Source organism: Actinosynnema sp. ALI-1.44, assembly GCF_001984155.1.
In the GTDB taxonomy this organism is placed as follows: Bacteria; Actinomycetota; Actinomycetes; order Mycobacteriales; family Pseudonocardiaceae; genus Kibdelosporangium.
On the sequence record NZ_MTQO01000051.1, the window covers coordinates 1 to 230,686 of the forward strand.

Below are 230,686 nucleotides of genomic sequence, written 5' to 3' on the forward strand. Positions count from 1 at the left end.
GGTGGTGGCACAGCGGTGCGAAGTGGATCATTCGGTCCCCTACGCCGAGGGTGGCGTGACCGGGGTGGGGAATGTGGCGATGTTGTGTAAGCGCCACAATTTGATGCGGCAGCGCACTACCTGGCGGATGGATCAGGTGATGCCTGGGGTGCTGGCTTTTACCACTCCAGGCCGTAGGACTGTGCTTACCGCGCCCGTGGGGTATGATGTTCCGCCGTTTTAGATGCCTGCTTTCCAGCGGTGGCCACGGTTGAGTTACGGTCTGCCTACTTGTGGCCTGCTTGTCGCTGGGGCTGGTTTTCACGGATAATGTCTGATTGCTTTGCGCTGTTGGTTGCGTTGGAGTGCGGTTTCCAGCCAGGGGTTCGGTTTCCGGCGCTGGGTGCACTGTGTTGGTTACGTACCAGCCCGTTGTGTGGTGGTTCAGAGTCCCTGACAGAAGATTTGACGTGTCGGCAGAGTCTTAGGCCCTTGATTCGGACGGGGCGCGGAACGCGGTGGCGACGTCGCACAGGAACGCGATGTCGCTGTCGAGGTCGGGACCACCGGGCGCGATCCCGGGCGCCGGGTCGTCGGGTGGTGCCGCTCCCGTTGCCACGGAACGGATCGCGGCGGCCAGGGCGGCCGCTTCCACCGCCGCGTCCAGCTTCTGGCCGGTGAGGCCGGATCGGGCAGCCGATCGACGTGCGTCGGCCGCCACTCGCGGGTCGATGTGCTCGCGCAGCGCCAGCCTGCCGTCGCGGATCTCGACCGCCCGGCGGTAGAGGCGCAGGTCGAGGTCACGCACGTCCAGCAGCTCCGACAGCCGGTGTTTCGGTGGTACGAGGGCGATCGACGGGGTGACGCGGTACAGCGCCAGCCAGAGTGGACGCAGCTTCTGGTACTTGCGGTAGTTGCTGATCGGTGGCGGTGTCCGCCAGTTCGGCAACGCCAGACCGGCGAGCACCAGCACCGCTGCCGCCAGGGTGAGGTACCGGTCCAGCAGGATGTTCAACGCCCTCGGGTAGTCCAGTCCGATCCTGCGCGCGGCGAAGTACGCCGCCTTGTGGAAGTGGTACGTCACCGAGCAGAGCACGCCGGTCGCGATCAGCCTCAGACCCAGGCGTACCGCCGGGTCCGTTGTCATCGAGGCATAACGGACGCTCAGCACGGCCGCGGTGAGGAACGCGGGGAGCAACCCGGCCATGTAGACGAGCCAGTACTCCAGCACACCGGGAGTCGCGCCGTACCGGCCCGCGAAGCGGACGTTGTCCACCGGCGCCTTGGTCAACGCGAACAGGACGCACATGCCCACGAACGCCGCCGCGATCCAGATCGCGTGCGGCACGGCCCGGCGGCGCGCGTCCTCGGGATGGTTGATCTGCAACAACATCGTCAGGCCGCCCCACCCCGCGACGAGGAACCCGCCGTGGTCGACCAGCCTGGCCACGTTCGGAATCCCGGTCAGGACACTCAGGCCGTGGTAGACCGGGGGCGCCTTCGCGGTGAGCGTCACCGCGATGGACAGCATGACCACCCAGCTCATCGCGTTGGTGGGACCACGCGGGTGCAGGGCCAGCCGCACCACGACGACGGCGCACGCCAGCAACGCCGGACCGTAGTGCCGGATCAGTTCACCCATGCGTGCGGGGTGGCCAGTCGAACGCGGCCCTGATCCGCCCGCCGATGTCGTTGGGCGTCAGCGCCGCGGCCTGGTGCCGGATGATCGAGGCGAGCAGTTCGGCCTCCTGCTCCTCCGCCGCCTGGTACGAGGTGCGGGCCAGCATGGTCCGGATGACCTTGAAGTCCAGGTGCGGCAGCAGGGAACGGATGTGCTCGGCCTCGGGGATGCCCGCGCTGTAGTGCCCGCACAACAGGTGGCCCAGTTCGTGCAGGATGATGTGTTCCTGGTGCGGTGGCGAGGTTCCGTCCTCGTAGAAGATCAGATCCGCGGTGTCGGTGGACAACCACACCCCGTGCGCCTCGGACAGTCCGGTGACCGGCACGAGGTGGATGGGACGGCCGCGCTGCCCGGCCACACGCCTGCACAACTCGTGCGCGTCGAACGGGTACATCAGGGGCAACTGCCCCGCGATGGCCTCGCATCGGCGTCGCAGTTGTTTGAGCTCGGCGCTCATCGCACCTCCCAGGAGGGGCAAAGTCGTGGTCAGCACTGCCGCATGCCACGTATCTTGCCCGATTCCCGATGGTGCGTATCGGGAATGGACCGTTTGCGCCGACGAATCGGGATTCGTCGGGTCTCGGTCAGGATTCCGCCTTGTCCCGCTCGTCCGGCAGCCCCTCGATCTCCCGTGCCCGCTCCACCATCTCGGTGATCGCGCCGAGGCTCTTGGCCGACAGCCCGGAGGCCCGCAACGCGATCTGCCGCACCGAGGCGTCCCGCAGTGCGGCGAGCAACGCGAGTTCCGCGTCCACTTGGCTGGTCGTGGTGGCGTCGAAGAAGTACGCGGGCGGGACGCCGAAGAACCCGGCCAGCGCCTCGAGGTGCCGCCGGGTCGGGTTGTCCCGCAGGCCTTTGCGCAGCTGCCAGAGGTAGGTGGCCGAGATCGTCGGCCCGCCACCGGACCGGATGGTCTCGGCGACCTCCTCGAAGCTGTACTCCTTGCCGCTGTGCGGCCGGACGGTCCGGAACAGGTGGTCCACCTTCGCCGCAAGGGTTCGTTCGCTCGACGACGAAACGTCCGGCATCTCCGCCTCCTCCCACACGCGGTCAAGCATAGCGTCATGTCAACTGGCCTGAAGCAGCTTCCGGCAACCGGATTCACGACAGTTGACGCCTCATTTACATCAGCTTATGCTCGTCCTACCGCCATGAACTCATGTGAAAGCGTGGGCAACACCGTTGGGAGGAAGGGTGGACACCCCCAGCAACACAGTGCCTGCCGCCGGGGGACTTCTGCGGCAGTCACGTTCGCGCGAACACCGGGACGGTGCCGGTTCACGGCCGTTGCCCGGTGTCGGGCTTACCAAACGCACCAGCTTCACCCTGCCGCCGGGCGTCCCGATGGACGAGTGGAGCCGGATCGGACGGCAGATCGACACCATCGCGGCCTCGTCGTCGTGGTGGCTGGGGGACTGGTTGATCTACGGCCAGTCCCAGTACCCGGACCTGTACAAACGGGCCGTCGAGCAGACCGCGCTGGACTACCAGACGCTGCGCAACTACGCCTGGGTCGCGCGCCAGTACCCGGTCGCGCGGCGCCGGGCGGCGCTGAGTTTCCAGCACCACGCCGAACTGGCGTCGATGACCACGGACGAGCAGGACCAGTGGCTGGACCGGGCCGAGAAGTTCGGCTGGTCCCGCAACGAACTGCGCAACCGGGTCAGGGCCAGCAGACGGGTCAACCGCGGCGGCGACGCCGACGCGGACCGGATCCTCAAGATCCAGATGACGGTCCCGCCCAGCCAGAAGCAGCGCTGGATGCGGGCCGCCGCCTCCGAGTCCGAGCAGGACTTCGTCAACTGGATGGTGTCCGTGCTGGACAAGGCGGCGGCGGCGACGCTGCGGACCGCCACCGCCGGTCAGCTCTGAGGTTCCAGGAACTGGGCGATCAGGCCTGGCACGCACTCATCGGCGAACGCCAGGCCTGTGTGCTCTTCCACGTCGTACACCGAGTACCGCTTGTTCCCGGCGGACGTGGTCGCGGTCAGCGTGACCAAGCCCTTGCGGCGCTGGAAGATCGACTGGTTGATGGTCCAGCCGATGACACCGTCGCGTTGCAGCGCCGTGGTCTTGCGCCACAGCCCGCCGTGCCGCGACACCAGGAACCGGCCGCTGATGGCGTGTCCCAGGTTGCGGTACGCGTCCACGGCCGCGGGCAGGCCGATCCCGAGCGTCACCAACGCCCAGCTCCACGCGATGTGCAGCAACACATCCGTGGTCAGCAAGCCGATCACGGCCAGCACGACCGACGGCACCAGGCCGATCAGGGCGGCCCAGGTGAGCCGCCGGTTGCGCGCCGCCGTCACGTGACCACGCAGTATCGACGGGTCCGTGGGGGACTCGGCGGCGTTCACCACCGACGCGGCGACCTGGTGGGCCAACGCGGAGGGTGCGTTCGGCAGCAGCGTCTTGTGGTCGCTCTCCTCGCCGTGCTCCTCCTCGGCGAGCCCCGTCGCGACCGCGTCGACCCGGGCCGCGCCCAGGAGCCGATGACCCAACGTCTCGACGACTTGCACGCCACGCAGCCGGTCCTCGCTCAGCGACACCGAGTGCGTGGTCATCAGCCCACGCCTGACCCTGAGCGTGCCGGTAGTTGTTCCGCTGGCTTCCCGGTCGAGGCGATAGTCCCACCAGGTCGTCACGAACAGCAGCAAAGCGCCCACAGCGCCGACGACTCCGCCTACGCCCACGACGACGAGGATCGCGACGGCCAACGGCATGCGGTCCAACAGTTCCCACGTCCAGGTCAGCACGTCGGCCTCGACCCCGAACAGTTCCGCGACGCTCAACACCCCGCCGAACGCCCCCGAGCCGAGGAAGAACGCCTCCACCGACAGCGGTGCGTACCAGACCCAACGGCGGTCGAGTTCCGCGAGGACGTCGTCGTCATTCTCGCCGGTGAGCGCGTGGCCGAGCAGGTCACGCCGCAGCCGATCGGCCTCGGCCCGGCTGACCGCGTCCAGCTCCAGCGAGGTCTTGTCCTTGTCGACGTGCTCGCCGGTACCGATCTCCACCTTCGCCAGGCCGCACAGCCGCAGCAGGATTCCCGCGCTGATGTCGACGCTGCGGATCCGGTCACGCGGCAACGACCGCTCCTTGCGCAGGAAGATGCCGGTGTGCATTTCGAGCCGGTCGGCCGAAAGCCGGTACCGGGTCCTGCTCCAGCGCAACCAGTCGCCGACCAACCCCGCCGTGACCAGCAGCACGACACCGGGCGCGAGCCACGCGAGCACGACCCCGAGCGACCAGCCGAAGATCCAGGAGACGACGGACGCCAGCGAGAACCCCGAGACGCCGGTGAAGCCGATCAGCGTCGCGGTGGTGATGGCGATCGTCCGCCAGTCCAGCCTGCGCCACTCCTGCGAGGTCCGGGTCATCACAGCCGTCATGTGGCGTCCTGGGGGATGAGTTTGGTGATGTCGGCGAGCCGGTGCGCCAACTCCGCCGCCACCTCGCCGTCGAGGCCTTTCACGGTCACCGCGCCCGCCGACGACGCCGTCGTGATGATCAGCGTCGCCAGGCCGAACCGCTGCTCCAGCGGGCCGCGTTCGGTGTCGACGGTCTGGATCCGGGACATCGGTGCGATCCGCGACTCCTGGAAGAAGAACCCGGTCCGGGTGTAGACGGCGGTTTCCGTCACCTCCCACCGGTGCACGCGGTACCACCACAGCGGCAACAACGCGGCCAGTGGGAGGCCGATCACGACGACCACGAGCGCGGCGAACACGAGCCAGAACCGCGCCGGAGGGATGAAGACCCCCAGCGCGGCGAGCAGCACGGCCACCGTGATCGCGCTCAGCCCGATCTGCCACCGCCACCACGGGATCGCCCGCTGGTCGACCCGGTTGCCCGGTGGGCGCAACCGGACCGGTCCGGCCTGGGTGGTCAACGAAGTCTCCTCCTCGATGCGGAACTGTCCCGCCGGCGGGATGCCGGTCATTGGCGGTACTTCTCGGTGAGCTCCGCCAGGTGCGGGACGAGCTCGTTCGGCGTCGGCATCGCGAGCATCTCGTCGCGCAGGTCACGGGCGCGCTCGCGGAACGACGACTCGTCGAGCAACCTGAGCAGCCGTTCCCGGACGCCCGCGCCGGTCGCCTCGGTCGCGTGGATCTCCAGACCGGCGCCGTAGTCCGCCAGCTTCCTGGCGAGCGCGGGCTGGTCGGAATCCCACGGTAGCGACAGCTGCGGCACGCCGTGCAACGTCGTCGTGGCCATGGTGCCGATGCCCGCGTGGTGGATCACGGCCGTGCAGGTCGGGGCGAGCGCGTCGACCGGCGCGAAGTGCACCAGCCGCGCGTTGTCCGGCACCTCGCGCAGCTTCGCCTGCTCGGCCCGGTCGATCGTGGCGACGACCTCGATGTCCAGGTCCGCCAGCGAGGTCAGGATCTCCTGGACGTCGACGATGTAGCCGTCCGGGCGTTCGGCGATGATGCTGCTGCCGAGCGTCAGCCCGACCCGTGGTTTCGCCGGTGGAGTCCACAGCCAGTTCTCCACGGTCGCGGTGCCGTTGTACGGGACGTAGCGCAGCGGCACGTTGTGCACGTCGCCGACCACCCGCAGCGGGTCCGGCAGCTGGTCGATGGTGAAGTGCCCGGTGATCACGTCCTCCGAGAACTCCGTGCCGTACCGGTTGAGGTTGCCGGTGAGCCACTCCTGCAACGCGTCGCCCCGGTCCTCGGGCGGCTGCTTCTCCTTGAGGTCCAGGTAGTGCGCGCGGGTGACACTGAAGATGTCGACGCTCCACAACAGACGGGCGTGGGCCGCGCCGACGACCTTCGCCGCGATCGAGCCCGCGAACGCCGCGGACTCCCAGATCACCAGGTCCGGTTTCCACTGCCGGGCGAACACCACCAGCTGGTGGATCATCGGCACGTTCACGGCCTTGTACCACCACTCGACGTGGTTGTCGTAGCCGGACTTCATGTAGTCCCAAGTGATCCGCTCGGGGAAGTCGACCACGTCGTAGGGGCGCGGGAAACCGGGCTCGTCTTCTTCTTCGTCCGCGCTCCCGTCGTCGAAGTCGGCGGCCCGGCCGTAGTTGCGGCTGCCCACCGGCACGGCGGTCAGCCCGGCCTGGGTGATCGTCTCGGCGAAGTCGGGCTGGCTGGCCACGGCGACCTCGTGCCCGGCCGTGCGCAGGGCGGAGGCCAGCGGAACCATGAAGTGGAAGAGGGTCTTGGCCGGTTCGGTGACGAACAGGACTCGCATCGGTGTTCTCCTTGTCAGTACTCGGCCAGCCGCGCGGCCACCTGGCTGGGGTCGGGCATGGCGAGCATCTCGTCACGCAACCGGCCCGCGCTGTGGCGGAAAGATGGCTCGTGCAGCAGGCGCAGCACGGCCTGGCGGACGGTGTGGCCCTTGGCCGCGCTGGGATCGATCGCCAACCCTGCGCCCTGCACGGCCAGTTTGCGGGCCAGGGCGGGTTCGTCGAAGTGCAGCGGCAGCGCCAATTGCGGCACGCCCTGCAACGACGTGGTCGCCAGCGTGCCGATTCCCGCGTGGTGCACCACCGCGCTGCACGACGGGACCAGTGCCTGCAACGGGACGTACGGGACCACGGTCGCGTTCGCCGGAACGTGGCTGAGCTTGCGCTGTTCGCTCTCCGCCACCGTGGCCACGACGTCGACGTCCAGGTCCGCCAGTGAGTCGAGGATGTCCTGGATGCCGACGACGTAGCCGTCGAAGGCCTCGGTGGCCGTGATGCCGAACGTGATCGCGATCCTGGGTCGTGCGGCGTCCGGCCAGAGCCATCGGGGGACTGTCGCCTGGCCGCCGTACGGCACGTACCGCATCGGCAGGTAGCGCAGATCCGCCTTGACGCGCAACGACTCCGGCAGTTGGTCGATGGTCATCTGCCCGGTGACCATGTCCTCGTCGAACGAGCCGCCGTGCTCGCGGGCGTGCGCGTCCAGCCATTCGGCGAACGCGTCGCCGCGCTCGTCCGGCGGCTGGACTTGCTTGAGCCGCACGTAGTGTTCCCGCGTGACGCCGAAGACGTCCATACTCCACAACAGACGCACGTGCCTGGCACCGACCGCCCTCGCGGCGATCGGCCCCGCGTAGACCGACGGTTCCCAGACGACCAGGTCCGGCCGCCAGTGCCGGGCGAAAGCCACCAGGTCCACGATCATCGGCTGGCTGTCGATCTTGTGCCACCAGGGGACGTGGTAGTCATACCCGGCCTTCAGGTACTCCCAGCTGACCTTGGCCGGGTCGTCCACCACGTCGTACGGCTTGAACAACCCGGTCCGCGCGGCCGCGCCGGGCTCCGGCTCCAGCCCGGCCAGCCGCCGGTGGTGGTGGTCGCGGCCGACGGGCACGGCGGTCAGGCCGGACCGGGCGATCGTGTCGGCCAGCCGGGGCTGGCTGGCCACGCGCACCTCGTGCCCGGCCGTGCGCAACGCCCAGGCCAGCGGCACCATCGACTGGAAGATGCTCCGGTCGGGGCAGGTGGTGAACAGAACGCGCATGGTCGTCTTTCAGTCCGTCACGCGGTGTTTGGCGGTCAGCTCTTCCAGGTGCGGCACGATCTCGTTGGCCGTCGGCATCGCCAGCATCTCGGCACGCAGCCGCTGAGCGGATTCGCGGAAGGACGGTTCGTTCAGCACCCGCAGCAGCAGCTCACGGACCTGCGGACCGGCCGATTCCGACGAGTGGATGGTCAGCGCCGTGCCCTGCTCGGTGAGTTTGCGCGCCAACGGCGGCTCGTCGAAGTCCGTCGGCAGCGCGAGTTGTGGCACGCCGTGCAGCGAGGTGGTGGCCAGGGTGCCGAATCCGGCGTGGTGAATGACCGCCGCGCACGTGGGCGCCAGCGCCTGCAACGGCGCGTACCCGACCATCCTGACGTTCTCCGGCACGCGGCTGATCTTCTTCTGCTCGTTCGGGTTGATCGTCGCGACGACCTCGATGTCCAGGTCCGCCAGCGAGTCGAAGATGCCCTGGACACCGACGGCGTATCCGCCGAACCGTTCCGCCGCCGTGATCCCGAGGGTGATCGCGACGCGGGGCCTGCTCGGCTTCTCCCACAACCAGGGTTCCACAGTAGACGGTCCGCCGTATGGCACGTACCGCATCGGGACGTAATCCAGGTTGGCGGGCAACCGCAACGACTCCGGCAGTTGGTCGATGGTGAACTGCCCGGTGACCATGTCCTCGGAGAACCGGCCGCCGTTGCGTTTGGCCGCCGCGCCGAGCCAGTCCGCGAGCATGTCGCCCTGCGCCCGGCGGGGCTGCTGCTGCTTGAGCCGCAAGTAGTGTTCACGGGTCACGCCGAAGATGTCCTGCCCCCACAGCAGTCGGGCGTGGGCCGCGCCGACGGCCTTCGCGGCGATCGGACCCGCGAACGCGATCGGGTCCCAGATCACCAGGTCCGGCCGCCACCACTTGGCATAGGCCACCATCCGGTTGATCATCGGGACGCTGTCGGTCTTGTGCCACCAGGTCACGTAGAAGTCGTAGCGGGCTTTGAGATCCGTCCAGCTGATGTCCGGCTCCGGCTTCGCCGCGACGTCATAGGGCAACGGCAACACGTCATCGTCGTCGTCATCATCGTCTTCGTCCTCGTCGGCTTCGGCGGCGGCGAGTAACTCGTCCGCGTCGGCGTCTTCGGGGTCGTCGCGGCCGATGGGCACGGCGGTCAGTCCGGCCTGGTTGATCGTCTTGGCGAACTTGCCGAGGCTGGCCACGCGGACCTCGTGCCCGGCAGTCCGCAAGGCCCACGCCAACGGCGTGAGGGACTGGAAGATGCTCTTGTCCGCGGACGTGGCGAACAGCACACGCATGGGTTTTCCTCCTTCTGCCACCGGCGTTTCACGCCCGGTACTTGTCGGCCAGTTCGACCAGGTGCGGCACGACCTCGTTTGCTGTCGGCATGGCCAGCACTTCGTCACGCACGCGGCCCGCCGCCGTCTGGAACGCCGGTTCACCCAGCAGGCGGAGCAGGGCCGTGCGAACCTCCTCGCCGCTGCGCTCCGCGGCACTGATGTGCAGACCGGCGCCGGACTGCGCGATCTTCTCCGCCAACGCCGACTGCTCCGGCCGTGACGGCAACGCCAGGTGGGGCACGCCGTACAGGCTTGTCGTGGCGACGGTGTCGGCGCTGCCGTCGTGGATGACGGCCGCGCAGCCGGACACGATCGTGTCGAGTGGCGCCGCGGTCCCGAGCCGGACGTTGTCGGGGAACACGATGTGCTGACCGGCGTCGGTGCCGGTCGCGACGATCTCGATGTCCAAGTCCGCCAGGGACTCCGTCAGACCGGCCAGGACACCGCTGCCCGGGACCAGGCCGACCCGGGGCCGTCGCGGTGGTGACCACAGCCACGTGTGAATGGTCGCCGGTCCGCTGTACGGCGTGGGCCGGACGGCCACCGAGTGAACATATTCCCTGATCCGCAGGGATGTCGGGAGTTGTTCGATGACGAAGTGGCTGTCGGCTTCACCGGCGCCCTGCCAGAGCACCTGTGCGTGCGCGGCACCGGTTGCCTTTGCCGCCGTCGACGGTCCGCCGACCACCAGGTCCGGCTGCCAGTACTCGGCGAACCGGACCACCTCGGCGGGGTCGGGACTGTCCGCTTTGGTCCGTGGGTCGCGGTCGCCGAGCGGCAGGGCCGTCAGACCGGCTGACGCGATGGTCCGGGTGAACGCCGGGTGGGCGGCGATCCGCACCTGGTGGCCGGCGGTTCGGAGGGCACCGGCCAACGGCGCCATCGCGTGGAAGGCCTTCTTCTTCGGCGGGGTAACGAATAACACACGCACGGGGGTTGCTCCTTAGCTGTGGTGTGCGGCGGTGAGCTCCTCGAGTCGCGGGACGATCTCGTTGGGGGCGGGCATGGCGAGCATCTCGTCGCGGATCTTCTTGGCGTTGGCGCGGAATCGCGGTTCGTTCAGCAGGGCGAGGACGGCTTCCCGGACGGCTGGTCCGGTCGCTCGCGCCGAGTCGATCGTGAGACCCGCGCCGTGGTCGGCGAGCCGGGCGGCGAGGGCGGGTTGGTCGAAGTGGTATGGAATGGACAGTTGCGGTACGCCGTGCAGGCTCGTCGTGGCCATTGTGGCGGCGCCTGCGTGGTGGATGACGGCCGTGCAGGTGGCTGCCAGATCCTGCAACGGCACGTACGGCACGATCTTGGTGTTCTTGGGAACTCGGGGCAGTGCGTCGCGGGTCTTGTCGGTCAGGGTGGCGACGAGCTCGATGCGCAGATCGCCGAGCGCGTCCAGGATATGTCCTATGTCGACGGTGTATCCGGCGAACTTCTCCGTGGCGGTCAGGCCAAGGGTCAGTGCGACTCGTGGCCTGCGTGGTGGTGTGCGCAGCCAGGACGGGACGGTCGCCGGTCCGCCGTACGGCGTGTGACGCATCGGAACGTACTGCAGATCAGCCGCGATGCGAAGGGAATCGGGCAACTGGTCGATGGTGAACTGCCCGGTGACCATGTCCTCGCTGAACTCCACGCCGTACTCGCGCGCGTGCCCGCCCAGCCATTCCGCCAACGGATCAGGCCGGGGCATGCCGAGGAACTGCTGCCGTGTGACGCCGAAGACGTCCATGCTCCAGAGCACCCGGGCGTGGGCGGCGCCGATCGCCTTGGCCGCGACGGACCCGGCGAACGTCCGTGGCTCCCAGATGATCAGGTCCGGCCGCCAGTGCCGGGCGAACGCGACCAGCTGGGAGATCATCGGCAGGTTGTCCATCCTGTGCCACCAGGTGACGTTGTACTCGTACCCGGCCCGTAGGTGTTCCGGTGTGGCCAACGCCGGGTCGATCGCCGCGTCGTAGGGCCGGGGGAGGCCCGCGCGTGCGGACACCTGTGTGCCGGGCGCGGTTTCCAACGCGCGGTGGATGTCGCTGTCCCTGCCGACGGGGACTGCGGTGAGCCCGGCCTGGGTGATGACGTCGGCGAACCGGGGCTGGCTGGCGACGCGGACGTCGTGTCCGGCGGTGCGCAGCGCCCACGCCAGCGGCACCAGGTACTGGAAGATGCTCTTGTCCGGACAGGTGGCGAACAGCACGCGCACGTCACGTCTCCCTTTGTGACACGAGGTTTTCCAACAGCGGGACGATCTCGTTCGGTGTGGGCATGGCGAGCATTTCGCCCCGTAGCCGCTGTGCCCCGGCCTGGAAACGCGGTTCGTGGAGCAGCCGGAGCAGGGCACTCCGGATGGCCGGACCGGTGGCGTCGGACGAGTGGATGTCCAGCCCGGCGCCCTGCTCGGTGAGCTTGCGAGCCAGTTCGGGCTGGTCGAAGTGGAACGGGACGGACAGCTGGGGTATGCCGTGCAGGCTGGTGGTGGCCAGGGTGGCCGCGCCCGCGTGGTGGATCACGGCACTGCACGTCGCGGCGAGGTCCTGGAGCGGCACGTACGGGATGACGCGGGTGTTCGGGGGGATCCGGCTGAGGTTGTGCTTCGCCTTGTCAGTCAGCGTGGCCACGAGTTCGATGTCCAGGTCGGCCAGCGAATCGAGGACATCCTGGACGTCGACGGTGTAGCCGCCGAACCGCTCGGTGGCGGTGAGACCGAGCGTGAACGCCACCCGGGGTTTGGCCGGTGCGGTGCGCAGCCAGGTCGGCACGGTGGCCGGGCCGCCGTACGGGACGTACCGCATCGGGATGTAGTCCAGGTCCGCGGTGATCCGCAACGACTCCGGCAACTGGTCGATGGTGACGTGCCCGGTGACCATGTCCTCGCTGAAGCCGGTGCCGTACTTGATGGCGTAGCCGGACAGCCACTCGGCGAGCGGATCCTCGCGCCCGTCCTTGAGCCGCAGGTAGTGGTCACGGGTGACGCCGTAGATGTCGAGGCAGTACATCAGGCGGGCGTGCGCGGCGCCGACGGCCTTCGCGGCGATCGACCCGGCGTAGCTGGTCGGCTCCCAGACGACCAGGTCCGGCCGCCAGTGCTCGGCGTAGGTGACCAGTTCGGCGATCATCGGGAAGTTCTTCATCCGGTGCCACCACCGGACCTGCGTCCGGTACCCGTCACGCAGGTAGTCCCAGCTCGCCTTCTCCGGTGCGACGGCCACGTCGTACGGCTCGGGCAGGCCCGCGCGTGACGCCTCGACGTCCGCCGGTTTCCGTTCGGCCACACGCCAGATCTCGCGATCACCGCCGACGGGGACAGCCGTGAGCCCGGCCTGGGTGATGACGTCGGCGAACCGGGGCTGGCTGGCGACGCGGACGTCGTGCCCGGCGGTGCGCAGCGCCCACGCCAACGGCACCAGGTACTGGAAGATCGTCTTCTCCGCGTAGGTGACGAACAGCACGCGCACGTCGTCTCTCCTTACCGGTGGGTGGCCGCGAGCTCTTCGAGGCGCGGAACGACCTCGGCGGGAGCGGGCATGGTCCGCATCTCGTCGCGGAGCTTGCCCGCACTGTCGCGAAAGGACGGTTCACGCCGCAGTCTGGCCACGCAGTCCTGTACGGCCGCTGCCGTCGCCGTGTGCGGGTGGAGCTGGAGTCCGGCACCGCACTCGACGATCCGGTCACCCAACGGCGGCTGGTCGAAGTACACCGGCAGAACCAGCTGCGGCACGCCGAGCCGGACCGCGTCGAGGACGGTGGCGAGATCGCCGTCGTGCACGAGCACGTCCTCACTGTCCGCACGATGCTGGAGCGGTACGTATCGCATCGGCACGCAGGGCAGGTCCGTCGCCAGGCGCAGCGACCCGGGCAGCTGGTCGATCGTGAGCTGCCCGGTCACCATGTCCTCGCTGAAGCCGGTGCCGTACTTGGTGGCGTAGCCGGACAGCCAGTCCGCCAGCGGATCCTGCCGGTCTTCCCGCAGGCGCAGGAAGTGCCGCCGGGTGACGCCGTGGATGTCCACGCCGGACACCAGACGGGCGTGCGCGGCACCGACGGCCTTGGCGGCCACGGCACCCGCGTAACTCGTGGGCTCCCAGAGGACCAGGCCGGGACGCCACTTCTGGGCGTACGCCACCAGCTGGGAGATCAACGGCAGGTTGTCCATCTTGTGCCACCACGTGACGTGGTACTCGTACCCGGAAAGCAGGTACTCCCAGGTGATGTACCGCTCGTCCTGACCGGCCACGTCGTACGGCTCGATCATCGCGGACCGCAGCGCCGCCCGTTCGCCGGGTTCGACGCCGAAGGCCTGCCACACGTCGTGATCGCGGCCGACCGGCACAGCGGTGAGCCCGGCTTGGGTGACCACGTCGGCGAACCGGGGCCGACAGGCAACCCGCACCTCGTGCCCCGCCGCGCTCAACGCCTGGGCCAACGGGACCATGTAGGGGAAGGCGTTCTCGTCCGGGCAGCTCGTGAACAGGACGCGCATCACGCGGTGGTGGCGGCCGGGCGGGTGCGTTCCGCGTGGTCCGCGACAGCCACGGCGGTGCGCTTCAACGCCTCGGCCAGGGGAGTCCGGGCCCGCCACCCGGTCGCCCGCTCGAACGGGCCGGGGTCGAGCACGAAGTCGAGCTGGTCGGTCTGCAGCGACTGCTCGGCCGGCTCGGTCGAGATCACCGGCACCGGCGGTTTCCCCGTCGCGGCGGACATGGCTTCGGCGACGCTGCCGAAGAGATCCTTGATGGAGGTGGCCAGGCCGGTACCCACCAGCCAGTGCCGTCCGGCCAACGCGTCCGCGTGGTCAAGCGCGCTCACGAAAGCGGCCGCCGCGTCGTCCACGCACAGCAGATCACGCTTCACCGTGCCGTCGTGCCACATCGTCAGCGGCTCACCCGCCCAGGCCCGGCGAGCCATCGCGCTGACCACGCCGCGGTCCAGCGAGATGGCGTCCGTGCCCTGGCTGAACAGCGTGGCGAGGCGGAGCGTGATGCCACGCAGGACACCTTCGGCCGTCGCGGCCTTCAGCGCGTCCTCCGCGGCCTGCTTCTGCCGGTCGTACGTGGTCAGCGGGTTGTCCGGCTCGGTGCCGTCGATCCGCCCGCCGGTCGGGTGCCCGACCTGGGACATGGACCCGGCGAACACCACCACCGGCGGCCTTTGTGGACGCATGCCCCGCAGGACGGCCACCAGGTCGTGGACCAGACCGAGGTTCACGCGCTCGGCCACCGCGTCATCCGCGCTCACCCGCCACGTGGCCGGGCCCGCGATGTGCGCGACGAGGTGGATGACCGCGTCCGCCCCGGTGACCGCGCGGGCGAGTTCGTGCGGCTCGGTGAGATCTGCTGTCCGGACTTCGACGTCGGCCACCGCCCGCTCCGGCACGCTGGTCAGCCTGCGCCCGACCACACGCAGATCGATGGGCAGGCCGGCCAGGTGCCTGGTCACCGCGGTGCCGAGCAGGCCAGAGGCACCGAGCACGACGACCGACCGCCGGGACGAGTTGCTGCTCACGCGTTCTCCTTGTGGATCGTGGGACGAATTCAGCCCTGGTTCTGGTTGCGCGCGGCACTTTCCACGATCACGTCGGCCAGTTCGCTGAATTCCGCGCCGTCGAACTCCTCCAGCGACTCGAGCAGTCGCACGTGGTAGATGTTCTCCAGCTCCAGAATGATCTGGACCATCGAGAACGAGTCGAGGTCGGCGACGGAATTCGGCTCCGGCACATCGGGTTGCTCGGCGCAGATCATCTTGGCCGTTGCCGCGACGGTCTCGGTCACGACGTGTTTGTCGAGCGTTTCGGTCATCGGAGCATGCGCCTTTCCGGTCATGGTTGTCGCACTGGATCGGGGTGGTGACTGGCGAGCCGGGAATCATCGCCACGAATCCGCCGGGGACTGAAGGTCTCGCCGGCGAGACGAATCATAGGGCGAGAACTCCGGCAGGCTAACGGCCCGCGGTCGGCGAATCACCGGGCACGCGCCAGCGGTCCCAGTTCATCCGGCCGGTCGTCGCGGGTAACGCGTCCAGTTCACGCAGGTCCTCGCGGCTGAGCCGGAGGTTGAGGGCGGCGAAGTCCTCCTGCAGCCAACGCAACGTCCTGGTGCCGGGCAACGCGACCACCCGCTCGTCCTGCGCGAGCGTCCACGCGATCGCCACCTGAGCCGGTGACGCGCCGAGCCGGTCGGCGACCGACCGCACGCCCTTCACGATGATCTCGTTGGCCGCCATGGCATCCGCGGTGAACCGGGGGTCGCGCGAGCGGGAGTCCGCCGCGTCGAGGCTGCCACCGGCCACGTTGCCCGACAGGTAACCGCGGCCCAGCGGCGAGAACGCCACGTAGTCCACGTCGTTGACCTGGCACCACGGCAGGATGTCGGCGCGGTTGTCCGCGGCCCAGATGGACAGTTCGTACTGCACCGCGGCCATCGGGAAGATCGCGTGCACCGCGCTCAGTTCGTCCACTGTGGCGTGTGAGATGCCCAGTGCCCGCACCTTGCCCTCGGTGACGAGTTCGGCCATGGCGCCCCACGTCTCCGCGAGCGGCACGGCCGGGTCGACCCGGTGCAGCTGGTAGAGGTCGATGACGTCGGTCTGCAGCCTGCGCAGCGAACCCTCGCACGCCGCGCGGATGTGCTCCGGCCGCCCGTCGCGGCTCAGCACACCGTCAGGGCCCGCGACCAGCCCGCACTTGGTGGCGATGACGGCGGAGTCGCGGCGCCCCTTCAGCGCCTGGCCGAGCAGTCGTTCGTTGCTGAACGGGCCGTAGACGTCCGCGGTGTCGAAAAGCGAGACGCCCAGTTCGACGGCGCGCTGGATGACGCGGATCGACTCGGCGTCGTCGCGGTTCTCCGGCGCGTATCCACCGGACATGGTCATACAACCGAGGCCGACCCGGCCCAGTTTGAGCCGTTCGGCGATCAGAGTTTTCCGCATGGGTACCTGCACATCTATCAAAGGGGATGGAAGTGCACCTGGTGAATGCGGCTCAGCGGTGCGAACCCGACCACAAGAGCCGGTGCTGTTCCGAATGATGTCCCAGTGGAGTGGATGCCCGCAACAATTCGACCGGCGAATGCGCCGCCGGTCCGCGCCATTGCGGGCTCGGTGATATCGCGGAGAGCAGGGACCACCGAGCCCGCGGGCGCTGGGGCCGTCCCGCTGGCGGGACGGCTCGCTATCCCGCCGTGCTCGCCTGTGCCGCGTAGATCCGGGCGATTTCGTGGAACGCGGCCTTCGGCGCCCACTGCTGGCCGGTTTGCTCGGTCACCTTCGTGATCGCGTATCCGGCCATGTCCAGGTCCTGTTCCGGTTGCGGGGAATGCAGCCGGGTGCGGTCGGTGAACTCGAACACGAACGCCCCGGTGACATCTTCGTCGTCGTAGATCCCGAGCAGTTCGGACAGATACGCGGCCTGCGTGCCTTCGTCGCGGGTGAATCCGGGGCGCACCCGCGGGCCCTCGGCGTGCCAGTCGACGATCCCGTGCGTCGCCGGGCCGTCGTCGCCCGCGCCGAGGTAGCTCCCGCAGCCGAATTCCAGAATCACGACCGGCTTGCCGTGCCGGTGCTGACGGCGTAGTTCCGCGCGGTATCCGGCGCGGTTGTGCCGGTGCCGGTAGTAGTTCACGCCGACGATGTCGAACGCGGTCCAGTCGACTTTCTCCCAGAAACCCGATGCGTAGGTGATCCGGCCGCCGAAACCCGCTCGCGCGGTGGCCGCCACCTGTCCGAGGAACACGTTCAGCCGTCTGTTGAACAGCGGCGCCAACGCCCACCAGCGCGGCGATTCCAACGGAAATCCCTTCTCGGCCGATGAGCGGCCGGGCAGGATCCCGTCGGTGTAGAGCGAGTACTCGCAGCCCACGTTGAGCACGACCGCCGGATTCCACAGCCGCAACTGCTCGGCGGCGCGCGCGGCTTCACCCAGGTGAGCAAGCACATCCTCAGGCGGCGCGTCGGGCAGCCGGGGCTGCAGCCAGACCTCGAGGCCGAGTTCGAGCGCGACGGCCGCCGCCTCGGTCAGCTGCCGCACGTCGCGGCCGTAGATGTTCACCGCGTTGCAATACAACCGGTCGCGAATGGCGATAAGGTCGTGCCGTACGGTGCCGGTGCCGTCCGTGTACCAGTAGTCGGGCTCGATCCGGTAATTGACGCCCCGGTGCACAAGGCTCATTGCGTATCCTCGTTCGACAGGTGCTGGATAATGCGTTCGAACACGTCGGTCATGGGTATGCCGATGGCTTTCGCCTCGTTCACCATGGGCTCGAGGTAGGTCACGAAGAATGTCCGCCTTCGTTCCTCGCACCCGCCGTCCGGTCGCAGGTCGCAGGACATGCCGATGCCTCATTTCAAATGGTTGTCAATGCTCGATCCGCGTAATAGATTGCGGAGAGCGGTGACCATGATCCTACGCCGTGGCGTACCGGGTTGACTACCCTCGGTGAGCTGTCCACGGCGGCAAATCCTTCTTGTTGTGCTCCCGGCCGTCGTGCCAGGCCGTCCGATGCGGAGAGGAATTCGATGCGGGTTCTGTTCGCCACGTACGCGGTGAAAACGCATTTCCAGGCGATGGTGCCGCTGGCGTGGGCGCTGCGCAACGCGGGCCATGAGGTCAGGGTGGCCAGCCAGCCCGAACTGGCCGATGTCATCACCGGCGCGGGCCTGACCGCGGTGTCCGTCGGCGAGGACCACACGTTGTGGCGTACCGCCAACCGGTTTCTGACCAAGCGGTACGCGGAGGCCAACCCGGCGGTGTACAAGTCCGTCAGGGAAGCCGCGGTGCTGCCGTTCGACCGGGCCGACCAGGCACCGGACGAGCTCACCGCGGACGAACTGGCTGCGGCGTACGACAACCTGGTCCAGTCCTGGTACCGGATCGTCAACAACACCATGGTCGCCGACCTGGTCGACTTCGCCCGGCACTGGCGGCCGGACCTGGTGATCTGGGAGCCCAACAGCTACGCGGCGGCGGTCGCCGCCGAGGTGTCCGGTGCCGCACACGCCCGGTTGCTGTGGGGCGTCGACATCTTCGGCGTCACCAGGGCGCGTTTCCTCGACGTGCGCGGTGATCGGACGGACGCGCTGGGGGAGTGGCTGGCGGCCCTGATCGAGCCGTACGGCCAAGACTTCACCGAAACGCTCGTCACCGGGCACTTCACGATCGACCAACTACCCGGTCCGTTGCGGATGACCGCCGATCATCTGCACTACGTGCGCATGGGTTACGTGCCGTACAACGGCGTGGCGACCGTACCCCGGTGGTTGTGGGAGCAGCCGGAACGGCCACGGGTAGCGTTGACCCTCGGTGTGTCCGCTGCGGAGAGTTTCGGCGGTTACGGTGTCAGCGTCCAGGACGTACTGGACTCACTGGCAGACCTCGACATCGAGATCGTGGCCACCGTGGCCGAACGCGAGCAGCACAAGCTCCGGCAGATCCCGGAGAACACCAGGGTCGTCCCGTCAGTGCCGCTGCACGCCCTGCTGCCGACCTGTGCCGCGGCCATCCACCACGCGGGCTTCAACACGTTGTGCACCACGCTGTTCTACGGTGTGCCGCCGATGTCCCTGCCGGAACGGTTCGACGAACCCTTGCTGGCCCGGCGCGTGCACCAGCAGGGTGCCGGTCTCGCGACACACATGGCGGAGGCCACCGGCGAGCAGGTCCGCGCCGGAGTTCTCCGGCTGCTGACCGAATCGTCCTTCCGGCGGGCGGTGCAGCCGTTGACCGCCGAGATGACCGCCATGCCGTCACCGGCGGACCTGGTGGCGCACTTGCAGGAACTCACCGACGGCTACCGCCGCCGACCCAGCTCAGCTGTCCGACCAATCGCCGCACTCCACTGAACGGAACAATGATGAAGGGGATCATCCTCGCGGGCGGAAGCGGGACACGGCTCTACCCGTTGACCGCCGCCACCTCGAAGCAACTGCTGCCCGTCTACGACAAGCCGATGGTCTACTACCCGTTGTCGGTGCTGATGCTCGCCGACATCAGGGACGTGCTGATCATCTCGACGCCCGCCAGCGTGCCCGCGATGCGGGCGCTGCTGGGCGACGGCGCGCACCTCGGGATGAACATCACCTACGCCGAACAGGCCGAGCCCAACGGCATCGCCGAGGCGTTCCTGATCGGCGCCGACCACATCGGCGGCGAGGACTCCGCGCTCATCCTGGGAGACAACATCTTCCACGGCACCGGATTCCCCGCCCTGCTGCGCGACACCCGCAAGAACCTCGACGGCGCCACGCTGTTCGGCTACCCGGTGTCCGATCCGGAGCGCTACGGCATCGGCGAGCTCGACGAGCGCGGAAACCTGATCTCCCTCGAGGAGAAGCCGAAACAGCCGCGCTCGGACAACGCCATCACCGGGCTGTACTTCTACGACTCCGACGTCGTCGAGATCGCCAGGGGCATCGCCCCGTCCGATCGCGGCGAACTGGAGATCACCGACGTCAACAAGGAATACCTGCGCAGGGGGCGGGCCCGGCTGGTCCGTCTCGGCCGCGGCTTCACCTGGCTGGACGCCGGGACCCACGAGTCGCTGCTGGAGGCCAGCCAGTACGTGCACGTGCTGGAGAACAGGCAGGGCGTGCGGGTGGCGTGCCTTGAGGAAATCGCGTTGCGGATGGGCTTCATCGACGCGGACGAGTGCTACTCGCTCGGCGAGCGGATGACCAATTCGCAGTACGGCCGCTACGTCATGACAGTGGCGCGGTCGGCGGCATGAGCCGTCCCGCCAGCGAGACGTTCACCCGGCCGCAACAGCTGCTGTCAGCCGGGTTCGACGCGATCACCGATCGGGCATGGCGTACACAGTGGACATCCGGCGCCGCGGACGTCGTGCGCGCCGCGCTGCCGGAGACGGTGGTGATGCGCACCTCCGGGACCACCGGTCCCAGCCGGGAATGGCCACGCACACGCGAGCAGCTGTGGGCGGAGGCGGGCCTGCTGGCGGACCTGCTGCGTCCACATCGGCCGGACGCGGTGGTGTCCTTCGCTCCGCCGAGGCACCTGTTCGGGGCGCTCGCCAGCGTGTTGGTGCCCGCCCGTCTGGGTGTCGAGGCGTGGTACCGGCCGGGTTTCTTCGGCGCGCTGCCGCCCATGGCCGGTCGGCGTGTGGCGGTCGTCGCGGTGCCGTGGATCTTCCGGCTCCTGGTGGAGCACCAGGACTGGGTGCGCTCGCTGGCTGACCTGACGGTGTTGCACAGCACCGCGCTGCTGCCTGCCACTGCCGGAGAGTTCCTGGCGGTCGCGCCACAGGCCCGGATCGTCGAGGTCTTCGGGTCGACCGAGACAGGTGGTGTGGCGTACCGGTGGTGGCGCGGCGGGAATCCGCCGTGGCAGCTGTTCGGCGACGTGACGGTTGACATCGCAGGGCAGGGCGAGAGGCCACTTGTCGTGCGCAGCCCCCGGCTGGCGGGGAACGCGCCGAGCCACCAGATGGACGACTTCGTCGAGCCGGTCGGTGACCGGAGGTTCCGGCTGACCGGCAGGCGAAGCCGGTTGGTCAAGGTCAACGGGCGGCGGCTGAACCTCGACGAACTCGAAGTGGCGTTGCGTGCCGTGCTCCGGTGCGCCGACCTCGCGCTCGTGCCGACGACGGACGCCATGATCGGCGAGCACGTCGAACTGCTGGTCGTGCCATCCGGTCGGTACGACCTGAGCCCGGTCGTCGACGTGCTGGGGCTGCGGCCGCGGCGTGTGCGAGTGGTCGACCGGATCGACCGGACCGAGACGGGCAAACTGCGGCGGGTCGCGTCATGACCCTGGCTGCCCTGATCCGGCAGGCGGGCTGGGACGCCACGTTGCCAGCCTGCGGACCGGACGACGTCGACCGGATGGCCGAGAGCGCCGCGACCGTGGACAAGGCACTGGCCGCCGGAACCCGGATCTACGGCCTCACCCAGGGGTTCGGGCCGCTCGTGGAGTTCACCGCGGAGTCCGAGGCCGAGCAGGGCGCGAGCCTGATCGCGCACCTGGGCAGCGGGCAGGGTCGTCCGCTTGACCCGGACGTGTGCCGGTTGGTCGTGTGGCTGCGGCTGGTCAGCATGCGCAAGGGGTACTCGGCGGTGTCCCCGGAGTTCTGGCAGGTGCTGGCGGACCTGTGGAATCGCGGGTTCACCCCGGCGATTCCCCGTGACGGCACCGTCAGCGCGAGCGGTGACCTGCAACCACTGGCGCACGCTGCTCTGGCGTACACCGGGCACGGCGACGCGTGGGTACGGATCGACAACGACTGGACACTGCGGCCCGCGGCGGAAGCGCTCGCGGCGCTGTCGGCCGAGCCGGTCCAGTGGCCGGTTCGGGAGGCATTGGCGTTCGTCAACGGGACCGGTGCCAGCCTCGCAGCCACTATCGTCAACCAGCAGTCGGCGGCACGGCTCGTCAGCGCGGTCACCATGCTGACGGCTCGCATCGCCTACCTCCTGCGCGCCAATCCGGAGCACTACCAACCGGGTATCGCGGTCGCTCGTGGCCAACCTGGACAGTCCACTGTGGCGCGCTGGTTGCGTGAGCAGCTGCCGGCGGACATGTCCAGAGACCCGGCACGGCCGCTGCAGGAGCCCTACAGCCTGCGGTGCGCGCCGCAGGTGCTCGGCGCGGTACTCGACCAACTCGACGCGGCGGGCAACGTCCTGCTGAACGAGGCAGTCGGCTGCACGGACAACCCGCTCACCTACGAAGGGGTGGTGCTGCACGGCGGCAACTTCCACGCGATGCCGGTCGGTCTGGCGTCCGACCAGATCGGGCTGGCCCTGCACCAGGCCGCCTACCTGGCGGAACGCCAACTGGCCCTGATCTGCGACCCCGGCACCAACGGCGGCCTGCCGCCCATGCTGACCCCGCGACCCGGGCGTGGCTGCGGCCTGGCGGGAGTGCAGATCAGTGCGACGTCGTTCGTGTCGCGGATCAGGCAGCTGGTGTACCCGGCTTCGCTGACGTCGTTGCCCACCAACGGGTGGAACCAGGACCACGTCCCGATGGCGCTCAACGGAGCCAACGCGGTCGCCGACGCACTGGAGGCGGCCTGGCTGGTGGTTGGTTCGCTGGCGGTCGGTGCGGCGCAGCTCGCCGCGACCGTGGGCGCGCGGCCGGGAGGCGAACCCTGGGCCGCGTTGGCCGAGATCAGCCCGCCGCTGGCGGCCGACCGGCCGATGGCAGGCGAGGTCGGTGCCGCTCGCGATCTGTTGATCGAATCGGCCGGACAATTGCTCCGGCCGTGATTGTCCATCAGAAGTTCAAGGAGATCTGAAATGCCGGTCACGTCCCAATGCCGTATTTGCGACGGTGTCGTCCAGGAGTTCTTCGACTTCGGTCAGCAGCCGTTGTCCGACGCGTTCGCCGAACCCGCGAAGGCCGGGGACAACGAGTTCTTCTTCCGGCTGGCCACCGGGATCTGCACGTCGTGCTCGATGGTTCAGCTGATGGAGGAGGTCCCGCGCGAGGAGATGTTCCACGAGGACTACCCGTACCTGTCCTCAGGTTCGTCGTTCATGCGCGAACACTTCGGCAAGCTCGCCGAACGGTTCCGCACCACCGAGCTGACCGGGCCCGACCCGTTCATCGTCGAGCTCGGCTGCAACGACGGGATCATGCTCAAGGCGCTGGCCGAGGCCGGGATCCGGCACCTGGGCGTCGAGCCGTCCGGTGGTGTGGCCGACATGGCCGCGGCCAAGGGCATCACCGTGCGCAAGGACTTCTTCGAGGAGGCGGTCGCCGCGGACATCCGGGCCAAGCAGGGCCCGGCCGACGTCATCTACGCCGCCAACACGCTCTGCCACATCCCGTACATGGGCTCGATCCTGCGCGGTGTGGTGAACCTGCTCGCGCCGAAGGGTGTGTTCGTCTTCGAGGACCCGTACTTCGCCGACATCGTCCGCCGCAACTCGTTCGACCAGGTCTACGACGAGCATTTCTTCTTCTTCACCGCGCAGTCGGTGCGGGAGATGGCCAAGCTGCACGGCCTGGAACTGGTGGACGTGGAGCGCATCCCGGTGCACGGCGGCGAGGTCCGCTACACGCTCGCGCTGGCTGGTGCCCGCACGCCGAGCGCGGCGGTGGCCGAGCTGATCGCGGCCGAGCAGGAGCAGAAGCTGACCGACTTCGCGACGCTGGAGTCGTTCGGTGCCAACGTCCGCCAGATCCGCGACGACCTGGTGAACCTGCTGCGTGAGCTGAAGGACAAGGGGCACAGGGTGGTCGGCTACGGCGCGACGGCCAAGAGCGCGACGGTGCTCAACCTCTGCGGGATCGGGCCCGACCTGATCGAGTTCATCTCGGACACCAGCTCGACCAAGCAGGGCAGGGTGACGCCCGGCTCGCACATCCCGGTCAAGCCGCCGACGGAGTTCGCGGCCCGCTACCCGGACTACGCGGTGCTGTTCGCCTGGAACCACGCCGAGGAGATCATGGCCAAGGAGCAGGACTTCCGGGACGCCGGTGGCCGCTGGATCCAGTACGTGCCGAACGTGCACGTGTCCTGACCACCGGCCTGCTGCCGGTGCAACCAATGTGGCCTTCGTTGCGGTTTTGGCAACGAAGGCCACATTGGTTGCCAGAAACGCAACGAAGGCGGCATTGGTTGCGTTTCATGCAGGCGCATGGATGCACCCGATGGCTGGACCGCGAAATGGCCGGGGTGGCAAGCCGCCCCCGGCCATTCGTTCACGGACAACCGATCACTCCCGGGCGGCGGCCGCCTCGTCGAGCACCGCGACGATCCACGTGAGCAGGTCCTTGTCCGCCGTCGCCGCCGCGTCCTGCCAGCGTTGCTGCTGGTCAGGGATGATGTTGACCTGCAACCGGGTGTCCGGGAGGGACTTGCCCGGCGCGGCGGGCGCTGTCCCGTCGCCTGCCCGGCGGCTGGCTTTGACGCGGTTGCGCAGCTCGTTGCGTGACCAGCGGTGCTTCTCCGCGCGGTCCATCCAGTCGGCCTGGTCGGCCTCGGGCAGGCTCGCCAGTTCCGCGTGGTGCTGGAAGCTCAGCGTCTCGCGCCTGCGCTCGTGCGGGAACTTGCGCGCGACCCACGCGTAGTTCCGCAGCGTCTGGTAGTCCAGGCCGGTCTCGTCGATCGCCCGCTTGTAGCGGTCGGGGTACTCCGACTGCCCGTAGATCAGCCAATCACCCAACCACCAGCCCGACGAGTCCGAGATGGTGAAGATCTGGCGGCCTATTCGCCGCCATTCGTCCAGCGGCATTCTCGCGGGCAGCGCGAGACACGTCCGCATCGTCAACGCGGCGCCGGGCGACTGCGCCGACGACCCCCGTTGTTCCCGCTTGACCCCAGTGTTGAACCCGGTATGTCCGGCCGAGCCTTCGCTCATTGGCATTGGCTTCGTTCCCCAGTTCTTTCCCCAGTGGCTCCGCGCACCCCACGCGGCGGTTGTCCCCCTGAACGCCATGTTGCCAGTGTTGGCAAGAGCGGACAACGCAGGTCAGTCAGGTCGAACCGGGTACCTGCGAGTTCCGGGACAACTTCGTTGACACAGGGTGTCCACGGGCGTCCCGCCAGCGGGACGCCCCGCCCGCCGGGCAGCGGACGGCGGGCGGGCGAACAATCAATCGACGGCTGCGGACTCGGAACGGAAATTGACGACCGAGCGCGGCGTGAGTAGTTTTCCTGGGGAGCGCGGAATCGCCGGAATCCAACGTTGACGCATCTGCCCGTTGGTCATCGGTCGGTCTTGATGTCGCTCATTCGAATTGTGATCCCACGCGTGCTGGAGGATGACGCCGACCATGACTCAATATGTCTGGGGTTATCTGGACGAATACGAAAGCGAGCGGGCCGACCTCCTCGCCGCGGTGGACGAGGTCTTCCGCTCCGGCAAACTCGTGCTCGGCCCGAGCGTCGCCGGGTTCGAGCGGGAGTTCGCCGACTACCACGGGGCCACGCACTGCGTGGGCGTCGACAACGGGACCAACGCGATCGTGCTGGCCCTGCGCGCGCTCGGTGTGGGCGACGGCGACGAGGTCATCACCGTGTCGAACACCGCTGCCCCCACGGTGATCGCGATCGACGCCGTCGGTGCCACACCGGTCTTCGTCGACGTGCACGAGGACACCTACCTGATGCGCGTCGACCAGGTCGAGGCGGCGATCACCGACCGCACCAAGTGCCTGCTGCCGGTGCACCTCTACGGCCAGTGCGTCGACATGGCGCCGCTGGAGGAGATCGCGGCACGGCACGGCCTGCCCATCCTGGAGGACTGCGCCCAGGCGCACGGCGCGACGCACCACGGCCGGATCGCGGGCTCGATGGGGATCGTGTCGGCGTTCTCCTTCTACCCCACCAAAGTCCTCGGCGCCTACGGGGACGCCGGTGCCGCGGTCACCAGCGATCCCGAGCTGGACGCGAACCTGCGCCGGTTGCGCTACTACGGCATGGAGGACGTCTACCACGTCGTGCGGACGCCGGGCTACAACAGCAGGCTCGACGAGGTGCAGGCGGAGATCCTGCGCCGCAAGCTGACCCGGCTGCCGGAGTACCTCGCCGGTCGCCGCGCGATCGCCGACCGGTACGCGGAAGCCTTGTCGGACACCGACCTCGTGCTCCCGGCCACCGCGCCGGGCAACGACCACGTCTACTACGTCCACGTCGTGCGCCACCCGCAGCGCGACAGGATCATCGCGGCGATGCGCGAGCACGACATCCACCTCAACATCAGCTACCCGTGGCCGGTGCACGTCCAGCAGGGCTTCACGCACCTCGGTGTGGAACCCGGTTCGCTGCCGGTCACCGAACGGCTGGCCGGCGAGATCTTCTCGCTGCCGATGTACCCGTCGCTGACCCGCGGCGCACAGGACAAGGTCATCGACGCGCTGCGCGAAGTCCTTGCCACCCTCTGACGGAAGGGACCTGCCGTGACTTCCACGAGTGCCCAGCCGGTTGCCCGGCACGGTGTGCTGACGACGATCGCGGAGTTCGACCAGTGGTGGGCCGACCGCCACCGGACCGGCCGGTTCGACGTGACCAGGATCCCGTTCGCCGACCTGGACACGTGGCACTTCGACGAGGCGACCGGCAACCTCGGGCACGACAGCGGCCGGTTCTTCACCGTCGAGGGACTGCAGGTCCAGGTCGGTGGTGAGGCGGTCAGCTGGCAGCCGATCATCAACCAGCCGGAGATCGGCCTGCTCGGCATCGTGGTCAAGGACTTCGACGGGGTGCTGCACTGCCTGATGCAGGCCAAGATGGAGCCGGGCAACGTCAACACGTTGCAGCTCTCGCCGACCGTCCAGGCCACCCGAAGCAACTACACGCAGGTGCACCGCGGCGCGACCACCCGGTACCTCGACCTGTTCATCGGACCGGACCGCGGCGAGGTGCTCGTCGACGTGCTGCAGTCCGAGCAGGGCGCGTGGTTCTGGCGCAAACGCAACCGCAACGTGGTCGTGAAGATCACCGGGGACGTGCCGGTCAACGACGACTACCGGTGGCTGCCGCTGCACCTGGTGCGCGAGTTGATGCGCGTGGACAACCTGGTGAACATGGACGCGCGCACTGTGTTGTCCTGCATGCCCTTCGCGCAGCCCGACGAGGCCGTGCAGTCCAAGGGAACGTCGTTCGCCGACGCGCTCACCCGCTCGTACCTGTCGGACAAGGCGTTGCACACGACCAGTGCCGCGCTGAGCTGGTTCACCGAAGCCAAGACGATGTGTGACTGGAGCGTCCGCCTGATCCCGGTCGACAAGGTGCGCAACTGGACACGCACCGAGCACGAGATCGCCGACGACGCCGGGCGGGACTTCCGGATCATCGGCGTGCGGGTCGAGGCGGGCAACCGCGAGGTCGCCGCGTGGACCCAGCCGCTGCTCGAACCGCGCGGCCAAGGGCTGGCGATCTTCGTGACGCGGCCGATCGACGACGTGCTGCACGTGCTCGTCCAGGCCCGGCCGGAGATCGGGCTGCTCGACCTGGTCGAGATGGGACCGACCGTGCAGCTGCTGCCGGGGCGGGACCCGGCCGACGTGGACGACCCGTTCGTCAAGGGCGTCGCGACCGGTGAGGTCGGGCGGATCCGTTACGACACCGTGCTTTCCGAGGAAGGCGGCCGGTTCCTCAACGCGCTCACCCGTTACCAGGTGGTGGAGGTCGGCGAGGAGTTCCCCGTCGAAGTGCCGCCGAACTTCTGCTGGTTGACCGTGCGGCAGCTGATGGACCTGTTGCGGCACGGGCACTACCTCAACATCGAGGCACGCAGCCTGTTGGCGTGCGTGCACAGCTTGTGGTGAATCCCAAGGAGGGACACTCGGATGCAGGCACGGAAACTGGCCGTCGAAGGCGCGGTCGAGTTCTCGCCGAAGATCTTCGCCGACGACCGCGGCCACTTCGTGTCGCCGTACCAGGAAGCCGCCTTCGTCGACGCGGTGGGCAAACCGCTGTTCGCCGTGACGCAGACCAACATCAGCATGTCGCGGCGCGGGGTGGTGCGTGGCATCCACTACACGTCCACCCCGCCCGGCACCGCGAAGTACGTCTACTGCACGCGCGGCAAGGTGCTCGACATCGTGGTCGACATCCGGGTAGGGTCGCCGACCTACGGCAAGTGGGACGCGGTGATCCTCGACCCGGAGTCGTACCGGTCCTCCTACATGCCGTTGGGAGTCGGGCACGCGTTCGTCGCGCTGGAGGACAACTCCGTGATGTCGTACCTGTTGTCCCAAAGCTACATACCGGAGAACGAACTGGCTCTGTCCGTGCTCGACCCGGACCTCGGCCTGCCGATCCCGCAGGACATCGACCCCGTCTTGTCCGACCGTGACCTGGACGCGCCCACGCTGGCCGAGGCCGGCGCGCGCGGCCTGTTGCCCGACTACGCCACGTGTCTGCGGATCGAGGCGAGTCCACTGGTCAACGCCAGGCCGGTCTGATCCATCGAAAGGTGCCCCAGATGCGTTTGCTCGTCACCGGTGCGGCCGGGTTCATCGGCTCGCACTTCACCCGGTACTGGCTGCGGGAACACCCCGCCGACACCGTGGTCGCGCTGGACGCGTTGACCTACCGGGGAACCGAGACCAACCTGACCGACATCCGCGAGCGGATCACGTTCGTGCACGCGGACATCGCCGACGGCGTCGCCGTGGAACGCGTGTTGGCCGACCACGGGATCGACACCGTGGTCAACTTCGCGGCCGAATCGCACAACAGCCTGGCCGTGCTGGACCCCGCCCGGTTCTTCCGCACGAACGTGCTGGGCACGCAGTCGCTGCTGGAGTCCTGCCTGCGCGCGGGTGTCAAGCGCGTGCACCACATCTCCACCTGCGAGGTCTACGGCGACCTGCCGCTGGACGCCGACGAGGCGTTCACCGAGGAATCGCCCTACCGGCCGCGCACGCCGTACAACGCCAGCAAGGCGGGCGCCGATCACGCCGTGCGCTCGTACTACGAGACGTTCGGCCTCCCGGTGACGATCACCAACTGCGCCAACAACTACGGCCCCAACCAGTTCCCGGAGAACGTTCTGCCGCTGTTCACCACCCGGGCGCTGGACGGTGAACCGCTGCCGGTGTACGCCTCCAGGCACAACCGCAGGGAGTGGATCCACGCCGTCGACCACTGCCGTGCGATCGACGCCGTGTTGCAGCGCGGCAGGATCGGCGAGACGTACCACGTCGGCACCGGGCTGGAGGCCAGCGTGGAGCAGATCGCCGACCTGGTGCTGGACGAGCTGGGCCTGCCTGGCTCGTTGAAGAAGACCGTGCCCGACCGCCCCGGGCACGACCGGCGCTACCTGCTCGACTCGGCGAAGATCCGCCGTGAGCTGGGCTGGGAGCCGCAGGTCAGCTTCGACACCGGGGTCAGGGAGACGATCCGCTGGTACGCGGGCAACCGGGCGTGGTGGGAGCCGCTGCGCGACCGCAGCCCGGTGAACGAGAGCGCTTGGGCCACGAAATCCTAGGGAGACAACAGTATGCGTGGCCTGACAGTCGGGGCCGTGCTGGCGTGCGCCGCTCTGGCCGTGGCGTGTTCCAGCCCGAGCACCGCCGCTCCCGCCCCGCCGCCACCTCCACCGTTGTCGGCTGCTCCGCCATCGACGTCGCCATCTGCGCCTGCCGCGCAGGTGGTCGACTGCGGGGGCAACGTGCTCGCCGAGCGGACGGCGGCAGGCCTCGTGGACTGCGCCGAGGCTGTCGCCGTCATCACGGAGTACCGCGCTGTCGAAGAGGGCGATGAGCCCATCGCGGTCAGGGGCTGGACCTGCGGTGCGGACGGCGACACGGAGATCGTCGTCTGCGAGAAGGCGGGCCTTTCGTTCCACACCGGACAGTAGCGGCCCTTGCGGCCGCCCGAAGGGACACCTCGAAGGAGTCGACCTGCCCGCCGCGGGCGCCCAGCGTCGATCTTGTGCGACAGGAACCAGCTGTGCGGGCGATTGTCAACGCCCCGCGCGGGACTAGGCTTCGGTCACATGGATGATCTTGCTCTGCTGCGGGTGGAAGCCGACACGATCTGGGGCAGGGAACCCGGTGGTGTCGGTGGCGACACGGTGTTCGTGACGGTCACGACCTATGACGGGCAAGTCGAGGTCATCGACGGGCATGCCGAGCTGTCGCCGACGACGCCGACGGCGGTGAACCTGGAACGCAGCTGGGTACTGGCATCCCCGACGCACCTGCCGCAGCCACCCACCGGTCTGTCCCTCGTGCGTGAGCCGTGTGATCTCCAGCCCCCGGCGAGTTGGGCAGCCGACGAGTGGGCGTTGCTGATGTCGGGCCAGGCCGGGCCGTGGGCGGCCCTCGTGGAGGGTGGCCATGTCGTAAGCCTCGCGCACTGCGCGCGCTGGACCGAGCGGGCCGCGGAGGTCGGCGTGCGAACCGAGGACGGCTACCGCGGACGCGGCTTGGCGCCGGTGGTCGTGCGTGCGTGGGCAACGCTTCTCGCCGACCACGACAAGGTGCTGTTCTACAGCGCGGCGGAGGAGAACGTGGCGTCTCATCGGGTCGCCGCCAAGTGCGACGGCAGGCCGTTGGGCAGGTTGTGCCAGGTGCACCTCCGTCGATGATGTGACGCAGGTCTCGCCGGAAATGTCCGGTTACCGGCGTGTTTGAGCTCAGCATCATGCGTGCATGGAATTCGCCCCAGAATTGCTCCAGTTTCCGATGGCCCGTGCGACGCGGTGTCCCTTCGATCCGGCACCGGAGTTGACCGCGCAGCCACCGGTTTCCCGGGTGAGGTTGTGGGACGGCAGCACGCCGTGGCTGGTCACCCGCTATGACGACGTGCGTGCGGTGCTCGCTGATCCGCGGATCAGCGTCGACGCCACTCAGCCCGGCTTCCCGCACACCAACGCGGTGAGCAAGGCGCGTGACACGACCATGACCACGATGATGCAGATGGACGCGCCGGAACACACCGCCCAGCGGCGGCTGCTGACCCCGCAGTTCGCCGTCCGGAAGATGGACGCGTTGCGGCCCCGGGTCCAACGGATCGTCGACGACCTCGTCGACGATCTGCTCGCCGGGCCCCAGCCGGTGGATCTGGTGGCGGCGTTCGCCCTGCCGGTGCCGTCCCGGGTGATCTGCGAACTGCTCGGTGTGCCGTACGCCGACCGCGGCTTCTTCCAGCAGGTGGCGCGCACGCTCGTGATGGACGAGCCGGATCCCGGCCGGGCGATGGCCGCCAGCGAGGAGTTGAACGCCTACCTGGCGGAGTTGGTGGCCAGGAAGAACGCCGACCCGGGTGACGACCTGCTCAGCGCACTGGCCGTCGAGCAGGTCCGGACCGGTGCGATGACACCGCGGGACGTCGCCGTGCTGGGGCAACTCCTCCTGGTCGCCGGGCACGACACCACCGCCGCCATGATCGCGCTCGGCACGGTCGCGCTGCTGGCGAACCCGGACCAGTTGCGCGTGGTCCGCGAAGACCCGGCGCGGGCGGTCGACGTGGTGGAGGAACTGCTGCGCTACCTGTCCATCACGCACACCGAAGCACGTCGTGTCGCACGCGAGGACCTGGAGATCGGTGGCACGCGGATCCGCGCGGGTGACGGCATCATCGCCGTGAAGAGCACCGCCAACCGGGACGCCGCCGCCTTCCCGGACCCCGATTCGCTCGACGTCCGCCGCAGCGCGCGTCACCACGTCGCTTTCGGCCACGGCAGGCATGTGTGCCTGGGAGCGCCGCTGGCGCGGATGGAGCTGCAGGTCGTCTACGGCACGTTGTACCGGCGAATCCCGGCGCTCGCGTTGGCCGTGCCGCTGGAAGAGTTGGTGTTCAACGAGAACGCGGTCTTCTACTCGGTACGGGAGCTGCCCGTCAGGTGGTGACGGGCCGTGCCGTGCGGGGGCGCATGTCGGTCCATTCGCGCTCGACGAAAGCCAGACAGTCCGAACGGGACGACGGCCCGAACGCGTTCGTCCAGCCCGCGGGCACGGCCACCCCGAACGGCCACAACGACTGCTGCTCCTCGTCGTTGACCAGCACGACGTAGGTGGCGTTCTCGTCATCGAACGGGCTTCGCATCCCTGGCCTCCCCGGAAGTTGCACTGCCGCCCACAGTGCCAGCCCGCGACGGGGACCGACAAGCTGCTTTCCGCACAAGCGAAGTAGGTGGTTCGTACGGGCTCTGGGGGGTGCCCGTACGAACCTGTGGAGTTCCCCTGGGGTCGGCGGGGAACCAAGTCGGTGTGAGAAACCAGTGAAGCAGGCCATCGCCAGGAGAATCAGTAGTGGCTACTGCCCGATCATGGGTATAAAGAGGTCTACCGCCGTTCGTGCGCGCCGCGAATGGAGGTATACCTGGATATACCGATACGGTGGAGGTTCTGCTAGTGCGCGCGGGTACCGCCTTGTCTTAGGTTCACATGGCATGTCAACGGCTACGAAAGCGACGCCCGTGTCCGCTTACACCGTGCGCATGGATTCCGTGTCCAAGGTGTACGGAACCGGCGAAGCCGCAGTCCCCGCGTTGAACAACGTCAGCATCGGTATCCACCCGGGGACGTTCACCGCCGTGATGGGGCCGTCCGGTTCGGGCAAGAGCACGTTCCTGCACTGCGCGGCCGGTCTGGACCTGCCGTCGGCCGGCCGGGTGTGGCTGGGCGGCATCGAGCTGTCCGGGCTGAGCCAGGCCAACCTGACCGAGGTCCGGCGGGCGAAGGTCGGGTTCGTGTTCCAGGCGTACAACCTGGTCGCGTCGTTGACCGTGGAGGAGAACATCACGCTGCCGCTGCGCCTGGCTGGCAAGTCGGCGCGCAAGGACTTCGTCCGTGAGGTGGCCGCCGCGGTGGGACTCGCCGAGTACCTCAAGCGGCGGCCGAGCGAGCTGTCCGGTGGGCAGCAGCAGCGCGTCGCGATCGCCAGGGCACTGGTCGTACGGCCGGAGGTCGTGTTCGCCGACGAGCCGACCGGCGCGTTGGACAGCAGATCCGGCCGCCAGGTCCTGCGGCTGCTGCGTGAGGTCGTCGACATGATGGGCCAGACCGTGGTGATGGTGACGCACGACCCGGTCGCCGCGTCGACCGCGGACGCGGTGCTGTTCCTCGCCGACGGGCGGCTGGTCGCCAAGGCCGACCGGCCGAGCCCGCAGCAGATCGCCGACCGGATGACCAACCTGGGGGAGTGGTAGACCGTGCTTGGCCTGGCCTGGAAGACGATCAAGGGCCGCAGAGGCGGGTTCGTCGCCGCGTTCATCGCGGTGTTCTGCGGTTCGGCCGCGGTCACGGCGAGCGGGATCCTGCTGGAGTCGGGGTTCGGCGGTGGCGTGGCGACCGAGCGCTACGCCGCCGCCGCTGTCGTGGTCGGCGCCGACCAGTCGCTGCCGTTGCCCGAGGACATCGACCCGGCGTTCGGTGAACGCGTCACGCTGCCCGCCAGCCGGGTCGCCGACGTCGCGAAGGTGCCGGGCGTCGCGTCCGCGGTCGGCGACATCGGTTTCGCGGCCAACCTCGTCGGTCCGGACAGGACAGTGGTGGCCGGGCCGGACGGCGGCGCGGTGCTCGGCCACGGCTGGGCCTCGGCCGCGCTGGGGTCGTTCACCCTCACACCCGGTGGCGCGCCGCCAAGGCGTGGGGAGATCGTGCTCGACGCGGACCTGGCCAAGCGCGCCGGAGTCGCGGCGGGCCAGACGGTCGAGCTGGCGGTGCGGTCCAAGCCCGTGCGCTACCGGGTGTCCGGAACCGTGTCCTCGAGCGAGTTGCGGCGGCAGTCTGCGGTGTTCTTCGACGACGACCAGGCGCGGGAGCTGGCCGGGCGGCCGGATCGGGTCGACGCGATCGGTGTGCTCGCGCAGCCGGGCGTCGATGCCACGGTCCTGGCCGAGCGGATCAGCGCCGCCGTGCCCGATGTCGTGGCCCACACCGGGCGGGACCGCGGCGACGCGGAGTTCCTCGATGTGGGCCAGACCCGGTCATTCCTCGCGGTGGTCGCCGGTTCGTTCGGCGGCGGCATGGTGATGGTCGTGGTCTTCGTCGTGGCCAGCACGTTGGGCCTGTCGGTGCAGCAACGCAGACGGGAACTGGCCCTGCTGCGCGCCATCGGCGCCACACCGCGGCAGATCCACCGGATGATCGGCGCCGAGTCGTTGCTGGTGTCGTGTGTCGCCGCGGTGCTCGGCGTGCTGCCCGGTGTACTGGTCGCGTGGGTGTTGCGGGACGCGTTCGCCGCGGCGGGCACGATCCCGCCGGACTTCGAGCTGGCCATCGGCCCGGTGCCCGGTCTGATCGGCGTGGTGCTGTGTGTGGCGGGTGCGCGAGCGGCCGGGTACGTCGCGGCCCGGCGTGGCGCGACCATCAGCCCGATCGACGCCCTCGGTGAGGCCGCGGTCGAGCCACCTGGTCTGAGCCGCGGCAGGCTGCGCACCGGCTGGCTGCTCGCGCTGGGCGCGGTGGCGCTGGCGACCACGCTGCCGCTGACCATCCCCGGGCAGGCCGCGGTCGCCGGTGCGGCCAGTGCGGCGTTGCTGCTCGTCATCGCGGTGGGCCTGCTGGGGCCGAGGTTGCTCGGCGGTGCCATCCGGACGTTCGCGCCGCTGGTGTCGATCTCCAGCCGGGCCAGCGGGTTCCTCGCGGCGGCGAACGCGAGGGCCAACGTCCGCAAGCTCAGCACGGCCACGACACCGCTGATCATGGGAGTGACCATGGCCGCGGTGCAGATCTTCACGGTGACGACGTCGTCGGCCACAGCACTGGAACAGACCGAGAAAGGCATCACGGCGGACTACGTCGTGACCAGTTCGGCGTCCGGTGTGTCGCCGGAGGTCGCCGACGCCGTTCGTGACGTGCCCGGTGTCACGGCGGTCACGCCGGTCGCACGGACCCAAGTCCTTGTGCGGTACACGGAAGCGGGTGACGCGGCCGCGGAGCCCTTCACCACGCAGGGGATCGCGGCCGACGGTCTGAAGGGGACGCTGGACCTGGACGTGCGTGAGGGCGGGCTACAGGACCTGAAGGGCGACACCGTCGCGCTGAGCGTGTCGGCGGCGGCCACGATCGGTGTGGAGATCGGTGAGACGGTCGACATGCACCTGGGTGACGGCACCGCCATCAAACCCCGGGTCATCGCCGTCTACGGCAACGGGCTGGGCTTCGGCGACATCACGTTGCCGCACAACGTGGTCGTCGACCACACGACCCACCGGCTGGACGCCGCCGTGCTGGTCAAGGCCCAGCCGGGAGCCGACACCGCGCTGGCCGGGGTGATCGGGCAGTACCCGGGTGCGGCGCTCGCCGACCGGGCGGCGTTCTCGGCCGCCCAGCAACGCCAGATCGCCGGCGAGTCGACGGTGAACCTGATCGTCAACGCGGTGCTGCTCGGCTACATCGCGATCGCGGTGGTCAACACCCTCGTCATGGCGACCGCCGCGCGGGTGCGTGAGTTCGCGTTGCTGCGGCTGATCGGCGCCAACCGCGGCCAGGTGATCCGGATGATGCGGGCGGAGACCGGGCTGGTGATCGTCACGTCGCTGGTGCTGGGATCACTCGCGGCGGCCCCGCCACTCATCGGCATCAGCCTCGGACTGGCGGAGTCGCCGCTGCCCGCGATCCCCCCGCTCGCGGTACTGGGCATCCTCGCGGTCGCCGCACTGCTCGGCTGGTTCTCGATCATGCTGCCCGCGCGGCTGGCGATGCGGCCCAAGCCGATCGACGCGATCGGCATCAGGGAATGAACGCGTGCTCAGCCGGTGCCCGGCACGACGTGGACCCACCCGTGGGTGTCGGGCGCCGTGCCGTAGTGCAGGTTCATCAGCGCGTCACGCAGTCGGCGGGTGACCGGGCCCATCGCGCCACCGCCGACGACCCATTCGTCCGAAGTGGACACGACCGTGCCGATGGGGGTGACCACGGCGGCCGTGCCGCAGGCGAACGCCTCCAGCATCTCGCCGCCTGCGCAGGCGGCACGCCACTGCGCCACGCTCATCGGCTGTTGCAGGGTGGGCCATCCCATGTCGGCGGCCAGTGTGATCAGGGAATCGCGGGTGACACCGGGCAGGATGGTCCCGCCGAGCGGCGGGGTGACCAGCCGGGGCGTCTCGGCGGGCCCCATGACGAAGAAGATGTTCATCCCGCCCAGTTCCTCGACCCACGACCGTTCCACGGCGTCCAGCCACACCACCTGGTCGCAGCCGCGCTCCTTGGCCTGCTGCTGGCTGAGCAGGGTCGGGGCGTAGTTGCCCGCGCACTTGGCCTCGCCCGTCCCGCCAGGCGCCGCGCGCACGTGGTCCTCGCACAGCCAGACCCGCAGCGGCTTCACCTGGTGTTCGAAGATGCCGTCGGTGACGAAGGCCATGAGCAGGAACGTGTACTCGTGCGCGGGGCGCAGCGACAGGTCGGCCTCGCTGGCGAACAACAACGGCCGCAGGTACAGGCTTTGGCCGCGACGGGAGGGAACCCACGCGCGATCGGCCTGCAGCAGCGCGTCCACCGCGTCGACGAACACCGCCTCCGGCAGTTGCGGCATCGCCAGTCGCCGCGCCGACCGGCGCATCCGGCGTGCCGCGGCGTCCGGGCGGAAGACGCCGACGCGGCCGTCGGCGAGTGTGTAGGCCTTCAGGCCCTCGAAGACCGACTGGCCGTAGTGCAGGCCGACGCAGGCGGGGGCCAGCCGGAGGTCGTCGTACGGCCGCAGCACCGCGTCGTGCCAGCCACGGTCCGCCGTCCAGGTGATCGACACGATGTGCTCGGTGAGCACCCGCCCGAACCCGGGCGTGCGCATCCGCTCGGCGCGGTGCTCGCCGGTCATCCTGCCCTCGTCGGGAATTGGTAACCGAACGATCTCCAATAATTCAGCTTCGGCTATTTCGCGCGTCAATGTGACTCCTCGGTCCGGGTTGCGCTGGGCGGCACCATACGGCGCAAAACCCGCGTCGGCAACAACGCCTGTCTTCACCCTGCTCGCTGGTTAACCGTCCCCGATCGGAGCAATTTAACCGACGGAGAAAGTTGCTTGCCAGTAGTTCGTGGCCTGATGCAGTTTGTAGGCGGAGGGCGCGGCTCACGCGCACTGAGGAGACTGCACTGGGGTGACTGGGGACGGGAGCACGGCTGTGCGACGACAGAAGTATGAAATATTTTCTGAATTATCCGGATGCGGCCCGGATAGCTCGTGCCTGTCATGAGCGCGGCGAAGGCCACCGGGTTGGCAGCGGGATTCCACGAACTGGCGCGGCGTTTTCGCGTGCCCGGCGCGCAGCTGGTCGTCACCGACGCGGGCGAGCCGGTGGTGCTCGACCACGGCGTGACCGACCACGGCACGCGACAGCCGGTCACCGCGGAGTCGAAGTTCCCGCTCGGGTCCGTCGGCAAGATGTTCACCGCGACCGTCGTGATGATGCTGGTGTCCGACGGTGACCTGGACCTCGACACGCCCGTCGGGCAGTACGTGCCCGAACTGCGGACGGCGCCGGACGGGATCGCGGCGTCCGTCACGGTCCGGCACCTGCTCAGCCACACCAGCGGGCTGGCGTCCGACCTGGCGGCCGAGTCCGCACACGCCGGTTCCCGGCTGAAGTACCTGCGCGACGGCTGCCGGACCGGGCTGATGTTCGCACCGGGCTCGATCTTCTCCTACTCCAACGTCGGCTACGTCCTCGCGGGCCACCTGATCGAGGCCGTCACCGGGATGACCTGGTGGGACGCGGTGGAGACGCTGCTGATGCGGCCGTTGGGGATCACGCCGTCGTTCGTGACGGCCCCCGCGGGGGTGTCCGGCGCGCCGTTCGTCAGCGGACACGTCGTCGGCGACCAGGTGCGCGTGATCCGGGAGCAGACGCTGCTGCCCGCCGAGGCGCCCATCGGTGCCGTCGCCGCCAGTGCGAGCGACCTGGCCAAGCTGGGCGCGTTGCTGATCGGGGACGTCGGCGGGTGGGCGCAGGAGTTCACGTTCGGCGAGATGCTCAAGCCGGTCGGCGGCGCCGAACCGTTCGGCATCGCCGACGGATGGGGCCTGGGGGCCGCGCTGTACCGCGCGGAGAGCGTCGACTGGTGGGGGCACGACGGCAGCGGCGACGGGACGTCCTGCCACCTGCGGGGCGACCCGGTGAACGGGGTCGTCGTCGCGTTGACCACGAATGCGACGGCGGGCTACGCGATGTGGAAATGCCTGGCCGAGGTGTTGGCCGACGCGGGCGTCGACATGCCGGTCGAGCGCGCCGCGGGCTCGAAACACGCCGTCCTGAAACACGCCGCGCCTCCGCCGAGTTGCGCAGGGCGGTACGTCAATGGCGATACCGAATATGATGTAGCACTCGGTGATGACGGTCTGCTGTATCTCCAGATCGCGGGCGAGCGGCATTCCCGGCTGGACTGTTACGAAGATCTCACATTCTCCGTGCACGACCTGGTATCCGGAAACCCGGATTACCTCGGGCGGTTTGTCAGAGCCGACGGCACTGGCCGGATCGAGTCGGTCCAGGTGAGCGGGCGCACCGCCGTCCGTGTCCCCGGCGACGCCGAATAGCAATTCCAAGACCTTTCGCGATCGGCACGGGCCCAGCGCCCGGCCGGTGGAGCGCACGACTCGAATGGGACGGTGTTCGATGTCTTCGGACGAAAGGGCGTCGCAGGCGCGCGCCTCGGCACAGCCGCACCGGGTGGCGGCCGGGCTGCGCCTGCGGGGCGAGCTCGACCTGGCTGTGCTGACCGCGGCGTTCACAGGCGTGGCCACGCGGTGGGGCTACCAGCCGGACGAGGTCGTGCTGGCCAACACCGACATCTCGGCTGGTGGTGCCCGTGACATCCGCGGTGGTGACCGGCGTGCCGCGCTGGACAGCCTGCTGGCCGGGGAACTCGCCACCACACCGCCGCAACCGTTGTCCGCCAGGCTCATCCGGCTGGGCATGGCCGAACACGTGCTGGTGTTCCAGTCGACCGCGGCCGACCACGCGGACCTGATGCGGCTGATCGACGAGTGTGCCGCCGCCTACTCCACGCGGGTCCGCGGTGAGCACGTCGACGCGTTGGCCCGGCCGGTCGACGTCCACCCCGAACGCACGTTGGCGCAGAACGAATCCGCGTGGGCGGGGTCGTTGTCCGACATGGTCGCGCTGACGTTGCCGACCGACCGGCCCAGGCCCGCGCAACGCACGACCGAAGCCGTTCGCAAGCACTTCGGCATCCCGGACACCGTCGCCCAGCTGCTGCACCGACTGTCCACACAGCACGACGTCCGGCTGCAGTCCCTGCTGGTCGCGGCGACGCAGGTGCTGTTCGCCCGATACAGCGGCCAGGACGACATCATGGTCGGGACCACCGTTCCCGGCCCGGCGCCGAACCGGGAGTGGTTCCCGCTGCGCTCACAGGTCACCGGTGCGCTGGCATTCCTGGAACTCGTGTCGACGGTGGACAAGTACGTCGATGAGGCGGCGACGCTCACCCGCCCCGAGTTCGACCGGCTGACCGGCCCCGCCGCCGACCACCTGCCGCTGCGCGCGATGGTCGTGCTGGACACGGTCCCGGCGCACCCGGCCGCGTTCGCCGGGCTGGCCACCGAGTGGCTGATCCTGCCGCGGCACGACCCGCGACCCGACGTCCGCCCCGACGTCAGGGTCGAGTTCCACCAGCGCGCGGGCAGGCTCGACGGCTGCATCGCCTACGACCCCGCGTTGTTCGACGCGGAGACGATCAAACGCATGGTCGGGCACCTGCTGGTGCTGCTGAAGGAGATCAGCGCGGCCGCGGACCGGCCGGTGGCGCGGCTGCCGATGCTGACCGCCGTCGAGATCGAGCAACTCGTCGAGACGTGGAACTCCACCGAGACCGACTACCCGCGGCAGCGCACGGTCCACGAGGTGTTCGCCGAGCAGGCGAGGCGGACACCGGACTCGACCGCGCTGGTGTTCCGCGACACCGTGACCACCTACCGGCAGCTCGACCTGCGCGCCAACCGGTTGGCGCAGCACCTCGTCGCGCTCGGTGTCCGTCCGGGCCAGATCGTCGGCGTGTGTCTCGAGCGTTCGCCGCAGATGATCGTCGCGGTGCTGGCCGTGCTCAAGGCGGGCGGCGCCTACCTCCAGCTCGACCCCAGCTACCCGGCGGACCGGCTGTGCTTCATGCTCGCCGAGAGCCGGTCACCCGTCGTCGTGGCCGACAGCGCGTGCCACGAACTCGTGGCGGGCAGTGACACCACCGTCGTCCTGGTCGACCTCGACCAGGACGAGATCGACGACCGGCCGGACGACGCGCCCGTCGTCGACGTGGACGCCTCGGCCCCGGCGTGCGTGATGTTCACGTCGGGGTCGACGGGCACCCCGAAGGGCGTGCTGTCGCCGCACCGGGCCATGCTGCGGACGTTCTTCGGGGTCGACTTCGTCCACTACGGACACAACGAGGTGCTGCTGCAGTGCGCGCCGGTGTCGTGGGACGCCTTCGCGCTGGAGCTCTGGCCCGCGTTGCTGCACGGCGGGCGGTGTGTGCTCCAGCAGGGGCAGGCACCGGAACCGGAGGACATCGTCAACCTGGTGATCCGCCACCGGGTCACCACGCTGTGGCTGTCGGCCAGCCTGTTCAACGTCATGGTCGACGAGTACCCGCAGGTCTTCGGTGTGCTCCGGCAGGTGATGACCGGCGGCGAGGCCGTCTCGGTCGGCCACGCGGACACCGTGCGCAGGCACTTCCCGCACGTCCGCCTCGTCAACGGCTACGGCCCGGTGGAAAGCATGGTCTTCGCCACCACGCACCACATCCGCGACCTCTCCGGCCTGTCGTCCGTCCCGATCGGACGGCCGATCGGCAATACGCGGGTGTACCTGCTCGACCGGGACCGCAACCCGGTCCCGGTCGGGGTACCCGGCGAGGTCCACATCGGCGGTGATGGTTTGGCCATCGAGTACGTCAACCGGCCGGACCTGACCGAGGAGCGGTTCATCACGCTCTCGGTCGCGGGCACGCCCGAGCAGCGCCTGTACCGCACGGGCGATCTGGCGCGGTGGCGCCCGGACGGCACGCTCGACTTCGTCGGCCGCGTGGACAACCAGGTCAAGATCCGCGGCTTCCGCGTGGAACTCGATGAGGTCGAGACCGAACTGGAGCGCACCACAGGCGTCAGCGAGGCCACGGTACTCGTGCGCACCGACAAGGGCTACAAGCAGCTGGTGGCCTACCTGGTCCCGGCTGACGGTGCCGCGCTGACCACCAGTGGTGTCCGGGAGGAGATGGCCGCCCGTCTGCCGTCCTACATGATCCCGTCGGCGTTCGTCCTGCTCGAGGCGCTGCCGTTGACGCCGAGCGGCAAGGTGGACCGCGCGGCGTTGCAGGCGATGAACCACAACGCCGACACCAGGCCCGCGTACGTGGCACCGCGGACAGCGGCGGAACGGACGCTGGTCGACATCTGGTGCACGGTGCTCGGCGTCGACCGGCTCGGCGTGGAGCAGCGCCTGGTGACCGAGCTGCGCGCCGACTCCATCCTGATGATGCGGCTGCTGTCGCGGATCCGTGCGGCGTTCGGCGTCGAGATGTCCGCGCGTGTGTTGTTCGACGACCCGACCATCGCCGGGCTCGCGGCCATGCTGCCGTCCGAACCTGTTGCGACAGCGGAGATCGAGGTGGTCGAGCGAGCGGACGCGCTGTCGCTGGCACCAGCGCAGCAGCGCCTGTGGTTCCTCGACGAGTTCGAACCCGGCGGGGTCGAGTACAACGTCGGAGCAGGCTTCCACATGCGTGGCACGGTGGACGTGGCGGCGCTCGACGACGCGCTCCAGCAACTGGTCGCACGGCACGAGTCGCTGCGCACCACGTTCGAGGACGTGGACGGCAAAGGCGTGCAGATCGTGCACCCCGAAGGCGAAGTGCCGCTGCGCGTCGTCGACCTCACCGGCGTCCCGGACACACAGCGGGCCGCGCGTGCCGAGGAGGAACTGCGGGCGGAAGGACAGCGGCCGTTCGACCTGCGCAGCGGTCCGCTCATGCGCGGCCTGCTGATCAAGCTGGGCGCCGAGGAACACCAGCTGGCACTGGGCCTGCACCACATCGTCGTCGACGGGTGGTCGTTGAACGTCCTCGTCGACGAACTCGGCGAGCTGTACGCGGCCGCTCGACGTGGCGAAGAGGCGGTTCTTCCCGCGCTGCCGTTGCAGTACGCGGACTACGCGGCGATGCAGCGGGAACGGCTGGCCACCGTCCAGGACGCACAACTGGAGTACTGGCGTCGTCAACTGGCCGGGCAGTCCGTGCTGGACCTGCCCACGGACCGGCCACGGCCGCCTGTGCGCAGCACCGTCGGCGCGGTCCACAGGTTCGTCGTCCCGGCGCCTGTGGTGCGTGAGCTGACCCGGATCGGCACGGACAACGGCGCGTCACTGTTCATGACTGTTGTCGCCGCCGTGCAGATGGTCCTGTCGCGGTTCACCGGCCAGCAGGACATCACGGTCGGCACGGTCACCGCCGGACGTGAACGCGACGACATCCAAGGGCTGGTCGGATTCCTCGTCAACACCCTGCCCCTGCGGTCGCATGTGGACCAGGGCAGGACGTTCACCGAGTTCCTCCGTGCCGTGCGCGCCACGACCCTGGACGCCTACGACAACCAGGACATCCCGTTCGACCGGCTCGTCGAGACCCTGCACTCCGGGCGGGACGCCAGCCGCAACCCACTGGTCGAGGCCATGGTGGTGCTGCAGGAGCAACCGCGGTGGCACGTCGAGTTCGACGGCGTCCGCCTGGACAGGTTCGAACTGCCGCGCAGCGCGTCCCTGTTCGACCTCACCTTGGAGTTCTGGCCGCGTGACGGCGAGCTGCGGGCGAACCTGGAGTACAACCCGGAGCTGTTCGACCGGGAGACGATCGAGCGGCTGTCCGCGCACCTGACGATGATCTTCGATGGTGTCGTGGCCAGTGGTGGCACGGCGATCCTGCGGGACATGCCGACGGTCACCGACATGGACACGCGCCTGCTGCGGGAATGGAACTCCACCACGGTCGACGAGCCGTTCGCCGAGACCCTGCAGGACCTCTTCGCGGCGCGAGTCGCCGAAAACCCGGACTCGATCGCCCTGGTGTGCGCCGGAACCACGATGACATACCAGGAACTGGCGGTCCGGTCCGACCGGGTGGCCCGTGAGCTGACGCGCGCCGGTGTGCGGGGCGACGTCCCGGTGGGAGTGTTCCTCGGCCGTGGGCTCGATTACGTGGTGTCTTTGCTGGGTGTGCTGAAGGCCGGTGGCGCCTACGTCCCGCTCGACCCGGCGTATCCGGCGGACCGGTTGGCGTTCATGTGCGCCGACACCGGAGTGTCGGTTGTGGTCACGGCGCGCGAGTTGGCCGTTGACGTGCCCGTCACGGGCTCGCCGGTGGTGGTGTGCGTCGACGAGCTCGCCGACGATGGCCTGTCCGGTGTGGACGGTGACGCGGTGCGTGCGGACGACGTGGCGGCTGTGCTGTTCACGTCGGGATCGACCGGACGGCCGAAGGGCGCGATGCTGACCCACCGCGGGCTGGTGCGGCTGGTGCACCCCGGTGGTCCGTTCCAGTTCGGCCCGGACGTGGTGATGAGCCAGTTGGCGTCGGTGTCGTTCGACGCGGCCGCGTTCGAGATCTGGAACGCGCTGACCTCCGGCGCCCGGCTGGTGATCTTCCCGCCGGGGCCGCTCAGCGGCGAACACCTCCTCGACCTGGTGTCGTCGAACGGCATCAACTCGATGTCGCTCACGACGGCGCTGTTCCACGAGATGGTCGACTCGTGCGTGGAGGTGCTCGACGGGCTGCGCCAGATCGTCGTCGGCGGCGAGGTCCTCTCGCCCACGCACTGCGCACGCGCCGTCGAGCGGGTTCCCGGGCTGCGGGTCGTGAACCTGTACGGCCCCACCGAGTGCTCGTCCGTGACCTGCTACAGCGTGTTCGACCCGGCGTGGTCCCCGGACGTTCCGCTGCCGATCGGCACGCTGTTGCCGAACACCCGCGTGCATGTGCTGGACGCGGACATGCGTGTGGTTCCGGTCGGCGTGGTCGGCGAGGCGTACATCGCCGGTGACGGTCTGGGACGCGGGTTCTGGGCCCGGCGTGAGCTGACCGCCGAGCGGTTCGTGGCCAACCCGTTCGACGAGCCGGGTTCGCGGATGTACCGGACCGGTGACCTGGTGCGGTGGCGGGCCGACGGGTCGCTGGACTTCGTCGGCCGGACCGACAACCAGGTCAAGATCCGCGGCTTCCGGATCGAACTCGGCGAGATCGAGAACGTCATCCTGCACGCCCCCGGCGTCGCCCAGGTCGCGGTGCTGGTCCGCGAGGACGTGCCGGGAACGAAACGGCTGGTGGCCTACGTCGTGGCGCAGCCGGACACGGTCGTCGACCCGGCTGCCGTGACCGGTTACGTGGCCGACCGGCTGCCGGACTACATGGTGCCGAACTCGATACTGGTGCTGGACCGGATGCCGTTGAACCCCAACGGGAAAGTCCACCGCGCCGCGCTGCCCGCGCCGAACCGCACCCAGCAGGACGATTCGTACGTCGGCGCGCGCACCGCGGTGGAGCGCAAGCTCGCCGAGGTGTGGGCCGAGGTGCTCGGCGTGCCGAGGGTCGGTGTCGACGACAACTTCTTCGAACTGGGCGGCGACTCGATCCTGAGCATCCAGGTGGTGGCCAAGGCACGCCGCGTCGGGCTGCGGCTGACGTCCAAGGACCTGTTCCGCCGTCAGACCATCTCGGCACTGGCCGCCGTGGTGACCGACGAGGACGACCAGGCGCCCGCCGACGACCAGCCGGTCACCGGGGACATCCCCCTCGTCCCGATCCAGCACTGGTTCTTCGAGAACTTCACCGTCGACCGGGGCCGCTTCAACCAGTTCGCCGTGGTGGACCTGGTCGACGACGTGGACCCCGACAAGCTCCGCCGGGCGTTGCGGGCACTGACCGACCACCACGAGGCCCTGCGGGCGCGGTACGAGCACACCGAGACCGGTTGGCGGCAGTACATCGTGGACTCGGAACCGGCCGACCTGCTCGTGCAGTGCGACGCCAGTGCGGCCGAGCAGGCGACCCATGCGGCGAACACCAGTCTCGACCTGGCCGACGGCCCCTTGCTGCGGGCCGTGCTGGTCACCGGAGGTGACCGGACCAGGCTCATGCTGACCGTGCACCACCTCGTGGTCGACGGCGTGTCGTGGCGCGTCCTGCTGGACGACCTGGAGACGGCCTACCGGCAGCCTGACGGACTCGGCGACCCGACCACGTCGTTGCGGCATTGGGCCCGGCAACTGGCCGACCACACGGCGTCCGGCGGGTTCGACGGCGAACTGGGTCACTGGGCCGAAGTCCTCGCGTCGGCCAGCCCGGACATACCCCGTGACAGGGAAAGCGTCGCGACCGCGGGATCGATGCGGACCGTCGACATCGGACTCGACGAGGACGGGACGCAGGCGCTGCTGCAACAGGTTCCATCGGTCTACCGGACCCAGGTGAACGACGTGCTGCTGAGCGCGCTCGCCGTGGTGCTCTGCCGGTGGACCGGGCGGCAGCAGGTGCTGGTGGACCTCGAAGGCCACGGCCGGGAGGACATCTTCGCCGGGCTCGACCTGTCCCAGACGGTCGGCTGGTTCACCTCCGCGTACCCGGTCGCACTGGCGGCGAGCCCGAACGCGGGCTGGGGCGAGGTGATCAAGTCCGTCAAGGAGCAGCTGCGGGCCGTGCCGAACCGGGGCGTCGGCTACGGCGCGCTGCGATACCTGCCCGCGCCCAACACCGTCGGCCACGCGGCCACCCAGGTCGGCTTCAACTACCTCGGCCAGTTCCGGGCGCGGCGCAGCGGCACTCTGTACCGGCAGACCGGCGCCGACCTGGAGATCCAGCTTGACCAGCATCCCGGCGAGGCGTTGCCGCACCTGCTGGACGTGGTGGGCAGCGTGCGCGACGGCAAGCTGGAGTTCCAGTGGTGCTACTCCGCCGACGTCCACGACCAGTCCACCGTGCGCGAACTCGCCGAACAGTTCGCCACGGCACTGCGCGAGATCGTCCGGCACTGTGCGTTGCCCGGCGCGGGCGGCCGGACCCCGTCGGACTTCCCGCTCGCCGGGCTCGACCAGTCCGCTGTGGACAGGATCGCCGGTGACGGCAGGTCGGTCGAGGACATTTACCCGCTGACACCGATGCAGGCCGGGATGTTGTTCCACAGCCTCGCGCAGCCCGACGACGACATGTACACCCGGCAGCTCAGTTTCGCGCTGGACGGCGTCACCGACATCGAGGCGTTCGGCCGGGCGTGGCAACGCGCGGTGGACCGGACACCGATCCTGCGTACCGCGGTCGCTGTGGACGGGCTCGTCGAACCGATGCAGGTGGTGCACCGCGCCGCGGCGCTCGACGTCACCTACCACGACTGGACCGGTGTCGCGGAGGACGCCAGGGACCTGGTGCTGCGGACGCTGACCAGGGCCGAGCGGGACAAGGGGTTCGACCTGGCACGTCCGCCGCTCGTGCGGGTCGCGTTGGTTCGCCTGTCGCCCGACTCGGTCCGGGTGGTGTGCACCTTCCACCACCTGCTGCTGGACGGCTGGAGCACCTTCCAACTGCTGTCGGACCTGTTCGCCTCCTACGCGAACGCGGATGTGCCCACCAGGCCGCCGTTCGCCGAGTACATGCGGTGGCTGGCCGACCAGGACAGCGCGGCGGACGCAGAGTTCTGGCAGGATCGGCTGGCCGGTCTGACCGCGCCGACGCCGCTGCCGTACGACCGCCAGGTCGCCGACATCCACCTGGTGCGCGCCACCGAGCGGTTCGACCACAAGCTGTCGGCGGACGCGAGCAGCAGGCTGTACGAGATGGCCCGCACCCGTGGCCTGACCGCGAACGCGGTCGTGCAAGGCGCGTGGGCGATCGTGTTGTCCCAGTACTCCGGCGAGCGGAACGTGTGCTTCGGGGCGACGGTGTCCGGTCGCCCGGCCGAGGCCGACTCGGTCATCGGCATCTTCGTCAACACGATCCCGGTGCGGGCGGTCGTGGACCACGGCGCGGACGTGGTCACCTGGCTCAAGGAGTTGCAGACAGCACAGGCCGAGGCGAGGCAACACGGCCACGTGCCGTTGGCCCAGTTGCGGACCTACACCGACGTCCCCGGTGGCAGCAACCTGTTCGACAGCGCGATCGCGTTCGAGAACTACCCGATCGACGAGGCCGCGGCCGCCAGGCACGGACTCGGCCTGCGTGACCTGTCCGGCGAGATCGAGGAAAGCAACTACCCGCTGTCCCTCGTGGCCTACGCCCACGACCGGTTGACGTACGGCTTCATCTACGACCCGGCGTTGTTCGACGCCACCACGGTCAAGCGCCTGGCCACGCACCTGGAGCTCGTGCTGCGGGGCATCGTGGACGGTGTCGACGGGCCGGTGCGTGACGTGTCCATGCTGGGCGAGTCGGACCTGGACCTGGTGCGGGCGTGGAACTCCACCCAGGTCGACTACCCGGCGGACCGGACGCTGCACCAGCTGTTCGGCGAATGGGTCGACGCGTCACCGGACGCGGTCGCGGTGGTGGCAGGCGGCACGGAACTGTCCTACCGCGAGCTGGCGGCCAGGTCGGACCGCCTGGCGCGGGAGCTGATCGGCGCGGGCGTCGGGCCGGGCGTCCCGGTCGGGGTGTTCCTCGGGCGCGGGATCGACTTCGTGGTCGCGGTGCTCGGCACGGTCAAAGCCGGTGGCGCCTACGTCCCGCTGGACCCCGGCTACCCGGCCGACCGGCTCGGCTTCATGTGCGCGGACGTGGGCATCTCGGTCGTGGTGACCGAACGGCCGCTGGTCGCGGAGATCCCGGTGACCGAGCCCGTCGTGATCCTCCTCGACGCCGTCGCCGACGACGGTCTGTCCGGTGTGGACGGTGTGGCTGCCGGGCCGGACGACGTGGCGGCGGTGCTGTTCACCTCCGGGTCGACCGGACGGCCGAAGGGCGCGATGCTGACCCACCGCGGGCTCGTCCGGCTCGTGCGGCCCGGCGGGGTCCTGGAGTTCGGCCCGGACGTGGTGATGGGCCAGTTGGCGTCGGTGTCGTTCGACGCGGCCGCGTTCGAGATCTGGAACTCGCTGCTCGGCGGTGGCCGCCTTGCCATTGTCCCGCCGGGAGTCCCGTCGGTGGAACAGCTGCGCGACTTCCTGGTGACGCACAAGGTGACGGCCATGTCGTTCCCCACCGGCTTCTTCCACGAACTGGTCAACATGGACCCGGCGCTGCTGGCCGGCGTCTCCCAGATCGTGGTCGGCGGCGAGGTCCTGTCGCCCACGCACTGCGCGCGTGCCGTCGAGGCGGTGCCGGGCTTGCGGATCGTCAACGTCTACGGCCCCACCGAATGCTCGGCCATCACCACGTGCAGCGTGTTCGATCCCGCGGTGTCCCCGGACGTGCCGTTGCCGATCGGCGGACCGCTGCCGAACATGCGGGTGCACGTGCTCGACGGGGACATGCGGGTGGTCCCGGTGGGTGTGGTCGGCGAGGCGTACATCGGCGGAGACGGCTTGGGCCGGGGTTTCTGGGGCAGGCGCAGCCTGACCGCGGAGCGGTTCGTGGCGAATCCGTTCGACGGGCCGGGTTCGCGGATGTACCGGACCGGTGATCTGGTGCGGTGGCGGGCCGACGGGGTGCTGGAGTTCGTCGGCCGGGTGGACGACCAGGTCAAGGTCCGCGGTTTCCGGATCGAACTCGGCGAGATCGAGAACGTCCTCGGTCAGGCGCCGGGCGTCGCCCAGGTCGCGGTCGTGGTGCTGGAGGACCGCCCTGGCACGAAACGCCTTGCGGCATACGTGGTGGCGCAGCCGGACTCGGCGGTGGACCCGGCGGTCCTGCGTGACTTCGCGGCGGACCGGCTGCCGGACTACATGGTGCCCAACGCGGTCGTCGTGCTGGACGGGATGCCGTTGAACCCCAACGGGAAAGTCGACCGCGGCGCGTTGCCACCACCGCCGGACACGACCGCAGCCGACCAGCACGTGGCGCCGCGGACACCGACCGAAGCCGAACTGGCCCGGATCTGGGCCGAAGTGCTCGAACTGGACCGTGTCGGCGTCGAGGACAACTTCTTCGTCCTCGGCGGGGACTCGTTGCGCAGCCTCAGCATCACGTCCGCGGTGCGCCTGGCGTTCGGCGTGGCCATCACACCGGGTGACGTCCTGGGCTGCCAGACCATCGCCGCGTTGGCGGTGTTGGTCGAGGAACAGATCCTCGCCGAGCTCGAACTGGCCGCCGCCCAGCAACTCCCGGTCGCGGAAACCGGAGGGGAATGAGATGGACATGCAATCACGCGAACAGCGTGTCGCCGCACTGCCGGAGCACCTACAGGAGCTCATGCGGCGCAGGCTCGCCGGACAGGCCACGCCCGCCCACGACGCGGACGCGATCACCCCGGCTCGGCGTGACCTACCGGCCCCGCGGACATTTCCACAGTCGTTCGCACAGCAGCGCTTGTGGTTCCTCGACGAGTTCGAACCCGGCGGCACCGAGTACAACAGCACGTTCGCGCTGCGCGTCGAAGGACAGCTGGATGTCGTGGCGTTGTCGATCGCCCTGACCGAACTGGTGGTCAGGCACGAGCCGCTGCGCACCACGTTCGACTCCGTGGACGGCATGGGCGTGCAGCGGATCAACCCGCCGTACGGGGTCGAGATCCCGATCGTCGACGCGACACCGGAATCGGTGGACGCGGTCGTGCAGCAGGAAAGCACCCGGCCGTTCGACCTGCGTCAGGGACCGCTGTTCCGTGTCCTGCTCGTCCGGATGGGCACCGCGGACCACGTGCTGATGATGACGACGCACCACATCATCACCGACGGCTGGTCGCTCGGCCTGGTCCTGCGCGACCTCGCCACGGCCTACACCTCGGCCGTGTCCGGCGAGCCGGTGAGCTTGCCGAAGCTGCCGTTGCAGTATGCGGATTTCGCTGTCTGGCAACGGGAACGGTTCGAGTCCTCGGCCATGGAACCGCACTTGGCCTACTGGCGCGGCCAGCTCGACGGCTTACCACCGCTGGACTTACCCACCGATCGGCCCCGCCCACCCGTGCGCGGCACCGCGGGCGACACCCACCGGTTCACCGTTCCCGCCGACGTCACCGACAAGCTCCGGAACCTGGGCCGCGACCACGGCGCGACCTTGTTCATGACCGTGCTGGCCGCCTGCGACGTCCTGTTCGCCAGGTACTCCGGTCAGGACGACATCGCGGTCGGCACGACCACCTCCGGCCGCAACCGCCCGGAACTGCACGACATCACCGGGTTCTTCGCCAATACCGTGATCGTACGGTCGCATGTGGACACCGCGAGATCCTTTGTGGACTTCCTTGGGCACGTCCGCGAGACGGTGCTTGGCGCGTTCCGGCACGAGGACGTGCCGTTCGACCGGCTGGTCGAACTCGTCCAACCGGCGAGGGATCCCAGCAGGCCCACGCTGTTCCAGGTGATGGTGGTGCTGGACAACAACGAGCGCGACCTGCCCGATCTGCCCGGCCTGCGGGTGACCGAGTTCGACCTGCCCGGGCTGACCGCGAGCATGGATCTGGCCGTCGACATGGAGGAACGCGACGGCGGGCTGTTCGGGATGCTGAACTACAGCACCGACCTGTTCGACGCGGCCACGATCGAGCGGCTGGCCCGGCACCTCGTCGTCCTGCTGGAAGCGATCGCCGCGAACCCGCACAGCGCACTGATCGACCTGCCGTTGATGGACGCCGCCGAGCGACGGCAGGTGCTGACCGAGTGGAACGACACGGACACCGGCGAACGACCGGACGGCCTGATCCACGACCTGTTCGAGCAGCAGGCACAGCGCGGTCCGGACGAGGTCGCGCTCATCTCGGGCACGGAACAGCTGACGTTCCGCGAGGTGGACGAACGCGCCAACCAGTTGGCACACCACCTGCGTTCCCTGGGCGTGCGGCCAGGTGTCCTCGTCGGCCTGTGCCTGGAGCGTGGTTCGTCCGCCGTCATCGCGATCCTCGCGGTGCTGAAGGCCGGTGGCGCGTACGTGCCGCTCGACCCGCAGTACCCGGCGACGCGGTTGGAGTTCATGCTTGCCGACTCGGCCGCCACCGTGCTGGTCACGCGCCGGGACCTCGCCGACCGGTTGCCGTCGACGGAAGCCACCGTGGTGGACCTGGACACCGACTGGGCGGCCGGGCACCTCGTCACGCCGGTCGACGCCGAAGTCCAGGGCAGCGACCTGGCGTACGTCATCTACACGTCGGGTTCGACCGGGACGCCGAAAGGCGTGATGATCGAGCACCGCAACCTGCGTTACATCGCCGCCGCCTGGGACGGCGACTACGACCTGGCCGGTCACCCGTTGCGGTTCCTCTCGGTGACCAGCCTGTCGGTCGACCTGTTCTTCTCCGACATGCTGCGGTCGATGTTCTTCGGTGGCGCGATGATCATCGCGTCGTCCGAGATCGTGACGGACCCGCCCGCGCTGCTCGATCTGGTCGACCGGACCGCGGCGACCGGCATCGAACTGGTGCCGACGCTGGCGAACGCCCTGGTCGCCGAGGTCGCCGCCCGGGGCGACCGGCTGCCTGCCCTGCGGCTGATGTCCGTCGGATCCGAGGCGTGGCGCCGCGAGGACTGCCTGCGGCTGCTGGACCACGTGCACCCGGACACCATCGTCGTCAACGCCTACGGCGCCACGGAGATCACGGTGGACTCGTGCGCGCTGCGGCCCGACGCGGAGGTGTTGCGGGGCCGCGCGTTCGTTCCGATCGGCCGTCCGATCGCGAACACCCAGGTGTACGTGATGGACCCGGCGGCCCGTCCGGTGCCCATCGGCGTGCCCGGCGAGCTGTACATCGGCGGTGACGGCGTCGGGCGGGGATACGCCAACCGGCCGGAGCTGACCGCGCAACGGTTCCCCGAGAACGTGATCACCCCGGGGGACCGGCTCTACCGCACCGGTGACCAGGTGCGCTGGAACGCCGACGGGACGCTGGAGTTCCTCGGCCGGGTGGACGACCAGGTCAAGATCCGCGGCTTCCGGGTCGAACTCGGCGAGGTGGAGGCGGCACTGGCCGCCCACCCCGCGCTCGGCGACGCCGCGGTGGTCCTCCGGCAGGACGGCGGTCACCGCCAGCTTGTCGGATACGTCGTCCCGGCCGGTGACACCACCCCGGACACGGGCGAGCTGCGCACCTTCCTGTCGGCCTCGCTGCCCGGCCACGCCGTGCCTTCGACATTCGTCGTGCTGGACCGGCTTCCGCTGACCCCGAACGGGAAGGTCAACCGCCGGGCGCTGCCCGAACCGCCGACGACCCCGGTGACGAGCACCCAGTACGTGGCGCCGCGGACCGCCGCGGAACGCGAGCTGACCGGGATCTGGGCGGACGTGCTGCGGATCGACCAGGTCGGGGTGCACGACGACTTCTTCGAGCTCGGCGGCGACTCGATCATCAGCATCCAGGTGGTGTCACGGGCGAAGGACGCCGGGCTGCGCCTGACGGTCAAGGACATCTTCGTCCACAAGACCGTCGCCCGGCTGGCCACCACGATCGACACCACCCCGGTGGCCACGGTGGCGGAAGAGGAGGACGAGACCGGCGACGCGCCGCTGACACCGATCCAGCAGTGGTTCCTGGCGGCCCACACCGTCGCGCCGGACCACTACAGCATGTCCGTGCTCTACGAGCTCACCCCGGAGCTCGACGTGGCGGCGCTGCGGTCCGCGCTCGCCGCCTTGGTGGACCAGCACGCCGCCTTGCGCACACGATTCGACCGGGTCGACGGTTCCTGGCGTCAGCGTGTGGTGTCCGGAGAGGACCTGGATGTCCTGGCGGTGCACGACCTGTCCGGCGTACGCGACGCCGACACCGAGGTCGAGCGGATCGCCGACGACGTCCAGACCACCATGGACCTGGGCAAAGGACCGCTGCTGCGAGCGGTCCTGTTCCAGCTCGGGGACCGCGCGCCACGGCTGCTGCTCAGCGTGCACCACATGGTGGTCGACGGCGTGTCGTGGCGGGTCCTGCTCGCGGACCTGACGACCGCGTACCAGCAGGGCATCGCGGGTGTGCAGGTCGATCTGGGCAGGGGAACCACGTCACTGCGCCGCTGGGCCCGGCGGCTGGCCGAGCACGTCGGCGCGGGCGGGCTCGACGGCGACATCGAGCACTGGCGTTCGGTCGCGCCGAACTCCGCGCCCGGGTTCCCGGTGGACCACGAGGGTGCGGCGAACACGGCCGCGTCGGCCCGGACGTTCAGCCTCCAGTTGGGGCACGAGGACACCGAGGCACTGCTGCACCAGGTGCCCGCCGTGTACCGCACACACATCAACGACATCCTCCTCAGCGCGATCGGCCGGACCATCGCGCGGTGGACCGGGCACAGCCGGGTCCTGATCGGGATGGAGGGACACGGCCGCGAGGAGCTGTTCGACGACGTCGACCTGTCCAGGACAGTCGGCTGGTTCACCACCCATTTCCCCGTCGCACTCGACATCCCCGAGTCGGGGCGGTGGGGTGACGTGCTCAAGTCGGTCAAGCAGCGGCTGAGCGGCATCCCCAACCGGGGCCTGAGCTACGACGCACTGCGGTACCTGACCGCGCCCGGCGACCCCGGCCACGTGCTGTACCCGGACCGGCTGCCGGACATCAGCTTCAACTACCTCGGCCAGTTCGGCGCGGAAACCGACGACGGCGGCCTGCTGCGCAGGCGGCACCACTACCTCGGGCAGTTCCAGTCCCCGGCCGAGGCCCGGACCTACCTGCTCGACGCCGCGGGGCTGGTCGAACGCGGCCAGTTGACGTTCACCTGGACCTATTCGGAAAACCTGCACGACGAAAGCACTGTGCGTCGGCTGGCCGAGGACTTCTTCGCCGCGCTGCGCGAGATCATCGAGCACTGCGCGCGACCGGAAGCCGGTGGCCGCACGCCGTCGGACTTCCCGTTGGCCCGCCTGGACCAGCGGCAGGTCGACCGGATCGTCGGCGACGGCCGTGCGGTGGCCGACCTGTACCCGTTGACACCGCGGCAGATCCAGTCACTCGACACGGTCCGGCAGCGCTGTGTCCGGCTGGCCGGGGTACCGGACATCTCCACATTGATCTCGGTGTGCCGGTATGTGGCCGACCGGACTCCCGCGCTGTGCACGTCGATCCTGCGGGAGGAGTCGCTGCAGCTGGTCCGGCGGCAGGCCACGACGGTGATCAGCCACGACGACTGGCGTCACCTGTCCGTATCGGAAAGCACGCGGCGGATCGGGCACCTGCTCGCCGAGGAACGCACTGCCGTCGCCGAACCGGGAACCAGGCTGGCCGTGATCCAGTTGCCGGACGGCGCGGCGGCTCTCCTGTGGACGTACAGCACGGCGTTGCTGGACGAGCCGAGCGTCACCATGTTGGTCGAAGAGATCCACGCCAAGTACAGCGCCGCGCCGGACGACCGGGAAACCCTGACCGTGCCCCGCCGCCCGATGCGGGACTACGTGGAATGGGTCCAGGACCAGGACTCCGGCAAAGCGCACGAGCACTGGCGTGCCCTGTTGGCCGGTATCACCACGCCTGTCCGGCTGCGCTACGACCGTCTCCCCGACGGGCACACGGTCAACCCCAGCCGGGTGGTCCCGGTCAACCTCCCGGCGCAACCGCTGCGGCAGTTGGCCGAGCGGCTCGACATCGACGTCGACACGGTTCTGCACGGCTTGTGGTCGGTGCTGCTGTCGCGCCAGTGCGGAGGGCGTGACGTCGTGTTCGGGGCCACGGTCTCCGGCAGGCCGGAGGCACTGGTCGGCTCGGACGCCATGATCGGACCGTTCGCCACCGTCGTCCCGGCACACTCCTATGTGGATGGTGACGTCCCGGCCGTCCTGCGGCGGCTGCACACCCAGCGGCGTAACTCGCGGCCGTTCGAGTTCGTGCCGCAGCCCGCCGAGGACGTCGAAACGGTCGTCCTGGTCGGCCGGACCGGCACGGGCACCGACCTGGTCCCGGCCGAGATCGACCGGGTCGCCCTGGCGATGACAGCCACGGTGGGCGGCGAGGAGATCCCGGTCGAGCTGCGCTACGACCCGGAACTGTTCGACACGGCCACGATCGAACAGTTCGGCGCGCGGCTGCTGGAGATCGGCGCCGAGTTCGGTCAGTTGCGGGCCGGTGCCGAGACGCCGGACGAGATCACCGCCGCCGACAGCGACCACCTGCCGTTGTCGTACCCGCAGCAACGGCTGTGGTTCATCGACCAGTTCGAGCAGGGCGAGGCGAACCACCTGGACGCGTTGAGCGTCCGCCTGACCGGCGAGCTGGACGTGGACGCGCTGCGCCGGGCCCTGCGTGGCCTGGTCGCCCGGCACGAGTCGTTGCGCACCACGTTCCAAACGGTCGACGGTCGCGGGGTCCAGGTGATCGGCGAACCGTTCGCACCGCTGACCGACGTCGTCGACCTGTCCGGGCAGCCGGAGTCCGAGCTGGACCGGGTGTTGCGTGCCGAGGCGGAGCGGTCGTTCGACCTGGCCAACGGCCCGCTCGTGCGGGCGATGCTCGTCCGGCTGGCCGAGCGTGAACACGTCCTTGTGGTCAGCCTGCACCACATCGTGACCGACGGGTGGTCGCACGGGATCATCACCCGCGAACTCGGTGCCCTGTACCGCGCGGAAACGACCGGGCAGGACGCCGGGTTGCCGGACCTGCCGGTGCGTTACGCGGATTTCGCGGCGTGGCAACGGCGGCGCATGGCCGGGCCGGAGATGGCGGGCAAACTCGAGTACTGGCGTGAACACCTGGCCGGGTTGTCTCCGTTGGAGCTGCCGGTCGACCGTGTCCGTCCGCCGGTCCGCACCCGCTCCGGTGGGCGTGTCGAGTTCGACGTACCCGCCGACGTCACCCAACGGCTCAAGGAACTCGGCCGCAGGCAGGGCGCGACCCTGTTCATGACCCTGGTCGCCGCGTGCCAGGTGCTGTTCGCCCGGCACAGCGGCAGCCGGGACGTCGCGGTGGGCACCGCCGTGTCCGGCCGTGACCGGGCCGAACTGGAGCGGCTGGTCGGGTTCTTCGTCAACAACGTGGTGCTCCGGTCGGATGTCGACCCGGCGCGGCCGTTCGCCCAGTTCCTCGGGGACGTCCGGGACACCTGCCTCGACGCGTTCGGCAACGCGGACGTGCCGTTCGAATGGCTGGTCGACGCGGTCCAGCCGGACCGCGACCTCAGCAGGCCGCCGCTGTTCCAGGCCATGGTCCTGTTGCACAACAACCCGACCGGCACGCTGGAGATGCCCGGACTGCGCGTCGACGACGTCGCCCTGCCGCACCACGCCGTCGAGATGGACGTGCTGGTCCAGTTCTACGAGGCCGACGGCGGTCTGCGCGCACTGTGGGACTACAACGCGGACCTGTTCCACCCTGCCACCGCCGAGGTGCTGGCCGCGCACCTGAGGGTCGCGTTGTCCGACATCGCCGCCCACCCCGACCGTCCACTGGGGATGATCGAGCTGATGGACGCGGCCGAACGCGAACGCGTCCTGGTGGAGTGGAACGACACCGCCGTGCCGTACCCGGCCGACGCGAGCGTGCACGAACTGGTCGAACGCCAGGCCGCGAGCACGCCGGACGCCACCGCGCTGATCTTTGAAGGCAGGCGCGTCACCTACCGTGAACTCGACGAGTCGGCCAACCGGCTCGCCCACGACCTGATCGCCGCCGGTGTGCGACCGGGTGACCTGGTCGCCGTGTTCCTCGAACGCGGCCCGGAGATGATCACCGGTCTGCTGGCCGCGCTCAAGGCGGGCGGCGCGTATCTGTTGCTGGACCCGGCTTTCCCGGACGACCGGCTGACCACGCTCGCCACCGGCAGCGGTGCCGCGGCGTTCGTCACCCACTCCGAACTGGCGGACAGGCTGCCCACGGGCGTGGTCAGGCTCGACGAGAACCGCGCGTCGACCGACACCGGCCCGACAGGGGTCGTGGTCGGCTCGGATCACCCGGCCTGCCTGATGTTCACGTCCGGATCGACAGGGACACCGAAGGGTGTCCTCACAGCACACCGCGCGCTCGTCAGCACCTACATGGGCCCCGATTACGTCCACTTCGGACCGGACGAGGTGTTCATGCAGTCGTCGCCGGTGTCGTGGGACGCGTTCGCCCTCGAAGTGTTCGGCGCGCTCTGCCACGGCGGCAGCTTCGTGCTGCAGCCCGGTCAGAACCCGGACCCCGACACGATCTCGCGGCTGGTGGCCGAGCACGGCGTCACCGTGCTCCAGCTGTCGGCCACCTTGTTCAACATCATGCTCGAAGAACACCGCGAGGCGTTCACCTCCTTGCGGTGCGCGATCACCGCGGGCGAGGCGGCCTCGGTCGAGCACGTCGCCATGGCGCTGCGGGAGTTCCCCGGTCTGCGCGTGGTCAACGGGTACGGCCCGGCCGAAAGCATGGGTCTGAGCACGGCGCACGAGATCACGGTGTCCGATCTGGACTCGCCGTCGATCCCGATCGGCCGTCCCGTTGCCAACAAACGGCTCTACGTGCTCGACGAACACCTGCGGCCGGTCCCGGTCGGCGTGCCGGGCGAGGCGTGCTTCGGCGGCGACGGGCTTGCGCTGAAATACCTCAACGATCCCGGTCTCACCGCGTCCCGGTTCGTCACCGCTGCGTTCGAGCGGCCCGAGCGGATCTACCGTTCCGGTGACGTGGTCCGGTTCCGCGCCGACGGGGTTCTGGAGTTCCTCGGCCGCACCGACGAACAGGTCAAGATCCGCGGGTTCCGCGTCGAACCCGGCGAAGTGCGCGCGGCGCTGCTGCGTGAATGCGCTCTGGCCGACGCGGTGGTTGTCGCCCACAAGCCCGCGCAAGGACACCAGAGGCTGGTGGCCTACGTCGTGCCCAGGCAGGGCGAGGACACTCCGACGACACACGACATGGCCGACGCCGTGTCACGAGTCCTGCCGCACTACATGGTGCCTTCGGTGTTCATGGTGCTCGACCGTCTGCCGATGTTGCCCAACGGCAAACTGGACCGCCGTGCCCTGCCCGAACCGGAGCTCACCCAACGCGGCGGACTGCGGTACGTGGCCCCGCGGACCGAGCTCGAACAGGACCTGGCACGGCTGTGGCAGCAGGTGCTGCAGATCGACCGGGTCGGTGTCACCGACAGCTTCTTCGAGCTCGGCGGCGACTCCATCCTCAGCATCCAGCTGGTGTCCAAGGCCCGCGCGGCCGGATACCGGCTGACCACTAAGGACGTGTTCCTGCACCGGACGATCGCCGAACTCACCGGCGTGGTCGGCGCCGGTGGGAGGGACGACGCCGGTGCCGGACCGGTCACCGGGGCGGTGCCGCTGACCCCGGCGCAGCACTGGTTCTTCCAGACCCACACCGAACACCCGCACCACTTCAACCAGTCGACGTTGATCGAACTCGCCGGCGACTACGACGAGAACGCGTTGCGCACGGCGGTGCTCGCCCTGCTGGAGCACCACGACGCGCTACGGATGCGGTTCGAGTTCACCGACGGGTCGTGGCGGCAGTACAACGCGCCGCCTTCCACGCAGGACTTGGTGCGCAAGCACGACCTTTCGGCGTATGCTTCCGAGCAGGGCCAGGCGGAAGCGGAACGCGTCGCCGCGGTCGCACAGTCCACCATGGACCTCGCGACCGGGCCGCTGGTGCGGGTGGAACTGTTCGACTTCGGCCCCGGCGCGGCGGCGAAGCTGCTGATCATCGTGCACCACCTGCTGATCGACGGGGTGTCCTGGTCGATCCTGATCGAGGACCTGGAAACCGGCTACGCACAGGCGGTCAAGGGCGAACCGGTCGACCTGGGCGGCCGGACCACGTCCTACCGGGACTGGTCGGCCAACCTGGTCGACCACGTCGCGTCGGCGAACCTCGACCACGAGCTCGAGTACTGGCTTGGCGCGACCGCACTGGAGAAGCCGGAGCACGGCACGGACCTCGGTACGGTCGGTTCGCAACAGGAAGTGGTTGTCCGGCTGGGTGTCGAGCACACCGAAACGCTGGTGTACAAGGCCCCAGCGATGTTCCGCAGCAGCGTGGCGGACATCCTGTTGAGTGCGCTCGGGCACGCGATATCCACCTGGACGGGCCGTGACCGGGTCTCGGTGATGCTGGAAGGTCACGGCAGGCGTGACGAACTGTTCGACGGCGTCGACCTGACCAGGACGATCGGCTGGTTCACCAGCATGTACCCGGTCACACTGGACATCCCGGCGCTGGACACCACGGGGCCGGACTTGACCGCACTGGTGAAGTCGGTGCGCGGGCAACTGCGAAAGCTGCCAGGACAAGGGATCGGCTACGGCGCATTGCGCTACCTCAGCGCACCGGGCACGCCCGGCGCCGATCTGGCCGGACGGCCCGAACCGTGGGTCCTGTTCAACTACCACGGCAGGTTCTACGACCAGCCCGGCGCGTTGTGCCAGTCCCGCGAACCCGGGATCGGCGGCGACTACAGCCTTGCCGAACGGGCGACCATGCCACTGACGATCGACGGCAGCGTCTACGCCGACCAGTTGTCCTTCACCTGGTACCACTCACCCGAATCGCTGACCGCGGCGACGGTCGAGGCGATCGCGAACGAATTCACCGGCACCTTGGCGCGGATCGCCGAATGGTGCGACCACAAGAGCTGATCGGAACACCGGCCGGGAGACCCCCGTGGCCGGGGACAGAAAGGAAATGGCGTGCGAACGCTGCGACTTGACGATCACGAGCGCGACGAGGTCGGTGCGCTCGTCACCCGCGTGCTGCTTGAGGAAGAACTGTGGGACCCGGTCACGTTCGCCGACCGGGCCGCGCGGGTGTCCCAGCACCTGCCGGTGCGGATGCGCGAGTTCCTGACCGAGGTGCGGGTGTCCGAGGCGGACATCGCGGTGGTGTCGAACCTGCCGCTGAGCGAGGACCTGCCACCGACGCCCGCCGGGTGGGAGATGGCCGTCAAGACCGGCGCGGGCCGTGCGGAGGAAGTGCTGCACATGATCTGCGGTGCCGGGCTGGCCGAACCGTTCTCCTGGTCGGACCAGCAGGACGGCCGGATGGTGCACGACGTGTGCCCGTCGCCCGGTGAGGAGCGGTCGCTGACCAGCGCCAGCAGTGAACTCACGCTGGCACTGCACACAGAGGACGTGCACCACCCGTGCCGCGGCGACTACGTGTCCCTGTTCTGCCTGCGCAACCCGGACGCGGTGGGCACCACCTACGTGCGGGTCGGCAGCATCGACGTCCCGGACGACGTCCGCGCGGTGCTCAACGAGGACCGGTTCCGGTTCTTCGCCGACGACTCGCACGTCAACGTCAACCTGCCCGGTGATCAGGACTCGCAGCGCATGTCGACGGTCGGGCCGATCGTGTTCGGCCCGAGCCAGCAGCCGTACCTGCGCATCGACCTCGACTTCACCGACGTCGCCACCCCAGGCGACGACACCGCGGACGCGGCGATGCGGCGCGCGTTCGACTCGCTGCGCGGCTCGGTGGAGAGCGTGGTGCTCAGCCCGGGAGACCTGATCTTCCTGGACAACTACCAGGTCGTGCACGGCCGCGCGCCGTTCGTGCCCCGGTACGACGGCAACGACCGCTGGCTCAAGCGGGTGAACCTGATCCGCGACGTCCGCAGGCTCTTCGTCGAGACCCGGGCCCGCTCCCGGGTGCTGGCCTGACCAGGACAGCGGGGACACCATGACTGTTCCGTTGCGGCGAAACGGGAACTACCACCTCCTGTGGGGCAGCAGGGCGTTGTCCGAGGTCAGTTTCAACCTGGTGATGCTGGCCTTCCCGCTGCTCGTGCTCGCTTCGACCGGCTCGCCCGCCCTCGCCGGACTGGTGACCGGTGCCAACGCGGTCGGTCAGGTGGTGGTCGGCGTCGTCGCGGGCGCGTTGGTGGACCGGTGGAACCGCAAGACGGTCATGCTGGCGTGCGAGGCGATCCGGGCGGTCGGGCTGGCGACCATGGTGGTGACACTGTGGGCAGGCCCTGTCCCGGTGTCGCTGATGGTGGTGGTGTCGGTCGCGCTGGGCGCGTGCAACGCGTTGTACGAACCAGCCGAAGACGCCTCACTGCCCCAAGTCGTGCCCGCCAGCCAGTTGTCGACCGCGGTCGCGTTGGTCGGTGCGCGTGGCTTCTTCGGCCAACTGGCCGGTACGGCACTGAGCGGAATCCTGTTCGCCATCCGCACGCTCGTGCCGTTCCTGGCAGGCGCGATCGCGCACGTCCTGTCCCTGCTGATGCTGTTGTTCCTGCGGCTGCCGCCCACTGACCGGACGAGGGCGCCGATCAGCGGCCTGCCGACGGAGATCTGGCACGGCATCCGGTGGGTCTGGCGGGAACGCCTCATCCGCGTCACAGCGTTGTGCGCGCTGGGGTTGAATCTCGCGTTCTTCGCTCTGTACATCGTGATCATCGCCGCGATGACCCAGCGGGGCGTGTCGTCCGCGGACACCGGGTTGATGTTGTCCATCTTGGGCGTCGGGGGCCTGCTCGGCGCGCTGGCAGCGCCGTGGCTGTACCGGACACTCAGCCCGTACGTCGCCGTGATCGGCGTGTTCTGGGTTTTCGCGGCGCTTGTCCCAGTGCTGGCGGTGTCACTGGGCAACGTCGTCACCGTGGCGGCTCTGCTTGGCGCCATGGCGTTTCTCACCCCGACGGCGAACACCGTCTTCACCACCTACCAGATGATGCGGACTCCCGACCGGATGCGCGGGCGGCTCAGCGGCGTGCTGAACCTGCTCGGCGGTGCCGCGGTCGCGGTGGGGCCGTTGCTCGGCGGCCTGATCGCCGAGTCGACCTCGGCGACGACAGCGATCGTGCTGTGCGCGGTGGGTGTCGCCGCGCTGGCGGCGTTCGCCACCGGCAGCCCGACGATGCGCGGGTTCGCCCCCGCGCTCGCCGCCGCCGAAGCACAGGCCGAGCAGGAGTCCGTCACAGTCACCACTCGATTGGAGAACGACCGATGACCCTCGTCGACAACAGTCCCACCACTCCGGACGAGACCGTGGGAACGGCGACCACCCACATCTTCAACTCGGCCGTGGCGGCCAACGCCATCGGTGCCGCGTGGGAGGTCGGGGCGCTGGACGAACTGGACAAGCACGGCAAGTTCAACGTGCCCGAGTTCGCCGAGCGCAACGACCTGCACCCGACCGCCACCATGGGGATGTTGACCGCGCTGGCGAGTGTGGGCATCGTCGAACGGCAGGGCGACACGGTCCTGACCGGCGAGCACTTCGCGGCCGCCTTCGAGCAGCGGGCGTTGTTCCACTGGCTCACCCAGGGCAGCGGTGAATTGTTCATCAAGATGCCGTACGTGCTGCGCAACGCCAACCGCGTCGGCAAGTTCTACAGCCGGGACGCCAAGGCGATCAGCTACGCCTGCCGGGAGGTCAACGAACGCTTCTTCGACCCGGCGTTCTGGGGTGCGATGCACGGTCTGGACTTCACGCCGACGAAGGTCGCCGACCTCGGCTCCGGCAGCGGCGAACGGCTGATCCAGATCGTCAGCCGCTATCCCGGATCCACCGGCGTCGGCGTGGACATCGCCGTGCCCGCGTTGGACATGGCACGCCACGAGGCGGCGGGCAACGACGTGGCCGACCGGTTGAGCTTCATCGAGGACGACGTGCGCGCGATCCAGCCGCGTCCCGAGTTCGCCGACGTCGACCTGCTCACCTGCTTCATGATGGGCCACGACTTCTGGCCGAGGGAGAACTGCGTGCGCACGCTGCGGGCGCTGCGTGAGGCCTTCCCGTCGGCACGCCGGTTCATGCTCGGCGACACCGCGCGTACCGACACCTACAGCGACGACAAGCTGCCGATCTTCACGCTCGGCTTCGAAGTCGGCCACGACCTGATGGGCGTGTACCTGCCGACGATGGCGGAGTGGGAAGGCGTCTTCGAGGAGGGCGGGTGGCGCTGCCTGCGCAAGCACACCATCGGTGTGTCCGTGTCGGCCATCTTCGAGTTGGAGCGTCTGTGACCCCCGGGCTGGCCCCTGAGCTGACCACCGGCACGGGCCCGCGCCGCCGGTTCGTGCTGTCCAGCGTTCCGTCGGACGCGCACATGTGGAACCTGGTCGTGCTGCAGCTGTTCATCGAGGAGATGGGCCACGAGGTGATCAACCTCGGTGTGTGCGTGCCGGTCGACCTGCTGGTCGACCGGTGCCGCGCCGAACAGCCGGACTGCGTGGTCATCAGCACGGTCAACGGGCACGGCTACATCGACGGCGTCGGCGTGATCGACGCGTTGCGGGCCGACCCGGCGTGCGCCGACCTGCTCGTGGTGATCGGCGGGGCGCTCGGCGTCGTGGGGGACAGGAACACCGGCCTGGCCGGTGACCTGCTCGACCACGGCTACGACGCGGTGTTCCCGGTGGCCGCGGGCCAGACCGGCGAGGCGATGGGGCGGTTCCGCGAGTTCGTCGCCGAGCGCATGCGGCTGCCGGTATGACCGGCCCCGTGCGGCATCCTCCGTTCGGCCGGTTCGTCGCGGCCGGGCACCAGGCGGGACGGCTGCTGGTGCAGCCGAGGATGGGGTTCGCCGGTGTGCGGGTGATGCGCGACGGGCTGCTGGCCGTGCGCGCGTCGGGCGTACCCGCGATCGGCACGGTCACCCTGGACAGCTACACCAGGGTCGGCCAGTTCGACGAGGCCGCGAGGGCGGTGGCCCGCGGGCTGGACCTCAACGGCTTCCCCATCGTCACGCACGGCGCGGACCGCACCGCGAGGATGCTGCACGGGGTGGTGGCCGACGACTTCCCCGTCCAGGTCAGGCACGGCTCGGCGCAGCCGGAACGGATCTTCCGGACCATGCTCGCCGCCGGGCTGACGGCGACCGAGGGTGGGCCGGTGTCGTACTGCCTGCCGTACAGCAGGATCCCACTGCGGACGGCGACGGCGTCGTGGACGCGGGCGACCCGGCTGCTCGCCGAGCACCCGGACGAATGCCACCTGGAGAGCTTCGGCGGCTGCATGCTCGGCCAGCTGTGCCCGCCCAGCCTGCTGATCGCGATCAGCGTGCTGGAATGCCTGTTCTTCGTCGAACACGGCATGCGCAGCGTCTCGGCGAGCTACGCCCAGCAGACGCACCCGCAGCAGGACGCCGAGGCGCTGGGCGCGCTGCGGCGGCTGTGCGCCGAACACCTGTCCGGAGTGGACTGGCACGTCGTGCTGTACACCTACATGGGTCTGTTCCCGCGGACCCCCGAAGGTGCCAAGCGGCTGCTGCGCGAGAGCGCGCGGCTGGCCGTGCGCACCGGCACCGAGCGGATGATCGTGAAGACCGTCGCCGAGGCGCACCGGATCCCCACGATCGAGGAGAACGTCCAGGCGCTGCGGATCGCGCACGAGGCCGCCGCGTCCGAACCGGCGGGGACCTCGGAGTCCGAGATGGACACGGGGATCCACGAACAGGCCAGCGCGCTGGTCGGCGAAGTGCTCGGCTGCGCACCCACAGTGGCGCGGGCACTGCCGTTGGCGTTCGAGAAGGGCCTGCTCGACGTGCCCTACTGCCTGCATCCGGACAACGACAACCGGACCAGGAGCGTGGTGGGGCCCGACGGCAGGCTGGAGTGGTGGAACACCGGCCGGATGCCGCTGCCCGCGGCCGTCCGTGTCCACCGAGAACCGTTGTCCCACCGACGATTGCTCGACGACCTCGACTACCAGCGGCGCCGGTTCGACCAACCGGTGCCCGCGTGACCAGCAGGGATAAACCATGATCGAACCGGTGCAGGCACCCGGACCACGGGAGCACCTCACATCCGACGTGACCAGGGCGGCACTCAGGCTCCAGCACCACATGCTGACCGCGACCCGTGATCACCTCCGTCGCGCGGGCTTCGTCGAACTGCTGCCGCCCATCATGGGACCGGTCACCGACCCGGGCGTACGCGGTTCCAAGCAGGTCGACGTGGACTACTACGGTCACCGGTACAAGCTGATGACGAGCGCGATCCTGTACAAGCAGGCCTCGTTGCTCGCGTTCGACCGGATCTTCTACGTCGCGCCGAACATCCGGCTGGAGCCGCTGGAGACCGCCAACACCCAGCGGCACCTGGCCGAGTTCCACCAGATCGACGTCGAGGTGGCCAACGTCGGCCGCGACGAGATCCTCGAAGTGGCACAGGGACTCGTGCGGTCGGTCGTGCGGCACGTGATCGACGCCGCGGCCGACGAACTGGACGTGCTGGGCCGGGACACCGGGGCGTTCACCGACCTGCTCGGCACCCCGTTCGGCCGGATCAGCCACAGCCAGGCGGTCAGCGAACTGCACGGCCTCGGTCACGACCAGAACCCGGACGCGGAGATCGACTGGGTCGGCGAGGCGACGCTGTCCCGCAAGGCCAGTACGCCGTTCTTCATCACCGACTACCCCAAGGGATCCCGGGGCTTCTACGACCGGGAGAGCACGACCGAGCCCGGCGTGCTGCGCAACTTCGACCTGATCGCCCCGGAAGGCTACGGCGAGCTGTGCAGCGGCAGCGAACGGGAACACGAGTACCGCGCCATCGTCGCGCGGATGCGGGAAACCGGGGAGAACCCGGCCAAGTACGGCTGGTACCTGGAGATGGTGCGGGACGGGATCCCCGGCAGCGCCGGGTTCGGGCTCGGTGTCGAACGGTTCACCCGGTACCTGGCCGGACTGGACTCGGTGTGGCAGACCACCGCGCACCCCAAGATCCCCGGTGTGGTGTCGCGGTGAACCGGCTGCGGGCAGAGGGATTCCCCGAACAGGCGATCCGGGCACGGGCCCGTGACGGCGCCGCGGCGGCGTTCCCGCCCGTCGAAAGCTACGGCACGACCGTGTACGGGGCGACCGGGGCAGTGCACCGCGACCCCCTGGACGCGATCCGGCTGGCGCCGCCGATCTTCACGCCGAACCGGATGGACAAACTCCTCGACCTGGCACGGGAACCGACCTACGGCGACGTCGACCTGACCACCGTGATCGGCGGGTTCACCGCGCCGGTCCCGGTCTACCTCTCGGCGTTCGGGTCGACCCGGGTCGCCGGTCCCGACATCGGCCTGGCGATCAGCGGGCAGGCCGGGCGGCTCGGAGTTCCGGTGGTGATCGGCGAGAACGTCGTCCCGGTCAACGGGTACGGCCGTCTCGGGGCGGTGGGGGAGCGGTCACTGCTGCGGCGGGTCCGCGCGTACGCCGAGCAACTGCCGGACGGGCTCGGCGGCCTCGTCGTCCAGCAGAGCACGGAGGACGCCGACGCCGAGGTGTGGAACCTGGTCTACAGCGACCCGTCCACCCGGTCGCTGCTGGACTCCGGGCGGCTCGGGTTCGAGCTGAAAGTGGGCCAGGGAGCCAAACCCGGGATCGGCGGGATGACGGTCCTCGACCGCGCCGACGCCGACCGCGTCGGCGACCAGTACTCGCTCGACCTCGTCTACGGCGCCGAGAGCGGACGCGTGCTGCGGTGCAGCAGCCCGGGCACGTTCACCCCGGAGATCCTGCGTCAGCAGATCAGGTTGATGCGCAACAACTTCCCGCGCGCGAAGACGTGGGTCAAGCTGCACCCCGGCCGGGACGTCCGCGAAGCGGCGGCCGTGGCGTGGCAGGCCGGTGCCGACGCGGTCACCGTGGACGGTGCCGAGGGCGGCACCGGCTGGGCGCCACTGGCGTTCCTCGACCACGTCGGGTTGCCGCTGGGCGAATGCCTGACCCAGATCGACGCCGGACCGCACTGCCTGCTGGCCTCCGGCGGGGTCTGGGAGGGCGCGCGGGCGGTGAAGTGCCTCGCACTGGGTGCCAGGGCGGTCGGGCTCGGCCGTGCGGGGCTGCTCGCCGCCGACGAGGACACCGAGCACGGCCTGACGCGCCTGATCGACTGCCTGGCGTTCGAACTGCGGCTGCTGATCAGCTCGCTCGGCGAGTACGCGCCGGGCTCGGTGGGGATCAAGGACGTGTGGGCGCCGGGCCTGCCGGTACCCACCCACACCATGCCGCTCGCCGGCATCGACACGAGGAGAAGACAATGATGATCGAAACCGACTTACGCAGCCGTCAGGTGCGGCACTACTACGAACTGGTCGACCTGGCCGACTTCGACAGCCTGGTCCGGCTGTTCGCCCCGGACGCGGTGTACCACCGGCCGGGCTTCGACCCGATCGTCGGCCACGACGGCCTGACCAGGTTCTTCACCGCCCAGCGGCAGATCCGCGAAGGCGCGCACGTGGTCGAGTCCATCGTGGACGCGGGCGACCAGGTCGCGGTGCGCGGCGTCTTCGCGGGCACGCTGAAGAACGGCACTGAGGTGACGGCGCGGTTCGCCGACTTCTTCAAGTTCGCCGCCGACGGCCGGTTCGAACGCCGGTACACGTACTTCTACGCGCCATTGGTCTGATCGGGTCGAAGTCGGCACCGGGAACCCTTCCGCGGCGTGACCGATCCCGTCAGGGTCGGTAAGGTCGTGTTCATACTGGGGTAGAAGGGGTGGAACCCGCGTGTCGGCTGCCGTGTCCGATGGCCTGGCCATGGCTCCTACTGACCTGCGCACGGCGTTGCGCAGTGGTCATCGTGCCTTCCTGGGGTCCAGTTGGCCGTGGCGTGCCTTCGGCTATCTGGGTGGCGGGCTCGTCATGGCGTTGCCGACGCTGGCGGTGCACCGGTGGTTGCTCGAGGTGGAGACACTCTCCGGTTTCCTCGTGCTCACCCTGGCCGTCCTGGTCGGCAATCTGCTGATCGCGGTACCGCTGGCGGGATTGGAACGCCGCCGGCTGCGAGTGGTGGACAAGAACCAGCAGAAAACAGTCCGCGTGCACCTGCCGGTCAAGGGGATCGGCAGGTGGCTGCTCGTCCGGCTGGGGGAAGCCGCGACGTGGCGCGAGTTCGCGTACGCCCTGCTGCTCACCCTCGTGCTCTCGTTCGTGGACATCGTCCTGGTGACTCTGGTGCTGTCCATGCTGTTCATGCCGTTCACGCCGCTGGTGGAGTTCATCCTGGACTACCGGCCGATCGTGAACGTCGGCGTGCCGGTGACGGGCACCCTCGGCATGACCCTGCTGGTGATCATCTCGCTCGCCCTGATGCCGTTGTTCGCGTACGGCGTCGGGTACCTGGCGCTCGCCCAGTCCGCGCTCGCGCGCTACCTGCTGACCCCGAGGGACACCGACCTCAACACGCAGATCCACGAACTGACCAGGTCGAGGACCCGGCTGGTCGACGCGTTCCAGGCCGAGCGGGAGCGGATCGAGCGCGATCTGCACGACGGCGCCCAGCAGCGGCTGACCGCGCTGGTGCTGACGCTCGGCGTGGCCGAACTGGAGACCTCCCGCGGCGGCGGGGACGGCCGACGGCTGATCACCAGGGCGAAGGGCGAGGCCCAGCAGGTGCTCGCCGAGCTGCGGGAACTCATCCGCGGCATCCGCCCGCAGGTGCTGACCGACCGCGGCATCGCGGCGGCCGTCGGCGACATCGCCGACCGCTGCCCGCTGCCGGTGGACGTCCGCATCGACCTGCCGCACCGCCTGCCGCCCGCCATCGAGACGGTGGCCTACTTCGCGGTCAGCGAGGCGCTGACCAACGTGATCAAACACAGCGGCGCGCACTCGGCGTGCGTGACCGGTGCACTCGAGGGGGATCGGCTCAGACTCATGGTCACCGATGACGGCGTCGGCGGTGCCGACCCTGCCGACGGAACCGGACTGCAGGGGCTCGCTGACCGGCTGTCGGTGGTGGAGGGCAGACTGCGGATCACCAGTCCGTCCGGTGGCCCGACTCAGGTGTTCGTGGAAGTGCCATGTCAGAGCCTCGCCGTCTCCGGGTAGTCATCGCCGAGGACGCCGTTCTGCTGCGCGAGGGGCTGATCGAGCTGCTCGCCCGCTTCGGCCACCAGGTCGTCGCGGCGGTGGGTGACGTCCCCGGCCTGGTCGCGGCCGTCGACGACATCAAACCCGATGTCGTGGTCACCGACGTGCGGATGCCGCCCGACTACAGCGACGAGGGCCTGCGCGCGGTGGCGCAGCTGCGGTCGCGGCATCCCAGTCTCGGTGTCCTGGTGCTGACCCAGTACGTGGCCACGACGTACGCGTTGGAGCTGCTCGAAACCGAGGCCCGCACCAGCGGCGGACTCGGCTACCTGCTCAAGGACAGGGTCGGCGCCGTCACCGAGTTCATCGAGGCGATCGAGCGCATCGCGGACGGTCACACGGTGATCGATCCCGAGGCGGTCCGCTCGTTGTTGCACAGCAAGCGGCGCAAGGAAGCACTGGACCGGCTGACACCGCGCGAGCTGGAGGTGCTGACGCTGATGGCGCTGGGGAAAACCAACAGCGCCATAGCCGAGACACTGTGTGTCAGCCAAGCCGCGGTGGCCAAGAATATTGGCAACATCTTCACGAAACTCGGGCTGGTCGACATGAACGAACATCGCCGTGTGCTCGCCGTATTGACGTATCTCCGCAAGTGAATGTCCCGCCTCGGCTGGGATACCAGTTGGACGTTCGGAACGTGTCCCCATCAGGGTGTTGTCGTTCTGAAAGATGCTGGCCCTAATGGGGGTATAGGTAGTTCTACACTTTGTGACAATATTCAATCTCGTGTATACCGGTCCGGTCAGTGCGCTACGCCGTCTGGAGCAGGTGTAACGCCTGCGTGCGGCCCCGGTGGGATACGGCCGTGCGGAGGCTCTGTTTCGCTCGTGCGTTGAATTCGCAGGCCAGTTGGCCAGGGCCACGCGCCGCCGGGGCCTGGCCAGGACTCGGCCTGACCATTTACCGTCGGTTGTGCCGGATCAGCCAGCCCTCATACAATGCCGTATCCGCGAAAGATGGACCTCTGGGGATGACGCGGACAATTGGGCGCATGGCTCTATTGGGGGAGAGCCGGGGTGCTGGCATTCGGCCTCGTTTCTCCTAACGGAATGCGTCGAGGAGTACTGGGGGCAGTGGTGAGAATACGATTCACGACCAAGGACCTCGGTCGGTTACAGATGGCGGCCGGGCAGAGCCCGGTGGCCGAGAGCATCTTCGCGCTCGACCTGCTCGGTCGATCCGGGGAGGCGCACGGCGAGTGGCGCAAGCACGTGCGCCGGTCACTGGGGTCACAGCCGAACAGGATCCACCGGCTGCTCACCGAACAGCGGCCGATCCCGGACCTGCTGTGGCTGATCGACCGGGCACGCGCACAGCAGCGCAAAGGACACGACGAGCGCGCTGCGCGCTCCATCGACGACGCCGTGCTGGATTTCTGCCAGGTGGTGGTCAGACCGCACTGGAACTCGATTCGCGGCGCGCTCGAAGCCGAACGGGACGTCCGCGGCCGGATCGGCATCACCAACGGGATGGACCACATGCTGACCACGCTGCACCCGCGGGTGCGGTGGAATCCGCCGGTGCTCGAGATCCCCGGCGACCCGGACACCGAGATCCACCTGGGCGGACGCGGGCTGCTGCTGTACCCCGCGGTCTTCCTCGCCGGCCGGACGGTCGCGGTGTTCCTGCACACCGAGCAGGAGACGGGACTGCCGGCGCTGGTGTTCCCCGCGTCGGCGGGGCCCGCGTTCATCTCGGCTTTCTCCACCGCCGCCGAAGGCAACGAACAGGCCCTCGGCGCGCTGGTCGGGCACACCAGGGCGGCCGCGTTGCAGGCGTTGACCGAGAGCTGTTCCACCGGGGAACTGGCCCAACGGCTGGGGATATCGATGGCCGGGGCGAGCAAACACGCGACAGTCCTGCGTGAGGCGGGCCTGGTGGCCACCACCCGCTCACGCAACACCGCTGTACATTCGTTGACACAACTCGGTGTCGCGCTGCTGCAGACACAGGAACCGGCATCGGTGGCGCCGAGATCGCCGATTTCACTGGCGATGCGGCGGCTGTCGGCACAGAACCGGGTCGAGATCCGCAAGTGCGTTTGACGAGCGGCGAATGACGAGGCGTGCCGTCACGGCCATCGCAGGTCGTTGTCGGCGCGCCTCGCGCGGTTCGCCGACTCGCTGACGGCAGTCGCGGCGAACACCTCGATGACGCCCCTGAGCACCTCGTTCGCCGCCCGCAGTTCGGTGATCTCACGCTCCAGCTTGGCGATTCGCCGTGAACCGAGGTCGGTCACGCCCGCGGGCGCCCGATCGGATTCCGACGTCGCGGTTTCCTGTCCCACTTCGGGTGTTCTCGGTCTGGGTGGATGGTACGGCACCATGTCGCTGCCCCCCTGTCACGTCGTATGCGTCAACAGTAACGACTCGGTGATACCGGATTATCCACCTCCAGTAGCATTTTGGTATCCGCCTTGGTAAGTATTGCCGCCGACGGGTCAGCCAACTGGCACGCCGGACTGGACGACAGTCCATTTGTCCGGATCGCGCACCAGAATTCCCGGCTCGTCGAACGGATTTCCGTCGAGGACAAGCAGATCGGCCACGCACCCGGCGCGCACCCTGCCGAGGTCGGGACGGCCGATCAGGTCCGCGTTGACCGAAGTGGCCGACCGCAGCGTGTTCAGCACGCCGTCCACCTCGATCTGCAGCCGCAGGCCTTGCGACTGCTCGTCTTCCAGGCCGCCCATCAGGTCGGTGCCGAACCCGACCCGGACACCGGCGGCCCTGGCCAGTTCGATCGCGACCTTCCCGAAGTCGAGGACCTCCCGGTTCTTGGCCTTCGACACGGCGGCGAGGCCGAACTCCTCACCCCGACGCTCGATGGCGTCGTACGCCGCCAAAGTCGGCACCAGGAACGCCTCGTGCCTGGCCATCAACTCCGCGGTGGGGGCGTCGAGCAGGTTGCCGTGCTCGATGGAGCGCACGCCGTTCTCGACCGAGTGCTTGATCGCCTCCGGTGAGTACGCGTGCGCGGCGACGTAACTGCCGCGCCGACGGGCCTCGTCGGTGATGGCCGCGATCTCGTCCGCGGAGTACTGCGGCAGGCGGATCGGATCGGTGAGCGACATGACCCCACCGGACGTCATGATCTTGATCGCGTGCGCGCCACGTCGGAAGCGGTCGCGCACCGCCTGGCGCACCGCGTCCACACCGTCCACGACCTCGCACATGTGGTTGTGGAATCCGCAGAGGTCGGTGTCGGTGCCGCGTGGGTCGCCGTGCCCGCCCGTCTGGCTCAGCGCGGCGCCCGTGTACAGGTAACGCGGGGCGGCGATGAGCCCCTGCTCGATCGCCGCGGCCAGCCCGGGATCGCCGCCCGCGACGTCCCGCACTGTGGTGAAACCACGGCCGAGCGCGTTCGTCAGCCGTTGCGCACCGGCGAGCGCCACGTAGCTCAACGGCGTCGACTCGATGTGCTGGCCGTTGAGGCTGATGCCGTACGCGTGGAAGTGGGCGTCGATCAGGCCGGGCAGCACAGTGCCGCCGCGGGCGTCGATCACGCGGTCGGCGGTGCCCGGCGCGTCCGGGCCGACCGCGGCGATCCGGTCGCCGTCGACGTGCACAGTGCCGGGGATCAGGTCGTCGGACTCCCCGTCGAACACCTGGGCGTTGACGATCGACAGTGTGGCCATCCGGCGTCCCCCACATCGCGGTTGCGTACTTGGTGTGCCAATCAAGGCTAGCGCCACCGGTGAAGTGCGGCGATAGGGTGTGGCCCATGATGATCGGCGGGTGGCAGATCGTCGCGCTGCGTGACGCACGGGGGCCGTTTCTGGACTGGGCAGCGGGATTCCCCGACGCGGGCGAGCGCGAATGGGCGTCGGCCCGTGCCGCGGATCCGGCGGCGTTCGGCGCGGACGGCAAGTGGTGGCTGGATTTCCGGGCGTACGCGATCCGTGCGGCGGACGGCCGGGTCACTCTGGTCGACGCGGGCATCGGCCCCGCGACGGCACCGGCCCGCGCCTGGGCGCCGGTACCGGGACGACTGCCCGAGGCCATGGCGGAAGCAGGCATCGACCCGGCCGACGTCGGCACGGTCGTGTTGACGCATCTGCACACCGACCACTGTGGATGGGCGGTCGACCCGGACGGCACGCCGGTGTTCCCCAACGCCCGGTACGTCGTGCAGCACGCGGAAACGAAGTGGCTCGCCGCCGCCGAGCCGATGTACTCGTGGGCGGTGCGGCCGCTGCGGGACGCCGGGCAACTCGACGAGATCACCGGTGAGTCGGTCGTGCTGCGGACGAGTTCCGGTGAATCAGTCACGCTCGTCCCCACACCCGGGCACACCCCGGGACACCAGTCGGTGATCGTCCAGTCGGGTGACGCGCAGTTGATCGTGACGGGCGACGTGTTGGTCCACGCGGTGCAACTCGTCGCGCCGTCGGTGTCGTACGTCTACGAGGAGGACCAGCGGCAAGCACGCGACACACGCACAAACCTGCTGGCACGGGCACGGGACGCCGGGGCAGTGCTGGCGACTCCGCATCTGAGCGAGCCGTTCACGGTTCTGTGATGGCTGTCGTCGCTGTCGGGCGGAAGAATCGACGGCATGGAGCATTGGCTGTCAGCGGTCCAGACCCGGCTCGACCGGATAGCCGCTGACCGCGACTTCGCACTCGCACTGGAACCGGAAGCCCTCGCCGAGGCACGGCAACTCACCGCGGCGCTCGGCAGCGACCGCGACCGGGAAGCCAGGTTCGTGCTGGGCTGGTTGCACTGGTACCGGTATCACGCATTGTCGCCGAAGGGCGGCAAGGAGGATCTCAGGACCTGCGTCACCCTGTTCACCCCGTGCTTCATCGACGGTGTCGAAGGACTGCCGCGACCGCTGAGGCCCCTGCTCGCCGACGAGGCCGCGCCGCACGCCATCGACCTGCTCGGCCGCGAAGACCTGCCCGGCCACCTGCTCGTCCACACCGCCGAGTTGTGGCAACGCATCGCGGACGCGTCGGCCGACCACCCCGACCGGCCGGTGATCCTCGGCTACCTGACCATGGCCGTGAAGCAGCGGTTCGAACACTCCGCGACCGCCGAGGACCTGGACGCGCTGATCGAGGCAGGCAGGGCGGCGGTGCGGGCCGTTCCCGCCGACTACCCACCGGAGATCCGCGGCGCACACCTGACCGACCTGGCCGAAGCTCTGCGGGCCCGGTTCACGCGCACTGCCGCGCCGCAGGACCTCAACGAGGCCATCGAGACCGTCGAAGCGGCCCTGGCCGCGAATCCCGCCGCCGGCGTCATCCGGGCGGGATCGCTGTACGAGCTGAGCTGGGCGCTGCGGGAACGGTTCGAACTCGCCGGTGCTCCCGCGGACCTGGACGCGTCCGTCGACGCCTGCCATGCGGCCGTGCGGATCACGCCCGTCGACCACTTCCTGCGGGCCAAGGTGCTGGCGAGTCTCGACCTCACGCTGCAGGCGCGGTTCCGGCTCACCGGGGCGCTGGCGGATCTGGACGCCGCTGTGGCGGCGGGCCGCGCAGCCGTGGCCGCCACCCCGGCGGACCACCCCGACAGGCCCGCGATGCTGAGCGGTCTGGGAATCCCGCTGCGGGCCCGGTTCGAACGCACCGGGGCGATGGCGGACCTGGAGGAGGCGATCCAGGCCTTCAGACAGGCGGTGCGGGCGAGCCCCACCGCCAACGCACTGCAACTGACCAACTTGGGCACCGCGTTGCGTGTCAGGTTCGAACGCGCCGGGGCACCGGCGGACCTGGACGAGGCCGTTCAGACAGGTCGTGCCGCGCTGCGGGTCGCTCGCGCGGCCGACCGGGTCCGGGTACAGGCCGAACTGGCCGGGACCCTCCGGGTTCGGTACGGCCGGACAGGCGTGCCCGCCGACCTCGACGCGGTGATCACCTTCCTCACCGACGCACTGGCGACCGCCCCGGCGGACGACCTGGACCGGCCCAGGCTGTTGAGCGGCCTCGGTGCCGCGCTGCACAGCCGGTTCGGGCGGACGGCCGAACTGTCCGATGTGGATGGTTCGGTCAGCGCGTTCGCCGACGCGGTGGCGGCCACCCGCCCGGACCACCCCGACCAGGCGAGCATGCTGACCAATCTGGGGATCGCCTTGCGCGACCGGTTCGACCACCGCGCCGCGCGGGATGATCGGGACGCCGCGCTGGTCGCGTTCGACCGGGCCGCCAGGGTCAGGTCCGCGGCACCGGCGGAACGGATCACCGCGGCCAGGGCGGCCGCCGCGCTGGCCGCGTCGACCGAACCGGACCGTGTGGCGGATGTGCTGGAGATCGCGGTGCGGCTGCTGCCCGACCTGGCACCGCAGCGGTTGCGCCGCAGTGACCAGCAGTACGCGATCGGCCAGTTCTCCGGGCTGGCCAACGATGCCGCCGCCGTTGCCCTGTCGGCCAGTGGCGGGTCCGGCGACGAGCGAGCGGCACGGGCGTTGCGGCTGCTGGAGGCGGGCCGGGCGGTGCTGTTCAGCCAAGCCCTGGCGGCCCGCGACGACCTGCGGCAGCGACACCCGCAACTCGCCGCGCGACTGGCGGAACTGCGGGACCAGGTCGACGCGGCCACGGACCCCGCTGCCGCCCGAGCGGTGGACGACCGGCTGCACCTGATCGACGAGCTGACCGCGACCCTGACCCGGATCCGTTCCCTGCCGGGGTTTTCCGGCTACGGGCTGCTGCCGTCCACCGAGCACCTGGTGGCCGGCGCCGTGGCCGGTCCCGTCGTGACCCTCAACGTCAGCCGGTTGCGCAGCGACGCCCTGCTGCTCACCCGGGACGGCATCACCTCGGTCGAACTGCCCGGACTCACGCTGGACGCGGTGGTCCAGCGTGTCAACACCTTCCACCAGTCGCTGGCCGGTTCGGCGGACAGGACAGTCGAAACGCTCGAATGGTTGTGGGACAACGTGACCGGGCCGGTCCTCGGGGCGCTGGGCCACAGTGGACGACCAGCGGATGGAGCGAAGTGGCCCCGGGTGTGGTGGGCGCCGGGCGGCCTGCTGGGGTTGTTGCCCCTGCACGCCGCGGGCTACCACGGCGACACTTCCGGCGAGCGCACAGTGATGGACCGGGTCGTGTCGTCCTACACGCCGACTGTCCGGGCTCTGCGGCACGCCCGCGAACGCGATTCGGATGTGCCCGCGGGGTCGGCGTTGATCGTGGCGATGCCGTCCACCCCGGGGTCGAAGGCCACCTGAAGCACGCCGCGGCCGAAGCCCTGCTGCTGCACAGCCGCCTGCCGCGCCCGGTGCTGCTCATGGACGCGGGCACGGGCGACAGCATTCGGCTGCCGACCAAGGCGAACGTCCTTGCCCGGTTACCGGAGTGCGCGGTGGCGCATTTCGCCTGCCACGGGTCGAGTGACCTGACCGACCCGTCGAACAGTTCGCTGCTGTTGTACGACCACGACAGCGACCCGTTCACCGTGGCGGGCCTGGCCGAGGTGCGGCTCGACCAGGCCCAACTGGCCTACCTCTCCGCCTGCCGCACCGCCTTCACCGGCCGGGCCGACCTGATCGACGAGGCCATCCACCTCACGTCCGCCTGCCAGCTCATGGGGTTCCCGCACGTGATCGGGACGATGTGGGCGATCGGCGACACCCTCGCCGCCAACGTCGCCGACGCCTTCTACCGCGCACTGAGCGACACAGGCGGTGCCCTGCGCACCACCCGCGCCGCCGAAGCCCTGCACCGGACGATCCTGGGTCTGCGCGACCGGTTCCCCCAGGCCCCTTCGCTGTGGGCGGCCTACCTGCACGCCGGAGCGTGACGAACCGCGGACCGGCCCGCCGGGTGGACGAAAGCTCGAAGGAGCCCGGCGGTGGTGGCAGGCCCGCGAAACGGATATCGTTGACCAAAAGGGTTGGGGGAACCTGATGAAGCGCAAGGGTGTGCTGTTCTACACCGCCGTTTTCCTGTTCGCGCTGGGGATCGTCAACTTCTTGCGCGTGTGGGGACCGGGCTTCACCACTGGTGAGGAAGCGTGGTTCAGCGAGAGCGTTCTGATCACGCATCCGCTCGGCATGCTCGCGATCGGTTACCTGTTCTGGCGGCACCGCGCGTGGTTCGACAGGTGGATGCCCGTTCGACGGCCCCGCGAGCCCGACCCCCGGGAAAGCCTCACCATGCAGAACCCCCAACCGTCGGATCGGGAGTGAGGCCGTCCCCGCCTCACATGCACGACATGGGATGTTCCTTGCCTTCGCGTTGTTCCGTGCCATGGCCGAAGCACATCGTCGGGTATCCCTTGAGGTCGTCGATGGACGTCTGGTCGCGGGTGGCGATGGTGTACGCGACGGGCCGGACGCTGCCGATGACGGCGGTCCGCGGGTATCGGTAGATCTCCCACGCCGGGAACTTGTCGCCGAAGAAGTTCGCCGTGTAGCTGTCACCGGACGGTGTCAGGATCACCCGGGCGTTGATCCGGCCGAGGAAGCTGCCCCAGGAGTTCACGGCGGACACGCCCACGCGGATCGAACCGTCCGGTCGCTTGACGGCGGAGATGTAGTTCACCGGGGTTTCGATGTCGTCGCGGATCATCTCGGCGCCGCTGATGAACTGGATCGGCAGTGCGTCCTTGCACCCGGCCACCCACGGTTTGGGGACGTTGGCGCCAGCCACGCACGACCTGTGGACGTAGACGCCGATCTCGCCGGTCGCGGTGTCCCACGCGATGCCGACCTTGGCGGACGCGTAGGGATCGGTGCCGAACCCGCGGTGGTCGCCGATCATCTCGGTGAACTCGTCCTTGTTCCTGATGAAGCCGCGGACCACGACGATGCCGTGATCGGCCGACGGGCTCAGCGTGATCGTGGATATTCGATCGCCGGGGTCGGGAGCTGCCTCGAAGTACCGGCTACGCGCCTTCGCGAAGGTGGTGTTGGTTTCGTAGGGCCACGCTCGTGTGCCGGGCCACTGCCGCGGGCTCTCACCGCCGAGTCCGGCCGCGACGACGATGTAGTTCATGCAGCCGCTGGTGACTTGGTCGTGTGTCCACGTTGTCGCCGTGCCCAGGTCCTTCTTCTGGAGTTTGTACTCCGCGACGGACGGTGGCAAAAGGTCGCATCCGGGCGCGGTGAGGACCTGGTAGTCGACCGCGCGGGCAACCGGGTCCCACTTCAGGGTCACCCTGTACGGGTGGGCCGGATCCGTTGTGGCAACCACGTTCTTCACCTCTGGCAGGGTGATTCTCGGTGCCTTCGCCCGACTCGACGGCGGGGTCCACACGCGACCCACCTTGTCCGCCACTGGCGCGAGCGCGCCCTTCTCGTCGAGCAGGAGAGCCGTTTCCTCGCTGGTCGCGCTCGGCCTGCGCCGCACCAGCGACAGGTCGCCGCCGAGTTCACGGCGGCTGGTGAGACCGTGCTCCTCGGTCCGCTGCCACCGGGCGCCGTCGAACTTCCACTGCCCCTGTGGGGCCGGTTTGTCGCACCGGGGACCCGCCAACGGCTGGTCACCGCTGCACGTCCAGGTCGACGCGTCGACGCGAACCGTGCCGTCCGCCGCCCACCACAGGTTGCCCACGGTGTTGTTCCAGTCCTTTTCGGACACACCGGGCGGCAGCGCCCGCAGTTCCTGGTTGCGCGTCTCGGCCTGCACACCGGGAGTCGCCGGGTCGAACCACACCACCGACGACTGACCGGTCGACGAGCCACTCGTTCCGATGACGACATACGCGACCTTCGGTTTTCCGTCCCATCCCGTGGGTGTGTAAGCCAAATCCGAGGCTATCGTGGTTTCCCCGAACTTGTGCGGTGTGCCGCCGGTCTGGTCGACGACGACCACGTCAGCGGTCCACCGCGCTCCGTCACCGTTGATCTGGAACGTCACCACCCGTTCACCGGCGCCGGTGACGGCCACGAGCCCGCGCTCGGTGCCGGGCGACGGCTTCATCCGGCCCGCGGGTTCCAGCGTCACGACGTCGTGGACAGCGAGATCCTGGCCGCCGTACTCGTCGAGAACGAACACCTTCCCGGCGGCGACGGCGATTTCGTAGCACTGGCAACCCACTTCGGCCTTGGCGCCCGTGGCGGTGTCGATGGAGATCAGCCGTGTGGCGCTCGCCGCGACGAACCTGCTGCCGTCCGCGGTCCATTCCGCGAAACGCACCGGATCCCCGGTGCTCACCGACGCGAGTGTCTGACGGCCACGTGCCAGCGTGACTCGTCCGGGCGTGGTGTAGGCGAAGGTGCCCGCCTCGACGGCCGTGCTCGGCGGTGTGCTGGTCGGCATGCCGACTTCGCTGCCCTGTACCGCTGTTCGTGTGGGATCGTCGTCGCATCCGGTGGCCACCAGCGTCAGCCCCACCAGCGTTGCCGTCACCCCGCGCCGCCGAATCCCCACCCGTTCGCCCTTCGCTTGCGCCGTCGAGCCGAACCGTACGGGCGGGCGCTTGCGGTTTTCTTGTCTGCCGGGTGAGCGGTCAGAGCGAGCGGGGTTCGAGCCGGACGCAGCACTGTCCCGGCTGCGGGTCGAGGCAGGCGGTGAGGCCGGTGTCACCCATCCCGGCGAGCAGGCCGTCGAGCAGGTGCAGGTTCATCGCGCAGATGGTCCGCGTGTGCTCGCGGGCCAGGGTGTGGAACGGGCAGTTGCCGAGCAGCACCTGGTCGCCCTCGGCCCGCGGCTCGAATCCGTGCTCCTCGAGCGCGGTGACGAGCTCGTCGGCGTTCTCGCCGAGCTGCCTGCCGAATCGGTAGGCATGTCGTTCGAGGGTGGCACGGACCGGCTGGCCGGTGCGGTCGGCTTCCTCGACGGCCGTGGCCAGCAGGTGCCCGGCCAGGTCGTAGCGGCGGTCCGGCAGGTGCACGGCGACGGAGCGAGCCGACCGGCGGTAGACCTTGGCCGGTCGCCCCGCGCCCGGTCCGCTGCGGCCGTTGCGCCGTTCGTAACCGACGTCGAGCAGGTCCTCGCCGACCAGCTTCTCCAGGTGGAACGCGGCCGTGGCGCGCGGGATCCCGAGCGCGGTGGCGATCTCGTCGCGGCTGAGCGCGGTGGGGTGCCGGACCACGTGTTCGTAGAGCCTGCGCCGGGTCGGTTCGTCCAGTGCCGCCACCGCGGCCACCCGGTCGGCCAGTGGTTGATCCACGACTCCACTCTAAAACAAGTGCACGTTGACGAAAACCGGGGCGCAGTTCTAACGTTAACGGACATTGGCTTTAGAAGGAGATGGGTCATGTCCGGTGATGTCGCAAGATCTCCCCACCCCGGCCTGATCGACCGCGCCGCCCTGCGTGAACCGGCCTACCAGGCGTTCCTGCTGCTCCGCACCGTCTTCACCGTCGCCCCGATCCTGTTCGGCCTCGACAAGTTCGCGAACCTGCTTGTCGACTGGCCGGTCTACCTCGCGTCGTGGATCGACGGCATCGTCCCCGGCGACGCGCAGGCGGCCATGTACGCCGTCGGCGTGATCGAGATCGTCGCCGGTGTCGTCGTCCTGCTGATCCCGCGGTTCGGCGGCTGGCTCGTCGCCGCGTGGCTGCTCGGGATCATCGTCAACCTGCTCACCATCCCCGGGTTCTACGACGTCGCGCTGCGCGACTTCGGGCTGCTGGTCGCCGCGGTGGCACTGGCCAGGCTCGCGGTGCGCTACGCGCCCAGGCGCGCGACGCTCTGACCCACCCGTTCGGCAGATGCACAGGCCCGTGATGTGCTCCCGTCGCCATTGGTCAGTGAGATCACCCGTGGCGGGCGGCGGCAGGTGGACGACAGTGCGCAGCGGCCACGGCAGACCGCCGGTCATGTGCCATTCCACCGGCACGTGACGTTCCGCGGCCGAAATCAGCAACCGCAGCGCGCTGGCGTCCGCCGCCGGGTCCACCAGCAAGGTCAGGACACGGCAGATGGCTCCTTCGCTTGACAGGGTCCGTCAGGCCAGTTCGACGTAATCGAGTTCGGCCCACCGCGAGCGGTACTGGAACCGCAGCGTGTTCCAGCCGGGCTTGAGCGTGACGTCCAGTGCGACCTCGCTCCACTTGTCCCAGCCCCGGTTGGGGTAGGTCACCACGTGTTGCGTGCCGCCGTTCACCGTCACCGTGTGCTGTGCGTCGCCGTAACCCGCCGCGTACCGGACATGTGCGGTGTAGTTGCCCGCGGCGGGCGCGTACACGGTGATGTCGACCCAACTGTCGTTGTAGTCGAGCTTTCCGACGACCGATCCCTGCGACGCGCCGGGCACGCCGTTGCGGACTTCCGCGTGGTTGACGGCGCCGCGCTCGGCCTCGTGGCGGACCCGGCTGCCTCGCACGACGGGATAGTCGTTGGCCCATCCCAGTTCGGCGACGTACATGTACCGCGCGTTGTTCACCCAGCCGTGGAAGAAGATCCGATCGGGGTGCGCGTCCGCGCCACCGGGGCCTTGCACGGCGCCGTCGAACGTGGCGGTGGTCATCAGCGGCCGGAACGCCTTGGTGTACCGGCCCGTGATCGACGGCGAGACGGCGTAGTTCGTGAAGTAACCGTTGTTGACATACGAGCCGCCCGAGTAGAACAGCACGTACTGCGAGGCCCGGCGCACGAGTACAGGCGCCTCGATGACCCCGGCTTCCTCCGGGCGGTCGTTGCGGATCAACTCGGTGCGGCCACCGACGAACGTGACACCGTCGGCCTGGACTTGTTGCAACCACACGATCGCGGGCTTGCCGACGGCGTTGCCGTCGTTCTTGTACAACAGGTACCGCGTGCCGTTCGTGTCCACGAAGCTGCTTGGATCGATGTCGCCGCCCTCGGCGGCGTTGCACACGAGCGGGTTGGCGCCGGTCGCCGTGAACGGGCCGGTCGGGCTGGCCGATGTGGCCGCGCCGAGGCACATCCGCCCGACGGCCGCGCTGGGTCCGGTGAAGTACATCAGGTATCTGCCGTCGGCACGGCGGGACACGTCGGGCGCCCAGAAACCGCCGTTGCCCGCCCACACGGGTTTGTTCGGCAGTGCGTCGCCGTGCACGGTCCACGGCCCGGACGCCGAGGGCGCGCTGGCGACCTGTACCCGCCCGGCCTGGCTGCTTGTCGAGTAGGCGTAGTAGGTGCTGCCGACCTGCAACACGTCCGGGTCGGGGAAGTTGGCGGTGATCACGGCCTTGGGCGGGACGGCCGCGGTCGCGGCGCTTCCGCCGAGTACGGCCGTGAGGACCAGTAGTGGGACCAGGAGCATGCGCATGGGTCGCCTCCGATGCAGGGTACTTCCTGTCATACAGCAACCAAATCCGGTCCGAAAGGGTCAACGGCTGACCGGTCCACTTCTGGTCGGGAGACAGCCAGGTCAGCGCCATCCAATTTGCCTGAGTCAGTCAACTATTGGACGATGGACGGATGAGCCGACTGGAGAACTTGCTGGGTGCGCAGTCGTTGGCGCTGGCCGACCACTTGCTGGCGGCGGACATCGACGGCTCGGCGATGCCCGGTTCCGAACGCGCGGCGTTGGTGACGCTGCTGGCCCACCCCGACCGGTCGGTGCGGTGGCTCGGCGACGTCCTCGGCCTGACCAGTTCCGGCGGGACAAGGCTGGTCGACCGCCTGGTGGTCGCCGGATGGGTCACCCGCACAGCGGGGGAGGACGCCCGCAGTCGCCTGGTGCGGCTGACCCGTACCGGCCGTGCACGGGCTCGACGGGTGTTGAGATCCAGGCAAACCGTGCTCACCGCGGCGCTCGGCGCGTTGTCCGCGCAGGAACGCGCTCAGCTCGAGTCGTTGCTGGACAAAATGGTCACCGGCCTGGCCGAGACGCGGTTGCCCGCGTTGCGCGTATGCAGGTTGTGCGACCGGGACGCCTGCGCCGCTGAGGGCAAGCGATGTCCACTCGAGCACACGGTGATTGAGGGTGACCCGCATGGGTAAGCCGTTGGTGCGGGAACGAACGGGCGTCAGCCGGGTGGTGCTGCCCGGTGCGGCGATGATCGCGGTCACCTTCGGACTCGCCCGTTACGGGTACGGCCTGCTGCTGCCCGACATGCAGTCGGAGCTGCGGATGAGCGCCGACACCGCCGGGCTGATCTCGTCCGGCGCGTACGTGTCGTACCTGGTGGCCAACTTCGCGGTGGTCTGGCTGACCGTCCGGTTCGGTCCGCGCTGGGCGGTGGGCGCGGCGGCGGGGCTGGCCTCGACCGGGATGGCGCTGGTCGCCGTCGCGGACGGCGTGGTTTTGCTGGCAGCGGGTGTCATGGTCGCCGGTGCCGCCGCCGGTCTGGCGTTCCCGCCGTACGCCGACATTGTCGACGCGGAGCTGCCGGAGGGACGACGTGCGCTCGCGTGGTCGACGATCAGTTCCGGCACCGGGTGGGGCGTCGCGATCGCCGGGCCGATCGCTGTGGTGACCGGGCAGGACTGGCGGAGCGCCTGGTGGGTGTTCGTCGCGGTGGCGGTCGGCGTGGGCTGGCTCGCTGTGCGTCGTGCGCCCTCTCGCGGCGCGACGGCCGACCGTCCGATCCAGTTGAGCTGGTCGTGGTTCGTCTGCCCGCGGTCCGGTCCGCTGCTCGCGTCGGCCGTGCTGGTCGGCCTCGGCAGCGCGGTCTGGTGGGCGTTCAGCGTGGACGCGATGCGGCAGGCCGGTATCTCCGCCACGTCGGCGCGGATCGTCTACGCCGTGTGCGGCGCGGCCAGCTTGCTGGCGTCCCTGACAGGCAAGGTCTTCCAGTGGCTCGGACTGCGCACCGGATTCATGATCAGTGTGGCGTTGCTCGCGGCAGCGCTGGTGCTGCTCGGCACCGGAACCGCGCGGCTGCCGCTGGTCGTGATCGCCGCGGTGCTGTTCGGCGCCAGTTACGCCGCGGTTGTGGCCGCCCAGGGCCTGTGGAGCTCCACTGTGTTCGCTGAACGCCCATCGGCCGGTCTTGCCGCGGTCAACACCGCGCTGACCATCGGGACCATCATCGGCCCCGCCGTCGCCGGAGCGCTGGTCGGCCAGGTCGGGTATCCGTCCGTCCTCGCCGCCGCGGCGGCATGTTGCGCGCTGGGCCTGGTGTGCGCGCCACCGCGTGGCAAATAGGATTCGTCCGTGGGAAAGCGTCCACTCCTTCGCGCCTGGAGGAGTGGACGCTCACTAGGAAGCCGGGCGAACACCCTCGGTACGTCGGTCCACGAGCGCGGCCGGGCGTTGCTGCCGGGCCTCCATGCGGAGCATTCCCAGCGCGAACAACATGACCACGAGCGGAGTCAGTAGCGCGATCCACATGCCTTCGTGAATACCCACCTGAGCCGCGTCCAACCTAGGCCGTGGCAAGTGCTTCCCGGCGCGCCCGGTGGGGCTGGCCGAACCAGTGGCCCAGGGCCGATTCGGGCCCGGGAGAATCGGGTCCGGCCCAGCACACGTACCCGTCCGGGCGAACGAGCATCGGCTCGGTGACGCCGTCGACACGGTCGACACGGTCGACCCGACCGGACCACAGCGCGTCCACGTCAGTGAGTTCACCGGCGGGGTCGAGCAGGACACCGTGTCCATCAGCAGGCTTTGCGCCTGCACGTTGCGCAGCACGGCAGCCCCGACCGGGTGACGTTCCGCGTGGTAGGTGTCCAGCAGGTGCTCCGGTGCCCAGCCGTGCACGGCGGCGCCGAGTTTCCAGCCGAGGTTGAGCGCGTCCTGGATCCCGAGGTTCATGCCCTGTGCGCCGATCGGCAGGTGGATGTGGGCGGCGTCGCCTGCCAGGAACACCCGCTGGTGCCGGTACCGGGCGACCTGCCTGGCCGCGTTGGTGATCCGACGGGCGTAGCACAGTTCGACGAGCCGCACCCGGCCGCCGAAGACGACGCCGAGGCTGTCACGGATCTCGTCCTCGGTGACCGGGACGTCCCTGGGCAGCGAACCCGGTCCGCCGATGGCGAGCCGGAACAGCGGCCTGCCCTGCGGATCGGTGCCCAGTGGGAACACGCCGACCCAGTGCCCGTCCGCAGTGCGGGAATGCGTCACGGCACGCTCGGCACCGTCAAGCCGGGCGTCGGCGGCGAGGTGCGCCTCGAGGAATCCCTCGATCGCCACCTGCGGGATGGACCGCCACGGCAGCCGGTGCCTGCCACGGGTCCGCAGGAGGTGGATACCGGCGAAATGCGCGACGCCCGCCGGGTAGCTCCCCGTGGCCAGCAACGGTTCCAGCAGACCACGCTGGTCGAAGGCCTGCTGTGTCCGGGATTGCACACCCCCGGCCTTGGACAGGTGGCTGCGCTGCGGCAGTTTGTCGACCAGGACGGCCGCCACACCGGCGACCCGCAGTTCGTTGGCCATGGTCAAGCCGGTCGGGCCCGCGCCGACGATGAGCACTTCGGTGTCCATGGGTTCGCCCCCTCTGGTTCGTCTTGACGGCAACGCTCCGCCCGTCCGGCAACCCGCGCCAGGAACGGGGGCTGCGGCGTCACTATCCGACACCCGTACGGTCAGTTCGGTGGAATCCGACTTCGATGAGCTGGACAGGCGGCTCGTGCACGCACTGCAGATCGACCCCAGGGCCGCGTTCAGCGCGATCGCCGAGGTACTCGGCGTGTCGGATCGCACCATGCTCTCGGTAGCGCCCGTCCACCTGGAACAGACCGGCACGGCGTTGGCCGAGCACCCGGAGGTCGCGTTCGCGGGCGCCACAACCGGACCGACGAACCTGTTCGCGACCGTGGTGTGCCCCGACCAAAGGGAGCTGTACCGGTACTTGACCACCAGACTGGCAGCACTGCCCGCCATCACCCACGCCGAGACGGCGACAGTGATCAGAACACTGAAAAGAGCCGCACACCGCTGACCAGCCGACGCCGTGTCCATCCCGCCGACACCCGAAACATGCCTTCCGGCGCCTCAAGACGCGTGTTCGGACACTTCGAATCCCGCTGCCAGACGCAGCGTGACCTCGGGGTGCCCGAACGCATGTTCCAGGGTGTCTGAACGAGGACACGGGGTGGGTCAGGGCTTGAGACCACCGGGGAACAAGTACTGATCGGCAGGCCTGCCAGCACCGTAAACCCAAGCGTCGAAGAAACCCTTCAAGCTCCTGTGCGCGACGAACTCCGTGTAACGCTGGAAGTCCTGCATCGAGGCGTTGCCATCGCGGCGCAACGTCGGCCACGTCTTGAGCACGAAGTCGAACGCGTGCTGACCGATGTAGTTGCGCAGCGCGTGCAGCATCAGCGGGCCCTTCGAGTACACGTAGCTGAACTCGTTGCCCGGACCCATGCCGTACAGCTTGCCGTTCCAGAACTTCGTCGGGGCCTTCTTGACGGCGTCCGCGTACTCCGTGTTGAGGTCGACGCCTTCCTTGGCCTCGTCCCACAGCCACTCCGCGTAGGACGCGAAGCACTCGTTCAGGCACACGTCACGCCAGTGTTGGACGGCCACCGAGTCGCCGTACCACTGGTGGGCGTTCTCGTGCACGATCACCGGAATCGTGCCCGCCCAGCCCGCCGAGTAGATCGGGCGGCTCATCGTCTCCAGTGAGAAGCCGATTTCCTCGTTGAGGAATATGCCGCCCGCCGCGTCGATGGGGTATTTGCCGAATTTCGACTCGAGGAAGTCGAGAATTTCCGGTAGGCGTGCTTCGGCCTGTTTGGCCGAATCGGGGACGCCGGGCGCGAACGCGCTGACAATCGGGGTGCCGTCCGCACGGGTGCGGCGGTCGAACGTCCATTTGTCGACCGCGACCGTCGTCATGTACGGCGCGATCGGCGTTTCCTCGGCCCACACGTGCGTGGTGCCGCCGTTGCCCTTGAAGGTGCCGCGTTCGCGGCCGTTGGCGATCACGCCCCATACGTCCGGGACGGTGAACGCGAGGTGGAAGGTGGCCTTGTCCAGCGGGGTGTCGTTGACCGGGTACCAGGTGGTCGCAGACTTCGGCTCCCCGGCGACGAACGCGCCGCCCGCCTTGGTGTACTGCCAGCCGTTGTTGCCCAGCGACGGGTCGCTGATCGGCGCGGGCACGCCGTGGTAGGCGATCTCGACGGTGAAGTTCTGGCCACGGCGCAGCGAACGCGACGGCGTGATCACCAGTTCGTGGTCGCCGCTGCGGCTGAACGCCGCCGCACGCCTGTCCACCCGCACGGAGTCGACAGTCAGGCCATGCAGGTCGAGGTTGAACGAGCTCAGCGACTGCGTCGCCCGAGCGGCGATGTTCTGGTTCCCGGTGAGCTGGTGCGACGCCGGGTCGTAGCCAACCTTGAGGTTGTAGTCGGCGACGTCGTACCCGCCGTTGCCGTCCTGTGGGTAGTAGCTGTCACCGGCGCCGTCGCTGCCCGGTTTCGGCTGACCCCAGCCGTCGCCCGCGACGGCCACCCCGGAGCCGAGGCAAAGGCAGCTCAGCACGGCCGCCGCGACCACGACCGGTTTTTGGACCCCTCATATACGCTCCTGTCCGTTTGCGGCGGATCCGGCGCATTCCCTGGACGCACGCCGTGCCGACTCGCCAGGGCAACATATCCCCGCGAGCGCGTTTCCCGGCGATTCCCGTCGCCTTTGTCCGGATAATCAGTACTTCCCCATCGACACCACTTGGGAGAACACCAATGCGTGACATGAACCGCAGGGCATGGCTTGGTCTGGCGGCCGGGACCGTGGCACGCGCGACACCGATGACCGCGAGACGGTTCAGCCGCGTGGCGAGTGTGTGCACGGCATGCGTGGGCAGCAGATCGTCTGCCAGGGCGTTCTCCAGCACACGCAATGCGGGTGAGGTGTCTCCGGCAGCGGCCGCCTGGTCAATGGCGGTGACCGTGCGACTCACCCAGTTGGGCACGTCGCCTGCTTGACGGTGATGGTGCGCCGCCTGGCTCGGGTGCGCGCTGAGCAGGTCCGCCGCTCGTAGGTGCAGCGCACGACGGAGAGGGCGGGGGATGGATGTGTGCACCGCCTGCCGGGCAAGCGGATGCCGCAGGCAATAGCGTTCGGTGTCCCACTCGAACAACACGGCTGCCGCGAGCGCGTTGGTCACCACCTGCCCGACCGACCCGAGCGGGACACCGGACACGGCGGCCAGTTCCTCCTCGGTCGCGGGCGCGTCCAGCACCGCCGCTGCTCGCACGAGCGCGGTCCCGTCGTCGCCCAGTTCAGCCAAGCGGGCGGACATGCTGTCGCGCACCGGGATTGGGACGCCGACTGGATCCCGCAACACCGCATCGACGTCGAACGGGATACCAGCGGTCCGGCAGTGCAACTCGACCGCGAAACCCGGCGGCGCGTCCGTCACCAGAGCGGCGACGTCGTCCGGTGTGAGCGGAGGCAGACACAGGTGAACTCGTCGCGTCGCAGCAGCTCCCGTACCAGTCTCGTCTTGCCAACGCCTGCCTCGCCTTCGATCAGCGCCAGGCCGGGCGAGCGGGTGAGCGCACTGGTCAGCTCGGCGAGTTCGGCGACGCGGCCGACGAACGGTTGCTCGGGCAGCCGTGGGACGGACCGACCGGGTTTCATCACGTCTCCCAGGAAGTGCTGTACGAGAACGGCACCGCCGGGCGGGAGCGGTTGTTCGCTCCCACCCGGCCGTGTCGAGTCGTGCTCAGTTCGGGAACACGAACCAGTAGAACGACACGGACGCCTTGGCACCGGCGCTGTCGGTCACGGTGACCGTCGGGTGGTAGTTCGCCCATGTGCTCGGGGTGCCGCTGATCAGCCCGGTGGCCGGGTTGACCGAGAGCCCGGCGGGCAGGTTGGTGGCGGTGAACCGGTACCCGCCGCTGCCGCCGCTCGCGTTGAGCTGCAAGCTGACCGCCTTGCCCCTGCTGCTGGTCTGCGTGCCGGGATCGGCCAGCGCGAGCGTGGTCGGGCCACCACCGGTGACCGTCAGGGTGTACGTGGTCTGGCGGGTGACGTCGCCGCGCGTGCCGCTGACGGTGATCTTGTACTCACCGGCCGGGGTGGCCGCCGAGGTGCTGATCGTCAGGGTGGAACTGCCGCCCACGTCGACCTTGGCGGGGGTGAACGTCGCGGTGGCGCCGGACGGCAGGCCGCTGGCGGACAACGAGATGTCACCGGTGGGCGGATTGCCGCCGCCGACCTGCTCGTTGGCCCAGTCGCCCATGACGCCCCACAGCTTGCCGTGTGCGTTGTAGGACGCGCAGTCGGTGCGCAGCCAGGAGAACACACCGTAGATCTTGCCGTTGTAGTAGTACGGGCCACCGGAGTCGCCCTGGCAGAGACCGGCGCTGCCGTTGCCGTAGCCGTCGCAGAACATGTACCGCGCGTCGAACTGCGAGCTGATGTTCTTGCAGTTCTGGTCGTCCGTTGTCGGCAGCACGATCTCGCGCAGCAGGGTGTTGCGGTTGGCGTCCTGCGAATCGGTCTTGCCGTAGCCGATCGCGGTGCCCCGCGTGCCCAACGGCAGGCTGTCGCTGGATTTCGCGATCGACGGGTACCGCATTCCCGCCGGGACCGGGATGTCGGTCTTCGTGACGATGACCGCGACGTCCCAGCCGATCCGCCACCCGTCGTTCGGGTCGTAGTTGGGGTGGGTCCGGTACTCCTCGATCTCGATGCGGGTGCCCGTGTTGGTCGCGGCCAGGTCGTCACGCCCGTACACGAGGTACTTCGGCTCGCCCTGCGCGAACTTGCAGTGCGCGGCGATCAGCACAAGCCGTTTGCCCACAACCGATCCGGTGCAGGATTGCTCCTGCGGCCGTGCACCGCCGGTGCGGTGCTGCGAGATGATGAACGGGTACTTCGCGACCGTGGTCGGCGAGCCGCCGATCACGCCAGGGCCCGAACCGGCCCCAAATCCCGGCACGGCGGTGGCTTTCACCGTGCTCGACGTCGACCCACCGGCCGCGACGGATCCGCTGCCGGGGTCGGTGCTCAGGCTGAAGTCGTTGGACACCTGGCCCTTGACCGTCAACGACACCTCGGTGGTGCGGGTGACGTCAGTTCCCTTGCCGGTCACGGTGACGCGGTACGTGCCGGGGCTGGCGGTGGCCGACGCGTTGAGCGTCAACGTGGCGGAATTGCCCGCGGTGACAGCGGACGGGTCGAACGCGGCCGTCACGCCCGACGGCAGACCACTGGCCGACAGCGCCACGTTCTGCGTGGAGCCGCGGGTGATGGTGGTGTTGACCGTGCTGGTGCCCGACGCGCCCGGGTCGATGCTGACCGACGCGGGGCTGGCCGCCATGCTGAAGTCGTTCGTGGCGGGCGGCGTGGTCGGGACGTACAGCAACCGATTCGGCGTGCCCTGCCGGATACCGGTCATCTTGCCGGTGGTGGCGTTGTCGACGACCCACTTCTTCAGGTCCGCCGGTGATGCGGAGGGCTGCTCGCCCAGCCGCAGTGCCAACGCGCCCGCGACGTGCGGGGCGGCCATCGAGGTGCCGGACTTCTGGCCGTACGCGGAGTTGGAGCTGTTGACCGACGAGTCGATGTTGCTGCCCGGTGCGAACAGATCCGTGCACGGGCCGTCGTTGGAGTCACCGGCACGCTGGTCGTTGCTGGTGGAGTTGGCCACGCGCACACCGGTCTCGACGCGGCTGCCGGGGCCGTAGTCGCAGGCGTTGCCGCCGTTGTTGCCCGTGATCAGCGCCCACTGCACGCCGGAGGCGATGGCGCCCTTGATCGCGTCCACGCCGATGCTCGGGTCGTCGGCGTAGACACTCATGTTCGCCACGGCCGGTTTGACCGCGTTCTTGGCGACCCACTCGGCACCGACGATGATGTCGCTGTCCTTGCCGGTGGACTGGCAGCCGAGGATGCGCACCGCCCACAGGGTCGCTTTCTTGGCCACGCCACGGGTCTTGCCACCGACGATGCCCGACACGTGCGTGCCGTGGCCCTGTTTGGCGGAGTCGCAGTCGTCGCCGTTGGTCGGCGGCTGGACGAAGTCGGCGCCGAACTTCGCGCGGCCCTCGAACTCCTGGTGGGTGTAGCGGATCCCGGTGTCGACGATGTAGACGTTCACGCCCGCACCGGCGGTGGCCGGGTAGCTGTACTTCCTGTCGAGCGGCAGGTCACGCTGGTCGACGCGGTCAAGGCCCCAGTTCGGCGGGTTGTCCTGGACGTCGGCGGCCCGTGCGGTGCCCGACTGGGTCACCGAGGCGACGTCGGGGCTCGCGGCGAGACGACGGGCCTGCCGCTCGTCGAGGTTCTCCACGACGAACCCGCGCATGACCTTCTCGAGCACGTGGGTCGCGGTGCCGCCGTAGCGGTTTGTCAGCGAGCTCGCGGTGGCAGCCGCGTTGGTGGAACGAGCGTTGTCGTTCAGCTTGACGACGTACACGCCGGGCACGGGGTTCTTCGCCGCGACCCGGACCTGGCCCTCAGGTTCGGCGGCTGACGCCGGTGCGGCCAACGCCGTGACTGTCACGGCCGCCAAGGCGGCCGCGAGCAGGGTTCTTGGTGTGCAGGGCATCTGGTTCACTCCCTCGGGTACTGGAGAGAACCGGAAGTTAGTCCGCGGCACCGGAGAGCTGAAGGACTATGTTCCCTGTCGGCACAGGCGCGTTGTCCGCGTCGAACCCGCAGGTCAACGGCGACTTCGCGAAACAGTTTTTCCCAGTTTCACCGCTCCCACCGCACGCCGACCGTGCCAGGCCGCACCGAGGGCGCGACCAGCGCGGTGGTTCCGGCGGCGCCGAGCCACAGATCCTCGGTGTACTTCTCCGGACCACGCAGCCCGGCCCGGTCGTAGCGGCGGACCCGGCCGGGCTGGGGGCCGACGAACCGCAGTTGCGCGGTGTACAGCCGGGTCGGCCGGGAGAACCGCCGGTACACGTGATCGAGCGGTTGTCCCATCGGCAGCCGCAGTGCGTACTCGATGACCGCGTGGTCGCCGCGGTTGAGCGGCCGGTCGAACAGGAACTCCGCCACCAGCGACCGGCTGGCCGTATCCCGGCGCAGCCGCCCGAGCCGGGAATAGGCCACGCCGACCAGCTCCGACGGCGGGTACGCCGGATCGTCGATCTCGTGGCACACCACGTAACGGTCGACGCGGTCGGCGTTGGCGCGCAACACCAACCGCGTCCGCTGCCGGTGCTCGCCGGTGTTCTCGTCGACGATCAGGGTGTCGTTGACGCTGAGGAAGTCCAGGTGCCCGTCCGACGCGGTCTCCAGCCCGGCCAGCAGCGGTCCGCACGACGGCAGCAACGCCTGCCGCGACAACGTGCCCGGTGGGCGCCCGGCCGAACGCCCCCTCGGCCTGCGCCCGCCGAGCAACGCGACGAGCGACGCCGGTGGCAGGCCGAGGATCTGTTCGAGCCCGCCGAGCGCGACCAGCGATTCGTCCCGTTCCGGCCTGCTCCGGCCGGTGCGCCAGTACGAGATCGCGGTCCGGCTCAGCGTCACGCCGTCCGCGGCGAGGCGGCCGCACAACCGTTCCATCGTCAGCCCGGACGCCTCGATGGCGGCGTCGAACGCCACGTCGAAGGGGCCGGTGCGCAGCAGCCGCCGCATGTCCCTGTTCATCGTCCACCTGCCTGGGGCCAGCCGGGGATGAAAGGATCAAAGTAGCCCAGAGCGCCTGCTCAGTCAGCCCCGCCGGGCGACGGTCGTCAACGCGTGGTCGAGGATGTCCAGCCCGCGGTCCAGTTCCGCCTCGGTCGTGGTCAACGGCGGCGCCATCCGGAAGATGCTGCTGCTGCCGGGGAACTGGACGATGTTCAGGTGCAGGCCGTTGTCCAGGCAGGTCCTGGTGACCTCGGTGCCGAACTCGCCGGCCGGGGTCTTGGTGGCGCGGTCGGTGACGAGTTCGATGCCCTGCAGCAACCCGCGGCCGCGCACGTCACCGATCTGCTCGTGCCGCGACCGCAGTTCCAGCAGCCCGCCGCGCAGCCGGTCGCCGAGCCGCCGGGCGGTCTGGTCGAACCCGTTCTCGGCCAGGACGTTGACGACGGTCAGGCCCACCGCGGCCGCCAACGGGTCCGACACGTGCGTGGTGCCGAAGTAGAACCCGCGGTCGTGGCAGACCGCTTCGATCTCGTCGCTGGTGATCACCGCCGCCACCGGCAGGTCCGCGCCGAGCGTCTTGGACAGCGTCAGGATGTCGGGCACGACCCCGTCGCGCTCGAAGCCGTACCAGTCGCCGGTCCGGCACAGCCCGGTCTGCGCCTCGTCGAAGATCAGCAGCATGCCGCGTTCGGCGCACTTCTGCCGGAGCGCGGCGAAGTAGCCGGGTGGCGGTTCGATGATGCCGCCGGTGCTCAGGATCGGTTCGGCGATGAACGCGGCCAGGCTGCCGACGGACTGGCGGTCGACCATCGTGAACGCGAAGTCCAGTTCGGCACGCCAGTCGTGGTGCCCGTCCCGCTCGAACACGGGCCGGTAGGCGTTGGGCGTCGGGATGATGATGTTGCCCGGCGCCACGGGCCCGTATCCCGTGCGGGACATGCTGTACGTCGCCGCGACGGACGCGTGGGTGACGCCGTGGTACGACTGGTCGAAGGCGACGATCTCGTGGCGCCCGGTGTACAGCTTCGCCATCCGGATGGCCGCCTCGTTCGACTCGCCACCGGTGCTCAGCAGCATGACCTTGCTCAGCGTGGACGGTAGGGTCGCGGCGAGCGCGGCGGCGAGGTCGACCACCGGACGGCTGAGCATCCAGCTGAACAGGTGGTCCAGCGTGGCTATCTGGCGGCTGACGCACTCGACGATCGCCGGGTGCGAGTGCCCCAGCAGCGCGCTCATCTGCCCGGAGGTGAAGTCGAGTATCGCGCGTCCGTCGCTGTCGTACACGTGTGACCCGGCCGCGCGCTCGATGATCGTCGGCGCGAAGTCGTTGCGGGCGTAGCGGATCAGGTGGCGGCGAGCGGTCGGCCAGAACTCGCCGGCCGTCGTGGCCGCCTGGATGTCGGTGGTAGCGCTCATGATCTGCCCTTTTGCCTGGCGTAGCGGTGGTTCGCACAGGCTAGGCCAAACGCCGGGGCAGCCGATTGCGATTGTTGCTCACCGGTGCGGCTGTCGCGCACAATCCGAGCGTGGACAGCATTGATCGCGCAATAGTCGACCAACTGCGTCGCGACTGCCGGATGACCAACACCGAACTCGCGGACCGCGTCGGCCTGACGCCCTCGCCTTGCCTGCGCCGGGTCCGGCGGCTGGAGGAGGACGGCGTGATCCTCGGCTACCAGGCGCACGTCGCCCCCGGTGCCATCGACCGGGGGTTCGAGGTCATCGTCGACCTCGAACTGGCCGACCAGGCGCAGGCCACGCTGGAACGGTTCGAGGCGGCGCTGGTGTCGTTCGACGAAGTGGTCGAGGTGCGCCGCATGTTCGGCGCGCCGGACTACCTCGCGCTGGTCGCTGTGGCCGACCTGCCCGCCTACGAGCGCTTCATGACCCAGCGGCTGACCGCACTGCCCGGCCTGGCGAAGATGCAGTCCCGGTTCGCGATGAAGACGCTGAAGTCGGCCGTCCCGCTGGCACCGGATCCGCGCACCCCGGCTGCTTGACATCGCCTTCCGCGAGCGGGTCGAGCACCTTGCCGACCACAGCCGAAACGTCACAGACCACATCGAGCAACGGTTCGACCGGCGACTCGGGGGCCGGTGGCGCCGGTTTGGTGCCGGTGGGCGGTGTTGTGGTGGGTGGCGTTGTGGATGGTGGAGTGGTGGACGGCGGTGGGGTGGTCGGGTTGCCGGACGGCGGCGGCGTGCCTGGCGGTGTCGTGCTCGGCGGTGGCGTCACCGGGCTGGTGCCGGTCGGCGGGGGAGTGGTGGGGGGCGGGGGTGTCGTGGTCGGCGCCGATGTGCTGCCGGTCGGGGCGTGGGGCGCGTCGGGCACGTACCCTGCCGGGACGACCGTGTCCGGGATGACCGATGTCCCGTTGGCGTACGCGGTCATCCATGACCGCACGACGACCCGGTAGCCCTCCGAGTTGTTGTAGCTCAGGATCGCCTGGTCGACGCCGTTCGGCGTGGCCAGGTCGCGGTTGTCCGCACAGAGGTAGCGGGCGGCGGACAGGGCCGCGTCGAACACGTTGTGCGGGTCGGCGGTGTTGTCACCGTTGTTGTCCGAGGACCAGTTCTGCCACGTGGTCGGGATGAACTGCATCGGCCCGACCGCCCGGTCCCACACCGTGTCGCCGTCGAGGCGGCCGCCGTCGGTGTCCGGGATCCTGGCGAAGCCGACACCGTCGAGTGCCGGGCCCAGGATCGGGGCCAGGGTGGTGCCGTTCTTGTCGACCTGGCCGTTGCGGGCGTGGTTCGTCTCGACCTTGCCGATCGCCTCGAGCAGTTCCAGCGGCAGGTGGCAGCCCGGCTGCGCCTGGTCGATCCGGTCACGGGCGGCCTCGTAGGCGTCCAGGACCCGCGAGGGTACGGCTCCGGCGAACACGACCGGTACCACCGGTTCCGGAGCGGGCTTGTCGATGTCGTCGGCTTTCTTGTCCTCACGGAACTGCGCGGCCGGTGCCTGCGAATTCGGGACGTCCGGCACGCTCGGTGGTACGACGAAGGACCCGGCGAGCCGTTGGTTCTGGTCGTATCTGCCCACGGGTCCCGACGTCATGGCGACCAGCACGGCGCTCGCGGTGACCACTGCGGCCGGGATAGTCCACTTCGGACCACGGGGGAACGGCATGCAGCGGATGGTGTCCGTGTTCCGGTGCGCCCGCAACTCGTCGACCAGTGGATGAGACGTCATCCGGCGGAACGAAATGCACACGAACGGAGTACAAGTGTCACCGTTGTGCCTGGACAAGCCGGTTCGCGGCGACGCGGAGGGGAAGATCAAGCCGAACACTTTCGAATGACGCCGAAAATCCCCGGCCACCGCCGGACGTCAACGCCAGGACGGCAGCCAGAGTTCGGCCTGCCACCGCGCCTCGGTGATCGGATCGGCGTTGAGGATCGGCCACAGCCACAGGAAGTTGGCCACCACGAGTCCTATGTAGAGCGCGACGACCAGCAGCCCGGTGCCCCGCCGTTCGACGCCTTCCCGCGCGGTGCCGAGGACCTGCCCCAGCACCAGCACGAGGCCGAGGACGAGGAACGCGGACGCCGGCGTCATGTAGAAGAAGTACATCTGCCGGTCCACGTTGAGAAACCACGGCAGCAGACCGGCCAGGTAGGCCACCAGCACGGCGGCGTAGCGCCAGTCGAGCCGGAAGACCGAGCGCCACAGGGCCCACGCGAGCATCGGCAGCGCCAGCCACCACATCGCCGGGGTGCCGATCAGCATGGTCGCGCGCACGCATTTCGGCTCGCCGCAGCCGGTGGCGGCGGTGTCGAGGAAGTAGAGCATCGGCCGCAGCCCCATCGGCCACGTCCACGGCTTGGACTCCCACGGGTGCGGCTTGTCGACCGGCGTGGTCAGCGTCTCGTGGAACTTGAGCACGTCCGTGCTGTACTCGAACAGCGAGCGCAGCGCCGCGGGCACGATGTCCAGGAAGGATCCTGTGTCACCGGCCAGGTGCCGGTTCACCGCGGTCTCGCTGGCGTACCACGCCCACCACGTGCCGAGGTACACCAGCACCGGGACCAGCAGCAGGGCCCACACCGCGGGCACCAGGTCCCGGCGGACCACGCCGAGCCACGGATGCGCGACCCCGGCCGCGCGCCGCGCGGTGACGTCCCACAAAACGACCAGCACAGCGAACCCGGCGACCCAGTACACCCCGGACCATTTCACGCCGCACGCGAGACCGAGCGCCACGCCGGCGCCCAGGCGCCACCAGCGGAACCCGAGCCGCGGGCCGTAGTTCGACTCGGTCGCCCAGCCTTCCCGCACCGCGATCGCGAGCCGTTCCCGTGTCTGGTCGCGGTCGGCAAGGACACAGCCGAACGCGGCGAGCACGAAGAACGCCAGGAAGATGTCCAGCATCGCCATCCGGCTCATCAGGTGCACGACGCCGTCGCAGATGAGCAGCACCCCGGCGACCGCGCCGAGCAGCGTCGAGCGGGTCAGCCGCCGGGCGATCCGGACGATCATCAGGACCATCAGGGTGCCCGCGGCCGCGGCGGCGAACCGCCAGCCCCAGCCGCTGTAGCCGAACAGCGCCTCGCCGAGCGCGATAAGTTGCTTGGCCAGCGGCGGGTGCACCGTCAGGTTGAACCCCGGGTTGTCCTCGACCCAGCCGTTGCGCAGCATCTGCCACGCGTTCGCCGCGTAGTACTTCTCGTCGAAGACCGGTGTGCCGCGCGGGTCGGTGGGGGTGCCGAGGTTCTGGAAGCGGACCCAGCCGCCGACGACCGCCAGCACACCCGCGACCAGCCAGCCGCGCAACCGGTCGCCGGGTAACGCGCGACCGATCAGCGCGCCGACCGCGCTCGTCGGCGACGGCGAAATCGGCGGCGGCGAGGTCGGCGGCGGGCCGGATTCGGCCAACTGGTCGTGCTGCACCCTCGTGGTGTCCCCCGTACAGACGATTCACCCACTGCTCGAACGATCATGTCACTTCGCGTGGTCGTGGTTCAGCCGGGGCACCACCTGGATCAGCGATCCCCTGTGTTCATCCGAACAGGGAGCATTGAGGACGGTGGTCGCGGGTACCCAGCAGTTCGCTTTCGGGAGGTTGGCGATGGGAAAACACCGGCTCGACAAGGGCGACGACAACTCCAAGTGGGGAGGGCCCGATCTGGTCACGGAGCTCGACGGCCAGCAACCGACGACACATTCGGCTGGTGACCGCGGCAGCGGGGCCGCCGACGACCAGTCCGGGTCGACACCCGATTCACCCAGACGGTAACCCCGAGGAGTGATACGGGAGTGCACCATCGGGCTTGATAATATACGATCCGGTCAGGGGCTGGCCGGATCGAGGGCATCGGGGTGGACGGTGGTGCTCAGCAGCCGCCCGTGCGCGCCGAAGGTGAAGTGGGTCGGGTGCTCGCCGGACTCGTCGAGTCCGAAGAGCGCGCCGTGGGAGCGCAGCGCACGGGCGTCGCGGTGGTCGGCGATGGTCACCGCCGCGCACGGGATCACCTTCTCCCTCCAGGTGAAGACATAGATCCCCGGCCGGACCTGGTACACCGAGTTCTCGTCGGTGTCGGCGAGGCCGCGTTCCGGGCCTGCCAGGCACTGCCACGTGTACCAGTGCGGGCTGAGGTACACGTGCTCGTAGGCGTGGTCTTCGCTGTACACCCACATCGCCCGGCGTCCGATCAGCGTCGTGCTCGGTGCGATCGCCGCGCCGCGCACGGCGGCGCCGGAGATCGTGCCGGGCCGGAACTCCTGGGTCACGCGCGGGGTGCCGCTGTCGTTGATCCGTGTCGTGACGACCAGGGTCCGGCCGTCACGGACGTCGAGAAAGAGCGAGACGGCCTCGCGCGGGTCGGCCGCGGCGTGGAACTGGACGTAGTAGAGGTCGTCGTCGGCGAGGAAGGTCTCGCAGGCGGCGGTCGCGCCGTCCCACTCGACGTCCGATCCGCTGAACCTGGCCGTTCGCGCCGGTGCGCCGGTGTCCCCGTCGTCGTCGATGGTGAACGTCCGGCCGTCGAGGTCGTCGACCGCGGGAGCCTTGTACGCGTCGAACCCGGGGGCGAGCCCTTCGAGGGGGAGCCAGGTCGAGGTGTCGGAGAGGGTCGTCACGATATCGCTACCTCACTGTGCGCAATGGGGAGGAGATATCGTATACGATAGGCCAACGGGGGTGGTCCGGCAATGGGTCAGCTGCGGGTCAGCTGTCGTAGTACGTGCTGGGCGGCTGGTCCCATTGCCGCGTCGGCGCGTCACCGCGTGCTCCTGGCCGCCGGATGGTCTGCGCCGAGGCCGCGACGCTGTTGAGGATCGTCGTGATGGCCAGGCCGATGGCCAGGTTGATCACCGCGGTCGCGACCTTCCCGCCGGTCTCGACGGTCAGCGTCAACGGCAGCACGACAGCGATCAGAGTCGCCAGCACCATGATCCACGTGAAGAACTGGCGTGGCGCCGCGACGGCCATGATCAGCAGGTGCATTAGGCCGGTCGCCAGCAGCGCGGCCAGCCCCGACAACATCGCGTAGGTGAACGTGTTGGCGTTACCCCAGACCCCCTCGCCCTTGGGCGCGAGGACGGCGACCTCGACGACACCCCGAGCGATCAGGATGCCCACCACGGCCAGCAGCGCGGCGACCACGGCCGTGGCGAGCCCGCTCGCCCACAGCCTGCCCGCGTTGACGCCGGGGCGCTCGACACTGTCGTAACCGTCGTAGTCGGCCATGCCGGAATCCTTTCCGCTGACTGACCGGACCACTCGATTGTCGTCCTTCGGCGGCCGGGCCGCTCGTCAAGTCACGGCCGCCGCCAGGTGTCGTCGGACAGCAGCTGGCTGGCCTGCGGGCCCATCAGCAGCATGCCGCCGTCCACCACGAGCGACGCGCCCGTGACGTAACCCGCTGCCGGTGTGGCCAGGAACGCCACCGCCGCGGCGACCTCCCTGGCGTGGCCCGGCCTGCCCAACGGGACGCCCGGCCGCGGCTCGGTGCGCGGGTCGACGTCCTCCTGGCCGGTCATCGGAGTCGAGATCTCGCCAGGGGCGACCGAGTTGACGGTGATGGCGTGCTCGGCGAGTTCGAGCGCGAGGACCTTGGTCAGCATGCCCAGGCCCGCCTTGGCGGCGCAGTACGGCGCGGCGCCGATCCTGGGTGCGTGCTCGTGCACGCTGGTGATGTTGATGACGCGGCCGCCGTTGCCTGCCTTGATCATGTGCCGGGCCGCGCGTTGCGTGCACAGGAACGCCCCGTCCAGGTCGACCGACAGCACTTCGCGCCAGCGGTCGAAGTCCATGTCCATGACCGGCTCGGCGGTGCCTGTGCCCGCGCAGTTGACGAGCACGTCGATGCCCCCGAGGTCGTTCGCCAGCTCGTCGATGGCGGCGGCCGCAGTCGGGAGGTCGGTGAGGTCGAGGTGGCGGATGTGCGCATCGACGCCGTTGTCGCGTACCTGGTGTGCGGTTCGTTCCGCGCCGTCGGCGTCCTGGTGGTACGTGATGCCCACGTCGACACCGCCGCCCGCCAGTGCGACGGCGACCGCCTTGCCGATGCCGGAGTCAGCCCCAGTGACGACGGCGCGGCGAGGCAGGCCCCGTCGTTCTTCTGCCAGAGGTGCGATGGTTGACATGGCAGCCGCGTACCCCGGATGGCGGCAACCATGCCTGGGCTACACCACGCCCTTGCCGTCCGGGTCGACCTTGGCCAGCCGCCAGAACACCCGGTTCGGGCCCTTGACCAGGCCCTGGTCGTGCAGGAACGAGCGCAGCTTCTCGAATGCCCTCGCGTACGTGGCGTGGATGTGCGCGTTGCCGCGTGCCTCCCGGCGGGCCCGGCGCACGTCCAGCCCCGCTCGCCGGTACACTTCCGGCCTGGTCAGGATCGACTTGAGCAGGTACGCGCCGAACCCGGCGGCGAACCGGGCGACGGCTTTGCCGTACCACGGGGTTCTGGCCATGCGCCGCACCAGGTCCTCCCTGGCGAACCGGATGTGCCGCGCCTCCTCGAGGACGTGGATCCGCATCACCTGCTGGACGTGCGGCTGCAGGTCCGGGTGGTTCATGAAGTCGCGCTGCAGCGAGTCGAAGATCTCCTCGCCGACCAGGGTGGCGACCCAGACCGTGGGACCGCCGATCACGAGCGGGAGCAGCTTGCCGCCGTTGTGCAGCAGGAAGTCGTTGCGGTACGCCGGTCCGCCCGCCTTGTCGATCAGCATCCCGAACATCGTCATGTGCCGGGTTTCCTCGGCCAGTTCGGCGAGTTCGTAGTGCACGTGCCTGCTGGTCGGGTCCTGCTTGTAGGCCATCCGCAGCAGGAGTTGGTTGAGGATGTTCTCGAACCAGATGCCCACGCTGACGGTGTTCATCATCTCCTGGCGGGACAGCTCCACGCGCTGCTCGTGGCTCATCTCGTCCCACATCCTGGTGCCGTAGAGCGACACCAGGTTCGGGGGGATGAAGAACTTGCCGTCGGCGAGCGGGGCGTCCCAGTCGATGTCGACCTCGGGGTCGTAGAACTTGCGAGCCGTGCCGTTCAGCAGGCGCTGAGCGGTCGTCTCGCGGTCGCCGACCTTCAGCTGCTCAGCCATCGGACCTCCTGGTCGCGCCGGTGCACCACATGGACCAATGTAACAATGAGCGTCAAAATGTAAAGTAGTAAACTCGGGTCATGCGGGACGACACGCTGGACGCCGATCTCCTCCGCCGCGCGCTGGACACCGACGTGCCCGGTGACGACGTGACCGAGCGGATCATGGGGGCCGCGCTGCGACAGGCCGAGGACTTCGGTCTGCGCCGCTTCACCGTCGACGAGGTGGCCAAGCGGGTCCGGCTGTCCAGGGTGACCATCTACCGCTACTTCCCCAAGAAGGACCAGCTGCTCGACGCGCTGCTGATGCGGGAGCTGAAGCGGTTCCTGACCAAGGTCGAGGCGGTCATCGCCACCCCGCCGACCCCGGAGGCCAAACTGGTCGAGGGACTGGCGTTCGCGCTGACGTTCCTGCGCGGCCACCGGCTGCTCAACCGCCTGCTGCGCACCGAACCCGAGCTGATCCTGCCGCACCTGACCACCGGTGCGGGAACCCTGATCGCCGCCGCGCGGGCGTGGCTGGCCGGGCACATCCGCGCCGAGATCGCCGCCAACCGCGTGTCACTGCCCGACGAGGACATCGACAGCGCCGCCGAACTGCTCGTCCGCACGGTGATCTCGCTGGTGATCACCCCCGACACCGTGCTGCCGGTCGACTCCCCGGAAGGGCGGCAGCGGCTCGCGGACCTCTACCTCACGCCAGTGGTCCGCTCGTTGCGCCCGAGCCCCTGAGTCCACAGCGGCACCTGCCACCGTTCTCGTGTCCGCAATTCAGCGGACACGTGGGTCCGTCGGCCGCTAGAGTCGACGCTGCCGCGGAATCCCGTCCGCCCGGGGAATGGAGGAGCACTGATGTCCCAAACGATCACCGGAGCTCCCGTTCGCCCTTGGGTGACCGCGGTCGCAGGCTCCTGAAGCAGCGCGTATAGCTGCGAAGTCGGCACACATCCCGGTCGCCGGGGCGAGATGACACCTGTCACCGGCCCTTGGCGCTGTCTGGCGTCCTCGTTCGCCTTCCGGGAGTTCTGCTGTGTCCGCTCGTCGTTTTTCGCTGTTCCGTGTACGTGCTCCGAAATCCGCTGATCAGACTGTCGACCGCACTGTCCGTCTGCTGAGCTGGTTCAACTTCTTCGGCGACTTCCGCATGTACGGGCCGATCATGGTCATCTACTTCGCTCAGGTCACCGGTTCGTACGCCGCTGCCGCCAGCCTCCTGGCGGTGAAGATGCTGGCTTCGGCGGCGTTCGAAGTCCCCACCGGGGTGCTCTCCGACCGCCTCGGCCGACGCGGGACGATGATCGCCGGTGCCGTCGTCATGGTGGCCGCCCACCTCGGGTACGCCGGTGCGCCGGGCTACGGCCTTCTCCTGGCCGCTGTCGTGCTGGAAGGACTGGCGACCTCGCTGTGGAGCGGCAACAACGAGTCGCTGCTCTACGACACGTTGCTCGAAGCCGGCCGGGAGGACGAGTTCCCCCGGCACTCGGGCCGGGTGAACTCGATGTTCCAGATCGCGCTCGCACTGGCGGCACCCATAGGCGGGGTGGTCGCCGGCGTGTGGTCGCTGCGTGTGGTGGTCGTGCTGTCGGTCGTGCCGCAGGTGCTGTGCGTGCTCGTCGCCCTGCGGGTCCGGGAACCGCGGGTGCACGGCCCGAACGAATCGAAAGTGCTGGCGCACCTCGGATCCGCCTTGCGCGGCATCCGTCGTAGTCCGGTACTCCGCCGGATGACTCTGGTGTCGGCGCTTCGTTACAGCGGCGAAAGCGCGGCCCAGTTGTCGCCTGTTTTCGTGGCCGGGTTGTGGCCGCTCTGGGCGCTGGGTCTGTGGCGCACCTTCGGCCACGGCATGTCCTTCGTCGGCTTCCGCGTCAGTGGCTGGGTGATCGGCCGGGTGGGCGCGACGCGCACCCTGCTGTTCGGTGAGCTGTTCGACAACGTGGCGAACTTCGTGGCGCTCGTTGTGCCGACGGTGTTCTCGCCCGTCCTGCTGGGGTCACCGGCGTACGGCATGTCGACGGTCGCTCAACAGACGTTGCTGCAGCGCGAGTTCACCGACCGGGAACGCGCGACGATGGGTTCGCTGGCGTCACTGCTTGGCAGTGTGCTCTACGGACTCGTCGCCCTGGGAGCCGGTCTGGTGGCGGACCGGTGGGGCATCGTCGCGGCGTTGCTCGCGATCCAGGCGGTGGTGCTGGTCGCGCTTCCGCTCGCCTGGTGGGTGCACGCGCACGCTTCTTCGCTGCCACGGGCTTCCCGACGTCGGGCGTGATGTCGGAAAACCGCCAGCCGTTGCCGTGGTCGTTCCGTAGCGTCCGGGCATGCTGGTTCGACACCGTGATCGAGAGCCCCGGGTGCACGCCGACGCTTACGTGGCTCCGACCGCGACCCTCATCGGGGACGTGGAAGTGGCCGCTCACGCGCGTGTTCTGGCGGGCGCCGTGCTGGACGCGGAAGGTTCGCGGGTGACGGTCGGGGAGTACAGCATCATCGCCGAGCACGCTGTGCTCAGAGCCTCCGCCGTCGCCGGGCCACAGCCCGTCGACGTCGGTGACCACGTCCTCGTCGGTCCACACGCGACCTTGCTGGGGTGCACGGTGGGCAGGTGCTGTTATCTCGCGACCGGCGTGACTGTGCTGCAAACGGCGCGGCTGGCCGAGGGGACAACGGTGGCGGTCGGGGCCTTGGTGCACGCGCGTACCGAGACCCCGGCCGAGTACTTCGTGCCGCCGTACACGGTCGCGTTGGGCGAGCCGGTCCGGCTGCTGGCGCCCGGTGATCCGGCGTTGCCGGACGCCATCCGCGCGGTGGGCTTCGCCGAGACCGCGTTCGGCGCGACCGCGGTATGGACTGACCGGAGCCGACGCGCCGAGCACGCCACCGAAGCACGCTCGGCCGAACTCGGCGCCCACAAGGACGACGTTGTGCTCTGAGTGGTCACTTCCGACTGGCGCGCCACAACCCCAGCGGGGCGAAGACGACCAGTAGCACGGCGGGCGCCAGGAAACCGGCGGCGGGCAGGAGTTGGTACACCGGGGTGAACACCGGCGGTGACAGCGCGCCGCCGGAGAACCGTCCAGCTTGGACGACGGAGACCGCACCGGCCCGGTTCTCGCCGTCGCCGGACAGCATGAGCGCGTTCAGGCTGACGATCAACAGCTGCGCCGCGACGCCACCCACCGCCCACAGTGCCGCCATGGCCGCGATCGACGGCACCACGCCGATTCCGGCCATCGCGACGGCTCCGACGATCGCCCCGATCGTCGCTGCCCTGCGTGCCCCGACGCGGTCGATGGCGTGCCCGAGGAATCGGGCGCTGACGATGCCCATCACGCCGAACCCGGTGAGCAGCAGTCCTCGTGCACCAGCGCCCAGCTGGAACACTTCCTCGGCCCGCAACGCGACCATGAACGACAGTCCGCCGAGGCTCGCCCACGCCACCAACGCCACGAGCGCTGTCCAGAGCGTCGGCGCCTGCCAAGCCGACCGCAGCCGGACCCGTCCGCTGGGCTTCGCGCTTCGCGGGACCCCTGCCGCGGCGAGCACCGCGGCCACAGCGGCGACCGCCCAGAACGCCCACGTCCACCGGACCTCGGCGGCGAGCCCGCTGACCAGTGGCGCGCTCGTCTGGCCCGCCGCCTGCAACGACGCGAACAACCCCAGCGCCCGGCCGAGCCTTTCCGGCGGTGTCGCCGCCGCGACCGCGGCCAGCAACAGCGGCGTCGTGAACGCGTTCGCGGCGCCCTGAACCGCCCGTGCGCCCAGGAAAACCCCGAAGCTCCCGGACAACGCGCACACCGCCGACGCGGCGATGTACACGATGTACGCGACGCGCACTGCCCGCTCAGGCCCCCACCTGGCGCCCAGCGTTCCCGAGAACAGCATCAGCACGGCGAACGGGACCAGGTACGCCGTGAGCGACACCGATGCCGTCTGCGCCGACACGCCGAACTCCGCGCCCAGCTCGGGCAGTATCGTCGTCGGGACCCCGCCCGCGAACGGCCCGATGAAGCCACCCGCGTACAACGCCACCGTTCGCCCGTGCACTCCCCACTTCATGCGCTACGCCGTCAACTCCTGCTCGAGCCACACCTTGCGGCGGGCGCGTGCGGTCAGACGGTGGCCGTCGAGGAGCTTGGTCATCCGTTCGGCCGCGGCGTCGACGGCCGCTGTGGCGTCCGTGCCCACGTCCTCGAGCAACCGGTGGACGATGTCACCGGCGCCGTCCTGGGCCCACGCGCCGATGATCCGGCCGTTCCACCACACCGACGGCCCGATGTTGCCCACGTTGTCGAACAGCTTCGGGCCGTGCTCGCCCAGGAACCAGTGCCGCTGCTGCCAGCCCATCGGGGTGGGGTCCAACGCGGGCAGCAACGCCGCCCACGGCTCGGTCTCCGGCAGGGGGTCCAGATCGTCGGCGAGTGCGACGCCCGGGCCGGTGTCCAGGTCGACCTCGACCGCGCCCACTTCCGCCAGCGCGCGCTTGACCTTGGTCTTGGTCCAGCGCGTCCACCACTGCAGGTCTTCCGGCGTGGCCGGGCCGTAGGCGGCGAGCCACCGGCGAGCCAGTTCCACCTCCGCGTCCGGGGTCGACCACTGGTTGAGCCCGTCGGCGGTCCACGAGGTCGTCGGCCACCAGTTGTACTGGTGCGAGGTCCACGTCCCCCGTGGACGGCCGCGCACGACGTGCCCTTCGGCGGCCAGTTGGAACAGCAGTCGGCTGGCAGCGCCCTGCGTGCCTTCGTGGGTGGTGCCCTTGGCGATGACGATCTGGGTCCGCAGGCGGGGGTCGTCGGCAGCCAGTTCGGCGGCGGTGGCCGTGCCGCGGGCGGTCAACGCCTTCAGCGCCACCTCCGAGACCTCCGCCAGCCAGCTTTCGGCGTCGTCGACGCCGCTGCCGGTCAAGAAACCGACCAGCTTGCGTCGCTCGGCGGCGGCGACCCCACGCGAACACGCGGCCTGGATGAGCGGGGCGACGTCGAGCGACGCGACGAACACCGTGCGGCGCATGCCGAGCAGCCGGATCAGCGCCCTGTCCTCGTACAGCACGTGTTCGATCGTGCTGACGTCCCCGCCGGTCATGCGGGTCAACGCGGCCAGGTAGACGGTGGTCGGGTCCGAGCTGTGCAGCGCGACCAGGCTGTCGGCGACCTGGACCGGATCGTCGGCTCTGGCCTCGGCCGCGAGCAGGTGCCGCGGGCCCAGCCGCGCCTGCCGCTCCGCGGCGCCGAATCGACGTTTCATGATCCCCCGAGCTCCCTGTCCGTGCGGACGTCACCCTAACCCGGCCAGCCGACACGCTCGGAAGCGATCATGTGGCAAACTGTCTAACATTAGACGCTTTGTCCAAAAGTGGAGGTGGAGGTGTATGACCGATACCGCGGACGCGGTGTTCGCGGCCCTGGTGCCGGTGATCGACGGCATCGCCGGGACGTTCGGGCGCAGCTGCGAAGTCGTGCTGCACGACTACCGCGACCCGGAACGGTCCGTGGTCGCGGTCGCCGGTTCGGTCACCGGGCGTGAAGCCGGTGACACCATGAGCGAGATCGGATTGCGTGTCCTGTCCGCGGGGGACGACGCCCGCAACGAGATCGGCTACCTCACCCGCACCGAGGACGGCCACGTGCTCAGGTCCACCACGCTACCGCTGCGTGACACCGACGGGACGTTGATCGGCGCGCTGTGCATCAACGTCGACATCTCGGCCATCGACCGCGCCGCGGGGGTCCTGTCGGACCTGCTCGGCCTGTCCGCACCGTCTCTTGGGCAAGCCCCCGCGCTGCCGACGACGAACCTCTCCGGCGACATGGACCAGGTGATCGACTCGTTGGTCGAACGCGCCGAACGTGCCAACGCGGTCCCGGTGACCGCGCTGGACCGCGAGCAACGCCTGGAACTCGTCCGCTCGCTGCACGACGCGGGTGTGTTCGCGCTGCGTGGCACGCCCGCGCGGATCGCCAAACGCCTGGGCATTTCCCGCGCCGGCCTCTACAACGACCTCGCCACCCTGAAGAACGGAAGCAGGCAGCCATGATCACGATGACCGAGGCCGAATCAGCCGCGCTGATCGACGAGGACCTGGCGCTGGCAGCCGCGCGGGAAGCGTTCCTCGCGACCAGGACCGGGACCGCTTTCCCCGTCGTGCTGGGACATTCGGGCGCCAACCGGTTCACGCTGAAGTCCGGCTCGGCCGGTGCCCTCGTCGGCGTCAAGGTCGGCAGCTACTGGCCGGGCAACGACAAGGCCGGACTACCACGGCACAGCTCGACCATCGTCCTGCTCGACCCGGACACCGGCCGGCTGGCCGCCGTGGTCGAGGCCGCCGCGGCCAATGCCTACCGCACCGCCGCTGCCGACGCGCTCGCCGTGGACACATTGGCGCGCCCTGACTCCCGCACCTTGACCGTGATCGGCACCGGCCACCAAGCACTGTACGAGGTGCGGGCCGTCGCTCGTGTGCGGCCGATCCGAAAGGTTCTGGTCGTCGGCCGCCGTTCCGATGCGGCACAGGCGTTCGCGCGGGACGTGACCACGCGGACAGGGATCGCGGCCGAGCCTGCCGACGCGAGGACCGCGATCGCCGAGGCGGATGTCATCGTCACGGCCACCACTTCGACGCGGCCCCTGTTCGACGCCGAATGGGTCACACCCGGTACCCACATCTCCGCGATGGGCGCCGACCGCACCGGCAAACAGGAACTGCCACCCGCGTTGTACAGCCGGGCGCTGCTGTTCTGCGACCTGCCGGACCAGTCCCGTGCCATCGGCGAATTCCAGCACGCACCCGCAGTCGGACGCACAGCCGGACCGACTCCGCTCACGGCGGTCCTCGCCGGGGACGCCGAAGGCCGACGGTCGCCCGACGACATCACGGTGTTCGACAGCTCCGGCTTCGCCCTGCAGGACCTCACCCTCGCCGCCGCGCTCCTGCGCAGGCGTGCCGCTCAGGAAGGCAAGCAGTGACCACGCGGCCTGAGTTGGGCTCTTGAGGTTGACACAAAGGGTGTCATGGCACTCGACGGGCCGATCCTGACCATGCGCCACGGTACGGTTCCCGACCTGCCCATCGGCACCCGTCTGCGGATCCTGCCGAACCACGCGTGCGCCACCGCCGCACAGTTCGGCGAGTACGACGTCCTCGACGGTCCGGGTGCGTGGACGCGTCTCAACGGTTGGTGAGCCCGGCCGCGGTCTGGGTGAGGTGGTGAGCCAGCAGTTCGGCCGCGGCGTCGGCGTCACGGGCCAGTGCCGCCTCTTCCAGCCGCCAGTGTTCCTCGGCGCCGTCCCGGTCGGGGTTGCGGTGCGTCGACCAGCGGCGGGTGAGTTCGCTGGCCAGCCACAGCCGGTCGAAGGTCTCCAGCAGCACGGGATTCCCGCAGCCCTCCAGCAGGGTGCGGTGGAAGACGCGGTGGGCCTCGGACCACGTCTCGCTGTAGTACTCGCCTTCTTCAGGTGTGTACGGCGGGGTACGGCTCAGCCGGTGGTGCGCGGCGCGTACACGCGCTTCCCAGTCGAGGTCGCCGCGCTCGACGGACATCCGCAGCACGACCGGTTCGATGGTCCGGCGTGCTTCGGCGATGTCCTGCCAGCGGCGGTCGGAGAACTCGGGGACGGCGAAACCGCGGTTGGGCAGCCGGTCGGCAAGGCCTTCGCCGACCACCCGCACGAGGGCCTCGCGCACCACGGCGAGGCTCACGCCCAGTTCCTTCGCGAGTTCCTGCGGCTTGAGGGCGGCTCCCGGGGCGTGTTCCCCGCGCATGATCGAGTTCCGCAGATGCGCGTGGACCTGCTCGGACAGCATCTTCTTCCCGGCCGGGCCGTCGGTCGCCGGGGCAGCGGTGTCGGTCACACCGATAAGCATAGACGATCCGAGTGATAATCGATTATCTTGATTATGATCGATCAGGCGCTGCCATGGAGCAGTGCCAAGGAGCACCGTCTGAGAGGACCGACCGTGAACAACCCATTCGCCCGCCTTCCCGAAGCGGCGTCCTTCACCGTCACCAGCACCGCCGTCGAGGACGGCGCCGCCTGGCCGGCGGAGCAGTTGGCAGGCAAGGACATCTCCCCGCAGCTGTCCTGGAGCGGCGCACCGGAAGGGACCAGGAGCTACGCCGTCACCGTCTACGACCCCGACGCCCCCACCGGATCCGGCTTCTGGCACTGGGCCGTCGCCGACATCCCCGCGAGCGTCACCGATCTGCCCGAGGGCGCGGGCGACGACACCGGCTCCGGCCTGCCCGAAGGTGCCTACCAGTTGCCCAACGACGCGCGCGTGACCCGTTTCCTCGGCGCCGCACCGCCCGCGGGACACGGAAAGCACCGCTACTTCGTCGTGGTGCACGCCCTTGACGTCGAGTCCATCGGCGTCCCGGCCGACGCGACCCCGGCGTTGCTCGGGTTCACCATGTCCGGGCACGTCCTCGGCCGTGCGGTGTTGACGGCAAGTGCTGAAACACCAGCCGAAACACCCGCATGACCGGACTGATCAACGCCACGGAGATGTATCTCCGGATCATCCTCGAACTCGAAGAGGAAGGCGTGGTGCCGATGCGGGCGCGCATCGCCGAGCGCCTTGACCAAAGTGGACCCACCGTCAGCCAGACCGTCGCCCGCATGCGGCGCGACGGTCTGCTGCACCTCACCGACGACCGGCACTTGGAGCTGACCGAGCGGGGCAGGCAGGTCGCCACGCGTGTGATGCGCAAACACCGGCTCGCGGAGTGCCTGCTCGTCGACGTGATCGGCCTGGAGTGGGAGCAGGTCCACGCCGAGGCCTGCCGTTGGGAACACGTGATGAGCGAGGCCGTCGAGCGCCGCGTCCTGCACCTGTTGCGGTACCCGACCGAATCGCCGTACGGCAACCCGATCCCGGGCCTCGCGGAACTCGGTGAGGCCCACACTCCGCCCGACGAGGACGGGAACATGGTCAGTCTCCGCGACCTCGAACCGGGCCCGGACGGCACGAGTGTGGTCGTGCGGCGGATCAGGGAGCCGATCCAGACCGACTCGCGACTGATGTCCACGCTGCGTCGCGCCGGAGTGCGGCCCGGCGCGGTCGTCAGCGTGACGTCATCGCCATGCGGTGTAAGGGTCGGCGGGGCCGACCTCCCCACACGGTCCGCGGCGCACGTCGTCGTAGCCAGGCGCTGAACGGCGAAGCGGGCGTCCTGACCGGCATGGGCGGTCAGGACGTTCGCTCCCGCAACGGGAAACGGCCGTGTATACAGTGATCATGGACCACGACAGCGCCGCACCCGTGTTCAGCCATTTCGCCAACACCCGGCACGAGAACTGGACGATCATCGGGGTGGCGGATTCGGCCGGTCAGCCGGGTGTGCGGTCGGTCGAGATCTTCCAGGGCCCGGACCATGACCACCCGCGGTTGGTCCTGGCACCCGAGGAAGTACCGCAGTTCGTCGCCGGTCTCATCGCCACGGTCATGCCCGGTGACCTGACCGGCGACACGGAATGACGGGGGAGTCGAAGGTGCAGACGAACCGGCTGGGACGCACCACCGTCGAGGTGACGCGGCTGGGCTTCGGCGGTGGGCCACTGGGTGGACTGTTCGCGCCGTTGGACGACGAGACCGCGGCGGGGGCGCTCGCCGCGGCGTGGGACGGCGGGATCCGGTACTACGACACGTCACCGCACTACGGCCTCGGGCATTCCGAGCGCAGGATCGGTGAGTTCCTGCGACAGCACCCGCGTGACTCGTTCACCCTGTCGACGAAGGTCGGCAGGCTGCTGGTGCCGCAGGACGCGGCCGGGAAGACGGACCCGGTCGGTTTCCACGTTCCCGCCACGCACCGGCGGGTCCGCGACTTCACCCGCGACGGGGTCCGGCGCAGCGTCGAGGATTCGCTGGAACGCATGGGTCTCGACCGGATCGACGTGCTGTACCTGCATGACGCTGAGCCGTTCTTCGACGACGCGTTGCGTCACGGCTACCCGGCGCTGGCGCAGTTGCGGTCGGAAGGCATCGTCGGCGCGATCGGCGCGGGGATGTACGACACGGCACTGCTGACCACACTGGTGCGGGAAACGGATGTCGACGTGGTCATGCAGTCGGGTCGCTACACGCTGCTCGATCACAGCGCGCTGGACACGTTCCTGCCCGCGTGTGAGGAACGCGGTGTCTCGGTGATCGCGGCGTCGATCTTCAACTCCGGCGTGCTCGCCGTGCCAAGGCCGGGCGAGGGTGCGCATTTCGACTACGACGCCGCGTCGCCGGATGTCCTGGAGCGGGCGAACAAAATCGCCGACGTGTGCGAGGCGCACGGGGTGACGCTGCCCCAAGTGGCGATGGCGTTCCCGCTGCGACACCCCGTTGTGGCCGGAGTCGCGGTGGGGATGCGGACCGCCGAGGAAGCGCGGCACAACGTGGACTCGTTCGCGGTGGAGGTGCCCGAGCAGGTCTGGACCGACCTGCGGGCCGCGGGACTGATCCGACAGGAGCCCCGATGTCCGTGACGGCGCTGTGACACGTGGGGCGCTGGAGTGGCCCGCACCAGCGCCTCGGCTAGTCTTACCTGGTGACGGACGAGGACCAGGGAGCGGAGAACCAACTGCTCCGGATGGAGAGGGTGACCGATTCGGCGCTCTCGCACCTGGACTTGGAGAAGTTCCTGGCTGAGCTGCTGGTACGCGTCCAGGAGCAACTCGCCGTGGACACCGCCACCGTCCTGCTGCACGACAGCGCCTCCGGCCAGCTCGTGGCGACCGCGACCGCCGGGTTCGAGGAGGAGATCCGCCAGGGCGTGCGCGTCCCGGTCGGAGCGGGGTTCGCGGGCCGGGTGGCCGCGGACCGCAAACCCGTCGTGGTCGAGCACGTCGACGCGTCGACGGTGGTCAACCCGCTGTTGTGGGAGAAAGGCCTGCACACCTTGCTGGGCGTGCCGATGGTGGCGGCCGGGCAGCTGATCGGTGTGCTGCACGTCGGCACGATCGCCGAACGGAAGTTCACCGAGCACGACATCCAACTGCTCCAGGTGGCCGCGGACCGGATGGCGCTGGCGACTCAGGCGCAGGTCGTGAGGACCGAACGAGCGACCGCCACGGCGTTGCAGCGCAGCCTGCTGCCCACCCGGCTGCCGAGCCTCCCCGGGCTGGAGTTCGCCGCCCGGTACGTCCCCGGCGCCGACATGCGGGTCGGCGGCGACTGGTACGACGTGTTCTCGTTGTCGGACGGCCGCTGGGGCGTGGTGATGGGCGACGTCGTCGGCCACGGGTTGCCCGCGGCTGTGGTGATGGGGCGGCTCAGGAGCGCGCTGCGCGCGTACGCGTTGCTCGACCCCGATCCGGCGGGTGTGCTGGAAAAGCTCAACCGCAAGGCCATGCACTTCGAACCCGGAGCGATGGCGACCGTGCTGTACGCGGTGATCGAACCGGCGGCGGACCGGATCTGCATCTCGTTGGCGGGACACCCGCCGCCCCTGGTCGCCGTCCCGGGTGAGCAAGCGCGGCTGGTGCAACTGCCCGCGGACCCCCCGATCGGTGTCCGGTACGACGATCAGCGCGTCACGAGCGTGGTGGAGTTGCCGCCACGAGCTGTGCTGTGTTTCTACACCGACGGCCTGGTCGAACGGCGTTCCTGGACGCTGGACGACGGTCTGGAGCTGCTGTGCGAGGCGGTCGAGGCCAAGCCTGCCGAATTGGTGTCCGCGAAGGTCATGTCCGTGCTGACCGGGGCATCCCCGCCGGAGGACGACATCGCACTGCTGGTGATGCGCCGTGTGCCGGAAGGTGACGGACCTGCTTGAGCGGGGCCGGTTCGATGGACGGTTCGAGGGGAGCGGGGGCGCGTCTCAGGACGCGAACCGCCTCCGGTCACGCAGCGACGACAAGGGGACACCGATGTCGTCGTGCGCGAGCAGTTCGATGAGCAGGCCCGTTGTGCTCGACCACGGGCAGATCTGCGCGGACTCGTGACCAGTCGCGGCGAGCAGTGCCTCGGCCACCACCGCACCGGCCAGTGACTGCCGGGCGCGGTGCCGGGAGATCCCCGGCAGTTCGGCGCGTTCGGCGGCGGTCAGGTTGGCCAGCCTGGGAATCCACTTCCTGAGATCGGTCAGCCGCAGGTGACGCGCGACGTACGGGCCTTCCCGCTGCGGCCGGGCACCGGCCAGCCGCGCCAACTGCTGTAAAACCTTGGAGCAGCCGATGGCCGTACCGCTCACATCGGTCCCGCTCAACGCGATACGCACGTCGTCGACTGTCCTGGCCCGGATCTCGGCCAGTGACAGGGGGTTGTCGTCGTTGGCCTGGGTGAGTGTCCGTGCGCCGAAGGGAAGTGAGATGGCCGCGTGTGGCCGGGTGCCGCAACCGGCGGCGATCTCGGCGGTGCCGCCACCCACGTCGAGCACCGTGAGCGGGCCCGCGGCGTGACCGAACCAGTGGCGCGCGGCGACGTACGACAGGTGAGCTTCCCGTTCACCGGTAAAGGTCATGAGGTCGACGCCGGTCTGCCGGGCGATGTGCCTGATCGCCTGGTCGGCGTTGGTCGCGTCCCTGATCGACGATGTCGCGTAGGCGACGAGCTCGATGTCCTGCGGCATCACCCGAAGGACATCGCCGATGGCCCGGACGATCTGGTCGATTCCGTCGCGGGTGAGCCCTCCGGTGGCGTCGTACGCGCGGTCGAGTCTCAGCCGGGCCTTGCGCTCCAACGACGGTGTCAACGGGGAACTGCGGGTTCTGTCGACGACAATCAAGCGTGCGCTGAAGCAGCCCACATCGAGAACGCCCACATGCCCCGTTGATCCCCGCACTCGTCACCTCATTCGTTCAGATCGGACATAATACTTACCCCGATCTGTCAGGAGGAAACCAGATTCGGCTGGTCAGCACGTCAACCCGGCAGGTTTTGCAGCATCGTGCGATGAATCCAGCGCTGGTCGACGCTCACATCGGTGTGCGAGCTGTGCCTCACCCCTGCCGGATCGATGCAGTTCTGCGGTGACACCGCCCATGACTCGGGCCGTTGCGTGTCGCTGCCACCGACAACAGCCTGCGCGGGCGTGGCCGACAGAGCCAGCCCGATCACCGCGACGGCCCCGTACACACTTGTCGACCTCCGGTTCACACCATGCCCCCTCGCGTTCGATCTTGCCATGCCGGGAACGTTCTACCGAACGCACGCATAAGTGTGGCCACCTCCTCGCGAAGGTGGCCACGGTGTGCGGGGTGGATCAGAAGATGACGTCGGAGCAGCTGTAGAACGCTTCCGCGCTGTCAGGAAGCTGGCGCTGCCAGATCGCGTAGATCAGGTGCCTGCCGGACTTGCCTGGCGGGATCTGTGCGTTCATCTGGTAGACGTTGCCGGAGGTCGGCGGGTTCATCTGCCGGTAGAAGGGGGTGGCCTCCAGGTCCGACCACCGCAGCAACTTCGTGGGGTCATAGCCGTCCTTGGTGATGTACAGCTCCCACAGACCCGGGTGCGCGGCGGTGTAGAGGTAGCGGAAGGTGAACGCACCGCTGGTCGGCAGCTTCGTGGCCACCCAGTCCGCGCGCGGGAGATCGAAACCCTGGTACTTGGCCCGGCCCGCGCTGCAGAGCTTGCCGTCCGGGATGAGCTGCCGGTGCTTGCCGTTGGCGTTGGGCAGGTTCACCTCGTCCCAGTCGTACACGACCCAGCTGTCGCCGACCGCGATGGCGGCCTTGCACGCGGCGGACTTGGGGGTCTCCGGGTTCTCCCGCCAGCAGTTGTGGATGCGGCTGGTGGGATTGCTCATCGAGCCGTGCGCCGACGCGGGTGCGACCGGCACCAGCAGACTCCAGAACACCGCGCCGACGCCGAACAACGCGGCGAGGGCGACGGATCGTCGCTTGGCCATGGGATCTCCTCAGTAGGCAGGGTTCATGGGCTTTGCCGCAGGGAACATGACAAAACCCACTGAGTGCGCTTCCCAGTATCGATTGGTCTAGTCCATATGACCAGATGGGGTTTGGCCATAACGAGTGGTGTTCGGTCCGTGTGCTGGGCCGAAAATGGCGTGGAATACCGCAACTGTGCACACAGGAAGTTCGCGAAGCAGGCAAAACGTGCGTCCTGTGCGGGAATCGTGACTGTCCCGGCCATCCCGTGGAGGTCGACAGCGTCAGCGGCAGGCGTGAACCGGATCGTGATGGACGTGGTTACCGGGCGCGAGACGACCGGGTTGTGTACCGATGGAAAGAGCCCTGTAGAAACCTACAGCGACGAGGGCTTGAACTGTGTAGATCTACACCGGTTCGGTATTCGGTGTAGCGGCTGGTGGCAGGCGGGTCGTCCCGAGTGGCTCGGCGCGTCATCTCGGCTTGCTCGACCGGCGACCTGATCGCTGCGAGTCGGCTCGATCGTGCCCGGTTCCGGGTGTGCCAGCGGTCGGCCCGCACCGCAGTGATCGGATGAATTCCACCTTATCTGCGCAGGTCGTGTCCAGTTCTGGCCGATTTCTCCCCAATCATCGGGAAGTCGAGTGTTTGCATCACCATGATCGTCTGCTTAGATCCGATGTATGGCGAGGAAGCTGCTGGGCCTGGTGATGGCTTCGTTGGTGGTCGTCGGTGCGCTGCCGGGCACCGCTTTCGCTGGGCACGAGTCGCGTGTGCGGGGCATACCTGGCGCTGTCGAGCTGAGTTCCGACGCGAAGGTGGCCGCGTGGCAACGGCTTCAGTTCGGCTTGTTCATCCATTGGGGAATTTACTCCGAACTCGGCGGTGTGTGGCAGGGCAAGCCGGTGACCAAGGGCTACAGCGAGCAGATCCAGATGTGGGCCGACATCCCCGAGGCCGACTACCGCAAGGTGGCCAACGGGTTCCGGCCCGACCGGTTCGATCCGGCCGGCATCTGTTCGCTGGCCAGGCAAGCCGGGATGCGCTACGTCGTCATCACGAGCAAGCACCACGACGGCTTCTCGATGTTCGACACGGCAACCACCGACTACGACGTCGTGAACGCCACCGCGTACGGCAAGGACCCGTTGAAGCTCCTCGCCGACGAGTGCCGACGCCAGGGACTCGGCTTCGGCGTCTACTTCTCGTTGGTCGACTGGCACCAGGGGCACGCCTTCGACGGCGACAACAACAACCCCATTCCCGCGTCGATGGAGCCGGTCATCGAGGGACAGTTGCGTGAGCTGATGTCCCACTACGGCGAGATCTCCGAGGTCTGGTTCGACATGTCGTCGCCGACGCGGGCGCAGAGCGAGAAGTTCGCGGGCATCGTGCGCCGGCTGCAGCCGCGGGCGGCCGTCAACAGCCGGATCTGGAACAACACCGGCGACTTCCGGACGCTGGGCGACAACGAGATCCCGTCGGTTCCGCTGGACGGGACCTGGCAGACGCCCGCCTCGATCTACCACGAGACGTGGGGATACCGCAGTTGGCAGAAGCGGGAGGACCTGCCGGGCAAGGTCCGTGACCTCGTCACCGGCCTCACCGGCGTGCGGGCGCGGGGCGGCAACTACCTGCTCAACATCGGGCCACGCGGTGACGGTTCCGTCGTCGAGTTCGAAGCCGATGTGCTGCGCGGGATCGGGGACTGGCTGCGTCGGCACCCGGAGGCCGTGCTGGGCGCGTCGGCCACCAAGTTCGGCGGGCAGCAGTGGGGTGAGGCGACGGTCAACGGCAAAGACCTGTACCTGCACGTGATGCGCTGGCCCGCCTCGGGCGAACTGCGGTTGCCGGGACTCGCCACCGACGTCCGCCGGGTCGACGAGGACGGTGCCGGTCGGCTGACCTGGAAACGCGACGGCAACGACCTCGTCGTGCGGCTTCCCGCGCAACCGCGGGACAAGGTGCTGCCGGTCGTGAAGGTCCGGCTCGCCGGGGAACTGCGGATCATCCCGCGCAACACCGTCACCGGCGACCGGTCCTGGCAGCTCAAGGCCACCGATTTCGAGCAGGGGTACAGCTACGCCGACAACGGCAGCTACCCGACCACGCGGCGCACCGTCGTCCGGCAGACCACCAACCTGGTGACCGACCGTTTCCGGATCGCGTACGCCAGTTTCCACGGTCAGGCCGAAAAGGACAGTCGATACCGGGTGCGCGTCGGCGACGTCTCCCAGGTGGTGACCGGAGCGGAGCTGACGAGCCGCCCGATCGGCCCGTTCATCGTGGTGCCACGGCAAGTCACGCCGCTCACGGTCACCAGGGCCGCACCGGCGCACCAGGGCGAACCCTTGGGCTTCCAGGTGGATTCAGCGGTGGTCACGCCAGGCCCGTGATGGCCTCAGGCGCCGCACAAGGCGAACGCTCTGGCTGGAACCCGCCTGGTACCTGTCGTTCTTGACGTAGATCCGCCAGCCTCCGCCGTCCGGATAGGAGTCGGTGACCTTCGCGTACCTGCCGTCGCCGTGGCCGCCGCCGAACCCGCCTCCGCTGAGCACCCGCTTGCCCGCCGGGCAGCCGATGTACGCCGAGCCGATCTGGCCAGGCGCGACGGTGGTGTAGTCGCTGTAGAGGTACTGCCGGTTGGCGATCCCGTTGGCACAGACCGCCTGCGCGATCTCGGTGCGGTCGACGGTGTCGTAGTTGCGGCTCAGCCAGCCGGGCAGGTGTCCCGGTGCGGCAGCTCCGGGACGAACTGGTTCCATTCCTCCGGGGTCAGGTTCCGGGCGACCGTGGTGCAGATGCCGCCCGCGACCCGGTCCGGATCCGTGTCCCAGAGGATCACGGTGCCATCGGCGGCCGCGCTCGCCAGCGTGCTGCCGTCCGGACTGAACGCCACGGCCCGCACTCCGGCCAGGTGCCCGGTGAGCCGGGCCGAGACCGCGCGCCGCTCGACGTCCCACAGCAGCACCGTGTCGTCGGCACTGGTGAACGCGATGGTCCTGCCGTCCGGGCTGAAGGCGAGGCCGTGGTAATACGCGTCCTTGTGGCCCGTCACACGGGCGATCTGAGCGCCGGTGGCCACGTCCCACAGCACCACCGACTGGTCCGCGCTCGCGGACACGACCGTTCGGCCGTCCGGGCTGAACACGACCGACCTCGCCCAGCCGTTGTGACCGCGCAGCCGCGTTCTGGGTGTCCGGGTCGCGATGTCCCACAAGGTCACCAGCTGGTTGTCGTGATCGGCCACGGCCAGCAGCCGCCCGTCCGGGCTGAACGCCACACCGGTGGTCACCGCGCCGATGTCCAGGCTGCCCAGCCGGGTGCGGTTCGGGACGTCCCACAGGATCACGGTCTTGTCCACGCTCGCCGTCGCGGCCGTGCGCCCGTCCGGGCTGAGCGCCACGTCCATCACCCGCAAGGCGTGCCCCGGCAGCGTGACCGGTGCGAGGTCGGTGTTGGGGTCCCACAGCTGCAAGGCGCTCGCGCCCATTGCGACGATGCTGCCGTAGGCGACCGCGTTGACCACTTCCGCACCCTGGTCCAGGATGCGGCGAGGTGCACGCGTGGCGACGTCCCACAGCACCGCTCGGCCGGGGCCTGCCGTGGCGAGGCTTCGGCCGTCCGGTGCGAAGGCGAGGCCCTGGACCGCCTGACCCGGCCTGTCGATCAGCGACGGCGCCCGCGGATCCCACAGGATGACCTTGCCTTCCTCACCGGCGGAAGCGAGCGTGCCGCCGTCGGGGCTGAACGCGAGCGTGTAGATGCTGGCCTGGTGCCCGGCGAGGACCGCGCGTGGCACCCGGTGGGGAACGTCCCACAGCCGCACGACCCGGTCGTTGCCCGCGCTGGCCAGCGTGCGACCGTCGGGGCTGAACTTGACGGCGATCACCGCTTCCTCGACGTGCCCGGTGAACGTGGCGACCTGTGCACGGCTGGTCGCATCCCACAGCCGTACGGCCGTGCCCATGCCCGCCGACGCGATCAGCTTGCCGTCCGGGCTGAAGTCGAGTGCCTTGACCCCGCCGACGTTGCCCGCCAGCGCGGCGATCCGCGTCCGGCGCGGCACGTCCCACAGCATGATGGTCTCGTCGTCGCCGCCGGTGACCAGCGTCTTTCCGTCCGGGCTGAACGCAAGCGAAGTGACAGCCGCCGCGTGATCGGTGAACGTCGCGAGCAGCGTCCGCTGGGCGACGTCCCACAACCGGACCGTCCGGTCATTGCCTGAGGACGCCAGCAGACGGCCGTCCGGGCTGAACGCCACCTCTCGCACGATGCTGGTGTGCTGCTCAAGCGACGCGACGACACGACGGTTGCGTACGTCCCACAGCACGACACGGTTGTCGTCACCACCGGTGGCGGCCATGGCGCCGTCCGGGGTGACCGCCATGGCTTTGAGCCACGTTTCATGACCGGTGAGCGTCGCGGTCCGGGTACGCCGCGCGGGGTCCCACAGTGCGACGCTCCTGTCCCGTCCGGCGCTGGCGAGCGTGCCGTCCGGCAGGAACGCGATCTGTGAGACGGCACCGGTGTGCGCCTGGATTTCCGTGCGGTAGTCGCGGTGCGCGGACATGCTCATCAAGGCGCTGCGCGCCTCGACTGTCGGGGCCGTGTGGTACGCCTCGACGCTGAGCAGCTTGGCTCGTCCCGGATCGGACTCGGCGATCGTCAGCGCCTGGATCGCCAGCTGCCGGGACACGGCGACGCGTTGCGCGGCTTCGGCGTCCTGCCGTTGCCGCACCGCGACAACCGAGATCACGGTGACAACGAGCAGGAGCGCGGCCAACCCCACGGCGAGACAGCGCAATTGCCGGGCACGTCGTCTGCCCATCGCGGTTTCCCGTTCCGCCTGGTCGATGCTCGCGTCGAGAAATCCTCGTTCGACAGGACTGAGCGCGGTGGTGTTCTTGTTCGCCCATTCCTTGGCGACGACCAGCCGGGCACCGCGGTACAACGCGCCGGGGTCTTGGTCGAGTACGGACCATTCGTGCGCTGCTTCGGTGAGGTGCCTGTGTGTGCGCAGACCCTCACGGTCGGCGGCCAGCCACTGCCGCAACCGCGGCCACGCACGGATCAACGCCTCGTGCGCGAGGTCCACCGTGTCGTCCGCCACCGTGACCAGCCGGGCTTCGGCGAGCACGTCCAGCACGGCGCCGTCGACGGTGTCCACTTCGGATCGGGTGATCCTGCGTTTGGTGTCCTCTGTGCCTTCGCCGAGCGCCGTCAACCGCAGGAACAGGTCACGCACGAGCTGCTGACGGGGTTCGGTGAGGCCTGAGTAGACGGTCTCGGCCGTCCGCGCGAGCGCGCCGTCGATGCCTCCGGCGGCGCGGAACGCGGCGAGCGTCAAGGCGTTGCCCTTGCGCCTGCGCCACGTTTCCAGCAGGGCGTGTGACAGCAGTGGCAGCACGCCCGCGTTCCCGGAGGCCTGCGCGACGAGTTCGGACAGCAACGCGCCCTCGACCGTGCACCCGGCCTGGACAGCGGGCTGGACGATCGCGCGCCGCAACTCGTCGGTGGTCATCGGCCCGACAGCGACCTGCGCGTCCGCCATGGCGGCCACGAGCTCGGGGTACCGCGTGCAGTGGGCGTAGAAGTCCGCCCGCACGCCGAGCACCACCCGCACGGTGCTGTTCGGCCCGCTCGCGGCCGCGGTCAGCAGGGCGCTGAACCGGTCGCGTTCGGCCTGGTCACGGCACAGGGTGAACGTCTCCTCGAACTGGTCGACGACGATCAGCACCTCGTCGTCGCCTGCCAGCCGCACGGCTCGGCGGAGATTGTCCACGTCGGCCAGCAGGTCGGCGTGCACCTGGCCGGGCGCGGTCCTGGTGAGACGCGCGATCTGCACCGCGCACTCCTCGACCGGGTGCGGTCCGGGCGTGAACAGCACCACCGGGCCGGTCCAGCGGGGGATGAGCCCTGCCCGCAGCAACGACGACTTGCCCGCGCCCGACGCGCCGAACACCGCCGCGAACCGCTGCCGGGTCATCCTCGCCGCCAGCTCGTCGACCAGCCGTTCGCGCCCGTGGAACAAGTCGGCGTCCTCCGGCTGGAACGACGCCAGCCCGGCGTACGGCGAGCGTTCGTCGGCCGCCGGCTGCGCAGGCGGTTCGGCGTCGGCGAGCTCGGCCGTGGCGGCGTGCCACCGCTGCTCCCACTCCGCCTCGTCGCCGCCGCAGGCACGGACGTACGCCAGCGTCACGTTGAGGCTCGGCAGTTGGCGGCCGTTGGCCGCGCTGGACAGTGCCGTCACCGAGAAGTGCGCGCGTTTGGCCAACTCCCGGTACGTCGGGTTGCCGGCGTCCTGCCGCAGCTGCCGCAGGTCGGCGGCGAATCGCAGCAGCGCCGAATCACCCGTGGCGAGCGGGCGTTCAGCTCTCGGCATGGTCTTCCTCCAGGCAGCTCGCCAGGCAGGCGTTGTTCCGGGTTTGTTTGTTCACCGCGCGGGCGTCGATACGGAACAACCTATCCACGTTTGGATGTGGCCCGAGCGACCGGGTCGGGAAACCACCCGGTGACTATCGAGAGGACTGGGCACGGATGAACAAGCGGCGCGAGGACCGAGAGTGGTACCACCGGACGGACCTCGCCTGGCCAGGCCTCATCCGCGCGAATCGTCGTATCGTCGGTTGATCACAGGTCGCGGGCACACCCGGGGTGTCACAGGGGGTTCCCGGGTGTGCCGTCAATTCCCGCGACCATGTCGGCAGAATTCCGCATCGGCCTGGATATGCTGAAACAGTGTCGGCGCCCAGTCGAGGGAAATGGCAACCGGCGACTCCGCCGGAAGTCGCCGAGTTGTTTTCGACGGTCGATGTGCCGTGGTGGATCGCCGGTGGTTACGCGATCGAGTCGCACGTCGGCCACGCATTCCGTGAGCACGGTGACATCGACGTCATGCTGCTTCGACGAGACCAGTCAGCCGTGCAGCAGGCGCTCGCGGGATGGGAGTGGTGGGCCGCCGACCCGCCCGGTGAGCTCCGCCCCTGGCGGTCCGGGGAAGTGCTGCCTTCGGCCGTGCACGACATCTGGTGCCGTCCAGCGGCCGACCAACCGTGGCGGATCCAGATCATTCTCGACGAGTCCGACGGCGAGGACTGGGTGTCGCGACGGGATCCCCGGATCCGCAGACCGATCACGACGATCGGCCTGCGCACAACGGACGGGATCCCTTACCTCGCGCCGGAGATCCAGCTGTTCTACAAGGCCAAGGACCCGCGCGAGAAGGACGAGGCCGACCTCGCCGCGGTGCGGCTCGACCCCGAGCAGCGAGACTGGCTCGACGCGGCCGTTGCCACCGCGTACGGAGTTTAACGGCCCCCAGGCCGCGGAACGCCCGACCAGTTGATACCTGCTCAACCGGGAACGCGACCACCTCGCGCTCGGCGTGCGGATGTTCCCGCCGACCACGGCCAGGTGACCATGTGGCTTTCGGCGCACGGCTTGACTGGCGCACTGCCCGCGCAGCGAGGGCAACCCAGGCAACCGACGTCGGCCCGGCCCGGCGTGACGCCCGGTTCGACCGAGATGGGCGGTCGCGGATGATTCTCGTCACTTGTCCTGATCGTCCCGATCGGTGACTGCTCAGCCCGGACAACGCATCGCGGCCTGGACTGTCTACATGTGACATTCGCGTCGATGTGAGCTCAGCCGCCCGGTATGCGACTGTGTAGGCATGAGAGCCCTCATCCGGTCCTGGCCGCTGAGTGTCCCGTTGTTCGCGCTCGTCGTCCTCGCGCTGACCTGGGGCCGTGACATCCCGCTCGTGCTGGTCCTGATCGTGGCGTTGGCCCTCGGCGGCGCGGTGTCCACGGCGGTGCACCACGCGGAGGTCGTCGCGCACCGGATCGGGGAGCCGTTCGGGTCGCTCGTGCTGGCCGTCGCCGTGACGGTGATCGAGGTGGCCCTGATCGTCACGCTGATGGTGTCCGGTGGTCCGGACTCCGCGACACTGGCCCGTGACACGGTCTTCGCCGCCGTGATGATCACGTGCAACGGCATCGTCGGCATCTCGCTGCTCGCCGGGGCCCGCAAGCACCAGATCGTGGCGTTCAACGCCGAGGGCGCCGGTGCCGCGCTGTCGACGGTCGCGACCCTGGCGACGCTCAGCCTCGTCCTGCCCACGTTCACCACCAGCAAGCCGGGGCCGGAGTTCTCCACCGGGCAGCTCGCGTTCGCCGCGTCGGCCTCGCTCGCCTTGTACGTCGTGTTCGTGCTGACCCAGACCAAGGCGCACCGCGACTTCTTCCTCCCGGTCGGCGTCTCCGACGGCGAGGAGGAGCACGCACCACCGCCCACCGGCCGCGCCGCGCTGATCAGCCTGGGCATGCTGCTGGTCTCGCTGGTCGCCGTGGTCGGACTGGCCAAGGTGGAATCACCGGCGATCGAGCACGGCGTGGCCGCCGCCGGGTTCCCGCCGTCCTTCGTCGGTGTCGTGATCGCGCTGCTGGTGCTGCTGCCGGAGACGTTCGCCGCCGTGCGAGCCGCCCGCCGCGACCGGATGCAGACGAGCCTCAACCTGGGCTACGGCTCGGCGATGGCGAGTATCGGACTGACCATCCCCGCCATCGCCGTCGCCTCGATCTGGCTGGACGGCCCACTGGTGCTCGGCCTCGGCGCCACCCAGATGGTGTTGCTGGCCCTGACCTTCGTCGTGGGCATGCTGACCGTCGTGCCCGGCCGGGCGACGCGGTTGCAGGGCGGGGTGCACCTCGCCCTGCTCGCCGCGTTCCTGTTCCTCGCGGTCAATCCCTAGGCCGTGCGTCAATCCGCTTGCAGTGGACGGCATTCCGGTCACCGAATCCACTGTGGATCATCAGGGTCGGACCGTTTCGGGTGCACGTGTGCCGAGTATCGTCCTGTGTGGTGTGCCAGGGCGCCCGTGTCCGAACTCCTTGGCCGGAGCGGGTAATCAGGCGTGATCAGGTGTGGTAGACCCGGACGTGCCAGTCGGCCACCCACTTGCCGTCACCGAAGTCGAGTGCGGCCTCGCACCGGTACGTGTCGCCGTCGCACCGCAGGTCGGTGACGCGAACGGGGTCCCGAGGTTCCGCCCTGTTCTCGTGGTGGACGTCGACGTCCCACACGGCTACCCAGCGGTCGTCACCGAATTTGAGGTTCGCCGTGCACCTGTAGGTGTCACCGTCGCAGCGCAGCCGCGTGACCGGCACCATATCTCGGGGTTCTGTTCGGGTTTGATGGATGTCGGCGTTCCAGCCGGCTACCCACTTGCCGTCACCGAAGTCGAGTGCGGCCTCGCACCGGTACGTGTCGCCGTCGCACGACAAGCCCGTCACTGGCACCGGGTCCCTGGCGGTCTCGGGTTCGGCCGCTGCCGGTCCTGCGGATACCAGTGCCGACAACGCAACGCACACGGCGATCGCCGATTTCATGAGTTTCATACTTTCCACCATCGCAGCGGCACACCCGGAAGAACAGGCTCGTCATCCGGTGGTGCGCGCGGATGACCACCTGGAATGACGGCACACCACGACATTTCACTGACCGTTGCGGGACACGGCGGTCATGGCTCCCACAGTCCCAGGCTCATCCACCACTCCGTGCGCCCGCGCCGAGCCGGGAGTAGTCGTCCACGTCTGGCGCAAGCTGACCGACCAGCGCCGGTTCGGGTAGCGGCACGGCCCGGTCGCGTCGCAACTTGGTCAGGGCGGCGGCTGTGAGCAGTGCCGCCGCCACGACGACCGAGCCGGCCATCCCGAGCGTCGCCGGGGCGCCGATCCTCTCGCAGAACCAGCCGAGCGCGGGTCCGCCGACCGCTCCAGCCGCGGCACCGACCATGCTCTGCGCGGCGATGACCCGGCCACGCATGTCCTCGGCGGTGTCCAACTGCGCCCGGGTACCCAGAGTCGTGTCGATGACCACGGCTCCCATGGCGATCGGCACCATCACCAAGGCGAACGACCACAGACTGGGCGCCAGCCCGCTCAACGCCTGCAACAGGCCGGTGGCCAGTGCGGTCACCACGAGCAACCGCGGTGTCAGCCGGCTGCACCGGGCGCTGATCACGCCGCCGATCACGGTGCCGACCGCGAACACTGTGGACAACGCCCCATATCCGGCCGCGCCGCGGTGCAGGACACCGTCGGCCATCGCGGCCATTGTGACCTGGTAGTTGCGTCCGAAGCTGGACAGCACGAAACCGAGTGCGAACAAGGTGAGCAGCGAGCGATCCGCGCGCAGGTACCGCAGCCCGGCGCGGACGCCACTGCGGGCCGACGTGCTGGTGGCAAGTGGGTGCAACAGGTCCATCCGCACAGCAAGGACCGCGGCGATCACCGCGAGGAAGCTGATCGCGTTCAGCACGAACAGCAACGGCACCCCGACCACTGCGGCCAGGACACCCGCCAGGCTCATGCCCAGGACGCGGCCGGTCGAGTTGCAGATCGACCCGAGCGCCATCGCGTTGCCCAGGTCCTCGCGGGAGACGATCCGCGCCGCGAACCGGCCGAGGGCCGGCCCTTCGAACACACCGAGCAGGCCGGTCAGCACCGAGATCGCGTAGACCGCCATCAACGGGCCGTCGTCGGCCGCCAGCAGCGCGAGCCCGGCGGCCAGCACGCCGTGCATGGCCTGGGTGCACAGCAACACCCGCCGTGGCGGGAGCCGGTCGGCCAGTGCACCGGCCCACGAACCGAACAGCAGAGCGGGTACGGCCTGCAACAAGATGGCCAGCCCGACCGAGGTCGCCGATCCCGTTCGGGAGAGCACCAGCCAGTTCAGCGCCAGGATCTGCATCCACGAGCCGGTCACCGACACGAGGTCGGCGGCGGCCCAGAGCCGGTAGTTGCGGTGTGCGAGGGCACGCAGCATCGGCGGCAAAGTTCGCCGCATGAACCTTCCTGCCTTTCAGGGACGGCCGTCGGGGTATGCCCGACCTGGCCCAATAGCACCGGTGGTGCCGATCGGGTGCCGTTCGCGAGCCGCAGGAAAGTTAGCTGTTGCTCCGGCGTGAATGCGACCTCTTGGCGCAAGATGTGCACTAGCCCACGTTTGGTAACGCCTTTCCGTCTGCAAGTTCGTCATGACGTGCCCGTGTGGAGCCGTTTTCCTGCGGCGCGAATCACAGGCTTGCTCGCCGTCTGGACGGGTGGCGGCCACACCTGCCGACAACCCGTCCAGCGACAAACAGTGGGTTCAAGCGGGCTAACCGGGCCAAGTGCTGTTGTTCAGGCCGGTGCCGAGGTAGACCTGGTCGAACGTGTTGCCGTCGGCGTCGTCGGTGTAGGTCATCACGATCTGGCCCCACGCGTCGACGCCGAGCGCCGGTTCGTCCTGGCGGCCGGTCACGTTGGTGTTGGCCGTGATCCGGGGCTGGCGCCCGGTCGTCGTGCCGTCGGGGTTGAGGCCCTGCACGAAGATGTCCTGCGCCTCGGTCCAGGTGACCACAGCGGCGCGCTGGTCGTCGATGCCCACCTGCGGATCGGTGCCGGGCACATAAGTGTCCACCGCGGAGGAGGCGGCGCCGGTCGCCGAGAACGACCGGACTCCGATCTGGACGGTCCCGGTGTGGTCGGTTTCCCAGCCGACCACGTGGTCACCGTTGAAGTTCGCCGCGACGGACGCGTGCCGCTGCTGGCCGTCGCCGATGGCGTTGACCACCGACTGGGCCAGCCTCACCCCGCCGGACGGCGTGAAAGCCTTGCGGGCCACGTTGAAGTAGCCGTTCGCGTCGGCGTCCTCGTCCCACACCACGATCGCGTTCTGCGCCGCGCCCATCGCCACGTCCGGCCGCTGGTTCGTGCCGCCCGCGGCGTGCACCTGGACTTCGTACGCCTTCGCGGTGATCGAGTTGAAGCCGGACAACCGGACCGTCGGCGCCGCTGTGCCCTGCTTGTCCTCGAACGCCACCGCGAACCCGGCACCGTCCGGGTCGGCGGCGACGGCGGGGTTGATCTGCTGGCCGTCCGAGTTGGCGTTCGCGGTCGCCGACCCGGTGACCGTGCCCGCGGCGTTCAACGTGCGCACGGCGATCTGGTAGTAGCCGTTGCCGTCCTTGTCGTCCGCCCACACCACGACCGCCGTGCCGTCGTCGTGCAGCGCGACGTCCGGGTGCAGGTGGCTCCAGTTCCCTTCGCCGCCCGCGGACAGCTTCTTCTCGTACAACGAGGTGCCGTCCCGGTACAGCCGAATCCACACGTCGCTGTGCACGGGGTTCTCCGGCGCGGCGGTGTCGCGGTCGTCCTCCCAGACGACGGCCACGTACCCGTTGCGCACGGCGGAGACCGCGGAGTTGTCCTGGTCGCCGGTCGCCGTGCTGTTCGCGGCCGCCCACGTGATGGTCCCGTCCGCTGCCGCCGGGACCACGGTCCCTGCCATGGTTGCCGCCAAGCCGAGCAGAGCGGTCGCCGTGATGGTCAATGCGCGCTTCATGTCTGTCCCTCTCACGGCGCCTGCAGACCAGGGTTGCCTGCCTCGATCACGTAGCTCTTGTCGGTCTTGACGGGGTAGTCGCGCACGCTCACCTTGTCGACGGTGCGGAAGTCGACGTTCATCCGCGTCGGCGTGATCGACGTGCGGACGTAACCCCGCAGGTTCCGGTAGTGCTTCACGTGCGGGTTGAGGCTCGACAGCCCGTTGTCGGCGGCGTTGCCGTCACCGTCCGAGGACACCGAGGTGGTCACCAGTTCGGTGCCGATCACCTTGTCCTGGCTGGCGTAGTTGTTCATGATGTTGCCCGCCCACGAGCGGTGCACGTCACCGGTCAGCACGACTGTGCTGGTGTTGCCGCGCGCCTGCCAGCCGTCCTGGATCCGTTTGCGGTTGGCGGTGTAGCCGTCCCACGAGTCCATGCTCTTGGTGCCGTCGGCCTTCGCCAGCTTCTGCGCGAAGAACACCTGCTGGCCGATCAGGTCCCACGTGCCCCGGTGCTGGCCCATCCCGTCGAGCAGCCAGTTCTCCTGCGCGGTACCGGTCAGCGTGCGGTTCGGCGCGTCTGCCTCGGGACACAGCTTCGAACCGTCACCGCAAGCCTGGTCGTCGCGGTACTGCCGCGTGTCGAGCATGTGGAACGTCGCAAGGCTGCCCCACTGCAAACGCCGGTACAGCTGCATGTTCTCCCGCACCGGCGCCTGCGCCGAACGCAGCGGCATGTGCTCGAAGTACGCGCGATACGCGGCCTCACGGCGTGCCCGGAAGTCACCGGCGGGCGACTGGTCGTTGCGCACGAGGTTGGCGTAGTTGTTCTCCACCTCATGGTCATCCCATACGACCGCCCAGGGCGCCGCTGCGTGGGCCGCCTGCAGGTCGACATCCATCTTGTACAACGCGTGCCGCACGCGGTAGTTCGCCAGGTTCGAGATCTCGGCGGTGGGGTTGTGGGTCCGTACCCGCGCGCTCGCGGCGCCCTCGTAGATGTAGTCACCGAGGTGCAGGATCAGGTCCGGCCGTTCCTCGGCCATCCGGCGGTACGCGGTGAAGTAGCCGGTCTCGTAGTGCGAGCACGACGCGAACAGCATCGTCAGCGCGGAGCCCGAGCCGGGCGCGGGGGCGGTACGGGCGCGGCCGACCTGCGAGATGTGGCCGTCGGCGCGGAATCGGTACCAGTACTCGCGATCAGGCTGCAAGCCGGTGACCTCGACGTGCACGGTGTGCGCGGAGGCCTGGACGGCGGTCGCCGAACCGGACGCGGCCAGCTGGCTGAATCCCTGGTCGATGCCGACCTGCCATTCGACGGTGACCGGTGTGTTCGGCATGCCGCCGAGTCCGTCGGCGTTGAGCGGTCTGGGTGCGAGACGCGTCCACAGAACAATTCCGTCAGCGGTGGGCTCTCCGGACGCGACACCGAGGGTGAACGGGAAGGCCAACGCGTTCGCCGTGCTCGTGCTGAGCATCGGGGCACCCACGGCGGCCAGTCCACCAACGATGAACGTCCTTCGGTGCAGTCGGGTCATGAGCTCCTTCTACCGGCGCCCGCGCACCGCTGGGAACCGCCGAACCGACTGTTTGCCGGAGGTTACGTCACAGGAAGCCCGGCTGTCCCGGGAAGTCCACATACCGTCGGTAGTGGACTCCCGGGACGGGCGGTCAGGACACCAGCGTCCACTTGTAGGTGTTGGACTTCACCGGCGCGGTCGCCGTCTTGGTCCACACCGTCTTGACGTTGCACGGCGCCACGATCTGGGTCTTCTTGACCGTCATCTTGCGCGCCTCCTTGAACTGCTGCAGGCGCTTGGTCTGGCCGGACGGCACGTTCGCGGTGTACGACCACGTGTCGGACCGCGAGTAGCTGGCGCCGACCGTGATGCCGATCGACACGCTGGCCTTCGCGAAGATCACCCCGGCCTCCGCGCTGGTCGTGCCGGTGATGGAGGCGTTCACACTGGACGTGGTGTTGCGGCTGAACGTGATCGAGCCCGGCCCGGTCAGGTAGTCGCTGCGCAGGCTGGTGGGCAGCCACGCCTTGGAAACGCCGCTGAACGAGTAGGAGACCTGCCCGACCTCGGGACACGCCGCCGACGCCTGGAACCCGGCGCCCACGACCGCGGGTGCCAGCAACCCGCTGACGGCCAGCCCGGTCGCTGTGACGAGTGATCTGACGCGCATGACATTCCCCTCTTGCAGTTTTCATCCGCCGAACGTCGGACGAATAGCCGGACGAAATTCGGGAGTACCCCAGTGAGGGTGATGGCCCTCTTGCTTACCAGGCGGAACTCTGACAGATTCTGGCTTCGCCGCGGTATACCCGTGGTTTCGTTGATCACCGGACTGGGGCTGAAGCGGTGGATTTCGACGTACTGGGGCCGCTGCGCGCCCGGAATGAGTCGCACGAGGTGCGGATCGACGCTCGTCTGCAGCGCGTGCTGCTCGCTGTGCTGCTGGCGCGCGCCAATCGCGCGGTGTCCACGACGGTCCTGCGGGAAGCGCTCTGGGACGGTCGGCCGCCTCGGTCGGCAGGCAAGGTCCTGCAGGTCTACGTGCACAGACTGCGCCGCGCACTGGGCGAGGCTGATCGGATCACGCACGAGAGCGCCGGGTACGCGGTCGTGGTGCGGCCGGGGGAGTCGGACGCGACGAGGTTCGCCGAACTGCACGCGCTGGCGTTGCGGGAACATGCGGCGGGGGCATTGTCTGCGGCGAGGGATTTACAGCGAGAGGCGCTTGGGTTGTGGCGCGGAACACCTTTTGGCGGCATCGGGGATGTGCCGGTATTGCACGCCGAAATAGACCGGCTGCAGGAGCAGCGACTGGCCGCGTACGAGGAATGCATGGCCCTGGAACTGGCGCTCGGTAATCACTCGAAAACGGTCGGTGAACTGACTGGGCTGGTCAACGAATACCCAGTTCGGGAGCGGCTCAGGGCCCAGCTGATGCTCGCGCTGCACCGCACCGGCCGCCGCGCGGACGCGCTACGCGTCTTCGACACCGGCAGGCGCCTGCTGGCCGAGGACCTGGGCATCGATCCCAGCCGTGAGCTGCGCGCCATGCACGCCGCGGTCCTGCGTGATCTGCCCGAGCTCGACCTGCTCTGCTGGACGCCGCGGCGGACATCGCCGGGGCCCGGTCACTGCTGCCAGCCGGGCCAGGGTCTGTCATTACACGGCGTAGGCACCGTTAGCCCGTCGGGTCACACATGGTGACCGGAGTCGGTGAACTTCCGGTGTGGACACTCGGATCCGCGGTCGGTCCCGGGTTACCGTCCGGGATATGACCGACCAGCCCGAGTTCCCCCACAGCTACGACAGCGCCGACCGCGCGATGGGCCACGCCCGGGTCGAGTTCGCCGAGATGCTCTTCGCGGAAGCCTCGGATGTCGGCGCGGCGCCCGAGGCCGCCACGGAGTTGACCGCGCAGGTCCAGGCATCGGCGCTACTGGCGCTCTACTACGAGATGCGGCACGGCAACGACCTGCGCGAGGCGCAGATCCGTGCGTTGGACGCGCACAGACTCGCGCTCGCCGAGCACACCGACCGGCAGATGTTGGAGACCCCGGCACTGCTGGGGGCCGTGCCCGGCGGCGACCACGAGCTCCCGCCCGCCCGCGAGCCGATCGACTGACTCGCTGGGTGTCAGCGCGCCGCCCGCCTGCGGCGGCGCTTGGCGGCGACGGCCGTGAACGGTAACGCGTCGACGAGTTCGTCCGGCGCGCTCAGCCGCCACGCCTCGTAGACCAGTTCGGACAGTTCGTCGGCTTCGACGCGGTCGAGGTGGACCACGACCCAGCCGAAGCCGCCGGACGTGAACTGCTCCTCGAACACGTCGGGCCGTTCGGCGACGAGCGCGAGCTGCTCGGAGACCGTTTGCTTGAGCCCCGCGGTGTGGGTCCGCGGCCAGTAGTAGCCGAACTTCCTGCCGTGCACGCTGAAGGACGTCCACTGGCTCGCCTCGGACCGTTCGACGTCCGTGAGCCGGTCGACCATCCGCTGGAACTCGTCACTGTGCACAGCCACCGGCGCAGTTTAGTGGGGGACCCCTCCCCGCGAACCGCAGTACGGTCGCTGTCGCGACGAGGGAGAGGACGAGGATGAAGCGGTGGCTGGTCGTCGTGGCGGTCGGACTCGGAGTGATCGGCGCCGGGTGCTCGACACCGGGCCAGCCACCGGGCGCCCCGGCCGCGCCACCCGGGCCCGCGCCGACGAAGGAAGGCGTGGCCTGGGCGGAAACCGTGTGCTCCACGGTGAAACAGCTCGACAAGACGCTGGCCGAGCCCGATGCCCCTGGCGTCGCCCGCTACCTGGAAGACTGGGCCAAGGCGCTGCGCGGCGTCACCCCGACGGGCGTGGCCCCGGCCGACGGGTTCGTCGCGGACCTGGCCAAGGCGCTGGAGGCGGCCCAGTCCCAACCGGCCACGGCACTCGCGCGGATGACGCCGCAACAACCCGAACTCGCCGCCGCGGCCGGGCGAACGCCCGAGTTGAAGGTGTCGTACAACGTCGCGCCCGCATGCACGCCGATCGAGGGCTCCGAACAGGCCGCACCGACCAGGGACATGGTGATCTGGGCCAACGTGATGTGCCTGAGCCACAGGGACCTGGCCACGTTGCGCACGGATCCGCTCAACGAGCCCGCACTGTCCGACCCGCGTTTCGCGGGGGCCGCACCGGCAGCCCTGTCGCTGTACATCCAAGGCGCGGGCCGCCCGCTGGACGACGTCGTCGAACTCCTGGACACCGCGAAACCGACCGGCATCACGGACGCCGACAACTATCGGACGGCACTGCTGGCGGCCGTGCGGACAGCCAGGGAGAAGCTCCCGCCGAGCGGGAGCGGCAGCGGCATGACCGACTGGATGCGGATGCCGATCGACCAGTTGAAGGCCAAGGCGACCGAGATCGCCGCGGCGCTCACCCCGGCCAAGCCCAAGGACGCGGACCTGCGGGCGCTCGTGAGCGGGAACCCGCCGCTGGCGGCGGCGCGCGGCGTGGCACCGGCGTGCGAGGTCAAGGACAAACCACTGCCCCCCGCGGCGAACGGGACCGATGTCGCGGCGTGCGCGAGCGGCAAGTGCCAGGTGCAGATCACCGATTCGGTGGACGTCACCGTGGCCGGGTCGGCCTTGCGGGTGGTCGTCCGTGACGCCCAGGTGACCGTGACCGACGCCACCGGCGTGGTGAGTCTCGGCGGTGGCGGCGTCGCCTCGTTCGGCGACGGCAAGCGAACGATCACCGTCCAACTGCTCGGCGCGAAGGGCAACACGGCGGTCGTGGACATCAAGGCCTCATGACACTGATGCAGAATGCGGTCATGTCTCGTCGTACCGCGATGTTCCTGACGGCCTTCGGTGTGTGGTCGTGGGTCATCTGGATCACCTTCGCCAAGAACCTGTGGGACTCCGACCGCGCATGGGCCGCGGACGGCTCGCCGACCGCGTACTTCGTCGTCCACGCGGTGCTGACTGTCGTGTCGTTCGTGCTCGGCACGGTCATCGGCGTCATCGGCTGGCGGGGCCTGCGAGCACGGCGTCCGCAATCCGCGTGACGCCTCACCGGTCGTCGGCCATGATGTAGCGCTGTGGAGTCCACTCGAGTGGACCGCTGGTTGTGGGCGGTCCGGCTGACCAAGACCCGCACGGACGCGGCGGCGGCGTGCCGAGGCGGGCACGTGCGCGTCAACGGCAAACCGGCCAAGGCCGCGACGAACGTGACCCCGGGTGACGAGGTCCGCGCGCGAGTCGGTGCCGTCACCCGGGTGGTCGAGGTGGTCCGGGTGATCCAGAAACGCGTCGGCGCCCCGGACGCGGTGACCTGCTACATCGACCGCACACCGAAGCCGCCGCCCGAGGCCTTCGCCCCCGTGGCCGCCCGCGACCGAGGCGCGGGCAGGCCGACGAAACGCGACCGCCGAGTCATCGACAAGTTCCGCAGTGGTGGCCTGTGAGCGCGCAGCACGAGATCCGCGCGGTCCACACCGAGAAGACGATCACGGTGTACCAGGCCTACCACCCGTCGATAGGCCTGGCGGCGGCCCGCGACGGCAAGTTCCCGGACACGTGGAAGCGCGACCGGATGACGTGGATCAAGCCGTCCTTCCTGTGGATGATGTACCGCTGCGGCTGGGGCAGGAAAGCAGAATAGGAGACCGTCCTGGCGATCGAGATCACCAGGGACGGCTTCGAATGGGCGCTCCGCAACGCCTGCCTGTCCCACTACCAGCCGGGCCTCCACGCCGACCGGGCAACCTGGCAACGCGCGCTGAAACAGGCACCGACCCGCGTCCAATGGGACCCCGAACGAGACCTCCACCTCAAGCCGCAGAACCACCGCAGCCTGCAACTGGGCCTCGCGCACACGGCAACCGAGCGCTACGCCGACGAGTGGATCGTGTCCATCACGGACACCACCCCGCTGGCCCACGAGATCCACGCCATGGTGACCGCGGGCCAGCTGGCCGAAGCAGCCGCCCACCTGCCGCCCGAGCGGCCCTACCACATCGACGACGACCTGCTCAGCCACCTCCGCTGAGCAACCCCGGAGCCATCGTCTAAACTGGTCCCGTAAGCACCCGTAGCTCAACGGATAGAGCATCTGACTACGGATCAGAAGGTTAGGGGTTCGAATCCCTTCGGGTGCACGTCCTCAGGGCGACCCTGCTCGGTGGCTGTGCCACCTCGCCGGGTCGTCCGTTTCATTTTGGGGGGCCGAGCCCCCCAAGCCCCCCACGGTGCTTGCTTCTCGCCTTCCAGCGGGGGCGTGTTGGTCTTCACCAGCGGTGGGCGCGTTGGGCTTTGCCAATGGGCGTGTTGGGCTCAGCAGTTGATCATCATTTCGTCGAATTGCTTGTCGGCGTCCGCGTCGGTGAGCGCGCGGACGAAGCGCTTGGCACTGTCGAGGCAGGGTTTGGCGTGTTCCACATCCCGCTGCAGGCGCTGCTTGTCCGCCTCGGACTGTGAACGTGCCTGCTGAGCGCCCTTGAGTTCGTCGGCCGTCTTGGTGAGGTCGGCGCGCACCGTCTGCAACTCGCTGGTGGTGCCCTTGTGGTCACCCTGTTCGACGAGCCACAGCGCCGCGAACGCACCTGTACCGAGGAAGAAGATGACTGCCAGCACGATCAGCGCGGTCATGACCTTGTTGCGCGGCGTGGACTGCGTGGTGGGGAACGGCTGGCTCGGCGGGAACTGCTGTGCAACGTCGATTGCCGGTTGCGCGGGGATCGATCCGCTCGGTGAGAACGGCTCCAGGTGGGTCGGACCGCTGTTGTGTGTGGGCGGCTTGCTGTCGCCGGACGACTGGTAGTCGCTCGTCGGCAGCACCGCGGCTGGGAACTGTTGCCCCGGAGACGGCGGCGGTTGTTCGGAGACCGATGGTCGGTCCTGGTCGTCTGGCATGTCCGTCCCTGGTTTCGCTAGCACGGCCACTTGAAAGGTGCCGTGGTCGTGTCGATGAACTGCTTCTCCCGCGCAGTCTTGGCCAACTCCTTGGAGTTCGCCGCGCACGCACGTAGGCCTTCCATGGTGATCAGCCGGTACCTGGAATTCTGGTAGTCCGCCTCGCTGAGGTGGTACTGGGTCTCGGCGTCCCGTACTTTCGCACGCAGATCGACCACTCGTTCGCGGCCGTCCGTGAGCTGGTCGCTCGTCGCGCGGTGGTCGGCTCGAACGCGAAATGGCCTTCCTCGAACGGAATTCCGGTTTGCTCGGCACCCCACGCGAGGTGCTCAAGGCGCTTGAGGGCGCACCAGGAACCAGGCGAACGCCGACAAGGTCAGCATCGAGGACGGCGATGTCCGGCTCACCGTTCACCGGCCGGACGAACGCGACTGCGTCGGTCTGACCGTCGCCGTCGGCAATGGCGAAGCCACGACGTACGAAGTGGGCTTCAGCCCCGCCGACGGGCCGATACCGGTGTCCTCTGGCGTGGTCCATGTGCAGGCGCGTCACGACACGGCCGTGATCCACGCGGAGGGCGTGACGATCACGGTGCGCCGGATGCCGAACCTGACGAAGCGGTTCGAACTCGCGGTGGCGGCCGGGCACGACCACAAGACAAGCTACGAACTGGACTTCACGTAGTCAGCCGCTCGAACGCCCAACTCTGCCCTTTCGGCCAGTGACAGTGATGATCAGCACTGTTATTACGGGAGGCGTGCATCCAACGGTGCCCGAGCATGCGGGCGAGAACGAACGCGCGCTGACGGGAGCCGATGGGCGGCAGGGTTCCGCGCGGGCAACCGGTGGCACGACCGGGGAGTTGTTGCGATTACAGGCATTCGCTGGGAACCAGGCCGTCGCGAGGATGGTCGGTGGGGGATCGCTTGCCGTTCAACGGGACCCCGGGACAGCGACCGCCGCTGACGCCACGGTGGACACGGTGGTGCGGCTGCTGCGTGAGTTCGGTGACCGCGAGGCCACGCTGAGAGCCTGCCTCGCCGCGGGCAGGCGGTGGGATGACGTGCAGCGGGCGTGGGAGCAGACGCGGGATCCGCGGTCGTTGCTCGACGCGGCGCGAAACATGGCGCAGGGCAACGGAGACGCCGCGCGGGTGTACGCCTACCTGCGGTTCGGTCAGCTGCGTCTGGCGGACAAGCTGTTCATCGCCGGTATCGGCGGCGGCACCGACGAGGACACGATCTGGCGGCTGCTGCCCGCGGTCCGATCCAGCCTCTCCACGGTCACGCAGGAGTTCACCGACAGCTACGGCAAGAACGACGCCACTTCCTACGGCGCGGAGTACACCGACGACGCGCCGTTGCTCGACGGGAGCCCGAACCGGGTCGCCGGGCTGCTGGACGACGAGATGGACGGCGCCGACCTGATCAAGTCGATGGCCCTGCTCACGTACGGCGAGCTCCGCCCGGTCGACGAGGTCCAGATCGCGCTCCGTTCGGTGCACGTGTTCCATGGCGACATCATGGCGGCACTGGACAAGGTGCACCGCGGCACGCCGGACGGCACCAAACCACCCGCCGAGGCGCAGTACCAGACGAGCTACCGCGCTGACCTGCGTGGCATCCTCGGCGCCGAACTCGGCGAGGCCAGCAAGAACTTCCGCCGGGCGCGGCTGATCCTCGACGGCCAGTTCACCCCGCTCGCCCGGATCCGGATGGCGTGTGAGGCGTGGGTGGTGGACACCGAGGAGATCTTCACCGCGCTCACCGAGGCCACCCCGGCCCAGCTGACCGAGTCCGCCGCGGAGATCAGGCGGCTGGTCGGGGAGAAGTGGACGATCTCCGACGCGGAGGAGCAGCGGATCGACGCGATCCTGCGCCAGGGCACGTCGATGGCCGACCGGCTGGCGCAGTTCGGGCTGAGTGCCACCGACACGCAGGGCGTCATCCAGGCAGCGCTCAAAGACGAACGCGTCCGGCAGGCGTTCCTCGTCGAATACCCCAAGCACGAAGACTTCTACAACCGGTTCACCGGCAACGGCACGATCGGCGGGGCCGTGCTGTGGGGCGACCAGCTGGTGTCCCAGGACTGGCAGGAGCGTCTGCGGCTGGCCGTGCAGATGCGTTCGACCGAGGGCGTCACGTGGGTGTTGCGCTCGTCGGTCACCACGGACGAACTGCGCGCCCAGGTCCGGGCGAACGTTCAGCTCGTCACGCAGATGCGGGACATGGACGGGTGGCAGGGCATCGAACCCCTGATCATGCCGCGCGACGACCTCCAGGCGCGGTCCGCGTGGCTCGGCCAGCGGTTCGACCGGGAGAAGGGCCTGTGGGGCGGGACGGCGTCGGCCGCCGCCTTCGAGGACGAGAAACGGGCATTGGACGCGGCGATCGGGACCGCGGCGGACCCGTCCCGGCTCACCCCGGAGGAACGGCAGCGCATCGGTCCGCTCGCGACCGGCGCGGAAGACGCGTTGAACTCGTTCATCCAGGTTCGTGACCAGCTGGACGCGATGGCCATCCAGGTGGTCGGGATCGCCATCGGGCTTGTCGTCGGGCTGGCGACCGGCGGTGCCGCCGCCCCGCTCACCGCGAGCCTGCTCGCGCGGACCGCCCTGATCCAGGGCTGCGCCAACGTCGCGTCGGTGTGGGTGGTCAAACAGGAACGGATCACCGGCACCGAGGCGGCGCGTGCGTTCGCGGTCGGCGCGGCATCCGGCGTGACCAGCGTCCTGACCGCGGGTCCGGTGATGCGCATGCTCTCCCCGGCGTACGCCGAGGCCGCGCTCACCCAGTCCGCCCAGGTGGCCGAGGCCGTCGCGCAGCGGGAGTTCGCCGGGTTCGGACTCGGCACCATGCGCGCCGCGATGGACGGCTTCGCGTCCAACGCGGTGGGCAGCGCGGTGGACTCGGCGTCCCGTTCGCAGACCTGGCAGCACGGCATCGTCAGCGGCCTGACCACTGTGCTCACGGAAGCCGGGCTCGGCGGTGTCACCGGCGCGGCCACCAGTGCCGCCACGTCCGCGTTGCAGACCGCAATGTTCGGTGGCACACCGGGCGCGCCGCCGCCGCAACCACCTGCCCGGCCGGACCCGGCGCTGATCACCCGGGCCCGGCTGCTGCTCGAATCCGGCGAGACGCTGTCGTGGCAGCACTGGAACGCCGAGATACTGCCGTCGTTCGGCGCACACGAGCAGTCCGCGCGACAGGCCCTTGGCCTGGCACGGCAAGCCATCCTGCGGGACATCGCCGCACGGGTGGGTGCTGACCTCGAACCGCTTGGTGTCACGGTCGAGGTGCCCGCGGTCGCCGCGTTCGACCACGTGCTCGAAGTGAACATCCGCGCCACGGACGGCGCCGTCCCCGGGGCCGTCGAGCAGGCCGCGCAACGGGTGCGCCAGGAACTGGGTGAGGCCGCGGAGACGCGGCTCGGCGTCGTGGTGCGGTCCGGCGAGGCGGTCGGGGGGACCCGAGGTACCGACGTCTACCAGCTCGGCACTGAGGCGATGCGGCCGATGGCGTTGGACAAGGCCTTGCAACGGCAGGTGATCGGGGACGGCAACTGGGCCGTGCCCGGGACGAGCGTCAAGCGGGTCGACGTGTGCAAGCTCGAACTCACCGTGCCCGCCGCGACCCAGGGCGGCCAGCCGATCGTGGTGGACATCGAGGTGCGCCTGGTCGGCAACGCCAACCTGCCCAGCGGTGCGCATCCGACGCCGTCCGGTGGCAGCGCGGCTGGCCCGGGACGGTTGCAGGTCAGCCCGCCGGCGACGCCGGGCGGGCACTGGACCGGCACCGTGTTCGTCGACGCCATGCTGATGCAGGAGAACGTGCGGTTCGTCGTCGGGCACGAACTCGACGAGATCGCCGGGGTGGTGCAGCGCGTGTCCACCGCGTCCGGCCCGATCACCGACGCCATGATCGCGGGCGAGCAACAGGCGGGCATCTTCACCTCGCACCCCGCGCCGGGCGCGCAGCCCACGTCACACGACCACGCCACCGCGATCGAGCTGTTCGAACTGCACCAGCAGATGGCCGAGGCGTTGCGGGAGAAGGCACAGGCCCTGCGCAGGGGCGACAGCAGGACGGCGGAGGAGTGGGACGCCAGGGCCCGGCGCCGCTCGAGCAGCATGCAGCGCCTCGTCGACTGGATGGCGCTGGACGACCCGGCGAACATGGAGGCGAAGATCCGGCTGCTGCAGCAGCACTGCCGCACCTCCGACAGCCAGGTGCGGGAACAGTGGATGGAGTTCGTCGAGGAACTGCGCGCGATCGGCGGGCAGGCCATCCACGCCCGGCTCGCGGCCTCGGCGGCACCGGCGTCCCCGCTGGTCGACGCGGCGCTCGTCGGGCACCTCGCCTACGCGGCGCCACGAACCAGCGGCGCGTTCAAGGAAAAGGGTCTCGACGGCGGGCACAGCGACCCCGAGTTGCACAAGTTCGTCAACGGTTCCAACCTGGGCTTCCGGCTGGTCCAGGAGGGCCCCGGAAAGGCCGCGGGCGCCAACGTGTTCCGCAAATACGCCCAGTACATCTGGGAAGGCACCGGACCCGCGCCGCGACCAGGCGACCCGGGGGCACCGTCGCCCGGCGCGCCGACACCGCCAGGGTGGGCACGCAGCGACGTGTGGAAGACCACGGCACAGGACTTCCCGGCGTTCCTCACCCAGGCCAACGCGGCCATCGAGGCACACGTGCGGACCAACGGCCCACTGCCGGTCACCGGCACGGTCACCATGGCCACGGCCGACGGTGTGCCGATAGTCGTGATGGCCCGCGACGGTAGAGTCACCACCATCTTCATCGACGACAGCTGGCTCTGACATGGACCTGTCACTGGCCCGGGACCTCGACTCGCGGGCACGAGCGCTCGACGACCTCACGATGACCGCGGCCGACCCGGAGCAGGTCGCCCTCACGCACGTACGCAGGCGTGGCCTGTTGGCGGACCTGTCCGTGGCGGCGTATCCCGGGGGGAGCGCCGACGAACTGGAACGGGACGGCCTGGTCTGGCTCGCCGGTTACGTCCGCGCCGCCGAGGCGCGAGCCGCATACCTTGTCAGCGACCAACGCGCGGCAGTCGGCCCGACCGGTGACGTCGACGTCTCCCTGGACTGGTTCCGGCTGGCCGCACCGGTGCCGCCGGGCGTCGACCCGTTGACCTGGCTCGCTCGCTGGGAAAGGATCCTCGGCGCGGAACCCGTCGGGGCGGGCATGGCGGGATTCGCCATGGTCCGCGAGGGCGGCCGGTGGTACCGCATGGAATGGCGGCGTGACGACGGTCAGCGGCCCGCACTGCTCCGAGTCGAAGAAGGTCCATGAACCGCGTGGTCCTCGTGCTGACCCTGGTGGCGCTCCTGGTCGCGCCGTCAGCGGCGGCCACCAGCACGGGCACGACGATCACGGTTCTCCAGCTCAACCTCTGCCACGGTGGAATGGCCGGGTGCTATCGGGGCGACGCGGTGCTGCGCAGGGCATCGGAGGTGATCAGGACGAGCAGGCCGCAGGTGCTGTCGCTGAACGAGATGTGTTCCGGTGACATCGATCGGCTGCGCCCAGCGATGGGGCCAGCTCGTGCGTTGTTCGTCGCGGCCCGCAACCTCGATGGCACACCGGTGTTGTGCACGGGCAGCGACGAGCAGTACGGCAACATCATCATGGTGTCGCTCGGATTCGCGGGCACGACCGAGGAATCCGGTGTGTACGCCGCCCAGTACACAGCCCCGGACGGCATCGGCGAGCTGCGGTCGTGGGCGTGCCTGCCCGCGGCACGGCTCAGCGCCTGCACCACGCACCTCTCATCGGACAACGCACCGACCGCTTTCGCACAGTGCAAGGAGTTGATGGGCCGTGTGGCTGGTTATCCACGCCCTACCGTCGTCGCCGGTGACTTCAACCTGGATGACGCGTGTGACCCCGGCGCGTTCGAGCGACGGGATGACGGCGGGGTCCAGTACGTGTTCGCCAGCGACGACGTGTCGTTCGTCAGAACGAACGAGATCGACATGACGGGCACCACCGACCACCCCGGCCTGCTGGTGACCCTAGCCAGCCGATAGCCGAAGAGACGCGTCCAGGCTCCGCACCAGTTCGCCGACGCGGCCACGGCCACCTGGAGCGACGGGGTAGCGCCTCAGGACGTCCACCACGACGGGGCTGGCCGACCCCCGTGCCTTCTCGATGTAGGCGGCGCCGATCCGGCGGTCGTCAGCGGCGTCGAGCTCGAACGCCCGAGCAGCGTGAGCGGCCGAACCAAGAATGTGGATGACCTGGGTCGCTTTGGCCAACGGGTGCAAGAACGCCGCGCTGGCCGCGGCGACAGCAGCGCGGGCGACGTCGCCGGCCGCCTCCAGCCCAGCGTCGCGGGCCTCCTGATACGCCTTGTGCGCCGCCCATGCGCTGTCGCGGATCACCTTGGTCCGTTTGGCTCCTTGTGCGAACACCCGTGCCGCGTCGATCGCTGCTCGTGGACGCGGGTCGCCGGGCCGGTCGCGTTCGAAGATCACCAAGGCGGGTTCCGCGCAGGCCACGGCATAGCCCGCGACCTCCCGCAGTTCGGCCATGTCGAGGTCGATGGTCGGGTTCACCAGGTGAACCGTATCGTTGAACCGCCGGTGGAAACTTTCCAGGAAAGCGGTGCTGACGTCGTGGTGCCCGACGATTCCCATGCCGTGCTGATCGGCGTGTCGGCCTATGAGGACGCCGAGTTCCGGCCGATCCGCGCCGCGCGCAGGAGCGTGGAGGCGATGCGCGCCTTGTTGACTGATCCGGTGTTGTGCGGGTGGCCGCCGGACCGGGTCACGGAGATCGTCAACCCGAGCCTGGCTGTCGACGTGGCCACGGGGCTCGTGGATCTGGCCGAGAAGACCACCGGGGCGCTGCTCGTCTACTACGCGGGACACGGGGTGCTGTCGCCCCGCGCGGAACTGTGCCTGACGGTGACGTCGACCCGCTGGAACCGTCCGAAGATCACCGGGCTGACCTGGGAAACCGTCGCCGAGGTGCTGCGCTCCAGCTCCGCGCGCGTCCGGCTGGCCATCCTGGACTGCTGCTTCGCCGGTCAGGCCATCGAGGCGCTGACCGACTCGTGTGGGCCGCAGAATCACAGCGGTTAGCCGCCGTTTTGCGTGTCCGGCAGCCAGCGGACCGACTGCCTTGCGTTATACGCAAGATGGTGTGCATCTCGCGCAAAGCGGACCTACCGTGGCATCATGACGCACCCAGCCCAGGTCGAGATCCTTGACCTCGACGCCGAGGTTCTCGCCGAACACACCCAGTCCATCGTCGAGTGGCTGCCGATCGACACGCCACCGCACCAGATCCTGGATCTGGGCTGCGGGACCGGGGCGGGCACGTTCGCCTTGCTCGACCGGTTCCCCGACGCGCGGGTGACCGCCGTCGACTCCTCGCCCGACCACCTTCGCCGTCTGCGGGAGAAGGCGGACGACCACGTCCGCACGATCCAGGCCGACCTCGACGAGGAATGGCCGGACCTCGGTGAACCCGACCTCGTGTGGGCGTCGGCCTCGATGCACCACATGGCCGACCCCGACCGCACGCTCCGCCAGGTCCACGACACCTTGGCGCCCGGGGGACTGTTCGTCGTCGTCGAACTCGCCGGGTTCCCCTGTTTCCTGCCCGACAACGCCCCTGAGGACCGGCCGGGCCTGGAGGAACGCGTGCACGCCGCGAGCGACCGCCTGCACGCGGTGCACGTACCGCACCGCGGCGCCGACTGGGGACCGAAGCTGACCGCCGCGGGGTTCACCGTCGAAGGCGACCGCACGGTCGCCGTCCACATCGAACAGTCCCGGTCCGGCGCGGTCGGCCGGTACGCCCTCAACGGCTTGCGGCGCATGCGTGAAGGCCTCGCCGACTCGCTCACGCCGGAGGATCTCGCCGCGCTGGACCGGCTGCTCGACACCGACAGCCCGCACAGCGTCCTGCGCCGCGACGACCTCGCTGTCCGCACGGAGCGCACCGTCTGGGCGGCGCGCCGTGGCTGAGTAACCGGATCCAGTCGCCGCGTGGCGAATCGACACGTACCCGTACGACCCGGCATGGGTCTTCGAAGGCGAGTACCCACCACAAAGGACGGAACGCGCGGCGGAGTGCACGCGCGGTCACGGACGCGGGGTTCGAGTCCGTGACCACAGCGGTGTGGGAGCCGCCGAAGCGCGGCGCGAGAACCGCTGTCGTGCTTCAGGCCGTGCGCGCGTAAAGCCTCCCGACGGCGGCGTGCACGCTCGTCGAGTACTCCGGGTCGTAGGTGTGCTGGCCTGCCAGCACGGGACCGCCGGATCGCGTGTAGGTCCAGCCTCCGGTGGTCTCGAACGACGGGTTGACGATCTGGCAGCCGGTCAGCGTGATGTCGTCGAACCGTGCGACCACGGCGTAGTTCGTCACGCCCTTGCCCTGGTACAGCCGCAGCGTCAACGTCCCGACGCCGTTGCTGAGGTGCGGCGCGATGTCCACCGGCGAGGAGGTGTACCAGTCGGTGCCCTCGCTGGCCACGTCACGCCCCCATACCTGGTGACCGGAGACGAGCGCCTGCTTGAGGTGGTACGACAACGGGTCGTTGGTGGTGCGGTTGTCGGTGTGCCACAACACCATTCGGCAGGACGTCGAACCAGGGTCCAAACGGACCGTCGTGCTGGCCGCGGCGTAGTTGCCCGCCGCGGTCGGCTGGTCGCCCCGCACGGTCAGGACCAACGCGCCACGGCCCGTGCCGTGTGACATCGAGGCATCGCCGTTCTGTTTGCGGCCCGGTGTCAGGGGCAGCGCGTACTGGATGACGCCCGCGATCTTGCCCGCCGCCGCGTACTGCATGCCGATCTCGGTCACTTCGCTGACGTACTGGACGTCCGGGGTGACCTGTGTGGCCGACAAGGTCGACGCGTACACCATCAGGATCAGCTTGCGGTTCTTCCGCGCCAGCAATGCGGAGAGTCGGTCGAGCTGGTCGCGCAGGCTGCCAGACCACAGCGTGTTGCGGTACGGGTCGTCGCGGAACGGCAGGATCACGCTGTCGATCACCGGCGCGTAGCTGGTGACGAACGCCTGGGTGATCGCGGCGGAGTACACCACCGGGTAGAACTCCACCGACGGCTGGACCGCTCGGGCTGCCGCCCGGATCTTGCCGGTGTACTCCGCAGTGAAGAACCTCTGGTTGTGGTTGAAATCGTCCATCGCCCACGCCTTCAGCACGGGGTACTGCTTGGCCAGCGTGCCGATCGCCCGGCCCCACGCCTCGTAGTCCTTCTTGTAGGGCAGATAGCGGTCGCACACGTTGACATCGGGGCACTCGGTCGGCGGAACCAGGTAGACCCACACCGTGATCCCCGCGGACTGGGCCGCGGGCAGGAACTCGCGCAGGTCGTCCCAGCTGGTGTCCTTGAGGATCAGGAACGCGTACGTGTCGGCGTTCATCGCCTGCAGGCGCTCGATCGTCGCGGCCGGGTCGACGTGACCGTCGGACCGCAGAACCGGGTTGGCGTAACTGGCTCTCAGTCCCTGCGGCGGCGTCGCGACCGCAGGGACCGACAGCGCGGTGAGCAGTGCGACCACCAGTGCGACAAGGCACATCGCCTTCGACGTTCGCATGGATCCCCCCTTCGTGGCGTCGACCAAGAATGGGTTTTCCTGCCGTCGCTCGCAATCCTTACCCGGCGAATACGTGCACAAGTCCTGTCATGGTGGTCGGTCACTACTCGTCTTGAACCTCGCTCGAGTTGTCAGGCGTGCGATTCGTGCGACGGGCGCGGGCGACCTGCGTGGCCAGGAGAGCCGTTGCGAGGAGTGCGGATCCTTGCAGGTCGGTGACTGACATGAAGGCCGCGGTGGCGGCGGCCGAAATGGTCACCAGTGCCCCGAACCGCAGTGTGGTCGGCCATGAAGCGAGGATCGCCTCCAATCTGTCGAGCGGCGACTTGTGTGTGGTGTCCGTCCCCCTCCCGGTCGTCCCGGCCAGGTCAGCCGGTGTGCTTTCCCCGTTCGGGCGAACCACGGTGACCGTGTGTGGATTAATCGAGCGGTGGCGCCGTATACTTGGCACTGTTGTTCCTTATCAGGATGCTATGAGGTAACAACGACTATGCGGCTCCCTGTGACGGCAGGGAGCCGCACTGATGTCCGCGGGGGTGTTCGGGTGTCCGATCCGTGCGCAATCGCCTCCACTATGCCTCGGTAATGGTTGCCCAGCGGTCGTCCGGCTGTCTGCCGTCGCCGAGCGGGCTGATCTTCCCTGCGAACGGTACACGACGTTTCGGGCCGGGTGAAATCGTCTCCCATTTGGAATAATCGGCTCAGCGCGGCGATTAATCCGCGATTCTCCCGAGTGGCTCGTCGTTCGGCCATGCGGGCCTAAGTGGACAATTAGCGGCCGGGTTGCCTCGGATCGGTCATGTCCCGTGCGACGGGGAGATACCGCTGGTGCGAACGGGTGACGGGGCTTCGGATGCGGCATTGTCGCGGCTTCTGCCTTGCTGCCGGATTAATCCATGCGGCACGATTAATCCGTGCGCCAAGTCGCAGACGGGGAGTGATGTGATGGACGCGAAAATGGATCATTCTTCCTTGATATTCCGAGCAGCCGCGTGGCGGTCGGCCTCGCGGTGCGGAAACACGACCAACACCGCCAACTGTGTGCAGGTCAACCTGGCCACGCCGGGTCTGGCGGGTGTCCGGGACTCGAAATCCGGCGGCGATCAGCCGGTCTTGATCTTCTCGGCCGGGCGGTGGAGTCAGTTCGTCGGCGCGGTGTGCGACAGCCGGTGAAGATCCACTTCCCGTGACGCCGCGTCCTCATCGGATTAATCCGATGAGGACATCACCCCATCGTGTGTTCTGGTGGTGTGTCGTCACGGGAAGTGGCATATCCTCGATCGGACTTGTATCCGATCGAGTGATCACTGGAGTCTGGGTGTCGGACTCACCCGATGGTGAACTGGCCGTTGAGCGTCAGCGGTTGGGGCGTGTGCTGCGGAAGTTGCGCGAGGCAAAAAAGCTGACGCAACTGTCCGTTGCCCAAGATGCTCGGATGCGGGCAGGGAAAGATCAACAAGATCGAGACCCGGGGAATCGAGATCAAACTCGACGAGTTGGAGAAGCTGATCGGGATCCTCCAGCCCGACGACGAGACGGCCGACTGGATGCGCTCGATCGCCCGGCGCTGGAAGGACGCGAAGAGCGGGCGGTCGTCGAATGGGTGGACGGCGGCGTTCACCGAGCTGACCGACCTGGAGTCCAGCGCGGAGGTGATCCGGTGCTGGCACAGCGAGCGCATCCCCGGGCCGCTTCAGTCCGAGAACTACATGCTCCGGATGGGAAGTGAGGACGACGGCGACTCGGACGTGAGCGCGCTGTACAAGCGGCGGCAGGCCCGCACGAAGGTCGTCACCGCCGTGGACCCGCCTCGGTACCACGTCATCCTGAGCGAGTCGTCGTTCCACCGCATGCCCGGCGGCCGGACGCCGCAGTTGGTCGTCGACCAGGCCGAGTACCTGTTGAGCCTCGTCGACGAGTACGACACGTTCACGCTGCAGATCCTGACCTTCGAGGCGCCCATCGCGTCCGCGCACGGCGACTTCACCATCATGCGGCTCGACAGCGCGGAAAAGGTATACGTCGAACACACCGGCGGTGCCATGGTCTACGAGATGAAGCCGGAGTACACGAAGTACTGGGAGCAACTGTGTGCGGCGGCGCTTACCAGGCAAGACAGCAGGCAGTTTATTGTCGACCTGATCGAGGAGTGGCGCGCCAAGTGGCACGCTGAGTGAAATACTATTCGGTGAATGCGTTCATGCCCGTGGGCGGCTACGATATGGTCCGGCCATGCCGATCGACCAAGGGATCATCAGCATGCAAAGTCTGACGTCCGGGCCCAACGCTCTCAAGAACGTCGACCTCAGCCAACCGAGTGTGGCGCGTGTGTACGACTACTATCTGGGCGGCAGTTCGAACTGGGCCGTCGATCGCGAGTTCGCCGATCGCGTTCTCGAGGCGTTTCCACTGTTCAGGGATATCGCCGTCGCCAATCGGTCGTTCCACCACAGGGTGGTCCATGATCTCGCGCGCCGGGGAATCCGGCAGTTTCTCGACGTCGGTGCGGGTATTCCCAGGGAAGGCAGCACGCACCGGATGGCCGACGAGGTCGTGCCGGATTGCCGTGTCGTGTACGTCGACAACGAACCGGTCGCCGTCGCCCATGCCGAGATCCTGGTGGACGAGGAAGGTGATCCCGACCGGCACGCGGTGGTCAACGGCGACCTCCGCGAGCCCGATCGGTTGTGGCGTGACGTGTACGCGACCGGAATCATCGACCCCGAACAACCTGTCGCGTTGCTGATGATCGCCGTACTGCACGTCCACCAGCCAGGAAAAGACGGTTCCGACATCTGGGAACAGTCTGTCGCCAGATATCGTGAATTGTTGCCCCAGGGATCCTATTTGGCCCTGTCGCACCTGACTGGCGACGGTGTCCCGCCCGAGATCAAAGCGAAACTCGGCCAGCTCAAAAAGATGTACGACGACTCGGGCAACAAAGTCATCTGCCGTCGTCGCGACCAGATATGCGCACTGCTGGGGAACTTCGAACCGCTGGACCCCGGAATGGTGTGGGCGCCCGAGTGGCGTCCGTGGGGCACGCCGACGCGAGATGGTTTCGCGACGTCCAACGCATCGGCGATCTGGGCCGGAGTGGCCAGGAAGCAGTAGGTGCCGTCTGGCGGTTGCCAGCTGACGCCCGGCAACGGGGAACATTGTTCTACGGCGCCCAGGGCGCGGTCACGGCCCAGCTGACGTCGGCCGCGTACGAACCGGCGTTGTCATAGGCATGTGCGCCCCCGCTGGACGCGACCCAGACTTCGGCGTTGTAGTGCCGCATGTTCGTGCCCAGTTCGTTGATCGACGCGAGTCGGACGCTACCCGGCGCCGAGCCCGGCTGGGCGCAGAAGGTCGCGTCACGCCGGAACAGGTCCGAGTTCTCCGAGGCGTTCAGGCGGACCCGGAACGCCGCGTGCCGCAGGTACTGGCCCGGGAAGTTGCGCGCTTCCAGTGAATAGCACGAGGAATCCGCCAGGCCGGGCCGGACGGTGAACGACGCGTCGTTCTTCAGCAACGGCGGGCTGGCGCCGGTCACCACGTCGGTCCTGGCCAGACTGTCCTGATGGCGCAGGAACCGGTCGGTGAACCCGGCCGTGGTCACCTGGAACGACCGGACAGCGTGCACCGGCAGCGTGGCCCCACTGCGCCACCACGGGATCGTCGCGGCCCAGGTGGTGTCCGCGGCGAAACTCGCCGCCGTGTCCCACGGGTTCGGGCCGCCTTGCCTGGCCAGGTACACCGCTTCGCTGAAGTGCCGGATGAACGATCCCGGTGTGTCGCGCGATTCCAGGGCCGTCGCACCCGAACCCGGACGCGCGCAGAACGTCGCGTTGCCCGCGAACGCCGCTGACCCGTCGTTGCGGTCCTTGCGGATCACCGAGTTCGCGTGCCGCAGGAACTCGCCGGGGAAGTTGCGGGACTCGAACGACAGGCAGGACGCGTCGGCCAGGCCGGGGCGGGCCCAGAAGGTACCGTCCTGCTTGAGCAGGTCCGGACTGCCGCCGTTGATCACATCGGTCCGTGTGACACCGTTCTGGTGGCGCAGGTATCGGTCGGTGTAGCCGGTGGTGGTGACCTTCAGCGACACGGGCTCGCCGCGCCCGACCTCGGTCCCGGCCGCCTTGGCCAGCACCTCCTGGTTGACCTGGCGCACCCGTGCCTCGGTCATCTTCAGGATCCGGCGGTCGTAGGTGTAGAACCCGTTGATCTCGTTCTCCACGTCGTACGGTTCGGTGTAGACCGAGCCCGACAGCCCCCGGGTCTGCACGAACCGGCCGACTTCCCTGGTGATCTCGACGTACCGGGTGGTCAACGAGGTCTCGTCCGGGTACAGGTCGCCGTACGCGAAGCCTGCGCCCGGCTGCCACTCGTGCCCGACGACACGCCTGCCCAGACCGCCGTACTCGCCGAGCACCGCCACGCGCGTCGTGCTCGGTTGCCTGGTGCCACTGGACATCTGGTACGCGTGGTCGTCGACCACGTCACCGTTGGGCGGCTCGGGATCCGACACGCAGCAGTTCGACCCCGAGTTGTGGTTGATCAGCCTGGTCGAGTCGATGTTCCTGACCAGGTCGACGATCCGCTGGTTGTCGTACTCGCCCCAGCCCTCGTTGAACGGGACCCACTGCACGATCGACGTGATCCCCTTGAGCTGGTTGATGATCCTGGTCAGCTCGGACTCGTAGTTGGCGTGGCTGCGGGCGGGTGTGTCGTCGACCGCGTCCAGTGCGGGCATGTCCTGCCACACCATCAGCCCGAGCTTGTCGGCCCAGTGGAACCAGCGGGCCGGTTCGACCTTGATGTGCTTGCGGACCATGTTGAACCCCAGTACCTTCTGGCGTTCCAGGTCGAACCGCAGTGCCGCGTCGGTCGGCGCGGTGTACGTGCCGTCCGGCCAGTAGCCCTGGTCGAGAGTGCCGAGCTGGTACACGAACTTCCCGTTCAGCAACGGCCTGAGCACGCCACCGACCACGGCCTTGCCCAGCGAGCGCATCCCGAAGTACCCGGTCACGACGTCACCGCCGTTGACCACGGTCACGCGCAGGTCGTAGAGGAACGGGTCGTCCGGCGACCACAACCGGGCGTTCGGCACGGGAATCCTGAAGCTCGACCCGGTGGTGCCGGTCGTGCTGCCGACGACCTGACCACCGCTGAGCACCTCGGCCCGCACCTGCTGCCCGGCCGTGCCCTGGACGACCAGGTCCAGCGCGCTCGCGGGGAGGTTCGGCGTCGTGTCCAGGCGGGTGATGTGGTTGGCGTTGACCGGCTCCAGCCACACGGTCTGCCAGATCCCGGACGCGGCCGTGTACCAGATCCCGCTCGGGCTGCGGCGTTGTTTGCCGATCGGGAACGTGCTGCCGTCGATCGGCGAGTGCACACCCACGATGACCTCGTTGGTGCCCGCGCGCAGCGCGTTGGTGATGTCGAACGAGAACGCGTCGTAGCCGCCGGTGTGCGTGCCGATCTGGGTGCCGTTCACCCATACTCGTGTTTCCCACGTCACCGCGCCGAAGTTGAGCTTCACCCTGCGGCCGTTCCATGTGGACGGGACGGTGAACGTCCTGCGGTAGAACATGTTGTCCTCATGCCGCATGATCCCGGACAACGCGGACTCGATCGGGTACGGCACCAGCACGCCCTCGGGCAGCGTCTGCCCGATCGGTGGCGTGTTCAGGTTCGGCGCGCCGCGGAACTCCCACACTCCGTTGAGGTTCTGCCAGTCCGAGCGGACCAGTTGCGGGCGCGGGTACTCGGGCAGCGCGTTGGTGGGCGAGACCTGGCTCGTCCACGGCGTGGTCAGCGGGGGCGTCTTGGGAACCCAGGTGGCCGCGGCGGCCTGGGGCGCCGTGACCAGCGTGATCACGAGCAGCAGGCCCGCGACCGCGCTGATGAGCGATCGTGACATGGGTTTCTCCGGCGTAGCAGGGATTTGGTCGTAAGTTGTTGTCGGGGTTGGAACCCGGCTAACCACTCACGAGGGGTGCCAGGGCGCTGGCCTGGGTGCGCCAGTCGGACTGGTTGGGGCTGCCGCCCGCCCAGCGCTGACCGATCCGGTTGAGCGGATCACGGTCGCCCGTCCAGATCGAGGCCGCCTGCCGGGCGAGGAACGGCTGGTGGCCGAGTTCGGCGATGTACCGGACGAAGATCCCCTTGAACTGCTTCTGGTTGTCGTCACACGAGGCCTGCCCGACATCACACGACTCGGTGAGGATCCCGTCACGGGTCAAGCCGGTGATGGCGGCGTCGGCCAGCCGCCGGGCACCGTCGAGGTACCGGGTGTCGCCGGTGGCCCGCCAGACCTCGGCGAGGCCGCCGATGCCCAGGCCCTGGTTGTAGGTCCACACGGTCTGGCCGTTGTTGCGGCAGTCCCGCGTGAGGCCGTCGTTGACGAGCCCGGCCGAGTTGATCAGGCCACTCGACAGATACCAGTCACCGGCGACCCGTGCCCGTTGCAGCCACACGGAATCGCCTGCGGTCCGCCGGTGCACGGCCGCGGCGAGCCGCAGGTAGAGACCGCTCGTGACAGCGTTCTTGTACGTCCGCTCGCGGTCCCACCAGACACCGCCGCCGCAGGTGCCGGTGTCCCAGTACTGGTGCACGTAGTTGGCGATCGTGGTCGCCATGCTCAGGTAGCGCCGGTCACCGACGTGGTCGTAGGCGGCGATCCACGCCAGGCCCCACCACGCGGCGTCGTCGATGGCGCGGCTGATGAAGTTGCCTTCGATCGGGTCGGTGCCGCGTTGCCCGGCCGGGAACGCACCCCGGTTGACGTCGAAGGTCCGGCCGATGACCCAGTCGTATTGGCGGTTGCCGGTCCGTGCGGCGTAGTCGATCAGCGCGGTCAGCGTCGCGGCGGTGTTCCACCAACTGCTCGGCCACCAACCCTGGTACGGGTCGTAGGAGTACATCAGGGCATCCGCGGCCGCATGCGGCTTGTTCTGCACAGGGCGCGCCCACGCCGTGCAGCTGCCCTGCGCGTGACTGGCTTCCCGGCCACACGCGCGCACGGCACCGCCGTAGTGACGTCCTCGCGGATCTCGGGTGGCGAACATCGTGGTCCGCGTGGAGGCACCGGTCGTGATCGGGGTACGGCCGAGCGAGGAGCCACCCGGCCAGCTCGTACCGGCGTCCCACGAGCGGTCCAGCCAGATCTCGTCGCCCCGGCCGCCCGCTTCGATGCTGCCCCAGGCCATCCCGTTCTGGTCGGTGTGCAGCCGGACAGTCCGGCCGAAGATCGATGTCGACGGCACCGGCTGGCTGGGGTTCACCGCCTGTGCCGGATCCGTCCGGTCGCACCGGAGATCGCACACGGTCGGGTAGATCCAGTCGGTGCACGCCACGCCACGCGCGTCCCCGCATGCCCGGATCAAGCCACGCCGATGTGCGCCCGGGTCCGAGATGTTGTACATCAACGTCCGTGTGCCGGTCCACGTCCCGGGAATGCTCGCCTTGCCCAGCAGGCCCTCCCAGCTTGCGCCGCCGTCCCACGACCGGTCGAGCCAGACGGCGTCGCCGGTCACGCCGTTGTCGATGCTGCCCCACGCCATCCCGTCCGCGTCGGACACGTGCAACACCAGGCGTCGGCCGTTGATGTTCTTCTCCGGTACGGGGAACGTCTCCTGCTTGGCCTTGGCCGGGTCCAAGGTGTCACAGGACAGGAAACACACCGTCGCGGCAGGAGCCACCGAGGGGGCGGCGGCCACGACCACAGCGAGGACCAGGCCCCGGATCACAGCAGTCGCCAGACGTGGTCAGGCGTTCCGTTGTCGTCGTACTGGACCACCTGTGCCGAGTCCTCGTAGGACATCCGGTCGACGGCCAACATCTTGCCGGAGTTGGCGTTCTGCAACCGCCAGGTGTTGTCCGTGTCGGCCCGCAGCCGCCACAGGTGATCGGCCGTGCCGTTGTCGGTGAACTGGACGGCGTGCGCCGAGTTCGCGGTGGACATCAGGTCGATCCCGAGCACCTTGCCCGAGTTCTCGTTGCGGATGCGGAAGTAACCGTTGGCGTCGGGCAGGAACCGCCAGTCGTGGTCCCTGGTGCCGTTGTCGGCGAACTGCACCACCTTCGCCGAGTCCGCTGTGGACATCCGGTCGACGCCGAGCACCTTGGTGGAGTTCAGGCTCTGGATCCGCACGATCCCCTCCGGGATGATCCGCCAGAGGTGGTCGGCGGTCCCGTTGTCGTCGAACTGCACCACCCGGGCGGAGTTCCCTGTCGACATGTCCTGGACGCCGAGGACCTTGCCTGAGTTGATGTTCCTCAGCCGGAACCAGCCGTCACCGTCGTCCAGCAGCACCCACCGGTGATCGGTGGTGCCGTTGTCGTCGTACTGGACGACCTGTGCCGAGTTCGCCGTGGACATCCGGTCCACGCCGAGGACCTTGCCGGCGTGTTCGCTGCGGACCTTGACCTGGCCGTTGCCGACGTCCACCAGGCGCCACAGGTGATCGGTCGTGCCGTTGTCGTCGAACTGCACGATCCGCGCCGAGTTGGCTGTCGACATCCCGTCGATGGCCAGCACCTTGCCGCTGTTGAGGTTCTGGATCCGGCACAGCGCTCCCTGGGTGCCCCAGCCCTTGCCGCCGCCGGTCTGCGGGAAGGACGTGATCCGCAGCCGGGCCGCCGCCATCGGCACCAGCGTCACCCGCTTGACCGGCTCGTTCGTCGCCACCGGGCCGCTGTTCATCGTGCCGACCACGTTCTCGCTGTCGACCGTCCAGTCGGGGATCGCCCGCGCATGGGCGGTGAGCCGGATGGGCGCGTTGGCCAGCGTGAACGGGTCGTGGACGTTGCCGCCCGTGGCCACCGTGAACCGCTGGCCGGGCAGCAGGCCGTAGTTCCACGCCGAGCCGGGCTTCACCTCGTACTCGGGCCATTCGACGCTGCCGGCGTAGCGGTTCCAGCGTTCCTCGATGCGCAGGGCGAACGTCAGGGCGCCGTAGTCGACGGACACCGCGTTGTCGCGCCAGACGCGGGTTCGCGGCGCCATCGGCAGCCTGAGCCGGACGACGTCACCGGTCTGCCAGGTCCGGGTGATGGTGGCGTACTTCGGGCCCGCTGGCGCGGTGACCGGGCTGCCGTTGACAGTCAGCTGCGGGTTGGCGCACCAGCCGGGGATCCTCAGCGAGAACGGGAAGCTCCGGCGCTGGGGGAGCGTCAGCCGGAACGTGATCGTGTCGCCGAAGGGGTACGTGGTCTGCTGTTCGATCTTCGTCGTGCCGACGGTGACGGTCGACGGGCCGTACAGGGAGGCCACGATGCCTCCGTCGGTGGTGGTGAGCCACATTTCCTCGACGTAGTACGGCCAGCCCTGGCCGTAGTTGTGCGGGCAGCACCGGTACCTCGTGATACCGGGTTTGTACGCCTGCATGGCGAAGTCGTTCTGGAACTGCCTGCGCGTCTTGGCGAAGTCGTCGAGCTGGACGCTGTTCGCGCTGGTCACGTAGTGCGACACCTTGCCTTGCGGATCGAGGCACGCGGGCAGCATGTTGAACGCCAGCTCCTCGGTCCGGTCGGCCCACAACGGGTCACCGGTGATCCGGGTGAGCAACTCGTGACTGGCCATGAACTCGACCACGCCGCAGGTCTCGAAACCCTGTCGGGGATCGCCGAAGCCCGGCCGCGCGTTCTCGTCCCCGGCGAACCCGCCGCCGGGGAACTGCCCGTACGAGGACATGATCCGGTCGTAGACGCGGTAGGCCGAACCGCGGTGCACGGGGTCACCGGAGACCAGCCAGTACTGCGCGGGTTCGCGGAAGCCCTGGGCGAAGTTGACGTTGTGCAGGCTGGCGACGTTGTCCACCCAGTTCGCCGAGTGCCGGTGGATCCGGTGGGTGAGGTCGATCAGCGCCGGGTCGCCGGTCCTGGCGTGCAGCCAGTGCAGCACGTCGATGGTGTCGCCCCAGCGGGTGGTGCCCCAGCCGTCGACGAACACGGCGTCCGGCTGCCGCGCCACGAACTGGAAGTACCGGGTGAGAGCGCTCTCAACTCGCGAGTCGGCCCGGTACTCCGCCCATGATCTCAAGGCGTGCAGCATCGGCATGTGCGGCCAGAGGTCGGCGTGCCCGTACAGCGAGGCCCGGTGCTCGGCGGGGCCGAAGTACCCGTCGGCGGCCTGCGTGGCCAGTACGGCGTTGATCCACCGCTCGGTGTCCGCGAGGACGCGGGCATCGCCGGTGACGTACCCGAGGTCGCCGTAGCCGCGCAGCCAGTACGGCAGTTCCTCCCAGCCGCCGCGCTCCGGCTGGACCCAGCCGTTGTCGTTGTAGCGCAGGTACTGGGAGATTTCCTGGAACCGGCCGTTGAGGCCGTTGAGCTGACGGTCGAGTTGGGTGGCGAGCCAGCCGGACGGTCTGATCGCGCCGGGTCTGAGGCGCTCGTAGGCGACGGGTCGCGGCGCCGCGTCGGCGGACTGGCTGCTGAGCATGGTGGCTCCTGCGGCTGCGGCAGTGCCTTTGAGCAGGGTGCGGCGGGACAACGACGGCATTGTCGGCCTCCAGGGGCAGGGAGGGTCCTGGTGCGTGGCCGATGGTAGCGCCTTTACAACGTTGTGCCAACGTTGTAAAACAAGATCGGGAGACCGGACGCTGTTTTCGGGCCTGGCTCCCGGCACCGTCTGATGGGTGGTTCCCCTGCGACTGATCCGGAGGTTCGTGGTGCGTTCGAAAGGCTCGCGTTCGACAAGCCGCCGCTGCGCTGGGCGCACCGTCGCCGGGGCGCTCGTGGCGGGAATGGTGTGTGCGGCGCCTGCCGCGGCTGAAGGTCCAGCCGCGCCTGTGCCGGAACGGTCGGTCACGTTGATCACGGGAGACCGTGTCGTCCTGCTGGACCAGTCGGGCACTGCCCGGACCGTCATCCCCGGCAAAGGAAGAGAAAGAACCGCGTTCTCGACCTATGAACGCAACGGGCACTCGTTCGTTGTCCCGGCGGACGCGAGATCCCTGGTGACACAAGGCCGTCTGGACGAACGGCTCTTCGACGTCACCACGTTGCTGGAGTACGGCGACGCGACACCACTGATCGTCACGCATGCGCCTGGTGCGGCTCCGGTGCGGATCGCGGGTGCGAAGAACCTTGCTGCTGTCAACGCTTCCGCGCTGACTGTGGACAAGAGCGGGTCCGCGTGGCCGTCGCTGACAGGCGCGGGCGTGAAGAAGGTCTGGCTGGACACGAAACGCAAGGCGTCCCTGGACCGCAGCACCGCGCAGATCGGTGCGACGGCGGCGTGGCAGGCCGGGTACACCGGCCAGGGCGTCAAGGTGGCCGTCCTGGACACCGGCGTCGACGAGACCCACCCGGACCTGGCAGGCCGGGAGATCGCGCAGCGGAACTTCAGCGACTCGCCGGACAACGCGGATCGCGTCGGCCATGGAACCCATGTGGCGTCGACGATCGCGGGAACCGGTGCCAAGTCGGGCGGCAAGTACAAAGGCGTCGCGCACGGCGCCGACGTCCTTGACGGCAAGGTGCTCGACGACGAGGGGTACGGCTACGACTCCACCATCATCGCCGGGATGCAGTGGGCGGTCGAGCAAGGCGCCAAGATCGTCAACCTGAGCCTCGGCGGCACCGACACGCCGGCGGTCGACCCGCTCGAAGAAGCGGTGAACTCGTTGTCGGCCAAGTACGGCACGCTGTTCGTGATCGCCGCGGGCAACAGCGGCGACGACGAGACGATCGCGTCGCCCGGCAGTGCGGACGCCGCGCTCACGGTGGGCGCGGTCGACCGGGACGACACCCTCGCGCCGTTCTCCAGCCGTGGCCCTCGAACCGGTGACCAGGCCATCAAGCCCGACATCACCGCACCCGGCGTGGGAATCGTCGCCGCCAAGTCGACCCACAGCGGCGCGACACCGGTCGAGGACGGCTACCTCGCGGCCTCCGGCACCTCCATGGCCACGCCGCACGTCGCGGGTTCCGCCGCGTTGACCGCCCAGGTGCACCCGGAGTGGACGGGCGAGCAGATCAAGGCCGCGCTGACCGCGTCCGCCAAGCCGAATCCGGGGCTCAACGCCTTCCACCAGGGCTCCGGCCGGGTGGACGTGTCCAAACTGCTCACCCAGTCCGTGACCACCGGGCCGACCAACGTCAGTCTGGGCAGGCAGTCGTGGCCATACGACAAGGCAGTGTCCACAGCACTGACCTACCGCAACTCCGGCAAGACGGACGTGACCTTCGACGTCGCGATCGATGCGAAAGGTCCGGACGGCAAACCCGCACCGGCTGGTCTGTTGACCGTGTCGCCGTCGAAGGTGACCGTGCCCGCCGGTGGCGAAGCTGCCGTGCGAGTCACCGCGAACACAGGAATGCCGAATGCCACCGGTACCTACTTCGGTTCGGTGACGGGCGGAACTGTCGTGAAGACGCCGCTGGCCCTTCACCGTGAACCGGAGAGCTACACGGTCACGATCAACCAGACCGGGCTCGACGGAACTCCGGCAACCGGTTACGAGACACGGATCTTTGGACTCGAGAACCAGTACACCCTGTCGGACCTGGACGGCAGCGCGACCATCAGGCTGCCGAAGGACGAGTACGCGATCGACAGTTCGCTGATCACCGGCGAGCGGATCAACTGGCTGGTGTACCCGAAGTTCCGGCTGACCGGCGACAGCGTGATCAGCCTCGACTTCCGCCGGGTCAAGCAGTTCCGTGTGACCGCACCGGATCCGGCGGCCGAACTGCGGCTCGGTCAGGTCGGCGTCGTGCGTGCGGCCGACAAGCTCGTGTTCGGCTGGCTGCTGGAGAGCGACCTCGGCAGGCTGTGGACCGCACACGTCGGGCCGGACGTGACAGCGCGGGAATCCACCACGATGATCAACACCCAGTGGATGACCCCCTCGGGTGACTTCTACGGGCTGACGTTCTACCCGCGCGGCAACGTCCCGACCGGATACGTCCGTGCCGTGAAACGCGAACAGCTCGCCCACGTGCGCGCTTCCTTCGGCGGCGGGCCGGAAAGCAAGCCCGGCCTGCGTTACGCGTTCCCGTACACCCATTCCGGCGAACGCTACGGCGCGTACGCGAACCTGCAACCGGTGAAGGTCCCCGGTGGCCGCGACGAGTACTACACGACAGAAGACGTCTCGTGGGAACAGGTGTTGTGGCAGATGTCGGCGGACATGCGGTACGTCGAGGTCTTCCTCAGTGGACCGGTGAAGAGCTACCAATCCGGCCGGACCTACCATGAGTCGTACAACCGTGGGGTGTTCGGCCCGGCCATGCCGCGCAACCGGACAGCGACCGACTACGTGGTCCGGACCGGGAACACCATCTCGGCTCGCCTGCCGCTGTTCGGCGACGGCACCGGCAACGCCGGACTGTGCCCTGTGGACAGTGGTGCCATGGTCCTGTACCGGGACGGCAGCAAGGTCGGTGAATCGTCCAGCTACAGCTCGGGGTCGTTCACGGTGCCCCCGGAGGCAGGGGAGTACCGGCTGACGGCCGAAGCTACTCGTAGCACCGCGGACGTGTCGACGCAGGTCCGTGCCGCGTGGACGTTCCGCTCTGCGGCGGCCGGTGCGGAGCCGGTCCGCCTGCCGCTCTCGACGATCCGATTCACACCGGCATTGGACGAGACCAACTCGGCACCGGCGGGGGAGTCGTTCATCCTGCCGGTGATCGTGCAGGAGCAGAACAGCACCGCCAGTACGATCCCGCGTTCGCTCAAAGTCGACGTGTCCTTCGACAGCGGCCAGACGTGGAAGGAGGCCACCGTCGTGGCGAACGTGCTCGCTGTCGTTCAGCACCCGAACGACGCGACGACGGTGTCGCTGCGGGCCAAGGCGACCGACCGTGCGGGAAACACCGTCGAGGAGACGATCGTCAACGCGTACAAACTCGACTGAACTCCTGACCGCTGAGCTCAAGGAGGTGCGAATGCGTTGGTTCACACCGCTTCTGGCGGTGATCCTGCTCCTGTTCACCGGCGTCGCGACGGTCGCGTCGGCGGCGCCGGACGGCACGTTGCGGCTCACGTCGACGTCCGTGCGCAGCGGGGAGCCGATCGAGGCGACCTACAGCACGCCCCGCCCGGATCCGACCAACTGGCTGGGCCTGTACACCGATCCCGGCAACGGGCCGGTGAACGAGGCGTACGTGGGCCCGTCCCTGAAATGGGTCTACGTCAAGGCGGGCAACGGAACGGCGACGCTGCCGACCGACGGGCTCGAGCCGGGCAACTACATCGTCTTCGCACTGGCGAAGGACAGCTACCAGTGGCTCGCGACACCGGTCAAGCTGCGGATCGTCAGCAACGCCGCGTTGCACTTCATCAACGACACGTTCGACCTGCGCAACGCACGTGCCCTCGCGCCGTACCGCGCGACCGTGGGTGGCCTGGTGCGTGGCGACACCGGCGGGCTCACTTTCCGCAAGGTCAGCGGCCCGGCATGGGCCGCCGTGTCGGCCAACGGCGAAGTCACCGGTACACCGCCGCTCGGCCACAAGGGACCGTTGCACATCGAGGCACGCAACGCGCGCGGCGAGACCACTCTTGCCGCCGTCGGCATCGAAGTCCGGTTGCCGGGAGACAACCTGGTGGCGGAGCTCAGAACCGCCACGTTCAACCTGTGGCACAGCGGCAGCCAGGTCGCGCTCGGCAGGGAGAAGGAGCTGAGGTTCCTCCTGAAGTCCGATGTGGACGTCGTCGGCCTGCAGGAGAGCTCGGCGACGTCGACCCGTGAACTGGCCGAGGCACTGGGCTGGGACCACCACCAGTCGGGCAGCGACATCGGCGTGATCAGCCGGTACCCCATCGTCGAACGCAAACCACCGGTCGGCAGCGGTCCGACCTCGGTGGCCACGAAGGTCCGGGTGCGGCTCGACGACGACCTGGACGTCGTGGTCTGGAACGTGCACCTCGGCTACAACCCGTACGGTCCGTACGACGCGTGCTTCGGCAAGATGAACCAAGACCAGCTGATGGCGAACGAGGAACGCTCCGGCCGTACGCCCCAGATCAAAGCCATCCTGCAGGAAATGCGCCCGGACATCGCCGCGGCGTCCCGTACACCGGTGGTGTTGACCGGTGACTTCAACGCCCCGTCCCACCTGGACTGGACACCGGGCACCCGCCGCTGTGGTTACGGCTCCGTGCCGTGGCCGACCTCGGTGCTGCCCACTCAGGCCGGGCTGCGGGACTCCTACCGCGTGGTGAACCGCGACCCCTTGGCTGTGCCGGGCACCACCTGGTCGCCGATCTACCCGACCTTCACCGGCGGCTACGGCTACGACTCACACATCGGCGAGCCGGAGCCGCAGGACCGGATCGACTTCGTCTACTTCGCGGGTCCGCTCGAGGTGACTGACTCGGATGTCGTGGTCGAAGGACGACCGACGCCCGTACCGAACCACAACGGCAACGCTTGGCCTTCCGACCACGCCGCCGTCGTGAGCGCGTTCAGGACGCGGTGAGATGACGTCGCCGTGGCCGACGCCTCGGCCACGGCGACGACATTCCTAGCGGCTACCGCGCAGCGTGTCGCGGCCCGCGTACCGGGCTTCCGTGTCCAGTTCCTCCTCGATCCGGATGAGCTGGTTGTACTTCGCGGTTCGGTCCGACCGCGACAGCGAACCGGTCTTGATCTGCCCGCAGCCGGTGGCCACGGCGAGGTCGGCGATCGTGGTGTCCTCGGTCTCGCCGGAGCGGTGCGACATGACCGCGGAGTAGCCAGCCCTGTGCGCGGTGTCCACAGTGGTCAGCGTTTCGGTGAGGGTGCCGATCTGGTTGACCTTGACCAGGATCGAGTTGGCGATGCCGCGCGAGATCCCGTCCCGCAGCAGGGTGACGTTCGTGCAGAACACGTCGTCGCCGACGAGCTGGACCCGGCCGCCGATGGTGTCGGTCAGCTGCTTCCAGCCGTCGTAGTCGTCCTGGGCGATGCCGTCCTCAATGGACACGATGGGGAACCGCGTGGTCAGGTCCGTGAGGTACGCCACGTGTTCCTCGACGCTGCGCTTGCGGCCTTCGCCCACGTAGTCGTACACGCCGTCGGTGTAGAACTCCGACGCGGCCGGGTCGAGCAGCAACGCGATGTCCTCGCCCGGGGTGTAGCCGGAGTCCTCGATCGCCTTGACCACGAACTCGAGCGCCTCGTCGGCCGAGCCGAGGTTGGGCGCGAACCCGCCCTCGTCGCCGACGCTCGTGTTGTGACCGGCTTTGTGCAGCGACTTGCGCAGCGTGTGGAACACCTCGGAGCCCATCCGGACCGCCTCGGCGAAGGTCTCGGCGCCGACCGGGCCGATCATGAACTCCTGGAAGTCGATCGAGTTGTCGGCGTGCGCACCGCCGTTGATGATGTTCATCATCGGCAACGGCAACAGGTGCGCGTACACACCGCCGACATAGCGGTACAGCGGAAGCCCGCTGCTGTCGGCAGCGGCCTTGGCCGTCGCCAGCGAGACGCCGAGCGTCGCGTTCGCGCCGAGCCGGGCCTTGTTCTCGGTGCCGTCCAGCTCGATCAGGACGCGGTCCACCTCGGCCTGGGCCTCCGCGTCGAGCCCGACCACGGCTTCGCTGATCTCGCTGTTGACAGCGTCGACGGCCTTGCGCACGCCTTTGCCGTGGTACCGGGACGCGTCGCCGTCACGCAGCTCGACGGCTTCCCTGGTCCCGGTGGAGGCGCCGGACGGCACGGCCGCTCGCCCCAGGGAGCCGTCTTCGAGCAGGACGTCGACCTCGACGGTCGGATTGCCGCGGCTGTCGAGGACCTCGCGGCCACGAACGGCGACGATAACAGTCACACTGTGCTCCTAACCCTCGTGAGTGTTCAGGCGGGTAACCCGTAGAAACACTCACGATGTTCTACCAGGCACAACTTCGCGGCCGTCGTCAGGTATCGCCGGACCTGATCGCCCTCATCACGACCGTTCATGGTGATCTGCGGACGAGGTCGGGGACATGGCTGGGACGCGACGGCATCCGACATTTCGCCCCCCCGCGGGCGTGACCCGCGACAAAGAAAGAACATCGCATTAACTACACTTTGCAATCGCTTTACTACTATCAGTCATCTTTATGTCCATTCGGACCTTCCTGGCCGGGCCCCGAACGGGCGACGGTTGTCACCGTCCCTGCTTCGCGCAGGTGTCGCCACCCGGACCCGTCCCGGCCGCCGGAGCGCGCACCAATCCCCCTGCACCGAAGCGGCGATGTGACCCCGCGGTGCGCACGCATGGGCCGCGGGCGGCCGGGAAAGGGAGTCGAACATGCGAAAGCACACACCCGGACGGCTTCGAGCGCTCGCCGGGCTCGCCGCCCTGCTCACCTGCGCGGCGACACTCATGGCACCGGCCACGGCGTCCGCGGGCGAACTGCAGATCAACCAGCTGGTGCAGCAACAGGACCAGTGGTGCTGGGTCGCGAGTGGACTGACGATCGCCAAGTTCCACGGCAAGGGCAACGTCAGCCAGAACGACTTCTGCGCACTGGGCCGGGGTTACCCCAAGGGCACGCCGTGCCCGAACCAGGCCGGCTACCTCCAGTACGACCAGCGGGCGTTCCGCGCACTCGGTCTGAGTGCGGGCCAGGTCAGCGGCCCGCCGTCCTTCCAGACGGTGGCGAGCGAGATCGACGCGCGCAGGCCGATCGAGACCGGCATCTACTGGACCGCGGGCGGTGGTCACGCCCAGGTGATCTACGGATACGACGACCAGCAGCTGATCTACTACGGCGACCCGTGGCCGTACAGCCCACGCTACAGCGAGATGTCCTACGACGACTACGTCGACAACTACGAGTTCCAGTGGGGCGAAGCGCTCTACGGGGCCGGGGCATGAGGAGGACGAAGATGACCAGTCGACAAACCGCGCTTGGCGTCCGCGTCCTCGGCGCAACAGCCACGGCCGGACTCGCGTTCCTGCTCGCCGGTGGCACGGCGTCGGCAGCTCCGGTGACCAACGCACCGTCCGATTCGGACGCGACCATGGCCGCACAGGTGGCGGCGGCACCGGAAACGACCACGCGGCTGGCGAAGTTCTTCGTCAACCTCGACAAGCAGTCCACGGGCATGCTCGCCCAGGGCACGCCGGATGCCCAGGCGCTGCGGGCGAAGGCGCCACGGGTGACCGGACCGGCGCGTCCGGTCTACACGCTCACGCCGGACTTCGTGCGTTCGGTGGACGCGCCAGTGGCGACGTTCGTGTACATGGCGGTCCCGGCCAGGTCCGCGAGTGGCCAGGACGCCTCGATCCTGCTGTCCCGCAAGGGAACGGCGTGGTCGATCCACCAGATCACGTCCGGCACCGATGCGTTCGGCCCCGCGGCGACCGGCACGGTGTTCACCGAACCGCAGAACAACGCCTGGTACCGGCTTGACGGCGACCGCGTGCTGCCCCTCAACCAACCGGCGGCGTGGTCGGTTGGCCAGGACGGCACGTCTGTCGCGAAGTACCACGATCTGGTGCACAGCCGTTACGCCGACAAGCTGCCCGGCTCGGACTACCAGCGCCAGCACAAGCTCGGCGGCTACAGCACAGGCGGCCCGACGCCGAACGACAGCAGCACGGTGATTTCGCCGCTGCTGTTCGCCCTGACCGGTACCGGGATCGCCGGTGCCGGTGTCGTCGTCATGGTCGCCCGCCGTCGCCGGGTGTAGCCGAGTCGCCGGGTCCCCGGAACACACCGGGGACCCGGCCTCAGTGGTGTTCGGCCAACGGGGGCAAGTGGACCGGTCACATCGGGCTAACGCCCGGCCTGTGCGGGATGATGATCGTGTGTCCGGCGAATCGCAGAGGACGTGAACCCGAAACAACCCACAGCGATGTCAGCCACGTCGCCGTGCGGCCATGGGCCGACGCTGTCAGTCGGGCCCGCAGTGCGATGAGCGACCGGCGGGACCACCGCGACGCCCTCGGCTGATCACTGGTGGCAAGTGTCCCGTGTGGTCTAACGTGCGGGCCATGTCTGCTGGTGACCAGCTTGTCGAAGTCAATGGTGCCGAGTTGTGCGTCGAGAGTTTCGGCGACGCGGCGGATCCCGCCATCCTGCTCGTCGCGGGGGCATCCGCGTCGATGCTGTGGTGGGACGCGGAGTTGTGTGAGCGGATCGCGGCGGCCGGGCGGTTCGTGATCAGGTACGACGCGCGGGACACGGGCAGATCCGTCTCCTACCCGCCGGGTCAGCCGGGCTACTCGCTCGCCGACCTCGTCCAGGACGCGCTCGGAATCCTGGACACGGTCGGCGTCGAGCGCGCGCACTTCGTGTGTCAGTCGATGTTCGGCGGCCTCGGGCTTGTCGTCGCGGTGGACCACCCGGACCGGATGGCGACGCTCACGCTCGTCAGCACCTCCACAGGGGACGAGCAGTTGCCGCCGCCGGCGGAGTACTTCACCGAGCACGCGCCACCCGAGCCCGACCTGGCCGACACGGCCGCCGTGATCGACTACGTCGTGCGGTCGATGAAGGCGATATCGGGGGGCTCCGCGCATTTCGACGAGGCGGAGGCCCGGGAACTGGTCGAGCGGGACGTGGCGCGCGCCCGCGACTACGCCTCGACGCTGGCCAACCACTACGCCATGGTCTCCGACAAGCCGGTCAACGGGGGATTCGAGGACATCACGGCGCCGACGCTCGTGGTCCACGGCGACCTGGACCCGCTGCTCCCGCTCGCGCATGGCGAGGCGTTGCGTGACGCGATCCCGGCAGCTGAGTTGCTGGTGCTGCGGGGCGCTGGACACGACCTGCCGCGCCCCACGTGGGATGCGTTCGTCGCAGGGGTGGTCCGGCACACCGAGAGCCCGTCCCCCGGTACCAGGTAACCAGCAAAGCCACACCTGGATCTCCTGGCCGCGCGTCGACGCGACTCCACCCGGGATGGTCCAAGCGCTGCTGGCAATGGAGAACGTCCTTCGAGGGCTGTCTTGCGCACTGATGGGATGAGTTCATGACTGACCCCGGAGGCAAGACTGCCGTCAGCGAGCAGTTGCGTGACAACGCGGGCTGCCGGCGCCGTCGCTGACTCGGGAAAATCAAGTGATCAAGGGCAGCGCGCTGCGCGCCCGGTGGCGGGACCATAGGCGTGGTCGAGTGATCCCCAGTCGATCTCGTCAAGCATCTGCGCATACCTTCATCCGGACCTGATGTCGGGTGAATTTGATCTGTCACGTGTTCCCCCGACCTCGCGGGCTGCTGTCGACGGAGAGGACGGTCGCCTTGCGATCCAGCCGGCCGCGGAGTCCGGTGTGACGGTCGTGTCGGCGCCGAGACGGCGGGGCACCAGCGGCCTTCATGCCGGTTATCCGGCGAACGCTTTCACCGCTTCGCTCGCCGCTTTCCTGTCGGGGAAGGAGTAGAGCTTGGGGTCGGTCCGGTTCAGGTACGGGTCGGTATGGCAACTGGCCTTTGTCCCCGGCACCCGTATTTCCCCGGTGCTGAGCTTCTTCGCGGTCTTCGCTTCGTAGAACGTCAGCTCGTAGTCGACGTGGTGGTAGGGCGCCGACACGGATCGGCCGTCGTGCTGGGCCACCTCGCAGGTGCTGACCCGCTTCTCGGTGCCGGCGACCGCCTTGAAGCAGGCCACGACGGAGACCTGCGCGTACTCGGATGACTCCGCACTGTACGGGGCGCCGAATTCCAGGCTGGTCACCGTCCAATGCGCGTTGCCCGCGCGAGCCGGGTCCAGGTTCTCATACGTCGCCAGAGGGGCCGTCTTCAACGGCTTCTTGGACATGTCGAGATTGGCGGCGTTGATGACCGGCACTCCATTGCAGACGCGGTAGTACCCGTACACGTCGTGCGTCACGTAGGTCTCGCCGCCACCCTCGACCTTGTTGACACCGAGCGTGAGAGCGCCGACGAACCGCTGCCACGTTTGTTCCGACCAGGTCTGGTCCGTGTCGGTGTAGTCGAGCTTCAACGCCTGACCGTTGCAGACCCTGACGGCTGTTCTGGTGACTCGGGTATGCGCGAGTTGCGTGTCGCGGCTGTCGATGGTCTTGAAGGCCACTCGGTTGTTCTCGGTCGCCGGGATGTTGTAGTCCTGCCCGTCCCGAACCTCCGGGCTTTTGGCCCCTTTGACGATGTCGTCCTTCGCGCGCTGGTACTCCCTCGCGGTCAGGTCGGTATCGGTTTCCGGCGCAGCGGAGGACAGCACGGCTTCCCTCTCGGACACGGTGAAGACCGCGGAGCCGAGCCCGTAGGAGACGGACACGCCGGCGATGGTTTCCGAGCGTCCGGTTTCGACGATGTCCCCGATGGTCTTGGGGGCCGTCCATGCCCACGGATTGCCTTTGAGGTTGCAGGCGGCATTGAGGGGGATGGTCGGTTGCTCAGTGCGCGGCTCGTCAGCCGCTGGTCCGCCGGAGACCGGACTCTCGCATGCTGTCAACGGACACAGGATCGCGAGACAAGCAACGCCGATCGCAAGGCGCGACATTCGTGACATGATCGGCCTTTATTCCCTGCCTCACCTTGTTCGGACCGGCGGCGTGGGGATGGCCGACAGCTGTCACGGCCCACCTGCGTGAGCCGGGCCATCAGGCTCCTCCCGCGGAAACCGCAGCTCGAAGATCGCCCCGCCCTCGTGGAGTCGAGGCTGTTGCGGTAGCCGGAGCCGCTCCAGAAAGATGTCACAGGCCTACCTGATCGCGCGCAAGGCTTCCTGGCCCTTCCGCAAGGCCGCGCCGTGTCCACAGGGGATTGGGCCAAAGCCGCCCATGGCCGGCAGACGTCAGCGGTGATCACACACACCGCAAACGTCATCACATGCCGCTGATCGAGCGGTGACGATTCGATCAACGCTGCCTGGCGTCCGCCTCTGCCGATGTGCGGGTGTCACACGGAGTCTTGCGCGCGTGTGTCCTGAGTCGTCTGGACGGGGGGCGGCGAGGGCCAGCAGTGCGGTAAGCGCGAGCCTGGTACCTGATCCACACCTCGCCCTCGGCGCTGCTGTCAGGGCCTGCAGATCGTGGTGGTGGCCGGAGGGGTCCGGTCGATGAAGTACCGGTTCGCGTGCGCGATGACGCACGGCTGGCCGAGCAAGTACAGGCCGTGGCCGACTCCGTCGTAGCGCACTCCGCCCGATCCGGGAACGCGGCTGAGTAGGCCGGCCGTGGCCGGATAGTCGAGCGCCTGATCGGCGATCATGAGCGGGGGTAGCTTCCCAGCGGGCAGTGGGTCGCGGGGATTGGCGACCGGATGTGGCCAGCCGGCGCACATCAACGGCATGCGCTGCCACAGACCCGGCAGGTGTGGTGACAGCCGCTCGCCTCGATGTCGCGCCTGTGTATAAGCCGCGTAGCTCGGATAGCCGGCGTCGTCAGCGCACTCAACGGCCCGGGCCAGTGGAAGTGCCGGAAACTTCGGGTTGCCGCCGAGGCTCTGCCGGACCCAGCCGACGAACATCGCCGAGTCCCCGTCGCGAGCGAGGTCGATGCCCTGGGCGAGAGCGGACCACCTGGCGGAGTTCTTCATCATGTTTCCGGCGGTGATGACGAAGTCGAATCCGGTGTAGGCGACTTCCGGTGGCTCTCCGGTGGCGGGCACCGGCGTCCGGTCGGCGGTGGCGAGCAGCCCTCGCCAGACCGCGCTGACGTCTTCGCCGTGTAACGCGCAGGCCGGGTCGATATCACACCACTCGATGAACCGGCCGAACAGCCGCTCTCTGTTGGGATAATCGATTGCGTCAGTCTCGGCGTCGCTGGCGGTCGGGTCACCCGTGCCGTCGAAGAACATCGTGCGTACCCGGCTCGGGAACTCCCGGGCGTAGGCGACCGCGGGCACGCCGCCGTAGGAATTGGCCAGCAGGTTCACCTCGGTGTCACCCATCGCGGCGCGGATGGCGTCGAGGTCCCTGGCCACTGACCGGGAGTCGAGGTGGTCGAACAGTTCCGGGTCGGCTTGGCGGCACTTCAGGGACGCTTCCTGATTCGTCCGGGCCAGCGCCCGGTAGCCAGCCAGGTCTTTCGGCCGGGTCACCCACGGTCCGCTCCGGCCGCAGTGGGTGGGGAACTCCGCCCGGTCCGAGCGATTCCGGGGTGCGAGGCTGACCACGTCGAACCGTTGCCGCAGTGCGGCGAAAGCACTGGCGGACTGTTCGAGGTCGTCGATGCCAGACCCTCCTGGACCGCCGGGCACCAGAATCACGGTGCCCAGACGGTCAGTCCCGGTGGAGGGAAGGCGGGCAACATCCAGGGTGATCTGCCGGTGGTGGGGGCGCGACCAGTCGACGGGCACGTCGAGCTCGGCGCATTGGAGGTCTGCTGGTAGTCCGGTGCCTGAGCATTGCGCCCAGGTCATGGGGCGATCACGACCGGTCTGTTCGGCCGCGGCCGCCGTAGTCGCTGCGAGCAGGCTGGTCGCCATGACGCCAGCAATGACTCTGATCGTTCGATGCATCGATGCTGTCCCTGCTGTAGGGGATCTTCACCTTCACTATGCCGAGTCCGTGACCCGGGTGGAGCCGGAGGCGGAACCGACGGGATCGAGGTCGGCGCTGGTGGCGCGAGCGGCTGACCGGACACCGGCGGTGGCGGTGGCGGTGGCGGTGGGATCGGCGCCAGTGGAACACCGCTGATGGGTGGCGGCCCGGGAACAGAGACCGGCGGCGGGATCGGCGGCGGTTCCGTATGAGTAACCAGCGCCGTGGTCACCACGGCCGCCAGCACCGCTGCGGACGACACCGCCAGCAGGACCTGCGATCGGCAGGTCGCGGGCGCCAGGTCCCGTCCCAGGGCGCCGGACTGCGCACCGGCAGCTGGTTCCGTGCACGGGCCGGGCGGTATGGCGCCGCCGGGAAGTGACCAGACGCCGCCCGAGTGGCGCAGCTTGGCCAGGGCACGGGACAGGCGGCTCTTCACCGTCCCCGGGGACAGCCCGAGCACGTCCGCGGTCTCGGTTTCGGGCATCTCCAACAGGTATCGGCAGGCCACGACCTGCCGATATCGTTCCGGCAGCCGGGCGAGCGCGGCCAGCAGCGCGGCATACCGCTCGCTGGTGAGCGCGTCCTCCTCGGCGGAACGGACTGCTTCCGCCGAGGAGGATTCCCCCAGCCGCGCGGCCAGCCCGGCCCGGCGCCGGGCAGACCGCATTGTGTTGAGCGCCTCGTTGGTCACGATGCGCAGCAACCAGGGCATGAACGCCCTGGTTCGGTCGAAGCGGTCCAGTGCCAGGTAGGCCTTCGTGACCGCGTCCTGCACGATGTCGTCCGCATCGGCCGGGCCGGCCAGCACTGCCGCGGTCCGGCGTGCCTGGCCGAGGTAACGGCGAACCAGCCGGTCGTACGCACGCAAGTCCCCCTCGCGCGCCCGATCGACCAGTTCACCGTCCTCGACGTCGTCGCCGTCCGCGCCGCGCACCGGTCGCCCCCTCTCGCTCTCCACACCTTCTCTACACCGGCACGCCGCAAGGGCGTTCCCAGAATTGCGACAAAGGTATGTCTTGATCAGTGCGGTTCCCTTTTGTTCAAGACTCGGCGCTCAACGGCCAGCCACGATGTACGAGTGCCGCGTAGCAGGCGGCGATTCATGAACACACACGGGGAGGGGCAGTGCATGAGTGACCAGACGGAGACCCCGACGCCCATACAGTGCCCGGTGTGTGGCTCGACTGAGCACACCGCTGGCTACCACGAGAATGTCCCCAGTCCGACCGAGGACCCGGAAACCTGACCCTGTCGAGCTCGAAGTTTCCTGAAGCCGTGGTGTCGTGGTCACGGGGCGAGGGAGGTGACGATGGTGACCTCGGATTCGTCGTGGGGCAGATACTTGACACTGACCGCCGAACCTGGCTGCAGGTGGGGGACGGCGCTGGGCGGTACGGACTTCTGCTGCGTCAGGTCGAACATGCTGCGGTCGGGCCGGGTGACGCGCAGCGTGAGGGAGACGATCGTGCGGCCGTCGCGGATCTCGCCGGTCGGCGCCATCGACAACACGACGGCCTTGGCGTCGATCCCCGTCTCGGCGATGTACAGCTGCTTCGGGGTGATGTGCCCCTTGGCCATCTGCACGCGGTTGAGCGCTGCCTGCAGTTCGTCCTGCGCCGCGTCGATCGCCAGGGTGACCTGCCCGTCCGGCAGGTAGCGGACCGGCAGCACCGCTCCGGGGCGTACCGCCATGAGCTCGGTCATGTCGATGATCTGACGGGCGGTACCGCGGAAGGACATGCCGTTGGGGGTGTCCACGTCGAGCTGGATGTCGACCTGGGGCTGGTCGTTGACGCTGAGACCGGTCCGCGAGACCGCGACGACGGTTCCCATCCCGATGGGCGCGTCGCGGAAGGCACGGGGAACGGCGCCGCGGAGCGCGGCGAGCCCGCCGCCGAGCTTGTTCGCGACGGAGAACAACGTGGGGACAGCGAAGACGAGCAGCATCGGACCAGCCATCCACCCGGTCAACCAGGCGTACTCGTCGTCTCCGCCGATGCCGTTCGCGACGTACATGATGGTGAGGACGAGGCTGATGGCGAGGGTGATCAGAGCGATGATCTTCATCGTGGGTTCCTCTTGGTTGCCGAAGTTCAGTACCGTTCGATGTAGGCGAGCTTGGGCGTGGGCCTCGTCCTACCGATAACAGAAATGGTTAGGCTCAGGCCGGTGAGCACCGTGCATACGCGAGCGGCGTTGCCCAGGGGGCTGCTGATCACGCAGGCGTGGTCGCAGCTCGGGGACGTGGTGGCGCCGTTGAGCAACGCCGCCGGTCGGCCGCTGGCCCGTACGGTGAAACTCATCCTCGACCCGCTGGTGCTGCGGCCCGTTCTCAACCCGTGGTTCGCCGCGGGCGCCATCGACATCGAGCACGTCGACGCGTTGCGCGACCGGATAGCCCAGTCCGGGCCGGTGCTGGCCGCGACCGCCGCGTGGTTCCTGGTGCTCAAGAAGCAACGTCGCCGGGCGGGTATCACCGACGGGAACCCGCAGGATCTGTATTTCCAACGCTGTTACGAACTGGCGAGCGAACACGGCCACCCGCAGCCGGACGCGGACAGGCGCGCGGCCGTCGTCCTCGCGGAGATCCACGGTCAGGACGGTCCGACGGTGGCCCAGCTGCGCGAGCTCGTGACCACTCCCGAAGCCGTCGACGAGCTGACCGCGCTCCTGGACAGCGAGTGGGCGAAACCGCCCGTGCGATTACCGGCGGAGGCGGTGCGGCCGGGGGAGTTCCTCGCCACCTGCGCGACGAATCCGGATCGGAGCTTGTTCAAGGCGTTGATCGCCGACTCGGCGGGCACCCGGGGCGCTGCCGGGCTGGACCGGCCGGGCGTGGCGTCCGAGTGCGGCCTGACCGACCGGGATCGCCCGGCCATGCCGGTACTCGGCGTGACAGCGTCGAAGAAGACCTTGCCCAAGCCGTTCGACCGATCCATTGTGGAGCGCCTGTTCGGTCCGCTGACAACGTCGGCGCACCGGGATGTCCTCGCCGACGTCGGAACGCTGGTACGCCGGGAGATCGCCCGGTGCGCGGGACCGTGGCAGCTGGCGGACGAGTCCGGCCGGGTCGTGATGGTCCTCGGTGGGCATGCCTCGACGTCGCTGACGGGCGGCCCGGCGGACGGGGCAGCCGCCCGGCTGCGGCTGCGGTGGGAGCGCGAGGCCTACGTCCAACGGGTGCTGCGGATGCCCAGCGCGGTCCCGGATCGGGTCCGAGCCGATGTCCACCAGGTCCGGGCGGCCTATCTCCGGCGGCTGTGGGTCCGTGTGCACGGCAGGGAAGTCCGCCAGGACGCCGTGGCCGCCGACGAGGTGTGGGATCTGCTGGACGGAGTGCTGCGCTCGGTGATCCTGGACCAGCGTGACCGGCTGCGGACGGACCTGGAACGGCAAGCGCTGGGAGCGGCACTGTGAGAGTCCAGCGGACGGAGACGGAGATCCTCGTCGGCGACTGGCCGCCGCATCCGGAGCAGACGGCGCTGGTCGCGGCGCGCGGCGCGTTGATCGCCTGGGACGTGCTGGCCTCCGCCGGACCGGCCGCGCGCATCGACGACCCGGACCGCGCGGCGGACTGGCTCTGGGAGATCTACGGCGTCGAAGCCGCGGCGGCGATCCTCGGCGACGCCACCGAAGCGACCGTTCCCGAGGACGGGGACTGGCAGACGCGTGACGCGTGCCGGGTCGTGGCCCAGTTGGCCTGGGTGCAGGCGTGGTGGCCGGTTTCCGCGACAGCGGACGTGCCCGCGACCAGTTCGGAACTTCTGCTCGCCGAACGCGCGATCGCGACCAGCGCCGTCGAGCACCTGCTGGACGACGACCAGGCGACGGAGCGCGCCCTGGTCGCCGCGTCGTTGACCGGGGATTCCGCGATGGACGAAAGGCTCGTCGCGCTCGCCGAGGACTACGGCGTCGAGTTGCGTGCAGCCGCTGTGCCAACGCGTGCGGAGTTCGCGTTGGCCGCGGGCGGTCAGGAACGGTCCGATGTGACTGTCCTCAGTGGTAGAAGCGCGGTGGACTGGGCGCTGGTCCCCGCGGGTGTGGTGGACGCCGCCGCCGACGCTGAATGGGCAGTCGTGCGCGCAGGAGGCACCACGTACCTGGATGTCGCTGTCGCGCAGGTGCCCGGGGCGCGGCAACGGCTGGCCGCGCGGTTCGGCCAGGTCGATGTGGACCTCGACCGAACCGACGACTTCGGGCGGCGGACCGGCCGGACACCCGTACCGGCGACCGTGCTCCTCCTGCCTCCGGCGCAACGCGTACTGATGGTCTACGCGCCGGACTTCGCACAACCCACCGAACCCACTGCGGGCGACCAGGTCCGCCGGGCCGCGATCGTCACCTATGCGCGGTCACGCGTGAACTCGCCCTCGGCGACGTACACGGAACGGATGGCGGGCCGACGCTGACACAGCGGTGGCAGAAGCTGGGCAACGAGGGCATGCGCCTGCTCCAGAAAGGGCCGCGCTTGACCTCGCGTACCAGCAGGCGCCGCAACTGGCACCCTTGCTGCACTCAGGCGCTCTGGCGTTCCTGCTGTTGCCACATGAGTTCCTCGATGTTGGTCGGCATGGTGGTCTCGAAGTCGATCAGCTTGGCCCAGGTCGGCTTCACCACGATCCGGACCATGCCGTCGTACAGAGCCCGCACACCTACCTCCCACTCGGCGCGTTGCTCGGGCGTCATCTCGTAGGTGCCGTTCCACCGCATGTACTCGTCCGGGATGCCGTCGACGACATCCAACTCGGCGTTGCCGCGCAGGAGCAGGACCCTTGGCGGGTGCGACTCGGTGTCGATCGTCAACGCGACTGCGGGATTACGGCGCAACGCGGGCAGTTTGCGCGCGTTCTTCGAGGTGCACATGACGATTTCCGTGCCGTTCCAGAAGATCCCGATCGGCAGCGCCCTGGGGGTGCCGTCGGGCGCGACAAAGGCCAGCCTGGCCAGATCGCGGGCCAGGAGTTCCTTGCTGAGCGGCTTGTCGAGGATCTCGTCGAGCGTGCTCTGGTCCATCATTCCTCCATCTGGTACTACGGACATGGTTGATACATATGGTGACGAAAATCCGAGCACGGCATGGGACCGTGCCGGCGTCGTGTTCGGTCCGTCCTTCCGGTGTCACCACAGGGTCGAACCTGGTGGGCGGTTTCCGACAGTGCGCGCCGAACAGGGTGGAAATGCGTTTCGCAGCCCGAGACGTGCAATCCGCACTGGCGAGGCCCGGCGGGGCGCGGCATAGAGTTCGATCTCGTGGTCGTCGTCGCGCAGGACAGTGCCAGCGTCGCGGTCCGCGGCTTGCCGGTCGCGTTCCTGCTGACGCTGGTCGCGGCTCGCTGCGCGGACGGCTTCGGCAGCGGCGACTACGGATACCTGCCCTTTGTCGTGGCCGTGTTCGCGTTGCCACTGTGGTACGCCAGCGGCCTGGCGCGGCGACCGTGGCACACATTCCCGTGGGCGCTGCTCGCGGTTCAGGCTGTGCTTACGTATGTGCCGTTCGTGGCGCTTGGCGACTGATGGAACGGCGGCATGTCGGGGCCGCTGATCGGCCTTGTCCTGCTGGTCGCGCCCCGGTGGTCGTGGCGGCTGGCGGTGCTGCTGCTCCTTGTGGAGGGCGTGCTGTGGAACGTGGTCCTCAGCCCGCCGTACTTGCCTGCGGTGAACGGCGGCATTTGGGTGCTGATCGCCGCGGCGGACGGCGCTCTCGGGCTGTTCGGTCTCGTGCGTCTGGCGCAGATGACCGGTGAGCTGGCGGCGACACAGGACGAACTGGCCAAGGCGGCTGTCCTCCGTGAACGCCTCTCAATCGGAGAACGCCTGGTCGGCGCAGTCGAGGACCGCGTCAGCCTGGTCGCGCGGCACGCACGGTCGGCGTTGCGCTGGCTGTCCACGACGCCGGAGGACGCGCGCAACGAGATGGTGGCGGCGGGGCGGATCGCCCGTGAGGCAGTCAGCGAAGGGCGTCGGCTCTACGAGGGCCGCGGCCACCTCGACATACCCAGCCAACCCACGGGCACAGCGCCGACGCCGCAGGTGGCCCGTGCCGTCCTCGCGGCCGTGTTGGCGCTCTTCGCGGCGCAGAACCTGCTCAACGTGCTGGCGGTGCCTACCGAATACCAGTTGAGGGCGGTCGGCGGACCGTTGGCGCTCGTCGTGACGATCCTGGTGTCCGTTGCCACGCCGCTGTTGCACTGGCGGCACTCCGAGTCGGAGTTCGCGACGGCGACGAGCGTCCTGGAAGCGTCCGGAATAGACGTCACGACCCACCGCGCACCAACCCCGCTGGCCGCCGACGCGGACACGACTCTGGCGATCGTCCTGCGTGAAGCCGTCACGAACGTGTTGCGGCACAGCACAGCCCACCGATGCGCGATAACTCTGGCGACGGACAACGGCAGAACAACGCTCAGGATCAGCAACGACGGCGCCCCACCACCCGCCGACGCCCAGGGACGCGGCCTGGCTAACATGCGAAACCGCGTCGAAGCACTGGGTGGCCTGCTGACCACGAAACACAGCCGCGGCACGTTCGTTGTGGTGGCGGAACTCTAGCTATGCTGCCCGCGACGGCAGCGAGGAGAAGACAACCGTGGTGCGTGTGATGATCGCCGAGGACACCGGCATCCTCCGCGAAACCCTGTCAGCGCTGATCGCCCTGCAGGACGACCTGGACGTGGTCGCGGAGATCGCCACCGGCGACGCCATCGTGCCGTCCGCCCAACGGCACCGGCTCGACGTGGCGGTCGTCGATATCGACCTGCCGCATGTGGACGGTCTCACCGCGACAGCCGAACTGCGCGAGAAAGTGCCCGGCTGCCAGGTCCTGATCCTCACCGGCCTCGCGCGGCCGGGAAACCTGCCCGCGGCCCTCGCCGCCGGAGCCATCGGCTTTCTGCTCAAGGACACCAGTGCGGTGGAGCTGGTGGCCGCGATCCGGCGAGTGGCCGCGGGGGAGAAGGTGATCGACGCGACGATAGCCGCCAGTGCGTTGCAGCAACGGCCGTCGCCGCTGTCTCCCCGTGAGACGGACGTATTGCGCCGCTTCGCGGCGGGCGCGGATCTCCGGGATATCGCGGGAGAGCTGTTCTTGTCGTACGGGACGGTTCGGAACTACTTGGCTGCGGCGATGGTGAAGCTGGACGCCCGCAACCGGGTGGACGCGATCCGCATCGCGACAGAAGCAGGTTGGCTCTGACACATCCTCCGCGTACCCGGGGAGACACTTCTGACCAGGCACGCTGAACCAAAGCGGTGTGCTGAGTGACCTGCGATCCGCTACGTCTTCCCTGCGGCGCGCCCTGGGCTGCCCTCGTGTTGTGCGGCGGCCGCCGGGGAGGTGAACTTTATTTGCGAATGGCTTCGAGGTGCCATACCGGCAGGTGTGCGCGGCCTTGTTCGTCGGTTGCGAGGGTGACCGCCGCGGGACCGTCGCCGGGGTTGGTCACCCTGTGCAGGCTGGCGCTGTCACCATGCGGCGATGGCCGCCCTGCACAGTTAACGCACATCTCCGTTTGTGACCAGCTGAACGGGGTAATCAAGTCCAGACGTGCGGTGTTTCCGGCGAAAGGTGACCACGATGCTCGTTCTCACCCCGATTGCCGTTGAAGTCGTCAGTGCTATCACTTCGACGAGCAGGTGCCCGGACGCCGCGGGTGTGCGGATCGCGGCGGCGCAAGCGTCCCCGGCGGGGGTGAACCTGACCGCCGAGTTGGTGGTCGGGCCCCTCGACGGCGACCAGATCCTCGCGCAGCGCGGTGCGCGGGTCTACCTCGACGAGACAGCAGCGAGTTTTCTCGACGACAAGATGCTGACCGCCGAACTGGACGCGGAGGGCACCCCGCGGTTCCGGTTGTTCGAGCCGCAGGCGTCCTGAGGTGCTCAGCTCCCGCTCGTCGCCTGCCGGACCAGGCCGCCGCCGATGATGAGGCGCTGGATCTCGCTGGTGCCCTCGTACAGGCGCAGCAGCCGGACGTCGCGGTAGATCCGTTCCACCGGGATGTCACGCATGTACCCGGCGCCGCCGTGCACCTGCACGGCGAGGTCCGCGACGGTGCCGACCATTTCGGTGCAGAAGAGCTTGGCCGCCGACGGTGCGATCCGCCGGTCCTCGCCGGTGACGTAGGCCTGCGCGGCCTGGCGGACCATCGCCCGCCCGGCGAGGACACCGGTCTGCTGGTCGGCCAGCATCGCCTGCACCAGTTGGAACTCGCCGATCGGCGTGCCGCCCTGCGTGTTGGTGGTGGCGTACGCGACCGACTCGTCGAGGGCGCGTTGGGCTGTGCCGACCGCCAGCGCGGCGATGTGCACGCGGCCGCGGGCCAGTGACGTCATCGCCGCCCGGTATCCGGCGGCTTCGTCGCCGCCGACGAGGGCGTCCGCCGGGACGCGCACGTTGTCGAGCAGGACGTCCGCGGTCCAGGCGCCTTCCTGGCCCATCTTGGCGTCCTTCGGGCCGACGGTCAGCCCGGGGGTGGCCGCGGGAACGAGGAAGACCGCGATGCCGGGGTTCTTCGGCTGCGGTTCGGACGTGCGGGCGAACACGACGAACAGGTCCGCGATGGGCGCGTTGGTGATGAACTGCTTCCGCCCGTCGATCACCCAGCTGTCGCCGTCACGGCGGGCACGGGTCCGCAGCCCGGCCGGGTTGGAGCCCGCGCCCGGCTCGGTGAGGGCGAAGGACGCGACCACGTCGCCCGCGGCGATGCGTTCCAGCCACCGCGACTTCTGGGCGTCGGTGCCGAAACCGACCAGGACCTGCCCGGCGATGCCGTTGTTGGTGCCGAACATCGAGCGCAGCGACAGCGTGGTGTAGCCGAGTTCCATGGCCAGCTCGACGTCCTGGGTCAGGTCCAGGCCGAGCCCGCCCCATTCGGCGGGGATCGCGTACCCGAACAGGCCCATGTCCGCCGCGGCCGCCCGCAGGTCGTCGGGGATCCGGTCCTCGCGCATGATCTCGATCTCGCGCGGCACGACCTTGTCCCGGACGAACTCGCGGACCTGACGGCGGACCAGGTCGAAGTCCTCGGCGGAAACGCTCATGCCGTCCAGGGTGCGGACCGCACCCGCTCAAGTCCACTGTGACGCGCCCACCGTCACAGTCCCTGGGAGCGGCGTGGTGGGCGGGCCGCAGCGTGCAGACGGGCCTTGGCCGGGTCGGCCGGGCGCCCACCGGGCCGGGACGGCTCCGAGCCGTGTGCGCTCGCGGGCGCGTGGCGGATGAACAGGGTCACGGTGACGCTGTCGGTGAAGCCGCTGCGGCGCATGAGCCCGGCCGAGGCGCTGTTGGTCTGTTCGACGTCGGTGATCAGCCGGGTGGCGCCCGCGGCGAACAACGCCGCGCAGGACGTGTCCAGCAGTTTGACGGCCAGGCCCCTGCCCTGGTGGGCGGGGTCGACCGCGATCCACTCCACGTATCCCCAGTCCTCGCGTTCGTCGTAGGACATCGACCCGAGCACGAACCCCACGACGTTCCCGTCGGACTCGGCGACCCAGCACGCGTCGGGCTGGGTGTCCAAGTGCGCCGCGACGCTCGTCAACGACCACGACGTGTAGGGCATCGCGGACACGTCGAACACCCGGTGGCCCAGATCGAGCACGCCTGCCAGGTGCGCCAACCGCATCGGTGCCAGTGCTGTCCCGTCATCGCTCACGATCTTCGACACTCCTTTGTGGACTGCGTACGCCCGTCACTGTAGCGCCTCCCGATCGGCCGCACGTTTGGGCGATTCACGGCGACGCTGATCGATGACAGGGTGTTCGCTGTGGACGTGGGAGGCTTGATCGGGGCGCGGGTCAGCAGGGTCGAGGACGTCAGGCTGCTGACCGGGCGGGCGAGGTTCGTCGACGACGTGCGGGAGCCGGGGATGCTGGAGGCGGCGATCCTGCGAAGTCCGGTGCCGCACGCGCGGATCGTGTCCGTCGACGTCAGCAAGGCCGCGGCGTTGCCGGGGGTGTCCGCGGTGGTGACCGGCGCCGAGGTCAAGGCGGCGGTTCGCGGACCGCAGCCGGTGACCTGGCAGGTCATCCCCGACATGTTCCACCCGCGGACGTACGCGCTGGCCGTGGACAAGGTGACGTACCCGGGGCAGGGGATCGCGGCGGTCGCGGCGAAGAACCGCGCCGTGGCCGAGGACGCGCTGGAACTGATCGACGTCCGCTACGAGGAACTCCCGGCGGTGAGCACCCTGGAACAGGCCCTCGCCGAGGACGCGCCGCGGCTGTTCGACGAGTGGCCGAGCAACGTCCTCGGGCGGACGGCGGTCCGGACGGGCGACGCGGCCGCCGCGTTCGCCGAAGCGGATGTCGTGCTCAGCGCCGAGTTCCGGTTCCCGCGCCAGATGGGCACGCCGTTGGAGACACGCGGTGTGGTCGCGACGTGGGATCCGTTCACCGACCGGCTCGACGTGTGGCTCACCACGCAGGCGCCGAACATCGCGCAGGCCGCGTTCGCCGAGGTGCTGGGCTTGCCGGTGGGCCGGATCCGGGTCCGGACGCCCGACCTGGGCGGCGGGTTCGGCAACAAGTTCGACTTCTACGGCGACGAGGTCGTCGCCTGTGTGCTGTCACGCCGGACCGGCAAGCCGGTCAAGCTGATCGAGGACCGCGCCGAGAGTTTCGTGGCGACCGTGCACTCCCGGGAGCAGAAAGTCGACATCGAGGTCGCGGCCCGCGCCGACGGCACGATCACGGGCATGCGCGGCACGGTCTACGGGGTCCTTGGCGGCGCGCTCGGCACCGCCGGGCTGAGTCCGTGCTGGGTGACGGCCGCGTCGGTCACCGGGCCGTACGACATCGCGGCGCTGGACATGAACCTGGTCGGCGTGGCGACCAACCGCACGCCGTACGGCTCGTTTCGGGGATACGGCCTGCCCAAGGCGAACTTCGTGCACGAGCACATGGTCGAACTGCTCGCGAAACGGCTGGGCATGCCCGCGCACGACATCCGGCGCAGGAACTTCATCAAGCAGTTCCCGCACCAGAGCCCGGTGTTCGTGTTCGACAGCGGCCGATACGAGGAGTGCCTCGACCTGTGTCTCGCCGCCGTCCGAGACGCGGGCTGGGAGCGGATCCGGCAGGACGCCAGGGCCCGTGGCGCCGCGGTCGGCATCGGGTACTCGTTCCAGAACGAGGTCACCGGTCTCGGGCCGAGCCGGATCCAGACCTTCGCCGGTTCCTCGCACTCCGGGTTCGACGAGGAGGTCGTCCGGATCGACTCGACCGGGCACGTGACCGTCTACACCGGACTGTCCGCGATGGGGCAGGGCATCCACACCGCGCTGGCCCAGGTCGCCGCGCACACGCTCGGCGTGCCGCTCGACCACGTCACGGTCCTGTCGGGGGACACTGATTCCAGCCCGTACAGCGGGTACGGCACGGGCGCGAGCCGTGGCGCCCCGCTCGGCGGCGCCGCTGTGCGTACGGCCGCGACCCGCCTGAAGGCGAAGGTGCTGCGGATCGCCGGGCACATCCTGGAGGCCGCACCGGAGGACCTCGTCATCACCGACGGTGTCATCGCCGTGCGGGGCGTACCCGGCAGAACCGTGACGATGGCGGACATCGGCGACGCGGCCTACCGGCGGCTGGGCGGGCGGCTGCCGGAGGACGAGACGCCGACGCTGGAGGAGCGGGAAGTGTACGACCCGGTCAACGTCGCCACCGCCTTCGGCTGCACGGCGGTGCTCGCCGAGGTCGACCGGGAGACCGGCGTGGTCACGCTGCTCGGCTACCTGATCGCACACGACTGCGGGACGGTGATCAACCCGATGATCGTGGACGGCCAGCTGCACGGCGGCGCGGCGCAGGCCATCGGCGGCGCGTTGTCCGAGGAGCTCGTCTACGACGCCGACGGGCGGATGCGGACCCGGACGTTCGCCGACTACCTCCTGCCGTCCGCGGCCGAGGTGCCGCCGGTGGCGATCAGTCACATGGCCACGCCGGCGGATCACGTTCCCGGTGGCTTCAAGGGAATGGGGGAGTCCGGCGTGATCGGTGGGGGAGCGGCGATCGTGAACGCGATCGTGGACGCGTTGCCCGAGTACGACCTGGAGATCACCGCGCTGCCGATCACACCGCCGCGGCTGCTCGCCCTGATGCGGAAGGGGACCGGCCGATGAAAGCCGCCGCCTTCGAGTACCTGCGCGCGGCTTCCTGTGACGAGGCCGTGGCGGCCTTGGCCGGTGAGGACACCGCTGTTCTCGCCGGTGGGCAGAGCCTCGTGCCGTTGTTGAACATGCGCTTGGCCAGGCCCCGGCTCGTCGTCGACATCAACCGCCTGGCGGACCTGTCGTATCTGCGCAGGGACAACGGCAACGTCGTGATCGGCGCGCTGACCCGGCACCGGGCCGCCGAGACGTCCGCGATGGTCGCCACGGACCTGCCGCTGCTCGCCGCGGCGTTGCGGTACGTCGGCCACGTGTCGACCCGCAATCGCGGCACGGTCGGCGGCAGCCTGGCCCACGCCGATCCGTCGGCGGAACTGCCCACGGTAGCCGTCGCACTGGACGCTTCCATCCGGGTACAAGGCAGCCACGGCGTGCGGGACATCGCGGCGCCGGACTTCTTCGTCGGGCCTCACGAAACCGCGCTGGCCCCGGGTGAACTGCTCGTGTCCGTGAGCTTCCCGGTGGTGCCCGGTGCGGTTTCGGTGCAGGAACTGCCTTTCCGCGGCTGTGACCTCGTGGTTGTCGCGGCGGTGGCGGTCGAGGACGGCATCTGCGCGCAGGCCCGGATCGCGGTCGGCGGCGCGGGACCCACCCCGATCCGGGCGTCCGCGGTCGAAGAGGCCTTGATCGGGAGGCCGGTGACCGACGCCGTCATCGCCGCGGCCGTCGCCGAGTTCACCTGTGACCCACCGGACTCACTGCACGCCCCCGCCTCGTATCGCCGGGAGATGGCGTCCGTACTGACACGCAGGGCAATTGGAACGGCGGTGCACACGTGAAGGTCTCGTTGACAGTGAACGGCGAAGAGGTCAGCGCCTCCTGCGAGCCCCGCCGTACCCTGGCCGACTTCCTCCGCCACGACCTCGGTTACACAGGCGTGCATGTCGGCTGCGAACACGGCGCGTGCGGCTCGTGCACGGTGTCCGTCGACGGCGCCACGGCTCGCTCGTGCTGCATGCTCGCGGTCCAGGCCGAGGGGTGCACGGTCACGACCATCGAAGGCCTGGCTTCCTCGGGCGAACTCGACCCGCTGCAGGAGTCGTTCCGCGAACACCACGGCCTGCAGTGCGGTTTCTGCACCCCCGGCATGCTCGCCACGGCACACGAACTGCTCAGGGACAACCCCGACCCCACCGATTCCGAGATCCGCGCGGCGATCAGCGGAAACCTGTGCCGGTGCACCGGTTACCAGTTCATCGTCGACGCGATCAAGGGCGCGATCCGGCCGCCGCATGACGGTCAGCAGCGCGATGGCGTAGTTGAACCGGGTGCAGCAGCATCCAGTCGACGAAAGTGAGGTCGAGCGTGCGGTTCTTGACGGTCCGCGAAGAAATTTGCCGCACTGAGATGATGCGCCAGACAGCGCCCGTACGTGTCAGTCCGGATCCGCTTCGTCATGTTCGGTGTAGGTGACTGCGCCGCAGCAGGCCTTGATTTGGCCAGATGTAAGGCGCACGAGGGGGGTGTCGAGAACCTGACGCAGTTCGACGTCAGTCTGGAGCGGTTTGTACTCGTCGGGGAGGGAGTCGAGGCGGACCGGCCGTGACGGGTCTTCTGGCAAGGAGTTGAGGTTGGCTGCCAAGTACTCGGTCAGCATGGGCCAGCGGATGCTGAGGATGGTCCAAAAGGCGAGTACGTCGCTGTCGACGGTGATTCCCTCAAGAGTTCTCGCCGCACGTAGCACGCTGTAGGTGTTGGCGAACCGTTTCATGCTGCGCGGGTTGCCGTCCAATAGCGGCGCGAACTTCTGGAGGGCGTGCTCGGTGACTTCGGCGATGATCGGCTCGCTCATCTTTTCAACGGCGCGGGCCACCACCATCTCTCGCTGCTGCGGACCAACTGCCTGAAGGATTTCGAGGACTTCCCGTTCGCTTGTGCTGCTGTCGATCTGGCCGAGGAGACCAGTCTGTTCGTCGTTCGATGGTTGGTCGACTGCTTGGATACCCAGCACGTGGTCGAAGTACAGCTGTTTGGTCTGCTGACCCAGAGTGGGGACCGGGATGGTCAGTTGGAAGAGCTTATCCAGGAACAGGTGGCCAAGCTTGCGTCCCGGCTCATCGACAGCACCCTGGAACGGTTGGTGCACGGTTTCGTAGGCCCGTCGTAACCAGTTTCCGTGTGCGGCAACGATGAAGTACGCCGACTTGTCGCTCTTGCCTTTGCGCTTCGGTGCATCACGGATCAAGGTCTGCACCGCGTCGAGCAGTTCGACGACGTACTTGTCTCCGCATCGGTCCAGGTCATCGATGAAGAAGACGACTCGCCGTGGCGCTCTCGCCAGCAGCCAGCTGAAGTGTTGTGCGACCTCTTGCATCGGATTGGTGTGCACCTGCTCGAGGCGTCGTGCGCCGCGTGCGGAGTCCCACCACATGAATCGGCTGACCAACAAGACCACGAGCGAGATGGAGCCGAGGGCCGTTAACCAAGTGGTGGCGTTCTTGAGTTTGTTGGTGCCGACCACTGTCAGCAAGGTCGGTTTGATCAGAACCAGGCCGAGAATAAAAAGCAGTACCACCAGGCCAGTGAGCAGGTAAGGTGTGCTGCCTCGGCGGGCCCGTGCCCAGCTGTCCGCGAAGCGCAGGTAGATCCTGCGCCACCACGGTGATGCTTGGGACACATGCTGTCGCAACGTGACCAGCAGAGCCCACCACGGCGGGTCGACCTTGGCGTGCTTCCATGAGTCGAACGGTACGACGAGGTAGTGCTTGTCGAGACGACGGCCAAGGAATTTCAGCAGCGTGCTCTTACCTGATCCCCATGGCCCATCCACGTGGAGCAAGAAGGACAGACCTGGCTCGTTGTGGGAGAAACGGCGCAGTCTAGCGGCGATCACGGACGCAAGGGCATCGCGTTTGAGCATGTCCTTGTCGGCTGGAGCGTCGCTTGCCCAGTGTTCTTGTTCGGCGGGCAGAGCAAGAAGTTCTGGGTCGTCGACGTCGGCAGACTGCTGGGCTGGCGCGTCGCTGGTCGAGTGCTCGGGTGTGGCAGTGGGAGCGTCGCTGTTGGGCACTTGCGCCGGAGCTGATACCTGCTCAACGTCCGGCAGCGGGTTGAGCTTGTTGAGGCGGAATCGCCAAACTTTGAAGCCGTCTTTGCCGACTTCTTGCCAGTGCTCAGTCACGCGGTACAGGCCGTCATACCGGTAGCCACTCGTGGGGGAGTACCTGGGGTCGCCTTTCGACCCGCGGACAACTCGAACGGGGTGACCCGCTTCTTCGCTCCGGACTAGGCCGAGATTTCCACGAGTCAGCTCTTGATCAGCTATCTGGCGGCTCGTCCCGGAGTCCCGTCCACCCTGACCAGTATAGATGATCTCGTTGCCGCGATCTTCGTCATCGACGTAGCCACCGGATACGACGATGGAGTCCGCGCCGTCTTGTCCGCCGGAGATCCCGGCTTGGCCCGGCCGATGCACCCCAGAGCGTTGGAGCGCGGCGCGGTCGGTAAAGAGGCTTCCCTCGGGATAGCCCGGTATCTCGCCGAATAACCGTTCATCCGCCACGGTGCCGTAGCTTATGCACGTACAAGATACGTGTGAAACGCACCCCTGCTATTCGCTGGGTCGTCGAACGCGCGAGCGAATGAAGGGTGCTCATGCCGCTGGGGTTCGTGTGCTACGGACCTATGAAAGACATCGGACTCCCCACGCGCAGTCGGCGTTCAGGTGTTCAGCCATGTCGTCCGTGACGCCGACGGAACCGCTGTGTGGCAACCGATCCCGTCGGGCGTCGTGGCTACCTCGGCGCGTCAGCGCGAGCGCTCGGTGAAGGACGTGACCGCGTCGATGAACCGGGTTCGGAGTTCGGTCTCGTCGAGGAAGGTCGACCGCCCGTCCTCCAGCAGGACCCGGCCCGCCACCAGGACTGTGTCGACGTCGTTCGACGAGCCCGTGGACAGCAGGCCGTCCAGGGGACGGGACCGCAACAGGTAACGCCAGTCCGTCGCCGGGATGAGGACGAGGTCGCCCTGCTTGCCCTTCTCCAGGCTGCCGATCTGGTCGTCCCAGCGCAGGCACCGCGCCGCGAGCCGGGTTCCCATCGCCAATGCGGTACTTGGCCGCACGGTCGTCTCGTTCGACCACACCTCGTTGTGCCCGAGCCACGCCATTCGCATTGTCTCGATCATGCCGAGCGGGTAGGCGTTTCCGTCCGTCGACACCGACACGGGAATGCCCGCCCGCATCAGGTCGACGATCAGTTTGCTGCCGCTGATCGGTGATTCGCCGGTCGAACCGTATTTCCCGGGCGAATGCGACAGCTTGAACCCGGACTTGAGCAGCAGTTCACGCTCGGAGTCGCTGACGAACGCGGTGTGCACCGACAGCAGTCTTTCGTTGAGCAGCCCGAGCCGGTCGAGGCGGTGGATCGGGGTGGTGCCGTAGTACTCGGCGACGACGGCGGGTTCGTTGGCCAGCGCGCCCGCGTGGGTGGCGAAGGTCAGGTCTTCCGCCGTGCACAACTCGGCCAGCGCGGTGCCGAGGTCGTCGCTCATGTTGGTGACGTACACGGCGGACGGCATCACCCGGAGCCGCCCGCTGGGGTCGGCGGCGGCGCGGTCGAGCAAGGCGCGCAACGGATCCGTGATCTCGGCGACCTCACGGGTCCGCTTCGGCGTGCTGGTTCCCTGTGGGCACACCATGTCGCTCGCCCAGTGGCTCACCGCGCCCCGGCCGCCCAGTTGCACGGTGGCGTCGAACAACGCGTCGGAATGGTTCATCGACCCGACATCGCCGTAGGTCGTGATGCCCGAGCGGAGTTGTGTCCAGATGGAATACCGGGCTATGGCGAGGGCCTCGTCGGGTGTCATCGTCTGCGTCCGGGCGGGGATCGCGTCGAAGACGGCCGACAACGCGCGGATGTCGCCGCCCTCCGCGAACGGACCTGGTGCGTCGCCTGTGTCGTCCGGGTTCTGGTCGGCCGCGGCGAGACCCGCGCCGAGGGATTCATGCCAATGCGGGTTGACGAATCCCGGCAGCACGAGCTTTCCGGCCGCCGGGATTCGCCGGAGTCCCGCCAGGTCGAGCGCTTGGACCTCCCTGGCCACTTCCTCGCTCGGCCCCACCGCCGCGATCCGGTCCCCGAGCAGGAGCACCGACCCCTGGGGGTGGACGCGGTTGCGGTCGTCCGCCGTGTAGACGAATCCGTCCTCGATCAGCGTCGCGGGCGCGACCTGTGGCAAATTGTCTGTTACGGTCGAGTTGTTCTCGTGCACTGCCGTTACCCCCTGAGCGTCGAACTGCGTGAAACGCGGGTTTCGTTCCTGTGCCAGGTTAGGCTAACCAAACGTCGAGGCGCACGTCCGATGCGGGCGCGGTCATCCGAATTCGACAGTGCGGCCCGTGCGGCCGGTGGGAGCCCGATACGTTGGTATTGGTCCGTTTGACGGCATATCAAAGACCCATATTTTGACCGGTGGTTATTGACTGCCCATAGGTCTAGACCTTTACTTCGGTCACCACTTCCCTGCCTGAAGGGTGGCACCAAAAATGTCATTTCGGAGTATTCGGCACGTGAGACGAGCGGCACTCGCGGCTGTCGCCGGCGTCACGCTCGTCGCGAGTGCCGTCTCGGCCGCCGCGGCGCCGCCCGCGGAGCCCGTCGCACCCACCCCGCTCGCGCGGGCGGTCGGCGTGGCGGCGAGCCTGGTCGCCAGTCGACCGGCGGCCTTGCACGCCAGCGCGGACGACGTGTTCGTGCAGAAGCAGGCGATCACCGGCAACGCCGGGCTGAACTACGTGCCGTACGAGCGCACCCACAAGGGCCTGCCCGTCGTCGGCGGCGACTTCGTCGTGGTCACCGACTCGGCCGGACAGGTGCTCAACACCTCGGTCGCCCAGGAGCAGACCATTGCCCTGAGCACCCTCAACCCGTTGGTGCGCAAGCAAGACGCCGAGTCCGCCGCACGCGGCAAGCTGACCAGGACCGACCGGGTGGAGGGCACCCGGCAGGTCGTGTACGCGCACGGCACGCCGAAACTGGCCTGGGAGACCACGGTCATCGGCGCCGACAAGGACGGCCCGAGCCGCCAGACCGTCGTGGTGGACGCCCAGACCGGCGCGGTCCTGCAGAGCCAGGAACGCATCATGAACGGCGACGGCAACACCGCGTGGAACGGCCCGAAGCCGGTGCACCTCGACACCACCAAGTCGGGCAACAACTTCCTGCTGCGCGACCCGGCGCACCCGACCGAGCAGTGCCAGGACATCTCGAACAACACCACGTTCTCCAAGACCACCGACTCGTGGGGCAACGGCGACGCCACCAGCAAGGAAACCGGCTGCGCCGACACCTTCTTCGGCATGCAGACGCTGAACAAGATGCTGTCGAAGTGGCTGGGCCGCAACAGCTTCGACGGCAACGGCGGCGGCTGGCCGGTCCGTGTCGGCCTCAACCAGCAGAACGCGTTCTACGACGGCTCGCAGATCCAGATCGGCCGCAACGGCCAGGGCCAGTGGATCTCCTCGCTCGACGTCGTCGCGCACGAGCACGGCCACGGCATCGACGACCGCACACCGGGTGGCATCTCCGGCGGCGGGACGCAGGAGTTCGTGGCCGACGTGTTCGGTGCGGCCACCGAGTGGTTCGCCAACGAGCCCGCGCCGTACGACGTGCCGGACTTCACCGTCGGCGAGACGATCAACCTCGTCGGCCGCGGCCCGATCCGCAACATGTACAACCCGTCGATGGTCAACAACGACCCGAACTGCTACTCGAGCTCGATCCCGACCATGGGCGTGCACAAGGCCGCCGGCCCCGGCAACCACTGGTTCTACCTGGTCGCCATGGGCAGCAACCCGGGCAACGGCCACCCGACCAGCCCGACCTGCAACAACACCACGATCACCGGGATCGGCGTGGAGACCGCCACGAAGATCTTCTACAACGCGATGTTGATGAAGACCAGCGGTGCGTCCTACCTGCGGTACCGCACGTGGACGCTGCAGGCGGCCAAGAACATGACCCCGGGTGTCTGCACCAACTTCGACGTCATCAAGGCAGCGTGGAACGCCGTGAGCGTGCCCGCGCAGTCCGGCGAGGCGACCTGCACCCCGACCAACACCGGCCCGACCGTCACCAACCCAGGTTCGCAGAGCACTGTCGTGAACACCGCGGTCAACCTGCAGTTGAGCGCGACCGGTGGTACGGCTCCGTTGCACTGGACGGCGACTGGCCTGCCCGAGGGCCTGTCGATCAGCGACGGTGGCGTGATCTCGGGGACGCCGACCGCAGAGGGCTCGTCGTCGGTCACCGCGACCGCGACCGACAGCTCCAGCCCGGCGAAATCCGGATCGGCCACGTTCTCGTGGACAGTCCGGCCTCAGTCCGGCACCGGCCCGGAGGTCGCCAACCCCGGTGCGCAGACCACAGAGGTCAACACCGCGGTCAACCTCCAGTTGAGCGCGACCGGTGGTACGGCTCCGTTGCACTGGACGGCGACTGGCCTGCCCGAGGGCCTGTCGATCAGCGACGACGGTCTGATCTCCGGTACGCCGACCGCTGAGGGCTCGTCGTCGGTCACCGTCACCGCGACGGACAGCTCCAGCCCGGCGAAGTCCGGATCGGCCACGTTCTCGTGGACGGTCACGCCCGGCGGCGGTGGCTGCAGCGCTCCGGCCTGGAACGCGACCACCTCCTACGTGCCGAACGACGAGGTCAGCCACAACGGCAACAAGTGGACGTCCACCTGGTACTCCACCGGTGCCGAGCCCGGCGACCCCACCTCGTGGAGCGTGTGGCGGGACGGCGGTGCCTGCTAGCGGACAGTAGTTGATCGAGGGAGGTAGCCGTGCCGGCCGGGACACCGGCCGGCACGGCTACACCCGTCTTGACCTGGTGTAACGCGGTGTCAGGGTGCGTGTCAGGGGCAGAACAGGCCCGTGACAGGACGGCCGTCGACTGTAGCCGCATGACAAGTTCAGCGATTGTTGCTTCGGGGCTGAAGAAGGCCTACGGGGACAAGATCGTGCTCGACGGCATCGACCTGGACGTCCGTGCGGGCACCGTTTTCTCCCTGCTCGGCCCGAACGGGGCCGGCAAGACGACGACCGTGAACGTGCTGACCACGTTGGTCAGCGCCGACAGCGGGACAGTGCGTGTCGCCGGGCACGACATCAGGTCCGAGACCAAGCAGGTCCGGGCCGCCATCGGGGTCACCGGGCAGTTCGCGTCGGTCGACGAACTGCTGTCCGGTGAGGAGAACTTGCAGTTGATGGCCGACCTGCACCGGCTGCGGGGCAGCGCGGGCAAACAGGTCGTCCGGCAGTTGCTGCGGAGGTTCGACCTCGAGCAGTCCGCGGGCAAACTGGCCTCGACGTACTCCGGGGGCATGCGCCGGAAACTCGACCTGGCCATGACGCTGGTCGGCAAGCCGCGGATCATCTTCCTCGACGAGCCGACGACCGGCCTCGACCCGCGCAGCCGCCGGACGATGTGGACCATCGTGCGCGAGCTGGTCGCCGACGGGATGACCATCTTCCTCACCACCCAGTACCTCGAAGAGGCCGACCAGCTCGCCGACCGGGTCGCGGTGCTCGACCAGGGCCGCCTGGTCGCCGAAGGCACGCCCGACCAGCTCAAGCGGCAGGTTCCCGGCGGTCACATCCGGTTCCGGTTCGCCGACGCGCCCCAGCTGGCCGCGGCGACGCGGGTGCTGTCGGGCTCCACGCCGGACCCGGACAGCCTGGTCCTGCGGGTGCCCAGCGACGGCGGCGTGAAGTCGGTGCGGGCCGCGCTCGACCGGCTCGACGAGTACTCCGTCGACGTCGAGGAGTTCACCGTGCACATGCCGGACCTCGACGACGTCTTCCTCGCCCTGACCGGCCACTCCAGCACAGCAGAGGTGTCGAAATGACCAACGACTCGGCGATCATGTTGCGCCGCAACTTCAAGCACACCGTCCGCAACCCCGTCACGCTGTTCAACGCGATCCTGCTGCCGGTCGTGATGATGCTGATGTTCGTCTACGTGTTCGGGGACGCCTTCAGCGTCGGCGGCGCTTACGTCGACTACGCGACACCCGGCATGCTCATGATGACCCTCGCGTACGGCCTCTCGGCCACCGCTGTCTCGGTCAACTCCGACATGACAAAGGGGATCATCAACCGGTTCAAGGTCATGGACGTCTCCCGCGGCGCCGTGCTGACCGGACATGTCGTGTCCACTGTGGTGCGCACGATAGTGGCGCTCACCGTCATCACCGGGGTGGCGTTCCTGATGGGCTTCAGCCCGTCAGCGAGCTTCCCGCAGTGGCTCGCCCTGATCGGCGTGCTGCTGCTGACGAGCATCGCCGTCGCGTGGCTCACCGTCGCATTGGGACTGGCCGCGAAGAGCGCCGAGTCCGCCGGGTTCACCACCGTTCCGCTGATCATGCTGCCGTTCTTCTCCAGCGCGATCGTCCCCGCCGACAAGATGGGGCCCGGCGTCAGGGAATTCGCCGAGTACCAGCCGTTCACGCCGATCATCGAATCCGTGCGCGGGTTCTTCAACGGCACCCCGTCGACCGGGCACACGATCGCCGCGATCGCGTGGAGCGTCGGGATCGCCGTCGTGGGTTACCTGTGGGCGCGCAAGAAGTTCACGAAGCGAGCGTGACCTTGGCCAGCTCCCGCCAGTCCGCCTGTGCCCCTTCCTGAGTCGCCTCGGTGAACTTCGCGTCACCGAGGCGGTTTCGCACGTCCCGCTCGATCCGGGCCATGTCCGGCTGGGACCGGTCCGGTGCGCCGATCAGGCCGGCGCTCGCCGCGAGCAGCCGGGCGGCCTGCTCGTACTGTTCGTTGTGCAGCGCCAAATCCGCGATTCCCACCAGGACCTGTGAGATCAGCGGCGCCTGCCCCGAATCGGCCGCCACCTCGAACGCCGCGACGCGGTGTGCCAGCGCCTTGTCCGCGTCGTCGGTGAGGTAGGCGAGCAGGTGCTGGATCGTCGCGCGGGCGGATCCCTGCTCGGCCTTGGCACCCATCAGGTCCATCGCGACGCTCAGGTGCCGGTGCGCCTGTTCGGTGTCGCCGCTCCAGCGGGCGAGCTCCCCTTTGGACAGCGCCAGTTCGGCGAGCGCGTCCGGCCACGCGACCCGTTCCGCGTACCGCTGCGCTTCGGCCATGGCAGCCGTGCTCGCCTGCTCGTCGCCCGCCAGCCAGTACAGCTGCGCCTGACGTGACCGCATCGGCACGATGTCTTCGACGGCACCGACCTCGGTGATGACGGCGATCGCCTGGTCGTAGTACGCACACGCCTTGGCGAACTCCCCGCGCATGGCGATCCGATCCGCCAGTTGCGTGAGGGCGAACGAGATGCCCCACCGTTCGCCGATCGCGCGGAACTCGGCCAGCGCCGTCTCCAGGTAGGTGTCGGCTTCCTGCTCCTCCTGGCCGAGCAGGATCCGCTGCTTGCCGCCCTGCAGCCGGGCGACGGCGCGCACCCACGGGTCCTCGTCGTCCAGCAACGGGTCGAACGCGTGGAGCGCCGCCGCCATGTCGTGCAGCAGGCGTTCCAGCGCACCGACGAACTTCAGCACCAGGCTATGGCTCTCGACGCGTTGGCTGAGCCGGTACGCCTCCCGGATCCACTCCTGCACCTGGTTCGGGTCGATCCGCCCGGAGGTCATGAACATCGAGAGGAAGCCGTACGCCTTGGCCCGCACGTCGTCATCCGCGTCACCGGACGTGCCGACCGCCGCCGTCAGCAGCTCGTACCCCTCGGCCTTGCGCCCACCGAACCACCAGTACCAGCAGGCGGTGGCGGCGAGCCGCATCGCGCCCTGTGCGTCGGCTGCGGCCAGCGCACCGCGCATCGCGGTGACGATGTTGTCGTGCTCGCCTTCGAGCTTGTCCATCCATTCCAGCTGCTCGGCTCGGCGCAGGTGCGGCTCGGCCGTTTCGACGAGTTCGGTGAAGTACGCCAGATGCGCCTGGCGCGCCAGGTCCGCCTCGCCGGCTTCCGTGAGACGCTGCTCGGCGTACTCCTTGACCATGCCCAGCATCCGGTAGCGCGGTGCCGTATCCCCGGCCGTGTTGCTGTCCGTGACCACGAGTGACTTTTCCGTCAACGCGGTCAGCAGCTCCAACACCTCCCACGACTCGACCTCGTCACCGGAACAGACGTGTTCGGCGGCGTCCAGGCTCGCACCACCGGCGAACACCGACAGCCTGCGCAGCACCACCCGCTCGGCGTCGGTGAGCAGTTCCCAGCTCCAGTCGATCACCGCGCGCAGCGTCCGGTGCCGGGGAAGTGCCGTGCGGCTGCCGCCGGTCAGCAGGCGGAACCGGTCGTCGAGCCGGTTGGCGAGCTGCTCCACGGTCATCGTGCGCAACCGGGCGGCGGCCAGTTCGATGGCCAGCGGCATGCCGTCCAGCGCCCGGCACACGCGCGCCATCGTGGCCAGGGTGTGGGCGTCGGCCGCGAGGTCCGTGCGCACAGCACCGGCGCGTTCACGCAGCAGCCGGACGGCGGGGGAGGCCTCGATCTGGCCGGGGTCGGCGTCCTCCGTGGGCAGGGCCAGCGGCACGACGTGCCACAGCGCCTCGCCGGTGATGCCGAGCGGCTCCCTGCTCGTGGCGAGGATCCGCAGGCGACGGCACTCCCCGAGCAGCCGGTGGGCGAACGTCGCCGCCGACTCGATCACGTGCTCGCAGTTGTCGATGATCAGCAGCACCTGCCGGTCGCGCACCGCCGCGATGACCCGGTCTGTCGGTTCCGCGTCCGGCGCCCCGCCGAGCAGTCCGTCGCGCTGGCCGAGCGCGGCGAGCGTGGCCAGCGCGATGTCGTCGTCCGTGCCGATGGACGCCAGTTCCACCAGCCAGGCGCCGTCCGGCACGTCACCGAGCAGTGACCGCGCGGTTTCCGTTGCCAGTCTGGTCTTTCCCGAACCGCCCGGTCCGATCAGCGTGGTCAGCCGGTGCTCGGCGACGAGTTCGCGGACCGCGACGACATCGTCGGCCCTGCCGATGAACGTGGTCAGCTCGGCACGCAGGTTGCCGGTGCGGCCGTGGTCCTCTTCCTCCTTGCGCCCCACCTCGCCCCGCAGCAGCGCGACGTGTAACGCCGACAGTTCCGGTGACGGATCGGCGCCCAGTTCGTCGGCGAGGGCTTCGCGTGCGCGCTGGTAGGCCATCAGCGCCTCGTTGCTGCGGCCCGCGGCGCCCAGCGCACGCATCAGCGAGGCGACCAGGCGCTCCCGGACGGGATGGGCGGCAACCAGGTCGGTCAGTTCGGCGACCATGTCCGCGCCGTGGCCCAGGCGGATCTCCGCCTCGAACCGGTCCTCCAACGCGCTGAGGCGCAACCCTTCGAGCCGGACGACCGCGGCGTCGAACGCCTCGCTGTCCTGCAGCCCGACGTCCTGCATGGCCGAGCCACGCCACAAGCCGAGCGCCTCGCGCAACAGGTTCGCCTGATGGTGATCGTCGCCACCCCGCGCCTGGCCGACAAGTCGCTCGAACCGCACGGCGTCGACGGAATCGGGATCCACCAGCAGCCGGTAGCCGCCGACCTGCCCGTCGACCGCTCCGGCCGGCAGTACCCGGCGCAGCCGGGAAGCCAAGCGCTGCAACGCGTTCGCCGCGTCCGCAGGCGGGTTCTCGCCCCAGATCCAGTCGATCAGGGTCGCCTTCTGCACCACCCGGCCGGGGTCGAGCGCGAGCGCGATCAACAACGCGCGCAACCGGGCACCCGGCACATCCGCCACACCGGCTTCCCCGCCGGTGTGGACCTCAAATGGTCCCAGCACCCCGATCCTCACCCGGTCAATCTAGCGGGTGCTTCATTTGTCCGGTCGATGAGAGTCGGGATCGGGGCGGTTCCTGGCGTCGCCGCCGGAAGGCCGGAATACTGGTTGTCTTTTGGCTTTTCGGCGGTGGCGTCAGGGACCGCATCCGGCCCGGCTATCGCGATCGGACAGATGAAGCACCCGCTTGTAGCCGCCGGGTGTCTGAGCCGTGTCAGGGCTGTGTCAGGACTCTCGACGACTGTTCGTCACAACCCACCACGGAAGGAATCCGATGAGCCAGACGGTCAACGTCCCGCACGGTATGCCCAGGGAACGCGACGCGGGCCCGTTCGTCCCGCCGAGCCAGCTGACCCGGCTGCGCGAGGCCCGGCCGGTCAGTCCCATGGTGTTCCCCGACGGTCACGAAGGCTGGCTGGTCACCGGGTACGACGCGGTCCGCCAGGTGATGGCCGACACCCGGTTCAGCTCCCGGGGCGACATCGGCATGCTGCACGAACCCTTCGAAATTCCCGGGATGCCTGCCTTCGCCGAGCCGGCCCCGCCGCCGCCGGGCATGTTCATCGCGATGGACCCGCCGGACCACACCCGGCTGCGGCGCAAGCTCACCGGCGCGTTCACCGTCAAACGGATGAAGCAGCTCGAGGAGCACATCGTCGACATCGCCGAGCGGCAGCTGGACCAGCTGGCGCGGCTGACCCCGCCGGTCGACCTGGTCGCGGAGTTCGCGCTGCCGGTGCCGTCGCTGGTGATCTGCGAAATGCTCGGCATCGACTACGCCGACCGGGAGACGTTCCAGGTCAACACCAACAGGTTCCTGGACACGAGCCTGCCGTTCGACGAGAAGATCGCCGCGTACGGCGCCCTGGCCGGCTACCTGGCCGAACTGGTCACGGCCAAGCGCGCCGAGCCCGGCGAGGACATCCTGTCCGACCTGGCCCGGGACGAGGACCTGTCGGTCGAGGAACTCACCGGCATGGCGTTCCTGCTGCTGCTCGCGGGGCACGAGACCACCGCCAACATGCTGGCGCTGGGCACCTTCGCGCTGCTGGCCCACCCCGAGCAGATGGCCGAGCTGCGCGCGAACCCGGACCTGGTGCCCGACGCGGTCGAGGAACTCCTGCGCTACCTGGCCATCGCGGACACCTTCTACCGCTACGCCACCGAGGACATCGAAGTCGCCGGTGAGACGATCACCGAGGGATCGACCGTGATCGTGTCGCTGCTGGCCGCCAACCACGACCCGCAGCGGTTCGACAACCCGGACACCCTCGACATCCACCGCAAGGCACGCGGGCACATGTCGTTCGGCCACGGCGTGCACCAGTGCCTGGGCCAGCAGTTGGCCCGCATCGAGATGCGCGCCGGGTTCGCCGGGCTGCTGCGCCGCCTGCCGGACCTCGAGCTCGCGATCCCAGCCGACGAGGTGAAACTGCGCACCCACATGCGCATCTACGGCGTCCACGCGCTGCCCGTCACGTGGTCGGGCGGCGAGGGCTGAAACCGCCCGGCCGCACGGGAAAACGATCACCGCGCGTCCCGAACACCGGGGTGTCGCGGTGATTTCCAAGCCAACTGGCCACGATGTCACCTTCTGACGCCGAAATCCCGCGACCCACCCGGAACAGGCCGTCCACGATCGGGTGGTTTCGCCCGTTGGGGTGGCAGTCGTATCCTCTGCCCGGTATTCCCGGGTTCACCCTGTTTCGACCAGGTCACCGCTCGGGGAGTTCCGGCGGAGACAAGGGAGGAACGACCGAATGCTTGACGGTATCCGCGGCACCGTGCGGACCACGGCGGGGCGCGTGGTGGACAGGGTGACGAAACGGCTGGTCCACCAACTGGAGCCGGTGATCCGGCGTGAGGTCGACCGGACCATCCAGGCGCTGACCGAGGCGGAGTTCCGGGCGCGCCGCGACATGCTGGCGGTCGGTGAGCGGGACGCGGCGCTGGCGGCGGCGAAGTTCGTGGACGCCAACATGCCGGTGGCCCGGTCGTTCAGCGACCCGGAAAGCACGCTGCGCTACGCGCTGGAACTCGCCCCGTCCGACGGCATGGCGTTGGAGTTCGGCGTGTTCCAGGGCCGGTCGCTGCGGATCATCGGGGCGACCCGGTCCGGTGAGGTGTACGGCTTCGACTCGTTCAAGGGCCTGCCCGAGGACTACCGCTCGCACGTGCGCGAGGGCGCGTTCGCCATCGACGGCCTCCCCGACGTGCCCGGCGCGGAACTCGTGGTCGGCTGGTTCGACGACACGCTGCCCGGCTTCATGGCCGAGCACCCGGGCCCGGTCAGCTTCCTGCACGTGGACGGCGACCTGTACTCGTCGACCAAGACCGTGTTCGACCTGGTCGGCCCGCGCCTGCGGGTGGGCTCGATCGTCATCTTCGACGAGTTCTTCAACTTCCCCGGCTGGGAGAAGCACGAGTACCGCGCCTGGCAGGAGTTCCTGTCGGCCACCGGCACCGAGGCCACCTACGAGGCGTACACGATGAACAACGAACAGGTCGTCGCCCGCATCACCAAGCAGGGCAAGTTCGACTGAACCGGCCAGCCGGGTGCCACGCGTGACTAGACGAACGATTCCTCAGCGAGGCTCACGCCGCCGCGCTCGGCCGCGGTGAGCACCTGGCGGGGCACGTGCAGCGGCGGCAGGCGCAAGTACTGGCGGTAGCCACCGGCTCGAAGCCTGATGTCGAAGTTGTGCCCTTCGATGTGCCACTGCGGGTCGGGGTTCCTGTCCGGTGAGCCGGTGCGGTGGACGTGGTCGATCTCGAGGAGGTCGTTCAGGCCGTCGAACTCGGTTGAGATGTCCCACGCGTCGAACACCAGGGTCGCTGGGGTCACCCAGAAGGTGAAGTGCTTCTCCGGCCGCACCGGGTTGACCCAGCCGACGATGTAGTCCAGGTCGAGCGACAGCCGGACCGGTGGCCACACTTCGCCTGCGCTGTCCGGTGTGCCGTCGGTGATGCTGATGGCGTGGATCCGGCAGTCGTGCCACCCCATGTCCGCGTAGTCCGCGTCTGTCCATGTGGCCTTGGACAGACCGGATGGCGGGTGCACCGGAGTGATCATGGCTCGGATCATCCCAGACACCCGCCGCTCCGGGACAGTACGCCAGGGTGTCACGGGCGGTGCATGCGTTCCCACAGCGTGGGCCACGGGTCAGAAGGCTTGCCGCACAACCACACCGGCACGTTCTGGTTGGCCACGTCCGCGTCGATGTCAAGCCGCACGACGGACACCTGGCGAACCTCGCCGAAGAACCCGCGCAGCCACACAGCGTCGCCGCCGACGTAAAGCACCTGCGTCGTCTCGTCCGGTGGACGGCCGGTGTACCAGTATCCCCGTTCCGGCCCGTACGCCCTGGGCAGTCCGCGTTCCCGGCCGTACACGTCCAAGGCGCTGGCCTGCCAGTAGCTGTCGCCCATCACGGCGGTGCGGTCGCGGTCCGCCGGTGGCAGACCCCGGTAGGCCGCCGCCGCTGTGTCGGCCAGTTGGGGCCAGCCGTAGCTGCCGCTGGCGACGAAGTCCACGAGTCCGACGCCGGTGAACCCGGTCGCCGGGCGAACCGGCAACGCGAGATAGATCATCAACGGTACGGACACCGCGTACACCGGCCAGGTGGGCACCCACCGCCACCACCGTGCCGGGCCGCGGCGTTCGATCGTGACCGCGGAGGCGGCGAACAGCACCGCGTAAAGGCCTGCCACGTAGTAGTACCGGCTCGCGACGACCAGGAACGCCAGTGTCACGAACACCACTGTCAGGCCCAGCAGCCGGTAGCGGCTCAGCTGCGGCGTCCGCAGCAGCGCGTACAACCCGTGGCAGGCGAGGAAAGCGCCGACGAACAAGCCGGATGCCACCAGGGCGAACGGGATCATCGCCGCCTGCCCGCCGAACATCCGCGAGTTCTGCTCGGCCGTCACCTGTTGCATGAGGAAGTACGGCCAGCCGTTGTCCACCTGCCACAGCAGCGCCGGCACGGTGGCCAGCACGGTGATCGCCCCGCCCGCGGCCAAGGCCGGACGGCTGAGCAGGCGGCGCGGCCCGGCGATCAGCGCGCCCGCGGCCAGCGCCAGCCAGAAGAACACGATGAGCCACTTGCCCTGCATCGCGACCGCGGAGACCAGCCCTGCGCACAACAGCAGCCGGTCGCTCCCGGTGCGCAACCACCGCACGATCAGCCAGCTGACCAGGGTCCAGCAGAACGGGTCCACTGTCGAGGTCGCCAGCAAGTGCCCGGATCCGAGCAGGTGCAGGGAGAGCGCGTACGCCCCGGCCGTGAGCACCTGGGCCTTGCGCGCGCCGCCGAACTCCCTGGCGATCAACGCGGCGAGCACCACCCCGCCGCAGGTGAGCAGCATCGGCAGGATCCGGAAAGCCACGACGGAGCCGGGGAAGGCCGTGTCGAGCAGCCTGGCCAGTCCGGGCAGCAGCCACGGGTTGTCGGCGTAACCCCACGACCAGTGGTATCGGCCGGTGGCGAGGAAGTACAGCTCGTCACCGAAGTAGCCGAACCGGCCGATGACCGCCAGCAGCGCGACGGCCACCGCGCCCGCGATGGCGAGGACAGGACCTCTGGCGAACGGGGGGACGGCCACGCGCCGCTCGGACTCGACCGGAACGTCCAGTGTGGACACCGGGTCAGTCGCCCGCTTCGGCGTAGCGGGCCCGGCACTCCGCACGCCGGACCTTGCCGCTGGACGTGCGCGGCAACTCGCCGGGCTCGATCAACACCACCGAGCGCACGGCCAGTCCGTGCTCGCTGGACACAGCGGACCGGACCGCGGCCGCCACCGCCGTGGTGTCCACCTGCTCCGCGGTCAGCTGACGAGCCCGTTCGGCGACCACCATGGCGTACTCGCCCTGCTCGCCCGTGACCGAGAAGGCGGCGACCGCGTGCCTGCGGATCGCGGGGTGCGCGTTCTGCGCTGTGTACTCGACGTCCTGCGGGTAGTGGTTGCGGCCGTCCACGATGATCAGGTCCTTCAACCGTCCGGTGACGAACAGGTCGCCGTCCAGCAGCACGCCGAGATCGCCGGTGCGCAGCCAGCCCCGGCAGCCGGGGTACGGCTCCACCGGCTGGCCGTCCTCGTCGCACGGTTCGGCCCGGAACACGGCGGCCGACTCGGCGTCGGGTTGGCCCCAGTACCCCTGGCAGACGTTCGGCCCGCTGGTCCAGATCTCGCCGACCCGCCCGTCGGGCAACACCCTGTGCGTGGCCGGGTCGACCACACGCACCAGTTGGTCCAGCGGCTGCCCGGCGGACACGAGGGTCGCGCCCGACGCCACCTCGATCGCCCGGCCCGCCGCGAGACCGGCCCGGTCGAACGTCCGTGCCTTCGGCGGCTGCCCCGCCGGGGACGACGACACCAGCAGCACCGCCTCGGCCAGCCCGTACCCCTGGCGGAACATGCTCGGCCGGGCACCGCACCCGGCGAACCTCGCGTAGAACGAGTCCACAATAGACGGAACGATCGGTTCGCTGCCGTCGCCGAACAGCGCCACCTCGTCCAGCCGCAGCCCTTCCAGGTCCTCGTCGGTGGTGCGTGCGGCGGTGTAGCCGTAGGCGAAGTTGGGCGCGACGGTGATCGCCGCGCCCGCGCTCGCCATCAGGTCCAGCCACCGCACCGGGCGGGTGAGGAACGCGATCGGGTCCATCAGGGTGGACGACAGCCCGCCCATCAGCGGCGCGGCGATGCCCACGACCAGCCCCATGTCGTGGAACAACGGCAGCCAGCTCACCACCGCGCCGCCAGGCGTGCCCTCGTAGGCCCGCACGGTCTGGGTCGCGGCCGCGGCCACGTTGCCGTGGGTGATCATCACACCTGCCGGGTTCCTGGTCGATCCGGAGGTGTACTGCAGGTACGCGAGATCGTCCGGCCGCAGCGGTACCGGGTCGTACGCGGCACCGGCTGTCTCCGGCACCATGTCGACCGCGACCAGTTGCGGCCCGGTCAGGTCGCGTTCGACCAGGAACTCGTCGACCGCGTCGGACTGCCGCCGGTTGGTGAGGATCAACGCGGGGGAGCAGTCAGTCAGGACGGCCGCCAGCCGCGACAGATGTCCCGGCAGCGGAGACGGCTCGAACACCGGCACGGCGACCAGCCCGGCCCGCAGCGCGCCGAGGAACGCGATCACGTACTCCGCCGACTGCTCGACCAGCACGGCGGCCCGGTCGCCCCGGTTGGCGCGTCGCTGGCACCACGCCGCCACCGCGGTCACCTTGGCGTCGAGTTCCCGCCAGGTCAGCGATGTGTCCGTCCCGGCGGGGTCACTGGTGTAGTCGACGAAGGTGAGCGCTCGTGCGGCGCCGCGTGTCTCGGCCCAGTGCGTCAACCTCGCCGTGAGGCTTTCGGTGCCCGCGCTCATCAGATCGAGGTCGGCCGCGCCCGGGGTGTTCGAGATCGTTGTCATGGCTTACCCAATCCGTTCGTTCAGATGCCCATACCGGCGGCGAGCAGGGGCCAGGACCGTTTGAGCGCGCGTTCCCAGTACGGCCAGGTGTGCGTGCCCGGCCCGTAGTAGTCCGCCGTGACCGGGATGCCGCTCGCCTGCAGCTTGTCGGTGAACGACTTGGAGTTGCCGAACGCCATTCCTTCGAGGATGGCTCCGGCGGTCGGCGGGGCGTTCGGGCTCTCGAGCGGGCCGGGATTGCCGTCGCCGGAGGACACGTAGAGCTTCGTGCCGCGCAGCTTGTCCACTTTGTCGTAGGGGTTGTGGTCCATCCACCGCGCTCGCTGCGACCACGGGTCGCCCCACAGGACTCCCCAGATGAAGAAGCCCTGCGCGATCATGTTCAACTGCGTCGCCTCGGGAATCGGGGGCATCAGGACGTTGATGGCGCCGCTGTAGGACGCCGCCGCGCCGAACATCCCCGGGAACCGGCTGGCGTACTCCATGGCGCCGTAGCCACCCATGGACAACCCGGCCACCGAGCGTTTCGTGCCCGCCTTGTAGCCGCGCTCCAGGATCTGCCGGACCTCGGTGGTGTGGAAGGTCGGCCAGTCGGGTTTGTTCGAGAACCCGTAGTTCCACCACTGGGTGTACATGCCGATCGCGCCCGCGCTCGGCATCACGATGATCGCCTGCTTGTCCGCGGTGAACTGCTTGACGTCGGTGTACTGCGTCCAGGACTTGTACTCCTGCGCCTCACAACAGCCGTGCAGCAGGTACAGCACCGGCCATGTCCGCGTCGCGTCCTTCGACCAGCCGGACGGTACGAGCAGCCGCACCATGCCTGTCCCCGGTAACGCGGGTGTCTGGATTTTCAGGTCGATGGTGCGGTCGTCGATCCTGGTCTCCTCGATGACCTTCGCCCCGTCGTCGGCGACGGCCGGGGCGGGCCCGGCGGCGGCCTGCTGCGCGGTGACCGGGATGACGGCGGCGATGAGCATTCCGGCGGCGAGCGCGGCGACTGGGAATCGAGGGCGGTGCCGGGTTCTTGTCATTGCTTCCTCATTTCCTCGGAGATCCGGTCGGCGACGATCGCGACGTGGGGCGGATCGATCACCGTGATGTGGTCGCCGGGCACCTTGACGACCTCGAGGTGCGGGCAGAACTCGTCCCAGCCGAGCGCGTCGTCGGTCCGCAGGTAACGCGGGTCGAGCGTGGTGGTCAGCGGGTGCGGGTCCTTGGCGCGGAACAACAGCACCGCGTCGGGGTAGCGGCTTGGCTGGTACTGCTCGGAGATCCGTGCGTCCACATAGGAGGTTCGTTGGTGTTCGAGCACGGCGGCGCCCATGCCGGCCACGCGTTCCGACAGCCGCCGCATGACCAGTTCGTCGCGCTCCCGTTCCGGCAACGCCACCAGCGTCTGCTCCGGCAGCCCGAGGTCCACCTGGTAGACGCGCTCGATGTAGTCGACGAACCGGCCGAGCCGCCGCCGCAGCGCGTCGTCCGGTGCCAGGTCCTCGTCGGGCAGGGGGATGATCGTGTCGATCAGGAACAGCAGTTCGATCTCCGCGCCCGCGGCACGCAGCTGTCGTGCCGTCTCGAACGCGAGCAGCCCGCCGAACGACCAGCCGCCGAGCCGGTACGGCCCGTCGGGCTGCCGCGCACGGATCAGTTCGACGTACCGCGCCGCCTTGGCTTCCACCGTGTCCAGGTGGTCCAGACGCTCCATGCCGTAGCAGGTCACGTCCGGGGGCAGCAGCCCGACGAGCGGCCGGTACACCGCGGTGGGACTGCCCGCGGCGTGGAACAGGTACAGCGGCGGGCTCGTGCGGTGTCGTCCGCCGCCGAGCAGACGCATCGAGTCGCCGGTGCCTTCGAGTTCGGCGCGCAGCACGTTGGCGACGCCGGCGACGGTCGGCTTGGCGAGGAGTTCGCCCGCGGTGATCGTCCTGCCCAGTTCAGCCGAGACGACGGCGGCGAACCGGTGCGCCGCCGCGTCGTCCATTCCGGCGTCGGCCAGGGGCCCGTGCACGTCGGTTTCCTCGTCGGTGCCCAGTACTTGGCGCACGGCTCTGGTTACCCACCGTTCGGCGAAGTCCCGGCCGCCCGGCCCGGCCCGCCGCGGCGCGGGGACGGTTGTTTTCGCCGTGTGCAGCGCGTCCGCAAGGTGGTCGGCCAGATCGGCGAGGCTTGCCCCGCGCAGCAACAGTTGCAGGGGGAGGGTGACGCCGAAATCCCGCTCGACGGCACCGCGGGCACGCATCGCCAGCAACGAATCGAGGCCGAGCGAGGTGAGCGGGGCGTAGGGGTCGAGCCGTTCGGCGTCGAGCCACATCATTTCGGCGACCATCGCCACCAAGTGGTCGCGCATCGCGACGCGGGCCAGCTCCGGGTCATCGGCCGCGAGCGCACGCAGTGTGGTCTGTGCGGCCTGCTGCGTGCCGTCCTTCTTGCCGGACGCGACCAGCGTGCCGAAGAACGGTCGCTCCGCCAGCCGTGGGAACAAGTCCAGCACGGTGTCGACGTCCAGGCGGGTGATGGCTGTCTGCTCGCGTCCGGACGCGAGCACGGCCGACAACGCGGCGATGCCCTCGTGAGGCGGCATCGGCTCGAGGATCGGGTTGTTCTTGCCCGCCGCGCCACCGATCTCGGCCCACGCACCCCACTGGATCGTCGTCGCGGGCAGGCCGTTGGCTCGCCGCCACGCGGTGAACGCGTCCAGCCAGGCGTTCGCGGTGGCGTAGGCGGCCTGACCGGGCGAACCGAACAGGGCGGCGGCGGACGAGTAGGCCAGCCACCAGTCCAGCTCGACCCCGGCGCACGCGTCGTGCAGCCGCAGCGCGCCCTCGGTCTTGGCTCGCCACACGGCGGGCAGGTCATCGGCGTCCATGCCGAGCACCGAACCGTCAGCGAGCACACCGGCCGCGTGCAGCACGCCCCGCAACGGGCTGCCGTCGCGCGTCGCCGCGCGTACCATTTGCTCAGCGACACCGGGATCGGCGATGTCCCCGGTCACCACCTCGACCGCGACGCCGGACACCGCGAGTTCCTCGATCACGGCCAGCACCGCGGCGGACGGTGCGCTGCGTGCCGACAACACGAGCCGGGTGGCGCCCGACTCGGCCAGCCAACCGGCGGCCGCGATGCCGAGCCCGCCGAGCCCGCCGGTGATCAGGTACGCGCCGTCGCGGACGACCGGGCGCTCGGTGGCCAGCTCGGCACGGGCCAAGGTGTGGGCGAAGCGTCGGCCGTCGCGCCAGGCCACCTCGTCCTCCGGTTGGTCGGCGAGCAACTCGCGCACCACGGTCCGCTCGGTGGCTCGGTCGTCGAGGTCGACCAGGGTCGCTCGCAGTTCGGGGTGCTCGTAGGCGAGGACCCGGACCAGGCCGCGTAGCGCGGCGAGGCCGGGGCGCACGGTCTCGCCCGGCACAACCTCGTTGGCTCCCTTGGCGATCAGCCATAGCCGTGACGGTGTGCCGTCCATCCCGGCCAGCTCACGGACCACGTCGGCGACGGCGATCGTCAAGGCACGCGCGGCGTCCACCTCGGTGGGCGAGTCCGGGAGGTCAGGCAACACCACCACGCCACCGGCCACAGGCAGGTCGTCGCGCTGGCTCATCGGGAATGCGACGGCATGGTGGCCGCACTCGGCCAGCAGGCCGACCAACGGAGCCGGGTCCACGCGATCCGCGTGCACCACAACCCAGTCCGTTGTGGACGACACGGCGTCGGCGGGCAGTTCGCTGGGCGTCCATTTCGCCTCGTAGGCGAGCATTCCCGGCAGGAACGGGATGTCCGCGCGCGCGGTCGCCGTCCACTCGACAGCCGAGATCTCGGCCAGCGCGGCGCCGTCCGCGTCGAGCAGTTGAACCGTGCCCGCCACCACCGACCGCGTGGCCGCGCGCCGGAGATTGCCGGTGACACGTACCCGGCCTATCCGGTTCGTGCGCCACACCTGGCCGTCCGGCTGGGAGGACAGCGCGCGCAGGCACTCCTCACCGAGGGCGGGATGCACCGTGAAGCCGCCGCGTCGAGAATGATCCACAGCGGATACCGCCGCGCCGGGGATCGGGACCAGGGGCGTCGCCGAGTCTGTGGCGACGGCCGAGGCGCAGCGCCGCCATTCGCTGCCGAACTGGGCGAACACCACCAGTTCGAGATCGCCATCCCGCGTCGGCATCGCCGACACGGACACGTCGGTGTGCTCGGCCAGCGGCAGAACCTGGTGCAGCACCACATCGCGGAGCTCGTTGGCGGGCATGGCGGCCGCGAGCATCAGCTCGATGAACGCGGCCGCGGGAAGGACCGGCACACCGTGCAGGGAGTACTCGGCCAGCCACGGGTGTGCGGCCAAGCCCACCTCGCCCGGCCACACCTGCTGCTCGGTCCCCGGCACCCGAACCCGCATACCGAGGAACGGATGTCCCGCCCGGCCTTGCGACGGTGCCGCGTCCGCCCAGTACTGCCGGTGCTCCCACACCGGCGGCGGCAGGTCGATCACCACGCGGCTGGGGTAGCGCGTGCGGAGGACCTCCGCCGGGCCGTGCACGCTCATGGTGGCCAGCGCGCCCGCGAAACCGTCGCCCGTGCCGTCCGGGTCCCGGCGCAGCGTCGGGATCACGGTGACTTCATCGTTGGGATCACTCGCGGTCTGCTCGATCGCCACAGCGGTCACCGGATGCGGGGACACCTCCAGGAACAGCCGATGCCCGTCCGCGATCGCGGCCGCCACAGCCTGGGTGAACCGAACCGGCCTGCGCAGGTTCGCCGCCCAGTGGCCCGCGTCGAACGACGGCCGTTGCCGGGGGTCTTGCAGCACACTGGAGTAACACACGATGCTCGACGGGATCGCGTCCGGTGTCGGGCGGAGGTCGGCCAGAGCCGCCGCGAGCCGGTCGAGCACCGGGTCGATCGCGGCGGAATGCCCGGCGACCCCGGTCGGCACGATCTTGGCCAGCCCGCCGCGTGCCGCCACATGGTCGACCAGCGCGGCCACCTGCTCGACCGGACCGCTGACCGTGCACTGCGTCGGTGCGGCGTACACCGCGACGGTGACTCCGGTGAAGACCTCGGTGAGCTGGTCCAGCTCGCCAGGGGAGAGCTCCACAATGGCCATCGCCCCGGCGCCCAGTGACTGGAGTTCGTCCAGCAGCGCCGTGCGGTGCACCATCACACGCAACCCCTCGGCCGGTTCCAACGCGCCGACGACCACCGCCGCGGCCACCTCACCCATCGAGTGGCCGATGACCGCTGCCGGGCGGACCCCGTGCGCGCGCCACAGCCCCGCCAGCGCGACCTGCATGCCGAACAGGGCGAGTTGCCAGTCCGACAGCGGCTCGGCCGCCGCGTCGAGCCCGTCGAGCAGGGCGGACAGCTCGACACCAGCGACATCGCGGTACACGCGGTCCAGTTCGGCGACGGCATCGGCGAACGCCGGTTCCTCGGCCAGCAACCGCCGCGCCATACCCGGCCACTGCGAGCCGTATCCGGAGAACACGAACACCGGGTCACGCCGGACAGTCGGCTGGGCGTCCGCGAGCCGCCGGAGCCGGTCACGCAACTGGCCGAGATCACGTGCCGCGACCGCGGCCCGCACCGGTGCGCCGTCGTCCTCGGCGTGCGCCAGCGCGGCGGCGACGACGCCGATGTCCTGATGTCCTTCGGCCCAGTCGGCCAGCGCACGAGCACGGGCGCGCAGCCGCGCGGGGGAGCGGCCGGACAAGGCGACGACCTCCGTGCGTTCCGCGCCTCGGCGGGCCCCGTCCCCGACCGGCTGCCACTCCTCCAGCACAAGGTGCGCGTTGGTGCCGCCGAAGCCGAACGAGGACACCCCGGCCCGCGCGATCCCGGGGTAACGCGGCCACTCGGTGTTCTCGGTGACCACCTCGAGCCGGGCACTCGCGAAATCGATGTGCGGGTTGGGCGAAGTGAAGTTCAGGCTCGGTGGGAGGCGCGAGTGCCACAGGCTCAGCACGACCTTGATCAGCCCCACGATCCCGGCCGCGCCTTCCAGGTGACCGAGGTTGGACTTCACCGATCCGATCAGCAACGGCCGTTGCGCGGGCCTGCCCTCGCCGAGAACCGCCGCCAGCGCACTGGCTTCGATCGGGTCACCGAGCGACGTCCCCGTGCCGTGCGCCTCGACGTAGTCCACCGAGTGCGTGCGCACCCCTGCCTGCTCGTACGCGCGCCGCAGGACTCGTTGCTGTGCGACGGGGTTCGGCGCCATCAACCCGTTGGACCTGCCGTCCGAGTTGACCGCGCTGCCCTTGATCAACGCCAGCACCCGGTCACCGTCACGCCGGGCGTCGGCGAGCCGTTTGAGCACCACGACGCCACATCCCTCGCCGCGTACGATGCCGTCGGCCGCGGCGTCGAACGGTTTGCACTTGCCGTCGACGGCGAGCAGTCCTTCCCGCTGGAAACTCGCCGTGATCATCGGGGACAGCAGCAGGTTGACACCGCCGACCACTGCCGTGCTGGCATCTCCCTCCACCAGCGCCCGTACCGCCAGGTGCGCCGCGACCAGGGAAGACGAACACGCGGTGTCGACGGTCAAGCTCGGGCCGTGCACGCCGAGGGCGTAGGACACACGATTGGCCGTCACCGACGCCGCCGCGCCCGTGGCCGACCCGGTGCCGACACCGTTCAGGTCCAGCATGGTCAGCTGGGCGTACTCCGTCGCCGACAGGCCGACGAACACCCCGCAGTCGGTGCCGCGCAGGGATTTCGCCGGGATGCCCGCGTTCGCCAGCGCTTCCCACGTCACTTCGAGCAGCAGCCGCTGCTGCGGGTCCATCACCTCGGCCTCACCGGGACCGATGCCGAAGAACTCGGCGTCGAATCCGGCGACGTCGTCGAGGAAGCCGCCGTGCCTCGGCAGGTCGTGGTCGGCGACGTCCGGGGCGAACCTTTCCCACCGCCCGGCGGGGACCTCGCCGATGCTCGCCCGGCCGCCGGTGAGCAGGTCCCAGAACTCGGCAGGCGTTGCCGCGCCGGGCAACCGGCAGGCGACGCCGACGACCGCGACGGTGGCGTCCGCAGGGGTGTCCACAGGGGACGCCGCGGGTGCGGGGGTTTCGGGTCCGGTCGCGAACGCCTTGGCCAATTCGGTCACCGTCGGCGCGGTCCACACCAGTGTGCTCGGCAGTTCCCGGCCGAGCAGTTCACCCGCCTCCGCCGCGATCGTCACCGCGTCACGCGACGAGACGCCAAGGTCCCGCAACGGCCGGTCCGCGTCCCGCTCGGTGACCAGGCCGTTCGTCACGGTGGCGAGCCGTTCGACCAGCCACACCCGCCACTCGGCCTCGCTGTTCATAGTGCCTCGCCTTCCTTGGCCAGCGCCGACTTCACGGCAGGGACGGGACGCAGAACCACGAGCGCGAGCACCGCGCCCAGGAGTTGCAGCACCGCCGCGACCACCAGCCCCGCGGCGTAGCCGGTGCCCAGCGCCGGGCCGGGGGCCACGCCCTCGGCGATCTCACCGGCCCGCACGGACGTCAGCACGATTCCGATCAGCGCCACACCGAACGCGCTGGACAACTCCCTCGACGCGGTGAGCACGCCGGAAGCCGTCCCGCTGTCGTCCTCGCCGATCTTCTCCAGTGCCTGTCCGGTGATCGGTGCGGTGAACGCCGACCCTGTCCCGGCGAGCACCAACCCCACCAGCCGGGCAGCCATCGTGCTCTCGTCGTTGACCACGGCGAGGTGCGCCAGGCCCACGGCCAGCACCAGCAGCCCGAGGCACACGGCGCGATGCGGCCCCAGCGCCCTGGTCACCGCCGGAACGAACGGGGTCGCGCAGACCACCGCACCGGCGACGACCACCAGCGGCAACCCGGCGGCCTCCGGCCCCATCCCCAGGAAGTCCTGGTACAGCAAGGGGGTGAAGAACACGATCCCGCTGATCCCCAGTCCCCACAACAGGACCAGCGCGTTCGCCCCGAGGAAAACCCGGTTGCGCCACAACCGCACGGGCACGAGCGGGACAGCGGCACGCCGTTCCCACCCGACGAAGGCAAGCAACCCGACCAGCCCGGCGCCACCGAGGAGGACAGTGGTGGCGATGCCACCCGAGGTCACCACGGACGCGGTGAGCAGCACCAGGCTTGTCGTCACCAGCGCCGCCGCGCCCACGCGTACCGGCGTGTCACAACAGCTCGACTCGGCTGGATTCGTGCGCGCCAGCAGCAACCACACCGCCCCCACGAACGGCAGGTTGCTCAGGAAGATCCAGCTCCAATGCAGGTGCTCGGCGAGCGCGCCGCCGAGCCACGGGCCGAGGGCGAGCGCGGCGGCCAGTGCGGCGGTCCACACCGCGATGGCGACCGGGCGCCGGGGTTCTGGCAGTTCGGTACGGATCAGGCTGAGCGTCCCCGGCACGATGAACGCGGCGGCGACACCTTGCGTCACCCTGGCCGCGATCAGCAGCTCAGCCGATCGCACGACACCGCCGAGCAGTGCTCCGGCCGCGAACACGACGCACCCCGCGAGCAGGACGCGCCGACGGCCAAGCCGGTCGATCACCGCACCGGCGGCCAGCAACAGCCCGGCGTAGGGCAGCATGTAGGCGATACCGACCCACTGCAGCGTGGACAGGTTCAGCCCGAGTTCCCTGCCGATCGACGGCGCGGCGGCCGCGACGATCGTGTTGTCCAATGTGGTCACGAACCCGACGAGCGCGACCACGGTCATCAGCGCCGAAACGCTGATGCCGCTGTTCGCCGCGGTTGGTCCTGGCCGAGCCGGAGTGGTGCTCATGCCGCCACACGCCGGACGCCGGACAGCGGCCTGCCCCGGCGAGCGGTGCCGAACGGCGAACGGTGCCGGGGCGGCAGGGCGAGCCGGAAGATCTTGCGCCACACCTTGCCGACCTGGCGGCCGAGCGGGCCGGTGGTGTAGGTCAGCCCGTAGCGCTCGGAGATCTCCCGCACGCGTGGCGCGATCTGCTGGTACCGCCGCGCCGGGATGTCCGGGAACAGGTGGTGCTCGATCTGGAAGCTGAGGTTCCCGGCGATGATGTGGAACAGCTTCCCGCCGTCGATGTTGGCGGAGCCGAGCATCTGCCGGTAGTACCAGTGGCCGCGTGTTTCGTCCTCGCACTCCTCCTCGGTGAAGTCCGCGACCCCGTCGGGGAAGTGCCCGCAGAAGATGATGCTGAACGCCCACAGGTTGCGGACCAGGTTGGCCACCGCGTTGCCCGTCAGGGTGGCGATCGCGCCGGGACCGCTCAGCAACGGGAACAGCACGTAGTCCTTGAGCGCCTGCTTGCCGCCCTTCTCCCACATCCGGCGGCGCAGCGCCTTGGTGTCCGACCACTTGCGCCGTCCACTGAGGATCCGGTCGAACTCCAGGTCGTGCAGCATCACGCCCCACTCGAACGCGATCATCAACACGAACGCGTACACCGGGTTGCCGAGGTAGTACGGACGCCACCGCTGGTTGTCGACCATGCGGAGCAGGCCGTAGCCGATGTCGCGGTCCTTGCCGAGGATGTTGGTGTACGTGTGGTGCACGTAGTTGTGGGTGTGCCGCCACTGCTCGGACGGGCACACGGTGTCCCATTCGAACATCTTCGAGTTCAGTGCCGGGTCGCCCATCCAGTCGTACTGGCCGTGCATGACGTTGTGGCCGACCTCCATGTTGTCCAGGATCTTGGAGATCGACAACGCCGCGGTTCCGGCGAGCCACGCCGGTGGGAACCAGCCCGCCCACAGCAGTGCGCGCCCGGCGAACTCGAACCGTTGCTGCAGCGCGAGGATGCGGCGGATGTAGGCCGCGTCCTGCTCGCCGAGGTCGTCGGCCAGTTCCCTGCGGAGCGCGTCGAGCTCCCGGCCGAGCTCGTCGAACTGCTCGGGCGTGAGCTGCGGGATGCGGGCTCGGGTAGCCATTGTCGCCGTCCTTGTCGGTTGTGTTCTTCGACGACTCAGATGTCCAGTTCGACGTCACCGCAGGGTGCGGTGACGCACAACTGGATCTGCTCGCCGGGCTCCGCCGTGATCGTCCCGGTGAGCACATTGCGGACCGATCCGCTGGACTTGACGCTGGTGCACGTGTGGCAGACGCCCATCCGGCAGCCGAAGTCCGGTCGCAGACCCGCGGCTTCGGCCTGGTCCAACAGGGTGCGGCCGTCGCCGCGGGCACTGACACCACTGCGGGTGAACCGGACCTCGCCGACGGCGTCCCCGGCTTGGGGCACCAGGCCCTGGGTGGTGAACCGTTCGACCCGCAACCTGTCGCCGATCCCTTCGGCCCGCCACAGCGAAGTGACCGCGTCCATCAGGGACGGAGGACCGCAGCAGTAGCTGAGCGCCTCGGCGTAGTCGGGCACGAACCGCAGCAGTTGTTCGCGGCTGAACCGTCCGTGCTGCCGTGGATAGACCACGGTGACTCCCGGGTGGGTGGCCGCGAGCTCGTCGCGGTAGACCACGTCGCCGGGCCCGGCCGTGTAGTGCAGGAAGGTGATCCGGCCGGTGTGCCGCCGGTCGACCAGGGTGCGCAGAATGGACATCACCGGCGTGACACCGCTGCCGCCGCTGATCAGCAGGACGTGTTCGGGCACCGCGGCGGGCAGGACGAAGTTGCCTTCCGCCTGGGAGAGCCCCACGACCAGACCGGGCCGCGCGGTGCGCTTGAGATGGCCGGACACGGTACCGGCCGGGTTCACCTTGGCGGTGATCTCGATCAGACCGTCCGCGCGGTGTGCGGAGCAGGCAACGGAAAAGCACCGGGTTCGCAGCACCCCGTCGACATCGACACGGAGGCGCACGTGCTGCCCGGCCTGCGCCCCACGCCAGTTCCCGTTGGGGCGCAACGTCAGCGTGACCGTGCTCGGCGTGTGGTGAGCGACATCGGTGACGACCGCGCGCACCTCGTTGACCGACCACAGTGGATTGATCAGGCCGAGGTACCGGTCGACACCGTGCGGTACGGTCAAAGCCGTGACCGCGCGAGAGGTCAGCACCTTGCGTGCCCGGCGCCAGCCCGCCCGGGCGAGACTCGAATTCAGCACCACGTTGTGCCCCCGGTTTCCTGAACGACGCGGTGGTGCCAGTCCGGCAGGGGAAGCTGGCTCCTGGCACCACCGCGCTGTCGCGCTAGAACTTCCCGCAGTTGGTGGTCGCGGATTTGCCGGACAACCGGTCGGCCAGCCAGTTCGCGGAGTTCGCCATGGCCGCGGGCACGGCGCCGACGTGGGCGAACACCGGCGTGCCCGCCAGGTCGTTGAACTGGACGGTCGCGCCCTTGCCGCACCAGTCCTTGGCCATTTGCTTGCCCTGGCCGTAGGGAACGATGTCGTCGTTCGGCGCGTGCTCGACGAGCACCGGCGCGGTCGGCTTGAGGTTGCCGATCTTCAGCTTCGCCAGGATGGTTCTGAACGGTTCCTCGCTGAGATACGCCGACACCGGGCGTCCGTCCTGGGTGAGCGTGCTCGACTGCGTGAACGGGAACTTGAGCAGCGCGCCGATCGTGCACAGGTTCTGCGCGTCCTTGTACAGCTGCCTGCCCTTGTCGTTGGCGAGCTTGGTCAGGATCTCCGTCTCCGGGTACGCGGTGTTCAGGCCGACCAGTGCGAACCCGAGGAACGCCACGGCGTACGAGCCGTCGAGCGACTTGGCCAGCGCGCCGAGATCCGCAGGCGGCGCGCCGACGTAGGCGCCTTGGACGTTGAGCTCGGGCGCGTAGGCCGGGGCCAGTTCGACCGCGGCGGCCGAGCCGCCACCGCCCTGCGAGTACCCGCTGATCCCGACCGGTCCGCCCGCGGGCAGGCCGGAGTTGGGTAGCCGCTGCGCCGCGCGGATCACGTCGAGCACCGCGTGCGCCTCGGCCTCCCGCATCACATAGGTGTGGTCGCCAGGGGTGCCGAGACCCTCGTAGTCGGTCTGCGCGACCGCTATTCCCTTTTCCAGCAGGGCGTTGACGAACCCGGTCTGGAATATCGACGCGGCGTCGCCCTGGCCCTCGCCCGCCATGGTCTTGGAGGGCGCGCACCCGTCACCGAGGCCCGCGGTGAACGGCGCGTAGCCGACGACCGGTCGCGGACCGGGCCCCGGCCATGCCTTCTTCGGCACCATGACCGTGCCGGTCACGGGGATGACCTTGTCCTTCGAATCCCGGCTGAGGTACATGACCCGGGTGGCGTCCGAACCGGCGATGAACGACGGCTGGGACTTGATGACGTCACCGTTCCTGCCTGCTGGCAACGGTGACGGTGGGGTGTAGAACGCCTCGTCCGCGCCTGCCGACGGCGCTCCCGAGACCACGACGGCCGCGAAGGACGCCGACGCGAGAGCAGCGGTGAACCCGCGTCGAACCGAAATGGACATGAGTGTTTCTCCATGGGAGAGAGCAGTGGAATGAATTACAGGGTGACCGCCCCTCGTTGTGCGAACAAAGAATGCTTCAAGTGGACAGATACTGTCAACCATAACGGTGCGGTGACGTGGCGGACGGCACTGTGCCGGTGGGTTTCTGTCACGTGGCCATATTGTCGAAGTTGCCGTCGCTCACTACGTGACAATTTCGTGTGCACCGGGAAATATGCGGAAACAAGCAATTATGTTCAGAACCTGGGTGCTGGAATTGCGCCGGGATGAGTGTGACGGCTTCACCGGGCGAGGAGGCGCTACGCCCCGCGAGTGATCGCGCCGAGGGCGTCGGCGATCAACGAGCGCAGCCAACGATGTGCGGCGTCGCGGTCATGGCGGGCGTGCCAGGCCAGGACAGCGGGAATCGGCGACGTGGGCTCGGGCATCGGGTAGCTGCGCAGCGAGGGCGGCAGGGCGTGTTCGGTGAGCAGCCGGGGCGCGACCGTGATCAGCTCGTGCGCCGCCACGATTCGGAGCGCCAGTGCGAGCGTCGGCACGGTGAAGGCGACTTTCCGGCTGAGCTTGTGGGCCTTCAACAGGTCGTCGACGCGGTTGTTCCCACTACCCCGGCGCGAGATCACCACGTGCGGGAGCGCGGTGAACACACCCCATGACGACGGCGCCTGCGGCAGGTCACGGCGGCCGATCACGGCCAGTTCGTCGGTCAGCACAGTGGTCGACCGGGCATCGGCGTGCGTCGGGACCACGTTGGTGATCTGGAAGTCGATGCGGCCCCTGCGCAACTCGTACTCGTCGACGCCTGCGTCCGTTTCGCTCAGCACCCGCAGGCACACTCCCGGAGCCACCTGGGCGAGGTCGGCGGCGAGGCGAGTGGTGAGCGCCTCGATGACCACGTCGTTGCACTGCAGGGTGAAGGTGCGTTCCAGCGTGGCCGGGTCGACTTCTGTCGCCGGCGTCAGCACGGCCTGTGCGCGGGTGACGAGCTGGTGTACCTCGTCACGGATCTGCTCGGCGTACGGCGTGGGCAGCATCGTCCTGCCGGAACGAACCAGGATCTGGTCACCGGTGGCCCGCCGGATCCGGCCGAGGGCGCGGCTCATGGCGGGTTGTGTGAGGTACAGCCGCTCGGCGGCCGCGGTGACGCTGCCCTCGTCGAGCAGGGCGTCCAGGGTGACCAGCAGATTCAAATCCAAATGCACCCAGGTAATGCTACCCATGACGAGGTATGCATTTGAAGTTATCCGAATCCCGCTGTTGGCTGGTGTCAGGGCATCACCACAAGGGAGGAACGAACGATGCGCACTGTGATCGTCGGAGCGGGCCTGGTCGGGCTCACCACGGCGGCTTCGCTGCGGCTGATCGGGCACGAGGTCACCGTGCTGGAACACGCGCCGGAGGTGCGAGCCGTCGGGGCAGGCATCGGGCTGTGGCCCAATGCGCTGCGCGAGTTCGACACGGTCGGCCTTGATGTCCGGAGCATGGGCAAGACCGTCGACGCCTGGTTCTACGACGCCGCCGGATGCCCGATGCGCGCGGACGGCTACGACGTCGTCGACCACCAGTTCCTGATGGTTCCGCGTTCGGACCTGAACAACCTGCTCGCCGACACCGTCGGCAGGGACAAGATCCGCCTCGCAACCCACGTCACCGGCTTCACCGAGCACGACACGCACGTGGCGGTGCACCTCGCCGACGGGGAGCACGTGCAGGCGGACCTGCTGATCGGAGCGGACGGGGTGTACTCCGACGTCCGCGCCACCCTGCTGCCCGGCAGCGAGGCGATCACGCACGCGGGCAACTACGCCTGGCGGGCCGTGGTGCCCTCCGGCGACGAGCGGCCGGAAGGCACGATCCTCACCCTCGGCTCCGCGCGGACCCGTGGCGGGTACACCCGAGTCGCGGAAGGACAGACAATGTGGATGATCAACCAGTTCGACGCCGGGGAACTGGTCGGCAGCAAGAAGGACCGGGCGCTGCGGCGGGCCCGCAACGTGGCCGCGTCCGGCTGGCACGACGAACTGCTGGCGATGATCGCCGCGACCCCGGAGGAAGCCATCCTGGAGAACCAGATCATGGTCGTCCCCGAGTTGCCGCGCTGGACCACCGACCGGGTCGCGCTGATCGGAGACGCCGCACACGGCCTGTCCCCGCACATCGCGGCGGGCGGCACCCTCGGCATCGAGGACGTCGGCGTGCTGCGTACCGAACTGGCCGACGAGCCCGACACAGCCAAGGCCCTCGCCCGCTACGAAAGCGCCCGCATGGCCCGGTTCGAGCAGGTACGTGCACACTCCGCCGCCGTCGAGCACGCCGAGGGACCCGCCGACACCGCCGAGCGCTACACCGCCTTCAGCCACTGGATGCTCAACACCGCGCCCGCCACCTGAACCTCGACCACCAGAGTGATCCGAGCGGTGCGGCGGCCGGGATGTGAGGATGTGCCTCAGCCGCTGAAGGAGGAGATGGTGGGGAAGAAGAAGCGCGTGCCACGCGCCGTGTACGAGAGTGCCTTGTTCGACCTGCAGGCGCGGCTGGTGCAGATGCAGGAATGGGTGCGCGCGCAGGGCGTACGCGTCGTAGTGGTGTTCGAAGGGCGTGACGCGGCAGGCAAGGGCAGCACGATCAAACGGGTGACGGAATACCTGAACCCCCGCGTCGCCCGGATCGTCGCGCTGCCCCAGCCCACCGAACGGCAACGCACCCAGTGGTACTTCCAGCGCTACATCGAGCAGCTGCCCGCGGCGGGCGAGATCGTGCTGTTCGACCGCAGTTGGTACAACCGGGCGGGCGTGGAGCGGGTGATGGGATTCTGCACCCCGGACGAGTACCGGCGCTTCCTGCGGCAGTGCCCGATCTTCGAGCGGCTGCTCATCGAGGACGGGATCATCCTGCTGAAGTACTGGTTCTCGGTCAGCGACGAGGAGCAGGAACGCCGCTTCCGGGGGCGGCTGGAGGACCCGATGCGGCGCTGGAAGCTCTCCCCGATGGACCTGGAGTCGATCACCCGCTGGGAGGACTACTCACGCGCGAAGGACGAGATGTTCGTCCACACCGACATCCCCGAGGCACGCTGGCACGTGGTGGAGAGCGAGGACAAGCGCAGCGCCCGCCTCAACATGATCTCGCACCTGCTGTCGATGATCCCGTACCACGAGGTGCGACGCCCGCCGCTGGAACTGCCGCCCAGGCCCGCCTCCACCGGATACGTCCGAACGCCACGCGAACACCAGAGCCATGTCCCCGACTACGCGGGCTCCCTGCTGTCCTGATCACGTAGTCGTACTGTCAACGAGGAGTCAACGGCCTGGCAACGGGCTGAGTGAGGGTGACTCCCATGACCACCAATCGAAGAAGCTTCCTCACTGCCACCGCTGCGGGTGTCGGTGCGTTCGCCCTCGGCGCGGGCAAGGCTGGTGCCGCGTCCCGCGAAGCCGCGAGCGGCGACGTGTGGGGTGTCACCGTCGACTCGCGCGTGATCACCCCATCGGACGAACGCGTACCGGACACCGGCAACGACTTCATGTCCGGCTACGGCGTCGACCGGCGGGCGGCCACCGGTACGGAACTCGAGCTGTGGATCCGTTGCCTGATCCTCTGGGACAACGGGACGCCCAACGTCATGGTCACTGCCGATGTGCACAGTTTCTCCGCCGAGATGCACGACCAGATCCGGGCCGGGCTCGCCGAGGTGGGCATCGGGGGCGGCGACTTCGTCATCGCCGGGACGCACACCCACTGCGGGCCGACGCTCAGCGATCCGCCGCACTCGGGGATCCTGCAGGGACTCACGCCGGAGGACCGCGAATGCGTACAGGCGTACAGCGACTGGCTGGTCGGTGAAGTCGTCGACTTCGTCAAGTACAACCTCGAACAGACGCCCGTCCAGTGCACCCTCGACTACGACTTCGCCACGACAGCGTTCGCGGGCAACCGGGAAGGCCTGCCCGACGTCGACCACGCGGTCCCGGTGCTCACCGCGCGGCAGACCGACAACGGTGATGTCGTGGCGATCCTGTTCGGATACGCGTGTCACCCGGTTGCCCGCAACTTGAGCGACAAGTACAACTCGGACTTCCCCGGTAAAGCAGTCGAACTGCTGCAGGAACGCTACCCGGTCGCCACCGCGCTCTACCTCACCGGCGCCGCGGGCGACCAGAACCCGGTGGACTCCGGGCCGGGCGTGGAGGAGAGGTTCGGGCAGCAGCTCGCCGACGCTGTCGCATCCATTGTGGACAACGGCGGTACCCCGGTGACCGGGCCGCTGATCACCGACTACCGGTTGGCGCACCTGGATTTCGACCTCGACCAGGTGTCGCGGCCGCAACTGCGCCAGCTGTACCAGCGGCGGGTGAACGGACAGCTGGACCCCGCGAACAGCGACCCGACAGCCTTGCTCGTCGCCCAGCGGCACGCCCGGTGGATGCTCGAGCAGATCGACGGCGACACCGTGCCCACCGAGGTCGAACTGACCCTGCACCTGTGGACGTTCAACCCGGACAACCCGATCCGCATCCTCGCCATGGGCGGCGAACCTGTGGTCGGCTACTCGTTGGGCTACAAGGAGGAGTTCGGCGGCAGCGAACGGCTGTGGGTGGCGGGCTACGCGGGCCACGTGCCCGGCTACATCCCCACCAACCACTACCTGACCGACAAACCCGGCTATCCCTCCGGCTACAACGCGGACCGCCCCGAGGTCGCCGGGATCGGCACCGCCGCACCCGCCTACACCTACCCGTGCCGGTTGCGGGTCGGGATCGAGGAGAAGATCGACACGGTGGTGCGCACGATGGTGGACGGGTCGAAGCCGGACGGCTTGGTGACGCGGTCCCAGACCAGGAGACGTTGAGCGGCCCGGTGGCGAATGGGCTTTCACGGCACGAAAAGGCGGCTGGGTGATGATCACCCAGCCGCCTTTCGCGTTGGTTACCGCACCCGCTGGTTGAGGTCGCCGCCGATCTGGAAAGCGGTCACCGAGTCCGTGTTCACGGTGTACCACTCGGCGTCGAGATCGCCTTCCTTCACGTCGAGCGCGTCACCGCGCTGCACCGCGATCCGTTCCCCGTCGATCTGGAACCCGGTCACGCCGTCGGCCTGGTGCACCAGCGGCGCGTCCAGGTCGCCCTCCTTGACGTACAGGCTCCCGCCCTCGGCGAACGCGATCCGGTCGGTGTCCAGCTGGAAGTCCGTCACCGAGTCCGTGTTCACCGTCTCCCAGCCGGGGCCGAGGTCGCCTTCCTTGACCAGCAGGGCACCGGACGTGGTCAGCACCGCGACCCGGTCACCGGACAACTGGTAGCTCCGCACGGTCTCGTCCTGCAGGATCGGGTCCGCGTCCAGCGCGTCGTCCTTGACGTACAGGCTCGTGCCCTCGGTGTACGCGATCCGCCTGCCGTGCAACTGGAAGCTGGTCGCCGAGTCGGCGTCGACGGTGTACCAGTCAGCGGTCACCTCGCCTTCCTTGACCAGCACGGCGCCGTCGTCGGTCAGTACGCCGATCCGGTCGCCTTCCAGCTGGAACTTCTTCACCCCGGTGGCCACCTGGACCGGTGCCGCGTCGAGCTCGCCCTCGGCCACGTACAGGGTCTCGCCTTCGGTGAACGCGATCCGGTCGCCGTCGAGCTGGAAGTCGGTGACCGAGTCCGGGTTCACCGTGACCGAGCCGGGATCGAGGTCGCCTTCCTTGACCGACAGCGCGCCGTCGTCGGTCAGCACGCCGATCCGCTCACCCGCCAGCTGGAACTTCTTGACGTCGCCTTCCTGGAGGATCGGTTCGGCGTCCAGCGGGCCGTCCTTGGCCCACAGGTCGGTGCCGTCGGTGTAGGCGATCCGGTTCACGCCGGGTGCGGGTTGCCCGGACGTGCCTGCCTCGAACAGCCGGACGGCTCCGGCGTAGCCGCTGCGCGTCGCCGACGCCATCCGCACCTTCAGGCCGGAGCTGGGTGCCTCGACCATCCACCCGTCACCGGCGTAGATCGACACGTGGCTGATGTTGCCCTTGGAGTTGCGGAAGAACATCAGGTCACCGGGCAGCAGCGGATCGAGGCCCTCCGCCGGGGCGAACCGGTCGACGGCGCGGGACGTCTGGAACTGGGACCCGCTGGTCCCGTCGATGATGTCCTCGCCGACCGACAGGAAGTACGCGAACCGCACCAGTCCGGAGCAGTCCAGTCCCTTGACGCGGCAGTCGTTCGGCGCGCCGTTCTGGGGATCGCAGATGCCGAAGCTCGGGCCGGGTTGCCCGGGGACGTGCCCGCCGCCCCACGAGTAGTCGAGGCCGATCTGGTCGCAGGCGTGCAGCACGGCCGCGTTGGCCTGGTCGGCGGCTCCGTCGGCGAGCACGCCGCACGCCGGGGCCGCCGAGGCGGTGGGCGACGTCAGCACCATCGTGGTGCACAACAGCAGCAACGCCGCCAGTGCCGCCCTGATTCGCATGCCGGGCATGGACATTCCCCTCACCGGTTGCAGTTGATGTGACCGGCGGGCAGTTCGCCGTTGTTGTAGTAGCGCAACGCCGCCTGGAAGTCGCTGCACCGCTCCGCGTCCTCGCGCTGGCTGGGCGCGTAACCGATGTTGCGGTTGACGCCGCCCATGTAGAGGTTGTCCGCGTGGGCGTTGGTGTTGGCTCGCGCGACCGTCCAGTACCAGCGGGCGACCGGCGCGCTGAGCCCGAGGGAGGCCGCGGCGTCGGGGTCGTTGACGAGGTCGTGTCCGAGGTACGCGCCCGCGCTGCGGTAGTTGTCCACGCCGGTGAGCTGGATGTAGCCGCGGCCGCGGTACCTGCTGCCGTTCCCGGCTTCACCGGCGTTGTAGCGGAAGCCGCTTTCGTTGCGCAGGGTCGCGAGGAACGCCGCGATCCGGGCCGGGTTGTTGATCTCGCCCTCGTCCATGGCCTGGTTGAGCCCGGGCAGTCCCTCGACGATGAGCGCCTCGTCCGTGTCGCGGCCGAGGTAGCCGTAGATCTGCTTGAGGTCGGCGAGGGAGACGTAGGTGTCGCCGCTGCCCGACTGGGTCGGCGCCAGCAGTTGCACGCCGGTGACGCCGCCCTCGTCGGCGACGAACCACCCTGGGTCGAGGTCGCCCTCCTTGACCAGCAGGTTGCCGTTCTGGATCACCGCGACCCGGTCACCGTCGAGGTCGAACGCCGTCACGTCGTCGTCCTGCTGGATCGGCGGCGAGTCGAGGTCGCCATCGGTGATCCACAACGACTTGCCCTCGGCGAACGCGATCCGCTCGCCGTCGAGCTGGAAGTCGGTCACCGAGTCGGCGTCGATGGTCGCCCAGCCCGGTTCCAGGTCCCCGCCTTTGACCAGCAGCGCCCCGGCGGTCGTCAGCACGCCCACCCGGTCCTTGTCCAGCTGGAACTTCTCGACGCCACCCTCCTGGAAGATCGGCGGCGCGTCCAGTTCGCCTTCGAGCGCCCACAGGTCGGTGCCCTCGGTGTAGGCGATGCGGTCGTCCTCCAGCTGGAAGTCGGTGACCGAGTCCGTGTTCACCTCGGCCCAGCCGGGGTCGAGGTCGCCTTCCTTGACCAGCAGCGCGCCCTCGTCGGTCAGGACGGCGATCCGGTCGCCTTCGAGCTGGAACTTCTTGACGTTGTCGTGCTGCGGGATGATCTCCCCGTCGAGGCCGCCGTCGACCGCGTACAGCTTGGTGCCCTCGGTGAACGCGATCCGGCCGTCGCGGATCTGGAAGTCGGTGACCGAGTCCGTGTTCACCTCGGCCCAGCCGGGGTCGAGGTCGCCTTCCTTGACCAGCAGCGCGCCCTCGTCGGTGAGCACGGCGATCCGGTCGCCGTCGAGCTCGAACTTCTTGATGCCGTCGCCCTGCGGCACCCATTCGGCGTCCAGTCCACCCTCCTTGACGTAGAGGGTGTCGCCTTCCAGGACGGCGATGCGGCTGTCCTGGGTGGGTGGCGGTTGTGCTGCCGCGTGCGGCGCGACGAGCACCCCTGTCGCCAAACTCACGGCGCAGAGGGCAAGGATTGGTCTAAGTCGGTGAGTCACCGGGACCTCCCGTGTTCGCAACGGATTTCGACGCCGTCGAGCATGGGCAGCGCCGCCGACACGGCCTTGACGCGCGCATGACCGCAGGCGTCAACTTCCGGTTGGCGCGGAGGACCAGTACTGTTGTGTGACTACGTTTCGGGGGAAATGGAGGGCGATGGACGGCGACCTCGAGTTCAGGATTCTTGGTCCTCTTGAGGTGGCCAGGAATGGCGCGACTGTCGCTCTGCCATCGGCCAAACAGCGGATTGTGCTGGCAACGCTGCTGCTCAAGGCGGGTCACGTTGTCGAGGTCGACGAGCTGATCGACCACCTGTGGCAGGAAGACGTCCCTTCCGCGGCCCGGGCGACCGCGCAGGCGTACGTGATGCGCCTGCGCCGGGCGTTGGGCGAACCGACCGAGGGCGCGGGCGTCCTTCGCACCCACCAGAACGGTTATCTGCTCACCGTCGCGCCGGAACAGTTCGACCTCACCAGGTTCACCGCCATTTTGGACAAAGCAGACATAGCGGCCCGTGCGCGGGATCGGCCTGCCGAGGCCGCGTACCTGCACGAGGCGCTGTCGTTGTGGCGTGGCCGCCCCCTGTCGAACGTGTCATCCGACTCGTTGCGCCGCAAGGAGATCCCGTGGCTGGACGAGTCACGCCTGCGTGCGCTGGAGCGAAGGATCCAGATCGACCTCGAATCCGGCCGTCACCGTGAGACGATCAGCGAGCTGCAGGTCCTGATCAGCGAGTACCCGTTGCGGGAGCAGTTCTGGACACAGCTGATGCTCGCGCTGTACCGGGCCAGTCGCCAGGCGGACGCGCTGGACGCGTACCGCAGGCTGAACAAGACCCTCGCCGACGAGCTGGGCCTGAGCCCGGGTGAGGAGGCGCAGCGGCTGCACGCCGCGATCCTCAACCAGGACTTGCAACTGGCCACGCCGCAGCCGCAACCCGCCGTCACCGCCACGACCCGTGAACCGAGCACACTGCCGCCGGACATGGCGGACTTCGTCGGACGGCAGGAGGAGATCGCGGCCGTCACCGAACTCCTGACGCCCCGACCGGACGAGCGCACGCAGCGCCTGGTCGTGCTGTCCGGTGCGCCCGGGGTGGGCAAGACCGCGCTTGCCGTACACATAGGACACAAGGTCGCCCGGCACTTCCCGGACGGCGTCCTGCACGTGAACCTGCTCGGGTACGCGCCCGGCGCGCCGCTGACCGTCCGCCGCGCGCTCACGCACCTGTTGCGCACGTTGGGGATGCGCCCCGAGCAGGTTCCGCTGGACCTGGACGAGCAGATCGACCTCTACCGGTCGCTGCTGGCCGGGCAACGCCGGTTGATCCTGCTGGACAACGCGATCAGCCCGGACCAGGTACGCCCGTTGCTGCCTGCCGGACCGGGCTGCGCGGTACTGGTCACCAGTCGCAACGAACTGCGCGGCCTCACCGCGTTGCAGGGCGCGCGCCGGATACCCGTCCTGCCGTTGCGCGAGGGCGACGCGCGGCAGTTGCTCGCGGAGATCGCGGGCCCCGAGTTCGTCGCGGCGGAACCGGGCGCCAGCAACGAACTGGTGCAGCTGTGCGGACGGTTACCGCTCGCGGTGCGGATCGCGGCGACCAACCTGTCCAGCCGGTCGAAGACCACGGTCACCGACTACGTCTCGGAACTGCAGCGCGCCAACCGGCTCGCGGACCTGGCCATCGACGGTGACGAGGAAGCAGCGGTGTACAGCGCTTTCGGGCTGTCCTACGAGATGCTCAAGCCCGAACCGCGGCACCTGTTCCGGATGCTCGGCCTGGTCCCGGGAACCGACTTCACCACAACGGCCGCGGCGGCGCTGACCGACGAGCCCGTCGAGTTGGTGCGCAAACTGCTCGACCAGCTGGCCTCGGCCAGTCTGATCCAGCACCATTCGCCCGGCCGGTACCAGTTCCACGATCTGTTGCGGCTCTACGCGAACCACCGCGCGTACACCGAGGAGAGCGAGGAGCGCAGGACCGCGGCCCTGCAGCGGTTGTACGAGTTCTACCTCACCACCGCGGACGCCGCGGCAGGCACACTCAACCCCGATCTGGCCCGGCTGTCGCGGACGGTGCCGTTGCCCACCACCACCGTCGCCCAGATCACCGACCGCAGGACAGCCGTCGAATGGCTCAACAACGAACGGAGCAACCTCGTCGCGGCCGTCGAACACGCCGCGAAGGACGAGTCGTGCAAGGCGATCGGCTGGCACCTCGCCGACGTGATCGCCGGATACCTGCACCTGCGGCGGCACGACGGCGACCTGCTGGCGACCGCGACGGTGGCGTTGGACGTCGCCCGTGGCCAGCACGACCAGGTCGCGGAGGCGACCACGCTCAACACGCTGGGCGTGCTGTACTGGAGCGTAGGCGACTACCCCACCGCACTTGACCACTTCGGACGGTCGCTGAGCCTGCACAAGGCGGCCGGTCACGCCCTCGGCGCCAGCACGACGCTGACCAACCAGGGCGTGGTGTACCTCGAGGACGGCAGGGTCCTCGAAGCCGCCCGCGCGTTCAGCGAGGCCCTGCAACTCGGCCAGAACGCGGGAGCGGGAGGACACGCGGCGGTCGCACTGGCCAGGCTGGGACACGCCCGGCTGGAGATGGGCGAACTGGCCACCGCCAAGCAACACCTCGAACAAGCGCTGACCACGTGCCGCGCGCTGCGGCTGACGCACACCGAGGCGACCGTGCTCAACACCCTCGGTGCGGTGCACCTGAGGCTCGGCGAGTTCGACCAGGCCATCGCGTGCCACGAGGAAGCCCTCGAGCACTACCGGCTGTTGGGTTCGCGGCACGACCAGGCCGAGGTGCTGCAGAACCTGGCGGCGGTGCACCGCGACAGCCGCCGGTTCCCGTCGGCGGTCGACTACGGTACGCGGGCACTGGAGCTGGCCAGGCAGACCAGGAACGTCCGGTTCGAAGTGGACACCCTGAACACGATCGGCACGGCGAGGCAAGGCATGCGGGACTGGCGGACCGCGCTGGACCAGCACGGCACCGCGCTGGGGCTGGCACAGCGAATCGGCTACCGGCAGGGCGAGATCACCGCACTGATCGGCCTGGCCGGTGCCCGCATGGGCTTGGACGAGACAGCGGCGGCCGCGTCGGCGGCCCGCCAGGCGGTGGACCTGGCCACGGCGACCAGGTTCCGGCTGCGGGAGGCACAGGCGCTGGTCGTGCTCGCCGAGGCGGAGCTGAGACTCGGCAAGCACGATTCCGCCCGTACCCATGCCGTGGCCGCGTTGCGGCTGCACAACCAGGCCGGGAACCCGATGGGCCAGGCGGCCAGCGAGAGTCTGCTCGGTGAGCTCGCCGCCCTGCGGGCGGACCACGCCGCCGCTGATGTGCATCGGGCGGCCGCGGCGCGTCTGCGTGAGCAACTCGGCTTCGCCGACTGACTACGCGGCGGGGGATCACACCGGATCTGCCCGTAGCTCGGCCGCGATCTGGCTGGCGATGGTGTAGGGGTCGCCGACGCCCTTGCTCGGGTGGATGTCGTTGCGCAGGCACCACGCGTCACCCCGGGTGGCCCAGTCGTCGAACTCCGGCGGCTTTCCCGTCTGCATGGTGCCGGGCAGCGCGTCGAGGAACCGCTGCCAGCGGGGTTTGTAGTAGCCGCCGAGCAGACCATGCCAGTCGCGGTTGGCGTACTCGTGCAGTTCCGCGGCGGCGTCGATGCTCCAGATCGTGACGATGGACCGGGCGTTCCACTCCAGGATCCCGCGTTCCTCGTCGCTGGACGCCCAGCTCTTGGCCTGCTCCAGCCACGTGCCCAGCAGCCACTGGTCGTGCGTGGCCAGGATCTTCTCGGTCAGGTCGATGGCGGTGAGGAACCGGTCGCTCTGCTTGCGCAGCTCGGTGCTGTTCTTGGCCTTGTAGGCGGCTTCGATCTTGTCCAGCACCAGACGGCCGCGGTTGGACAGGACCTGGCGGGTGACGTCGACCAGGTCGTAGCGGTACGTCGGCCTGGCGCGGATCGCGGGCGCCACGGCCAGCAGTTCGTCCAGGCAGGGCGCGAAGTCCTTCGGGTCGTAGCGCCAGGTGTCCGGTCCCGGCCGGGACACCCAGGTCAGCGGCAACCGCGGTTCCGCGGCGAACGGGGTCTCGAACGGCCCGTCGCCTGTCTCGTGGTGTGTCGAGGTGTAGTTGTAGGCCGTGTTGAGCAGGATCCGCCAGGCATTGGCGGCGTGCGCGTCGTCGGCGCCGTAGCGGCGCTTGGCGTAGCCGAGGATCCACGGCTCCATCTCGACCGAGTCGTGCCGCCAGGCCATCTCGCTGAGCAGGTCGGGCACCACGGGGTTGTGGTGGATGCCCTCCAGCACCATCGCGGTGCCCACGAGCCGCCGCCGGTCGTCGCGTTCCCGCACCTCGGGCAGCGTCCGGCCGGGTTCGATGACGTTGCCGAACATGCCCAGCCTGCCGCCGTAGTTCTGGATGGTGCCCCAGCACCACGGCACGCCCCAGTACGCCTCGGTCTCCTCCCACTGCCGGTCGTCGTCCGAGGCGAGGTCCAGCACGATGATCCGGTTCTCGTCGACCGCGTCCAGGATCCGCTTGTCCGGGTTGCCCAGCCAGCCCTGCATGATCCAGATCGCGCCCGGCGCCGCGCGGTCCAACTCGTCCTGCACCGCCCTGGCGACGTCGAACAGGTCGGCGCCGTCGAGGCTGGAGTCGACGTCGTTCTCGTGGAACAGGTCGTTGGAGTAGTGCGTGGTGACCCCGAAGTGCTCCTTCTGCGCGGCGTAGAACCGTTGCGCCACCTCGGGGTACAGCGCCTCGGTGGTGTCGAGCCAGTACGGCCTCGGGTGCCCGACGTAGTCGCCCTGCGCCGGGATGTGGGTGCCCGGGTGGCGGTCGGCGAACATCTGGTCCGGCACATGGCCGACGAACGCCGGGAACACCGGCGTGATGCCCAGCTCCCGCATCCGGTCGACGATCCGTTTGCCCAGGTCACGGCGGTTGGCCAGGAGTTCGAGGGTCACCGGGCCGCTGTAGGCCGACGCGTCCTCGTCGTAGCCGGTGATCTCGCCGTACCACTGCCACGGCTGGTGGGCGGGCTGCGCGATCCACTGCCGGACCTCCAGTTCGGTCAGGCCGAAGTCGCGGAAGGTGTCGTACCAGACGATCTCCTGGCCGATCAGGGCCAGCGCCCGGTTCATCCCGCTCGCCGCGAGGTAGTCCAGCTCCCGCTCCCACTCCGACCACGTCCAGAACGGGCTGGTGTAGCCGAAGACGGTGAAGTTGTAGGCGTAGCGCTCGGCCAGTTCGGTCGACATCCGGATCGGCTGCGCCGGGGCGGGCAGGCTCGCGGGCAGGTCGAGCTGGTCGCCGTTCGCCGAGATGTGCCCGCCCGCCACGTACTTCAGCCACCAGTGCATCCCGGACACGAGGGCGACCGTGCTGCTGCCCGCCAGCACGACCCGGCCGCGCTGTCCGCTGATCTCGAACGCGTCGACCTCGCCGTCGCCCAGGTCGAGGTTCTTCAGCACGAACTGGCTCGTGTCCCGGCCGAGCAGGCGCCCGATGGCCGCCCGTGCCGCCGGGATGTCGGCTTCGGCCGAGGCCGTGGACGGCCGGGTCCCGGCGAGGAACGCGGCGGCCAGCGAACCTGTCAGGAAACTGCGCCGAGGGAAGGCACGCATCGTGGTGTGGTCCTTTCACCGATCAGTCCGTGCCCCCGAGCGTCGTCGACCGCGTTGACACCCCGACGACTCCGCGTTGACACCTCAGCCGCTGGTCGGACATGAAGATTCCCTCATAGTCGGTTCATCTGGCTTTCAGCCGTGGGGGCGAACGTCGATGTCATGGCGAAACGACACACAGCCTTGACCCTGGTCGCGACCACCGGCTTGGTCGCCGCCGCGCTCGCCGGGTGCACAAGCAGTTCCGGAGCCCCTGCGACCGGCCCAGCGACTGGCCCAGCGACTGGCCCAGCCTCCGGCACCGCGTCCGCAGCCGCCCAGCCGTCACCGGTGGCGTACCCGCACGTCGAGTTGGACATCGACGACCAACGCGGCGACGGCACTCATGTGCTGATCGAGGACACCGACCTGCCGGTGGCCGGTTACGTCGCCGTCTACGGCCAAGCAGGGAACCTCCTCGGCTCCGTGCCCGTAGCGGCGGGAACGCACCGCGGTGGCACGATCACACTCGGCGCGGCGCTGGACAAGGGCGCACACCCGTTGCGCGCGGTGCTGATGGCCGACGACGGCGACGGCAAGTTCGACCCCGCTCGCGACACCACGGTGCGCGAACTGGACGACCGGGACGGCGACGTCGAGGACGAGGACTTCCTTTACACCGCCGGTTGATCTCCACCTGGCCGATCTCCACCGGGCCGATCCGCGCGGCGCCGTCAGCCGGGATTCACCTCGCTGCGTGGGATCGCGCCCCGCACACCCCACTTGGCCAGGATCCGCTGGTACGTCCCGTCGTCCATCAGCGCCTGGAGCGCACCCTGGATCGCCTTGGCGTACTCGCCCTTGCCCTTCGGCAGCACCAGGCCGTACGGCGCAGTGTCGTACACGTGCCCCATGTGCTCCAGGGTGTCGTTCGTCTGCTTGATCGCGTAGTCGACGACGGGGGAGTCGGCGAACATCACGTGTGCCCGTTTGGCAGTCAGCGCCAGGTTCACGTCCGTCTGGTTCTGGTACTGCCGGACGTCGATCTCCGGCTGCCCGGCCGACTTGCACCTGTCACTGCGGACCGCCATGTCCTCCACCACAAGGGTGCCCTTCTGGACGGCCACGATCCTGCCGCACAACGTGTCCAGTGTGAGCTTGTCCGGGTTGCCCTTCAACACCGCGCCCGAGATGCCCGCGCTGAGGTACGACACCATGTCGACCTCGGTCAGCCGTTCGGGGTTGATCGTGAACGACGACATCGCCGCCTCGAACCGGCCCGCCTTGACGCCGGGGATGATGGCGTCGAAGGTGGAGTTCTCGAACTGGGCTTCCAGACCGAGTTTCCGGCCGACGGCCCTGCCGAGGTCCACGTCCATCCCGAGCACCTGGCCGTTCTCCACGAACTCGGTCGGCGGGTTGGTCTGGTCCTGGCCGATGACGATCCTGCCGTCCTGCCTGATGTCACCGGGAACCATCGCCGCCAGCCTGTCGTCCGCGGACACGGTAGGCAATGCCGACTGGGTCGGCGAAGCGTTCTGGTCGTTCACCATCCCGCAGGAGGCCACCATGGCCGCGATGGGAACCAACGTCAGGAGCCTGTGCACGATTACTCCTTGTCACCGGCGGATGCGTGAAGTATCCCAGCCCAGTGCCAGTGGTTAACCGGCGCCGGTCATCAGCGCGCGCGTGTCATGTGCGTGGCCGGTATCGCGACCTTGCGCTGACCCAAGTGGTCAGTGGTGGACAACAAGCGTGTAGTCGTGGGCAACACGTCACTGGCCGCCGCGGCCAGGATGGCGGGATGCGAATCGATCTGGCGGACCGGACGGTCCTGGTCACCGGTGCGGCATCGGGAATCGGCCTGGCCTGTGTGCGGGCGTTCCTCGCCGAAGGCGCGCGTGTGGGCATGGTGGATCGGAACGCGTTGCCGGACATGGCCGGAGACGTCCTCGCGGTCTACGCCGACGTCACCGACGAGCAGAGCGTGGCCGACGCGATCGCCACGGTCACGCGCCGCTTCGGTCGGCTGGACGTCGTGGTGGGCTGCGCGGGCATCTCCGGTCCGGTCGGCAAGCCGCTGGCGGAGACGTCCGCCGCCGAGGTGGCCGCGGTGCTGGCGGTCAACGTGACCGGTCAGATCCTCCTGGTCAAGCACGCGCAGCCGTGGCTGGCCGAGGACGCCGCGGTGGTCCTGCTCGGGAGTGATTCGGCGTTCACCGCCGCGCCCGGCATGGTGCCGTACTGCGCGTCCAAGGGCGCGGTGGTGGCGTTGACCAGGGCGTTGGCGGTGGAGATGCCAGGCGTGCGGGTCAACTGCGTGTGCCCGTCGGTTGTCGACACCCCGATGGCACGCGGTGACCTCGGCGACGTCCTGGACAATCCGGACTTCCCGGTACAGGCCGCTGACGACGTGGCCAGGCAGGTGCTGTTCTTGGCGTCCCCGGCCGCGCGACCCATCAACGGCCAGGCCGTGCTCGCTGACTTCGGCATGTCCGCTCGATCGGCGTTCCCCGCGTGACAGCAGCTTGGCCAGCGGGGCAGGTCACTCGGTGATGGGGTGGACTTCGGGGTGGGCCCGCCACCAGTGGCCGTAGTGCGGGCTGGTGGTCGCGTGTTCGGTGTAGGCGTGCGCGACAGCCCGGTAGACCGCCCGCACCGACGGCTCGGTGAACTTGCGGCGGTGCCAGGCCAGGATCATCCGCGCGGTGAACGGGTCGCCGTCGAGCGGCCTGATGGCCATCGCGTCGGATGCCTGGCAGCCGGGTTCGACGAGTTGGACGGCGTGACCCGATTCGATCAGCGGGCGGCTGGACCCGCTGGGCAGTTCGAACCGGATGTGCGGCACGAAACCCTCGCGGCGGCAGCCTTCGCGCAGGGACGCCAGCGAGCCGTCGTCGGCTCCGGGCGGGCAGACCCAGGTGCGCTCGCGCAGGTCCGACAGTCCGATGGACGGCTGGTGGCTCAACGGGTCGGCAGCGGCGATGGCCAGGAAGATCGGCAGCCGGGGCACGATCGTGCGGTGCGCGATGTGCGGTGGCAGCGCCACCTGCTGGTCCTCCAGCATCACGATGACGGCCAGGTCCAGGTGATCGTGTCCGAGCAGTTGGGCGAGCACCAGTGTGGACGGCTCCACCCGTAAGGTGAAACCGCTGTGCGGCAGCACTTTCACCAGTCCGTCCACAATGGATGACAGGCAGGCCAGGTGTGCCGAGCCGATCCTCGGCCGGGGGACGCTGGACGGGTCGGTCAGGTCGGCCGCGAACGACTCGAGTTCGGCGAGGACCAGCCGGGCCTGGAGCACCGCGCGTTCGCCGAGCGCGGTCGGCCGCGCACCGGTGCGGTCCCGTTGGAACAGCTCGCCGCCGATGGATTCCTCCATTCGCTTGAGCAGGACCGTGATCGCGGGCTGGGAGACGCCGAGGGCGGCCGCCGCCCGCGAGATGCTCCCGGTGTCGGCGATGGCGCAGATCGTCCGAAGATGCCGCACCTCGAGGTCCATAATCAAAGTTTATGGTGCGGGCTCGTAACCGTCCAGACACCCGCGCTGTCACGGTGTGGTTGCCCTCTCTCCCTGCTTCTCCCGGAGGACAGTCCATGCGCCGTGCCTCGAAACTCCTGCTGGCGGTGACACTGGCGATCGTCGTGTCGCCGCACACCGCGACAGCGGCTCCACCGACCACAGTGGACGTTCCGCCGTCAGCGGCGGACAGCCGCGACGATCACGCCTCGCGGCGCGTGACCGTGACGCCGGAAGACCGGTCACCGTCGACGTCGAGCACCAGACACCGGGAGTCCCACGGTGCTCGTGCCAAGAAGGCGTCGTGCTCGACGACCGAGTTCACCGGCCTGTCCGGCTCGGCACTGGTCGCGAAGATCAAATCCTCGGACACCGACTGCGTGAACACCCTGTTCTCCGCGACCGGCGATGACGCGGCGCGGCTGTTCCGCGAGGCGCAGATGATCACGGTGTCGACGGCGTTGCGCGACAACGCGACGACCTACCCCGGCGACAACAGCACCGGCACGGGCCAACTGGTGCTGTACCTGCGGGCGGGTTACTACGTGCATTGGTACAACCCGGATGTCGTCGGCTCGTACGGACCGGGCCTGACCTCGGCCATTCGTGCGGGGTTGGACGCGTTCTTCGCCAGCCCCAAATCCGGCACGGTGAACGACGCCAACGGCCAGGTGCTCGCCGAGGCGATCACGTTGATCGACAGCGCCGAGGAGAACGGGCGGTACTTGTCCGTGGTCAAGCGCATGCTCGACGGTTACACGAGCACCTACGACGCCTACTACTGGATGCGAACGGCCGTCAACAACGTCTACACCGTGCTGTTCCGCGGGCATCAGAACGTACCGTTCGTCGCCGCGGTGCAGGCGGACCCGGGCCTGCTGGACACGGTTCACCGCTTCGCCGTGAACCACCTGGACCTGCTCGGAACCGACCGCGCCTACCTGACCGCGAACGCCGGGCGGGAACTGGCGCGTTTCCTGCGGCACGCCCCGCTGGTGCCGAAAACCCGGCCACTGGCCCGTGATCTGCTCGACCGCAGCGCCCTTCGCGGCGCCACCGCGCCGCTGTGGGTCGGCGTCGCGGAGATGGCCGACTACTACGACAGCGCCAACTGCTCGTACTACCGCATCTGCGACCTCCGCACCCGCGTGGCAGCCGAGGTTCTGCCCATCACGCACACGTGTAGTGCCTCGCTGCGGATCAGGGCTCAGCAGATGACGCCCGCCGAGCTGGGAGCGAGCTGTGCGAGCATGCGCAACCAGGACAGCTACTTCCACGGTGTCGCGGCAGATCCCGGGCCAGTGGCCAACGACCGCAACACCACTCTCGAGGTGGTGGTGTTCGACTCCAGCACGGACTACCAGACCTACGCCGGTGTGCTGTTCGACATCGACACGAACAACGGCGGCATGTACCTGGAAGGCGACCCGGCCGCGGCGGGCAACCAGCCGCGGTTCATCGCCTACGAGGCCGAATGGCTGCGGCCCGCGTTCGAGATCTGGAACCTGAACCACGAGTACACCCATTACCTCGACGGCCGTTTCACCATGTACGGCGATTTCACGGCCAACGTCGCGACCCCGACCATCTGGTGGATCGAAGGCTTCGCGGAGTACGTGTCGTACCACTACCGCAACCAGACCTACACGGCGGCGATCACCGAAGCCGGGCGGCGTACGTACGCGCTGAGCACCTTGTTCGACACCACCTACGACCACGACACGACCCGGGTCTACCGCTGGGGCTACCTGGCGGTGCGGTACATGCTCCAGTTCCACCGGTCGGAGCTGGACACAGTGCTCGGCTACTACCGGACAGGCAACTGGAGCGCTGCTCGCGCGTACCTCACCGGCACGATCGGAACGCGCTACGACAACGACTGGTACACCTGGCTGTCCTCCTGTGCTGCGGGCAACTGCGGCGGGACCAGTGCGAATCTGCCGCCGGTGCCGAACTTCTCCTTCAACGCCAACGGGTTGACGGTCGCGTTCAGCGACAGGTCGACGGATCCCGACGGCTCGATCGCCGCTCGTTCATGGGACTTCGGCGACGGCACGACGTCCACCGCGACCAACCCGAGCAAGACCTACGTGAACGCGGGAACTTACTCCGTCCGGCTCACGGTCACCGACAACCGGGGCGCCTCCGCGACCCGGACCGACTCGGTGACTGTCTCAAGTGGAAGTAACTTGCCGGAGTGCGCGGGCGGTGACAGCCGAGTCCTCGGCCCGAACTGCACGCGTTCCAACCGTGGTGCCACAGCGGGCAACTACGACTACTTCTATGTGCTGGTGCCCGCGGGAACGGCGTCGCTGCGGATCACGACACGCGGTGGCACCGGCGACTGCGACCTGCTCTACAGCGCGGCCACGTGGGCCACGCTGACCTCGGCCACCGACCGCTCCACCGCTGCGGGGAACACGGAATTACTGACGATAGCCGCTCCGGCGCAGGGATACCGGTACGTCAGCCTGTACGGGCGGGCCGGGTGTTCCGGTGTCACGGTCACCACTCAGTTCTGAGCCTGGTCAACGGCGTTCGGGGTGGGCCGCGGTCCTGGCCCACCCCGGATCCCGTTCGAGGCTGTTCACCCGGCGTCTTCGCGAGCGAGTTCGTCGGCGATCTCGGCGCGCAGCTGATCCAGTTCCTCGGGCGTCAACTCCTCGGAGCCCGGGACCTCCTGCAGCGCCTCGGTCAGCGACTCCTCGATGATCTCCGACATCGAGGGGATACCCGCGTTGTCGGCCTGCTGGTCGGCAGGTGCGTTGACGGTGAACCCGAACTCGGTGAGCTGGTTGATGCGTTCGGCGAGCGGGCGTCCGTTGAGGGGGTCGAGTTTTTCGTAGGCGGCGGCGTACATGCCGGGGTCTTGTGCGTTGGCTGATGAGTAGGTCCAGTCGCGGAACTGCGCCCACCCTTCCTCTGAACCG

Annotated in this window: 179 protein-coding genes, 1 tRNA gene and 2 pseudogenes (1 of these 182 cut by a window edge); 96 read left to right on the forward strand and 86 right to left on the reverse strand. The window is 68.9% G+C overall.

The genetic code is table 11. The features are described 5' to 3' along the window. The coding region (locus ALI144C_RS57965) for an HNH endonuclease (protein ID WP_237774473.1) at positions 1 to 223 on the forward strand (223 nt) is incomplete at its 5' end. 240 nt (positions 224 to 463) lie between these two features. Here ALI144C_RS57965 and ALI144C_RS35295 read toward each other — a convergent pair. The 3 genes from ALI144C_RS35295 to ALI144C_RS35305 all read right to left on the reverse strand — a co-directional run bounded on the left by ALI144C_RS35295 (position 464) and on the right by ALI144C_RS35305 (position 2,718). Further along, the gene (locus ALI144C_RS35295) at positions 464 to 1,621 is read right to left on the reverse strand and encodes an MAB_1171c family putative transporter (RefSeq protein WP_076991588.1); all 1,158 of its coding nucleotides are present in this window, start codon (positions 1,619 to 1,621) and stop codon (positions 464 to 466) included. After that, the gene (locus ALI144C_RS35300) at positions 1,614 to 2,117 is read right to left on the reverse strand and encodes a hypothetical protein (RefSeq protein ID WP_076991589.1); all 504 of its coding nucleotides are present in this window, start codon (positions 2,115 to 2,117) and stop codon (positions 1,614 to 1,616) included. The genes ALI144C_RS35295 and ALI144C_RS35300 overlap by 8 nt, the downstream gene beginning before the upstream one ends. Before the next feature lie 127 nt (positions 2,118 to 2,244). Next, the gene (locus ALI144C_RS35305; protein ID WP_237774474.1) at positions 2,245 to 2,718 is read right to left on the reverse strand and encodes a helix-turn-helix domain-containing protein; all 474 of its coding nucleotides are present in this window, start codon (positions 2,716 to 2,718) and stop codon (positions 2,245 to 2,247) included. Between the two features lie 136 nt (positions 2,719 to 2,854). Here ALI144C_RS35305 and ALI144C_RS35310 point away from each other — a divergent pair, with 136 nt between their 5' ends. Next, entirely contained in the window at positions 2,855 to 3,532 is a 678-nt protein-coding gene (locus tag ALI144C_RS35310; protein ID WP_237774475.1) for an LmbU family transcriptional regulator, read from the forward strand. Here the strand turns inward: ALI144C_RS35310 and ALI144C_RS35315 are convergent. The 13 genes from ALI144C_RS35315 to ALI144C_RS35375 all read right to left on the reverse strand — a co-directional run bounded on the left by ALI144C_RS35315 (position 3,523) and on the right by ALI144C_RS35375 (position 17,632). Then, a complete protein-coding gene (locus ALI144C_RS35315) occupies positions 3,523 to 5,052 on the reverse strand; it encodes a PH domain-containing protein (protein ID WP_076991590.1) in 1,530 nt (509 codons plus the stop codon). The two genes, ALI144C_RS35310 and ALI144C_RS35315, sit on opposite strands and share 10 nt — an antisense overlap. Continuing rightward, positions 5,049 to 5,603: a PH domain-containing protein gene (locus ALI144C_RS35320; protein WP_083753667.1), complete on the reverse strand. Its 555-nt coding sequence runs from the start codon at positions 5,601 to 5,603 to the stop codon at positions 5,049 to 5,051. Before ALI144C_RS35320 ends, ALI144C_RS35315 begins: the two co-directional genes overlap by 4 nt. Continuing rightward, positions 5,600 to 6,871 (reverse strand): activator-dependent family glycosyltransferase, encoded by a 1,272-nt coding sequence (locus ALI144C_RS35325; RefSeq protein WP_076991591.1) that lies wholly within the window; start codon positions 6,869 to 6,871, stop codon positions 5,600 to 5,602. Before ALI144C_RS35325 ends, ALI144C_RS35320 begins: the two co-directional genes overlap by 4 nt. A gap of 14 nt (positions 6,872 to 6,885) precedes the next feature. Next, positions 6,886 to 8,133 (reverse strand): activator-dependent family glycosyltransferase, encoded by a 1,248-nt coding sequence (locus ALI144C_RS35330; RefSeq protein WP_076991592.1) that lies wholly within the window; start codon positions 8,131 to 8,133, stop codon positions 6,886 to 6,888. Positions 8,134 to 8,142: 9 nt separating this feature from the next. Continuing rightward, on the reverse strand, positions 8,143 to 9,444 hold the full coding sequence (locus ALI144C_RS35335; protein WP_076991593.1) for an activator-dependent family glycosyltransferase: 1,302 nt from the start codon (positions 9,442 to 9,444) through the stop codon (positions 8,143 to 8,145). Between the two features lie 28 nt (positions 9,445 to 9,472). Next, entirely contained in the window at positions 9,473 to 10,417 is a 945-nt protein-coding gene (locus ALI144C_RS35340; protein ID WP_083753668.1) for a nucleotide disphospho-sugar-binding domain-containing protein, read from the reverse strand. Positions 10,418 to 10,429: 12 nt separating this feature from the next. Then, a complete protein-coding gene (locus ALI144C_RS35345; RefSeq protein ID WP_076991595.1) occupies positions 10,430 to 11,674 on the reverse strand; it encodes an activator-dependent family glycosyltransferase in 1,245 nt (414 codons plus the stop codon). Position 11,675: 1 nt separating this feature from the next. After that, complete coding sequence (locus ALI144C_RS35350; protein WP_076991596.1) at positions 11,676 to 12,926, reverse strand: activator-dependent family glycosyltransferase; 1,251 nt, start codon at positions 12,924 to 12,926, stop codon at positions 11,676 to 11,678. An 11-nt stretch (positions 12,927 to 12,937) separates the two neighbouring features. Beyond that, positions 12,938 to 13,951, reverse strand: a complete 1,014-nt coding sequence (locus tag ALI144C_RS35355; RefSeq protein WP_076991597.1) for a nucleotide disphospho-sugar-binding domain-containing protein — start codon at positions 13,949 to 13,951, stop codon at positions 12,938 to 12,940. Beyond that, complete coding sequence (locus tag ALI144C_RS35360; protein WP_076991598.1) at positions 13,951 to 14,973, reverse strand: NAD-dependent epimerase/dehydratase family protein; 1,023 nt, start codon at positions 14,971 to 14,973, stop codon at positions 13,951 to 13,953. Before ALI144C_RS35360 ends, ALI144C_RS35355 begins: the two co-directional genes overlap by 1 nt. Positions 14,974 to 15,002: 29 nt before the next feature. Further along, positions 15,003 to 15,266 carry a hypothetical protein gene (locus tag ALI144C_RS57970; protein WP_076991599.1) on the reverse strand — a complete coding sequence of 88 codons (264 nt, stop codon included), beginning with the start codon at positions 15,264 to 15,266 and terminating at the stop codon, positions 15,003 to 15,005. 139 nt (positions 15,267 to 15,405) lie between these two features. Continuing rightward, on the reverse strand, positions 15,406 to 16,395 hold the full coding sequence (locus ALI144C_RS35370; protein ID WP_076991600.1) for an aldo/keto reductase: 990 nt from the start codon (positions 16,393 to 16,395) through the stop codon (positions 15,406 to 15,408). A 241-nt stretch (positions 16,396 to 16,636) separates the two neighbouring features. After that, a complete protein-coding gene (locus tag ALI144C_RS35375) occupies positions 16,637 to 17,632 on the reverse strand; it encodes a hypothetical protein (protein ID WP_076991601.1) in 996 nt (331 codons plus the stop codon). A 347-nt stretch (positions 17,633 to 17,979) separates the two neighbouring features. Between ALI144C_RS35375 and ALI144C_RS35380 the strand changes: the two genes are divergently transcribed. Genes ALI144C_RS35380 through ALI144C_RS35400 form a run of 5 tightly spaced genes read left to right on the forward strand, consistent with a single transcriptional unit; the run spans position 17,980 to position 23,943 of the window. Further along, positions 17,980 to 19,302, forward strand: coding sequence for an activator-dependent family glycosyltransferase (locus tag ALI144C_RS35380; protein ID WP_076991602.1), 1,323 nt, complete (start codon positions 17,980 to 17,982; stop codon positions 19,300 to 19,302). An 11-nt stretch (positions 19,303 to 19,313) separates the two neighbouring features. Then, positions 19,314 to 20,186, forward strand: a complete 873-nt coding sequence (rfbA, locus tag ALI144C_RS35385; protein WP_076992013.1) for a glucose-1-phosphate thymidylyltransferase RfbA — start codon at positions 19,314 to 19,316, stop codon at positions 20,184 to 20,186. After that, entirely contained in the window at positions 20,183 to 21,223 is a 1,041-nt protein-coding gene (locus ALI144C_RS35390) for an AMP-binding protein (protein WP_076991603.1), read from the forward strand. Before rfbA ends, ALI144C_RS35390 begins: the two co-directional genes overlap by 4 nt. Next, entirely contained in the window at positions 21,220 to 22,683 is a 1,464-nt protein-coding gene (locus ALI144C_RS35395; protein WP_076991604.1) for an aromatic amino acid ammonia-lyase, read from the forward strand. Before ALI144C_RS35390 ends, ALI144C_RS35395 begins: the two co-directional genes overlap by 4 nt. Positions 22,684 to 22,713: 30 nt before the next feature. Beyond that, positions 22,714 to 23,943, forward strand: a complete 1,230-nt coding sequence (locus tag ALI144C_RS35400; protein WP_076991605.1) for a class I SAM-dependent methyltransferase — start codon at positions 22,714 to 22,716, stop codon at positions 23,941 to 23,943. A 195-nt stretch (positions 23,944 to 24,138) separates the two neighbouring features. Here ALI144C_RS35400 and ALI144C_RS35405 read toward each other — a convergent pair whose 3' ends face one another. Then, a complete protein-coding gene (locus tag ALI144C_RS35405; protein ID WP_237774476.1) occupies positions 24,139 to 24,789 on the reverse strand; it encodes an LmbU family transcriptional regulator in 651 nt (216 codons plus the stop codon). Positions 24,790 to 25,198: 409 nt separating this feature from the next. Between ALI144C_RS35405 and ALI144C_RS35410 the strand changes: the two genes are divergently transcribed. The 7 genes from ALI144C_RS35410 to ALI144C_RS35440 all read left to right on the forward strand — a co-directional run bounded on the left by ALI144C_RS35410 (position 25,199) and on the right by ALI144C_RS35440 (position 31,729). After that, the gene (locus ALI144C_RS35410; RefSeq protein WP_076991606.1) at positions 25,199 to 26,308 is read left to right on the forward strand and encodes a DegT/DnrJ/EryC1/StrS family aminotransferase; all 1,110 of its coding nucleotides are present in this window, start codon (positions 25,199 to 25,201) and stop codon (positions 26,306 to 26,308) included. 15 nt (positions 26,309 to 26,323) lie between these two features. Then, positions 26,324 to 27,694, forward strand: a complete 1,371-nt coding sequence (locus tag ALI144C_RS35415; protein ID WP_076991607.1) for an NDP-hexose 2,3-dehydratase family protein — start codon at positions 26,324 to 26,326, stop codon at positions 27,692 to 27,694. Positions 27,695 to 27,715: 21 nt separating this feature from the next. Next, on the forward strand, positions 27,716 to 28,333 hold the full coding sequence (locus ALI144C_RS35420; RefSeq protein WP_076991608.1) for a dTDP-4-dehydrorhamnose 3,5-epimerase family protein: 618 nt from the start codon (positions 27,716 to 27,718) through the stop codon (positions 28,331 to 28,333). Positions 28,334 to 28,353: 20 nt separating this feature from the next. Continuing rightward, on the forward strand, positions 28,354 to 29,361 hold the full coding sequence (gene rfbB, locus ALI144C_RS35425; protein ID WP_076991609.1) for a dTDP-glucose 4,6-dehydratase: 1,008 nt from the start codon (positions 28,354 to 28,356) through the stop codon (positions 29,359 to 29,361). A 12-nt stretch (positions 29,362 to 29,373) separates the two neighbouring features. Then, positions 29,374 to 29,733, forward strand: coding sequence for a hypothetical protein (locus tag ALI144C_RS54860; protein WP_143231061.1), 360 nt, complete (start codon positions 29,374 to 29,376; stop codon positions 29,731 to 29,733). A 138-nt stretch (positions 29,734 to 29,871) separates the two neighbouring features. Next, positions 29,872 to 30,465 (forward strand): GNAT family N-acetyltransferase, encoded by a 594-nt coding sequence (locus ALI144C_RS35435; protein WP_143231062.1) that lies wholly within the window; start codon positions 29,872 to 29,874, stop codon positions 30,463 to 30,465. Positions 30,466 to 30,529: 64 nt separating this feature from the next. Continuing rightward, complete coding sequence (locus tag ALI144C_RS35440; protein ID WP_076991612.1) at positions 30,530 to 31,729, forward strand: cytochrome P450; 1,200 nt, start codon at positions 30,530 to 30,532, stop codon at positions 31,727 to 31,729. Here the strand turns inward: ALI144C_RS35440 and ALI144C_RS35445 are convergent. Then, positions 31,719 to 31,925, reverse strand: a complete 207-nt coding sequence (locus ALI144C_RS35445; RefSeq protein WP_076991613.1) for an MbtH family protein — start codon at positions 31,923 to 31,925, stop codon at positions 31,719 to 31,721. The genes ALI144C_RS35440 and ALI144C_RS35445 overlap by 11 nt on opposite strands. Positions 31,926 to 32,319: 394 nt before the next feature. Here ALI144C_RS35445 and ALI144C_RS35450 point away from each other — a divergent pair, with 394 nt between their 5' ends. Beyond that, positions 32,320 to 33,030, forward strand: a complete 711-nt coding sequence (locus ALI144C_RS35450) for an ABC transporter ATP-binding protein (RefSeq protein ID WP_237774477.1) — start codon at positions 32,320 to 32,322, stop codon at positions 33,028 to 33,030. Positions 33,031 to 33,033: 3 nt separating this feature from the next. Next, complete coding sequence (locus tag ALI144C_RS35455; RefSeq protein ID WP_076991615.1) at positions 33,034 to 35,568, forward strand: ABC transporter permease; 2,535 nt, start codon at positions 33,034 to 33,036, stop codon at positions 35,566 to 35,568. Between the two features lie 8 nt (positions 35,569 to 35,576). Here the strand turns inward: ALI144C_RS35455 and ALI144C_RS35460 are convergent, their stop codons facing one another. Next, entirely contained in the window at positions 35,577 to 36,641 is a 1,065-nt protein-coding gene (locus tag ALI144C_RS35460; RefSeq protein WP_076991616.1) for a branched-chain amino acid aminotransferase, read from the reverse strand. Positions 36,642 to 37,013: 372 nt separating this feature from the next. Between ALI144C_RS35460 and ALI144C_RS35465 the strand changes: the two genes are divergently transcribed. The 14 genes from ALI144C_RS35465 to ALI144C_RS35530 all read left to right on the forward strand — a co-directional run bounded on the left by ALI144C_RS35465 (position 37,014) and on the right by ALI144C_RS35530 (position 70,648). Beyond that, a complete protein-coding gene (locus ALI144C_RS35465) occupies positions 37,014 to 38,357 on the forward strand; it encodes a serine hydrolase domain-containing protein (RefSeq protein WP_076991617.1) in 1,344 nt (447 codons plus the stop codon). 79 nt (positions 38,358 to 38,436) lie between these two features. Then, positions 38,437 to 49,095, forward strand: coding sequence for a non-ribosomal peptide synthetase (locus ALI144C_RS35470; RefSeq protein WP_076991618.1), 10,659 nt, complete (start codon positions 38,437 to 38,439; stop codon positions 49,093 to 49,095). 7 nt (positions 49,096 to 49,102) lie between these two features. Further along, entirely contained in the window at positions 49,103 to 59,425 is a 10,323-nt protein-coding gene (locus ALI144C_RS35475) for a non-ribosomal peptide synthetase (RefSeq protein WP_168211427.1), read from the forward strand. A 51-nt stretch (positions 59,426 to 59,476) separates the two neighbouring features. Beyond that, complete coding sequence (locus tag ALI144C_RS35480) at positions 59,477 to 60,448, forward strand: TauD/TfdA family dioxygenase (RefSeq protein ID WP_083753670.1); 972 nt, start codon at positions 59,477 to 59,479, stop codon at positions 60,446 to 60,448. Between the two features lie 19 nt (positions 60,449 to 60,467). Continuing rightward, positions 60,468 to 61,742, forward strand: coding sequence for an MFS transporter (locus tag ALI144C_RS35485; RefSeq protein WP_076991620.1), 1,275 nt, complete (start codon positions 60,468 to 60,470; stop codon positions 61,740 to 61,742). Further along, entirely contained in the window at positions 61,739 to 62,761 is a 1,023-nt protein-coding gene (locus ALI144C_RS35490; protein WP_083753671.1) for a class I SAM-dependent methyltransferase, read from the forward strand. Before ALI144C_RS35485 ends, ALI144C_RS35490 begins: the two co-directional genes overlap by 4 nt. Beyond that, the gene (locus tag ALI144C_RS35495) at positions 62,758 to 63,231 is read left to right on the forward strand and encodes a cobalamin B12-binding domain-containing protein (RefSeq protein ID WP_083753672.1); all 474 of its coding nucleotides are present in this window, start codon (positions 62,758 to 62,760) and stop codon (positions 63,229 to 63,231) included. Before ALI144C_RS35490 ends, ALI144C_RS35495 begins: the two co-directional genes overlap by 4 nt. A gap of 8 nt (positions 63,232 to 63,239) precedes the next feature. Beyond that, positions 63,240 to 64,481 (forward strand): methylaspartate mutase, encoded by a 1,242-nt coding sequence (locus tag ALI144C_RS35500; protein WP_237774478.1) that lies wholly within the window; start codon positions 63,240 to 63,242, stop codon positions 64,479 to 64,481. A gap of 16 nt (positions 64,482 to 64,497) precedes the next feature. Further along, positions 64,498 to 65,484 carry an asparagine synthetase A gene (locus ALI144C_RS35505; RefSeq protein ID WP_076991622.1) on the forward strand — a complete coding sequence of 329 codons (987 nt, stop codon included), beginning with the start codon at positions 64,498 to 64,500 and terminating at the stop codon, positions 65,482 to 65,484. Further along, positions 65,481 to 66,770, forward strand: a complete 1,290-nt coding sequence (locus ALI144C_RS35510) for a glutamate synthase-related protein (protein ID WP_076991623.1) — start codon at positions 65,481 to 65,483, stop codon at positions 66,768 to 66,770. Before ALI144C_RS35505 ends, ALI144C_RS35510 begins: the two co-directional genes overlap by 4 nt. Then, positions 66,767 to 67,135: a nuclear transport factor 2 family protein gene (locus ALI144C_RS35515; protein WP_202819133.1), complete on the forward strand. Its 369-nt coding sequence runs from the start codon at positions 66,767 to 66,769 to the stop codon at positions 67,133 to 67,135. The genes ALI144C_RS35510 and ALI144C_RS35515 overlap by 4 nt, the downstream gene beginning before the upstream one ends. A gap of 100 nt (positions 67,136 to 67,235) precedes the next feature. After that, a complete protein-coding gene (locus tag ALI144C_RS35520; RefSeq protein ID WP_202819134.1) occupies positions 67,236 to 68,558 on the forward strand; it encodes a sensor histidine kinase in 1,323 nt (440 codons plus the stop codon). Next, positions 68,531 to 69,199 (forward strand): response regulator, encoded by a 669-nt coding sequence (locus ALI144C_RS35525; protein ID WP_076991624.1) that lies wholly within the window; start codon positions 68,531 to 68,533, stop codon positions 69,197 to 69,199. Before ALI144C_RS35520 ends, ALI144C_RS35525 begins: the two co-directional genes overlap by 28 nt. A 480-nt stretch (positions 69,200 to 69,679) precedes the next feature. Then, the gene (locus tag ALI144C_RS35530) at positions 69,680 to 70,648 is read left to right on the forward strand and encodes an ArsR/SmtB family transcription factor (RefSeq protein WP_168211428.1); all 969 of its coding nucleotides are present in this window, start codon (positions 69,680 to 69,682) and stop codon (positions 70,646 to 70,648) included. A 26-nt stretch (positions 70,649 to 70,674) separates the two neighbouring features. Here the strand turns inward: ALI144C_RS35530 and ALI144C_RS35535 are convergent, their stop codons facing one another. Together ALI144C_RS35535 and ALI144C_RS35540 are read right to left on the reverse strand one after the other, a co-directional pair. Further along, on the reverse strand, positions 70,675 to 70,890 hold the full coding sequence (locus ALI144C_RS35535; RefSeq protein WP_076991626.1) for a hypothetical protein: 216 nt from the start codon (positions 70,888 to 70,890) through the stop codon (positions 70,675 to 70,677). 153 nt (positions 70,891 to 71,043) lie between these two features. After that, entirely contained in the window at positions 71,044 to 72,240 is a 1,197-nt protein-coding gene (locus ALI144C_RS35540) for a metal-dependent hydrolase family protein (RefSeq protein ID WP_076991627.1), read from the reverse strand. A gap of 86 nt (positions 72,241 to 72,326) precedes the next feature. Here ALI144C_RS35540 and ALI144C_RS35545 point away from each other — a divergent pair, with 86 nt between their 5' ends. The 4 genes from ALI144C_RS35545 to ALI144C_RS35560 all read left to right on the forward strand — a co-directional run bounded on the left by ALI144C_RS35545 (position 72,327) and on the right by ALI144C_RS35560 (position 76,736). Continuing rightward, positions 72,327 to 73,124, forward strand: coding sequence for an MBL fold metallo-hydrolase (locus tag ALI144C_RS35545; protein WP_143231063.1), 798 nt, complete (start codon positions 72,327 to 72,329; stop codon positions 73,122 to 73,124). A gap of 36 nt (positions 73,125 to 73,160) precedes the next feature. After that, complete coding sequence (locus ALI144C_RS58750; RefSeq protein ID WP_076991628.1) at positions 73,161 to 75,776, forward strand: CHAT domain-containing protein; 2,616 nt, start codon at positions 73,161 to 73,163, stop codon at positions 75,774 to 75,776. 26 nt (positions 75,777 to 75,802) lie between these two features. Next, positions 75,803 to 76,348 carry a CHAT domain-containing protein gene (locus tag ALI144C_RS58755; RefSeq protein ID WP_330359637.1) on the forward strand — a complete coding sequence of 182 codons (546 nt, stop codon included), beginning with the start codon at positions 75,803 to 75,805 and terminating at the stop codon, positions 76,346 to 76,348. Positions 76,349 to 76,454: 106 nt separating this feature from the next. After that, on the forward strand, positions 76,455 to 76,736 hold the full coding sequence (locus ALI144C_RS35560) for a hypothetical protein (RefSeq protein ID WP_076991629.1): 282 nt from the start codon (positions 76,455 to 76,457) through the stop codon (positions 76,734 to 76,736). 13 nt (positions 76,737 to 76,749) lie between these two features. Here the strand turns inward: ALI144C_RS35560 and ALI144C_RS35565 are convergent, their stop codons facing one another. Further along, positions 76,750 to 78,921, reverse strand: coding sequence for a hypothetical protein (locus ALI144C_RS35565; RefSeq protein ID WP_143231065.1), 2,172 nt, complete (start codon positions 78,919 to 78,921; stop codon positions 76,750 to 76,752). Between the two features lie 79 nt (positions 78,922 to 79,000). Beyond that, complete coding sequence (locus ALI144C_RS35570) at positions 79,001 to 79,663, reverse strand: helix-turn-helix transcriptional regulator (protein WP_076991631.1); 663 nt, start codon at positions 79,661 to 79,663, stop codon at positions 79,001 to 79,003. Between the two features lie 87 nt (positions 79,664 to 79,750). Between ALI144C_RS35570 and ALI144C_RS35575 the strand changes: the two genes are divergently transcribed. Continuing rightward, positions 79,751 to 80,191: a hypothetical protein gene (locus ALI144C_RS35575; protein WP_076991632.1), complete on the forward strand. Its 441-nt coding sequence runs from the start codon at positions 79,751 to 79,753 to the stop codon at positions 80,189 to 80,191. Positions 80,192 to 80,443: 252 nt separating this feature from the next. On the opposite strand, the gene ALI144C_RS35580 is transcribed toward ALI144C_RS35575, so the two are convergent. Further along, the gene (locus tag ALI144C_RS35580) at positions 80,444 to 81,730 is read right to left on the reverse strand and encodes a family 43 glycosylhydrolase (RefSeq protein WP_083753674.1); all 1,287 of its coding nucleotides are present in this window, start codon (positions 81,728 to 81,730) and stop codon (positions 80,444 to 80,446) included. A gap of 152 nt (positions 81,731 to 81,882) precedes the next feature. Here ALI144C_RS35580 and ALI144C_RS35585 point away from each other — a divergent pair, with 152 nt between their 5' ends. Next, positions 81,883 to 82,407: a MarR family winged helix-turn-helix transcriptional regulator gene (locus ALI144C_RS35585; RefSeq protein ID WP_076991634.1), complete on the forward strand. Its 525-nt coding sequence runs from the start codon at positions 81,883 to 81,885 to the stop codon at positions 82,405 to 82,407. Further along, a complete protein-coding gene (locus ALI144C_RS35590; RefSeq protein WP_076991635.1) occupies positions 82,400 to 83,554 on the forward strand; it encodes an MFS transporter in 1,155 nt (384 codons plus the stop codon). The genes ALI144C_RS35585 and ALI144C_RS35590 overlap by 8 nt, the downstream gene beginning before the upstream one ends. 220 nt (positions 83,555 to 83,774) lie before the next feature. Here ALI144C_RS35590 and ALI144C_RS59225 read toward each other — a convergent pair whose 3' ends face one another. Further along, on the reverse strand, positions 83,775 to 83,963 hold the full coding sequence (locus ALI144C_RS59225; RefSeq protein WP_441297592.1) for an aromatic-ring hydroxylase C-terminal domain-containing protein: 189 nt from the start codon (positions 83,961 to 83,963) through the stop codon (positions 83,775 to 83,777). 125 nt (positions 83,964 to 84,088) lie between these two features. Continuing rightward, positions 84,089 to 85,054 (reverse strand): annotated as a pseudogene (locus tag ALI144C_RS35595) (FAD-dependent monooxygenase); the annotation flags it as partial. On the opposite strand from ALI144C_RS35595, the gene ALI144C_RS35600 reads away from it, so the two are divergent. Next, complete coding sequence (locus ALI144C_RS35600; protein WP_237774479.1) at positions 84,942 to 85,289, forward strand: Lrp/AsnC family transcriptional regulator; 348 nt, start codon at positions 84,942 to 84,944, stop codon at positions 85,287 to 85,289. The pseudogene ALI144C_RS35595 and the gene ALI144C_RS35600 sit on opposite strands and share 113 nt — an antisense overlap. Positions 85,290 to 85,447: 158 nt before the next feature. Here the strand turns inward: ALI144C_RS35600 and ALI144C_RS35605 are convergent, their stop codons facing one another. The 6 genes from ALI144C_RS35605 to ALI144C_RS35630 form a co-directional block, all read right to left on the reverse strand. After that, positions 85,448 to 86,854: a M1 family metallopeptidase gene (locus ALI144C_RS35605; protein ID WP_076991636.1), complete on the reverse strand. Its 1,407-nt coding sequence runs from the start codon at positions 86,852 to 86,854 to the stop codon at positions 85,448 to 85,450. Continuing rightward, entirely contained in the window at positions 86,751 to 87,719 is a 969-nt protein-coding gene (locus ALI144C_RS35610; protein WP_076991637.1) for a hypothetical protein, read from the reverse strand. The genes ALI144C_RS35605 and ALI144C_RS35610 overlap by 104 nt, the downstream gene beginning before the upstream one ends. Then, a complete protein-coding gene (locus ALI144C_RS35615; RefSeq protein ID WP_076991638.1) occupies positions 87,716 to 87,940 on the reverse strand; it encodes an AAA family ATPase in 225 nt (74 codons plus the stop codon). Before ALI144C_RS35615 ends, ALI144C_RS35610 begins: the two co-directional genes overlap by 4 nt. An 85-nt stretch (positions 87,941 to 88,025) precedes the next feature. Then, a complete protein-coding gene (locus ALI144C_RS35620) occupies positions 88,026 to 90,860 on the reverse strand; it encodes a S8 family serine peptidase (RefSeq protein ID WP_076992022.1) in 2,835 nt (944 codons plus the stop codon). Between the two features lie 149 nt (positions 90,861 to 91,009). Then, entirely contained in the window at positions 91,010 to 91,912 is a 903-nt protein-coding gene (locus tag ALI144C_RS35625; protein ID WP_076991639.1) for a PE-PGRS family protein, read from the reverse strand. A 63-nt stretch (positions 91,913 to 91,975) separates the two neighbouring features. Next, positions 91,976 to 93,310: an aspartate aminotransferase family protein gene (locus tag ALI144C_RS35630; protein ID WP_076991640.1), complete on the reverse strand. Its 1,335-nt coding sequence runs from the start codon at positions 93,308 to 93,310 to the stop codon at positions 91,976 to 91,978. A gap of 110 nt (positions 93,311 to 93,420) precedes the next feature. Between ALI144C_RS35630 and ALI144C_RS35635 the strand changes: the two genes are divergently transcribed. Continuing rightward, a complete protein-coding gene (locus ALI144C_RS35635) occupies positions 93,421 to 93,894 on the forward strand; it encodes an Lrp/AsnC family transcriptional regulator (RefSeq protein WP_076992023.1) in 474 nt (157 codons plus the stop codon). On the opposite strand, the gene ALI144C_RS54870 is transcribed toward ALI144C_RS35635, so the two are convergent. Further along, positions 93,776 to 95,086: a lytic transglycosylase domain-containing protein gene (locus tag ALI144C_RS54870; RefSeq protein WP_143231067.1), complete on the reverse strand. Its 1,311-nt coding sequence runs from the start codon at positions 95,084 to 95,086 to the stop codon at positions 93,776 to 93,778. The genes ALI144C_RS35635 and ALI144C_RS54870 overlap by 119 nt on opposite strands. 138 nt (positions 95,087 to 95,224) lie before the next feature. Continuing rightward, positions 95,225 to 96,784: a dolichyl-phosphate-mannose--protein mannosyltransferase gene (locus ALI144C_RS35645; protein ID WP_076991642.1), complete on the reverse strand. Its 1,560-nt coding sequence runs from the start codon at positions 96,782 to 96,784 to the stop codon at positions 95,225 to 95,227. Positions 96,785 to 96,911: 127 nt separating this feature from the next. Between ALI144C_RS35645 and ALI144C_RS35650 the strand changes: the two genes are divergently transcribed. After that, positions 96,912 to 97,130 carry a hypothetical protein gene (locus ALI144C_RS35650; RefSeq protein ID WP_143231068.1) on the forward strand — a complete coding sequence of 73 codons (219 nt, stop codon included), beginning with the start codon at positions 96,912 to 96,914 and terminating at the stop codon, positions 97,128 to 97,130. Positions 97,131 to 97,183: 53 nt separating this feature from the next. Here the strand turns inward: ALI144C_RS35650 and ALI144C_RS35655 are convergent, their stop codons facing one another. The 4 genes from ALI144C_RS35655 to ALI144C_RS35670 form a co-directional block, all read right to left on the reverse strand. Beyond that, complete coding sequence (locus tag ALI144C_RS35655; protein ID WP_441297593.1) at positions 97,184 to 97,975, reverse strand: molybdenum cofactor biosynthesis F family protein; 792 nt, start codon at positions 97,973 to 97,975, stop codon at positions 97,184 to 97,186. 85 nt (positions 97,976 to 98,060) lie between these two features. Beyond that, complete coding sequence (locus ALI144C_RS35660) at positions 98,061 to 98,582, reverse strand: DUF6069 family protein (protein ID WP_076991645.1); 522 nt, start codon at positions 98,580 to 98,582, stop codon at positions 98,061 to 98,063. 71 nt (positions 98,583 to 98,653) lie between these two features. Next, the gene (locus tag ALI144C_RS35665; RefSeq protein WP_076991646.1) at positions 98,654 to 99,481 is read right to left on the reverse strand and encodes an SDR family oxidoreductase; all 828 of its coding nucleotides are present in this window, start codon (positions 99,479 to 99,481) and stop codon (positions 98,654 to 98,656) included. 39 nt (positions 99,482 to 99,520) lie between these two features. Further along, positions 99,521 to 100,438 carry an AurF N-oxygenase family protein gene (locus tag ALI144C_RS35670; protein WP_076991647.1) on the reverse strand — a complete coding sequence of 306 codons (918 nt, stop codon included), beginning with the start codon at positions 100,436 to 100,438 and terminating at the stop codon, positions 99,521 to 99,523. 80 nt (positions 100,439 to 100,518) lie between these two features. On the opposite strand from ALI144C_RS35670, the gene ALI144C_RS35675 reads away from it, so the two are divergent. From ALI144C_RS35675 to ALI144C_RS35685, 3 genes are all read left to right on the forward strand, one after another. Further along, positions 100,519 to 101,169 (forward strand): TetR/AcrR family transcriptional regulator, encoded by a 651-nt coding sequence (locus ALI144C_RS35675; RefSeq protein WP_076991648.1) that lies wholly within the window; start codon positions 100,519 to 100,521, stop codon positions 101,167 to 101,169. 298 nt (positions 101,170 to 101,467) lie between these two features. After that, on the forward strand, positions 101,468 to 102,703 hold the full coding sequence (locus tag ALI144C_RS35680; RefSeq protein WP_076991649.1) for an MFS transporter: 1,236 nt from the start codon (positions 101,468 to 101,470) through the stop codon (positions 102,701 to 102,703). Between the two features lie 49 nt (positions 102,704 to 102,752). Further along, positions 102,753 to 103,364, forward strand: a complete 612-nt coding sequence (locus tag ALI144C_RS35685) for a gamma carbonic anhydrase family protein (protein WP_076991650.1) — start codon at positions 102,753 to 102,755, stop codon at positions 103,362 to 103,364. A gap of 4 nt (positions 103,365 to 103,368) precedes the next feature. Here ALI144C_RS35685 and ALI144C_RS35690 read toward each other — a convergent pair whose 3' ends face one another. Then, positions 103,369 to 104,490 (reverse strand): MFS transporter, encoded by a 1,122-nt coding sequence (locus tag ALI144C_RS35690; protein ID WP_076991651.1) that lies wholly within the window; start codon positions 104,488 to 104,490, stop codon positions 103,369 to 103,371. A gap of 3 nt (positions 104,491 to 104,493) precedes the next feature. Next, positions 104,494 to 105,675: a winged helix DNA-binding domain-containing protein gene (locus ALI144C_RS35695; RefSeq protein WP_076991652.1), complete on the reverse strand. Its 1,182-nt coding sequence runs from the start codon at positions 105,673 to 105,675 to the stop codon at positions 104,494 to 104,496. 124 nt (positions 105,676 to 105,799) lie between these two features. Here ALI144C_RS35695 and ALI144C_RS35700 point away from each other — a divergent pair, with 124 nt between their 5' ends. The 3 genes from ALI144C_RS35700 to ALI144C_RS35710 are packed head-to-tail and all read left to right on the forward strand — an operon-like array spanning position 105,800 to position 107,610. Further along, positions 105,800 to 106,465, forward strand: a complete 666-nt coding sequence (locus ALI144C_RS35700; protein ID WP_076991653.1) for a helix-turn-helix transcriptional regulator — start codon at positions 105,800 to 105,802, stop codon at positions 106,463 to 106,465. After that, complete coding sequence (locus ALI144C_RS35705; protein ID WP_076991654.1) at positions 106,462 to 107,394, forward strand: ornithine cyclodeaminase family protein; 933 nt, start codon at positions 106,462 to 106,464, stop codon at positions 107,392 to 107,394. The genes ALI144C_RS35700 and ALI144C_RS35705 overlap by 4 nt, the downstream gene beginning before the upstream one ends. Before the next feature lie 45 nt (positions 107,395 to 107,439). Beyond that, entirely contained in the window at positions 107,440 to 107,610 is a 171-nt protein-coding gene (locus ALI144C_RS35710) for a hypothetical protein (RefSeq protein ID WP_083753679.1), read from the forward strand. Here ALI144C_RS35710 and ALI144C_RS35715 read toward each other — a convergent pair. Continuing rightward, the gene (locus ALI144C_RS35715; protein WP_193441255.1) at positions 107,597 to 108,232 is read right to left on the reverse strand and encodes a GntR family transcriptional regulator; all 636 of its coding nucleotides are present in this window, start codon (positions 108,230 to 108,232) and stop codon (positions 107,597 to 107,599) included. The genes ALI144C_RS35710 and ALI144C_RS35715 overlap by 14 nt on opposite strands. Before the next feature lie 93 nt (positions 108,233 to 108,325). Between ALI144C_RS35715 and ALI144C_RS35720 the strand changes: the two genes are divergently transcribed. The 5 genes from ALI144C_RS35720 to ALI144C_RS35740 all read left to right on the forward strand — a co-directional run bounded on the left by ALI144C_RS35720 (position 108,326) and on the right by ALI144C_RS35740 (position 112,193). Next, positions 108,326 to 108,910 (forward strand): YbhB/YbcL family Raf kinase inhibitor-like protein, encoded by a 585-nt coding sequence (locus tag ALI144C_RS35720; RefSeq protein WP_076991655.1) that lies wholly within the window; start codon positions 108,326 to 108,328, stop codon positions 108,908 to 108,910. Beyond that, the gene (locus tag ALI144C_RS35725; RefSeq protein WP_076991656.1) at positions 108,907 to 109,584 is read left to right on the forward strand and encodes a metal-dependent transcriptional regulator; all 678 of its coding nucleotides are present in this window, start codon (positions 108,907 to 108,909) and stop codon (positions 109,582 to 109,584) included. The genes ALI144C_RS35720 and ALI144C_RS35725 overlap by 4 nt, the downstream gene beginning before the upstream one ends. 82 nt (positions 109,585 to 109,666) lie before the next feature. After that, positions 109,667 to 109,906, forward strand: coding sequence for a hypothetical protein (locus ALI144C_RS35730; RefSeq protein WP_143231069.1), 240 nt, complete (start codon positions 109,667 to 109,669; stop codon positions 109,904 to 109,906). A 14-nt stretch (positions 109,907 to 109,920) separates the two neighbouring features. Next, complete coding sequence (locus ALI144C_RS35735) at positions 109,921 to 110,904, forward strand: aldo/keto reductase (RefSeq protein WP_076992025.1); 984 nt, start codon at positions 109,921 to 109,923, stop codon at positions 110,902 to 110,904. A gap of 62 nt (positions 110,905 to 110,966) precedes the next feature. Further along, on the forward strand, positions 110,967 to 112,193 hold the full coding sequence (locus tag ALI144C_RS35740) for a PP2C family protein-serine/threonine phosphatase (protein ID WP_237774481.1): 1,227 nt from the start codon (positions 110,967 to 110,969) through the stop codon (positions 112,191 to 112,193). Between the two features lie 45 nt (positions 112,194 to 112,238). Here the strand turns inward: ALI144C_RS35740 and ALI144C_RS35745 are convergent, their stop codons facing one another. The 3 genes from ALI144C_RS35745 to ALI144C_RS35755 all read right to left on the reverse strand — a co-directional run bounded on the left by ALI144C_RS35745 (position 112,239) and on the right by ALI144C_RS35755 (position 114,266). Then, entirely contained in the window at positions 112,239 to 113,201 is a 963-nt protein-coding gene (locus tag ALI144C_RS35745) for a Ppx/GppA phosphatase family protein (protein ID WP_076991658.1), read from the reverse strand. Positions 113,202 to 113,281: 80 nt separating this feature from the next. Then, positions 113,282 to 113,494, reverse strand: a complete 213-nt coding sequence (locus tag ALI144C_RS35750) for a hypothetical protein (protein WP_076991659.1) — start codon at positions 113,492 to 113,494, stop codon at positions 113,282 to 113,284. A gap of 127 nt (positions 113,495 to 113,621) precedes the next feature. Next, the gene (locus ALI144C_RS35755; protein ID WP_076991660.1) at positions 113,622 to 114,266 is read right to left on the reverse strand and encodes a lytic polysaccharide monooxygenase auxiliary activity family 9 protein; all 645 of its coding nucleotides are present in this window, start codon (positions 114,264 to 114,266) and stop codon (positions 113,622 to 113,624) included. 663 nt (positions 114,267 to 114,929) lie between these two features. Between ALI144C_RS35755 and ALI144C_RS35760 the strand changes: the two genes are divergently transcribed. Next, positions 114,930 to 116,642 carry an alpha-L-fucosidase gene (locus tag ALI144C_RS35760; RefSeq protein ID WP_076991661.1) on the forward strand — a complete coding sequence of 571 codons (1,713 nt, stop codon included), beginning with the start codon at positions 114,930 to 114,932 and terminating at the stop codon, positions 116,640 to 116,642. Here ALI144C_RS35760 and ALI144C_RS35765 read toward each other — a convergent pair. Together ALI144C_RS35765 and ALI144C_RS35770 are read right to left on the reverse strand one after the other, a co-directional pair. Further along, positions 116,616 to 117,011, reverse strand: coding sequence for a hypothetical protein (locus tag ALI144C_RS35765; RefSeq protein ID WP_076991662.1), 396 nt, complete (start codon positions 117,009 to 117,011; stop codon positions 116,616 to 116,618). The genes ALI144C_RS35760 and ALI144C_RS35765 overlap by 27 nt on opposite strands. Beyond that, on the reverse strand, positions 116,957 to 120,631 hold the full coding sequence (locus ALI144C_RS35770) for an nSTAND1 domain-containing NTPase (protein WP_076991663.1): 3,675 nt from the start codon (positions 120,629 to 120,631) through the stop codon (positions 116,957 to 116,959). Before ALI144C_RS35770 ends, ALI144C_RS35765 begins: the two co-directional genes overlap by 55 nt. A gap of 356 nt (positions 120,632 to 120,987) precedes the next feature. Between ALI144C_RS35770 and ALI144C_RS35775 the strand changes: the two genes are divergently transcribed. Next, on the forward strand, positions 120,988 to 121,560 hold the full coding sequence (locus tag ALI144C_RS35775; RefSeq protein WP_143231070.1) for a nucleotidyltransferase domain-containing protein: 573 nt from the start codon (positions 120,988 to 120,990) through the stop codon (positions 121,558 to 121,560). 361 nt (positions 121,561 to 121,921) lie between these two features. After that, a complete protein-coding gene (locus tag ALI144C_RS35780) occupies positions 121,922 to 123,001 on the forward strand; it encodes a calcium:proton antiporter (RefSeq protein ID WP_076991664.1) in 1,080 nt (359 codons plus the stop codon). 166 nt (positions 123,002 to 123,167) lie between these two features. On the opposite strand, the gene ALI144C_RS35785 is transcribed toward ALI144C_RS35780, so the two are convergent. The 5 genes from ALI144C_RS35785 to ALI144C_RS35805 all read right to left on the reverse strand — a co-directional run bounded on the left by ALI144C_RS35785 (position 123,168) and on the right by ALI144C_RS35805 (position 128,808). Continuing rightward, a complete protein-coding gene (locus tag ALI144C_RS35785; RefSeq protein WP_076991665.1) occupies positions 123,168 to 123,647 on the reverse strand; it encodes a hypothetical protein in 480 nt (159 codons plus the stop codon). Positions 123,648 to 123,792: 145 nt separating this feature from the next. Further along, a complete protein-coding gene (locus ALI144C_RS35790; RefSeq protein WP_143231071.1) occupies positions 123,793 to 125,097 on the reverse strand; it encodes an MFS transporter in 1,305 nt (434 codons plus the stop codon). Positions 125,098 to 125,409: 312 nt separating this feature from the next. Then, on the reverse strand, positions 125,410 to 126,636 hold the full coding sequence (locus ALI144C_RS35795; RefSeq protein WP_076991667.1) for a hypothetical protein: 1,227 nt from the start codon (positions 126,634 to 126,636) through the stop codon (positions 125,410 to 125,412). Between the two features lie 11 nt (positions 126,637 to 126,647). Continuing rightward, a complete protein-coding gene (locus ALI144C_RS35800; protein ID WP_076991668.1) occupies positions 126,648 to 128,156 on the reverse strand; it encodes an alkaline phosphatase D family protein in 1,509 nt (502 codons plus the stop codon). Positions 128,157 to 128,289: 133 nt separating this feature from the next. Beyond that, complete coding sequence (locus ALI144C_RS35805) at positions 128,290 to 128,808, reverse strand: hypothetical protein (RefSeq protein WP_076991669.1); 519 nt, start codon at positions 128,806 to 128,808, stop codon at positions 128,290 to 128,292. Between the two features lie 176 nt (positions 128,809 to 128,984). Here ALI144C_RS35805 and ALI144C_RS35810 point away from each other — a divergent pair, with 176 nt between their 5' ends. Together ALI144C_RS35810 and ALI144C_RS35815 are read left to right on the forward strand one after the other, a co-directional pair. After that, a complete protein-coding gene (locus tag ALI144C_RS35810; RefSeq protein WP_076991670.1) occupies positions 128,985 to 129,842 on the forward strand; it encodes an AfsR/SARP family transcriptional regulator in 858 nt (285 codons plus the stop codon). 67 nt (positions 129,843 to 129,909) lie between these two features. Further along, entirely contained in the window at positions 129,910 to 130,260 is a 351-nt protein-coding gene (locus ALI144C_RS35815; RefSeq protein WP_076991671.1) for a hypothetical protein, read from the forward strand. 11 nt (positions 130,261 to 130,271) lie between these two features. Here ALI144C_RS35815 and ALI144C_RS35820 read toward each other — a convergent pair whose 3' ends face one another. Further along, positions 130,272 to 130,652, reverse strand: coding sequence for an MmcQ/YjbR family DNA-binding protein (locus tag ALI144C_RS35820; protein ID WP_076991672.1), 381 nt, complete (start codon positions 130,650 to 130,652; stop codon positions 130,272 to 130,274). A gap of 74 nt (positions 130,653 to 130,726) precedes the next feature. Between ALI144C_RS35820 and ALI144C_RS35825 the strand changes: the two genes are divergently transcribed. The 5 genes and pseudogenes from ALI144C_RS35825 to ALI144C_RS35845 all read left to right on the forward strand — a co-directional run bounded on the left by ALI144C_RS35825 (position 130,727) and on the right by ALI144C_RS35845 (position 133,272). After that, positions 130,727 to 131,926, forward strand: a complete 1,200-nt coding sequence (locus ALI144C_RS35825; RefSeq protein WP_076991673.1) for a hypothetical protein — start codon at positions 130,727 to 130,729, stop codon at positions 131,924 to 131,926. Between the two features lie 20 nt (positions 131,927 to 131,946). Continuing rightward, positions 131,947 to 132,180, forward strand: coding sequence for an SCO4848 family membrane protein (locus ALI144C_RS35830; RefSeq protein WP_143231072.1), 234 nt, complete (start codon positions 131,947 to 131,949; stop codon positions 132,178 to 132,180). Between the two features lie 33 nt (positions 132,181 to 132,213). Then, on the forward strand, positions 132,214 to 132,579 hold the full coding sequence (locus ALI144C_RS35835) for an RNA-binding S4 domain-containing protein (protein WP_076991674.1): 366 nt from the start codon (positions 132,214 to 132,216) through the stop codon (positions 132,577 to 132,579). Continuing rightward, a pseudogene (locus ALI144C_RS35840) lies at positions 132,576 to 133,163 on the forward strand (DUF4291 domain-containing protein). Before ALI144C_RS35835 ends, ALI144C_RS35840 begins: the two are co-directional and overlap by 4 nt. A 36-nt stretch (positions 133,164 to 133,199) precedes the next feature. Then, positions 133,200 to 133,272 (forward strand) — tRNA-Arg (locus ALI144C_RS35845). A gap of 175 nt (positions 133,273 to 133,447) precedes the next feature. On the opposite strand, the gene ALI144C_RS35850 is transcribed toward ALI144C_RS35845, so the two are convergent. Both ALI144C_RS35850 and ALI144C_RS35855 read right to left on the reverse strand, forming a co-directional pair. After that, positions 133,448 to 134,026: a hypothetical protein gene (locus tag ALI144C_RS35850; protein WP_143231073.1), complete on the reverse strand. Its 579-nt coding sequence runs from the start codon at positions 134,024 to 134,026 to the stop codon at positions 133,448 to 133,450. Between the two features lie 17 nt (positions 134,027 to 134,043). Next, on the reverse strand, positions 134,044 to 134,244 hold the full coding sequence (locus ALI144C_RS35855; protein ID WP_076991676.1) for a hypothetical protein: 201 nt from the start codon (positions 134,242 to 134,244) through the stop codon (positions 134,044 to 134,046). 310 nt (positions 134,245 to 134,554) lie between these two features. Here ALI144C_RS35855 and ALI144C_RS57975 point away from each other — a divergent pair, with 310 nt between their 5' ends. From ALI144C_RS57975 to ALI144C_RS35875, 4 genes are all read left to right on the forward strand, one after another. Next, on the forward strand, positions 134,555 to 134,710 hold the full coding sequence (locus ALI144C_RS57975) for a hypothetical protein (RefSeq protein ID WP_237774482.1): 156 nt from the start codon (positions 134,555 to 134,557) through the stop codon (positions 134,708 to 134,710). Between the two features lie 85 nt (positions 134,711 to 134,795). Beyond that, positions 134,796 to 138,848: a hypothetical protein gene (locus ALI144C_RS35865; RefSeq protein WP_076991678.1), complete on the forward strand. Its 4,053-nt coding sequence runs from the start codon at positions 134,796 to 134,798 to the stop codon at positions 138,846 to 138,848. 1 nt (position 138,849) lies between these two features. Continuing rightward, on the forward strand, positions 138,850 to 139,347 hold the full coding sequence (locus tag ALI144C_RS35870; RefSeq protein ID WP_076991679.1) for a hypothetical protein: 498 nt from the start codon (positions 138,850 to 138,852) through the stop codon (positions 139,345 to 139,347). Beyond that, on the forward strand, positions 139,344 to 140,084 hold the full coding sequence (locus tag ALI144C_RS35875; protein WP_076991680.1) for an endonuclease/exonuclease/phosphatase family protein: 741 nt from the start codon (positions 139,344 to 139,346) through the stop codon (positions 140,082 to 140,084). The genes ALI144C_RS35870 and ALI144C_RS35875 overlap by 4 nt, the downstream gene beginning before the upstream one ends. On the opposite strand, the gene ALI144C_RS35880 is transcribed toward ALI144C_RS35875, so the two are convergent. Further along, the gene (locus tag ALI144C_RS35880) at positions 140,070 to 140,588 is read right to left on the reverse strand and encodes a putative immunity protein (protein WP_076992029.1); all 519 of its coding nucleotides are present in this window, start codon (positions 140,586 to 140,588) and stop codon (positions 140,070 to 140,072) included. The two genes, ALI144C_RS35875 and ALI144C_RS35880, sit on opposite strands and share 15 nt — an antisense overlap. A 51-nt stretch (positions 140,589 to 140,639) precedes the next feature. Here ALI144C_RS35880 and ALI144C_RS35885 point away from each other — a divergent pair, with 51 nt between their 5' ends. Together ALI144C_RS35885 and ALI144C_RS35890 are read left to right on the forward strand one after the other, a co-directional pair. Further along, positions 140,640 to 141,140 (forward strand): caspase family protein, encoded by a 501-nt coding sequence (locus tag ALI144C_RS35885; RefSeq protein ID WP_168211430.1) that lies wholly within the window; start codon positions 140,640 to 140,642, stop codon positions 141,138 to 141,140. 96 nt (positions 141,141 to 141,236) lie between these two features. Then, a complete protein-coding gene (locus tag ALI144C_RS35890) occupies positions 141,237 to 142,031 on the forward strand; it encodes a class I SAM-dependent methyltransferase (protein WP_076991682.1) in 795 nt (264 codons plus the stop codon). Between the two features lie 196 nt (positions 142,032 to 142,227). Here ALI144C_RS35890 and ALI144C_RS35895 read toward each other — a convergent pair whose 3' ends face one another. Then, positions 142,228 to 143,628, reverse strand: a complete 1,401-nt coding sequence (locus tag ALI144C_RS35895; protein ID WP_076991683.1) for a hypothetical protein — start codon at positions 143,626 to 143,628, stop codon at positions 142,228 to 142,230. Between the two features lie 972 nt (positions 143,629 to 144,600). On the opposite strand from ALI144C_RS35895, the gene ALI144C_RS35905 reads away from it, so the two are divergent. The 3 genes from ALI144C_RS35905 to ALI144C_RS35915 all read left to right on the forward strand — a co-directional run bounded on the left by ALI144C_RS35905 (position 144,601) and on the right by ALI144C_RS35915 (position 146,742). Beyond that, positions 144,601 to 144,801 carry a DUF397 domain-containing protein gene (locus tag ALI144C_RS35905; RefSeq protein ID WP_237774483.1) on the forward strand — a complete coding sequence of 67 codons (201 nt, stop codon included), beginning with the start codon at positions 144,601 to 144,603 and terminating at the stop codon, positions 144,799 to 144,801. 254 nt (positions 144,802 to 145,055) lie between these two features. After that, complete coding sequence (locus ALI144C_RS35910) at positions 145,056 to 145,805, forward strand: DUF5753 domain-containing protein (protein WP_076991686.1); 750 nt, start codon at positions 145,056 to 145,058, stop codon at positions 145,803 to 145,805. Between the two features lie 55 nt (positions 145,806 to 145,860). Further along, a complete protein-coding gene (locus tag ALI144C_RS35915; RefSeq protein ID WP_237774484.1) occupies positions 145,861 to 146,742 on the forward strand; it encodes an SAM-dependent methyltransferase in 882 nt (293 codons plus the stop codon). 49 nt (positions 146,743 to 146,791) lie between these two features. On the opposite strand, the gene ALI144C_RS35920 is transcribed toward ALI144C_RS35915, so the two are convergent. The 3 genes from ALI144C_RS35920 to ALI144C_RS35930 are packed head-to-tail and all read right to left on the reverse strand — an operon-like array spanning position 146,792 to position 154,120. Further along, entirely contained in the window at positions 146,792 to 149,536 is a 2,745-nt protein-coding gene (locus tag ALI144C_RS35920; RefSeq protein WP_076991687.1) for an AbfB domain-containing protein, read from the reverse strand. A gap of 58 nt (positions 149,537 to 149,594) precedes the next feature. Next, a complete protein-coding gene (locus ALI144C_RS35925) occupies positions 149,595 to 151,364 on the reverse strand; it encodes a glycoside hydrolase family 76 protein (RefSeq protein WP_237774485.1) in 1,770 nt (589 codons plus the stop codon). Next, a complete protein-coding gene (locus tag ALI144C_RS35930) occupies positions 151,361 to 154,120 on the reverse strand; it encodes an RICIN domain-containing protein (protein WP_076991689.1) in 2,760 nt (919 codons plus the stop codon). The genes ALI144C_RS35925 and ALI144C_RS35930 overlap by 4 nt, the downstream gene beginning before the upstream one ends. Positions 154,121 to 154,409: 289 nt before the next feature. On the opposite strand from ALI144C_RS35930, the gene ALI144C_RS35935 reads away from it, so the two are divergent. Then, positions 154,410 to 157,481, forward strand: a complete 3,072-nt coding sequence (locus ALI144C_RS35935; RefSeq protein ID WP_168211431.1) for a S8 family peptidase — start codon at positions 154,410 to 154,412, stop codon at positions 157,479 to 157,481. A gap of 31 nt (positions 157,482 to 157,512) precedes the next feature. Next, positions 157,513 to 159,048 carry an endonuclease/exonuclease/phosphatase family protein gene (locus ALI144C_RS35940; protein ID WP_076991691.1) on the forward strand — a complete coding sequence of 512 codons (1,536 nt, stop codon included), beginning with the start codon at positions 157,513 to 157,515 and terminating at the stop codon, positions 159,046 to 159,048. A 45-nt stretch (positions 159,049 to 159,093) separates the two neighbouring features. On the opposite strand, the gene eno is transcribed toward ALI144C_RS35940, so the two are convergent. Next, positions 159,094 to 160,377, reverse strand: a complete 1,284-nt coding sequence (eno, locus tag ALI144C_RS35945) for a phosphopyruvate hydratase (RefSeq protein WP_076991692.1) — start codon at positions 160,375 to 160,377, stop codon at positions 159,094 to 159,096. Positions 160,378 to 160,842: 465 nt separating this feature from the next. On the opposite strand from eno, the gene ALI144C_RS35950 reads away from it, so the two are divergent. From ALI144C_RS35950 to ALI144C_RS35960, 3 genes are all read left to right on the forward strand, one after another. Beyond that, the gene (locus ALI144C_RS35950) at positions 160,843 to 161,412 is read left to right on the forward strand and encodes a papain-like cysteine protease family protein (protein ID WP_076991693.1); all 570 of its coding nucleotides are present in this window, start codon (positions 160,843 to 160,845) and stop codon (positions 161,410 to 161,412) included. A gap of 11 nt (positions 161,413 to 161,423) precedes the next feature. Further along, the gene (locus ALI144C_RS35955; RefSeq protein ID WP_076991694.1) at positions 161,424 to 162,230 is read left to right on the forward strand and encodes a hypothetical protein; all 807 of its coding nucleotides are present in this window, start codon (positions 161,424 to 161,426) and stop codon (positions 162,228 to 162,230) included. A 304-nt stretch (positions 162,231 to 162,534) separates the two neighbouring features. Further along, a complete protein-coding gene (locus ALI144C_RS35960; protein ID WP_076991695.1) occupies positions 162,535 to 163,392 on the forward strand; it encodes an alpha/beta fold hydrolase in 858 nt (285 codons plus the stop codon). Positions 163,393 to 163,868: 476 nt separating this feature from the next. Here the strand turns inward: ALI144C_RS35960 and ALI144C_RS35965 are convergent, their stop codons facing one another. From ALI144C_RS35965 to ALI144C_RS35980, 4 genes are all read right to left on the reverse strand, one after another. Next, entirely contained in the window at positions 163,869 to 164,783 is a 915-nt protein-coding gene (locus ALI144C_RS35965; RefSeq protein ID WP_143231077.1) for a hypothetical protein, read from the reverse strand. 740 nt (positions 164,784 to 165,523) lie between these two features. After that, positions 165,524 to 166,708: an alpha/beta fold hydrolase gene (locus ALI144C_RS35970; protein ID WP_168211432.1), complete on the reverse strand. Its 1,185-nt coding sequence runs from the start codon at positions 166,706 to 166,708 to the stop codon at positions 165,524 to 165,526. A 158-nt stretch (positions 166,709 to 166,866) separates the two neighbouring features. Further along, a complete protein-coding gene (locus tag ALI144C_RS56440) occupies positions 166,867 to 167,952 on the reverse strand; it encodes an RNA polymerase sigma factor (RefSeq protein ID WP_202819136.1) in 1,086 nt (361 codons plus the stop codon). Between the two features lie 329 nt (positions 167,953 to 168,281). Further along, entirely contained in the window at positions 168,282 to 169,061 is a 780-nt protein-coding gene (locus ALI144C_RS35980; RefSeq protein ID WP_076991699.1) for a hypothetical protein, read from the reverse strand. Between the two features lie 102 nt (positions 169,062 to 169,163). On the opposite strand from ALI144C_RS35980, the gene ALI144C_RS35985 reads away from it, so the two are divergent. Together ALI144C_RS35985 and ALI144C_RS35990 are read left to right on the forward strand one after the other, a co-directional pair. Then, entirely contained in the window at positions 169,164 to 170,411 is a 1,248-nt protein-coding gene (locus ALI144C_RS35985; protein ID WP_083753682.1) for a hypothetical protein, read from the forward strand. Beyond that, entirely contained in the window at positions 170,408 to 171,403 is a 996-nt protein-coding gene (locus ALI144C_RS35990) for a hypothetical protein (RefSeq protein ID WP_076991701.1), read from the forward strand. The genes ALI144C_RS35985 and ALI144C_RS35990 overlap by 4 nt, the downstream gene beginning before the upstream one ends. Before the next feature lie 106 nt (positions 171,404 to 171,509). On the opposite strand, the gene ALI144C_RS35995 is transcribed toward ALI144C_RS35990, so the two are convergent. Then, entirely contained in the window at positions 171,510 to 172,007 is a 498-nt protein-coding gene (locus ALI144C_RS35995) for a pyridoxamine 5'-phosphate oxidase family protein (protein ID WP_076991702.1), read from the reverse strand. Between the two features lie 237 nt (positions 172,008 to 172,244). On the opposite strand from ALI144C_RS35995, the gene ALI144C_RS36000 reads away from it, so the two are divergent. The 4 genes from ALI144C_RS36000 (at position 172,245) to ALI144C_RS36015 (ending at position 174,864) form a co-directional block, all read left to right on the forward strand. After that, entirely contained in the window at positions 172,245 to 172,508 is a 264-nt protein-coding gene (locus tag ALI144C_RS36000) for a hypothetical protein (protein WP_076991703.1), read from the forward strand. A 12-nt stretch (positions 172,509 to 172,520) separates the two neighbouring features. Further along, the gene (locus ALI144C_RS36005; protein ID WP_076991704.1) at positions 172,521 to 173,543 is read left to right on the forward strand and encodes a sensor histidine kinase; all 1,023 of its coding nucleotides are present in this window, start codon (positions 172,521 to 172,523) and stop codon (positions 173,541 to 173,543) included. A gap of 37 nt (positions 173,544 to 173,580) precedes the next feature. Next, entirely contained in the window at positions 173,581 to 174,186 is a 606-nt protein-coding gene (locus ALI144C_RS36010; protein ID WP_076991705.1) for a response regulator transcription factor, read from the forward strand. Positions 174,187 to 174,567: 381 nt separating this feature from the next. Further along, on the forward strand, positions 174,568 to 174,864 hold the full coding sequence (locus tag ALI144C_RS36015; RefSeq protein ID WP_076992031.1) for a hypothetical protein: 297 nt from the start codon (positions 174,568 to 174,570) through the stop codon (positions 174,862 to 174,864). A 5-nt stretch (positions 174,865 to 174,869) separates the two neighbouring features. Here the strand turns inward: ALI144C_RS36015 and ALI144C_RS36020 are convergent, their stop codons facing one another. Next, a complete protein-coding gene (locus tag ALI144C_RS36020; RefSeq protein WP_076991706.1) occupies positions 174,870 to 176,030 on the reverse strand; it encodes an acyl-CoA dehydrogenase family protein in 1,161 nt (386 codons plus the stop codon). Positions 176,031 to 176,083: 53 nt separating this feature from the next. Beyond that, positions 176,084 to 176,641, reverse strand: a complete 558-nt coding sequence (locus ALI144C_RS36025; RefSeq protein ID WP_237774486.1) for a GNAT family N-acetyltransferase — start codon at positions 176,639 to 176,641, stop codon at positions 176,084 to 176,086. 111 nt (positions 176,642 to 176,752) lie between these two features. Here ALI144C_RS36025 and ALI144C_RS36030 point away from each other — a divergent pair, with 111 nt between their 5' ends. Genes ALI144C_RS36030 through ALI144C_RS36040 form a run of 3 tightly spaced genes read left to right on the forward strand, consistent with a single transcriptional unit; the run spans position 176,753 to position 180,449 of the window. Then, positions 176,753 to 179,104 carry a xanthine dehydrogenase family protein molybdopterin-binding subunit gene (locus ALI144C_RS36030; protein ID WP_076992033.1) on the forward strand — a complete coding sequence of 784 codons (2,352 nt, stop codon included), beginning with the start codon at positions 176,753 to 176,755 and terminating at the stop codon, positions 179,102 to 179,104. Further along, a complete protein-coding gene (locus ALI144C_RS36035) occupies positions 179,101 to 179,931 on the forward strand; it encodes an FAD binding domain-containing protein (protein ID WP_076991707.1) in 831 nt (276 codons plus the stop codon). The genes ALI144C_RS36030 and ALI144C_RS36035 overlap by 4 nt, the downstream gene beginning before the upstream one ends. Next, positions 179,928 to 180,449: a (2Fe-2S)-binding protein gene (locus tag ALI144C_RS36040; protein ID WP_083753684.1), complete on the forward strand. Its 522-nt coding sequence runs from the start codon at positions 179,928 to 179,930 to the stop codon at positions 180,447 to 180,449. The genes ALI144C_RS36035 and ALI144C_RS36040 overlap by 4 nt, the downstream gene beginning before the upstream one ends. 78 nt (positions 180,450 to 180,527) lie before the next feature. Here the strand turns inward: ALI144C_RS36040 and ALI144C_RS53705 are convergent, their stop codons facing one another. Then, positions 180,528 to 182,654: a YDG/SRA domain-containing protein gene (locus ALI144C_RS53705; protein WP_083753685.1), complete on the reverse strand. Its 2,127-nt coding sequence runs from the start codon at positions 182,652 to 182,654 to the stop codon at positions 180,528 to 180,530. 245 nt (positions 182,655 to 182,899) lie between these two features. After that, positions 182,900 to 184,330 (reverse strand): amidohydrolase family protein, encoded by a 1,431-nt coding sequence (locus ALI144C_RS36055; protein WP_076991708.1) that lies wholly within the window; start codon positions 184,328 to 184,330, stop codon positions 182,900 to 182,902. 331 nt (positions 184,331 to 184,661) lie between these two features. Between ALI144C_RS36055 and ALI144C_RS36060 the strand changes: the two genes are divergently transcribed. The 3 genes from ALI144C_RS36060 (at position 184,662) to ALI144C_RS36070 (ending at position 188,742) form a co-directional block, all read left to right on the forward strand. After that, the gene (locus tag ALI144C_RS36060) at positions 184,662 to 186,908 is read left to right on the forward strand and encodes a putative Ig domain-containing protein (protein ID WP_076991709.1); all 2,247 of its coding nucleotides are present in this window, start codon (positions 184,662 to 184,664) and stop codon (positions 186,906 to 186,908) included. 149 nt (positions 186,909 to 187,057) lie between these two features. Then, positions 187,058 to 188,002 (forward strand): ATP-binding cassette domain-containing protein, encoded by a 945-nt coding sequence (locus tag ALI144C_RS36065; RefSeq protein WP_076991710.1) that lies wholly within the window; start codon positions 187,058 to 187,060, stop codon positions 188,000 to 188,002. After that, positions 187,999 to 188,742 (forward strand): ABC transporter permease, encoded by a 744-nt coding sequence (locus ALI144C_RS36070; protein WP_076991711.1) that lies wholly within the window; start codon positions 187,999 to 188,001, stop codon positions 188,740 to 188,742. The genes ALI144C_RS36065 and ALI144C_RS36070 overlap by 4 nt, the downstream gene beginning before the upstream one ends. Here ALI144C_RS36070 and ALI144C_RS36075 read toward each other — a convergent pair. Continuing rightward, positions 188,726 to 191,887 carry a BTAD domain-containing putative transcriptional regulator gene (locus tag ALI144C_RS36075; RefSeq protein WP_076991712.1) on the reverse strand — a complete coding sequence of 1,054 codons (3,162 nt, stop codon included), beginning with the start codon at positions 191,885 to 191,887 and terminating at the stop codon, positions 188,726 to 188,728. The two genes, ALI144C_RS36070 and ALI144C_RS36075, sit on opposite strands and share 17 nt — an antisense overlap. 259 nt (positions 191,888 to 192,146) lie before the next feature. Between ALI144C_RS36075 and ALI144C_RS36080 the strand changes: the two genes are divergently transcribed. Then, positions 192,147 to 193,373 carry a cytochrome P450 gene (locus tag ALI144C_RS36080; protein ID WP_076991713.1) on the forward strand — a complete coding sequence of 409 codons (1,227 nt, stop codon included), beginning with the start codon at positions 192,147 to 192,149 and terminating at the stop codon, positions 193,371 to 193,373. Between the two features lie 259 nt (positions 193,374 to 193,632). Further along, on the forward strand, positions 193,633 to 194,415 hold the full coding sequence (locus ALI144C_RS36085) for a class I SAM-dependent methyltransferase (RefSeq protein ID WP_076991714.1): 783 nt from the start codon (positions 193,633 to 193,635) through the stop codon (positions 194,413 to 194,415). 26 nt (positions 194,416 to 194,441) lie between these two features. Here ALI144C_RS36085 and ALI144C_RS36090 read toward each other — a convergent pair whose 3' ends face one another. The 10 genes from ALI144C_RS36090 to ALI144C_RS36135 form a co-directional block, all read right to left on the reverse strand. After that, positions 194,442 to 194,945: a hypothetical protein gene (locus ALI144C_RS36090; protein ID WP_076991715.1), complete on the reverse strand. Its 504-nt coding sequence runs from the start codon at positions 194,943 to 194,945 to the stop codon at positions 194,442 to 194,444. Between the two features lie 50 nt (positions 194,946 to 194,995). Next, a complete protein-coding gene (locus tag ALI144C_RS36095) occupies positions 194,996 to 196,513 on the reverse strand; it encodes an ArnT family glycosyltransferase (RefSeq protein WP_168211433.1) in 1,518 nt (505 codons plus the stop codon). A 4-nt stretch (positions 196,514 to 196,517) separates the two neighbouring features. After that, a complete protein-coding gene (locus ALI144C_RS36100) occupies positions 196,518 to 198,290 on the reverse strand; it encodes a fatty acyl-AMP ligase (protein ID WP_076991716.1) in 1,773 nt (590 codons plus the stop codon). A gap of 20 nt (positions 198,291 to 198,310) precedes the next feature. Next, complete coding sequence (locus ALI144C_RS36105; RefSeq protein WP_076991717.1) at positions 198,311 to 199,324, reverse strand: alpha/beta hydrolase; 1,014 nt, start codon at positions 199,322 to 199,324, stop codon at positions 198,311 to 198,313. Beyond that, complete coding sequence (locus tag ALI144C_RS36110; RefSeq protein WP_076991718.1) at positions 199,321 to 205,587, reverse strand: type I polyketide synthase; 6,267 nt, start codon at positions 205,585 to 205,587, stop codon at positions 199,321 to 199,323. Before ALI144C_RS36110 ends, ALI144C_RS36105 begins: the two co-directional genes overlap by 4 nt. Further along, positions 205,584 to 207,029: an MFS transporter gene (locus ALI144C_RS36115; protein WP_237774487.1), complete on the reverse strand. Its 1,446-nt coding sequence runs from the start codon at positions 207,027 to 207,029 to the stop codon at positions 205,584 to 205,586. The genes ALI144C_RS36110 and ALI144C_RS36115 overlap by 4 nt, the downstream gene beginning before the upstream one ends. Further along, entirely contained in the window at positions 207,026 to 208,159 is a 1,134-nt protein-coding gene (locus tag ALI144C_RS36120; RefSeq protein WP_083753687.1) for a fatty acid desaturase family protein, read from the reverse strand. The genes ALI144C_RS36115 and ALI144C_RS36120 overlap by 4 nt, the downstream gene beginning before the upstream one ends. A 35-nt stretch (positions 208,160 to 208,194) precedes the next feature. Further along, on the reverse strand, positions 208,195 to 209,283 hold the full coding sequence (locus ALI144C_RS36125; protein WP_193441252.1) for a ferredoxin reductase: 1,089 nt from the start codon (positions 209,281 to 209,283) through the stop codon (positions 208,195 to 208,197). Positions 209,284 to 209,365: 82 nt separating this feature from the next. Continuing rightward, positions 209,366 to 210,595, reverse strand: coding sequence for a lipase family protein (locus ALI144C_RS36130; protein ID WP_076991719.1), 1,230 nt, complete (start codon positions 210,593 to 210,595; stop codon positions 209,366 to 209,368). A 299-nt stretch (positions 210,596 to 210,894) separates the two neighbouring features. Further along, a complete protein-coding gene (locus ALI144C_RS36135) occupies positions 210,895 to 211,797 on the reverse strand; it encodes a LysR family transcriptional regulator (RefSeq protein WP_076991720.1) in 903 nt (300 codons plus the stop codon). Between the two features lie 96 nt (positions 211,798 to 211,893). Between ALI144C_RS36135 and ALI144C_RS36140 the strand changes: the two genes are divergently transcribed. The 3 genes from ALI144C_RS36140 (at position 211,894) to ALI144C_RS36150 (ending at position 215,444) form a co-directional block, all read left to right on the forward strand. Then, positions 211,894 to 212,985 (forward strand): FAD-dependent monooxygenase, encoded by a 1,092-nt coding sequence (locus ALI144C_RS36140; RefSeq protein WP_076991721.1) that lies wholly within the window; start codon positions 211,894 to 211,896, stop codon positions 212,983 to 212,985. 75 nt (positions 212,986 to 213,060) lie between these two features. Continuing rightward, entirely contained in the window at positions 213,061 to 213,867 is an 807-nt protein-coding gene (ppk2, locus tag ALI144C_RS36145) for a polyphosphate kinase 2 (protein WP_076992037.1), read from the forward strand. A 65-nt stretch (positions 213,868 to 213,932) separates the two neighbouring features. Further along, on the forward strand, positions 213,933 to 215,444 hold the full coding sequence (locus ALI144C_RS36150) for a hypothetical protein (RefSeq protein ID WP_076991722.1): 1,512 nt from the start codon (positions 213,933 to 213,935) through the stop codon (positions 215,442 to 215,444). A gap of 77 nt (positions 215,445 to 215,521) precedes the next feature. Here the strand turns inward: ALI144C_RS36150 and ALI144C_RS36155 are convergent, their stop codons facing one another. Together ALI144C_RS36155 and ALI144C_RS56885 are read right to left on the reverse strand one after the other, a co-directional pair. Further along, a complete protein-coding gene (locus ALI144C_RS36155; RefSeq protein WP_168211434.1) occupies positions 215,522 to 217,039 on the reverse strand; it encodes a C40 family peptidase in 1,518 nt (505 codons plus the stop codon). A gap of 11 nt (positions 217,040 to 217,050) precedes the next feature. After that, the gene (locus tag ALI144C_RS56885) at positions 217,051 to 218,562 is read right to left on the reverse strand and encodes a glycoside hydrolase family 19 protein (RefSeq protein WP_202819137.1); all 1,512 of its coding nucleotides are present in this window, start codon (positions 218,560 to 218,562) and stop codon (positions 217,051 to 217,053) included. 196 nt (positions 218,563 to 218,758) lie between these two features. Here ALI144C_RS56885 and ALI144C_RS36165 point away from each other — a divergent pair, with 196 nt between their 5' ends. Further along, positions 218,759 to 222,013, forward strand: coding sequence for an AfsR/SARP family transcriptional regulator (locus tag ALI144C_RS36165; RefSeq protein WP_076991725.1), 3,255 nt, complete (start codon positions 218,759 to 218,761; stop codon positions 222,011 to 222,013). A 15-nt stretch (positions 222,014 to 222,028) separates the two neighbouring features. Here the strand turns inward: ALI144C_RS36165 and ALI144C_RS36170 are convergent, their stop codons facing one another. Continuing rightward, positions 222,029 to 224,257 carry an alpha-N-acetylglucosaminidase gene (locus tag ALI144C_RS36170; RefSeq protein WP_076991726.1) on the reverse strand — a complete coding sequence of 743 codons (2,229 nt, stop codon included), beginning with the start codon at positions 224,255 to 224,257 and terminating at the stop codon, positions 222,029 to 222,031. 162 nt (positions 224,258 to 224,419) lie between these two features. Between ALI144C_RS36170 and ALI144C_RS36175 the strand changes: the two genes are divergently transcribed. Further along, a complete protein-coding gene (locus ALI144C_RS36175; RefSeq protein ID WP_076991727.1) occupies positions 224,420 to 224,926 on the forward strand; it encodes a DUF7282 domain-containing protein in 507 nt (168 codons plus the stop codon). A gap of 44 nt (positions 224,927 to 224,970) precedes the next feature. On the opposite strand, the gene ALI144C_RS36180 is transcribed toward ALI144C_RS36175, so the two are convergent. Further along, a complete protein-coding gene (locus ALI144C_RS36180; protein WP_237774488.1) occupies positions 224,971 to 225,843 on the reverse strand; it encodes an ABC transporter substrate-binding protein in 873 nt (290 codons plus the stop codon). Between the two features lie 197 nt (positions 225,844 to 226,040). Between ALI144C_RS36180 and ALI144C_RS36185 the strand changes: the two genes are divergently transcribed. Beyond that, positions 226,041 to 226,757, forward strand: coding sequence for an SDR family NAD(P)-dependent oxidoreductase (locus tag ALI144C_RS36185; RefSeq protein ID WP_076991728.1), 717 nt, complete (start codon positions 226,041 to 226,043; stop codon positions 226,755 to 226,757). Positions 226,758 to 226,781: 24 nt separating this feature from the next. On the opposite strand, the gene ALI144C_RS36190 is transcribed toward ALI144C_RS36185, so the two are convergent. Further along, the gene (locus ALI144C_RS36190) at positions 226,782 to 227,738 is read right to left on the reverse strand and encodes a LysR family transcriptional regulator (protein ID WP_076991729.1); all 957 of its coding nucleotides are present in this window, start codon (positions 227,736 to 227,738) and stop codon (positions 226,782 to 226,784) included. A gap of 95 nt (positions 227,739 to 227,833) precedes the next feature. Between ALI144C_RS36190 and ALI144C_RS36195 the strand changes: the two genes are divergently transcribed. Next, complete coding sequence (locus ALI144C_RS36195) at positions 227,834 to 230,278, forward strand: collagenase (protein WP_076991730.1); 2,445 nt, start codon at positions 227,834 to 227,836, stop codon at positions 230,276 to 230,278. A 65-nt stretch (positions 230,279 to 230,343) separates the two neighbouring features. Here the strand turns inward: ALI144C_RS36195 and ALI144C_RS36200 are convergent, their stop codons facing one another. Next, a protein-coding gene (locus ALI144C_RS36200; protein ID WP_076991731.1) for a hypothetical protein crosses the window boundary here: on the reverse strand, positions 230,344 to 230,686 show its 3' portion. 338 nt of this gene lie beyond the right edge of the window; only the last 343 of its 681 coding nucleotides appear in the window; its start codon lies beyond the right edge, outside the window — the gene reads right to left on this strand; its stop codon occupies positions 230,344 to 230,346.

Bases quoted from the DNA above. Each gene is read 5' to 3' on its own strand.
- ALI144C_RS36195 (WP_076991730.1), top strand. From the start codon at position 227,834: ATGCGCCGTGCCTCGAAACTCCTGCTGGCGGTGACACTGGCGATCGTC.
- ALI144C_RS35545 (WP_143231063.1), top strand. From the start codon at position 72,327: ATGATGATCGGCGGGTGGCAGATCGTCGCGCTGCGTGACGCACGGGGG.
- ALI144C_RS35755 (WP_076991660.1), bottom strand. From the start codon at position 114,266: ATGGCCAAGCGACGATCCGTCGCCCTCGCCGCGTTGTTCGGCGTCGGC.
- ALI144C_RS35870 (WP_076991679.1), top strand. From the start codon at position 138,850: ATGGACCTGTCACTGGCCCGGGACCTCGACTCGCGGGCACGAGCGCTC.
- ALI144C_RS36170 (WP_076991726.1), bottom strand. From the start codon at position 224,257: ATGCGTGCCTTCCCTCGGCGCAGTTTCCTGACAGGTTCGCTGGCCGCC.
- ALI144C_RS35410 (WP_076991606.1), top strand. From the start codon at position 25,199: ATGACTCAATATGTCTGGGGTTATCTGGACGAATACGAAAGCGAGCGG.
- ALI144C_RS36120 (WP_083753687.1), bottom strand. From the start codon at position 208,159: ATGGCTACCCGAGCCCGCATCCCGCAGCTCACGCCCGAGCAGTTCGAC.
- ALI144C_RS36020 (WP_076991706.1), bottom strand. From the start codon at position 176,030: ATGAGCGTTTCCGCCGAGGACTTCGACCTGGTCCGCCGTCAGGTCCGC.
- ALI144C_RS35725 (WP_076991656.1), top strand. From the start codon at position 108,907: ATGACCGGACTGATCAACGCCACGGAGATGTATCTCCGGATCATCCTC.
- ALI144C_RS35880 (WP_076992029.1), bottom strand. From the start codon at position 140,588: ATGGCCGAACTGCGGGAGGTCGCGGGCTATGCCGTGGCCTGCGCGGAA.
- ALI144C_RS36105 (WP_076991717.1), bottom strand. From the start codon at position 199,324: ATGACAAGAACCCGGCACCGCCCTCGATTCCCAGTCGCCGCGCTCGCC.
- ALI144C_RS35800 (WP_076991668.1), bottom strand. From the start codon at position 128,156: ATGACCCGACTGCACCGAAGGACGTTCATCGTTGGTGGACTGGCCGCC.
- ALI144C_RS36130 (WP_076991719.1), bottom strand. From the start codon at position 210,595: ATGTCCATTTCGGTTCGACGCGGGTTCACCGCTGCTCTCGCGTCGGCG.
- ALI144C_RS35435 (WP_143231062.1), top strand. From the start codon at position 29,872: ATGGATGATCTTGCTCTGCTGCGGGTGGAAGCCGACACGATCTGGGGC.
- ALI144C_RS35830 (WP_143231072.1), top strand. From the start codon at position 131,947: ATGTCTCGTCGTACCGCGATGTTCCTGACGGCCTTCGGTGTGTGGTCG.
- ALI144C_RS36175 (WP_076991727.1), top strand. From the start codon at position 224,420: ATGGCGAAACGACACACAGCCTTGACCCTGGTCGCGACCACCGGCTTG.
- ALI144C_RS35335 (WP_076991593.1), bottom strand. From the start codon at position 9,444: ATGCGTGTGCTGTTCGCCACGTCCGCGGACAAGAGCATCTTCCAGTCC.
- ALI144C_RS35320 (WP_083753667.1), bottom strand. From the start codon at position 5,603: ATGACCGGCATCCCGCCGGCGGGACAGTTCCGCATCGAGGAGGAGACT.
- ALI144C_RS35875 (WP_076991680.1), top strand. From the start codon at position 139,344: ATGAACCGCGTGGTCCTCGTGCTGACCCTGGTGGCGCTCCTGGTCGCG.
- ALI144C_RS35730 (WP_143231069.1), top strand. From the start codon at position 109,667: ATGGACCACGACAGCGCCGCACCCGTGTTCAGCCATTTCGCCAACACC.
- ALI144C_RS54870 (WP_143231067.1), bottom strand. From the start codon at position 95,086: ATGACGTCTCATCCACTGGTCGACGAGTTGCGGGCGCACCGGAACACG.
- ALI144C_RS35950 (WP_076991693.1), top strand. From the start codon at position 160,843: ATGCGAAAGCACACACCCGGACGGCTTCGAGCGCTCGCCGGGCTCGCC.
- ALI144C_RS35615 (WP_076991638.1), bottom strand. From the start codon at position 87,940: ATGAAACCCGGTCGGTCCGTCCCACGGCTGCCCGAGCAACCGTTCGTC.
- ALI144C_RS35300 (WP_076991589.1), bottom strand. From the start codon at position 2,117: ATGAGCGCCGAGCTCAAACAACTGCGACGCCGATGCGAGGCCATCGCG.
- ALI144C_RS35995 (WP_076991702.1), bottom strand. From the start codon at position 172,007: ATGGACCAGAGCACGCTCGACGAGATCCTCGACAAGCCGCTCAGCAAG.
- ALI144C_RS35825 (WP_076991673.1), top strand. From the start codon at position 130,727: ATGAAGCGGTGGCTGGTCGTCGTGGCGGTCGGACTCGGAGTGATCGGC.
- ALI144C_RS36005 (WP_076991704.1), top strand. From the start codon at position 172,521: ATGTCGGGGCCGCTGATCGGCCTTGTCCTGCTGGTCGCGCCCCGGTGG.
- ALI144C_RS35575 (WP_076991632.1), top strand. From the start codon at position 79,751: ATGTCCGGTGATGTCGCAAGATCTCCCCACCCCGGCCTGATCGACCGC.
- ALI144C_RS36110 (WP_076991718.1), bottom strand. From the start codon at position 205,587: ATGAACAGCGAGGCCGAGTGGCGGGTGTGGCTGGTCGAACGGCTCGCC.
- ALI144C_RS35895 (WP_076991683.1), bottom strand. From the start codon at position 143,628: ATGCGAACGTCGAAGGCGATGTGCCTTGTCGCACTGGTGGTCGCACTG.
- ALI144C_RS35665 (WP_076991646.1), bottom strand. From the start codon at position 99,481: ATGTCAACCATCGCACCTCTGGCAGAAGAACGACGGGGCCTGCCTCGC.
- ALI144C_RS35780 (WP_076991664.1), top strand. From the start codon at position 121,922: ATGAGAGCCCTCATCCGGTCCTGGCCGCTGAGTGTCCCGTTGTTCGCG.
- ALI144C_RS35540 (WP_076991627.1), bottom strand. From the start codon at position 72,240: ATGGCCACACTGTCGATCGTCAACGCCCAGGTGTTCGACGGGGAGTCC.
- rfbB (WP_076991609.1), top strand. From the start codon at position 28,354: ATGCGTTTGCTCGTCACCGGTGCGGCCGGGTTCATCGGCTCGCACTTC.
- ALI144C_RS35720 (WP_076991655.1), top strand. From the start codon at position 108,326: ATGATCGATCAGGCGCTGCCATGGAGCAGTGCCAAGGAGCACCGTCTG.
- ALI144C_RS35705 (WP_076991654.1), top strand. From the start codon at position 106,462: ATGATCACGATGACCGAGGCCGAATCAGCCGCGCTGATCGACGAGGAC.
- ALI144C_RS36085 (WP_076991714.1), top strand. From the start codon at position 193,633: ATGCTTGACGGTATCCGCGGCACCGTGCGGACCACGGCGGGGCGCGTG.
- ALI144C_RS35590 (WP_076991635.1), top strand. From the start codon at position 82,400: ATGGGTAAGCCGTTGGTGCGGGAACGAACGGGCGTCAGCCGGGTGGTG.
- ALI144C_RS35325 (WP_076991591.1), bottom strand. From the start codon at position 6,871: ATGCGAGTCCTGTTCGTCACCGAACCGGCCAAGACCCTCTTCCACTTC.
- ALI144C_RS35850 (WP_143231073.1), bottom strand. From the start codon at position 134,026: ATGCCAGACGACCAGGACCGACCATCGGTCTCCGAACAACCGCCGCCG.
- ALI144C_RS35620 (WP_076992022.1), bottom strand. From the start codon at position 90,860: ATGCCCTGCACACCAAGAACCCTGCTCGCGGCCGCCTTGGCGGCCGTG.
- ALI144C_RS35760 (WP_076991661.1), top strand. From the start codon at position 114,930: ATGGCGAGGAAGCTGCTGGGCCTGGTGATGGCTTCGTTGGTGGTCGTC.
- ALI144C_RS58750 (WP_076991628.1), top strand. From the start codon at position 73,161: ATGGAGCATTGGCTGTCAGCGGTCCAGACCCGGCTCGACCGGATAGCC.
- ALI144C_RS36190 (WP_076991729.1), bottom strand. From the start codon at position 227,738: ATGGACCTCGAGGTGCGGCATCTTCGGACGATCTGCGCCATCGCCGAC.
- ALI144C_RS35765 (WP_076991662.1), bottom strand. From the start codon at position 117,011: ATGGAACCAGTTCGTCCCGGAGCTGCCGCACCGGGACACCTGCCCGGC.
- ALI144C_RS35580 (WP_083753674.1), bottom strand. From the start codon at position 81,730: ATGCGCATGCTCCTGGTCCCACTACTGGTCCTCACGGCCGTACTCGGC.
- ALI144C_RS35690 (WP_076991651.1), bottom strand. From the start codon at position 104,490: ATGAAGTGGGGAGTGCACGGGCGAACGGTGGCGTTGTACGCGGGTGGC.
- ALI144C_RS35375 (WP_076991601.1), bottom strand. From the start codon at position 17,632: ATGAGCCTTGTGCACCGGGGCGTCAATTACCGGATCGAGCCCGACTAC.
- ALI144C_RS36155 (WP_168211434.1), bottom strand. From the start codon at position 217,039: ATGCCCGGCATGCGAATCAGGGCGGCACTGGCGGCGTTGCTGCTGTTG.
- ALI144C_RS35445 (WP_076991613.1), bottom strand. From the start codon at position 31,925: ATGCGAAGCCCGTTCGATGACGAGAACGCCACCTACGTCGTGCTGGTC.
- ALI144C_RS35515 (WP_202819133.1), top strand. From the start codon at position 66,767: ATGATGATCGAAACCGACTTACGCAGCCGTCAGGTGCGGCACTACTAC.
- ALI144C_RS35770 (WP_076991663.1), bottom strand. From the start codon at position 120,631: ATGCCGAGAGCTGAACGCCCGCTCGCCACGGGTGATTCGGCGCTGCTG.
- ALI144C_RS35475 (WP_168211427.1), top strand. From the start codon at position 49,103: ATGCAATCACGCGAACAGCGTGTCGCCGCACTGCCGGAGCACCTACAG.
- ALI144C_RS35450 (WP_237774477.1), top strand. From the start codon at position 32,320: ATGGATTCCGTGTCCAAGGTGTACGGAACCGGCGAAGCCGCAGTCCCC.
- ALI144C_RS35395 (WP_076991604.1), top strand. From the start codon at position 21,220: ATGACCCTGGCTGCCCTGATCCGGCAGGCGGGCTGGGACGCCACGTTG.
- ALI144C_RS36035 (WP_076991707.1), top strand. From the start codon at position 179,101: ATGAAAGCCGCCGCCTTCGAGTACCTGCGCGCGGCTTCCTGTGACGAG.
- ALI144C_RS35560 (WP_076991629.1), top strand. From the start codon at position 76,455: ATGAAGCGCAAGGGTGTGCTGTTCTACACCGCCGTTTTCCTGTTCGCG.
- ALI144C_RS35330 (WP_076991592.1), bottom strand. From the start codon at position 8,133: ATGCGCGTTCTGTTCACCACCTGCCCCGACCGGAGCATCTTCCAGTCG.
- ALI144C_RS35400 (WP_076991605.1), top strand. From the start codon at position 22,714: ATGCCGGTCACGTCCCAATGCCGTATTTGCGACGGTGTCGTCCAGGAG.
- ALI144C_RS36070 (WP_076991711.1), top strand. From the start codon at position 187,999: ATGACCAACGACTCGGCGATCATGTTGCGCCGCAACTTCAAGCACACC.
- rfbA (WP_076992013.1), top strand. From the start codon at position 19,314: ATGAAGGGGATCATCCTCGCGGGCGGAAGCGGGACACGGCTCTACCCG.
- ppk2 (WP_076992037.1), top strand. From the start codon at position 213,061: ATGGTGGGGAAGAAGAAGCGCGTGCCACGCGCCGTGTACGAGAGTGCC.
- ALI144C_RS35685 (WP_076991650.1), top strand. From the start codon at position 102,753: ATGCTGGTTCGACACCGTGATCGAGAGCCCCGGGTGCACGCCGACGCT.
- ALI144C_RS36115 (WP_237774487.1), bottom strand. From the start codon at position 207,029: ATGAGCACCACTCCGGCTCGGCCAGGACCAACCGCGGCGAACAGCGGC.
- ALI144C_RS36080 (WP_076991713.1), top strand. From the start codon at position 192,147: ATGAGCCAGACGGTCAACGTCCCGCACGGTATGCCCAGGGAACGCGAC.
- ALI144C_RS35790 (WP_143231071.1), bottom strand. From the start codon at position 125,097: ATGCGGCGAACTTTGCCGCCGATGCTGCGTGCCCTCGCACACCGCAAC.
- ALI144C_RS35390 (WP_076991603.1), top strand. From the start codon at position 20,183: ATGAGCCGTCCCGCCAGCGAGACGTTCACCCGGCCGCAACAGCTGCTG.
- ALI144C_RS35940 (WP_076991691.1), top strand. From the start codon at position 157,513: ATGCGTTGGTTCACACCGCTTCTGGCGGTGATCCTGCTCCTGTTCACC.
- ALI144C_RS35715 (WP_193441255.1), bottom strand. From the start codon at position 108,232: ATGCTGTCCGAGCAGGTCCACGCGCATCTGCGGAACTCGATCATGCGC.
- ALI144C_RS35955 (WP_076991694.1), top strand. From the start codon at position 161,424: ATGACCAGTCGACAAACCGCGCTTGGCGTCCGCGTCCTCGGCGCAACA.
- ALI144C_RS35710 (WP_083753679.1), top strand. From the start codon at position 107,440: ATGGCACTCGACGGGCCGATCCTGACCATGCGCCACGGTACGGTTCCC.
- ALI144C_RS35795 (WP_076991667.1), bottom strand. From the start codon at position 126,636: ATGAAGCGCGCATTGACCATCACGGCGACCGCTCTGCTCGGCTTGGCG.
- ALI144C_RS35920 (WP_076991687.1), bottom strand. From the start codon at position 149,536: ATGTCACGATCGCTCATCAGCGCGGTCGCGGGCCTGCTGCTCGTGATC.
- ALI144C_RS35295 (WP_076991588.1), bottom strand. From the start codon at position 1,621: ATGGGTGAACTGATCCGGCACTACGGTCCGGCGTTGCTGGCGTGCGCC.
- ALI144C_RS35465 (WP_076991617.1), top strand. From the start codon at position 37,014: ATGAGCGCGGCGAAGGCCACCGGGTTGGCAGCGGGATTCCACGAACTG.
- ALI144C_RS36140 (WP_076991721.1), top strand. From the start codon at position 211,894: ATGCGCACTGTGATCGTCGGAGCGGGCCTGGTCGGGCTCACCACGGCG.
- ALI144C_RS35460 (WP_076991616.1), bottom strand. From the start codon at position 36,641: ATGACCGGCGAGCACCGCGCCGAGCGGATGCGCACGCCCGGGTTCGGG.
- ALI144C_RS35315 (WP_076991590.1), bottom strand. From the start codon at position 5,052: ATGACGGCTGTGATGACCCGGACCTCGCAGGAGTGGCGCAGGCTGGAC.
- ALI144C_RS36015 (WP_076992031.1), top strand. From the start codon at position 174,568: ATGCTCGTTCTCACCCCGATTGCCGTTGAAGTCGTCAGTGCTATCACT.
- ALI144C_RS35700 (WP_076991653.1), top strand. From the start codon at position 105,800: ATGACCGATACCGCGGACGCGGTGTTCGCGGCCCTGGTGCCGGTGATC.
- ALI144C_RS35960 (WP_076991695.1), top strand. From the start codon at position 162,535: ATGTCTGCTGGTGACCAGCTTGTCGAAGTCAATGGTGCCGAGTTGTGC.
- ALI144C_RS35440 (WP_076991612.1), top strand. From the start codon at position 30,530: ATGGAATTCGCCCCAGAATTGCTCCAGTTTCCGATGGCCCGTGCGACG.
- ALI144C_RS36065 (WP_076991710.1), top strand. From the start codon at position 187,058: ATGACAAGTTCAGCGATTGTTGCTTCGGGGCTGAAGAAGGCCTACGGG.
- ALI144C_RS35470 (WP_076991618.1), top strand. From the start codon at position 38,437: ATGTCTTCGGACGAAAGGGCGTCGCAGGCGCGCGCCTCGGCACAGCCG.
- ALI144C_RS36090 (WP_076991715.1), bottom strand. From the start codon at position 194,945: ATGATCACTCCGGTGCACCCGCCATCCGGTCTGTCCAAGGCCACATGG.
- ALI144C_RS36150 (WP_076991722.1), top strand. From the start codon at position 213,933: ATGACCACCAATCGAAGAAGCTTCCTCACTGCCACCGCTGCGGGTGTC.
- ALI144C_RS35625 (WP_076991639.1), bottom strand. From the start codon at position 91,912: ATGAACAGGGACATGCGGCGGCTGCTGCGCACCGGCCCCTTCGACGTG.
- ALI144C_RS36100 (WP_076991716.1), bottom strand. From the start codon at position 198,290: ATGACAACGATCTCGAACACCCCGGGCGCGGCCGACCTCGATCTGATG.
- ALI144C_RS35355 (WP_076991597.1), bottom strand. From the start codon at position 13,951: ATGCGCGTCCTGTTCACGAGCTGCCCGGACGAGAACGCCTTCCCCTAC.
- ALI144C_RS35485 (WP_076991620.1), top strand. From the start codon at position 60,468: ATGACTGTTCCGTTGCGGCGAAACGGGAACTACCACCTCCTGTGGGGC.
- ALI144C_RS35660 (WP_076991645.1), bottom strand. From the start codon at position 98,582: ATGGCCGACTACGACGGTTACGACAGTGTCGAGCGCCCCGGCGTCAAC.
- ALI144C_RS35675 (WP_076991648.1), top strand. From the start codon at position 100,519: ATGCGGGACGACACGCTGGACGCCGATCTCCTCCGCCGCGCGCTGGAC.
- ALI144C_RS35380 (WP_076991602.1), top strand. From the start codon at position 17,980: ATGCGGGTTCTGTTCGCCACGTACGCGGTGAAAACGCATTTCCAGGCG.
- ALI144C_RS35305 (WP_237774474.1), bottom strand. From the start codon at position 2,718: ATGCTTGACCGCGTGTGGGAGGAGGCGGAGATGCCGGACGTTTCGTCG.
- ALI144C_RS35490 (WP_083753671.1), top strand. From the start codon at position 61,739: ATGACCCTCGTCGACAACAGTCCCACCACTCCGGACGAGACCGTGGGA.
- ALI144C_RS35670 (WP_076991647.1), bottom strand. From the start codon at position 100,438: ATGGCTGAGCAGCTGAAGGTCGGCGACCGCGAGACGACCGCTCAGCGC.
- ALI144C_RS35405 (WP_237774476.1), bottom strand. From the start codon at position 24,789: ATGCCAATGAGCGAAGGCTCGGCCGGACATACCGGGTTCAACACTGGG.
- ALI144C_RS35915 (WP_237774484.1), top strand. From the start codon at position 145,861: ATGCCGATCGACCAAGGGATCATCAGCATGCAAAGTCTGACGTCCGGG.
- ALI144C_RS57970 (WP_076991599.1), bottom strand. From the start codon at position 15,266: ATGACCGAAACGCTCGACAAACACGTCGTGACCGAGACCGTCGCGGCA.
- ALI144C_RS35890 (WP_076991682.1), top strand. From the start codon at position 141,237: ATGACGCACCCAGCCCAGGTCGAGATCCTTGACCTCGACGCCGAGGTT.
- ALI144C_RS35980 (WP_076991699.1), bottom strand. From the start codon at position 169,061: ATGAAGATCATCGCTCTGATCACCCTCGCCATCAGCCTCGTCCTCACC.
- ALI144C_RS35585 (WP_076991634.1), top strand. From the start codon at position 81,883: ATGAGCCGACTGGAGAACTTGCTGGGTGCGCAGTCGTTGGCGCTGGCC.
- ALI144C_RS35805 (WP_076991669.1), bottom strand. From the start codon at position 128,808: ATGCGCGTCAGATCACTCGTCACAGCGACCGGGCTGGCCGTCAGCGGG.
- ALI144C_RS54860 (WP_143231061.1), top strand. From the start codon at position 29,374: ATGCGTGGCCTGACAGTCGGGGCCGTGCTGGCGTGCGCCGCTCTGGCC.
- ALI144C_RS35930 (WP_076991689.1), bottom strand. From the start codon at position 154,120: ATGCCGTCGTTGTCCCGCCGCACCCTGCTCAAAGGCACTGCCGCAGCC.
- ALI144C_RS35370 (WP_076991600.1), bottom strand. From the start codon at position 16,395: ATGCGGAAAACTCTGATCGCCGAACGGCTCAAACTGGGCCGGGTCGGC.
- ALI144C_RS35525 (WP_076991624.1), top strand. From the start codon at position 68,531: ATGTCAGAGCCTCGCCGTCTCCGGGTAGTCATCGCCGAGGACGCCGTT.
- ALI144C_RS36185 (WP_076991728.1), top strand. From the start codon at position 226,041: ATGCGAATCGATCTGGCGGACCGGACGGTCCTGGTCACCGGTGCGGCA.
- ALI144C_RS35630 (WP_076991640.1), bottom strand. From the start codon at position 93,310: ATGAGCGCTACCACCGACATCCAGGCGGCCACGACGGCCGGCGAGTTC.
- ALI144C_RS35815 (WP_076991671.1), top strand. From the start codon at position 129,910: ATGACCGACCAGCCCGAGTTCCCCCACAGCTACGACAGCGCCGACCGC.
- ALI144C_RS35505 (WP_076991622.1), top strand. From the start codon at position 64,498: ATGATCGAACCGGTGCAGGCACCCGGACCACGGGAGCACCTCACATCC.
- ALI144C_RS35910 (WP_076991686.1), top strand. From the start codon at position 145,056: ATGCTCGGATGCGGGCAGGGAAAGATCAACAAGATCGAGACCCGGGGA.
- ALI144C_RS36165 (WP_076991725.1), top strand. From the start codon at position 218,759: ATGGACGGCGACCTCGAGTTCAGGATTCTTGGTCCTCTTGAGGTGGCC.
- ALI144C_RS35695 (WP_076991652.1), bottom strand. From the start codon at position 105,675: ATGAAACGTCGATTCGGCGCCGCGGAGCGGCAGGCGCGGCTGGGCCCG.
- ALI144C_RS35420 (WP_076991608.1), top strand. From the start codon at position 27,716: ATGCAGGCACGGAAACTGGCCGTCGAAGGCGCGGTCGAGTTCTCGCCG.
- ALI144C_RS35785 (WP_076991665.1), bottom strand. From the start codon at position 123,647: ATGAAACTCATGAAATCGGCGATCGCCGTGTGCGTTGCGTTGTCGGCA.